We start from the raw sequence: 230,686 nt of genomic DNA, 5'->3' as shown, positions 1-230,686 counted from the left end.
TGATCCAAGCGGTAAGCCTTATCCGATCTCTCCAGCAGGTGGTGGTATCTGGTACGGCGACCGTATGTTCAAGGATTTGAATGGAGATGGTATTATCGACACAAGAGATCAAACCTTTTTGGGTTCCCCGATCCCTAAATTCCAATATGGTTTCAATAATACATTTAACTACAAAAATTTTGACCTGAATGTTTTCTTCAGTGGTAGTTATGGCGCCAAAGTATTCAATCAAATGGCTGTACAGCAAACCAATCCGCAAAATCAGGCTACCTTTTTTACATCGGTGTTAGATTATGCAAACTTAGCTATGGTAGATCCTAATGGCTCTCCATCCGATGTTAACAACGTATATGTTACCAACCCTAATACAACTATTGCTGGGTTGAGAAACGACAATACCAACGGTAATAACCGCCCTAATAGTTTGATGATCGAGGATGGCTCATTCCTGAGGTGTAAAAATATCACTTTAGGCTACCGTTTGCCAGAAAATCTTTTATCAAAAATATCTATACGTTCTGTTAGGGTGTATGCCAATGTATCCAATGCATTTATAATTACAAAATATAAAGGCATGGATCCTGAAATTGGTTCATGGGATCCACTTCAGGCAGGTTGGGACGACGGTTATTATCCGCAGCCAAGGGTATTTACTATTGGTGCGAACATAACCTTGAGATAATAAAACGATCATTGATTAAAAATATACGTTTATGAAATTAATTAACAAAATTTTCATCATCCTGCTCTGTGCAACAGCAATTGCCGGATGTAAAAAGAGTTTTTTGGATCGTCCGTCCAACTCGCAGATAAGTTCTAACAATTTTTATAAAACTACCGCCGATTTGCGATTGGCTACGGCAAGCCTTTATGGCGGTTCGCACTGGTGGTCATGGAGCAATGAGTGCTGGATACCGCTTGGCGACGTACTAAGTGGTACCGCTAGCTTTCCGTATAATGGCGATTTGGTACAGCTGTTTACACGCACCATTACCGCCCAAAATGGTCTTGTGACAAAGGGTTGGGTTGGGTTGTACAATACTGTAGCGCAATGTAATACGCTTATCACAGCCATACAACAGCAGGCTGATCCGTCTATTTCGGAAGCAGACAAAAATGCTGCCATAGCTGAGGCAAGGTTTATTCGTGCCATGGCTTATTATAATTTGGCAATATATTGGGGCGCAGTGCCAATTATCGAAGACAACAGTAAACTGATAAAAGATCCGCTGCTTAACCGCAACATTGTTTCGGATGTATATAAATTCGTTGCTAAAGACCTAACTTATGCAGCGCAACATCTTCCCAAAACAGATCAAAAAGGCCGGGTAACTACCTGGTCGGCGCAGGGAATGCTGGGCAAGGCATATTTGACGATGGCGGGTGTAGGCAAAAGTGGCGGTGTACGCGACCAGTCCTTGCTTGACAGTGCCAAAAAGTATGCGGGCAATGTGTGTAAAAATAGTGGGTTGGCATTGTTTCCTAGCTATTATGATGTTTTCAAGGTACAAAACAACGATAATCCAGAATCATTGTTCTCGCTTCAATGGGCCGGAGGTGTCGGCTATGGAACTGGCAACGCCCTACAGCAATATTATGCGCCAGATAGAATCATTACTCCTCAACAACAAGGTGGATGGATGGCCTTGGCGCCAACCTACGATTTATACCGCATGTATTCTGCTAAAGATACAGTAAGGCGTAAAGCCACTATCATGCTCAACGGAGATTTTTATCCCGAATTGAATGCTGCTGCTGGTGGTTTTAAAGCAAAAAACGCGGGCATGAAAAAACACATGGTTGGCACCGAAAAAGATAACAACTTGCCAACAATGGATTCTTGGTCATCCCCTGAACATAATGCCGTACTTAGATTGGCCGATGTGTATCTGGTATATGCCGAAGCCATTTTGGGTAACAATAGTACTACGAGCGATGCTGATGCACTAAAGTATTTCAATGCTGTGCGGACAAGGGCCGGCGTAGATATTGTGACTGCGGTAACTCCGGCTTTACTGCGCACCGAAAGAAGGGTTGAACTTGCTTTTGAAGGACAATACTGGACAGACCTGGTGAGGTATTCTTATTATGATCCGACTAATGCTGTGAAGTTTCTTAATGATCAGGATGCCACTCACGGTCGGATTTCGTTTACTTATGATCCTGTAACGAAGATAGCAACAAGGGATACCATTGCTCCACCACTTACGCTTCCGGCAACTATCTCTTCATTTACATTGCCAATTCCGTCATCCGAGCTAACCACCGCTCCTAAATTGGCAGAACCACCGGTACCATATTATTAATTAAAAAAATTAAAAGATATTGTAATGAAAATAAAATCATATCTAACCTTCTACTCTTTGCTGCTTTTCTTAATGATAGCGGCTGTATTACCTGCGTGTAAAAAAGATAGAGAAAGTAGTGCTGCTCCAGTTATTTTGAGTATTAAGAATTATGCAGCCTCACCTAATGATACCGTTTTGAATAGTGCTGCGCCAAACGGGCAATATGTGGTAATAACCGGAGATAATTTGCAGAATGCTACACAAATAAGTTTCAATGGTGTTCCTGCTTCTTTTAACAGCGCTTTATTTGCGCCTAACAGCGCCGTGGTGCGAATACCCGACATGCAGTTTTCAAAAATTGATACTGCTAAACTCTATATTGTAGAATACGCTACAAAAGCAGGTTCCACAACGTTTTCTTTTAAATTAGGTCCGGCTGCACCTACCTTTGCGGGGATTTCCAATTTATATGCCAATCCAGGCGATTCTGTTTATGTTTATGGATCGGGACTATTTTTCATTCAACGCTTTTCGTATAGGGGCACCCCAATCCAATCCTTTAAATTAGATACTGCCGGGAATTCTATTGGATTTTTGATGCCGGCCACAACGACCGACGATCAGATATCAATCATCACCAAAAGCGGTACGTTGAATCATAAAATAATTGCGACCCCGGTTATAGCAGGTATTACCAATGAAAATGCAAACCCAGGTGATTCGGTTTATGTTTACGGTAGCTATCTTAAAGATATTCAAACGCTTACGTTTGCAGGTGCCCCGGTTACTTCATTCGTATCATCCAAGAATGGGAGTTCTGTTGGATTCATTTTGCCAACGCTAACGCAAAGCGGACCGGTTTCAGTTACTACACCGTTTGGCACGGCTACTACTGCGTACCATGTAAATGATGTAGTAACAGGCTCTATCTCTAATTGGGATAGCAATTTTAATTGGCAATACTGGGGTGCTGGTAAACAAACTAATGGCAATCCTAATTTCTCTGGCAATTCAAGCACCTATTTTGTATTGGATGTTGATGGATTGTCTAGTAACGATGGATGGCCCTGGAGTACTAACATACCGATGAATGCAATACAATGGGTACCACAAACCAATATTGCAGATGCGGTTGGCAATTGGGCATTTAAATTTGAAGTAAATATTCCAAAAGCCTGGAAGGGCACTACAGTTGATATTGTAAGTGGAGTAAATGGCTACATGGCCCGATGGGAGCCATGGCGAATAAACGCCACGACCACGGTACCATACAGTACAAAAGGGTGGGTAACAGTAACTATTCCTTTAACATCGTTCCGTGCATCACATCCTGAGCTTGGCGAGGGTATGGGTGCTCCACTAACTAAAATTGCCGATTTAACAGGTGATTCCGGAAATACCTCATGCATCATGTATATACATAACTACACGCTTTCGGCAGCCAGCTTTTATGGCGCAGTTGATAATTTAAGAGTGGTAAAAATTAAATAAACTAAAGCCCTACGGCAATATGCTGCCGTAGGGCTTTTACTAATTAAAATTTGCCAGTACGAATAAATCTGCGGCTGCTAATGCCGGGAAGATGGCCATACTCAATAGTTACCACCAGGCATTTATTAGTGTAATACCATAGCATAAGCTTATTTCTTCCCTGAGATTGGTTGGCGCTCGTCAGTCTCACAGAACGGCTCACCTTTTCGTCGCTTAGCTTAAAGAATAATTAACCAATTGAAAAACCCCCTTAAAGGCTATCCGTTTTTTAAGGAAAATAAAAAAACATGTTTAGAAAAAAAGTGCTGTTAAGTACGGTTTTTGTTATCTCGCTTTTGGGATGTCAAAAAGATGTAGAAGCTCAGACGAATGCAGGTAAACCGAAAATGGTTAAAGAAAACCTTGCAGAAAAATTCGCAAATGTTTCGCCAAAACTTAGCTCCAATAATGCCAATCCTTTATTAGATTTTATGTTTACAGCCGACCCAACAGCTGTAGAATACAATGGAAGAATTTATGTCTATGCCACTCATGATCATCAACAGTATGAGCATGTAGGAAAAGATGGGAAAAATTCATACGAGCGTATCCGTACGCTGGTCATGATGTCTTCTGATGATATGGTTAACTGGACCTATCATGGTCTCATCAATACTGCCGAGCTGGCACCATGGAGTCAGAATTCCTGGGCGCCTTCCATTACATCCAGAAAGGAAGCAGATGGTAAGACGCACTTTTATCTGTATTACTCCAATGGCGGTGGTGGCTCAGCCATGCTTACTTCCACCTCTCCGGTTGGCCCATGGAAAGACCCATTGGGAAAGAACATAATCGACCGTTCTGTTTCCGGTGTAGATGTTGGTGCCCCATTCGATCCCGGAGTTCTTATTGATGACCAGGGCACAGGCTGGCTTACTTTTGGAGGCGGAACGCCTAAAACGAAATACATGCCAGATAATGCCAGAATCGTCAAATTGGGAAAAGATATGATCAGTTTGGCCAGCGATGTTGCTAAGATACCCGCTCCTTATTTTAATGAGGCCAGCGACCTTAACTTTATCAACGGAACCTGGGTTTATAGCTATTGTACGGACTGGGGTGAACGCACTGAATGGCCTTATAGCAATATTGATAAGCCAACCAAATGCAACATATCTTATATGACCAGTAAAACACCCTTAATTCCGGATAGCTGGAAGTATCGCGATAATTACTTTAAGAATACTGGCGATGTTAACGTGGGCCCTTTGACAAACAATCACAGTCACTTGTTCAAGTTTAAAGGGAAGTATTATCTTGCTTACCATGCCATGTATTTACAGGATTATTTTGGCACCAAGGGTGGTTTTCGTAATGTGGGTATTGAACCAATACAGGTGGATGAAAAGAATGTGAATATCCCCATGGTCAATGCAACTTTTAAAGGTCCTTCACAACTTAACCCATTAAATCCATTCGTTCTTCAGCAGGCAGAAACCACTGCAGGCACTTCGGGGCAAGTCCAGTTCGAAGCTTTTGGTAATCCGGGCAATATGGTTGCCAAAGGAAAAGCAGATCAACAATGTATCATGGTGCGGGGAGCCGATTTTAGTAAACAGATCCCTGCCAGATTCGAAGCCAGGGTAAAAGGAAAAGGTACAATTGATGTTTATGTAAATAATCTTAAAGGTACTCCTCTTGTTTCCCTTACTTGTGATGAGAAGGAATGGACCACGCGCTCGAAGAAAATAAACCTGAAAATAGACAAAGTGGTAGAAAATGTCTATTTCGTGTTTAATGGAGCGGGTTTTTTGTTTGATGAATGGAAATTCATTCGTTAATTCTGGTTACAGGTTTATTAATGCTAATTACAATTAATATCGGTTAAGAATGAAAAAGCCAAATGAGAATATGAAAAAAGCGGTTTACAGGTTATGCACATTAGTGCTAATCTTCACGCTTATAGTACCGTGTTTATATGCACAAAAAGCCACCAATCCCATCATTTATGCAGATGTACCTGATATTTCAATCATACGTGTAGGCAATAGTTATTACATGAGCAGTACAACGATGCACATGAACCCTGGTGTGCCCATTATGAAATCGACAGATCTTGTCAATTGGAAAATGATCAATTATGCCTATGATACTTTGGCAGATGTGCCGGCGCTAAATTTGACAGAAGGAAAAAATGCCTATAGTAAAGGCACCTGGGCAAGTAGTTTACGCTATCACAAGGGGATGTATTATGTAAGTACTTTTGCACAAACCACAGGTGAAACCTATATTTTTAAAACAAAAGATATAGAAAAAGGAAACTGGCAACGAGTTTCTTTTAAGCCAGCATATCATGACCATTCCTTGTTTTTTGATGATGACGGTAAGGTATACTTAATTTATGATGCAGAAAAACTAAAAATTGTCGAATTAAATGAGGATTTAACAGGAGTTAAACCAGGCGTGCCGGAGAGAGTGCTCATCGAAAACGCCAGTGCACCAACAGGAAAAGAAGTGGGTCTTGGAGCTGAAGGATCTCAATTATTTAAAGTAAAAGGCAAATATTATTTATTTAATATTTGCGCACCACGCGGTGGAATGCGAACTGTACTTATACATAGGGCAGATCATATCAACGGTCCCTGGGAAGGGAAAGTTGGCTTACAGGATAGGGGAATTGCTCAAGGCGGATTGATCAACACGCCCGATGGACGTTGGTTCTCTTATCTTTTCCGTGATTATGCTGCTGTTGGCCGCGTTCCTTATCTCGTTCCTGTCAAATGGGAAGATGGATGGCCTGTATTAGGAGAAAATGGTAAAGTGTCCGATACACTCGATCTGCCGGCCAGTAAAGGTTTAATTCCAGGCATTGTGGCTTCTGATGAGTTTACCCGTAAAAAAGGCGAACCTGCTTTGCCGCTGGCTTGGCAATGGAATCATAATCCGGATAATGCGCTGTGGTCTGTAACTGAAAGAAAAGGATTCCTGCGCCTAAAAACAGGAAGAATCGATACTGATTTTTTTCAGGTTAGAAACACACTTACACAACGCACTATTGGTCCAACCAGCTCAGCTTCTGTTGCCCTGGATGTTTCCAAAATGAAAGACGGTGATTTTGCCGGATTCTCAGCTTTCCAAAAAGAGTATGGATCAGTGGGGGTTAAAATTGATGCGGGGCAAAAGTCGATAGTAATGATCACTACTGATCATGATAAACCTGTTGAAGTAAAACGAATTCTATTGGATCAAGACCAAATTTACTTTAGAATCGATTGCGATTTTACCGGCAAGAACGATGAAGCTAATAGCCTTTACACGCTTAATGGGAAAGATGAAGCGTGTTTCTTTTACAGCCTTGATGGAAAAGTTTGGAAACCAATAGGACCACCTTTGAAGATGAAATACGACATTCCGCATTTTATGGGCTATCGTTTTGCGCTGTTTAATTATGCAACTAAAAACATTGGAGGTTATGCAGACTTTGATTACTTCCATATCAATGACAAGTGACTATAGTACAGCTGATATATATAATTAATGGATCTTTTCGGAAATATAAAAATTAGAGGACAACATTACATCTTAGTACTGTTGATACTTACAATGCTTACTGCATTTTGCAAAAAGGAGGATGTTCAGTCTCCGCTCAGTGTTTCTTTACCTGAAGTAACTGCTTTATATCCATCGTATAATACATCGCCAAAAGCACCAGACCAAACGGGTATGGGCAGCACGGCCGTACAACTGGCTGCCAAAATGAATTTGGGCATAAACATCGGTAATACAATGGAATCGCCAGGTGGTGAAAGTGGCTGGGGTAATCCCCAAATTACCGAATCGTACGTGAAATTTGTAAAACAGACAGGTTTTAATGCAATACGCATTCCCTGCGCCTGGGACTGGAAACATTTGAGTGATCAATCAAAAGCTACAATCGATCCCGCATGGCTTAACCGTGTTAAAGAAGTGGTTAAATATTGTGTAGATAACGATATGTATGTGCTGCTGAATATCCACTGGGATAACGGTTGGTTAGATCATAATATCAATAATATTAAAAAAGATGCTGTTAATGCAAAGCAAAGAGCATTATGGGAGCAGATTGCAACCACCATGAGAGATTTTGATGAGCATCTCCTGTTTGCCAGTGCAAATGAACCACCTGCAGAAAATGCAGAACAGATGGCAATATTGAACGGTTATCACCAGACATTTATTAACGCTGTAAGGTCTACAGGTGGCAGGAACAGTTACCGGGTGCTGGTTGTTCAGGGGCCTGGCACTGATTTCGATAAAACCAATAACCTGATGAATAGCCTTCCTACAGATCAGGTACCTAACCGCATGATGGTTGAAGTGCATAACTATACGCCCTCCCAATTTACAATATTGATGGATGGTGATGCCAGCTGGGGTAAAATGGTCTACTACTGGGGAAAGGGGCATCATTCGCTTACCGATCCGGGCCGAAATGCGACCTGGGGCGAAGAAAGCGAAATATTGAGAATATACGGATTGATGAAAGCCAAGTTTGTCGACAAAGGAATTCCGGTAATACTGGGTGAATATGCAGCCTTTAGGAGAACAAATCCTAAGTATCTGCCTGCAGACATGGCAAAACACAATGAGTCGATAGATTACTGGACAACTTACTCAACCCAGCAGGCCATTAAATTTGGCCTTAAGCCCTTTTTCTGGGAACAAGGTGCTGTTTTAGACCGCAGAAATAATAAAGTGCTTGACCAGCGTATCATAGATGCGCTGATTACAGGTGCTAAATAAAGAATGGCAATCGGAGATTTAAGTAGTATAGATGAAGAAAATAAGGATACAAATTAATTCAAACCAATATTTTATAAACTTTCAAAACAAATTAACATGAGAAAAATCACATTATTATTTTTTGCGCTGCTAACAGGGATGTTAGCCAATGCACAGCAAACCCCGCAAACGCTGTATACCGAGAATTTTGAATCAAAGGTTGCCATCCTTGGTGATGGTCAAATGCATACATTTAAACCATCTGCAAAGGCAGGAACATGGAGTGGGGGAATAGATCTAAAAACTGCTGACGATGCCAATATAAATTTGCGTCAGGGGTGGGGTGAGCAATATAATCTGAAAATAGAATCTAAAGGTGCTGCTGTTACGATCCCTAATATCAATGTGGCTGGTTTTACAAATTTAAACCTGTCTTATGAATTTGTTGTTGAAGATGCAGGAGATGCTGTAAAACCAAAAATTGAAGCAAGTGTTGATGGCGGTGCTTCTTGGGTAACGCTACCTACAATTGCTAGTGGCGGAGGGTGGTCTAAAGAAGCAAAATTGGTTGCCTTGCCTTCAGGGAATTATAAAACAATAAGCCTTAGAGTAAGTCCTAATACCTCGAGTTCTAATGCGATAATGTTTGATAATTTTATAATTACTGGAAATAAGCTGTAAGCCTGACGACTGAATCGAACCAATCATGTGACAATTCAATAAAATCATGGTCTTCAAGCCAATTGTCAATAGGATCTTCATTGAAATCAAGATTTTACAAGCTACTCAAAATCAAAGATGATTAAAAAATAAACAATTGAATTTTTTGTATGGAGCCAGCGTGAAAATGCTGCTGGCTCCATTTCATATAAGGCGCCTCCGAACCAAAGATGCCAAGGAAATAACAGGATTCTCGATAGCGGGTAATGATCAACAGTTTTACTGGGCGAAAGTCACAATAGGGAAAATATGTGGTTTATGCTGATCAGGTGCAGGATCCGCAAGCTGTACGTTATGCCTGGGCTGATAATCCGGAATGTAACCTGATAAATGCCGAAGGCTTGCCTACCATCCCTTTCAGAACAGATAATTGGAGAGAAATTACACAGAAACTATCAACCTATAATAACAGGTTAACAATACTTTTTACAGCATAAAATAATATGAATAAATTTATAATCACAATTTTTTTGATCCAGTTTAGCATTTGTGCAACAGCGCAATATCAGGTAGCTCAGCATCCGAAGGCTCTGGGCTTCTATACGAATCCAATTTTCGCGGGGGATTATCCCGATCCTAGTATACTACGTGATGGGGAAAATTATTACATGGTCCATTCATCCTTCGAATATTATCCTGGTTTATTGATCTGGCATTCAAAAGATCTGATCAACTGGAAACCCGTAACCCATGCTTTACACAAAAAAGTAGGTTCGGTATATGCACCCGATCTGGTGAAGTATAAAAATAAGTTCTATATTTATTTCCCTGCAAATGGTACCAATTATGTGGTAACAGCAGATTCGATCGCAGGTAAATGGAGTGACCCGGTTGACCTGAAAATCGGCAACATCGACCCGGGTCATATTACAGATGAGCAGGGCAAAAGATATTTATTCTTCAGCGACGGAGGATTTGTACCTTTATCTGATGATGGCCTTTCCACCACAGGAAACCAAAAGAGTTCATACAAAGGTTGGCCCATCCCCAGAAATTGGTCTATTGAGTGTTTTTGCCTGGAAGGCCCTAAATTGATAAAAAGGGGGGAATACTATTATATTACTGTGGCCGAAGGTGGAACAGCAGGCCCGATAACCGGCCACATGGTCGTATCCGCACGGTCAAAATCACTGTCCGGCCCATGGGAAAATTCACCTTATAACCCGATTGTAAGAACAACCGAAAAATCCGAAAAATGGAGGTCGAAAGGGCATGCTACCATTATTGATGATGTAAAAGGAAACTGGTGGATGGTGTTCCACGCTTACGAAAAAGACTATTACAATAAAGGCCGCCAAACGATGCTTCTGCCTATAGGATGGACAAAAGACGGCTGGTACAAGGTACCCACAGGTATAAACGACAGTAAACCAATCAAAAAGCCAGATTTGGCCTCCTCTAAAACCAATTTTAACCTGAACGACAATTTTGCGGGTCATAAATTAAAATCTCAATGGCAATTCTTTGAAGAACTGGATACCAACAGGTTTAAATTGGCCAATAACAGCTTGTCTGTTAAAGCAAAAGGAAATGCTATAGGTAATAGTTATCCCTTATTATGCATACCCGAAGACCATTCCTACACCGTTGATGTTGAGGTGTTAATTGAAGGAAAAGCAACTGCAGGCCTGGCTCTTTTTTACAACAGCACAGCGTCTTCCGGGATACTCGCCAACAATGAAGACATCGTTGCCGATCTGCGTGGCTGGCGAGCCCCGGCTGAAAAAAATGTAGTGAACAACCATGTGTTCCTGCGTCTCAAAAATGTAGAAAACACGGTAGATCTATATTACAGTAAAGATGGTGTGAAATGGAACAAAATTGAAAATTCCTTTGAGGTATCGGGCATGCACCACAATGTACTTAGCGGATTTTTGAGCTTAAGGATAGGCCTTTGTTCAATAGGAGAAGGAAAGGTAACATTTAAAAATTTTAAATATACCCCGGTAAAATAGATATGATGTCACACTGAGGGGTAATTTATTTTATAAAATCAATATAAATGACAGAGGGTTTTAGTGCTATGTGCCAGCGAAAAATCGTCATTGCGAGGAGGCCTTTTCAGCCGACAAAGCAATCTTACAACTATCGCTAGTAGCGAGCGCTTTAAGATTGCTTCGTGCCTCGCAATGACGACCATTCTATTGGAGTCTGTCAATGGTAGCGGAGTCGATTGCTTTTAATATATCGAAAAACAAGTCTTCGACTACGCTCTCCACAGGAGTCCTTTGGGCAGACGACATATTAATGATTTATAATAAAATTTAAACAGGCGCTAAAAATCAGAATAAATAATATGAACCTAATTAAAATGAGATATACGCTTACCTTGGTTTTGGCACTTGTTTTTAGTGTTATAAATGCACAAACAACCCCAAAGAAATATCATAAATGGGCATCAACACCGCCTCTTGGTTGGAACAGCTGGGATTGTTTTGGAACAACCGTTACCGAACAGCAAATAAAAGAACAGGCAGATGCGATGGCAAAATACCTTTTACCGAGCGGATACAACTACCTCACAGTGGATATTCAATGGTATGAGCCTGAATCAAAAGGACATGCTTACGACCCGAAGGCGCCACTTACCATGTATAAATATGGCCGCTTAACGCCAGGTTTGAAAAAATTTCCTTCCGCTGCAGATGGAAAAGGTTTCAAACATCTTGCAGATTATGTGCATGCCAAAGGACTGAAATTCGGCATTCATATTATGCGCGGAATTCCTCGTCAGGCTGTTGAAAAAAATACAACGGTACTCGGTACAAACGTAAAGGCGCAGGATATTGCCATTAAAAGTTCTATCTGTGCGTGGAATCCTGATATGTACGGCGTTAATGCCAATAGCCCTGAAGGACAGGCTTATTATAATTCCATCGTGCAGATGTATGCCGACTGGGGAGTGGATTTTATCAAGTGCGACGATATTTCGCGTCCTTATGATGATGTGCAAAAGGCAGAAATTGAGGCGCTTCGCAAAGCAATAGATAAAACCGGGCGGCCTATTCTGTTAAGTTTATCTCCGGGAGCAACGCCGGTTAAAATGGGCGAACATGTTATGAATCATGCCAATATGTGGCGTATCACCGACGATTTTTGGGATAAATGGGGATTGTTGCAAGCTATGTTTGAGCGAATGGACGTGTGGACACCTTTTCGTGGACCCGGCCATTTCCCTGATGCCGATATGTTGCCCATTGGAATTGTTGAATTCAAACGACCGACCCATTTCACTAAAAACGAACAATATACGCTTATGAGCCTTTGGGCTATCGGTCGTTCGCCACTTATTTTTGGTGGAAATATGACCAAGCTTGACGATTTTACCAAGGAAATGCTCACCAATCCCGAAATGCTCAAAGTAAATCAAAATAGCATAAATAACCGCCAGGTGTCGCGCGAAAAGAATCTGATCGTGTGGACGGCCGATGTGCCTAATAGCAAAGATAAGTATGTGGCTCTTTTCAATGCGCAAAGCAAGGGAGAGAATATTGATTTTAACAATGCCGATTATATAAGTCCAATAATTGCAGGTAAAGAAAGTTCGCAAAAGATAGAAGTATCGGTAAAAGATGGTAAAAAACTTGTTCTCTTTGTGAAGGATGGAGGCAACGGGTTTGATTCGGATCATATCGTTTGGGTAGACCCTGTCCTTCACGGGCCCAAAGGCGATTTAAAACTGACTAACCTCAAATGGCTGAGCGCAACCTCGGGCTGGGGAGAGGCGAATGTAAATCGTACCTGCGATAATAACCCAATTATTATAAATAATGAAACACGAGAGGGAATTGGTGCCCATGCAGAATCTGTGATCGTTTATCAATTGCCAGAAGGTTATGATTCTTTTACAGCAACCGGCTACGTTACAAAGGAAATAGGCTCAGTGAATTTTGGCGTTTTGGTTGATAAAGGAAGGTTAGATTTTCCCGACGAGGCCAATGTAAAAGTAAACTTTGATGCTATTAATATAAAAGGCAAAGTAAAAGTGCGCGATTTGTGGAGTCGCAAAGATCTCGGAACTTTTGATGGGAGCTTTGAACGTGAACTGCCACAACATGGGGCCGGACTGTATCGGATAACGCCTTTGCGTTAAGATACTAGCGCTAAGTTATTATGAATTGTCATTTTATACTCCCGCTGATTACGCGGAATACACTGATTTATATGTTCAGCGATGATCACCGAAATCAGCGGGAAAATAGAACCGCCATTTACGATTAACACAACACTAGTTTCCTGCAAAGCATTAGGCCGTTTTAAAGCCTTTTTTAATTTACGCAATAACATATTGATGAATGCTATAATATTTAATAATCCAAATTAATATAACACAACAAAATGAAGGACTTAAGCTCGTGTAAAAAGCAATATCTCATAAAACAGATAGTATTGGTATTCATACTATTGGTATTCATACTATTTATCAGCTTTTTTTCAGGGTATGCACAAAATGGCATCGAAAGAAAACAGTTATTTGATCATGACTGGAAATTTTTTTTAGGTGATACGCCAGAAGCTAAAGCAAATGATTTCAATGATTCGGGTTGGCGTAAACTTGATTTACCGCACGATTGGAGTATCGAAGGAAAAATTCATCCTAAAAATCCTACTGGTCCAAATGGGGCATATCTTCCGTCAGGAATTGGCTGGTATCGTAAAACCTTTCAGGTACCTGATGGCTGGAAGGCAAAAAAAACAGCTGTTTATTTTGAAGGTATTTATATGAATTCGGAAGTTTTTATCAATGGAAAATCGATCGGTGTCTATCCTTATGGCTATTCCTCATTCAGTTACGACCTTACCCCTTATCTGAATTTTGGAAAAGAGAATGTTATTGCCGTGCGTGTCGACAATTCACAACAGTCGAACACCCGCTGGTATAGTGGTTCGGGAATCTATCGCCATGTCTGGATGATTACTACCGAACATGTACATGTGGCACAATGGGGTGTTGACATTTCAACTCCCGAAGTCTCTTCAAAAAAAGCAGCTGTACTGGTGAAAACCAAGGTTAAAAATGAAACAGCCTCTGCCCAAAGCGTTGTTGTAAAAACGCTTCTTTGGAATAAAAACTCAAAAAGTTCCGGAAATGCCCAGGTGAAGGTTGAGCTTCCTGCCAACAGCGAGAAGGAAATCACACAAACCATCCAAGTTTCAAACCCGATGCTGTGGACACCGGAAACACCTTATTTATATCAGGCTCAGGTTCAGGTTCTAAAAGGTAAAAACGTGCTGGAGGATACAAAAACCAATTTTGGTATTCGTTCGATAAAATTTACTGCCGAAAATGGGTTTCAGCTTAACGGGAAAACAGTAAAAATAAACGGTGGCTGCGTACATCACGATAATGGCTGCCTAGGTGCAGCTGCTTTTGACCGTGCCGAAGAGCGTAAAGTTGAACTGCTCAAGGCCGGCGGGTTCAATGCCGTGAGGACTTCTCACAATCCGCCTTCCGAGGCATTTTTGGACGCCTGCGACAGATTGGGCCTTCTCGTAATGGATGAATCTTTCGATTGCTGGAAAATTGGAAAAACCACCTACGATTATGCAAAATATTTCAAGGAGTGGTGGCAACGCGATTTGGAAGCAATGGTATTGCGTGACCGAAACCACCCTTCGGTTTTCATGTGGAGCATCGGTAATGAAATACCTGAGAGAGCAGATCCTGAGGCTGTGAAAACAGCCCAAATGCTATCCGATGCATTAAAAAAAATAGATAATACCCGTCCTGTTACATCCGCAATTGTAGCTAACGGAAAGTGGGAAGTGTTCGATCCGCTGATGGCGGTACACGATGTTGCCGGATATAATTACAACCTGAGTACTGCTCCCGAGGATCATAAAAGAGTGCCTTCGCGTATCATCGTTCAAACCGAATCTTATCCTAAAGATGCTTTTAATAATTGGAAATCGGTACAGGAAAACAATTATGTAATCGGTGATTTTGTTTGGACAGCGATGGATTATTTGGGCGAATCAGGAATTGGCCGTTATTATTATTCGGGAGAAGTTCCCGGCCAGCACTGGGAAAATGACTTCTTCCCTTATCATGGTGCTTATTGTGGTGACATAGATTTGATTGGATGGAGAAAACCTATTTCGCATTACCGAAGTATGTTGTACAACGACGACGAAAAACTCTACATGGCAGTTCGTGAACCTGAACCGAATCCTTTGGAAATTAAAGAGACTATGTGGTCAGTATGGCCAACATGGGAGAGCTGGACCTGGCCTGGTTTTGAAGATAAAACGGTTCAGGTTGAAGTGTATTCCAAATACCCTAAAGTGAGGCTTTACCTTAATAACAAACTGATAGGTGAACAGGCAACTACTATGGGGCAACAATTTAAAGCTACTTTTTCGGTGCCATATGCTGCGGGTTTGCTTAAAGCCGTAGGGGTAGAAGATAATAAAGAAAAGGGATCAGCCATCCTGAAAACTGCTGGCGAGGCTGCAAAAATAAATCTAAGGGCAGACCGGAAAGAGATCTTGGCCAACGGTCAGGATTTATCGTACATCACGATTGAAGTAACCGATAAAGAGGGAACCATTCAACCTAATGCGACCAACCGTTTGCATTTCAAAATCGAAGGTCCGGGCGTAATTGCAGGAGTGGATAATGCTGATCTGAAAGATTTTGAACAATACGAGGGCAATACACGTAAAGCTTGGAAAGGTAAAGCTTTAGTTGTGATAAAGAGCAAACATGAAGCAGGTGATATCAAACTAACGGTTAGCTCGCCTGATTTACCAGCAGAAACTTTAACCATCAAAACAGCCCTTAAGGATTTAAACCACAAGAACTAAGTTCCCATGTTAAAGAAAACTATACCACTGATAATATCAACGCTGCTTATTTCGGTACTGAGTGTAAAACCGCAGGAAGTCAATCGGTTTTTCCCAGAAAAAGACCTGATCACCACAGGAATATATTATTACCCCGAACATTGGAAAGAAAGCCAATGGGAGCGTGATATCAAAAAGATTTCGGATATGGGTTACGAGTTTGTCCACCTTGCAGAATTTGCCTGGTTTAAAATGGAACCTGAAGAAGGAAAGTTTGATTTTACCTGGCTCGATAAGGTGGTGGGTTTATGTGCAAAATATAAGCTTAAGGTGGTCATGTGTACGCCATCTGCCACTACACCCGCGTGGATGCGGGCCAATTATCCAGAAACCTTTATCATGGACGGGCATTATATCCGGGCCGAACATGGCACAAGGGGACTGGCTTCAATCGTTAATTCCAAGTATCGGTTGTTTGTCGAAAAAATTGTAACCGAGATGGGCAGGCGCTATGGGCAGCATAAAAACGTTACCGGATGGCAGCTGGATAATGAGCCCGATGCCAAACCCGATTATAGCTTGTCTTCGCAGGAGGCTTTCAGGCAATGGCTAAAAAGCAGGTACAAAACCATCGATGCTTTAAATAATGCCTGGGGTACAGCTTTCTGGAGCCAATGGTATAACAATTTCGATCAGGTTATGATCCACAACACCAATCTGGTTGGCTGGTGGGGCAACAATCCACATGCCCTGCTCGATTTTAAGCGCTACTGTGCCGATGCGCAGGCCGAATTTCTTGATTTTCAGGCCGGCACATTGCGTGGACTCATATCGAAGCAGCAATATATTACCACTAATTATACCGCGGTTTCTCCAGGTTCTGATCCTGGGCGGACAAAGAAACTCGATTTTGCAGCCTACACTGCTTATCCCAATGGTGGCAGCGATAATATTGGCGAACTGGGATTTAGAATGGGAGATAGCCGGGTCATCCTTTTTGCATCTGAATATTTTAAGCGTGTAGGAGGCGTATCGGGTGTGATGGAAATTCAGCCCGGTCCTGTAAACTGGGGAAGTTACAACCCGCTTCTTTTACCCGGAACAGTACGCATGTGGCTGTACCATACCTTTGCTGCAGGTGGGAAACTTGCCTGTTCTTACCGGTTCAGGCAGATTTTATACAGTGCCGAACAATACCATTCCGGTGTGATACAAACAGATGGGGTAACCCCTTCGCCCGGAGGTGAAGAGTACATCCAGTTCATGAAAGAAATAAAAGAACTAAGAAAGCTGTACCGGCCAGGAGCTAAGGTGCCTGAAAAACTGATAGAACGCTCAACAGCCATTCTCTGGAACCTGGAAAATTACTGGACCATCGACAGGCAAAAACAGACCAACCAGTGGGACACATGGAACTATCCCGTAAAGTTCCTGGAAATGGCAAAATCTTTGGGAGCCCCTGTTGATGTAGTGCCAGAAACTGCTGATCTGTCGAAGTATAAAATGGTAATTGTTCCTGCTTACGAAATGGCCGACGCTGCCCTGGTAAAAAAATGGAATGATTATGTAACCCATGGCGGGCATTTGATTATGACCTGCCGTACAGCAACCAAAAACCGCATGGGGCATTTCTGGGAGGGTAAACTGGCAGCGCCAATTTCGGGCCTTATCGGCGCGCAGATCACGGCAACCGATATGCTTTCAGCTTATGCGAAAGGAGACATCCAGATGGGCTCAGAACACTACAAATGGAATAAATGGGGCGATTTATTGCAGCCCGATCAAAATACCGAAGTTCTTGCAAAGTATGATAACCAGTTTTATAAAGGGAAGGCAGCTGTTGTAAAACACAAAATCGGTAAAGGATCGGTAACCTACATAGGTGTAGCCACAGACGATTCGAAGCTGGAAAAGGATCTGTTACGCGACACTTATACCAGAGCAGGGGCCACTACCGAAAATTATCCGCCAGGTGTTTATGTTTATTGGAGGGATGGGTTTTATATGGCCGTAAATTATTCTTCTGCTGATTATATCATAAGTATTCCTGCAAATTCGAAGATTATTGTTGGAGAAAAAACATTAAAACCCGCTGGTGTATCGGTCTGGAGCGAATAAATGTTGTATTCTGCATATCACTGCACTGGTTAAAGTCCATTATTGATTATTTTGATTGACTTGTTTATCCACTTAATTAATAGTGCTATAACTGGCTTTAAAATGTCTTTAAAATTTTACAATTCTTAAAAGATATCAGGATTTAAATGTAGTTTAGCTAATACTTAAATCCTTATCAATTATAACCATTTAAAGCTACTTTAATCATTGAGGGGTTCTCAGGAATGATTTCTTTATTATAATAAAATATATGTTTCGGTTTTTAGCTTTAATCAGCGCACTCATACTGTGTAATTCTCTTTTTGCGCAGGAAAATGTGTATCAATTTTCCCACCTTGATATTGCTAACGGCTTATCAGACAATCAGGTAAATGCGATATATAAAGACCGTAAAGGATTTATGTGGTTTGGTACCATGGCCGGCCTTAACCGTTATGACGGGCATGAATTCAAGGTATTTAAGCATAGCTCAAAAGATAGTACCAGCATACCAGAGGGTTATATCGTAGATATATTTGAGGGACCGGAGAAACAGTTGTGGATTACCTCTAACAGCGGTTTCAGTATTTACAATCCCTCAACTGAAAAGTTTGAGCGCTTTCAGGACAAACACTTTAAAAAATATAAAATTCCCAGCGGCTATCTTAAGAAGATAAAAGGCAGCAGTAGCGGTATGGTTTATTTCCACGTCGAAAACCGGGGTATTTTTTGCTATGATTCGAAAAGTGGTAAAACCATTGCATTCACCCATAAGAACGGTGAACCAAATTCTTTATACGCAAATGAGATAAGCGATTTTATAGATGATGAAAAAGGTAATTTATGGGTGAGCTATACCAGCGGCGTTCTTGATAAGTTTAACTTAAAGAACCACAAGGTAACAAATAGGTACTTTGCTGTAAACAAGCGGTTTGGTAAGCAGGTAAATTCCTTTAATCTTAATCATGACTCGCAGGGAAATATTTTTATTTACAGTAGGAGTAATCCATTCGGTTTATATTATCTTAATGTGGTAAGTGATCAGTTTAGTTATTTTGGGAAAAAGCAAGATCATTCCGGACTAAGTTCGAACAATGTAAGCCAGGTAATCGAGGGTGATGATGGAAATATCTGGATAGGGACCGATCATGGCGGAATTAATATTTTAGATAAACATACTTACCGGTTAACCTATATTTTAAACAAAGAAGATGACCCGAGAGGGTTAAGTGATAACAGCATAGCTGCTTTGTACAAAGACAAAAATGGTATAGTCTGGATCGGAACCTATAAGAAGGGGATCTGTTACTACCATAAAAGCATATATAAGTTTCCCCGAAATCAGTATTTAACTGGCAAAAACCCAATGAATAAGGATGTTAATTCGTTTGCGGAGGATAATAAGGGGAATTTGTGGATCGGAACAAACGGAGATGGCTTATTGTATTTAAACAGAAGTACCGGCGAGATCAAAACATACCGTAATAATCCAGCAAACAGTAATTCTTTGAGCAGCGATATTGTGGTAAGCCTTAAGCTCGACCGTTCGGGCATTTTATGGATCGGGACTTATTTAGGCGGACTTGATTCTTTTGACGGACAGAAATTCACGAATTTTAGGCATACTGCAGACCCATCCAGTATTTCAGATAACCGTATTTATGATATATTGGAAGATTCTGCCAACAGGTTATGGGTGGGCACCTTAAACGGAGGGCTGGATTTGCTTGACCGGAGCACCGGAAAATTTAAACACTTTAATCCATCAGTTAAAAACACGATAAATGCTTATGTGGTTTCTAGTTTGTACGAAGATAAAAAGAAAAATATCTGGATCGGTACCACAGCAGGGCTGAGTATCCTCAATGCTAAAACCGCTAAGTTTAGCTATTTAAAAAACAATAGCCGGGATACGAACTCCCTGGTACAGGATGTTGTAAACTCGATTATTGAAGATAGCAGACGATGGATTTGGATAGGCACAAGGGAAGGGATAAGCATATATAATCCCTCAACCGGAAAGTTCAATAATTTAAGCGAAGATGTTGGGTTGCCAGAAAACACCGTATTTGAGCTTATTGAGGATGAAGATCACAATATCTGGTACAGTTCCCGCAAAGGGCTTTACAAGATTTCTGTAATTGCTCAAGGGAAAACCTATAAATTCAGCTACAGTAAATACAACAAATCAGACGGGCTGCAGAGTACGCAGTTTAATGTCAATGCTGCTTACAAAACAAAAGCAGGCGAACTGATTTTTGGAGGGCCGAACGGCTTCAATATTTTCAGGGCCGGGCAGATCAAAAATACGGGGTTTCCTTCGGTATTGGTAATGACAGATTTAGAAATGTTTTACCATAAAGTAAAAGTTGGCGAAAGTATTAACGGACATATTATTCTGCCCGAGACAATAGCAGAGCTTAAGAATTTAACACTTACCTATAAGGAGAATATTTTTTCGGTTCAATTTGCGCTGCTCAATTATTTCAATCCCCATAAAGTAATTTACAAGTACAATCTGGAAGGATTCGATAAACGCTGGCTTACGGTTCCGTCGGAAATACGTAAAGCTACTTTTACAAATCTTGATCCAGGGAAATATATACTTAATGTAAAAGCCTTTAATGAAAACGATTCGTCGCTCCTTGCAGAATCGCAACTGAAAATTACCATTCTACCTCCGTTCTGGCGTACAACATGGGCATATATCCTGTACATACTGGCAATCGGCTTTCTATTGTTGTTTATACGCAGCAGGGGCATCAAAAAGTTAAGGGGGGAGTTTGCTTTGGTACAGGAAAGAATCCAGGCCCGGCAATTACGCGAGCAAGACCGCAAAGAGGCAGAAAGGTTACGGGAACTAGACCTGCTAAAAATTAAATTTTTAACCAACCTGAGTCACGAGTTCAGGACACCTATTTCCCTGATCCTGGCTCCCGTAGATAAACTTTTGATCGAATCTAAAGAGAGGGAAAGACACGGTCAGCTGGCCATGATAAAAAGAAATGCAAGGCGGTTATTAAACCTGGTGAACCAACTGCTCGATTTTCGTAAAATGGAAGAGCAGGAACTACGGTTAAATAATAGCGATGGCGAAATTGTTTCCTTTATTAAAGATGCAACAGATTCTTTTTACGATCTGGCAGAACGGAAGCAGATCAGACTTACTTTTAAAAGCACCGTAGAAAACTTATATGTATCATATGATCAGGATAAGATAGAGCGGATCTTGTTCAATTTACTTTCGAACGCATTTAAATTTACACCTACAGGCGGAACGGTAGGTGTTGAGCTACAAATACTGGATGGTAAACCAGCAGATGGCAGGGTTTCATTGGAGTTAAAAGTGATGGACTCAGGGATCGGTATTCCAAAAGATAAACAGGAAAAAATATTCGAACGGTTTTTTCAAAATGAAACTTCTTCTTCCATTCTTAACCAGGGTTCAGGGATAGGTCTTTCCATCACCAAAGAATTTATCAAAATGCATGGGGGCGAAATAGTAGTTGAAAGTGAGCCTGGTTTGGGGAGTTGTTTTACATTATACCTAAATCTTGTACCCGTTGCCATTTCAGGGCAGGAGCAAAAACATCTTGAGGAAGCGGATGTGCCAGATGCCGCACCAGATAAAAAAGAAGCCGACAAGCACCTCCGGGTAAAAAATGCTCCCCTTATTCTGCTGGTTGAGGATAACGAAGATTTTAGGTTTTACCTTAAAGATAACCTGAGGGTTTTTTATAAAATCGAAGAGGCATCAAATGGTAAGGAAGGCTGGCAAAAGGCACTTGCACTGCATCCAGATCTGATTGTTTCCGACATCAGTATGCCTGAAATGAATGGCAATGAGCTTTGCGGGAAATTAAAATCAGACGAAAGGACAAAGCATATACCGATTATTCTTTTAACGGCTTTAACGGGTGAAGAAGAACAGCTAAAAGGGTTAGAAATAGGAGCGAACGATTACATGACCAAACCCTTTAATTTTGAGATTTTACATTCCAAAATCAAGAACCTGCTCACGCTGCATCAAACCTTTAAAAAAACTTATTCCAGACAGGTGAGCATGGCATCGCCAGAAATGGAAATAGAATCCGATGATGTGAAATTCCTGAACACCGCATTGCTTTACATTGAAGACAATCTCCATAAGCCTCAATTATCAGTAGAAGATCTGAGCAAACATATGGTAATCAGTAGGGTATCGTTATACAGAAAGTGTTTACGGGTTACCGGTAAAACCCCTGTTGATTTTATCAGGTCTGTTAAACTCGAGAAAGCGGCGGTTTTATTGGAGAAAAGTAGTAAAACCATTTCTGAAATCTGTTATATGGTCGGTTTTAGTACCCCTAACTATTTTGCAAAGGCATTCAGGGAAAAATATCAGGTACTTCCTTCAGAATATAGAGCACAAAAAAGGGATTCAGATTAAAAAACTCCTTGTGCCTTTCGGACAAGATAAATTGATTGATGCTATTGAAATTAAATAAAAACACAGCTGTGTTTCGGTTCAATGTTATTATGTTAATCCATTATGCACAAGCAAAAATAATTTAACCACAGATATAAAGGATGTACACAGATATGAAAATCTGTGTTTATCAGTGTGCATCTGTGGCTAAAAGCGCTTAACTTAACAACATTGGTGTTGCGGCTTGAGTAATATTATAATTCATTCTGCAAAAGCAAAAATAATTTAACCCCAGATATAAAGGATGTACACAGATATGAAAGTCTGTGTTTATCTGCGTGCATCTGTGGCTAAAAGCGCTTAAATTAACAACATTGGTGTTGCGGCTTGAGTAATATTATAATTCATTCTGCACAAGCAAAAATAATTTAACCACAGATATGAAAATCTGTGTTTATCTGTGTGCATCAGTGGTTAAAATCCCTTAATCTAACGCCATTAGTTTTGCGACTTGAGTAATATTAATTCTTGATACACTAAATGACTTAATAATAATCGTTGTTTTAACGTTTATTATTTATATTTGTGAAAGACCAAATATAAAACGCATGAAAAGAATAATATCAGTATTGCTTTTACTTTGTTCAATGTTCACAATTGATCAAACTTACGCACAGCAGAATTTTAAGAATTGGGCGAAGACTCCTCCAATGGGTTGGAATAGCTGGGACTGTTACGGCTCTTCAGTTACAGAAGCCGAAGTAAAAGCCAATGCCGATTACATGGCTTCCAGATTGAAATCTTTCGGATGGGAATATATCGTTGTAGATATCCGCTGGTTTGTTGAAAATGATAAAGCAGGGGGATATAACCAAACGGATCCAAAATATGTAATTGACAAATTTGGCCGTTATCTGCCTGCCTTGAACCGGTTCCCCTCAGCAGCAGACGGACAGGGCTTTAAAAATCTGGCAAAATATATACATGCTAAAGGATTAAAATTTGGGATTCATATTATGCGCGGCATCCCTACGCTCGCTGTTAAAGAAAAGATGCCGATTAAGGGTGCAAAATATACTGCCGATCAGATCTATAGTACTGCTTTGCAATGTAAATGGCTTACAGATAATTATACGATAGATGCTGCAAAACCCGGTGCCCAGGAATATTATGATTCAATAATGGAACTTTACGCCAGTTGGGGTGTCGATTTTATTAAAGTAGATGATCTCTCCCGTCCGTATCATCAGGGAGAAATAGAGCTCATCAGAAAAGCAATTGATAAAACCGGTCGCCCGATTGTGCTGAGCACTTCACCAGGCGAAACGCCGATAGAAAAAGCAGAACACGTTCAGCAACATGCAAATATGTGGAGAATGGTGGATGATGTATGGGATACCTGGCCACATATTACGCACTTGATTAATGTTGCCCAGCCGTGGGCGCCGTATATTAAACCCGGAACCTGGCCTGATTGCGATATGATTCCTTTGGGTAGAATTTCCATTCGGGGGGAAAGGGGCGGCGACCGTGCGAGCAGATTGACCAAGGATGAGCAGCAAGTGCTGATGACCTTCTTCACCATATTCCGCTCACCCCTGATGTTTGGTGGTGATATGCCGAGCCTGGATCCCTTTACCACTTCGCTGCTTACCAATAAAGCTGTGCTTAAAATGCATAGGGAGAGTACGGATGTGAAATTTCTCTTTAACGATCGCAAGAAAGTTGCGGTAACATCAACGAATGCAAAAACCGGGCAACATTATCTCGCCCTGTTCAATCTTTCTGATGAACCAGACCCAAGGGAAATTTCTGTAAAACCCTCGGATTTAGGGATAACTAAAATAGCTAAAGTTACCGATAGCTGGACAGGAAAAGTTGTTCAGAATGATGGAAAACAAATAACCGTAAATCTTAAACCACATAGCTGTGTTTTGTATGAAATTAAGTAAGCTATCTATAGTGCTGGTGTTTCTGCTGTTTAGCAAAATTTCATTTGCAACAGCACCAACGCAGCATGCTGCAGCTGATTCTGTTTACCTGTTTTCGTACGGGAATGATGGATTACGGTTTGCATGGAGCGATGACCGAAATAATTGGACACCTGTTGGAACAGGACAGGTTTACCTTCGCTCAGACTTTGGCCGCTGGGGATCAGATAAAAAAATGTTTGCTCCATATGTGATTCAGGGTCGTGGGGGAGTTTGGCAATGTGTATGGAGCTTAAATGACCGGGTAAGGCAGTTTGCCCATGCTCAGACAAGAAATCTGATTGACTGGGGGCCACAAGGTTATCCGTTTTTGGAAAAAGGTAAGAATATCCTTCGTCCTGTAATTAGTTACCATAAAGATCTCGACATTTATCAGATTGTATACACAGATAGCGAGGGCGCCTATTTTCAGACAGAAACAAAAGACTTCAAAACCTATAGTCCGGCAAAGGAGGTATCCCTCTCTGCCTATAAAAGCAATACCATCACCACTACCATTCAAAACAATACGGTAAGTGGGCAGTTGCACCGTGTTAAATGGACGGTGGTTGAAGCGTTGAATAAAACTGCGGAGCTCAGGAATTTCAAGGCGCGCCAAGATGCGGAGACAACCAAAGAAGATCCGGTGCGTTTTGCAAACTTAACAACGCCGGAATTGCATATTTCAGCGGAGCCTGAAAAGGCTAAAGCGATCAGTAAGCTGTTAACAGGGATATTTTTCGAAGATATCAACTATTCAGCAGATGGTGGACTGTATGGCGAACTGATTCAAAATCGTGACTTCGAATATCAGCCATCAGATAAAGAAAACCATGATACAAAATGGAACAGCAACCATTCCTGGACATTCAAAGGTAAGGAAGGGGATTTTGCAATTCGAACTGAGCAGCCACTACATCCAAATAACCCACACTACGCGGCACTAAATTTAACGGTCGATGGTAGTTCATTATCGAATGCTGGTTATGACGGAATTGCAATAAAAAAGGGGGAAAATTACCTCTTCTCCAGTTTTGTCCGGGTTCCAGTAGGAAAGAAGTCGTTTGAAGTAAGGCTCGTTAGTGAAAAATATGGCTTGCTTTCGAAAGGATTGATCACTTGCAGTTCAAAATCCTGGAAGGAAATAAAGATGACGCTTAAATCATCGGCTTCAGCCTCTGATGTGAGCTTGCAATTGTGGCCGTTACAAAATGGCCGTATCGATCTCGACATGATTTCACTATTCCCCCAAAACACCTTCAAAAATCGACGAAATGGACTTCGAGCAGACCTCGCAGATACAATTGCAGCGATAAAACCACGTTTTGTGCGTTTCCCCGGTGGATGTGTGGCCCATGGAGATGGGATCCATAACATTTACAGATGGAAAAATACAATCGGGGCCTTACAGGCCCGGGTTCCAGACCGCAATTTATGGGGCTATCATCAGAGTATGGGGCTGGGGTACTTTGAGTACCTTCAGTTTTGTGAAGATATAGGCGCAACGCCAGTACCTGTTATTGCAGCAGGAGTACCTTGCCAAAACTCGGGAGCCAATGGAGGCGGGCAGCAGGGCGGAATCCCAATGGCAGATATGCCTGCATATATTCAGGATATTATCGATTTGGTTGAATACTGTAACGGAGCCACCAGTACAAAATGGGGGAAGGAACGTGCAGCAGCAGGACATCCGAAACCATTTAATTTAAAATATATCGGTATTGGCAATGAAGACCAGATAACAGATGTCTTTCGTGAGCATTTCGCCATGATCTATAAAGCACTTAAAAAAGCACACCCTGAAATAACCATTATTGGAACTTCAGGGCCATTTTTTGAAGGCACAGATTATGAGGAAGGTTGGGCCCTTGCCAATGAAATGAAGGTAGACATGATAGATGAACATTATTATCGTCCACCAGGCTGGTTTATAAACAATCAGGATTTTTATGACAAATATGACCGCAGTAAATCAAAGGTTTATCTGGGCGAGTATGCAGCAAGCCTCCCAGGGGGAAATAGGACAAACCTGGAAACCGCTTTATCCGAAGCGCTGTATCTCACCTCCCTGGAGCGCAATGGAGATGTGGTATCAATGGCTTCTTATGCGCCATTGTTAGCAAAGGAAAAACATACGCAGTGGAATCCTGATCTGATCTACTTTAACAATACAGAAGTTAAGCCTACCATTGGATATTATGTGCAACAGCTTTATGGTCAAAACGTAGGAGATGAATTCATTCCTGCACGGGTTGAATTTTCAGTGAAGAGAGAAGATGTAATTAAGCGGGTGGCATACTCAATTACCCGTGACCAAAAATCAGGAAAATTATTCATCAAAATTGTAAATATGCTTCCAGTCGCAGTCAAGACTAATATTGATCTGTCTAGGTTAAGTTCAGTAAACAAACAAGTAATTAAAAAAGAACTATCAGGTCTTCCGGGTGATTACAAAATCCAGCCTGTAAAAACAACTATGGATTTTTCGAATCTTAAATCTTTCGAACTAAAACCTTATTCCTTTACCGTATTTGAACTGTAAAATCCAATAAAAGCACTCGCATCCGATAGTTATCGGATGACGAGTGGTTATAGCGAGCGCATTAAACCCCTATCCGCCTATCGGCACCTTTCCCCTGAAAGGGAAAGGGCTAAAAAACAAATAACCGCACCCTTCAGTGTGCGCCATGCTATCGGCCTAGCAAATTTTATTAGTAAGAATCAGGTCCAAAGATCTCTCCACTGCGGTCGAGATGACGACCCAACCTGCCCCCTCATGGTTTCAGCGCAATCAATCTACGGATGCCTGTCTCTGCCCTCTACAATATGCGCCATGCAATCTGCACCCTGCTATCCGGCATAGCAGATTTTCGCAGGAAAAAGCATGGAAATCTGTCCAGTTTCCCTCATTATCCCACAGCCCAAGGCAGGATCAAGCGGATGTGCTGGGATAAGCCAAGGTAAGAGCCTCGATACTGCCACAATTAAGATTTCCGTAGGTTTTTACAAGAATTGCGTAGCAATCTTTTATACCTATGAAAAACAATATTATCACATAAAAAACGGTGCAAGCCTTTCAGTTATGCCTTTGTGTTGGTTGTTTTTAACGGCAGGCATGCTTTCGCTGCGCTCAGGTTTGGTTACCTTTTTATCAAGAAACCTGCGAAGCAAGCTTGAAGGCCAATAAAACATATACACAACTGAAAAAAGGTAAGAGCCCCTCGGCGGCGGTGAGCCGAGGCAAGGCCGAGCCTAAGGCAAAGATGGCGACCGCTCTAAATTAGCTTCGCTGAGCACTCCAAGTTCCCGCCTGCGCGAGAAAGACGACGGATTATAGCGCGCCTTAAATCGGATACAAATGTTTCCAATTCAAATGCTATTATTTAGCAAAAAAGGGTTTTTAGCTGCCGATATAAAGCTTTTGCAACATTTTTAGCGGAAATTGAAAGATCTGATCTATTCTAAAACGTATCCCTGACTTAACTTCGATGTTAATAACCAATTATCCAGAAGAAGCTTATTCAGGCCTCTTATTTAATATGAGAAATGCAAAGAAAGGGAGTCAGGTGGTATCCACACAAAAGGCTAAAATTTTCCGGTAATGGTACAGGTGCATCGTGTTATAGTGTATACTATTGATAAGTTATGAACCAGTCAGTAGCCCAATTTAAAAATAATGCAAACCAACACACTTAATTAACCAAATATTATACAGATAAGCATGAATTTATATTCTTATTTTTTCATTGCCTGTGCATCGGCCTTTTGTTTCACGGGCGGCTCGGCTATTGCACAGGAGACCAAAGTTGAGCCAATAATCATTAAGGTTGAACGCAATATCCTGCTCAGGAGCTTTATCGATCTTGATAGTGCTAAACGGGTTACGCATGCCATCAGCATAGGTAGTCCGCTGCAAGTGCATTATACCTACGACGCCGACAATGGCCAATTGGTACTATTGTGGAAAGGAGGATTTCTGGATGCGACACCAATGTGGCATGATCGGGGCGATGGTTCTTCGCGGCCACTTGGAAGAGCAATCCAGGTTGGCAATGCCATACCCCAGATTCAGCAGTTAGCAACACTACAAAGTGAGTTTAAAAAAGACACAGTAGGCTCGGGCTTCAAACCAAAGGGCTATACACTAGATGCATCCGGTCTGCCAGTGTTTAAATACCGCACCTACGGATTGAGTGTTAAGGATATGACCAGGGTGATTGATGGAGGCCAGGGCATTCGGCGTGAAATTGATTCAGAAGGAAGTACCAATGACTTATACCTGTGTCTCGCCAAAGCAAACGTCATCGAACAGAAAGATGGCAAATATATTATCGCAGACCAAGCTTATTCCATTACGGTTGCAGATGAAGCCGCATTGAAGCCTATTATCAGAACCATACAGGGAAGCCAGGAACTCCTGGTTCCATTTCAGGGTAAGATCATTTACTCCATTCTTTTTAACCAATAGCCAGATGAATATTTATTCCAATTATTATAAAAACGGTATTTCGTGCCTGTTAACAATGACATTTATATTGATGTCAATAAGCTGCTTTGCTCAGGCGGAATCTCCAAAGGAAGAAGATTATTTTAAGATCATGAAAGTGCCCGCTCCCGAAGGAACAATCCTCGAAGTAGGCGGACTCTGTACATTGCCTAACGGCGATCTGGGTGTAACTACCAGGAGGGGTGATGTTTTCATTGTGAAAAATCCGTCTTCACTGAAACCAACATTTCAAAAATTTGCTTCAGGCCTTCATGAAGTACTGGGACTTGCCTATAAAGACGGATCATTTTATTGTGTTCAGCGAGGGGAGCTGACCAAAATGACAGATACAGACAACGATGGAGTGGCCGATGATTTTGAAACCATATACGCTTGGCCATTGTCTGGAAATTACCATGAGTATAGTTTTGGCCCAAAGCTAGCTGCCGATGGATCTTTTTTTGTAACGCTGAATCTTGGATTTCCGCCCACCTGGTGGAATCCGACAAGTATGGTTCCGTGGAGGGGCTGGGCACTCCATATTTTTGAAGACGGAAGAGTAGAGCCTTGGGCTGCAGGTATGCGCTCGCCTTGCGGAATTAGTATGATTGATGATCAGCTTTTTTATACTGATAATCAAGGCGATTGGGTTGGCTCCGGAAGTATCATGCAAGTGAAAAAAGGCGCATTTATGGGGCATCCGGCCAGCTTGGTGTGGGCTAATCTGCCACAGTCTTCAATAAAACTGACCACAGAACAGTTCTTTGCCAAGAATGAGACAAAGATGATTTACGACCGAAAGGGAAACAGTGTAAAGCCAGAGAACGATGTGAATGCAAAGGTGGTAACCGAGATGGATATGAAGAAGAACTTTCCTGAACTGCAAATACCCGCGGTGTGGCTGCCTCACGGAATTCTGGGTATTTCAAATTCTGAGATAGTAAAAATTCCTCAAGGCTCCTTTGGCCCTTTTGCTGGCCAGCTTCTGGTAGGTGATCAGGGACAGAGCATGGTTAGCCGTGTGTTTATGGAAAAAATAAATGGAGAATATCAGGGGGCAGCATGGCCTTTCAGAAGTGGGTTTCAATCGGGTATAGTGCGTCTGGCCTGGGGGAAAGATGGATCATTGTTCGCCGGCGAGACTAACAGGGGATGGGGTTCGGCCGGTGAGGCCACAGAAGGGATCCAGCGACTAGTTTGGAACAACAAAATTCCTTTTGAAATGCGCAGTATCAAAGCCATGCCTGATGGGTTTGAAATAGCGTTCACCAAACCTGTTGATAAAAAATACGCATTAGATCTTGCTTCCTATTCTGTGGTAAGCTTTATTTATAAATACCATAGTGTGTATGGAAGTCCGCCGGTAAATAGCCAAAAATGTAATGTAAAGGGCGTTCGCGTTTCAGCTGATGGCCTCACTGCCCGAATTATTGTAGCCGGCCTCCGCAAAGGATATATTCACAACATTACTTTGGATGGTATTCGATCACAAGAGAACTACTATAGTCTGGTACATCCAACAGCATATTATACTTTAAATAATATTCCGGAAGGGAAAGCGCTTAGCCTTGCAGAAGTAAGTACCAAAAATTCGTCCTCAGCTAAAACGCTGCCTTTGGCACAAAGCAAAAAGTCTTCATCAGTAGTGAAAACATCAGTAGTGAAAATTCCAACTTATGAGCAGGTGAAAGGGCTGCTAACTAAAAATACTTGCCTGGCCTGCCACAACCCGGATAAACGACAAGTTGGCCCTTCTTTTAAAGAGATTTCCACCAAAAAGTATACGGTCGAGGAGCTAACAAGCCTGATTTATACGCCTAAACCAGAGCATTGGCCGGGTTACTCCACGCCGATGCCGCCAATGACCAATGTTCCAAAAGATGAGGTTACAAAAATTGCGACCTGGATCAAATCATTAAATAAATAATACATCAATAGCTAAAGAAAATCAATCAATAATATGAAACGATCAATATTAATTGTTGGGATACTCGTAATAAATGCACTGCTCGCTCAGGCACAGCAACCTGCTAAGCCAGAAGATACGGACGTATGGACCCCGGTACCCGCAAAGGTAAGTCCGGCTAAGGTGCCTGGAGGAGCGCCTTCAGATGCTATATTTCTTTTTAAAGGAAAAGACCTGGATCAGTGGGTAAACGCCAGCGATGCTGCTTCAGCAAAAAAATGGAAGTTAGCTGATGGGATCATGACAGTAGATAAATCTGTGGGTGATCTCCAGACAAAAGAAAAGTTTATGGATTTTCAGCTTCACATTGAATACAGGATTCCAGAAAATATAAGCGGGAGTGGCCAGGGCCGGGGTAACAGCGGTATTTTTCTGGCTGCTCTTCCCTGGGGTGCGGGTGGATACGAATTGCAGGTGCTGGACAATTACGACAATAAAACCTATGTAAACGGGCAGGCTGGTAGTCTCTACAAACAATCGCCACCGATGGTAAATGCCTGTTTAAAACCAGGAGAGTGGCAAACCTATGATGTAGCCTGGACAGCTCCCCGGTTTAACGATGACGGTTCTATAAAGTCACCGGCTGTAGCGACAGTTTTTCACAATGGCATTCTCGTGCAGAATGCGACCATACTCAAAGGAGACACCCCTTATATTGGCCAGCCAACCTACAGAAAACATGGTGCCTCACCAATTAAATTACAGAGTCATGGAGATAAAAGTGAACCGATCAGCTACCGCAATATCTGGTTGAGGAAATTGTAGCAAGCGCTCCTCTGTTGATCGATTCTTTAATAGCAACCAATTATATACCTATATGAAAACAGTAAATTATCTTTTCGGCATCGTAGTCATCCCTATGTTTACGAGGTGCCACAAGCAAAAACTCGGAAGTCTGGCCAGGAAACAGTCTTTTGTAAAAGCAGTGAATGCTGGTTACCCAGGCGTATGTCGACCTGGCTAAAAAAAGCGGTTTCAACGCCATTCGAATTTCTTGTAGTAAAAAAAGCCTTCGACAATTTGAGGGTTGTGAAAAAATAAATTTTAATCTAACCAAAATGAAAAATATTATAAATATAAAAAATAGAAGTCAGGGGATACTTTTAGGTTTCCTGATCGTTATCGCTTCATTCTCCTCATCCTGTAAGAAGTCGGAAGCTGCAGCAGCGCTGGAAGCTTCTCCATTGGATATTAAAAAGATTACACAAGTAGGTTTATATCCAACATATAATTTATCGCCAAAGGCACCCGATGCAACCGGTATGAGCAGTACGGCTGTACAATTGGCGGCAAAAATGCATTTGGGAATAAATTTTGGCAATACCATGGAATCACCAAAAGAAGGTGAGTGGCAGAATAGTAAACTGACCGAATCGTATGTGAAATTTGTAAAGCAAATGGGGTTCAATACGGTACGGATTCCCTGTAACTGGAATTGGACACATTTAAGTGATCCTGGTAAAGTAGAAATTGATAAGGTGTGGCTTAATCGTGTGAAAGAAGTAGTTGGATGGTGTGTTGCTAATGATATGTATGTGATGCTGAATACACATGGAGATAATGGCTGGCTCGAAAATAATGTCAGTGCGGAAAAACAAGAGGAAATTAATGCGAGACTAAAAGCACTTTGGGAGCAGATTGCTACAACCATGCGTGATTTTGATGAACACCTTATTTTTGCCGGTACGAATGAACCTGCGGTTCAAAATGCTGAGCAGATGGCCATTCTCAATAGTTATCACGAAACATTCATCAAGGCGGTTCGTTCTACGGGCGGCAGGAACAGTTTCCGTGTGCTGGTTGTGCAGGGGCCCAGCACAGACCCTACTAAAACTTTTACTTTGATGAATACGATGCCAAAAGACGAAATTGCTAATAAGTTGATGGTCGAGGTACATGACTATACACCTGCTACATTTACGATACTAACGGATGGAGATGTAAGTTGGGGCAAAATGGCTTACTACTGGGGAAAAGGGAATCATTCTACTATAGAGCCAGAACGCAATGCTACCTATGGAGAAGAGAATGTGATCGATACTGAATTCAAAAATATTAAACAGAAGTTTGTTGATAAAGGAATCCCTGTGATGCTGGGTGAATATGCAGCCTGGAGAAGGAATGCGATTAACAACCCGAATTATCTTCCTAAGGATCTGGCTATGCACAACAAGTCTGTAAATGACTGGACATATTATCTGACCAAACAGGCTAAAGCGAATGGTATTCTGCCATTCTATTGGGAGATAGGTTTTATGTTAGACAGAGCTAATAATGTGGTAAAGGATCAGTCTATGTTAGATGCCATTATTGCAGGATCTAAGTAAATAGTAAGAGATAGTATAACTAAACAGAAATGCTTTTTCTAGAGGTTCATGCTTAGCATTGAATTTAAAAAGAGGTTGTATCATAAAGGGGATTTTAGCCCAGACGCTGTCATGTTGAGCTGTCGAAACACCTTAAAGCGTATTTAAACAGGTCCTTCGACAAGCTCTCCATAGGAGTCTTATGGACAGGATGACAAAATCTATATTTATGATATAACCTCTTATTATATATGGTTATCTAACTGAAACCATGAATTTAAACTTAAAATTAATTGCAATTATAATACAACACGCATACACACACAGATTTAGGTTAACAATGAATTTCAAAAAGATAGTTTTACAGGTAACAGCTCTTTTTGCTGCAGCGAGCGTACAGGCTCAAAACCCGATTATACAAACCATTTATACAGCCGATCCGGCGCCGATGGTATACAAAGATACCGTTTACCTGTACACCGGGCACGATGAAGATAAATCGACTGTGTTTGTGATGAAAAACTGGCACTGTTTCACATCTACCGATATGGTGAACTGGACAGACCGCGGGTCGCCCCTGTCGGTTAAAACCTTCATCTGGGCGAAGCAAGATGCCTGGGCTGGGCAATGCATTGCCAGGAATGGAAAGTTTTACTGGTATGTACCTATGACCCATGAAACGATGGGGATGTCAATCGGGGTGGCTGTTTCTGATAGTCCTACAGGTCCGTTTAAAGATGCGCTTGGCAAACCATTGATTCACAGCGGTTACGGAGATATCGACCCTACAGTATTTATTGATGGCGATGGCCAAGCATATCTCTACTGGGGGAACCCTTATCTTAAATACGTAAAGTTGAATCCGGATATGATTTCTTACGCTGGCGAGGTAGTTACGGTGCCGTTGAATAAAGAAGGTTTTAATGTACGATATAAGGATGTTGATAAAAGACCTTCAGCATACGAAGAAGCTCCGTGGTTTTACAAACATAAAAACCTGTATTATATGCATTATGCCGCAGGAGGTGTACCTGAACATTTGGCATATTCAACCAGTACAAGTCCTACCGGACCATGGGTTTACCGGGATACCACTATGCAGGTAATTGGCAAAGGAGGCGCCTTTACAAATCATCCAGGTGTGATCGATTATAAAGGCAAATCGTATTTGTTCTATCATAACGGTGCATTGCCAGGTGGTGGAGGTTTTACCCGTTCCGTTTGTGTGGATGAGTTTCAGTATAATAAAGATGGGAGCATTCCTCGGATAATTCCAACAGCCGAAGGTGTAAAACCTGTTGAACATTTAAATCCATTTATCCGGCAGGAAGCGGAAACTATAGCCTGGGAGCAGGGAATTGAAACCGAACACAGCAGCAATGCGGGAGTTTATGTAACCGAAATCAACAATGGCGATTTTATCAAAGTCCGAAGTGTTGATTTTAAGAACGGAGCAGGAATATTTCAGGCAAATGTTTCATCAGCATCTGGCGGTTTTATTGAAATACATATGGATAGCCTTGAAGGAGAACTATTGGGCTCCTGTGAGGTTAAAAACACAGGGGGCTTGCAAAGTTGGAACACCGTTTCAACCAAAGTAAAGAAGACAAAAGGTGTTCACGATATGTACTTTGTTTTTAAAGGCAGTCAAGGCGATCTGTTCAATTTTAACTGGTGGAGATTCGATAAATAAGATCTTCCTTAAAGGATAATTAATCAATTGAAATAAACCTTAACTAGTGCTGTGTTAATAGTAAAATGGCGGTTCTATTTTCCCGCTGATTTCGGTGATAATCGCTGAACACATAAATCAGCGTATTCCGCGTAATCAGCGGGAGTATAAAATGACAATTCATACTTAACACTAGTATTCGTTAGATAAAATAAAAACATGTTTAGAAAAAAAGTATTGTTAAGTACAGCTGTTGTTGTGGCTTTTCTGGGAGGTATAGAATTCGCAGAGGCTCAGACGAATGCTGGTAAACCGAAAGTAGTTAATGGAAGTTTGGCAGAAAAATTCGCAAATGTATCGCCGAAACTTAGCTCCAATAATGCCAATCCTTTATTAGATTTTATGTTTACGGCCGATCCAACAGCCGTAGAATACAATGGAAGAATTTATGTGTATGGCACAAATGATCATCAACAGTATGAGCATGTAGGAAAAGATGGGAAAAATTCATACGAACATATACGGACACTGGTTATGATGTCTTCCGATGATATGGTTAACTGGACCTATCACGGCCTCATCAATACCGCCGGGCTGGCACCATGGAGCCAGAATTCCTGGGCGCCTTCCATTACATCCAGAAAGGAAGCAGATGGTAAAACGCATTTCTACCTGTATTACTCCAATAGCGGTATTGGTACAGCCATGCTTACCTCTACCTCTCCGGTTGGCCCATGGAAAGACCCATTGGGAAAGAATATAATCGACCGTTCTGTTCCCGGTGTCGATGTAGATGCCCCATTCGATCCCGGAGTTGTGATTGACGACCAGGGCACAGGCTGGCTTACTTTTGGAGGCGGATCGCCTAAAACGAAATATATGCCGGATAATGCCAGAATCGTAAAATTGGGAAAAGATATGACCAGTTTGGCCAGCGATGTTGCTAAGATACCCGCTCCTTATTTTTTTGAGGCCAGCGACCTTAACTTTATCAACGGAACCTGGGTTTATACCTATAATACAAATTGGGAAGAACGCACTGAATGGCCTTATAGCAATATCGATAAACCAACCAAATGCAATATGTCTTATATGACCAGCAAAACCCCCTTAATTCCGGACAGTTGGAAGTATCGCGATAATTATTTTAAGAATACCGGCGAGGTTAATGTTGGCCCCTGGACAAACAATCACAGTCACTTGTTCAAGTTTAAAGGGAAGTATTATCTTGCTTACCATGCCATGTATTTACAGGATTATTTTGGCACCAAGGGTGGTTTTCGTAATGTGGGTATTGAACCAATACAGGTGGATGAAAAGAATGTGAGTTTTCAAATGGGCAAAGCAACTTTTAAAGGCACCGCACAACTTAATCCATTAAATCCATTCGTTCTTCAGCAGGCAGAAACCACAGCAGGCACTTCAGGGCAAGTCCAGTTCGAAGCTTTTGGTAATCCGGGCAATATGGTTGCCAAAGGAAAAGCAGATCAACAATGTATCATGGTTCGGGGAGCCGATTTCAGCAAACAGGTCCCTGCCAAATTTGAAGCCAGAGTAAAAGGAAAAGGCAGAATTGATGTTTATGTAAATAATCTTAAGGGTAGTCCTCTTGTTTCCCTTACGTGTGATGAAAAGGAATGGACCACGCGCTCGAAGAAAATAGACCTGAAAATAGATAAAGGGGTAGAGAATGTCTATTTCGTGTTTAATGGGGAGGATTTTTTGTTTGATGAATGGAAATTCATTCGTTAATTCCGGTTGCAGGTTTATTTAAGGCAGAAAGCAATTTTACGAACAGAAAAGACAAGGCAGATATTTTTTATAACACTAGCTGCTTAATGCATAAATTGTATATAGAATACGAATAATTTTATGAACCAAATATTAGGGAAAACGATAGCTGGCAGAACCTTAGGTTATCTGTTTAAGAATAGTTTGCGTAGGAATAATCCCCATGGCTACAGCTATTTAAGTGGTAAAAGTTTAACCATCCTGATTTTGCTTTTGGTAAACTGCACGCTGGGAAATGCTCAAAGCAGGGTTAAACTCATCGCTTTCCAGGCAAAGGATGTGAAATTAAATGCGTCCTGGATCCTTGAAAGGGAGGCTTTAAATACCACTTTTATCGGTTCTTTGGATGCCGATCGATTGCTTCATAATTTTAGGGTAAATGCCGGACTTCCATCTACGGCAAAGGCATTGGAGGGTTGGGAAAGTCCTAACATCGGCTTATTAACAAATCTATCCATAATTGATTCTGCATCTTTCCAATTGAAGGATGGTAAGCATGTTTATACACTACGTCCTTTTTATGGCATAAACAATATACCCTATGGTGTTTACGCATCGATCAGGGAATATTGACCATTTAATTGTTAGTGATTTAGGCACCTTTATGCATGCTGCTTACTTACAATTTTCGTGTTTACTAAAAAATATCAAAATATAAGCGTAGCTTGGTTATGTCAATATTAAACAGCCGTTTTATAACCAGATTTTATTTCAAATTAATTATTTGAAGGTGATAATGCTTCTGTATTGAGTAGAATATATGTTTCGGATTTTAATTTTAATAAGCACATTCCTACTGTGTAATTCTCTCTTTGCTCAAGAAGGTTTATACCAATTTTCTCACCTGGATATTGCTAACGGTTTATCGGATAATCAGGTAAAAGCCATATACAAAGATCATAAAGGATTTATGTGGTTTGGAACCCAGGCCGGCCTCAACCGCTATGATGGGCATGAATTTAAGGTATTTAAACATAATATAAAGGATAGTACCAGTATTCCCGATGATTATGTGCTCAAAATATTTGAAGGGCCGGAGAAACAGTTATGGATTAAATCTGGCAGTGGTTTCAGTATTTATAATCCTTTGACGGAGAAATTCGAGCCATTTCAGGATAAGCACCTTAAAAAATATAAAATTCCGGGCGGATACCTTAAAGATATACAAACCAATAATAAGGGAAAGTACTATTTCCAACTTGAAAATAAAGGCATTTTTTGTTATGATGCGAAAAGTAATGTAACCACCAGGTATATTCATAAAAATGGAATAGCAAATTCCTTGTACGCTAACGAAATAAGCTATTTTTTGGATGACCAAAAAGGTAATTTGTGGGTTATTTATACCAATGGTGTTCTTGATAAGTTCAACCTGAAAGAACAGCGGGTAACAAATAGATATTTTGCAATAAACAAACGTTTTGGAGATCAGCTAAGCGATTTCCACCTCAGCCACGATTCTGGAGGCAATATTTTTATTTATAATGTAAATAATCCTTTCGGATTATATTATCTTAATGAAAAAAGTAACACCTTCCGTTATTTTGGAAAGAAGCCGGATCATTCAGGCCTCAGTTCGAATAATGTTACTTCCATTATAGAGGGCGATGATGGAAATATCTGGATCGGAACCGATCATGGTGGAATTAATATCTTAAATAAGCTAACCAACAAAATAAGTTATATTCTAAGTAAAGAAGATGACCCCAGGGGATTAACGCAGAACAGCATTGTTGACTTATACAAAGACAATAACGGAATAATCTGGATTGGTACCTTTAAAAAAGGGATCTGTTACTATCATAAAAGCATCTTTAAGTTTCCGCGAAATCAGTATTTAACAGGGAAAAACGCGATATATAAAGACGTTAATTCATTTGCGGAAGACAGTAAGGGAAATTTGTGGATTGGAACAAACGGCACTGGTTTGCTGTATTTAAACAGAAGCACAGGTGAAATTATAACCTATCGTAATAATCCTGCCAACAGCAATTCTTTAAGTAGCGATATTGTTGTGAGCCTTTACATCGATCATTCGGGCCTTTTGTGGATTGGAACCTATTTAGGCGGACTTAATTCTTTTGATGGGACAAAATTTACCCATTATAAGCATACTACAGATCCTTCCAGCCTTTCAGATAATCGGATTTATGCCCTGTTAGAAGATTCATCCAACAGGCTTTGGGTTGGTACCTTAAGTAATGGATTGGACCTGTTTGACCGGAATGCCAAAACCTTCAGGCACTTTAATTCGACAGTTAAGAACACATTAAATTCTAATATCATTAATTGTTTATATGAAGATAAACTTAAAAGGATCTGGATCGGTACTACCCTTGGAGTTAGTATACTGGATACTAAAACCTTTAAATTTACCCATTTAATTAATAACAGTAAGGATCCGAACAGCCTGGTATCTGGTAATGTACATTCCATTATCGAAGATGGCAGAGGATGGATGTGGATAGGTACCCGCGAGGGTATAAGTATATATAATCCTGTAACAAAAACCTTTAATAACTTAAGCGAGGAAGTCGGGCTGCCCGAAAGTGCTGTTTTGGATTTGCTTGAAGATGAAAATCATCATATTTGGTATAGTTCGCAAAAAGGCCTTTACAAGATTTCCGTAATTGCTAAAGGGGGAAATTATAGATTTATATACAGCAAATACAATGAGGCCGACGGATTGCAAGGCCCCACATTTAATATGAATGCTGCATACAAAACAAAAGCCGGTGAACTGATTTTTGGAGGGGCAAATGGTTTCAATATTTTTAAAGCGGGACAGATAACTAAGGAGCAGTATCCTTCAATGCTGGTAATAACGGGCTTAGAAATGTTTAACCATAACATACAGGTTGGAGAAAGCATTAACGGCCACGTTATTTTGCCAAGAACAATAACAGCGCTTGAAAATTTAACCTTTACCTATAAAGAAAACATCTTTTCACTCGAATTTGCATTGCTCAATTATATTAATCACAGCAAAATAACTTACAAATATAATTTAGAAGGATTCGATAAACATTGGCTTACAGTTACTGCAGAAATGCGTAAGGCCACTTTTACAAATCTTGATCCCGGAAATTACACCTTTCATGTGAAAGCATTTAATGGAAACGATCCTATACCCCTGGCAGAGTCGCACTTGAAAATTACCATTTTGCCTCCTTTCTGGCGCACCACATGGGCATATATATTTTATGTTTTAGTAATTGGTTTTTCATTGCTATTTATTCGGAACAGAGGGATCAAAAAGTTAAGACAGGAATTTGCCTTAGAACAGGAAAGGATTCAGGCCAGGCAGTTACAGGAGCAGGAAAGAATTCAAGCGCTGCAGTTAAGGCAGCAGGATCGTAAAGAAGCGGAAAGATTGCGTGAGTTGGATTTATTGAAAATTAAATTTTTAACGAATCTGAGCCATGAATTCAGAACACCCATTTCATTGATTCTCGCTCCTGTAGATAAACTTTTAACGGAGACCAAAGAGACTGGACGTTACGGTCAGCTGGCTATGATTAAAAGGAATGGAAAGCGCTTATTAAACCTGGTAAACCAGTTGCTCGATTTCCGTAAAATGGAGGAGCAGGAATTGCAATTACATAAGAGCGATGGTGAAATTGTATCCTTCATTAAAGATGCAACAGACTCATTTTATGATCTGGCAGAACGCAAGCAGATCAAGTTTGCTTTTAAAAGTGCTGTCGAAAATCTATATGTATCGTTTGATCACGATAAGATTGAGCGGATATTGTTCAATTTACTTTCAAACGCATTTAAATTTACACCATCGACAGGAACCATTGGTGTTGAATTACAAAAGCTGCCGCATCAGGGAGAAGATGGCTGGGTTTCATTGGAGATAAAAGTGCTAGATTCAGGAATCGGGATCCCAAAAGATAGGCAGGAAATCGTCTTTGAACGCTTTTTTCAAAATGAAACATCCTCATCCATCCTCAACCAGGGATCAGGAATTGGCTTGTCTATTACCAAAGAGTTTGTTAAAATGCACGGAGGTGAAATATTGGTGGAAAGTGAATCAGGTTTAGGAACTTGTTTTACCGTACGCTTAAAACTCGCTTCAAGTTCAATTTCAGTGCAGGAGCAAAAGGATCTTGAAAATGCTGAATTGCCTTATGCAGAATCAAATGAAGCCATTGAAAACGTACCGATTACAAAAAGTAATGAACATGTTTATGATCGCTTCATAACTACTGGAGAACAATTATGTTCCAATGAAAAAGAGGATGAAAATGAGTCTTTTGAGGTCGGTATTCCCGTAACAAATGTGCCCCTTGTTTTGTTAATTGAAGATAATGAGGATTTTAGGTTTTATCTTAAAGATAACTTAAAATCTTTTTATAAGATAGTGGAGGCCTCGAATGGTAAGGAAGGCTGGCAAAAAGCCCTTGCATTGCATCCTCATCTTATTGTTTCAGATATAAATATGCCTGAAATGAATGGCACTGAATTATGTAAAAAACTGAAGGGGGATGACAGGACCAAACATATCCCAATTATCTTATTAACAGCTTTAACTGCTGAAGAAGAGCAGCTTAAAGGCTTAGAGACAGGAGCGAATGATTATATGACCAAGCCCTTTAATTTTGAAATTTTACATTCAAAAATAAAGAATCTGCTCACGCTTCATCAAACATTTAAGAAAACTTATTCCAGGCAGATCAGTATTCAGGCACCTGAAATAGACATCGAATCCACCGATGTTAAATTCCTTAATGAAGTATTGCCTTATATTGATGCAAATCTTGATAAGCCTGAGTTGTCTGTTGAGGACTTAAGTAAACATATGAGGATGAGCAGGGTATCTTTGTATAGAAAGTGTTTGCAGGTAATGGGCAAAACCCCTGTTGATTTTATCCGGTCTGTTAAGCTGGAGAGAGCAGCGGTATTATTAGAAAAAAGCGATAAAACAGTTTCAGAGATATGTTACATGGTGGGTTTTAGTGCCCCTAATTATTTTGCTAAGTCGTTTAAAGCAAAATATAATGTAGCACCCTCCGAATATATGGCAGAAAAAAGGAAGGCCAATAAAGATAAAGACCTTTAAAAACTGAACAAATCTTTTTTATCATCAGAGTTGATGCGAACAAGTTATATTAACGAATCTAATATTTTTGTCACACTGAGGAGGTAATTTGTTTTATAAAATCAATATTAATGGCATAAGGGATTTTTATCCTATTGTAAGCTGCGAGGAATCGTCATTGCGAGAAGGCTTTTTCAGCCGACGAAGCAATCTTACAACGATCGCTATTAGCGTGCGCATTAAGATTGCTTCGTTCCTCGCAATGACGATCATTCCATGGATTCTGTCAATGGTAGCCTGTCGAAGGACCTGTAAATATTCTTTAAGGTGTTTCGACAGGCTCTCCGTAGGAGTCCTTTTAACAACATGACATCATCTAAGGTGAAATCGCCTTTATGATACACCCTCTTCCATTCAATAGAAGCTACAGCTGCTGCGCTACATCCCGTCTGATCGCATTGCAAAAACTAATTTTACGTGTCTAAAGGCATTTGTTTCACTCCATTCATTGTCGTAGTTTAAACCGTAAGGCCAAAAATGCCCGCCTCCGGTATGGATTACCCCACTAGTGCCATCAAAAATTTTGACAAGTGCAACTGTGTTTGTGCCCAGGAAATCGCCCGTACTGGTATTTGATGTCCATCCACTGCTTAGGCCTACGCCATAGGTGTGGGCAATTTCGTGCATTGCCGTACGCACATTCTGGTAGCTGGTATTTGCACCAAAACGTATGTTTCCGTTTGTACTGCCATCGGCTGTGGGCACACCTGTGTTATATTGTACGGTAAGTGTGCGGGCGGGCCAATTGGCGCCAGCGTTATATCTTGCACAGGCATCATTCATCGCGCTGGTAATGCGGGCGAGTACATCAGCCGGTACGCCCGTACTGTTAAGCACCCAATTCAGTTGACCGCCTGCATTGACCGTTAACAAAGACCACTGCTGGTTTTCTCCGCCATTGTAAGTCCATTGTGCAACATTGGCACCATCAACGATCGACTGGTTGGCAACTTCAAGGTCCTTACCACTGTTTCGGTTAATGATGCGATAATACCCGTTGCCCAAAGCGGTAAATTGCCATTGCTGGTTTGTAGCACCCGAATAAGTAGATATATTCACATTATCCCCATCAGCTGTTCCCGCCTGGTCTACCTGAAGTCCTTTGGCGCTATGCACACCAATAATCGAATAGTAATCACCAGGAAGTAGGGTTAGGGTCCATTTTTGATTTGTTCCGCCCGTACCGCCATATTGGGAAACATTCGAGCCGTCAGCAGTCTTAAAACCACCAACATCGAGTACTTTTCCACTTTTTCGGTTCACAATATAAAAGGTGCCATTGGTTAGAGACAGTGGGGTTTCATTTGGCGGTATTGCACTCAGTTTTGCCTTCACCGAAAGCTGATCCTTGCTATCCGGATCCGGAAGATCGTTTTTTCTGCAACTGCCAAAAAATAAAACAAATCCGAGCATTAAAATGCCGGCTGAGGGTAAAGTAAAAGATTTTGTTTTCATAAAATTAGGTAAGAATGAATGAACAGGCATATGAACATGTTCGTTTGGTTATTTTAAAGAGGACATATGCTACTCGTTTTAGGTGAGCCCCTCTTTTTATGATCAATAAAACTATTTAATCACCTTGTTTTAAAAAGGTTCATCCTTTTAAAACGATCTGCTTTGTAAGGCTTTTGGTTTATCCCCTAATCACGTGCCCATTCCTTACTGCTGCTGCCTAACAGCGGTAACGATTAAAATAATTGTAAAGATACTTCTGGTAGTTTGCCAGATTTTTTATACTTGGTTGAAACAAATTAACTATAAAAAATGGGCTTGTAGTGAGGGGTAATCTGATATAAATTAGGGGGTAAACTCCTCGTTTCCCTGCTTTATTACAAGATGTTAAGCTAAATAGGAAAAAGTAATCTTTTATAAGCGTCTTTTTTACGTTTATTTTGCTGGATTTTAGAGAAATCTGCCTGTTCGCGATCTCTTCAATTATGCGCTATAAATCCATAAAAACACATCATACAAAAGAATTGTATTAGAAGGAAAAAGCAGCGGAAAATTATGGCAATTTCGTGGCACGTTAGCCTATAAAACTACTTGGTGGCGATCGTTTTTGCGTGAAAGATTTACTGGCTGTCTACCCGGAGAGCCAGCAAAAGGGCCGTATTTAATTACCCCCGCATTACCTGTTCTGTACCCTTTGTTGCTACCAGGTTAACCCCAAGTTAACCCCAGGGTTACCCCGGCGTTACCTTTTTTCTACCTAAAAGGTAACGCCAGCGCCTGCTTTCGCAGAATGGCACCACCGCCTACGGTTATGCTGCCCTTAAGCAGGCCGCCACCCAATGTAATTAAGTAAGCGTTTTTAACCACAGATGCACAGATAAACACAGATTTTTGTATCTGTGTGCATCCTTTCTACCTGTGGTTAAATTATTTTTCGTGCCGAATGGTTTAACTTAATGATATCTGGCCGCCATAAGTGACCGGAACCCTTGCACATCCGCCCACAACTGTAACGGCCCATTTTAGCTCAATAATGGTCTTAATTAGCTCAATTTAGCTCATTTAAGCTCAAAATGAGGCGCCAATGCGGCTCAGCTGCTAGGTTTGGGCATAGCGTAAACAAAAAAACAAAATTATGGCAACGCATTCAAAAAATATAACTGTGTCAGTCAGGTTCCTTTAGCTACAGCTATATCATTAGCTGGTTATCGCAGCGGATATATCAGCCCTTATGGGTTTGGGAACATTATTTTTCTTATTTTAGATGGATCCGAATACTTAAAATTATTTTCCCTATGACTAAAAAGCTGTTATTTATTTTAGTGTTAAGTTTAGTGTTTGGTTTGAAATCTAAAGCACAGCACAAATCAATAAATCCATCTGATGTAATTCCGTTTCAGGTAACTGTCGAAAAATCTACTTATAAAGGTAAAAATGCCCTAGCCCTGCAAATAAAAGGTGAGGCCAACGGAGACAATACACTTGCAATTTTAAAGGATATTAAATTCCATAACGGGGTAATTGAAGCTACAATTTCTGGGCAACCACTTGCAAACGCTGGAGAAACAGCCCGTGGCTTTGTCGGTATTGCGTTCAGGGCGGCTTTAGACGCCTCAAAAATGGAGGTTTTTTATTTACGTCCTACCAATGGTCGGGCAAATGATCAATTGCGCAGAAATCACGCTAGCCAGTATATTTCTATTCCGGGATATCCCTGGGAAAAATTAAGAAAGGAAACACCAGGACAGTATGAAGCGTATGTAGATATATTGCCTGCAGAATGGATCAAAATAAAAATCGTGGTAAAGGATGAAACTGCCAGGTTGTATGTTAACGGTGCTGCTCAGCCTACTTTGATTGTAAATGACTTAAAGCAGGGTAAAGATATTCGGGGAAGTATTGGGTTATGGATAGGCCCCGGCACATTAGGCCACTTTACTGATGTTAAAGTAACTAAAGAAGATTGATAAATATGATATAAATGCCACCATGTGAAGAAGCTAGTGCAGTTTATTTTCTACTCCCCAGTAATCCCTGATGCCAATGTATCAAATACTTGAGAACTGTATTTTATATTCCAACGGGTTTTTGTTCATAATTTCCTTAAACTGCTTGTTAAAATTAGACAAGGTATTAAGTCCGCTTTCATAGGAGATTAAAGATACGGGCATATTGGTTTCTATCAGTAGTTTACAAGCGTATGTAATAGCGGGTGCCTTTCCCCGATGCAAGGCAATCGGCAAATATTACCTGTGTAGGTATTCTTGCCCACGAAAGTGCGATGGAAGGCGGTCAGAAAATAAAACGCCCAGACTTCACAATCGCTTAAGCAGATTTATTGTTGCCTTGTAGATGGAAATTAGGATTTTATCAATCGAAGTGAAGTTCAAGGTATTTATTAACAGCTATCCCCGAGGTAACGCGGGGATAGTTGTTGCAGTGATATTAATCCTGTTTAGCTTTCATTAATTTGATTACGCTTTAATATGCACAGGTATACCGCCAAGCCAGGTTTCCAGTACGGAGATGTTCCGCATTTTCATGTATTGCTCAGATGGGGTGGTTAATGATAGGGGATCCTGTTCAAGGATGACGAAATCGGCAAAGTAGCCCTCGTCCAATGATCCGGCCCACTGGTCGGCATAACATTGCCATGCGGCATCATAGGTGACTGCAACCAGGGCCTGTTCTGGTGTAATGCACTCACTAGGATTTAATACTTCACCGTTTGCCGTATTCTCTTCCATTATCCTGGTGATGGATTGTTCCATCATTCTCAATGGACCCAATGGGCTTACTTCGTTGTCGCTGTGTAGGGTGATCCTCATTCCGGCGGCAAGCGCGGAACCGCAAAGGTCGAGCATCTGGGCTTTTGCGCTGCCAAATATGACCTGGCTGAAAGCATAGCCCCAATAGCCAACGTGGCCAATAAGGAAACTTGGTGAAACGCCCATTTTGAACATTGTTGATATCTGGTCTGCTGTTAGAAGTGAGCAGTGTTCTATGCGGTTGCGCAGCTCGGTAACCTTGGGCTGGGTGAGGGCAGTTTGGTAGGCTTCTATTGCAAAGGTTACTGCCTGGTCGCCATTGGCATGAATCATCAGGGGCCAGCCTTTCGCTACTACACCACTGATCAGTGATTGATAGTTTTGCGGAATGGTACCTTTAGGGGTATTTGGTTGCAGGAAATTGAATATCCCTGTATTATGAGCTGGCTTGCAAAGATAAGGTGCACTCTGATAGCCGGTGAGGCCCTGGTTTGAACCGTCCGAAACAACTTTTACGTGGCCATTATACACAGGCGAGTAACTGGTTGTGTCTGGGTATGTGCCAAGGTTGTCTACATCTCCTGTGGTAGCGCACAGTAATGCCCCGCCGATCCGCACCCGTTCGTGATTACTGGCCAGGTATTGGAGCAAAATCTTTTCAAAATTTGTGTTCAGTCCTGCATCGTACATGAAGGTCGCTCCCCTTTGGTTTGCCAGTTTAAAGAGTTCGGTGAGGTAGCTATCGATGTTGTTGGCCATGGCAACAACCTGTTGTTTGATCACGGTGAGCGCCGGGGTCATCATCAAACTTTCCTGCAGCTGGCCTTTGGTTTCTGCGATGTAGATATCAACGTGTTTGTACTTGGCTTGCACTGCGGTACTGTTTTTATAGACTAGACGTAACGCGCTTGTGTTTAAATAGAGGGTGTGCATAGAGGCGCTAAGCAGCATCATCGGGATGTCTTCCCTGATACCGTCAAGTACTTTGTTGTTTATGGTGATGAGTTCCTCTTCACCTTTTTTGTTGAGTACAAATGGCATCAACGAGGGGTCCAGCCCCTTGCCAAGAATGACATATTCAAAATTGTCTGGGAGGTTATTGTTGATGATTGTTCCAACAGAGTCCAGATCGTATGTTGCGAGCAAATCCTGACCGTTGAAAGGGCTTACATCTGCCCATTCGGTCATCATCGCGGTTGGCACGATGTGTACGTGCGGCTCGATCAGTCCGGGAAGCAGGGTTTGTGTGCCGGTAAGTTCTTTGGTCTTGTAACCGGGATAGTTTTGCTCCATATATGCTGTTACAGCATCTTGAGTGCCGCTTACCACAACGTTTCCGTCGGCTATTCCGATGGCTTCAACGGTAGCCGTCGATCCGCCGGTCATCGGACGGATGGTGCCGCCGGTGATTAGTAGGGTTTGGGGCTGTTGTTTGGCTTTAGGTCCGGGGCCTGGTTTCATTTTTGCGAGGTTTTCCGGGCTGAAAAGCTCTTCTTTGAGAATTTCTAAAACAGGATTGTTACAGGCGCATTGTGTGCAGCCATGATGGTGTACGTGTTGGTTTTCCATTGGTTGATTAAGGGTGTTAATGATAAATTTTGTTGTATGTTCCAAAATACAGCATTTTATTTGTGTGTTGTCTTTGTTGGTTGGTGTAGTTCATGTTGGGGACTGATTGGTGAGCTGATGTGTATAAGGTTTGTTCGGGTATTGGAGCTTGAAATGAATGTTTTCGTAGCATTAAGGTGTTTTTTTTTGTATTCATAGGCGTTCACGTTTGTGGTGTTATTTATGATCTTTTCATTCATTTTCCGAAAGCATGTCAAAGAAAAAAATACAAAAACTACTTATAACATTCAGGTAAGTTTGTTGGCTTTAAAAATGCTGGTGAATACTAATTTATTTAGTGGGGATATTGATATTTGGTCTTTGAAATTTATAAACATCTCTTTATGATTGAGCATACATAAAAAAGGAGTGATTCTCCATACTGTATCGTACGGCAAAGCGCACCTTGTATACTAAGTTTTGGAATTGGTCGCTATAGTAACCCGAATTGGTTTATTATTCTATTTTAATTGGTCGCTATGTATAACGGTAGTGTACGTGTCTGATATTACTAAATCATTAAACTTTTGGTCTGCACTTTTAAATGTGATCTTACTTATTACTTTTGCAGCGGTCAGGAGAAAATGATCGCGGTAGAGGGCTTTCCGGTAGCACGTCGAAGGTTCGATCCCTTCCTCTACAACATTTAGCGGTAAATGATAAGCCGTCTATCCGCTTTTTAATTTGGACTAAACTTCATTCTTTGTTCATGTTTGGTTTCTATGTTTGTAACATTACATACTGTTAATATTATTTGGTTAGTAAATAAGCCATGGCGGATGTTGTGGCTTATTCTGTTTTATTCCCATCAGGTCCGTTAAACTGCAGTAATGTTCAATAACTTAATATTGCCTTAATATACAACGCCGGTATAGGTTTTATTTTTGCTGCACAGAGATTCCCTTTCCCAGGCATGTTCAACAAGATAAAAGATTTACCGGATGCAGTACTGTTAGAAAAGCATAAAAACGGAAGTCCTGCTGCCTTCGATTTTCTTTTTAAAAGGTATTATGCAGCACTTTACCGTTATGCCTTAAGAAACATTAAAGATACTTTTGTTGCAGAAGAACTGGTGATGGATGTGATGCTCGGCCTGTGGAAGAAACAGGGAGACATTTCAATAGAAACCGATCTGGGCCCATATCTTTACCGCTCGGTCAAAAATGCGCTGTACAATCATTACCGCAAAAAAATAATGGCCACTGTTGAGCTTGATGAACAGCTTGAGACCGAGGTTGTGAAATCACGGCCCGCTGATGATGCACTGGTATATGCACAGCTTGAAGAGATTTACCGCGAAAAACTTAGCCAGCTAAGCCCAGCCCGCAGAAAAGTATTCCAGATGAGCAGGGAGGAAAATAAAACCTATGCCGAAATTGCTAGTGATATGAACCTTTCTGTAAATACGGTCGAAAATTATATGGTTGCAGCGCTTAGCTTTTTCAGGCAGCACATAAAAGAACATGCAGATTTTACACTTTTTTTGCTTCTGGCGACGCATATTCTTTTGTTTTTGCCTGCCTAAATAAAAAATATATTTTTTTACATTTTGATAGGTGGTACCCTTTAAAACTTGTGTTATGATTATTGAAGAACAACCTCAATGGATTATAAAACAGAAAAAAAAGCCCTTATCAGAAAATATATTAACGGCGGATGTACGGCGGAAGAAACTGCCGAAATAAAATCACTGCTGTCTACAGGTGACCTTTCTGTTCTTTTTTCCGAGGTGATGGACGAGATTGCGGCATCAACTGATGATGGGTACATTGAACCAGATGTTTCGCAGGCACTTGCTAAGTTCCACGGAATGCAATCGGCGCGAAATATCGGTGGCAATGAACCAATTGTTTTAGGCTTACCATCAAAAAATATAAAGCTCCGCAGGTATCTATCGTATGCCGCGGCTATTCTGTTGATTATCGGTTCTATTTCACTATTGATTCCAAGACTGGATAAAAAAACTCAGCAGTATGCAATAATTGATCAGCATTTCGAAAATCCAAAGGGCAAGCGCTCCAAAATTCTTTTGCCAGACAGTTCAGTGGTGTACCTGGGCCCGGGCAGTACTCTTTCTTTTCCTTCAAAATTCACCACCAATGTGCGGGCGATATCGTTAAGGGGAGAAGCTTTTTTTGAAGTGACTAAAAATCCAAAAAGACCATTTATCATCCACACCGGAAATATAGTAACCAGGGTATTGGGTACCTCTTTTAAAATCGATGCTTTTTTAAATCAACCGGTTCGTGTTTTAGTCAGTACCGGAAAGGTAAGGGTAGACCGTGAAGTAAACAAGGTATTACATTCCATTGCCGTATTGTTGCCAGGCCAAAGTGTGGTGTGGAACGAGAAAACTGGGCAGCGCGAACTGGGTAGTACAGCCGTTAGCGACATTCTCGGATGGAAAAACGGAAAGCTGGTGTTCAGGAAAACGAAGCTGGCTGATATTGCTGCCATTTTGGAAAGAACTTATAATGTTACGATCGCAATAGGTAATTCTGCAGTAGCAGAAAGGCAGATCAGGGTGAATTTAACCACCGATATTCCATTAAGCAAGCTGATTAAAATCCTCAGTGTTGCAGGTAATTTTAAATATAAAATCAATCAAAATCATGTTAGCATTTTTTAGGAGAGAAAGGATGAGGATGTAACAAACAGACTAAAATAAAAAACGTCCCCCTTTGAGGGAGGACGCGTAAATCATCAAAGGACTGGCTGTTTTCGAAGACCCGTCAGCCCACGATAAAGTATTCATAATATCCGCCTAAAGGCGAAAAATCATAATGATCAAAAATATGCAAAAAGTATTACATCTGCATGTTTCTTTTCAATATGCAAGGCAATGTTATAACGCCTTGTACTATGTTAAAAAGAAACTGAGGCAGATGGCTGATAACAATCTGCCCGCAGATAAAATTTATTTCTTTATGAAATGCTCTTTTCTAGTGATCCTTGCAAATCTTACCGGCTTAGGGCTTCTCTTCGCTAATAATGTGTCAGGTCAGGATCTCAATCGGAAAATCAAACTTAGGCTTGAAGCTGCAACTATAGAAAATAGCTTGGCTGTTGTAGAAAAACAGGGCAATATCCAGATTAATGTGGCGGTAAACCTGTTGAACAACATAAGCAAAAAGGTTAACCTCAATAATGGAAATATCAGTGTTGCCGATGCGCTGAACAATATTTTAGCCAATACCAACCTTAAATACAGCGTGGTAGAAGGTTATGTAGTGATTACCAGAAAACCGGTACCGATTTTAATCACAGGAACGGTTTTCGATGAGAAGAGCAAAGAAACACTCATTGGAGTAAGTATAAAGGTTAAGGGCGGAACTACTGCAACCTCGAGCGACGTGAACGGAAATTTCAGGATTACCGTTCCTGAAGGTGGCGCTACCCTAATAATTTCTTACATGGGCTACATTAGCCGCGAAATTAAAGTGGATGCAAGTACGAAGGTATTGAATATTGCTTTAAAAGCCTCAGCTACACAGCTGAGCGAGGTGATGGTTCAGGCGAGAAGAAAGGCAAATACCGAAGTTGCCATATTGGAGGAACGCAAAAAATCGTCGATTATCCAGGATGCCATATCTTCGCAACAGATTGAGCGTACCGGCAGTATTACCACCACGCAGGCTTTGCAGCGTGTTTCGGGGGTTACTGTAACCGATGATAAATATGTAGCCATCCGCGGTTTAGGCGATAGAAGTGTAATCGGACAGTTAAACGGGGTGCGTTTAGCCTCATCTGATCCTGATAGGAGCACGATCCCCCTGGACCTGGTTCCCGCATCACTGCTCGATAACATTACCATTTATAAAACAGTAACACCCGATAAACCTGCCGATGCAGCTGCGGGCATTGTAGAACTGAAAACCAAGTCTGTTCCGGAAAAGGAAACTTTCGAAATCATAGCCCAATCGGGTGTAAACTCGAATGTGGGAATTGGTGGTCAATACAATAGCTTCTGGAACAGCGATATGGGTGCCTTTGGCAATAAAATCAGTGATAAAAACTTAAGCAGCGACTTTAAAAACCTGGCCAGTCAATATCCGAACGGCCTGGGATCCATCCAAAGTATGATTGCCAATAGCAATTACAGCCCAACGGCCTATCAGGAAGTAAACCGCATCAACAACATTATGCAGTCTTTCGATCCGGTGATGACTACACAATACAAAAAAGCACCCTTAAACCAGCTGTATTCGGCTACTTACGGCAACAGCTTTAATATTTTTAAAAAACATAAACTCGGTTTAATCGTGGGCGGGAATTACTATCGCCGCATTACTGATATCAGCGGAGGCGATTTAACCCAGTATAGTATATACCAGGGCGTGGTTACCGGTAACCCTGATGTGTACAGTCCACGTAATATTCCAAACTACATTACGCCAAACAGTTTATTTATGGGTAAATACCAAACTTATAAAGAAAACACGGGTGTAGAGACTTTAAATTATGGAACTTTGGTGGGCGTTACCTATCAGTTTAACCGCCGTAACGAAATCAGCATGCAATACCTGGGCAGCTGGGGCGGCGAAACTAAAGCTAGTAATTTAGCTGGCCGTTACGAATATACTGGCTTACCTGGAGAGGTAAAAACAACCACCTACTCGCTAAAACAAACTTTTCGTAACCTGAACACTTTTAACCTGCAGGGCGAGCATAAATTTTTCGATAAAGAATTATCCCCACGTTTGAGTTATAATGTGGCCAGTTCGAGGTCGAAACAGAACGATCCTGATTTCCGCTTTGCCAGTCTGGCCGATTATATGCCCAGGGGTGGAGGCTATTACACGGTTGGAACAGGAAGTGGTGCACCTGCAACGGTTTACAGCAAACACCTTTACGCCTTAACCTCTGGATATGTTAACGGTTTCGGGCCTTATGGTATTATACAAGCCGAACCTAATGGAAGGAGATGGCGGAACCTTGATGAGAAAAATTACAATTATAAAGCAGATTTAAGTCTTCCTTTTAAACTGTTCGGACAAAAACAGGAGTTTAAAACCGGCGTAAATTATTTATTCAGGGACCGTGATTTTAATGAAAACCAGCTTTTCCTGCCGGGATCTAACTTTACCAGCAATAGGGCCCTACCGTTATACGGTGCCGAGGGTAACCTGAACCGATTGGTGAGCAGCGAATTTATTGGTGTTAAATTGTCTACAGGTGGCCAGGGGGAAGGCATGATGCCCATTGGTGGATTCTTATATAACAGCCAAAAATCGCCCAATAATTATACAGGTTATTTTGAAACCAATGCTTTTTACGGGATGTTGGATTTAAAGCTGACTGAAAAGCTGCGTATTGCAGGCGGTGTGCGTTTCGAAATGACCAATATTGGTTCATCTGTTGATACTTCAGGCGTGTTTTTAGATCCATCGCTTACCGCAGGAGGTGCAAACGGGAGCAAAATCCCCTTAAATCCGATTAATCCAAATTCGGTATACAAAACGGGTTATAAACCATTTTACTCGGTTAACGCAACTTATACCCTAAACGATAACATGAATTTCCGCGGTGCTTATAATACTGCATTAGCTCGCCCGGAATTGAGGGAAATAACCAATGTTTTCGAATTTGATGCCTTTCAGATGGGTTTAGTGGTCGGTAATCCGAACCTTAAAAACCAATTTACCCAAAATCTTGATTTCAGGTGGGAATGGTTTCCGGCAAAAGGAGAGGTGCTTGCGGTTTCGGCATTTGGTAAACGGATAGAAAACCAGTTGGTAAAGGTTTTTAGCTTGCAAACTGCTGGTTTGGCAGCAACCTATCCCGAGTTTCCAACCATCCAGTTCCAGAACGATCCTAACGTTGGCCGGGTATGGGGGCTTGAACTCGAGGTTGTAAAAAGCCTGGGAAATATGTGGGATCCTTTAAAAAACTTTTATTTCGGTTCTAACTTATTGCTTGCACAGAGCGACATTAAAAAAACACCTGAGCGTTACGAAGCCATCCGCTCGCTCGATCGTTATACACCAAAAAACAGTCCGCTTTTTGAGCAGGCGCCTTACTCCATCAATGCATGGTTAAACTATGAAAACCCAAAATCGGGATCTGATTTTACCTTAACCTTTAATGTGGTAGGCGAACGTTTAGTGCAGATCAACCTGACGGGAGAACCCGATTTATACACCCGTCCGGTACCGGTTTTAGATTTTGTATTCAGTCAGCGTCTGACTAAAAGTGTCAGGTTTAAAGGTTATGCCAAAAATATCCTTAATCCCGATATCAGAACCGTTTATGCCAATCCACAAACGGGAGGTAAATGGTATGGCAACGAATACATTAACCGAAGTTATACCCGTGGCGCCGAAATTATGTTAGGCTTTACCTATAATCTATTTAAATAATGAATAAGATAAGTTATAAATACTTTAGCATGCTGTTTTTCAGCATTATGCTGCTGTTTCAGGCCTGTAAAAAAGATAAGGCCGATTTTGAAGCAGATAACAGAGTTTTAACCCAGAATAGGATCAGTTCAACGGCCCGTATTATCAATGTGGCAGGTTTTAATCAGGTGATTGCCAATGGTGACAGCCTGACCAATTTTATCGTAAGGGAACCCAACAAACCCAATAGCCAGCAATATCCGGGCACCTCATATTTTCCCTCAAACGGGCAGTTAGGGAAAACCTGGTTTGTTCCACAAGACCTGTTTAATGCACAGGGAACGGCTGCACTCGATTTTATGGCGAGAAGTTATACCCCTGTAACTACAGGCAATGTAAAACTTGAGGTAAAAAACGACTATAACAATCCAACCGATTATTTTCTGCTGCCTACTTTTGCAATGGATGGTCAGCCGGAAGTGGTTACCGTTAAAAGAGGAATTACCGCACCATCCAAACCCGATCATTTTAAGATCAGGATTGTAAATCTTTCGGGATCCATTCAAAATCCTGCAGTTAACAGCAGTGGCAGCCAGGAAGATTTGAGTGGAAACGTATCACTGGCCTATGCAGATGGAAAATTGGTTGATGCGAGGACCAATCATATCGGTTCAGTGGCCAGAAGTTCTGAATATATAGAGCTGCCTTACGGAACCTATCAGTTTAAAGTGCTAATGGATGATGGAAGACAGATGCCGGCACTAGGTGCAGGAATAGATGCGATCACCCTGATCGATCCACCGACCTCAACCATTCCCCTTGATCTGATGAATTCGACCAAATTAACTTATGCACCCATCCAGACCTACCAGCCCGGGGGCATTTATACCATTTTAATCGCTCCGCAAAAATTTGATTATATAATCAACGAACTTGATGAAACTTCATCAACTTATCAGAATTCATTTCAGGTGATTAATGATAATACGCCGTCGGCCAACATTAGTTATTTCAGGCTACAGGGTGTAAATGGTTTGGCCGGGCAAAATGTAAGTTTTAAGGTAGATGGGAAAACAATAGCCAGCAATTTAGCTTTTGGTACGGCTGGCACATATACAAATTTAATCCAGGGCAGCCACACCGTTGAAGCTTTAGATGCGTCGGGTAAAACCATTGCCATTGCCAGCCAGACGCTCCGTCCGGCACAAAACTATACTGCGTGGTTATATCCCGATCAATCAGGTGCCCCTAAGGTGCTCATTGTCGCTAACGATTTAAGTGGTACAAGCTATCTCGGGGCTGAAGACGATGCCACTTACAGCCGTAATCAATATTATTATTTCTTCTTTAAAAGATTTTTAAATCTTTCAGTGAGCAATCCTTATATCACTTTTACACAGAGCAACGGGCAATCTTCTGCCGGGGGAAATGATAATGCAAATGCAGGTGTCAATCTTCAGCCTGGTATGCCCTTGTTCGAGCGCCCCTATATCAGTAATACCTACAATCAGAAAGCCTTCGAAATTATGGCCTACCGTTCCAAACCCAATGTAGTGCCGGGTATATGGGCCAGCGATATTGAAGTGTTAAAAAGCGAGGCCTTTGTTGCAGATAAAACCCTTTATCAGAAAGCAGGGAGGGAATTGCCTGTACAAGAGCCTGGAATTTACACCGTGGCACTTATTGGCCAATCGGGCACGGGCAGTACGCCGGCAAATCAAGCAAGAATGATCATTATCAAACACAACAAATAATGAAAAAAGAGAGATTAAATAACAGAATGATTAAAACCGGACTGGCACAGTTGGCATGGCTTTTTGCTGCTTGCTTTGTGCTGCTTAACACGGGTTGCGTTAAAGTAGAATACTCGAAGATCGACGATCCGGCATATTTAAGGGTATTCAACAACCTTAATTACATACAAACGCTTGGCAGTAAGGATAATAAAGTGCCGTTTTTTTGTATGCTCATCAATCCGGTGCTGGATGGTAATGGCATGCCAACAAGCGCCGAAATTGTGGGCGACTTTTTAGATCAGCGCGATGCCTATGCACCTCCATATCCATCACATATTGGTACGGGTACCTCGGTTAATAATCCCGAATATCCGGGCAAAGAAAATGTATTGGTAGGCCCGATTTTAAACGGTTTCGATTTAAGCAGCTGGGCGCAGGTTCCATCGGGCAAAATGCGGATCATGTTTGTTTACCGCCCTAAAAATACAGTACCCTTTTTTCAATTGGAGAACCAGTTAAAAAAAGATATCCTGATCGATACTGTACTTAGTCTCACCAGTAAAGAGGTGTATACCCTGCATATATTGCAAAAAGATTTTGTGACCAAAAGGACCGGCCTTTTACTCCGTCAAGAGATTTTTCAAAAGCTGCCTCTATCTGATTCGCTTACCTATGTTAATTTTTACAACATGAGTGCCAAAGGCTATTGGGAGGCCGATAAATCGCTAAAGGCCGAAGATTTTTTGATGGCCAGTTTTCAGGGTGGAATGAAAGATGAAATGAATGTTTTCCTCTCACTTTATGAAGATCAAAGCATTTTAAGCGCCCGTGCAGCCACTGTACCTGGTTTTAAAGGTAAATATATTGCCAATGTTAAATTAAATACCGCTACTGATGTAGTAAACCCTTATGTGAGTTTCCCAATCTGGTCAGGTAAAACCGCCAATGGCATCACCACAAACATGTGGCAAAGGTTCGATTTTTTTGTACCAGGAATGGATATTACGAATAACCCTTTTTACGAAGCCTCAATTGATAACGGTGGCAACTGGGTTTCTGTTAACTGCTTGCAGAATGGCAAAGTAAGGATGACAAGCAACGATAATGCGGCCATACTGCCCAATTTGCTGGTTAATATCCATTCAGGTGTAAACAACCCCAAAACCTTCGCCACTGTAAACACCATCGAGGTAGTTAATGGCAGGGTTTATTTAACCACCATTCAACGAAAATATGCACCGCCCATTTATTAAAAATATGATTTCAATGAAAAAACGATCTAATTTCAGTTATAGCAAACTGGTTATACAAATGGGGAAAATACTTTTTGCATCGGCAATGGTTTTTCAGCTGCTTTTTGTTACTGGTTGCAAACACGATGACCTATCGGTAGCCTTACCCAACGAAAACATTCGTCCGGCAGGCGATTTTGTAAAGAACAATTACGAAATGCGTCTTTTTTATGCGGCAATCAAAAAAACAGGCTACATAGAACAGTTAAACGGAGCGGGGCCTTTTACCGTATTTGCGCCAACCGATGAAGCGTTTAACCGCCTGGGTGTTTATAGCGCCACCGATTTTGACAAAATGAATGTAGATAGCTTAAAAAAAATAATCGGCTATCATATCCTTCCCCGTAAACTCTTGGTGAACGATATTCCAAGCAACGGGATAGATGTGCGCTATGCCACTTTAACAGGTCCGGAGCTATATGTTTCCCGTGCAGCTTTTAATCCTAACGGAGGTGTGGAAAACGAACTTTATATCGATGGTGTTGAGGCCATCAGAAAAGATGTGGTTGTATCCAATGGTGTTCTGCATTTAATGGATAATGTAATGAAACCAAACTTTAACAGAACCGTACAGCAATGGCTTGCAACACATGCCGATTACAGTGTGTTTGTGAAGGGCTTGAAGAAGTTTAACTTATGGGATCAGTTGGCCACTGGTACCACATTTACCATTTTTGCACCCAATAACCAGGCACTTGAAGAGGTAGGCATTACCGAGGCTTTCTTAAATAGTTTGGAGACTGATAAATACATTGGCGACAGGCTTTTTGGGGCTTACATTTTATACGACAGGCACTTTTTTATCTCCGATTCCCAGGTGTTTTCACTGATCAATTTCAACGGTGCTTATAATTATTTCCTCAAAAACGATAGCCATTACATGAATTTTGGAGGAGGAAAGTTATATCCGGAATTTAAGTTAGGCTATAACCTTACGCTGCGTAGTGGTAATACGGTTTCTGACGTGATCTTAAACGCGGTAACCAGCAATTTAACAGCAAAAAACGATAACCTGTGCAGCAACGGCATTGTCCATCACTTAGTTAGTGGGTTGGTAACGCCCAACCAAGCTACCAAGAAATAATATATCATCATGAATATGAGAAATTTAAAAAACTTTTGGGTATTCGTTTTATGGGCCTGTATCCTTTTTTTAGGTGCCTGTTCAAAAACGGAATTTATGCCCGATCCTGAAGGGGCCCAAGTCCCGTTTCAAAGCGATGCCACGCAAACGGTAGAGCAGTTATTGACCGCCTCGCCTGCTAAATTATTTTACAGTGCATGGCAAAAAAGCAATATCAAAAATATCCTTAAACAGCAAGGCAGCAAAGTCGTACTTACGGTTTTCGCACCGAACGATGCCGCCATGCAAGCGGTAGGTTTAAGCGCTAACGAGATTAATCAAATGCCTGTAGAAGAACTGGACAGTTTGATGATGTTTTATACCACCATCGGCACGGTAACCAAAGATGAACTGAAACTACGGAGTGATAATTTTATGGTCAAAAGCCTGTTGCTCCATCCCGGTTTATATGTTAAGTATTACGACAATGCTGAAAGTAATAATCAATATGATTTATATTATTACAGGCATTATGTGGGTTTAAAAGGCGATGATTTACTGATGAACGGTAAAAACGTGGGTAAAGTGAATTACCTGCCTGCGACGAACGGCGGACTTTATATTATGGAAAAAGCCTTAGAAAGACCTACGAAAACCATATTGGAAGCTTTAAAAGCCGATGGACGGTTTACGATGTTTATTGAATCGCAACGGCTGGCAGATGAGCTTTTTCTGGATAAAATTGGTGCTGATATTGAGGTAGTTTTTGGGTTTAGACCCGAACCGGAAGACATTATGAGGGACTATGCCAATAACCGCCTTTATTATAACAAGGATTGGGGAATAGAAACGCCTCTATATGCAGGTTATATTGGGCCAAATATCACTGTCTCCACTTTGTTTGCGCCAACAGATGAAGCTTTTCATCAGGCCGGATTTCAAACCGTTGCCGATATCCTGAAATTTAATGAACGGAGTATGGATGGTGTTTTTTTTGATGAAAATACTTATTCGGCAAGAGGCGCTTTTCCGATGGATACCGTTTACAATTTTCACCGCAACTGGGGCAGGATGTTCCAACCGGTTACTTCGGGGGGCGATAAAGCCGCAGTTAATTCTACTGTGTTTTATAGCAACGTGTTAAAGCCAATGCTAAATAATTATCCGGTTAATGTTGGTGGAAATCCTCCGATAGAATATACCTATCTGATGCCGCTCGAGTTTTCACTCAGCAATAACAACATTCAGATTAAGGTAAAAGGCGCTGAATACCCTGCAGCAACAGTGGTCGATGCGGATATCAATACCCTTAACGGACCAATACACGTGGTAGACCACCTACTTTTCCCCAAAGGATTTAAACTTAAATAGAACATGGGACAGCAATTTAACCTATACCATAAGAATACCTTATTTTCCTTATTGCTGATGGCCATTTTGGGTACATCGTGTAGTAAAGATGAAAATAAACTGAGCGATTACGACAACAATAAAATTAACCTCGTTATTGCCGACAACTTTAATCTTTCGTCCTTTAGTGCAGCGCTAAAACGCAGTGGTCTTGATAAAACTTTGCAGGAGGGGGCAGGGCCTTATACAGCGCTGGTGCCATCAGATGCCGCATTTTCATTGGCGGGTTATGCAGGTCCGGTAAGTGTGCTCACCGCAAACCCCACCCTCATTTCGCGCATTGCCCAATACCATACTTTGGATGGAAAGTACGAACTGAATAAATTGCCTTACCTGTTTAACCAGGAGTTGCGCTCGCGTGGGGGTAAATTATATGCCACACACTGGATCAAGGGAACTGATACGGTATTGACCTTAAACGGTTCGCGGATCATTGCGCAGAATATCCCGGCTTCAAATGGCTTAATTCAGGTGGTAAACCGGGTTTTGAGCCCTTATCTGTATGATCTACTGGGCGATGCTGTTGCGGCAGAATCAAACATTACTCTTTTTACACAGGCTTTGAAAACTTCTGGTTTGCTGCTCACCATTAATGAAACGGGCCCATATACCATTTTCGCGCCCAATAACCAGGCCATGCAGGCAATGGGTTATACCAGTGTAGCACAGATCAATAACACTGATATAGAAGTATTGAAACGTCTGGTGAATTACCATATCGTAAAAGACAGGCGGTTTATTTACGATTACATCCTCAGTACAGGTTCATCCAATACCAGCCGTCAGGCCATGCTCGATGGCAATTCGATTACCATGACTTTAACACCAGATCCCAATGCTCCGGGGAGTTTTAATGGCATAACCCTAAGTGGAATCGGAAATACAACGGCAGTAAAATTGGTTAAACAGGATATCCTGGCCGGCAATGGTGTATTACATATTATAGATGGTGCTTTACGGATTACCCAATAGGAAACGTAAGGCAATTAAATTTAAACTGATGAAAAAAAGTATATATCCAATACCCGGCTTTTTGCAGGAGATGTTTTCCCTGCAGCAGGTTGGGCTTAAAATAATCATGCTCTGTGTTTTCTTTTTCATATCTTTTTATGGTATGGCGCAGGAAACAAGTGGTTCCTTAACTGGTCAGGTTAAAGATGCCAGGGGGATTTCGATACCCGGCGCAACAATTGTGGCCATTCATACCCCTTCGGGAACCCGTTATGCCATTTCTGCCGATGCGGATGGGCGTTACTTTTTAAACAATTTACGTATTGGGTCGCCCTATACCGTAACGGTTTCTACCACTGGGATGAAAACCGAGGTGCTTGGCGATGTTGCGGTACGTTTAGGCGGGAGCCAGCAGCTCAATTTTGTGCTGCAGGAAAACGCGCAGGAACTGAGTACCGTTATGGTATCAGGCAGGGCAAAACCCAAACAAAAGGCCGATAGCTATGGCACCGGTAAAAATATCAGCGCCGAACAGGTAAAAAACATGCCTACCATTAACAGGAGTTTAACCGATATTACCCGGCTAAGCCCGCAGGGAAGCCGCGACAACAGCTTCGGTGGAACCAATTTCCGTTACAACAACGTAACCATTGATGGCGCGGTAAACAACGATGCCATTGGTTTTAGCCCTTCGCTTGGCGGACAAACGGGTACTTCTGGCATGAACGGGAGCAGTACCCGTACCAATCCCGTTTCTTTAGATGCTATTGAAGATATGCAGGTTTACCTGGCACCATTTGATGTTAAAATCGGAAATTTTACAGGAGGATCTATCAATGCCGTAACCCGAAGTGGTACCAATAAAGTTCAGGGTTCGGTTTATGGTTTTGGCCGGAATGCAGCCATTACCGGTGAAGACCGTGTTGGCACTCTGGGTAAAATGAACAGCGACTTCGAGGATTATCAGGCAGGTTTCCGTATCGGTTTTCCGATTATAAAAAACAAACTCTTCTTTTTTAGTAATGAGGAGATTACCCATCGCCAGGATCCTACCCAGTTGTATGTTGGTACAGCAGAAACAAGCCATATCTTAAGCGTGGCTGATGCAGACTTAATCAGCAATGCAGTTAAAACCCGTTATGGCAATGTTTTCGATGCAGGTACTGCAGGTGTGTACACCAATTCGAACAAATCGCAAAAATTCTTCAACCGTTTAGATTGGAACATCAATGGTAAACACCAGCTGGCCGTCAGGAACAATACCATTTTTAGTAAGGCTACACATATGGACCGCGATCAACAGGATTTCCGTTTCAGCAGTATGGCTTTTGAACAGGAAAATAACCAGAGCAGTACCGTTGCCGAGTTAAAAAGCCGTTTCAATAACGAACTTTCTGGGAACTTACTGGTTGGTTTTACACATGTAAGCGATAGCCGCGATCCACTGAGTGATCCTACTTTGCCGCAGGTGCAGATTATGGGCCGTACGCCTGGTACCACCATTTATCTGGGTACCGACCGCGAAGCGAGCATCTTCAACATGAAACAAAAAACCTGGGAATTTACGGCCAACTTAAACTGGACCAAAGGACGCCATAAAATCTTAGTGGGTACACATAACGAGTTGTACAACATCCAGTATGGTTTTGTAAATGCCTGGAACGGCCGGGTAGATTACCAGAGCATCGAAGATTTTATCGGCAATAATCCTTCCCGCGTGAGGGGCAGTTACAATTACACCAATAACAGCCGCGATTACCTCTTGGCCAATCCGGCGGCCGATTTTAATGTAAACATGTATAGTTTATATGTGCAGGATGAAATCAGAATCAGCGATAAATTAAGCATTACACCAGGCCTGCGGGCCGATGTGGTGAATTTGCCCACCATGCCAGGTCTTAGTGATAAGGTTAAAGATATTATAGCCGATCCAAATTTCGGCAATACCTATACTTACACACCGCTTAACCGGATCGAAAATAAATTTCTAAACAAAGTACAGTTATCGCCACGTTTGGGTTTCAGGTATGATGCCCTGGGTAACCAAAAACTGATTGTAAGGGGAGGGGCAGGCTTATTTACAGGCCGTATTCCTTTTGCCTGGTTAGCCTATGCGTATTACAATACGGGTAATAACTTTGGCGCTTTCGATCAGCGGGGCGATCAGCAGCCCTTTGCACCGGGTAGCGATGCCATTAAACCGAGCCCGAATGGAATAGGGAACTTCATTGAGCAGAACGGCGCAGTAATCAATAATCCCAATAGTGGCCGCACGCAGATCGATCTGGTTGATAATGGTTTTGTAATGCCACAGGTATTGCGTGGAAGTTTGGGTATCGATTACCAAACAGAAAGCGACTGGCGATTTACGGTTGAAGGGATGTATACCAAAAGTTTAAAAGACATATTGTTTCAGCAACTGAATACAAAAGATAACCCATTGTATTACGGTTATGATAAACAGAAACAACAGCCGGTTTACAGCGGAACGGTCGATCCCCGTTTTTCTAATATCTATTTATTGAGCAATACCAGTGAGGGATACCGCTATAGCCTTACCGGAACAGTAACTAAAACGTTTAGAAAAGCCTTAAATATTACGGCTTCTTATACCTATGGCGAATCGAAAGATTTAAGCAATGGCGTACGTAACTCGATGGAGAGTAACTGGCAGTTAAATCAGGCTTTGGTCCCCAATAATCCGGCATTGAGCTACAGTAATTTCGATACCCGCCACCGCATTGTGTCCAGTATCGGCTATAACCATGAGTGGGAAAAAGCAGGAAGAACTGTTGTAAGTTTATTCTTTAGTGCCCAATCGGGCAGTCCGTTTAGTTATGGGATTGTAAACAGCAGTATCCAGGGTTTATCACAACAGGTAAGTTTGGCTTATATCCCGTTGCGCGAAGAAGCCATCCACTATTTTAAAAATGTTTCAACGCAAACAGCAGCCCAACAGGCAGCAGCCTTTAATCAGTTTATTGATGGTAACACATATCTAAGCAGTCGCAGGGGAAATTTTACCGAGCGTAACAGAGGGCGTACCCCGTGGAATGTACAGGCCGATCTGCATCTCTCGCACGAACTGTTTGTAAATAGTAATAAATCGCAGTCGCTGAGCCTGAATGTAGACATCATCAACTTCACCAATCTCATCAATAAAGCCTGGGGCGTACAGTATTTTTCGCCCAATACCTTTAACTCCACAAGCAGCGTAGGTTTAACGCCAACCCTGTTCCCGCCACAGCAAAATGCTGGCAACTATCCGGTATTTACTTTTAACAACCCCGGTCAGCCTTATAGCATCGATTATTTTAGTTCCAGGGTACAGATGCAACTGGGATTAAGGTATAGTTTTTAACATCAAAGATAAATCTTATGATAATACAACATAAAAAGAGTTTAAGTATCGGACTGATGCTTTTCCTGCTGCTCATTATTGGGGCATGTAAAAAGGATAAAACAGAACCTCAGGCAGTAGCGTTTAAAATAGAAAGTTATTACCCCAACAGTGGTAATGCAGGTACACTGGTAACCATTACCGGGACAGGTTTTGGTACTGATATTAAACAATATTCTGCCACTATTGGGGGCAAATCAGTAGAGGTAATTAGCGCAACGGCCGAAGCTTTGGTAATCCGTATGCCCGAAGGCGGAACTACAGGTACATTGGCCTTAAAGTACGACACCCAAAATTTTGAGATCGGTGCGTACACCTACCAGGATTTAACCATCACAACAGTATTGCCTGCAAACGGTCCGGCTGGTGCACAGATCAGGATAACAGGTGCAGGTTTTAGCAGTACAACCATGCCCGCCACTGTTTTTATCAATGGTAAGGCTGCACTGGTGGTAAGCGTATCGGATAACCTGATTGTTGCCGAAGTACCAGCAGAGGCGGGTTTTGGTGCCATTATGGTAAAAGTGAACGGAAAAGAAGCAACAGGTCAAAACTTTACCTATCAGGCTATTGATCATATTAAGCCTTTAACTGGTGGTAAAAACACAAGAGTAACCATTGCCGGTACGGGGTTTGAAGCGCTTGCCGCAGGGAATATTATCGATTTTAATGGTACAGCTGCAACAGTGTTGGAAGCTAGCCAAGAAAAACTTGTCGTAATTGCGCCAGATGGAGTAAAAACAGGTCCGCTATCGGTAAGTATAAACGGGCAGAAAATTACCGGACCAACTTTCACCGTAGTTGCGCCACCGTCTATTGGTATAGTTACGCCGTTAAGCGGACCAAAAGGTACAGAAATGACCATTTCAGGTACATTGTTCAGTGACCTGGCGGATGAGAATAAGGTATTTATCAATGGTGTTTCCGTTCCGGTAATATCGGCATCTGCAAACCAGCTTAAACTGGTACTTCCGGGTGGAACCGGTAGTGGAAGCGTAAGGGTTGTGGTGAACGATCAGGCAACCGATGGGCCGCGGTTTAAAGATCAGACCCTGGGTATTCTATCGGTTAGTCCGGATAATGGTTTGGCTGGAACAACTGTTACCATCAAGGGCTCTGGTTTTAGTGCCACTGCTGCAGATAACAAAGTTTATTTTAATGGCGTACCGGCTCTGGTAAAAACTGCAAGTGAAAACACATTGGTACTGGATGCTCCGGCAGGTTTGAGCACAGGTGATTTAAAAGTGGTGGTTGCTGGTCAGGAAGCCCTTGCGCCACAAGAGTTTAGAAGAGCGGGCATGGTTACTTTAGCTGGGGGGCCGAATAGCAATACCTTTGGAAGTTTTATGGCTGGTATAGCGGTAGACAATAGCGGTAATGTTTTTGTAACAGACCGATCGAACAATGTGGTGAAAAAAATTGCCCCGAACGGTACCGTAAGTGTGTTGCAGGCTAATGGTACCGATATTGTTTTCGACACACCATATGGCATCGTGATCGATAAACAGAACAATATCTACGTATCGGATATTGGCCGTAACCAGATCAGGAAAATAACACCATCGGGTCAAAATACCGTTTATGCTTCCGGCTTTTCGCCTGGTTTAATGACATTTGATACTGCAGGAAACCTTTATGTAAATATTAACGGCGCTTTTGCGGGCATGAACAGGGTTAATACCGTTGGTGGCTTTACAAAAATTACAGGACCGCTCTGGCCTATGGCGCACCCTGTGGTAGATGCCTCGGGCAATCTGTATTATGTAGATTCTGGTGCTGCAAGCAATAATGCCATCTCGTTTATAGCTTCTGGCGGATCAAACCTGATCAACTGGATAGGCTTTAGTGATCCGGGTTATGTAGATGGAATTGGAACCGAGGCCAGGTTTAATAGCATTGCAGGTGGTTTAATCCCTTATGGAACAGGGAAATTAATTGCTGGCGACCGCAACAACTATGCGCTCAGGGAAATTGATATTGCTGCAAAAAGTGCTTCAACCCTGGCTAAGTTTACCTCAGGTTTTGCCGATGGAACATTAGCGGCTGCTAAACTGGGATCTATGGACGATATGGCTATAGATCACGATGGAAATGTCTACATCCTGGATGCTGCGAATAAAGCAGTCCGGAAAGTATTTTTGAAATAAATTGATCTGATTATTAACCCGTGGAGCGGATATGGCTCCCCGGGTTTTAACAAAAATTAATGCAGGGAATTAATAGGCGCCAGCATGAGCATTTAAAAAATTTGCTGATTAAGCTGGAAGAAAATATCGAAGCTAAAGAGGATTATCTGTTGGAGGAAGAAGGTCTACAGTCAAGGAATGAACTTGAATCCATTAAGTCTAAACGGTTGCAGATGCAGGCGCTGTATATGGAATATCTTAAAAAACTAGCCGAAATAGAGATGCATATTGCGCTTTACAGGAGGTTTTATAATGATGTCAGTATCAATTTTGTAAGTAGCAGGATTAGAAAACTGAATAAGGCTGAAAAGTTATAGTTTTGTGTCTCAGTTGGGTAGTTATATTATCGACCAGCTGTTAATCTCTCTTAAAATAAACACTGGTTCACAGACGACATCTTTAATAGTTTTTGTCAGGTATATTTCAGACAGGTTACTGCCTTTTCCAGATCGTTATGATAAAATAAATAAATCTGGCCGGCAGCATTTTCCTACAATGATTTCAATATGGTTACTATGCTGGGTGGGATCTGAAGGTTGTTTTACCTACCTTTCCTTTAGGGTTATCAGCCGGGAGATAGGGGATGGGAAACTGGTACAGCAGTTGATGGTAAAAGACTGGCTTTTTGCTTCCTTAGTATTACAGCGCTCCCGGTTCTGTTATTCATATGTTAACCCTGAGAAACATTATACCGGTTTTTGGTTTATATTCCACATAAAAAGTGCTGTAAATCTTACCTACAGCACTTTTTATATGGGTTTGTATCGGTGTTATTTCTTGTTTCTCAGGTCTGTAAATTCTGCTGCCCTGTCTTTTGATTTTTTCTTTAGCTTAAAAGCATCGAAAACTTCACCAGATGCCTTGTAGGCGGTATAAGTAAGCACATTATGGTCTACTGAGATAATCTGGAAAAGCTGCGTGTCTTCTGCAAATATGTCCATCCATTTCGGGTTTACGTCCACTTTGTACATTTTTGGCCCCGCAACAGATACCACGTACATCGGCCCACCTGCTTTGCCTGATATACCTGTTGGAAGGTTTTGCCCCCGGCTATAAGTGTGGTCGTGGCCCTGCATCAGTAAGTCAACATGGTATTTGTCGAACAGCGGCTTAAAAATCTCCCTGAATTCTTTGTTATCTCTTCCTTTTGCCGTTGAATAGATCGGATGGTGATAGGTAACCATTGTCCATTCTTTGGGATTGCTCTTTAATACTTCTTCTAACCATTTAGCCTGTATTTTGAGCGAGCTGGAATCCAGTACGATCATCTGGGAATTGAGTGAGATAATACGGACATTCGAATAGTCGGTATAATAGACGGATTCTTTCAAGCCTTCAGGCCCATTTTGCGGTAAAGTATACTGCGCTGCCCAATGTGGATCAAGTGTAAGCGTTTTTTGCTCATCCCTAAAATATTCGTGGTTGCCCGATGAAGGGATACTTGGGATCATTCCATTGATGAAACCACCTCCGAAATGCCATTCCCCCCATTCGCTGTCGTTATTGGAACGGTTAATCAGATCACCGGCATGTACGATAAACCTTGCCTCTCCCTGGCTCGCAAAAGCCCGTCTGATTACCCTAGACCATTTGGACCGGATATCGTTCTGTGCATCGCCTAAGTAGATAAAAGAAAAAGCTTTGGTCTGTGCCGGTCCGGTTCTGAACTGAAACCATTCGCTCCAGTTTTTGCCATCGCCAACACGGTAGGTATAGATTTTATCGGGAAGGAGAGCGGTAAAAGTTACGCTATGGTAATTCGCCGTTTCATATTCCTTTCCCTTTAGCGATGAAGTAATAGCTTCATATGCTTTTGCCTCTGGCTTGTCGAGTTTGGGAGAGCTATCTTCTATCAATAGCTGAGCTATACTTTTTTTAACGGTACTGTCTGTACGCCAGCTTACCGATTGTGTTGTAGCAGGATCTGCAGACCAGTTGAGTATAATCCTATCAGGCATTGGTCCGGCCTTGAAATCCTGTGCTTTGCTGATCTGCGAAAAAGAGCAGATTAATGTCAGGCTATATAAAATTACTTTTGTTATAAAACGCATAATAAATTAATGAAAAGGTGTGTATTTGAAACCGATATTGGCCCAGGTTGAATAATATTTGTGGTCATTTGGACGTCCATCGCCATAATCCAGGATGATCTGCGCATTGTTTATATTGCTGATGCCCATAAAGATTGAAAAGCTTTTGCTTATTTTTTGTGATGCAGAAAAATCGAGCTGTGCCCTGCCTTTTTCCATCAGATCGTTTTCCTGTGTTTCGGCCAGTTCGCTGATAAAAGTGGCATAAAAATTCAATGATATTCGTCCGGAGAACCCATATTTTTCATAAGAAAGGGAAGCATTTCCCACCTTTGGCCGCATAGAAGGCAGCCGTACCGTTCTAACGCTGGTAATACCAGGTATTTTAAATTTTGATTGTATCTGCGTAAAGTTTCCGTATATACCAAATCCATTTAAAAAGCCGGGTAAAAAGGTAAGCTGCTGCTGCCAGGCTATTTCATAACCATATACGTGCGCATTTGCACCGTTTACGGTTTGGGTAACCTGATATTTGTCAAATTGACCGCCAGCTTGTGTATAGATGCTTTCATAAATATAATTATTGATGTTCTTGTAAAAAACGCCTCCTGAGATAAGCCCCAACGATTTAAGGTAGTGCTCGAAAAGAAAATCAACGTTGGTAGATGTTGCCTGATCAAGATCAGGGTTTCCGATTTTCATGCGTTTTCTGCGGGTTTCGATTTCTTGCCAAGGTACCAGGTCGTAGTAGCCAGGTCGCGATAGGGAACGCGTTACGGCGGCTCTGAAATTGGTCTGCTGATCTAATGCATATTTAAGGTTCAGGCTAGGGAAAAAACCTGAAAAATTTGATTTAACGGCGACTTTATTGGTGCTCACATAAGCTCCTTTGTCATTAAATGAAACGATATTACCGTTGTATTCAAATCCTGTACGTTCATACCTTAGGCCGGTAATAATGTCGAGTTTGTCCAATGTAAGCTTGCCCATTACATAGCCTGCGCCAAGGGTTTCTTTTCCATTGTAAGAATCCGGATCGGTATTCTGGCGGATGTAGGTTTCATTGTCAACAAATAGCGCCCTGTTGTTCTGGTAATATTGTTCCATTAAATAACCATCTGAGATGGCTCCTGATAAGTTGTAGTTGCCATCGAAATACTTTTCTCTTGAAAAATTTCCCAGGAAATTGGAAAGCGAAAGGGTACCGGTTTTTAAGGTGTATTGATAATAGCTCCGGGTATGGTCGTCTTCCTTGTATTTGTATCGGCCACCGAACTTCAGCACAAATTTATTTTTTTCACTCAGTTCGAATGTCCTTTGGATATTGAGTGAACCCTGACCATCTTTATCATGAGCGATCTGGTGGCGGTTGGTGTAATAATTGGTGGTATATTTCGAGGGATCGTTTGGATCAACGCTGCCGAAATCGAACTGAGGTGCCCTTGGGTTGGAAATATCCAGTCCGGCCGAAAGTCCGTTGTAGGAAAAATAACCGTCAAAGTAAAGTGGCTGATCATATAACCCACTCGAAAAGGTCAGGTCTGCATCTGCTTTCCAGTTGTTGAAATCTGTTTTGTAACCCAAAGAGAAACTCGTCAGGTTACGGTTGTAGTTTCTTGGTGTTCCGCTTGAGCCGATGCTTACATCCGTTACATGCGCTTGGTCTGTATAATCTCCTATGCTATAGCTTTTTGTACCCCTGGTCTGCAGCTCATAATATTTGTTGAACGATCCCCTTAGGTAAATCTGGCTTTTTTGGGTAGGGAAGTAGTCAATCTCAACCTGTAAGCCCAGGTTTTCTCTTCTGATATCAGTACCTTCCAGCTCTAGGTTGGATAACATGGTTTTCGCTACGCCGTTAATTTCGTAGGTGTCATAATCTTTCTGCACACGGTCCTCACCACGGAAGCTCTTACTATAATTGATGCCAAAAAGATAGGCCCATTTATCTGCCCTTTTCCCGAAGGTAACCGAACCATCAATGTTCTGTTTGTCCAAGAGGAAGTTATGACCAAAAGATCCCTTTAGGTTCAGCTGCTTTTCGCCTTTTTTAGGGGTTTTGGAGATGATATTGACCGAGCCTGAGGTTCCATCGGCGTCCATATCGGGCGTTAAGGTTTTGTTTACCTCTATAGCCTCGACTGTTGATGATAGGATGCCGTTAAGGTCAACGTCTCTTGAGCTTGTGGAGGTAGACGGTAATCTGTTCCCGTTCAGCGTTATCGATCCCATCGATTGATCGAGTCCCCTGATGATAATATTGCGTGGAAGGCCATAACTGTAGTCCATAGCAATTCCCGGTACACGCTGCATGGCCTCACCTACGGTCGCATCAGGAAAACGTTCTATCTGTTCTTCAGACAATACGTATTTTATATTGTCTGCATTGCGCATATTGCTCAAGGCAACAGCTTCACCACGGCGGATACCACTGATGGTAATACCTTTCATGTCGTTGCTCTCTGCAGAAAGAAACAGATCTATTTTTGATGTTTTTCCTTCTTCAACAGCAATGGTATAAGCCATTGCGCTATAACCAATATAGTTTACAGCTAAAGTAACCTCACCGGGCTTTATGTTATCTATAATAAAGTAGCCGTTCACATCTGTTATTACTTTCTGCCCCGAGCTTTTTAAGGTAACAGTGGCATAAGGCAACGTTTTTTTGTTTTCTTTATCCCGGACATAACCTACAATGGAGCCTGGTTTAACAATGGCTTTTTTCTGCATTTTGTGCTTTAGGATAACCGTCATGCCGTCTTCAACCATCATTAGGTTATAGTGTTCCAGAACAGGAAAAAGGATTGTCCGTGCGGTTTTTTCGCTCTGTTTTACCGAGATCTTCTCGCCACTGAGTTCATTGTTGGTATAAACAAAGCTTACTCCGGTTTTTTGTTCTATCTGTTTGAGTAGATCTGCAAAAGCGATGTTATTTGCGGCTAAGCTGATCTTTCTGTCCAAGCCCACCTGTCCGCTTACTGAGGCGGCCTGTATAAGTTGGAGGAAAAAAATAGATAGTATAACGTATATTAAGCTTGTTCGCATAATTAATTTCATAAGGCGGTCAGCCCCACTAAATTTTTTCATAAATTTGGGTGTGTTTAAATTTTCAGATTTATTCATTATTTTCTCAAAGCGCAGGTTAGTAGCCAGCGCGTATGAGCATAAGAGCCGTTTCCCTCGTCCGGAAGCGGTTTTTTTATTCCTTACATATTGTGCCTCCTTCTACATAAATAGTTCCATTGATCTGGTTTGATGTTATGTTCATAGCGGTATGCAGTGTCTTTAAAATCGTAGGTAGCGGTTTGTTCTCAAATCTGGCCGTTAGCTTACAGGAGCCTTTAAAGAGGCGATTGGTAGAGAATTTGACATTGAACCGCCTTGATAGTTCTTCAAATACTTCTTTAATTGGGCTTTGTTCAAAAACAATAAGTCCTTTTTGCCAGCCATTGATGTCGTTGATAGCTGTTTTTGATCTGGTAAATGCCTTATTGGTTTTGTGATAGATCAACCTGTCTGATGCCAATAGGAATATGGGATCGGGCGGCCTTAGTGCATTTTTAGTATTCACACCTACTTTTCCCGAGCTGACAGCTATAGCAACATCCGACTCATTTGGATAGGCCCTTACATTAAAGCCTGTTCCATAAACGGTGGTTTTGATGCTATCGCTTTCTACAACAAACGGATGCTCCTTATCATGTTTGACCTCAAAATAAGCCTCACCTGAAAGTTTGATGTTTCGCAAAGGCTGGTTCTTAAAATGATCGGGATAGGACAGGGTGCTACCTGCATTTAGCCAGACATTAGAGCCGTCCGGCAGATTGATGGCAATAACCTTGCCTGCATCTGCGGAGATTGTTTTCCAGGTAATCTGTTCCCGTCGATCAGCTTTGCTGAATGGAAGAAAGTTTAAGCCAATAATTACTGTTGCCATAACCACGCTTGCAGCGATCCCATAGGCCCATAATTTTTTGATTATTGTTTTTGGGCTTTGTGTTGGTATGACTGGCGCTATCTGCTCGCGGAGCTGTTGCGGAACCGTTTGCGCAATTTCCGGTTCCAAATGCCCGCTTAATAACCATAGTGCTTTTACCTCTTCGAATTTCTGTGCATTAGTTAGGTCTTCTGCCAGCCAGCTATCCAATGATTTTTTTGATTCTACCGTTTCATTGGCATTTAATCTCTTGACCATGTCTGCCCATATCTGATCTTCCATATCTGTTTGTCTTCATGGGTAAAGACAATAATCAGCAGCGAAATTACGGGCTCCATTTGTTAAACTTCAGTTAACTTTTCGTAAATTAAATGTTTACATTCGGTATGAATGTAGCTCATGCTTTTGGATAAATGGTCTTCTACGGTCCTGGTTGATATTTCAAGCAACTCTGCTATTTCCGCATAGCTGAAGCCTTCTATCCGGTGCATCCTGAATACCAGTTGCCTTCTTGGCGGAAGGGTAGATATGACCTTTTGGAGGAAATCCATTTTGTCTGAATATACCTGGGGTACGGAAAATGTGGCTGAGTCTGATAGGCTGATAAGCTCTTCGGTTTCGAAATAACTGATGGGTGATCTTTTCTGAACGGTGAGAAGATTTAAACAGGCATTTTTAACGGAGCGGAAAAGGTAACTTTTAATGTTGTTGATGCTACGTGGATTAGCCCAGATCTGAAGAAATAAATCGTTCACAATGCTCTGCGAGGAATTTTCATCCTGAAGATAATATATCGCATATCTGCACAATATTGTATTCCATCTTTTGTACAGTAATTCAAAGGCTGAAATACTAAGCATTGCCGGCAGGGCTTCCCCAGGATCTGTAGTGGAATTCAAAAGAAATTTTATTTGCAAAATTTGCAAAAATGTATTAACCGCACATTAATTGAATATTATGTTTAAAAACTCGCTTTCTAAACCGACTGGTATTCGATATATGCGGGCAGGGATTGAGAAATGATCAAAGCGTTTTTAATATAATTTAGGTACTCTCCGGGAGAGGCCCACAGACTAAAATCTCACACACCCTCATGTAGTTGGTTTTTTGCAGGAGCTTTCAGCCGCAATAGGAGGAATTTTAAGAGTTCTTTTTGGTAGGCTTTTTCAGCTTTGATCTGGCAAGACGTTGTTCTAAAAGAAGAAGCCTGTTTTCCCACTTGAACAAAGTTTCGTTTTGATACAAGGCAAGGCCATTGGTATCAAGAAGTCCAAGCGAGCTGGCCAGCTCACGGGTGAGATCTGCCTTTTCTTTATTCCGCTTTAACCAACCATGCTGATCGGACTTAATTCTCTTCCGATATGCAGTGATAGCCCTTTTTATAATTTTGATTTCCTTGTTAGGCTCCTTTATCTTTCGGTACAAAACCATCAGCCGATGCTGGGCATCTAAATGCAATGGCTCCGATTTTACCACATTTTCGTATAATTTGATTGTGTCAACATAATTTTTATCTCTTTTAAATGCAGCTGCAACGTCATACTGAGCCCTAATATTAGTTGTTCTGCTTTTCGACATAAAAGAAAATAATTAAGCAAAACAGTTTAAATCAATAAGCCACAAATGGTCAATCTGGTTTAAAGGTTGCATCATTTCATAAGATAGACGGATAACTTACAAATTGCATGAAAGGCCGGTTTAAGATACTGCTTAAGGAAAAAACGCTACTTCTATCTCATATTTTTATTTTCCTGCCACCTTAGGTACAGTTCCGGTAGGGATAGCTTTGCCGGGGTAGAAGTTTTTTTTACGATCAGATCAGGATAGGCAGCGATTATTTTTTCTGGCAGTTGATATGATCCAAAGACAACCAATCCAGGTCAATAGTGCCGTAGATATACCAAGCTCTGGATCAGCTAATGTAAAAGAAGAAAATATCGCAATAATAGAGATGGCAGTAGCTAAAATAAATGGTAATATCTTTTTCATAATAGGGGATATATTGTAATAATAAGTCAGTTGATCTTAGACAAAAATTAATCCAATGATGTCAGAAACATTAGTAGTGACACAATTATTTCTTTAAGCTGACACTTTGACTAAAAAAGTCAGTTTTATTTAGTTTTCAAGAATGATCTTGAGAGCAGGTATGGACTGTGCAATGGATTTATACTTTTATTTTAAGATTTGTATTCTGATTGTATATTTCACAATAGCGCCCCCTTCATTTCATCTTGATCTGGAGCTTATCTAATATAATGCAGCGCTAATTGTTCCATCCTTTTCAACAGCACACATTGAAACGGCACTATTTTGCTGCAGGGCTTTTTAACAATTTGTCAATTGATCCCGTTTCAGCAAATAAAAGAAAGCTATTAAATGTTTTTGGCCTTTACCTCTTGCAGCGCATTTTTGATTACGGTTTTGATCTTTGGAAGAAGGCCGCTGTCGCTGCGTTTTTCTGAAAGTAGGGTGCTGATAAGACGAGTGATTTCCTGGATCGAAAATGGTTTTTCCAATATTGCATCGCAACCATAATCAGACAGTGAAAATAGTATTTTAGTATAGGCAGAAATAATGACGATTGGGATGTACTCAAAGCCATCGATAGCGCGGATGGCACTACAAAGCTCTCCTCCGTTCCATTCAGGCAGCATATAGTCCAAAATAATCAGATCCGGACGGTAATGCTCAATTTGTTTAACTGCTTTCTCCGGATCGTGGCAGCCCTGGCATTGATAACCGTACAACTTAAGCATTTCTTGCAGCGTTTCCAGTAACACCAGGTCATCCTCTACAATAAATATTTTTTTTGTTTCCATAGTATTCTCCTTGTTAACATTATATGTTTTTGAAAATCCTTCAATCATTGTATGGATATGTGCTGATACCCTCCAAAAAGTTCGTCATTTTTTTGCCTATTGCAATGGCTTAATTTCCAGGTCGTCGAGTTGCGCGATCCGGAAAATTTCTTTCGAAATAATCGCTACGTTTTCCTTAAGTTGCTCCAGGTTGCAGGATATTGTTCCTAATGGTACCGGAAGACCAGCAATTTCCTGGATAAGTTCCATCTGGATCATACAGGCACCTAAAGATTCCTTTTTTCCTTTAAGCATGTTAAAGGTTTCAAGTGCAGCGTCCCGGTCTGTACCAAGCGTAAATTTTCCATAGGTAATTTTAGTGTCCTTTAAATGAAGCACCACTATTATTGCTAATGTAGATTCCATTCTGTTTAGGTTTTATTTCGATGATCAGTATACTTCTGGATTAAAAAAAATGCCGCTTGGTGCGGCATTTTCAAATTTATCAGCGAATCTCGATCTGTCTTGAAACTGCCTTTGCTTCCTCTTTTTTTGGAAGTGTGAGTTTAAGTACCCCGTCGATATAATTTGCCTGGATACGGTCCACATCGGCACTTTCAGGAAGTGTGAATGCCCTGGTGAAAGCCGAGTAGTTGAATTCACGTCTGTTGTAGGTTTTTTCCGATGTATTGTTTTCGCTGTACTGCCCGGTAGAAATAGTAAGCATATCACGCTCAACTGAAACTTTGAAATCTTCTTTTTTCAGGCCGGGAGCGGCAAGCTCAATATGATATTCTTCACCAGACTCTAAAATGTTTACAGCAGGAAGGCTGTTGATTCGGCGGTCTGAAAAAAATGTGTCGCCCAGTACGGATTCGAAAATGTCATTAAAGCCTGGCAATAATGTGCTGTTTTTCTTTTCTGGATTGAATTTAACCAATGTCATAGTGTGTTCTCCTTTTAAAAAAAAATGGACTATTAATCAATTAATTTTCTCTAAAACCTTTTAAACGGTTTTGAAATATCAACTTCAAGTGCTGTGCCAATGGTGATTTTAAGAATATTCTAATACTTTTTAGAAACCCTGGCTGAAAAATTTTCATAAATTCTGAACTTTTTTCAGCTATGAACTGTAAAATTTTCAGTTTACTGGTCGGGTGCTAAGTAGCTGTTAATTTTATATTCCAGAACTTTAGCGCAGCAACGATTAAACCTTTTTGATAATTTGATTGTTAATAAAGAGAAAATTTACGGAACAGACTATCAATATTTTGACATCGGTACGCTGCGGTTGAAGGTCTCGAAGATAATGAAGTTCATCGGGGGCAGCAATGTCATTAAGTTAAGGGATAAATCGCAAATGCGTGTCACCCTAAGCGTAGTCGAAGGGCATTTATTGGCGATTTTCAATCTTAGGAACTCTTCGGTTACGCGCTCCATAGGAGTCTTTGGACAGACTGATGAACCTCGGTGCCTAACTTAATGAAATTGGCCATATCGGTGGAGCGATAAAGAAGACGATGTATCTGGGGATCCGGCTGGAAACGCGGCTGGAAATCCAGAAGATTAAAAAGGCGTTTATTTGCCTTTTCGACCTTATTTTTTCAAATGAAGATTTTCTGTTTGTTCATCAGTTATTTTGTGGGTTTATGTTTGAAGGATTTCAATCCCATATTGACTAGACACATTCCCGGAGGCTGATAATTTCCCGGGGTTTCGCTGATGGGTAAATACTGAAAACGTGAAATGAATGCACTTAAAGAACGATTGATATGCTAACAGTTTACCAGCTTCCTGGCCGTCCTTATCCGCTTGGATCTACCTGGGATGGCAAAGGAACTAACTTTGCGCTTTTTGCTGCGCATGCACAAAAAGTAGAACTCTGCTTGTACGATGAACAAGGTACAGAAGTTGGGCGGGTTGAAATTGCCGAACGTGATCACCATGTTTTTCACTGCTATATTCCCGACATTGGCCCTGGGCAGTTATATGGCTATCGGGTGCATGGCGCTTATGAACCCGTTAACGGCCATAGGTTTAACCCCAATAAATTACTGATTGATCCTTATGCAAAAGCAATATCTGGTGATGTGATATGGCATTCTGCAGTTTTTGGCTATGATCTGGAAGGAGAAAAAGACGATCTTAGTTTCTCGGAAACCGATAGCGCGCCCTACATGCCCAAGTCGGTAGTTGTTGATATGACCTATGATTGGGGTGATGATAAACCCTTGCAGATTCCCTATAACCAAAGTGTTATTTACGAACTTCATGTAAAGGGTTTTTCTAAGTTAAACCCTCTAATTCCCAAGTCTCAACGTGGTACTTATGCAGGGTTGGCACATCCGGCAAGCATCCAATACCTCAAATCGCTTGGCATTACTGCTGTTGAGCTGATGCCGGTACACCAATTTGTTTCAGACGGCCATCTTATTGAGCGGGGACTGAATAATTATTGGGGGTATAATACCATAGGTTTTTTCGCGCCCGAATCCAGGTATTCTTCTTCCGGTACCAGTGGAAATCAGGTCAGCGAGTTTAGGGATATGGTAAAAGCCCTGCATGCTGCCGGAATAGAGGTGATCTTAGATGTAGTTTACAATCATACCGCCGAGGGAAACGAGAAAGGCCCAACGCTCTCTTTTAAGGGGATAGATAATTTTACCTATTACAGGCTGGAGGAAAACAACAAACGATATTATACAGATTATACCGGAACAGGGAATACCTTAAACTCAAGGATGCCCACCGTACTCAGGTTTATCATGGATAGCCTGAGGTTTTGGATACAGGAAATGCATGTAGATGGATTTAGATTCGATCTGGCTTCAACTTTGGCAAGGGGGCTGCACGATGTTGACCGGTTGGGTGCATTTTTTGATATCATCCACCAGGACCCGATTATTTCTAAGGTAAAGCTGATTGCTGAACCCTGGGATTTGGGAGAAGGCGGCTACCAGGTAGGCAAATTTCCTCCTGGCTGGGCAGAATGGAATGGCAAATACCGCGATCTGATGCGCCGTTTCTGGAAAGGTGACCGGGGAACACTCGGGCAGTTTGCAAAAAGGTTTTTAGGCAGCCCTGATATTTACATGCAGGATTATAGGAGGCCAACAGCGAGCGTCAATTTCATTACTGCACATGATGGGTTTACCCTTCAGGATCTGGTAAGCTATAATGAGCGGCATAATATGGCAAATGGTGATAATAATACCGATGGCGAGGCCGAGAACCATTCGTGGAACTGCGGTGTGGAAGGACAAACGGATGATAACAACATAAACGCGCTCCGTGCAAGGCAAAAACGTAATTTTTTGGCCACGCTGCTGCTTTCGCAAGGTATTCCGATGATCACCTCGGGAGATGAATTAGGAAAAACTCAAAAAGGTAACAACAATGCCTATTGCCAGGACAATGAAATTTCATGGATCGATTGGGAGAATAAAGATGAGGGGCTTTTAAAGTTCACCCAAAACCTGATTAAACTCCGCCTAAAACATCCAAGTCTGCGTAGAAAGGAATGGATAGTGGGCGATAGGATAGATTCAGACGGTCTTTTGGATATTGCCTGGTTTTCACCGAGCGGTAAAATTATGGAAACAGCCGATTGGCAAGCGGATAGCTCTGGGAGTATCGGGATTTTTCTTCATGGGGAGGGGATACAAGGCAAAGCAGAAAATGGAGATGATATCCTTGATGTGCATTTTTTTCTCATCTTCAATGCCCATCATGAAGGTGTAACCTTTAAGCTGCCTGAAGAGAAATATGCGCCAAAATGGTCTGTTGAGATTTCTACTGATGAAGGTATAAATCCGAAAGCGCAATTTGAGGCAGAAAGCAGTATTGAGGTGGGAGGAAGAACATTGATGGTACTTAGGGCAGGATAAGCTGCCTTAAGGTCATAAAAGGCCCTTGAGACCATTCTTAGTCGCCAAAAACTATCGCTAAATGCGGTGTTTTAAACAGGGTAATTGTTGGCTTGTGAGGGTAATTTCCACAGATGGAAAAGGTGTGAATAAATAAAAAAGCCTTTCGTTTCTGAAAGGCTAAATTGATTAATCTAAATCGTCCCGTTGATTTAATTTAATGGCGTAAATTTAACTTGACGAGCGCCTGATCTAAAATGGTTTTATACTGGAAATGAGAAAGATAAATACCTGTTTTTTATCTGTTAGTTTGGTATTTTCACTCCAGTTCTATGATATTTGAGCTTAAGGTAACCGCATCAAGAAAGGATTTTTGGCGCATCATACCCTGGAATTGATATAGGCTTTAATTTTGGAAACTATGATGAACAGATAAAGGTTTAAACCTATGGCCGGGAATACGACTATTCGTCAAAAAACAAAAATAGGTTTGTTTTTTTTGCTTTTCCGGTAGGCCAGGCCTTGTAACTATGTCATATTAAAAAAACTTTAAAGACGTGATGGTTGTTTTTGGATTATGAAAGACCTTGCTAAAAGATTTTTATCAAATCCGATATTATTGCCCAAAGATATCACACCCAGTAATAATTCCCTTCAGGTTATTTGCCTGTTAAATCCAGGCGTTTTCCGTTTTAAAGGGAAGACATGGCTATTGGTGAGGGTAGCAGAAAATAAGGCGCAGAAAGAGGGCTTTGTGTTTTTTCCCGTTATGAACGAACTGGGCAAGCTGGAAATTATCGAAGTTGCCATTAACGATCCTGATTTGATTTCTACAGATCCCAGGGTTATGAATTACCGGGGACTGGATTATCTTACCACTGTCTCCCATCTCAGATTGCTCAGTAGTGATGATGGTATCCATTTTTCAGAAAGCGACGCGTTTCCCGGACTTTTTGGAATGGGTGAGCTGGAGCGTTTTGGGATAGAAGACTGCAGGGTTACTGAAATTGAAGGGGTGTATTATCTAACCTATACCGCTGTATCTGCTTCTGGCGTGGGAGTGGGGCTTCGCACCACCAGGGATTGGGAAAACTTTTCCCTGCCAACAATGATGCTGCCTCCACACAATAAGGACTGTGCACTGTTCGAGAGAAAAATTGACGGAAAATTTTTTGCCCTTCACCGTCCAAGTTCGAAAGAAATTGGAGGTAACTTTATCTGGCTATGCGATTCGGTTGATGCTAACCGGTGGGGAAACCATAAATGCATTATTAAGACCAGGGAAGGCATGTGGGACAGTGCCCGGGTAGGCGCCGGGGCTTCACCCATATGGACTGAAAAAGGATGGCTGGCGATCTATCACGGGGCAGATGAGACCCACCGTTACTGCCTGGGTGCCTTTCTGCTCGATCACCTTAACCCTTCAATTGTTTTGGGAAGATCGATTGATCCGATTATGGTTCCAAGCGAGCCGTATGAGCTAAGCGGGTTTTTCGGAGAGGTAGTATTTACCAACGGACATGTAGTTGAAGGAGATAAGCTCACTATTTATTATGGAGCGGCAGACGAATTTGTCTGCGGCGCTGAATTTTCTATCGCAGAGATTTTGGCAGTAACCGTTTCAGTTCAATGATTGTTGGAACATAATTAATCTCCATCAACTTTACCATGCAGGCGTGTGCAAGATTTATCAAGGGGTCTTTAAAAATCAGCATATAATTTACGGCAAAATTTATAATGGTGTTAAAGCCAGTTTATGCATACTGGTTTACCCGGGCAACGAAATGGTCGATATTAAAGGGTTTTGCTATAAATTCTGCGCCACAGCCCGAACCCATAATTTCATTCTTGGTCGTGTTGGCAGACATCATGATGATATTAATGACTGAGGTACGCTCATCCATGCGCAATTGCCTGCAGATATCGAGTCCGTTACCGTCGGGCAACATGATATCGAGTATCACTATATCAGGCAATCTCTTTAAGATCATCTGGTTGAACGCTGCAACGGTAGGGCAGCCATTTACTTCATAGCCTTCTTCGGACAGGATATAACTGACCACTTCACTGATATCCGCGTCGTCCTCCAGGACATAAACTAATTTTTTGCTCATTTGTGTTTGTCTTTGTTAGATTAGATGTTAATGTGTGTGTTGCATACAGGGACCGCAAATTTAAATGCAGCACCCTTACCGGGTTCGCTTTCCACCCATATCCGCCCTCCATGGCGTTCAATAATCTCCTTGGTAATGTAAAGACCCAACCCAAGTCCGGATATATTCCGGTCCTTTTCTCTTACCCTGTAAAACTGGCTGAATATATGGGCCTGTTCGGCGGCAGGAATCCCTGCGCCATAATCTATTACGGAAATAATTATTTCATGGTCGTGGTTTACAGCCGTTATATTAATATCCCTAGAGTGTGGCGCATACTTTACTGCATTGCCAATCAGGTTTGTGATTACCTGTTCCATCCGCATTTTATCCCCCTGTAATAAAAGGTCTCCCTGGCGGAAATAAATATAATTGTGTCCGGGAACGGTCTGCTCAAATGTTTCGCAGATATCACCAATCAGTGCACCAAGGTCCAACTGTTCAAAATTAAACTGTAATTTGCCAGCCTGGACTTTAGAAATGTCAAACAGGTCGTTGATCAGGATATTGAGTTTGTCTACCTGCTTGATCGCCTTGTCTAAAAAAACTTTGTTCAGCCCGTCTGAAGCTGTTTTTTTAAGCACCTGAAGAAAGCCGCTCATAGAGGTAAGTGGTGTTTTGAGTTCGTGGGAAGCCAAAGCTATAAATTCATCTTTTTTAAGACTAAGGGTTTTAACCTCTTCAAAAAGTTTAGAATTATCGAGTGCTATGGCTGCCTGAGAAGCAACCCCAACCACTAGGTCTTCATGATCCTGCAGAAATACGCCAGGCTCTGGATGACCAAAGAAAAGCCCGCCGATTACTGTTCCTGTGGAGGAAATAACTGGAACGGCCAGATAACTAACCACAGGCAGATGTCCATCGGGCATTCCAAAATGGGGAGCCATTTTGCCATAACGTGCATCTTCTCTGATGTTGTCTACACGCACTACCCCCTCACCGCTAAAGGTGGTGTGGAATACTGCTGTATTACGGGGCATTCCAAATTTTTCAAATGCCTCACGGGGAGCGCCCGAGAGTGTATAGAGCATGTAGGATTCACCCTCGGCATTGGTTTTATTGTAAAAGAAAGCGCCAAATGCTGCTCCGGTAAGTTCTGTTGTCGCATCAGTCACTTTCTGTAAAATGACATTAACATCCAGTTGTTCACTGATGCTCTTACCTATCGAATTCAGGATCATGAGCTTTTGTGAGTTGCTTTTTAAGGCGTTTTCTGCTTCTCTCTGGGCAGTGATATCCCTGGCTACTTTTGAAGCGCCAATGATTACCCCATCACTGTTCTTGATCGGGGAAACTGTTAAGGAAACCTGGATTTCCCTGTTTTCTTTGCTTATCCTGATGGTTTGAAAGTGATCTATTTTTACACCTCTTTTGATACTGCCTATGATGCGTTCTTCCTCGTCAAGACGGTCTGGCGGGATCAATAGAGAGATGTGGCGGCCAACGGCTTCGTTTTCGCTATAACCGAAAATATTTTCAGCCCCTTTATTCCAGGTAGTGATTATGCCGGCGAGCGTTTTGCTTACTATGGCATCATCGGAACTCTCCACTATGGCAGCCAATGCGGCCTGCTTCTCATCGGCGAGTTTTTGGGCTGTAATGTTACGCGCAATCTTGCTTACCCCAATGATGCGGCCCTTCTTGTTCCTTATGGGCGATACCGTGAGCGATATGGGTATTTCAGCCCCGTCTTTGGCTAAACGTACTGTCTTGTAATGTTCGATTCTTTGGCCAGCCCTTACCTTATTGATAATGTAATCTTCTTCATGTATCCGGTCTTGAGGGATGAGGATGGTAATGTGCTTCCCGATTACCTCAGATGCAGCATAACCAAAAATTTCCTGCGCTCCCTTGTTCCAGCTGGTAATAAAACCATCTGGCGTTTTAGAAACAATTGCATCTTCGGATCCTTCAATAATGGCTGCCAGTGTAGCTTGCTGTTCTTCAGCGGTATGCTCACCTGAAATGTCACGGATCATTTGAGAAATGCCTATCAATTTTTGCTCCGCATCAGTAATCGGAGAGATGGTAATGGAAACATGCAGGTCTTTTCCGGTTACCGATCGGCGTACGGTACGGAAACCCTGAACCTTCGCACCGCTCCGCACAGTATCCACTAAATGCTCATACTCTTCAAAAACGGCTTTTTCCATTATTCCGGAAACTGTTTTTCCGATCTGCTCCCTGGTAAAACCAAACAGTCGCGCTGCCGCCGGGTTTATAGCTGTAATTTTAAAATCAATGTCATGGCAGATTACTGCGTCTTCCAAGCTTTCAAAAATCGACTTAAAGGTAAACAGTTGATTTAGGGAAGTTAAGTCCATACTGGGCGGCAATTATTTAATTAAGAAGGTACATTCACATTATACCCGATCTATGTCAACAACCCTGAGCGATAATAGTTTTAAGAATATAAAAATGCATCTCTTTATGGAATGTATATTTTAGCTTATTCGTTAAATCCATCGACTTTGAGCTGGTATTATGCAAAAATAAAAATTTCTTTAATTTGAACTAAATGTGATTTTTGAATAATTATAAGAGTCAGTATTAAAAATTGCCTTTGCCTTCAGGGGATAGTGTTCGTTTGTACATTGAGATTAGATTTTTTTAACCGTAGATTTTTAATATGGTTCTCTAAGCCATGGGCAATAAGTCCGCTAACATCGCATATTTGGAAAGGAAATTGCAACAAATTAAGAATGTCGCATGATCTGGTTATACAGGAGACATTATTCAGCACAATGTGTAAGTATTTCAAAAATGTAAACAAAAATAGTTGAAAAGTATATGAAAACTCTACTATCCTGATAGCTGTGTCAAGGCGCTGATCTGTTTCTAACCCGGGAAGGCTTTAAACATAAAAGCCCCCACTAGATCGGATGAAAATCCAAGTTAGCCGTTCATGTAATAGTGTAATATCCAGTAGATCTGAAAAACAATAAATGCAGATACAGTAATTATTTGCACCCATTTATTGTCTGTTCTTGCCGCAACCAGACAGGCGGTAATATGGATGATTTCCCTGACGGGATATACCTTTAACATCTCCATGTGGTAACCTGGCCCTTTAAGATAAGTATCGAAAGCATCAAATAAAAATAGTATGGCCAGGATATAGAAAAACCATTTCTTCCGGGATAAGAAATAGGATCTGAAATCCTTATAATCTTTCATGTCCTCCGGAAAAAGCAAAGCGGCCAGGGTATAATAAGTGATTACATATATCACTAAAAAGAGGTAAATTAAAAAATCCCAATGTTTTATCTCAGTTAAATGAACTTCAAACCACCAGAAATATACCGTACTCAAAAACATATAAAAAGCCCACAGGAGGTGAACAGTGTATACTTTGAAGCGGTCAGGGTGCTCAATAATTTTCACTACGCCCTTCAGCGAGTGAGTTATACTCAACCCTAAGATAATGCCTAGAACAGTTTTGATGTGGGTAAAGGTTTCCATGGGGAAAGATTATGAGGTTTATACTTTACCAGAGGTAAGCGGTAAGGCCGATACCAAATATCAGGTTATCAAATTTAACTTTTTCTGATCCATAATCTTTAAAATCATAACTGCCATCTATATTGATCTGATCTATAATATCAAGTTTAAAGTCGTTATCTGAATTAAAATAGTTAACATAGGCTTTAATGCCCACATTTCTTTTAATCTGCTTCTGGATTCCAGCACCGGCCGACCAGCTGAACGAACTTTCAGGTTTGTACCGGTAATAAGGCAATTCTTTTGATCCAAAAACCTCCTGAAAATCTTCCTTTAAATTCAGGATAATTTCTCCTTTGGCTCCAACAGCACTACCAGCACCAAATTTTCCTGTTACAAACCAGTTCCGGGCAAGTGGGATGCTAAAATAAGGTCCGGCATGGATGTAACGGATTCCCATAGGCTGGGTATAATGTCCATCGCTAACCGTAGGTATATCTACATCATTAAATTTTAGGTTATCATCGTTTATAGGAAAACTTGTAAATGCAAACTCTCCACCAATCCCGAAATTGCGGCTAAAAAACCACGCACCCTCTAAACCGAAGTTAAACCCTCCTCTGGCAAAAAGATCTTCAGATTTTGCTGTCAGGTCTTTACTGATGGCCCGGGCATAGCCTAATTTCAATTCCATAAAACTGGGTTTAAGATGTACAGGTACAGGATTGTTGGTTAATTTTATATGTTCTCCCTTATCTTTAAAAATCTTATCTGCCACAATATAACCAAGTTCGGTAGAAAGAATACCAATTCCTGCACCCGCAAGAACATCAGAAATCCAGTGACGGTTGTTCAGCTCTCTGCCCACGGCTGTTGCAGTAGCAGCAGTGTATGCACCTACACTATAGAGCGGGGAGCGGAATTGGCCATATTCTTTATGCAAAAATGTTGCGTTCATGAAAGAATTGGCCGTATGCCCTGAAGGATAGGAATTGTTTGAACTTCCATCTGGGCGTTCAACTTTTGCGGTGTATTTTACCGTATTTACAACAGAGGCCATAATCACTGCGGAAAAAGCATAGGAGACCAGGGCCCTTCCCATTTTATTTTTTCCCTTCACGCCGGCAGCATTTAATCCAAGTACCGCAACTACAGGGGCGTATTGTAAATAGTCGTCATAATGATATCGAAAAGTAGGTAGGTAGCGGTTACGGAAACTGCGTACATCTTTTCTTATTCCCCAGGTGGCCGCACTTCCTGCAAGCAAAAGCGCTGGTACTGCAGCAATCCTCGCTGGCTTAGAATTCCAAAAGTTATTTTTGATGATAACCGAGTCCAATACCTCGATCTTTTGTGCGTGTACGTTTTGGAAAATAAAAAGGATATTGAGGAACATAACCCAAAAAATAGTTCCCGCCTGTGTGAGGTGAAAGTTTCTTGATTGCATTTTAATTTATCTGATTATTAAAGATAAATTTTTTAATTATGCTTTTTGATTTTTAGTCAGTTTTTTTAATAGATCTCCGAGACGTCCAGTCAGTTCGAATCAGTTAAAGTTGGTTTTTCTTGCAGCCATTTCAAGCCTTCCTCTGCCTGTGTGAAAAATAGAATTTCAGAATGCTTTTCCTCATTTTCTACACTCTTCTGCGCCGATAGCTGGCTGAAAGCACTCTCAGACAATATCCAGGCGAAAAATTTTAAGCCTGCAAGTTCCATTAACGGCAACCAGATGTTGGCTGCCCAGTCAGATGCTTCAGACCACGTTCCAGGTACCAGGCGATTGTCATTGAACACCTTGCTCCGATGGTTTTCTTTTAAATATTCTATCATAAGGGAACCTCCGTGTTTTACGGTATTCATGTTCTGGTACCCTGTCCATACTACATACATGATATCGCTACCTACGGGACAGTTTATGCTGATATGTGTATCCCTGTAATAGCTTTTGGTGCGTATATCCGGATCTATAGAATCGCTGCTGATCAAAGGTAATTTGAAGGAAAACACAGCGCCATTGCCAAACGAACTTTCTATCCAGAAGCTTCCCCCATGACGTTTTATAATATCAGCGGAAATATAAAGGCCAAGACCAAGCCCATCAAAACGCGTGGAAGAATTGTCTGCCCTGTAGTAGCGTTCGAATAACTGCTTAAGGTGTTTAGACTTTATTCCGATGCCATAATCTTTAACTGATACGATGATGTTTTCATCGATTACCCGGGCACTGATTTCAACCGTTTTGGCATCAGGCGAATATTTCACCGCATTGGAGATAAAATTATGAACAACCTGCTCCAATCTGTACTGGTCTCCTGTAAAGCTAATATTGTTTTCGGCCTCTAATAATAACTGATGAGAGGGGTAGATTTGATGCATTTCGGTAACAACATCAGTAAGCATAGCTGAGAAATTAAACGTTTTTGAGTCAAAGATCATTTTTCCCGCATTGATCTTACTTACATCCAGCAGATCGGCAATCAGTTTTTCCAGGCGGCTGAGCTGCCCGGCTGACCGCTCCAGATAGGTTTTTATTTTTCCTTCCCCAACCATTCGCAAGAGCAGCTGGTGAAAACCCTTACTGGTAGTCAGCGGAGTTTTTAATTCGTGGCTTGCTATAGAGATAAATTCATCTTTTCTCGCTTCACTGGTTTTCTGTATTTGGATATTTGTATTGGTCCCCACCCAGATATCTGATTTACCTTCCTGCCTGACTAGTCTGGCGATTGCTAGATGCCAGTAATAATTACCATCAGAAAAAAGAAGACGGAACTCGGTTGTGTATTCGTTGCCGCTTTCAAGTGCTGCCTTCCATAAGTTGATGCTTGCTGCCAAATCATCTTTGTGTACAAAGGCAGTCCAGCCATAAGCTAAAATCGTTTCTCTGGATCGACCAAAATCCCGGCAAACGGTATCATTTACATAATTGATTTCTCCGGACGTGTCCGCTGTCCAGATCTGTTGTGGAATCGCATTGAGCAATAATGTTGATGAAGGTTGGTCCAGACTAGTATCTGAATCTTGGTTTTTTGTATTAGGGCTTTGGTTTGAGCCCTCTTGATTTGCATTGCTGTTTTGCGGATTCATGTTCAAATTGTAATGTTACCGTTTGCTGACGGATGATTATATCCCAATCCCGATATAATTTTGGTCTAAGGTACCAAAAACCAAACCAGCCAGGCAACAAAAAGTTTGGTCAGACTGTAATTATTGGATGTTTGCCTGTTTAATGGATTAGTTTTAACCAATTTACAACAAGTTGGTGTGCCAGATTTAGGCTTGACGACTTACCTCGCGGTAAGTTTTTCTTGAGCAGCTTCGACTTAGCAATAGACATATTTCAGCAAAACTTTCTGACGAAGACAATTAAGACAGGGCGTGGCGCAGATATAAGACCATAGTTAACCCACAATAACATTTACAGTAGCTGTCTTTTCCTGGTTGTAAAAGAATTATTCCAGCTAGTTTACAATTGTTTTTAGGCCCTTTCATAGCGTACCAGATTTCAATGCAGATTTTGGTTGCAAAGGAGGAAAAATTGTAAAATTACCGGCAGGTTAAAAAAAATAAGCTTAATACACAGTGTTTGGCATATAAGTGCAATCGTTCTAGTGATCGATTGTGGAGAGATGGTGATACAGCATAAACTGGACAAATACAGAATGGGTTATACTCATTTCCGTAATGCTTAGAAAAAATAACCTGCAATTGCCCTTCTTTTTTGAAATTAAAGCAGCTGCAAAGCGGAGTGAAGATGATTATTTATAGCCGAAACCTTTTAAAGTTGGTGGTGCTGTGTCTAATTTAAAAATACTGCCAGAATAATTTTAAATTATCCTGGCAGTATGCTAACCTGGTTAGCTTATTTGCAGCTTAATTGGCATCCCACCATAAGCGGTCGGTAATTTTTGCCTTTTGTTGTGGCTGTGGATTAGCGGTGATTTCTGAATTTGGATATAAGACTCTCCTTGGGATATCGGATAGGGCATTTTTAACTTTGGTTAGGGCCGGATAACCGGTACGGCGCCAATCGGTAAAATTCTCTGGGTTGAGGAAATTTGATATGAACTTTTCTTCAATGATCAGACGTAGTGCATTTGAAGAATTTAAGGTACCCCTCGAAGAAAGATAGCTGTCAATATCGGAAGTAGCTACTCCTAGTTTTTCCATGTGCTGCTTGATGCCGTCCTGGTAAAATGGCTGAGCAGAGGATGCTCCCGAAACAATAAAAGTTGCTTCAGCCTTTAAAAATAATGCCTCGGTATAATTTACCAGGTAATTATTGGCATTGGCACCCGCGTAAAAATCGGCAGGGATTGAGTAAGCCTCAAGACTTCCAATTTCGTCTAAACCAATCTGCCGGCCCGTATATAAACCGGTTTGTTTGGCGGGTTTAACCATTTTACTTAATCTTGGATCGTTTCTGGTAGTAAAAGCATCAACAAAGGTATTGGCAAGCACAAATGTAGTACCTGGTAAAAAATTTTGCTGCCATGGATTTTCTGCCCCTGCTGCCCCACCGAAAGCAATTTTAGCATCATCATTATTACTTTGCATACCATTAGTTAGTGCAGTCAAAGCCAACTGTGCCTGCGCAGCAGCCGTATTTCCTGGTGCCTTGGTCAGGTGCATGTAGTAGCGTGCCTTTAAGGTATAGGCGAGTTTTTTCCATTTTGCCATATCACCCGAGTACATCAGATCGTCACTGCCAGGAGCTAAACCTGCATTGCGACCGATATCTGCAATCCCATCATCTAACAAACGCTGCAGCTGGGTATATATCTGTTGCTGGGTATCGTAAACAGGATTGGCTACATCAATTCCCTTGAAAGCCTGGCTGTAGGGGATATCTCCCCATGCATCGGTTGCGTAGCCCAAAGTATACGCAGTAAGTATTTTAGAAATCGCAGTATAATTAAAATTGCCGTTTGCAGTTGCTTTAACATTTAAGAGGTTTAGGTTGTTCAGTGTGCGCACGTATACGTTGCTCCAGTCACCGTCCATATCAATATTGTACATCTGATAAGTGCCAAAATTTGGTGCTACCTGGTTCAGTGCCATTACCTGTAGGTATTGTTGTAGCACTACACTTAAATTCCCATCACCGGATGCATTGATGTTCTGGGAAATCAGCATCTGTACTGGTGGCAGCATAAGCGATTCTTTAACATCTATCGGTCTGTTGGGGTCATAGTTAACATCTATGTATTTTTTGCACCCGGCAAAAGCCATCATAAATGCAAAACTTAAAATGAAATATATCTTTTTCATGTTGATTCTTTTTTATGTATTGGGCCTATAATGTTAATCTTAAACTGAAATCTACCGAGCGGGATGTTGGGGTTGAGAAAGAATAGATCCCCTGAGATCCGTTTGAAGAACCAAAAGAGCTTACTTCCGGATCGCCACCTGTAAAGTGTGGTGCATATATCCATAAATTTCTGCCCGTAACCTGTAAGCCAATAGTTTTGAAAGGCGTTTTTTGCAGCCATGTTGGGTTTAGGTTATAACCTATGCTAACATTTCTCAGTTTTACATAAGTACCATCCTGGATAACCGATTCCAGTACGCCATTGGCCCGCTGATAATAGGCCTGTCCTGAAACCGATACTGTATTTGGCAAACCTGTAGTCGCATTTACACCTTCAACAACACGTGGACCACGGTCTTCGGTAACTTTTGGTGTGCCATAGAAATAGCCGTAACCATCCACATTGTTCTGGATATCGCCTCCCTTTTTCATATCAAAAGAGAAACTCAAAGTAAACTGCTTATACTTGAAATTATTAACAATACCGCCCATCCAATCAGGGTTAATATCACCGATTATACCTTGTTCATCTGCAGCAAATGGCAACCCATCATTGCCAATTAACAGTTTTCCCTCACTGTTTCTGGCATAACGCGTACCAGCGATTACCCCATATGGCTGGTTTGGAAAAATGGTGGTAAATCCGTTGTTGAGGCGTTCCAGATTACCGCCTATCGAAAGGACCTTATTTCTGATCCTGCTGTAATTCAAGGTTAGATCCCAGCTAAAATTCTCCGTTTTAATGGGTTTTGCATTTAAAAGCAGCTCGATACCCCTGTTGCGCATTACGGCTGTATTTACACTCGTATAGTTAAACCCTGTTGACGGTGCCAGTGCTACAGTGGGAATGATCCCGTTTTTTGTCTTTTTATCGAAATAGGTAACCTCCAGGCTTAAACGGTTTTTAAAGAAACCTGTTTCTAAACCGATCTCAAATTCGTTGATCCGCTCATTTTTTAAGTTCGGATTGCTTAAAGTTTGACTGATCAAAAAGCCCGACTGCCCTTGATAGGGAAAGGCAATGTTTCTTACCGTCTGTGATTCGTACGGCGTAAGCAGGTTATATGGCCCAATGCTGGCATTCCCCACTGTACTGTAGGATAATCTTAATTTCCCAAAGCTCATGATATCCGAAAGTTCTTTCGAAAAGAAATTGGAAAAGATAAAACTTGTAGCAGCAGAACCATAAGGATAAAAACTGTTGTTTTTGGCCAGTACAGAAGTACCGTCGTACCTTCCGGTAAGGGAGAGGATTAAGAACTTTTTATAATCGATATTCGACTGTAAATAGAACCCTATTTTTCTGGTCAGATAACTTGTTTCCTTAAAATTTATATTTGATGTAGATCCGATATTATCAAATCCCGGAACGGTTATACCCAGGCCGTTGGCATAGGCATTTTCGTTATAGGTTGATAATATGTTGTTGCCCAATAGCGCATCAATGGTAAAATCCCCAAAACTTTTGTTGGCACCGATCATCAGGTCATTGTTATATTGTCTGAAATTGGTGTTGTTGTTTACGATCCGGCCATTAGGGTTCGAAACCGAGAGTAACGATTCATGATATTTGCCCTGTTCAACATAAACATCAGCTCCAAAACGTTCAGTAATGGTTAGCCAGCTCAATACTTTGTAATCTGCATTAAAAGTTGGTAAAAACCGGTTTACTACCGAGGTATTGCTGATGTTATCCAATACCCAATATGGGTTGTTCCTGGAAAAACGGAACAGCCTCTGCGTGCCGTCGGGGTTGAGGGAAGGCTGTAGATTATAAGAAACCGGAGCCGTAAAAATAGTCCATACAGGGCTTTCAAGGGAATATCCTTCAGGAAGCCTGTTGTTCTTGGTATTGGCATAGTTGAGTGAGAAAGTAATATTGAGGTCCTTTAAGATCTCGGTGCTGAATTTTCCAAAAACGGTATTCCGGTCAAAAGAAGTGCCGGGTACAGTGCCATCCTGCGCAAAATTGGTATAGGAGAGGAAATATGAGCTATATGCGCCACCACCATTTACGGCTACTGTGTTGGTATATGTTTTTCCGGTTTTAAAGAATAAATCAGACTGATCATATACCTGTGCTGGCTGTCCGTTTATTTTTAAGGTATCCATTCTTGCCCCCCAGGATGTACTTGTTTTTTGGTTCACACCATCAAAATATACACCATTAGATCCTAATGAATATTTATCCTGAATTTCGGGCAAAAGTGGTTTCTCCATAGAAAATGATGATGAAAAACTCAACGAAGGCTTTTTATTCAGGCTACCCGCTTTGGTTGTAATGATAATTACCCCTTTCGCACCATCAGATCCATATAGTGCGGTTGCAGCTCCTCCTTTGAGTACATTGATGCTTTCAATGATATTAGGATCCAGATCTGCAATCCTGTTGGTGCCCGGGCCAGAATTCAGGTTTCCGGTTTCATCATTGTTTACTGGGATACCATCGATAACCATTAAGGCTTCATTGTTTCCGTAAAGGGAATTGGCTCCCCTGATCACAATCCTGGATGAACTGCCTGGAGTGCCCGAAGAACTTGTGATCTGAACACCCGAAACCTTACCGGCCAGTGCATTTACCAAATTAGGCTCTTTGGTCTGGGTCAATTGCTCACCTTTTACCTCTTGAGAACTATAGGTCAGGTTACGTTTTTCCCGCTTTACACCTAGTGCAGTCACTACAATTTCGTTTAGGCTCTGCTGGTCGTCCTTAAGTACAACCACAAGATTATTTTGCCCTTTATAAGCGAGCTCTATGGTCTGGAAACCGATGCCGCTAAATACAAGCACAGATGGGTTTGCGCCTTTAATAGAGAAATTCCCTTGCGAATCTGTAGACGCTCCGAGAGATGTACCCTTTATTTTTACGGAAATGCCGGGCAAAGCTGCCCCCGCTGCATCTGTAATTTTTCCGCTTATGGGCACCGTTTGCGCATGGATCTGTATAAAACAGAGCATGGCTATGGCTAGAAAAGCAATTTTGAGTTTGATCATGATTTTGTTTAGTTATTAGTCAGATCAAATTTAACTGTCTTTCAATGCATGTAGATCGATGATTTTATCATGTATTAACCATAAATTAACAGGAATGTTACATCTTGAACAAGACTGCCGCTGTTTATTGATAAATAATCGGATCTGTTAGCGCTTTTTCTACATAAAGAGAAATTGTATAAAGAGAATAGCTTCCATTGATTTATGGAAGCTATTCTTCAGTAATTAGCGCCTATTTTAATGTAACATCCAGGTAAACAGAATGACGCCCGTATGTTTCGTAAAATGGTTTAAAAACCACATCATCAATAGAAAACTGTAAAGATTGTGGATCACCCTTGATTGATTTGCCAATATCTTTGGCCTCCAAGGTTACTTTACGCCAATCTTTTCTGGCTTCTGGTTCCTGCGCTGCCAGCAATATTGGTCCGTAAAACAAACTGGAAATGTTCTGCTGATCCATAACCGGATCAAGGTGGAATTGGAATGGCATCTTTAAATCTACAATATCGCCATTTTTCCAGCTACGGCTTATCTTTAGGTAACTACCTGGCTCAGCATTAAACCTTTGTTCTTTCCCGTTGATTTTTACAAAGAATCCTTTGGTAGCCCAGCCCGGTACACGCACATGGAGATCAAATTTTCCGCTGCCTTTAATTGTCAAACGGGTATGGTCTTCTTTTGGAAAATTTGTTGATTGTTCTACCTTAATCTGGCGTTCTGTCCATGTTAGTGTTGAGGGAATGTACAGGTTCACATAAAGCGCCTGGTTATCTTTACTTTTAAAATAGATTGAATTTTGTAGTTTGGTGCTGCTCTCTATTGCAGTGCCGTTACAGCAGGTAAAGCCCGTCATATCCGCATTGCCAAATTGTTTAACAGATCCTGGCCTGAGTGGTACATGATAGGTATTGGCAGGACTGTTCTCGGCAACAGATGCCAGGATATGATTGTACAGGCCACGCTCATAATAATCCATCAGCTCTGCCCGCTGATCGAAGAGAAACAGGTCTCCGGTCAGTTTTAGCATATTGTAGGTAGCGCAGGTTTCATTCTGCCCTCCTTCAGAGAAGCCGTTTTCGTACAAGGTAGCTGGTTGGGCAATAAAACACTCCGCATTGGCAGGATTACGTGCACCTGCAACACCTCCGATACTGTACATGTAATCGTCTACCATTTTGTGCCAGAAGTTATCTGCTATATTATAATATTCAGGTTTATTGGATACCCGGTACATTTCGATACTCCCTACAATTTGGGGTATGTGCTGATTGGCATGCAATCCACGAAAAATATCTACGTTTTTGGCCAGTCCATGCGAATGTGCTGTATCACCAAAGAAAACCTTTATATTATCAAACAATTGTGCTGTTTTGAGGTATTTCGGATCATTTGTAATCTTATATAAGCGGGCCATTACATCATTCATGCCACCGTACTCGCCGGCGATGTAAGTATTCCACATTCTGATAAGCGTTTCCTGAGGCAGCTGGTTTAAGCGGGTATACACCCAGTCACTCATGTCGGTAGCTATTTTAAGTGATTTTTTATTACCACTTACCTCATATACGTCTATTAAGCCAGCCAAAATTTTATGCAAGGTATAATATGGCGCCCAAACCTGGTTCTTCTGTCCTCCGTACTTAGCTCCGTTTTCTAACATGATAAACTGATCGGGAGGGTATGCGCTGATGAATCCTTTTCCCCAATTCCAATAATCGGTACGGATGCCCGATGCACTAAGATCTGAATCATAATCTGATTTGCCCGGGCCATGGGGTACAGCGCTTGGATCAGATACCGAGGTGGAAGCTGAATTTTTAGGGTTCCCTGATAATTGCGATAGTTCATAGAGTGTATTGATCATATACTCCATTTTTTTTGAGAAATTGGCCTGTAGTGCCTTGTCATATCCAGTGCTGGCATAGGCCTGGGCAATTGCCGAAAGGTAGTGGCCTGTGGCATGCCCCCTTAATTTGGTATCTTCACTGTCCCATACCCCCAAAGGTTTTGCTCCTGCTGGTTGTTTCTGGCCAAAAGCCTGGCGGAACATGTAAAGGAAGGAGTTAGGGTCGGTTTTAGCTAATGTTTTGATAAATTTATCGCGGTTTTCGATAAATTTGGTTGTATGGCCATGAACGTCCGCTTGTAGAGAAACCTTATTTAAAGCAAACGACTCTAGCTTTAAGGCTGGTGTAGCTGATTTTTTAAATGCTTTTACGGTTACAAATGCCTTAGGTTGAAAAGCCGTTCCTGCAACACGCCCTGTAATCGTATAACTTCCGGGTTTCAAAACACCACTATTATCAGTCGGAGAAGGCCACAGCACACGTACTTTCGGGCCTTTCATCTTATTTTGGTAGGTACCTGTTACATAACTGGGTAATCGTGGTAAACTTCCTACTTCTGTTTCCACCTGAATATCTGATACATGAGCTAAGTAAGTATTATAAAGCTGTGGTGTGCCTGAAGCAAACTTTGGAAGATCATCTTCACGCTTACCTACATTTACTGTGCTTTCCTGTGTACCTCTTTGTGCATTGCGATAAATTCCGGCAATCTGTCCCGCACTTAAAGGAACCCGATAAATACGGAAATCATGAATCATGGCATTCAGATAGGGGTCTCCCGGTACCAGCGATTTTCCGATATACAACAGGTTTTTTGCAACTGATTGCTGATCGAATACCGTTGCTAAATCCAGGGGGGGATTCTTAACTTCGGCTACAGGCTTGCTGTTCACATAGGTTACCATAGATTTTGATGGAATATCTACCACAATAGTAATATAGACCCATTTATTCAGTTCTAAAGCTGGCGAAACCGCTCCGTTTTTATTGTTTTCCTTTGCGGTAATCAATGTCTGGAAACCTTCCTGAGCATTTGTTCCAACTGGCGCCGCAAAAAAATGCTTGGTTCCGTCCTTCCCGAAATCAAAAAAACGCTGGCCGGGCTGCTTCGAACGGAGGTATATCCATCCTGATATGCTGAGCGATTCTATATCTGTTAACGCTTCTCCTGGAATAGTAACAAACGAATTGTTATCGCCAGAGAGCGACAAAACCTTTCCAAATCGGCTGTCGTTAATAAATTTGACCCCGTCGCCCTGAAATTTTGCATGAAAATTATTGCGTGACCAGTCTTTGGCATCTCCATTAAAGATATAACGCGCACTCATTCCCGTTTCACCGATTCCGTCTAATATCTGGTCTCCATTTTGTGCATGGGCAGTGGTGATCCCCATACCTAAAAGAGTAGCGAACAGGATGGTACGCAAGAATACTTTGTATATTTTCATGTTTAAATCATTTTATCAATAAGCCCTTTTTAGATCTGTTTATATCAGGATATTTTATTCCCGGATCTTTCGCTAAGCGTAAATGAATTTAAAGAATAATGAATAAAAACAATCCTTAAAATTCATCGATAAAACTATGAAGAAGCCCTGTATTTTTATGCTTCTTTTTTATCTGATAGCTACTAGATTTTAACAAGTACTAAGGCTCGGTTTACTTTTTAGTTTTCCAACCCGCTAAATCAAAAACACATATTAGGTGCTTGGTTAAAATACTAATGTTATGCATCAATATACAACGGAAATCTAGGTTACGCTTCGTTTATATTTACATCCTGATCCATCAAGTCTGGTTTTTATAGCCAGGATATCAACATTAATTATGAAAAACATTTATCTGAACCTCTTCATTCTTTTTCTCCTATGCTGCGCTTTCCAATCTGTAATGGCGCAATCCCTGCATTTAGCCAGGGGGCAGGGCAATCCTGTTATACCAGGTTATTTTGCAGATCCAACGGTGAAAAAATTTGGAGATACGTATTATATTTATGCAACAACCGATGGCAATGGGGGCGGATTTGGGCCATCACAGGTATGGACTTCAAAAGATTTTGTGAACTGGACCATGCAGGATATGAACTGGCCAACAACCCATCATTACTGGGCGCCGGATGCAACACAGGGCCCTGATGGAAAGTATTATCTATATTACTGCCAGCCCGTTGAAATATTCGGTGCGTCTTCTGCAACACCGGTTGGCCCGTGGACATCGCTTTTAGCACCCGGAAAACCAATAGTTTCAAATTTCATGGTACCCAAGGTGATTACACTTGATGGGCAGACTTTTAAAGATGACGACGGAAAGTATTATATGTATTGGGGTACCTGGGGCATTTATCCGGGCCATGGTTGCGGTGTTGGCTTACTGAATGCCGACATGAAATCGTTTTCAAAACTTGCTCAGATCCCGAATACCGATGCAAAAGACTTTTTCGAGGCTCCATTTGTATTTAAAAGAAAGGGTGTTTATTATCTTACCTATTCATCCGGGTATTGCGAAGATGGAACCTACAGGGTACAATATGCCACTGCAAGCAATCCGATGGGACCTTTTAAGTATGCCCAGGATAATCCGATCCTCGCCACAAATGGCGATGGAACGGTGCACGGGCCAGGGCATCAGTCTGTTCTGCAGCAGGGAGATGATTTCTACCTGGTTTATCACCGGCATAATAACCCACACAACGATGGTGGCTATCACAGGCAGGTAGCGGCAGATAAAATGATCTTCGATGAGAAAGGAAACATACTGAAGCTGGTACCTACACACTCCGGAATTGGCTATTTGGCAAAAAATGCAAATCCCCATCCCAATCTGGCACTGGGTAAAGCCGCTGTGGCTTCTTCAGCTTATGATCTGGATTTTAAACCAGAATTTGCACTCGATGATAATAACGGAACTTTATGGAAAGCCAAAAACAATATCGGTCCTTCGTGGCTCCAGGTAGATTTAGGCAGGGCTTATAATGTTAAAAGTGTGCACACTCAATTTGAATATGCTACCTGGTACTATCAATACAAAATCGAATATTCGCTCGATGGCAAAACATGGCGGCTGTACATTGATCGGAGTAAAAACACGCAACATGGAAGTCCGATGATCGATTTCGGAAACGTTAAGGCCAGGTATCTGCGTACAACAATTTTACGGACAGAATATCCAGGCTTAAATAAGGCGATATGGAACATTAAAGTTTTCGACAATGCCGAATATAATCCGGTGATGAACACCAGTATCAAAAAGTGGGAATCTTTGCAACGTTTTGAGCCGAAGGGACTGTTGGTGGACCTAAACTTTGATAACCTTCGTATAGGATCAATAGCAGCCCATGTTCAAAATAATGGAAAATTAGCTGGTGTGTTTTCTGCTAACGGAATAAATAAGCCGGTTACTTCAATGATAGGTGGAAAGAAAGTTTTGGTTTTCTCTGGCACAGAGCGCCTATCATCATCCGTTCGTGCGCCTTCATCTATGCTGGGGAACAGCAGTTATAGCGTGAGTATGTGGGTGCTGAACCCAGAGATCGGTAAAGAAGAAACAATCGTTTCGTGGACAGGTAGGGGTGGTGTTAATTTAAGTAATGCTGCGGTTGGTTACGGGAATAGTAAAGGTGCAGGCGCTGCCACTCATTTGGGCTGGGCCGATTTAGGATATAGGAATTTACCGAAAGCAAATGAATGGCATATGATTACCATGGTTTTTGACGGAACAATGGAACGCATATATGTTGATGGGAAATTGGATAGAGCAGAAAGAAGGATGCTTTTCGTGAATAATCTTACCAGGTTTCTTGTTGGCGGAAATGATGATGGAACTTCAGGGTTTTCTGGTGCGCTGGCCGCTTTGAAAATTTATGATGTTCCATTAACCGATACAGAGATTAACAAAGCTTATGCAAAAGGATTAGACAATAGTACAGCGGTATATGCAGATGCGAAAAATCTTGAATATGGGAATTTAGCAAACTGGACCAACAATGGGGCCGCTTTGGGAGAGTTAACGTGCAAGGGAAATGTAGAAGTTGCCGATGTTAATGGAAAAATAGCTGCTGTATTGGCAAATGGTAGTAAAATCATCATGGGAGATAGCATTGCAAAAGAGGTCGATTTTTCAAAACCATTCAGTGCTGTTTTTTCGCTTTTGCCTGCTGTTGGTTCAAAAACAGATTTGTTTTTTGGTAAAGGAAATAAAGCGGTAAGGATAGTGGGTAATGGAAAATGGCAACAGTTAATCTGTTCTTTTGCTCAGGGCAAGTTCCAGGTATTTATCAACGGTAAACCGACCAGTTATACACTGGTCCGTAATAATCAAAAAGATCAGCGTATTTTGATTGAATCTTCTGGCGGAGGACCAGGTGCCACAACAGCAATATCATCAATTTCAATATACAGTTATGGCCTTGATCATAGTGGTTGCTTAAAAGAATTCAATTTTTGGCAACAAACCTTGGGCACAGGCAACTTAAAAGCGTCATTTACCTCAAAACCATCAGCAGTTACGCCAAATATGGTCTATATGGTTGCAGATAAACCCGAACTGCCAGGCAGTGATCTCGAATATCTTTTTGAAAACGATAAAGATAAAGGGGATTCAAAATGGTTAAGGTCATCAGATTATATAGATTTTTCGGTACTTCCACAAAGCAGTTATAGTTATACCGTAAAAATCAGGGATAATTTTGGAAATGTTACCCAAACATCTCTTCCCTTTGCTGTTAGAACAGATTCTTCACAATTTGTGATCAGAAAACAGCGTGGATCAGCCCTGTCGGTTCCGGCAGCAAATGATGGTTTAAAAGGAACTTCCTGGGATGGCTTATTGGGAAATGCAGATACCGTTACACAACAATCTGGTATCCTAAAGTTGGTTTCGCACAACACATTTTGGGATGGATCGGAAGCAACGGGGCCTTTTGCCTACAATAACGTGGAGGGTGATTTTATTGCCGAGGTAACGCTTTCGGATATGCTGGGGCTCAGGGAGAAGAAAGCTTATGGTGCAAATGAGGCAGGTATAATGGTTAAAGCTTCTACAAATGGAAGAATGCTTTTACAAAACGGCATTATGCCAGGCTGGGGCGTTGGAAATATTGTTACCAACCTTGGGAATGGTGGCAGAAGGCAAACGAACAATCTCTCGGGATGGGCTTTTTACAGGCATCTGCAGATACAGCGGGCAGGAAATACATTTTTTATGCGTGGTAGCAGTGATGGAAAGGCTTGGGTAGATCTTCCTGGCAGTCCGGTAAAAAGAGATGATTTGGAGAGTATTGGCTTACAGGTTGGTGTTTATCATGCTACCTATGGCGATGCTTCTGGTGATGCATCCTTTAGCGGTTTTAAGATTATCCAGAAGAAATAAGGGAACATCGAAACGTTGGTATAATGCTTTGCTATACCAACGTTAAATGCTTATTATTTTGTTGATGCTTTTACATAAGGGATATTCTTGCCATAATAAGCGTCTGCCGGGATGTGATGGCCGGGATATACCTGTGCAAGAATATCGTATAAGGTAGGATCATAAACTTTTAAATCATCGGGGCTTTGCACCCTGATATCCCCATCATAAAACCCATAGTTAGACCAGAACCACCATTGGCTTCCTTCCGCCCAGTATTCTTCAACCGTATTAACGGCGTACTGTCCTTTGTAAAGCCCTTTTTGTTTGGCCGCTTCATAAGCCACCCGAATCTGCCCGTAAAGCGTAGGGTCGGCTACACCTAGGGCCGCCATTACATTGTGGCTCCATTCATGTACCAGGATATTTTCTCCGTAATACCTGGTTCCGGGATAGCCCAGGATATTTTCTTCTGCACAGGAGGTTTGTATACCACCCATTCCGCGCGCACGTTGGTTCCAGTAACCCTTATCGGTCATACTGGCAATTCCTCCGGGTTTGTTGTAATTTTCCCGCTCAGCAGGGGTTAGCCGTTTATCAGAAAGGGCAGGTTTTTTCCAGTTGCTGTATTCCGGAAGATCGGTCTGCATTTCAGACCAGGCCATGATGCTTAAACGTGATTTCATACGGATCATTGCCATACGCACATCTGGTCGTTTCAGTAACATGTAATTGATCACGTCACGGCCAACCAATAGGGCAATATCGGTAACCTTTGCCGATGAAACAACAGGAATGCCAAAGGCGTCGGTATATTTTTGGTAGAACTTTGGATAATGAAGCGAATCGGGCGGACTGCTGATTGTAAGTTGCTCAAAGCTGGAGATTATTGCTTTCTCGATTGGCTTGTTCTGTGCCTTAATGTTGTTTCCGACTGCAAATATGGCAAGGGCTAAAGCTGCTTTAACAAGGTAATTAGTTGGTTTTGACATTTGATTATATACAATGTTTCGGGTTTGGTGCACGTTATTTCTTTTGTACCACAGCTTTAATTTCTGCCAGCGTGGTGCCTGTAAGCTTAATTTGATAAGGCCATTGTTCGTCGTTTTCATCTTTTCCATCGGTAATGTGTTCCCAGTGTGTAGTTGGTGCCCCACTTACCACAAGCCATAAATATTGTGTGTTTTTTGGTAAGGTAAACGTGGCTGAGCCTTCGCTGTTATTGTAGATTTTTCCATAAACACGTTCACCATTATATTTTACCGCAAGGAAACTGTACCGCCAACCGGCGTAAGCCAGGTTTACTTTTCTAAACCCATTTGCTCCTGCCAAACCTTTAAATTTTAGTTTAATTGCTGTTCCTTCTTGGGGTGTATTTAATCTTATGCCGTTATATCCGTAGTTTTGTGGACAGTTGCCCGGCAATATCCGGTACCAGGCATCTGGTAATGAATCTAAAACGGTTACATGTTGGTTAGCATATGTTTTTGTGGCTTTTTTAGCCTGGTCTAAATCCCAGGTAATAAATTTAGCTGCAGCCTGATGCATTTCATCGTTAAACTTTTTCTGGCTGGTTCCCGTGATCCGTTTGTAGGCCATAACCGCATCTTCGCCTTTTAAAGCTTGTTGCCACAGCTTGCCAATAAATTTAATTCCATGTTTGTTGGCCCAATACTCCAATACATATGGCGAGTGATATTGATTGGTTTCGTGTAGAAAGGCATAATGCGTTTTTTTTAGGTAGGCCTCCAAATGATAATTTTCAAAAGTCATCCATTCCGGATAAACATGCCAGAGCATAAATTGGGAGGTCATTTCGAAAATAGACTGCCCACGGCTTCCATTAGCTGCCGAAGTAAAAGCCCAGGCTCCATCGGCATTAACCAGGTATTGAAACGAGTGGCCAATTTCATGCGCCAATGCACCAAAAGGAGCTTTGCTGATGCGGGCCAGGGGAGTCCAGGCAATTCCTATTTTGTTTTCTTCGCCACCACCAAATGCTGTGCCTTCCTTTCCCTTGAATACGAAAATCAAAAGTTTGTATCGATCGGTTACAGAGTTCCCTTTATTTACAAAAGCCAGCGTATCCACATAAAAATTGTAAAACCGGTCACATTCTTTTAAAACCTGATCCATATCCAAACGGGCAGCAGGATCAGCATTTTTAGAGAGATCCGGCCCGAACTCTTTCGACCAGAAAATGGCGATGTTGTTTGATTCAACCATTCTTTTGTAGCTGAATTCGTGTTCATCATTGTTGAAATCATTTCCTTCAGGAACCATCCAGATTTTAGGTGGAAGGTATCTTTTTTTGATACCGAACTTTGTACCTGATGAATTTAGACCCATTTCCTGGCTCCATAAACTGTTGCAGAAAGTTACACTTAAAAATAGCAATAAGATGAGTACTGAGCCCTGTTTTACGAAGGGAAATGCTTTTTGTTTAGTTAATATTTCAGTCTCTGATAGGGTATAACGCATATTGAATAGGATATTGACGGTTTAAAAAAAGAAAAACCCAGAATCGTTTTGCCGATCTGGGTTTTATCTTTAACTAAGCTAACTAAGGTTTTTTAGTAATAGCAGGTATTTGGACGGTTACGGTATAACTGCCTGCTGATAATGCCTTAAAACCAAAAAATACCGGATTTGCATTTCTGTTTTCTACCGTAAACCTTGCCGGGATCCGGTAATAATTTCCTGTTCCGTTATTTCCATCCTTAATAGGAAAACCGTTTGGCAGATCTATAAACTCCCATTCGAGTGCAGTTGTTGTTCTTACCACAGAGAAATATGGGTTCATTTGCGAAAAATTACCTCTGTCTCCTCTGGTTACGATTTGTCCGGCAGAAGGATCAAAGGCAGTACCATTCTTATCTAGAAAGACAAATCTGATTTTATTGGGGCCTTTGCTGTCGTAGGTGATCGTTACCGGTAAAGGGGATTGAGCACTAAAACCCGTTTCAGTATCCGGATCGGAAGTTGTAAAGAAGGGGCCGGCATCAAGGCTATAATGTGCTTTAGGTAATAATTGTATCTTGCAGGCATTTAAGATATCGCGTGTACCTTTAATGTTCGTTACCTGAACATCAATAACATAATTTCCGGTAGCCACATTTGCTGTGGCTTGCGATAAGGATATTCTTCCGCCTATTTCACTAATTTCTAAGGGAAGGGCAGGTTTAAGTACAATTTTCTTGTTCACAAGCGCCACTGTCGAATCTGCACTGGTAATTTGGCCAAGAAACTGCTTGATGGTAAATTCTTTAAGCATATCTGGTGCTGGTTGTCCGGTATCCATATTTCTAACAGCAAGTAATTTTACTTTCACCGGACCCGTGGTGCCATCTAATTCTATTGCTTTAGAGTTAACTACGTTTCCCTGGGTAGCAATAAGCGGATTTGGTGTATAGTACATGTAATCGCTGATAAAGCCTTTACTTACCTTTTTGCAACCCAATAAAATGCCCACTAAAGCAAGAACAGATAGTGATGAAATGATAAATATTTTTTTCATGATTGTTTCTGTTGCGATTCCTTAGAACCTGATGAATGTATGGGTATTACTTAAAACATGAAGCATTCCGCCTGATGAGGGTTCTATGCCTGTAGTTTGGCACTGTGCCTTTAAATCAATATTAGGATCATTAGGCTGGGCAGTGCTGTTTGGTGGGTCTAAACCTCCTCTAACCTTAATGTAGTAGAGGTAATAAATTGGGCTGGACGACCATGATTCGCCAGGTTTTGGCTGCAAGATTCTTTGAAATGCAGTTTGGGTACTGGCAGCATTGGCTACAAGGGTAGGTTGTAGCGGTGCGGTGGTAAGCTCTATGCGAGATTTAGATAAGTAAATGCGTAGTGAATCGGCTTTCAGATCATTATACATGTTGGTTAAGGTATAAGTATTATTCTCATTGATGAGTCTAACCGAATCTCTTTTAAGCCTGATGTAGTTATTGATCGAATAGTTGGTTGGTGCAAAGAAAGTTGCAGCACCGTTTACTTCATCTTTCATGTTATAATGATCGATAACCATTATGAGCGTATCGAACAAATGATATTTGTGTTGTTTTAAATATTCATAAGTGGTTAAGGGGCTTTTTGCCTCACTTAAACCCCCATCTGTTAAATAACTACTCTTTTTGCAACTTGTAAAATATGCCAGCCCCAGGCTGCATATCATAAAATACAACAGTTTCTTTTTCATGTTTTTATAACTTAGAGCTCCAGAAAGGAGTTTGAGTCAACTTTTTGTTAATGTTCATTAATGCAGGATCAAGCGGCCAGTAATATTTACCCGCATCAAAATCAGCTTTGGTCATTTTTTCCGCGCCGAATTTCATAACCCCTGTTTTTTTACCCAGCCTTACCAAATCGTAGAAGCGATGCCCTTCCAGGAAAAGCTCTCTTCCACGTTCGTCTATAATACCTTCGAATAAGTTGGCATCAGTTCCAACCCAGTCACCTAAACCAGCAATAGTGCGTACTTCATTAAGTACCGTGCGCGATTGATCGAACTGGCCTAAAGCCGCAAGTGCTTCTGCTTTCAGGAGTTTAATGTCGGCCAGCCTAAAAATGATGATGTTGTTATGGGCCACAGCAGTAATTACGTTTTGTCCGTTAATATAGGTGATGTTGGCATACTTAATACAGAGTGGGTCTGTAGAATTGGTTAGTGCAAAAGCAGTCTTAAATCGTTTATCATCAGCATTGCTATAAAGCGTATTCAGGGTATTAATATTGAGTGGAAAAATTGAATTATCTGTACGCGTTGTTAAGTAAGGGCTTTTAAGGGTGTAATTGGCAATTCCCCCGGCACTACCCTCATTTTCATCACTCTGTGCAATTTCAAAAATGCCTTCTGTAGATTTTCCTTTGTATATGCTGAGGTAATTATCCCTGTTTACATATTGATAAAAATTTTGGTCAATTATTTTATCGGTGGTGGCATTACAGTTCTGGTAATCGCCCTGCCAGGCATACAAATGCGCTAGAAGCGCATAAGCTGCTCCTTTATTGGCCCTTACGGCCCTGTTTCCGGCGTTGGAATAATCCCAGCTTAAAAGGTTGATTGCATTATTTAAATCGCTTAAGCATTGTGTTATCACATCAGCAGCCTTGCTACGCGGCAGGTCTACTGCCTCTGTTATTGCGCCTGTTTGGGTAATCAGTGGAATATCGCCCCAAATTCTGGTCATGTAGAAATAGTTAAACGCCCTTAAAAAGTAAGCTTCTCCCAGTAAATTATTTTTGGCATTTGGCGATGAGAATTTGTCATCGGCGATGGTGGGAATGAATTTAATGCAGCGGTTAGTCTGGTCTATGGCACTGTAAAAAGTATCATATCTTCTCATCTGCATCATCCTGTCCCAGGTTTCGGCCGATGCAACAGAAATTGCCCACTCCATTCGGGAAATATTGTCAAATCTGTAGGCGTTTGCTGATGCAAATTCATCTGTAGGTAAATCGCCATAAGCGTAGAAAGCTAATCCATCTGCTTTATTAAGCGTTTTCCTAACCAACGCGTAACCTGCTGCTACAGCTTTGTCAGCGTCATTTTCATTTTTCCAGAAAGTTAGGTCGGTAGATACGCTAATGGGTTTCTCATCTAAAAATTTTTTACATGAGCTTGCCATGCCCATCCCGATTACACAGCATATATATATAGTAAGTCTTTTCATTTTAGTAGGATTAAAAGGTTAAATCAATGCCGAAAGTGTATTTTTTAGGGATTGGATAGTCATTTCCTCCAGAGTATCCATCTGCACCTACAGCTTCCGGATCAGGTACGGTAGAGTTCGACCATACTTTAACGTTATCCATTACGCCATAGAACCGGATCAACCTCAGCCCAATTTTTTTGGTGAATTTTTCTGGTAAGGTGTAGCCCAATCTGATATTTTTGATACGCAAAAAGCTGGCATCTTCTATGTACATACTTTGACCAATGTGCCACTTATCTACGTTATTGGTTATCAATCCCGGGTACTTTGCAATATCACCTGGTTTAGACCAAAAATCAGCTACATTGAAATTTGAGGCAGGTCCGGAGCGTGGCCCCCACAAAAAATAAGGGTTATTTGTTCCGGCATCCTGAAGTTTATCTGAAAGATAGCCGTTACGAAGACTGCGGCCAGAAATAAAAGTAACCAAAACATCAAGCGAGAATCCTTTGTAAGAGAAGGAGTTGTTCATACCTCCGGTAATGTCCGGATTCGGGTTTCCGTAAGAAATGTAGTCGTTATAGTCGATATTATAATCTCCATTCTGATCTACCCTTGCAGGATCACCGGCACTGAACTGGCTTCCGCCAAACTGGGTAATTCTTCTTCCGGTTTTCGGATCAACAGGAACGTCTGAATCTCTTGAATAAATTCCATTCACTTCCCATACTTTGTAGGTAAATAATGGATCGCCAACGCTTAAGGTTTGTTGTAACCAGGGTGGCCCAAAGGTGAAATTTCTGCCACCATTTGGAAGCTTGGTAATGTAGTTGTCGTTGTAGGCAATGTTAAAATTGGTTATCCATTGAAATTTTGAAGTAGGGGCAAAATTCCGTGTGGTTAAGGTAAATTCAATACCGGTATTGCGTAAATCAACATAGTTATTAGAGGTTAGTGAATAGCCGGTTGTTAATGGAACCGGAATATCGAATACTTTACTTTTGGAGTCGCGGATATAATAATCGGCTGTTAAGGTTATTCTGTCTTTTAAAAATCCTAAATCTACGCCGGCATTAAACTGAGGACTTCTTTCCCAGCTGATGGAAGTTGCCGATGCAGCACCATAATAATCTGGATACAATACCTGTGTTCCATTGTAAGTAGTTTGAGCGCCGCCCTGGCCATTTCCCAGCACAGAAGTTGGATAATTGGCATTGGCAATTAATGATTGATATTGTGCATAATAAGCACCAGGATCATTCCCTGTAATACCGTAACTGGCTCTTAACTTTAAATAGGAAACGATATTTTTTACCGGGCTGAAGAAATTTTCTTCAGATGCATTCCAGCCTGCAGAAACTGATGGGAAGGAACCCCAACGGCTTTCTGCACTGTATCTTGATGATGCATCAGCACGGTATACTGCCTGAAGCAGGTATTTTCCTTTATAGTCATATACAAAACTTCCCATCCAGGATAAGCGCGAACGTTGCTGTATGGTGTTGCTGGCGAAAAGATTGGGCCCAGAAGCAATGCCGGCAACTGTTTTAACGGCATCGGCATTGCCAATACTGCTGCTGTAAGTATTATTGGCAATATTTTTTTCCATTCCCTGAAGTAAAATGACATTAAAGTTATGGCCACTTTTTAATGATTTGGCATAGTTCAGGGTGTTTTCGAGTTCCCAACGATTGGTTTGGTTAATCCAGCCATAGGCTTCATTTTGACCGCTTCCGCTTAATAAACTCGGTTTGAAATAACTTCTGGTGTTGTTGAAAATGTTGTATGAGATGGTGCTCTTAATATTTAAGCCCGGAATAATTGTGTATTGGGCCATGGTATTTCCGTTCAAACTGGTGGTTTTATCATCATCACGGAGTTCTTCATACCTGCCGGTATATAATTCCTCTTCAGCCGTTCCTATTTTCCAAAAAGAAGAAGGGAAGCCCCAGGTGGTAAAAGGATATTTGTTTTGGTCGCCCTGGCCATGTTTAGCCTTGGTTAAGCCTACAAACAGGTTCGTTTGAACCAACAATTTACTCGTAGGCGATACCTGGAAAAATAAGCTTGGCGTTACACGGTTAATGTCATAACCTTTCATTACACCTTCTTCAAAATAGCGGTTGAAGGAAAATCTGTAAGAATATTTTTCGGTAGCACCTGCGATACTTGCATCAATATTGCTAATGTTACCTGTTTGAAGAAATAAACCCTGCCAATCGGTATTGTTGTTAAAAGCAGTATTTAAACTGTCTGTTAACATCATATTCAAATCCCTCAGGCTATTGTAAAGGCCATTGCCACCATAAAGTAGATCCATTTTCAATCTTCTCTCTGCCGTACCGGTTTGGATAGGTTTTAATGCCGGTTTATTGGCAATACCGAAATAACTGGCTACTCTAATTTGAGGCGGTGCACCTACCTGCGCACGCTTGGTTTTAACAATGATAACACCATTTGCGGCACGGGCACCATAAACCGCCGAAGCCGATGCATCTTTTAATACATCTACAGATTCAATATCATTTGGATTGATGGCTTGTAATGGACTGCTTCCATAAGCAGAGCCGATGTCGTTTACATCATAAATTACGCCATCAATAACATATAATGGAGAGCTGCTCTGACCTAAGTTTACATTGCTCGCTCCACGAATGTTAACAATGTTATTTCCGCCAGGTTCACCAGAAGTACTCAGGACCGTTAAGCCTGCCACTCTACCTTGCAGCATGGCATCAAAAGTGGAGTAGGGCGTGTTTTCAAAATCTTTTCCTTTAACAGACGAGATCGCTCCGGCAGTGTTTTTTCTTTGAATGTTTTGATAACCTATGGCCACAACCTCGTCCAATGAGTTATCATCTTCAGCCAATTTAATATCAATACTTGTTTTCCCCGCTACAGAAACTTCTTTGGTTTTAAAGCCAACAATACTGATCGTTAAGCTTGTCGATCCTTCTTTTAAAGAGAGCGAAAAATTGCCCTTGTTATCTGTCGAAGTACCATTGGTAGTACCCTTTTGTTTAATAGATGCCCCGGGTATGGGCTCGTTTTTTCCATCAGTTACCGTACCGGTAATTTTGGTTTGTGCAAAGGTAAGAAAAGGCATCACCAGAAATATAAGGATGCCTAATAACTTACCCCACCTCAAAGTAAAGTTTAATTTCATTAGCTTATTGATTAGTTTATTAGTTTTTTGGTTGTCTTAAGCGTTGCTATAACGTTTATAAATTTACTATAGTAGGTGCTTGATTATAATGAGTATATTACCTGATTTAAATCGTTTTTTAACCTGTATGGCTAACTGATCTTAAGGTTAAAGCTTTAAGGGTCAAATGGCTTGGGTTATCTTTGGTCTTTTAGAAAACCTTTGTTGTTAATAAATGATTTTGAGGCTGGATTCCATAAAAAAACTCCCTATCTCAAATATTGAAATAGGGAGTTCTAATTTGGAACTTTTATTACAAGTTATTTTACTGCCCACTCGTGTACGCCAGTTGCATGCTCTGCAGGTAACTGAATTTCCATTCTTAGGGCAGTTGTGTTTACGGACTTAAATTTTACGGTATTAAATTTATCTTTACTAATCTCGTAAGGAGCGGTTGTTTCAACGGGCAGCCATTGCTCTCCTTTTTTATATAATAGTTTATAAGAAACCGGAATTCTGCAACCACCCCAAGGACTATCATCATACCAATAAACCTTAGATTCACTTACGGTTTGTTCAGACGCAAAATCGTATTGTATAAACTCATTGGTATTTTTGGCTGGCCACCAATGCAAATAAGGAAAGTTGGTGTCTTTAGAATCTGCTGGTTCGTACTGATCTTTTATAGCAGAAAACATTCTCTTGTTTTTAAGCGAAGCAGATACCTTACTCGTACTGGCAATGGTTGGAGCTGGTTTTGGTCTGGCGGCCGATTGTTCATAAGGGATCCAGACCGTCATTTCACTTGGCCCCCGGTTTGCCCAGGCGTAGTATGGGATGGCCTTAACATCCTGGGCGGTAACCAAAAGGCTATCACTGTTTATTTGCCGTTTTGTGCTTTGGCCCTTAATATTGATTACGCCAACGCCATTAAGTAGGTTTTGCTCGTAATGAGAAGAGGCAATGGCATTTTTATCAATCATAATATTCTGCACCAGGCTGTCTTTGTTGTCAGGCCCTTCAAGGCAGTAAACAACAGGTCCGCGTTCAAGTACAAAACGTGATGCATCATCTTTCACATTTTTGTTAGCGATCACCTTGTCGGTTTCCATCGGTAGACTTAAGGAAATTTTATCGCCTTTTTTCCATTTTCTGGTTAAAACAGCGTAGCCTTTTTCGGTAGTAAACGAAGTGGCCACCCCATTGATCGAAATCGTTACCGGAGCTGTTTTTTTATCAAGGAACGAATAAAGATTTCCTGGCGATGCCTCCTGAGCTGCCCAACCTGGAATCCGGATCCTCAACGTAAAGTTCGCTGTTTTTTCCGGGTTGATGCCAATGCCTACATCTCCTTTCCAGGGATAGTCTGTAGTCTGTGTGATTTCTACATTTGTAGCGGTAAGCGCAATTTTACTTGTGTTGCCCATAAACAGGTTGATGTACAGGTCGTTTTTATCCTGGGCGTATACATAACCGGGCAGAGAAGGTAAAAAACGCGCCATGTTACTGATGCAACAGGCGCAGCTGATCCATGCGCTGCGCTGATGTTGAAACATGGATGCCAGAGGGTTTGGATAAAAGAAACGGTCGCCACTTAACGAAACGCCTGATAATAAGCCATTATATAAAGTTCTTTCCAGTACATCAACATACTTTGAATCGCCATGCAGCAGGAACATTCTTTCATTCCAATAAACGTTTCCAATGGCAGCACAGGTTTCTGCATAGGCAGACATATTTGGTAGTTGGTAAGCTTCACCAAAAGCCTCACCGGCACCTGTTGCACCTATGCCTCCTGTGATGTAGAGTTTTTTGTTTACCACATCCCCCCAAATGTCGTCGATGGCCGAAAGGTACTTCGTATCGCCGGTAAGTGCAGCAATATCTGCCATTCCAGTGTACATATAAGCTGCTCTCACGGCATGACCTACGGCATCGTGCTGATCGATAACTTTTTTATGGGCCTGATTGTATGCATCGCCCTTCGGTCCCCTTACATCCAGGAAAAACTTTGCGAGGTCGAGATATTTTTGGTTACCAGTAACCCGGTACATTTTGGATAGGCCAATCTCCACAATCTGGTGGCCAGGATATTCTTCTATTTTCCCCGGACCAAAAGTTTTTACCAAAAGGTCTGCATTTTTGATCGCAATATTTAACAATGTTTTTTTGCCGGTAGCCTGGTAATGGGCCACTGCCGCTTCATAAAGATGGCCAGCATTGTAAAGTTCGTGGCTTAATATTTCTTCCTTCTCCCAGCGTTTAGCGCCGATCCATTCGTGCGGCTTTTTTGCATTTACCGTTCTGAAGGTAAATAAATAACCATCTGGTTCCTGTGCACCGCCAATTATCGTAATAAGCGTATCTATATAGGTTTCAAGTTTTGGATTTGCTTTATTCTGAATGGAATAAGATGCCCCTTCTATTGCTTTGTATACATCGGTATCATCAAACGGAAATTCGCTCATCTTATCCCCACTCAATTTTTTTCCTGCGCGTAGGAAATTGTCCATTCTTCCGTTTGCTTTACATTGGGCAATTACATAGGGAATAGTTACTGCTGCATTAATTTCCATTTTGGGCTGCCAAAAGTTATCGTGTACATGCACTTTTGTAAATGCCACAGGCTGAATTGGATAGTCTTTCTGTTGCGCAGATGTATGGAGTGACAATGAGATCAGTAAGGTGCAAAATATCAGTAGATGGTTTCTTTTGTTCTTCATGCCTATTTGCTTGTTTATTTAAGGGTTTGTGTTTATTTTGATAAAGCAGACTTTGCCAATAGTATATTCGCTGATGAATGCAGTTGTTCGGTTACATCTTATTTTGAACAATACGAAGCTAGCGCATTTCAGAATACAAGCATTAGTGTTTTTTTGCAGGTCGTAGTAACATTTTAACATAATGTGGATAAGCGAAAGAATCTCCTTCTGCTTTAGCTTGTCATTAAAAACCGAAAAATGGCAACAAAAAGCAAAAACAGGAACAAAATTGCAGCAAGGAAACCTTGTGGCCGATTAGTTGAAGATGTTCAAGAGGAAATTGTATGCAAAGTTAAGTCCGGTATGCTCACTAAGCGAGCTGCTGGCCGTAAATATGGTTTGCCGCTAAGCACTATAGGAAATTGGCAAGAGAATATCATTTAGCTATCATGATACATTCGAAGCTAGCCAATGTACTTTTAGCGAAATCCCCTTGCTTGGATGGGCAATACTTTAATTTTAAGTATGTTTTTGATTAAATTCCCAGAATATCTAACCCGATTCGCCTGCACTGATATTAAATGTATTAAAATGAGTTTCAAAAACGCAATTTTAATCAGATTCATTCAAGCACTCTAATTCTTGAGATGGTTCTTTTATTTAACCTCGTTAAGGTTTCTGACAATTACTCCGGGCATCTTTTCGAAAATGTCCTGCATATATTTACGATGGTTTGCCCCGGCAATTACAACAACCCTATTAACCCCTTTCTTTTTTGAACGGTTCAGTACATTGTTGCACATACCCTCATTTCTCATCAGCCACCAATGTATCTTGGAAAGCATTTCTTCTTTAGGAAAGTTCTTCATATCATACAGCTCCGGCAGATAGAAATCCCCGGATGCGGAAATTGCAGACGCTTCAGCTGTGTTCAGCCATTCGGTTACCCGGGTAGAAGATTTCTCGATTTTGTCATATTGCGCGAAACCTGTATTTATTTTAGCCAGTTTTTCTTTCAGCTCCCGCTGAAAGGTGGCGGAAGTATCCTTTCTGAATACATTGAATTTTTCATCGCTCGCAGACCAGGATGCATTCCAATTCAGATCATAGTCCTGGCAATCCATGGGCAGTAATTCCATGATGCCGATTTTTCGCATCATCGGGAATGCGATTAATGCGTATTCAGAGGTTTTCAATCTTCTCATGCTTCGCCCCGTGGTATCCAATTCCGGACTCAGCAATTGATTTACATAAGCTTGCAGTTTATTGTCCGGAGCTTGTTTAAGCCGGTCGAAAACCTGCCAATATTGATAGTGCCCATTGGAAACATCCTGGTTAAGGTAGTAAGCATGGGCCAGGTCTGTTTTTAACCTATAGTTTTCAGGGTCTTGTAGGCAGCGTTTTTTTAAACTGTCAATTTTTTTAGGTAGCTGATCTGCTGCGATAGCTCTGTTTTTTCTGAGCATCTGTAATCTTTTCAGGTTGTCTTTCTTACACCAATAGTCCATAATATGCTGCTCATCTTCCTTACTAAGAAATTCCCCGAAAAATGCTGTGGGTTTAAATTGTTGAATTTTGCGATAAATGTCTGAAAAATCCTGCCTTTGGTAATTGCTGTAGTTATGAGAAACACCGATTAAAAGGATTTCCAGTTTTTGAGCAGATACCTTAAAAGAAACGATAATAAGTAAGATAAAAATGTATTTCATAGTTATAGTTTCATGATGTGGTTAAAATTAATATGTTTTTCGCATTGATTTCCAATTGGAAAAATAATATTATAATTTGATTTATCAACATTGCACTGAAGATTGCCGTTTCCAAAGGTTTTGGCCAGAATTTAGTTAGCGAAAGATTTAATCCTGTTGAATTTTACCAAAAATTAAATATAAAAATGGAAAGAAGACAATATTCAAAATTTAAAGCGTAGAATGCGGTCAGAATTTAAACAGGATTTTCCCTAAACCTCAGGTATGACCTGTGAAAATATTTTGCCTGATTTTCAAGTGCTTAACCTGAAGCGCTTGACAATGTGCCTGATCTGCCTATTTTTGCTTTATGACCGTAACCGTACTGGCTATTTTAGAGACAGATTTTAAGCCCGAAAAAGCATTGGCCAAAGTAATGAATGACCGTTTGGTCCGGACTGCCAGGGAGTTGCAGGAAGTCCATTTCAGGCCGTTGTCTCACAGGGGATTTTCCGGTGATGACGTGGTAGTTTATATCAGTTATAACCCCAAATATAAAATCCGCTACCGTATCGTAAATGACGTGCCTGCGGATATAGAATATTTCGTGGCAGAATGCTGCGGCAAGCTGGGCTTTATCTTATGGAGAGCCAATGCGATAGGGGTAAGCAGTGACTTCGGGCATCTGGATTTCCAATAATTCTTTTTACTTTCCTCATGAAATTTTTAGTTTTAGGTCTGGAACACGGTTTCCTTAAATAAAATAAATAATACGGGTTCCTCTGACTCTTAAACATGTGCTTTTTCGTAAAAATATTTCAAATATATTTGTGATATGTTCAATAGTGGCATCTTTTTGCCTATCATCATTATTTTAGGCATAGCCTACAGCATCCTGGCAAAAAAACTGACGGTTTTGGCCGCTTTTACGGGCGGCATACTCGCATGCCTTATTTTTAGTGCTGCAGGTTATTCGGGGCTAGCGATGATGACCATGTTTTTTATCCTCGGTTCTGCTGCCACCTCGGTGGGCCGGCACAAAAAGCAGGCTTTTGCCACCAGGGAGGAAGAAAAAAAAGGCCGTAATGCAATGCAGGTACTGGCCAATGCCGGGGCTGCAGCTATTGCAGGCATAGTGATCTTATTTTATCCCTGGCTGACTTATTTGATGCTTCCGGCAATGGCGGCAGCCTTTGCCTCGGCTACAGCTGATACCCTGTCTTCAGAGCTGGGGATGGTTTATGGAAGACGGTTTTTTAATGTTATTTCCTTTAAGCCCGACCGCTGCGGAATGGACGGAGTGATCAGCCTGGAAGGAACGCTGATCGGTATTGCCGGTAGCTGTATTATTGCTGCCATTTATGCGTTCGGATGGGGATGGAACATCAGCTTTTTCTTTATTGTTCTTGCAGGTACGCTGGGTAACCTTGCCGATTCCATACTTGGAGCTGTGCTGGAGCGGAAGGGGATGATCGGGAATGATGTGGTCAATTTTTTGAATACATTGACAGCAGCGATTGTAGTTGTGTTATTGGAGATTTTTCTTTAGGTCGGGATAAGCCTTTAGGAAGGATATCCTTTGGAATGACGCTCATGGCCGGGCACATGGATTTAGGGTGCTTAAAACCAAGTCGACATTAAGATTGTTTAATTTCAGATCATAATGGAGAGAAAAATAAGATGGGAAGGCTTGGAATACAAGTCGCTCGAAAATTGTACCTTAACAGAAACAGATAATGGTGTCGCAATCACATCGATTATTACAGGCCAGGTTAACAACCAGGCGATTAAAATCTCCTATAAAATTCTCACGGATACATTGTGGGCAACCTATTTCGTTGAAATAAATGTCATATCGGGCAGAAATGAAAAAACACTTCTTCTAGAGAAAAAAGGTGCTTATTGGCTGGTGAACAACACAATCGATCATCGATTTGATGGTTGTGTAGATATTGATATTTCATTAACACCTTTTACCAATACATTGCCAATAAGAAGGTTGGTTTTTAATGGGCAATTGAGCAATAGGATTGAGGTGATATACATAGATATTATTGCTGATATGATAATACCCGTAAGGCAGTATTATACCAAAATATCAGATTCGGTATACCTGTACGAAGACGAAAAATCGACATTTAAGGCCGAGCTAAAAACCGATTCCTATGGATTGGTAATTGAATACCCGAAACTATTCCGAGAAAAATAGTACCCATCTACTTCTGGTCGTTTAAATTCATTTCGGCGCTCCTTGATTTTAATGTATTTAAGGACAATCAATGGTAAGGTTGGGGATTTGAGGGAAAATAGCCACTCGTTTTCTTATCAAACCGACGAACAACTAATCTTACTTTTATCCATTTCTTTGGCAACCCTAATGCGCAACTTACCCGCTAACAGATTAAAGATTACATTAGCAAAATCACCTACAAACGTAAGGTAAAAGAGGCACATTAAAGCCTATAAAAAACCTGGCGGCGACCGTTTTTACGTGAAAGATTTACTCGCTGCCTACCTTTAGCGCCAGCAAAAGGGCCGTATTTAATTACCCCTGCTTTACCTATTATTTACCCTTTGTTGCTACCAGGTTAACCCCAAGGTTACCCCAGGATTACCCCGGCGTTACCTTTTTTCTACCTAAAAGGTAAGGCCAGTGCCTGCTTTCGCAGAATGGCGCCACCGCCAACGGTTATGCTGCCCTTAACCAGGCCGCCACCCAATGTAATTAAGTAAGCGTTTTTAACCACAGATGCGCACAGATAAACACAGATTTTTATATCTGTGTACATCCTTTCTATCTGTGGTTAAATTATTTTTCGTGCCTAATGGTTTAACTTAATGATATTGGGCCGCCACAAGCGCTCAGGCCCATGCAATGCCGTCCCTTAAACTGTAATGGTCCATTTTAGCTCAATAACGGTGCTAATTAGCTCAATTTGGCTCATTTAAGCTCAAATGAGGCGCCAATGCAGCTAAACCGCTAGGTTTGAGCATAGATTTAAAATATACCGGTATAAACAGAAATCCTTTTTGAACAAACATTTTTTCAATAAAAACAAAAATTATGGCAACATATTCAAAAAGCGCAAATGGCACATTTTCGGGCAAAATAGGCAGTATAATTGGCCGCAACTGGCGTTGCATAGATTACCTAAAGAGCCTGCCCAAAGAGCGCAGTAAATCTATATCAAGGTTGGTATCTCTGATAAGTTGCAGGAACCCATTCTGTCAATATCAAAATCCAAAATCCAGATCTGCTGAGCGTGTATTCTGGATTAGTATTTTGAGCTTGATAAATTATAAATTAACCAATGCTTTCTTTCTTGATTTTACAAAACTCAATAAGTAAGCCAGTAACAGAAGTGGTACTGCCATCCAGATGATTTCGTGGACACCAAACTTTGCGATTACAATACCGCCTAAGAATGCGCCCAGTGAAATGCCGATATTATAGCAAGATGTTAACAGACTGTTTACAAATTCCAATGCATTATGGGGAACAGATTGGGTGGTTCGAATGTTGGGTACTAAAAATCCACCGGTGTGGATCATGCCCCAAAAGGAAATAATAATTACCATAGGGATAAAAATTGTTCCAAAATAATAAGCCAATATTTGAACAGCTATTAAAAGAATAAAAAAGAACCGGCTGGTTAATATTACATTTTTACCTAGTGCAATACCCATTAGCCAGTTACCAAGAATCCCCATTCCACCAAATAGGAGCAGCATAATGCTAATTTGAGCGCCGTTCATATTCGAAATATTTTCAAGGTACGCGGCAAGGTAGCTATAACTCGAGAACATGGCCGCAAGTGTAAGTATTGTGGAAACCAGGTTTAGCCAAAGCCTGGAATCATTTAAAACATGTAACTGGCTTTCAGCAGATTTTTCGCTGTTGCCCGGCATAGATGGCACAACAAATAGCAGGCCTAAAAATGCAATTAAACTGATAATACTGGTTAAGAAAAAAGATGCCTGCCAGTTATGAAAGTAATCAGCAGCATAGGTTGTTAAGGGCACACCCAAAACCGTAGCGATGCTAAGGCCAGTCATGACGACCGATACTGCTTTGGCCCCGCCTTGTTTGAACGCTATTGCCAGCGAAATATTCCAGAACAGCGGGTGGAAGAAGGCAGGCAAAATCCTTGCGATCATTAAAATGGTAAAGTTAGGGGAAAAAGCTGAAAGCAGGTTTGAAAGTATAAAAATACCCAAAACTAGGCATAATAAGAACTTGCGATTGATTTTAGAAGTTAGGGCGGTTATAAATGGAGATGATATGGCAACTGTTATAGCAAAGGCACTTAATAACCACCCGGCTGTATCCACAGAAACGCCAAACTCCCTGCTGATTGTTGGCAAGATGCCGATAACGCCAAATTCGGTAGTGATAATGCCAAAGGCACCTAATGCCAGTATATATATAGACTTATTCATATATTTAAATATTTCGATGTTTATTGGTAATTTGTTTCTAATTTCATGTGTAAGTGTTCCTTAATCCTTTAACGAATTTAGGCAGGCGATGTACTCATTGAGCACTGTCTCGTTCAGCAGGTATTTGAAATTACGTCCTTCTTTTTGAGGAACTAACAGGTCTGCATCAACCAGTTGCTTTAAATGGTGGGATACGGAAGGTTGTGTCAGGTCTAAAAGATCATTTACTTCTGCACAATAGAGGCAATCTTTCTTTTTTTTAAATTCCTGTAAAATAGCTATCCTGTTGGTGTCACTTAGTGCCCGGGATATCTTTTCTATCTTTTTGTTATCCATTTTTCTTGCTTTGCTCCAAATTAATAAGGGGTAAAGCCCTGGCAAAGGTAAATTTTAATATTGATATATAGAAATGTATCTATGTTTATGAATTGTTTTATGATTAAGATTTTTAGTCATCCGGGAGATTCCGGTAAGAAGTGGCAAAATCCACGGTCTGGTTTGCTTATATCCCTTTAGCAACATCAAAAAACACAAAAGACATTCAGTTTTAAAATGACTGTCAGCCGTATCAACGAAATAAATAATATAAATCCTATAGGAATACTAGATTATTATTTTTAGGTTTGCATCATTATATAATACTTATCCAGAAAGACTGAGGGAAGGGCCCTATGACGTCTGAGCAACCTATACACTTGTAAAAGGTGCTAATTCCTTTCTGCCCAAGGGTGGAGAAGATAAGTTGGTTATGCATCCGCATGCTAATTGATTTTGAGGCCGCTCAAAGTTTTTCTGGTAAAAGAACTCCTAAAAAAATCAGAAAATGAAGAAAACTTTTACACTTTTTACGGCTATTCAATTGCTCTGGCTTCCTTTATTGGCGCAGAATGGGCCGAGTGGATTTAAACCCAAAATATTCCGATACAGCATAATATTGAGCAGCAATTCGATGCTGGGCTTAATAAAGAAAATATAGGGGCTACCATAAAAGAACTTTCTGCTAACCCCCACCATTTGGGGGCTAAAGGCAGTAAAACAGTAGCAGAATCTGTACTGAAAAAATTTATAAGTTATGGCTGGGATGCAAAAATAGAGACTTATTACGTTTTATTTCCAACGCCTAAAACCCGTTCAGTAGAACTTTTAAGAAGCAACAAATACAGTGCCTTGCTTGAAGAAAAGGCTGTCAAGGAAGATTTAGCAACTGCACAGCAAGGACAATTGCCTCCTTACAATGCCTGGAGTGCCGATGGTGATGTTAGTGCAGGTCTTGTTTTTGTAAATTATGGTCTACCGGCTGATTATGAAAAGCTGGAGCGTTTAGGTATCAGCGTAAAAGGCAAGATTGTTATTGCAAAATATGGCAGATCGTGGCGGGGTATTAAACCTAAAATAGCCTACGAGCATGGTGCGGTGGGCTGTATCATTTATTCGGATCCAAAAGATGACGGCTTTGTAAAAGGAGATGTATATCCGCAAGGTGCTTACAAGCCAGAATTTGCTGTTCAACGGGGATCGGTAATGGATATGGTAATTTATCCCGGTGATCCATTAACGCCCGGAATTGGTTCTACCAAGAATGCAAAAAGGTTGGACCGGGCAGATGCCAAAACGATTCTTAAAATTCCGGTTCAGCCCATCAGCTATCACGATGCCTTGCCATTGCTAGCCGCACTTAAAGGTGAGGTGGTACCTACCGATTGGAGCGGTGGCTTGCCCGTTACCTATCACATTGGCGATGGGAATACCGTGGTCCGTTTAAACCTGGCTTTTAACTGGGATATTGTGCCGGCATACAATGTTGTAGCAAAACTTGAGGGAAGTAAATTTAAAAATCAGTGGATTATACGTGGTAATCACCACGATGCCTGGGTAAATGGTGCTGCAGATCCGATAAGTGGATTGGCCTCCCTTTTGGAAGAAGCAAAATCTATCGGAAAATTGGCAAAGGCAGGTATAAAACCTAAACGAACACTTGTTTATATTGCCTGGGATGGAGAAGAACAATCGCTTTTAGGTTCAACAGAATGGGTAGAAGACCATGCAGACGAGTTAAACACTAAAGCGGTTGCCTATATCAATTCGGATGGCAATGGCCGTGGCTTTTTGGAAGCAGGCGGTTCACATGCTTTAGAAAATTTTGTTTCAGAAATTTCGAAAGAAGTAAAAGACCCTCAGGTTGGTTCTAATATTTTCGAGCGGTGGAAAGCCAATAAAGCCATTTCTACAGCCGCGCTTGCCGAACGTAAGAAAATACAAGATAGCCAAACACTCGATCTGGGGGCGCTCGGCACAGGATCAGATTATTCAGCGTTTTTGCAGCACCTCGGCATCCCTACTTTAAGCCTAGGTTTTGGCGGTGAGGATGAAGGAGGGGAGTACCATACCAATTTCGATACTTACGACAACTTTGTGAAGTTTAAAGATCCGGGTTTCGACTACGGATTGGCCTTATCCCAAACAGCTGGCCGGGCAGTATTACGTTTGGCCAATGCAGATGTACTTCCATTTAATTTTTCTAATCTTCAGGCTAAAATAGCGACTTATGTTACCGAAGTAAATGCTTTGGCCAAACAGCTTAGGGAAGGTGCTCAAAGCCAGAATAAGCTCATTTCAATTGGTGCTTATCAGCTGGCTAACGATCCTAAAGAAAACTTGAAAAATCCTCCTGTACAGGTTGAATTACCCGAGTTTGATTTTAAAGCACTGAACTTTGCAGTAGATGGTTTAAAAGCTGCTTCATCAAAACTTAATCAGACCGTAACTGCTGCACTCGCTTCGGATACTAAAACTGACCAACTGAATACCTTACTTTTTCAGGCTGAAAAACAATTGCTTATACAAGCAGGTTTACCTGGGCGGCCATGGTACAAACATAGCATCTATGCCCCTGGTCTGTACACCGGTTATGGTGTTAAAACCCTTCCTGGTTTGAGAGAAGCCATTGAACAATACCATGCAAAAGAAGTACAGGAACAAATTCTCGTGTTAACAACTTCAATCTTAAAACTCACTCAATTTCTCAACCAAACCAATCATCCTTAATTATAATCCCTAAACATGAAACTATTTTTTACCCATTTAATAGTCTGCTTTGTTTTGCTTAGCAGTTTGCAGGCTTTTGCTCAAAATACCATTCGCGGTAAGATTACCGACAGTAAAGATAAGCAGGCGCTTATAGGCGCCACCATAAAGTTAAAAGGCACCAAAATCGGCACCAGTACCAATGGTAAAGGAGAATTTAATTTAAACTTATTTCAAAAAGCAGATAGTATCATCATCCATTTTCAGGGCTATTTAGAACAGGTTGTAGCCATCAATAACCGATCAGAAATTAATGTGGAATTGAAAGAAGATGTACATCTTTTAGCTGATGTGGTGGTTACAGGCGTTGCAGAAGGTACCAGTCGTAAAAAACTCACTTTTGCTTTAACAAAAGTGAATAACGATCAGATTAATACCGTTCCGGCAACAGATGCCTCTCAAACTTTAAGAGGAAAGGTTGCAGGGATCCAGATCAGCCAATCTTCTGGTAATTCGGGGGCAACAGTTTATCTGCGTGGCGCTAAATCGGTATCGGGCAATATTGCGCCGCTTTTGGTGGTGGATGGATTTGTAACTGCATTAAACCTGTCTGACTTAAATCCGCAAGATATAGAATCGATTGAAGTGGTTAAAGGCGCAGCGGCTTCGGCCCTTTATGGTACCAGGGGTGAAGGCGGAATTATCCAGGTGCTCACCAAAAAAGGAAAAGGTACCGGGAAGGTGAATATTATTGTCGATAATGAATTTGGGTTAAGCAATGTACAAAATACGCCGGCAACTTCCGAGTTTCATCATTTTAAGGTTAATTCCGATGGTTCATTCGTGCTTAACGGCAACGCCAGGACCATCGATGTACAAGCAAACGGTTATTCCCTCAACCTTCACCCATACCCAAATGTATACGATAATGTGGCTAACATGTTAAACAACAATCCATATTTTACAAACTTTGTTTCGGCATCAACTGCAGGCGATAAATATACTTTGTACGCATCTTTTCAAAATCAATATAAAGGCGGAGTTGCAGAACCTGTGGGTGCTGATAAAAGACAAACGGCCTTGTTTAATTTTGGTTATAAACCGGATAAAAACTTAGAGATTAACCTAAGCCTGCAATACTTTAACAACAAAACGCCTTCTTCTTCGATATCATCAAGTGGTAGCGGCTCCTTGTTATATGCTACTTCACTTTACGAACCTTTTATCAATCTTCAGGAACGCGATGCTTCAGGCAAATATGCCTTTAAACCTTATGGTTTTGATATACAGAACTTCAATGTAAACAATCCTTTTTATCAGCTGAGTTACCGTGAATATGAAAATAACAGCGATAATTTACTTGCTGGTATAAAAGTAAAATACCAGTTTACCGACAAGTTGAATGCGGAGGTATATACTTCTATACAAAACGAAAATTATAACGAAACGGATTACTACCCGATTGGCTTTCAGACGATCTCTGCCGACATTACCCGTAACAATGGTTATTATGGCGAACAGACATCAAAAACCACTTCCAAAAATGGCCAGGCCCAGCTAAACTATAACAATAAATTTAATGATTTCGACTTCGGCGCAACGTTAAAGGCCGTATACGAAGAGAACAGGATTACTTCATTATCTGGCTCTGGCTATAACCTGAGTGCACCTGTTAAAAGTTTAGCTGCTGCCTCAGCTGATAGCAGAAGTATTGGCTCTACCTGGGAACAAACAGTTAACTACGGCTATTTTTTAAACCTAAAAGCGGCCTGGAAAGAAAAGATTTTTGTTGATGTACTGGGCCGCTTGGATAACAGTTCGAGATTTGGTGCTGATGTTGGAACAGCGTTTTTTCCAAGGGTATCTACCGCATATCGGTTAACAGAAGATGTGAAGTTGGGTATCATTAACGAATTAAAATTGAGGGTAGCCTATGGTAAGGCCGGAAGTTTGCCTCCATTTGGTGCTAAGGACAGTCAGGTTTCCTTATCCAGTTCCGGCGGTGTAAGTTATAATCAACGTGAAAATACAGATCTGAAAAGAGCCATTACCTCCGAACTCGAATTTGGTATTGATGCGCAGTTGTTTAAACGTATTAATGTACAGGCCAATTATGCGTTTTCGAAAAGTATAAACGATTTTATCCTGGTGCCAGCTTTTCCACCAACTACAGGTTCGGCAAGGATTTATGGGAATTTGGGTGCAGTAAAATCGAACTCGCTCGAGCTCGAAATTAACGGCAATGTGATTACCAAAAATGCCTTTACCTGGAATACCGGAATTACCTTTAGTAGAATCAGAAGTAAAATTACCTCGTTGGGTGATGTACCGGAGTTTACCGATGGCGATTTTAGAAAAGCACCTGGAGTAAGCCCTTTTGCCTTTTATGGTTATAGTGTGCTCACTGGTCTCGATCAATTGGAAACCAATGCACAGGGATTGGTTACCAATGCAGCAGGTGGAATTTATAAGCTGAGCGATTTCGCTGTTAACCAATTGGGCTTTGTGGTTCTGAAAAGCCAGCAAGGTACTGCAGCTGAAACACCATTGTTGTACCAAAATGCAGCTACTGGTAATTCGACAATTATTGGAGATGCACAGCCCGATTTTATTGTCGGTTTTTCTAATACCTTCAATATTGGTCCTTTATCGCTATATGCGGTGTTGGATTGGAAAAAAGGTGGCCAGAAATATAATGAAACCCAGCAATATCTTACTTACCAATACCGTTCTCCGTTTTCTGATCAGGCGGCACAGGCAGGTTTGCCGCTCGCCTTTACTACAGCGGTTTTTAATGCCCAGCAAACCACCGATTACTGGTTGCAAAACAGCAGCTATGTGTCGCTAAGAGAAGTTTCGTTAAGCTACAAACTGCCGCTAAAAGCTATTGGGATAAACCGGGTATTAAGTAATGCCAGACTTGCATTAGTTGGCCGTAACCTATACACCTGGACATCTTTTAACGGGGTAACGCCAGAGGGCAATCAGGATTTTTACGATTACCCAACCTACCGCATTTACAGCGCAAAACTTACGCTAAACTTTTAACGAACAGAAAATGAAAAATATATTCTACATATCACTTATTGCCTTAAGCCTTAGCGCCTGCAAAAAAACAGATTTCGATAATCCAACAACACTGACCAATCAGGAAGCCATCGATCAGATTAAAGATCTCGGACTTAAGCTCACAACAAGTAGCGTTCAAACTGTTTTTAGCACTTCAACAAGTGCATCTGGTACGCATTTTAGTCTTTTGGCTGATCAGACTACCAATACCAACGGAAATTCTTCCTGGTGGGATTTTGCGAACGAACCGCGTCTGAGACTCAATAACAATACATCTTACCGTGGTGCAGTTACCTGGAATACTTTTTACAATAACTTTTATCAGGCCAATTTAGATGCCACGCTGGCATTGGATATTATTGAAAAGCAGGGTAAAAAGATTTACGATACACAGGGGGCCGATAGAACGCAGGATTGCCTTATTGCAGCATATTATGCCAAAGGAGTAGCCCAAGGCTATCTCGGTGTTATTTTCGACCGTGGCATTATTGTAGATGATGTGAACTTGAGTACGAAAGATTTTCCGGATTCTTACAAGGCTTTAATTGCCAATGGAATTAAGCTGATTGATAAATCTATAACGCTGGCTGAAACGAATACACAGTTTAAATTCGACTTCCTCAGCGGAAAAACATTGAGTAAAGCCGACTTTATTAAACTGGCCAATTCGATGGCTGCAAGGATTTTATCTTCTGAAGCCCGTGATAAGACCGAGGCAGAAAAAATTGGCGATGCACAATGGAATAAAGTATTGACCTACGCTGAAAAAGGATTTACCACCGATTTTGTGATCACCACGGTAACAGGAGGCTATTACAATCAGTTATTGACCAATTTGTTACAGCGCAATTCAGATGGTTCTGGTTGGTTGCCACCAGATCTTAAAATTGCCTATTTGGCCGACAAAACGGGAAATACCCCTAAATTTTATCCTTTAACCGGAATATTGCCCAATATTAGCAGCAATGATAAACGTTTCGATAGTTATTTTGGATACACCACAAGTTTTGGAATATTTATCGAATCGCGTGGACGTGGGCTTTTTACCAATTGGTACCGAAAAAGATGGTATAATACAGCAAATACGCTAAACTCACCAGGTGCAGTTAATCCTTATTTCCTGGCTGAAGAGATCAGGTTATTAAAGGCTGAATCAAAATTTTGGCTGAAGGATTACGCTGGTGCAGCTGTAATACTAAATGATCCGGCCGCTGCAAGAAAAGCCATAGGAACGCTTCCTGATGTTGCTGCAACCCAGGCTGATTTGCGAAAACAATTGCATTATGAATATGCCATTGAAATAGATGGCGCTGGTGGTGCATTTTTGCCATTTACGTTTATGCGCAGGAACAATTTGCTCGTAGGCGGTACGCCAACTGAATATCCTTTGCCTCAACTCCAGCTCGATCTGGTAAAACAACCCGTTTATACTTTCGGAGGAAATGCCTACTTCGGCGAAAAAGGAAAATATGGCGAATCAGCCACCGCGTTTGATGAAGGCTGGAAAGCCGCTGAAAAATAACTAAATAATATAATCACCCTTTAGAAACTAAATATTATGAAAATTAAACTATTAACCTTATCCGCAGTATTATTTACACTTAGTGGATTTGCGCAACAACCAAAATTCGAAAACACAAATGCCGATAGCAGAGGCTATCTGGTAAAAATAGGGGATAAAGCCCCTGATGATTTTGAACTTGTTCTCCACGACGGAAAGAAAACCACGTTAAAAGAATTGAAAGGAAAAATCGTCATCCTACAGTTCACCGCTGCATGGTGTAAGGTATGCAGAGAAGAAATGCCCTATTTAGAAAAGGATATCTGGCAGGCCTATAAAAATAAAGATGTGGTATTGATCGGTGTTGATCGGGATGAACCATTAGATGTGGTACAGAAATTTCACAAAGACATGAATATCACTTATCCATTAGCTTTAGACCCTGGTGCTAAAATTTTCCAGAAATTTGCCGATAAAAAAGCCGGTGTAACACGTAACGTAGTGATCGACAGGGATGGTTACATTAGGTTTTTGACCAGATTATACGATAAAGAAGAATTTAGTCTTCTGGTTAAAAACGTTAAAGAATTAACTGAGAGGACGAGTAAGTAAGAATTTTGCTCGTTTTGTGAGCGGCTGTTTCTCCAAAAAGAACACAGCCGCTTATCTTGTGATTTATGTAATTATGTAAAAATATATTAATGTAAAATAACGGAATCTTTCCTAATGAAATTTAAGCTATCCTGTAGCAAAAATAGATTGGCAGTACCGCATTTATGTCGATTTAGTTGACCGCCGGATCGATGAGCTCGGTTGTAATAGATAAAAATTTGAGCAGGTTTTTACGATCAAAAAGAAGGGTGATAAAACGGTTTCCTTTTTTGAACGTAAATCTCCGGCCTCCCGGAAACTGGCTGTCCTCACCAAGCTTTTCCTTCTTAATTTTGTATCTGCTGAATTTTATCGCACTTTGCTCGGGGGTTGTTCTGTTCATAACCAGATTAAAAGGCAGGCCTTCCACCTCAGTAAGATTTTCTTCTGGAATGATAAAAAACATTTCGTTAATGTTTTTATCTTCTCCAAGGCTACAGTATAGTTCCAGCCCCGATTTTGTTGTCCAATTTGCATAGGGCTGCTCGTTGGCATCTTCGGAAAAAATAGTTTTTACTCCCAATGCTGCTGAAATCCTATCCGATGTTTGAGGAAAGACAAATTCAGAATTTTTGTTTAGCAAATTCTTTAGACCGGCATTTTTCTGTGCAAAAGCGCATAGTGCCAGAAGTTGAAATAACAATGTTAATCTGAATGCGGTTGTTTTCATAGATATTATTGTTAACGGATTTGAATTGATAAAATCATATTTGTTTATAGGAAAAGGATGCTTATTAAATCAGGAAGTTCGGTAGATCAAAGGTTCTATAACAAATGCTGCTGGTGTGCAGCTGTTATCAGTTCGGCAACATTTCTGGCTTCAAACTTCTGCATCAGGTTCCTTCGGTGTGTATCCACGGTAAGAGGGCTCACAAACAACTCCTGGGCAATAGCCTGGCTGGTTTTTCCCTCTGCCAGAAATGATAGGATCTGCTTTTCCCTTCTGGTAAGCTGTGCTATCCCGCGTAGCTGGTTTTTTGTTGGCCGGCTGATAATTTCCATTACCTCTTTGCTGTAACAGATGTTTCCCTTTACGGCTTCGGCGATACACTGCCGGAGTTCATCAAGCGAACTGTTTTTAAGGAGATAACCATTGGCACCGTTCTGGATGGTCTGCATGATAATGCTCCGTTCCGTATGATTACTAAGGATGAGTATAATGGTATCCGGGGATTCTTTTTTGATGAGCTGGCACAGATCCATACCACTGATGTCCGGCAGGGTGACATCCAGTAGAACAAGGTCAATAGGGTTTCCACCGAAATAGGAGAGAAACTGTTCTCCGTTCGAAAAGCCGGCGATAATTTCCATATTGTCCTCGTTCCTAAGCAGGGTCTTAAGCCCTTCAATTACGATGGGATGGTCATCAACAATGACCGTCAGCAGCTTATTCATCGATAGTAGTTTTAAGTTCTATGTCTATACTTGTTCCCTCGCCAGGAGAGGAGTGGATCTCAAATTTTCCCTGGAGAAATGCTATACGGTTGCGAAGGTTATCCAGTCCCATTCCTTTTTTATCTTCAAGTGATTCCACTTCAAAGCCTGTACCGTTATCTTCAAAGGTAATGAAAATGGTGTTTTCGTTCTGACTGCACTGTAAAATGAGGCTGTCGGCATGGGAATGCTTGACTGCATTTGATATCAGCTCCTGTACGATGCGGTAAATATTGAGCTGCACATTCATCGCAATGTTTTTTTGGATACCGAACATCTCTGAAGTAATCTGTAAGCCATCACGCATATAGAATTCGCACAGGTCTTTTAAAGCCACTTCAAGGCCAAATTTCAGTAAGGTGTCAGGCACCATATTGCGGGCAATGCGGCGCAGTTCAGTAACCGAAGTGTCCAACTGACCGATAATGCGGTGCAGGTCTTTATTTTCGGAAATGCCCGGCTGGGTATCTGTCCAGCCTGAAAGGCCAATCTTAACTCCTGAAAGCATACCGCCAAGGCCATCGTGAAGGTCCCTTGCAACCCGTTCCCTTTCGAGCTCTTCGCCTTCAAGCATAGCTCTGGTGATGCTAAGCTGCTGCTTCCTTTCCATCTCGTTCAGCTGCTGCCGGTAATTAATCTCCTGTTGCCGAGCAAGCTTCCTCCTGCCACGCGCGGTGAGAAGGACGAAAACAAGCAAAAGAAGAAGAACAAGACATCCCAGGCCCAGAATAAGCCTGTATAAACGGTTATTGCGGGCACTCAGCTGGGCCTGCCTGTTCTCAGATTGCAGCGCCTGTATTTTTTGCTCGTTTTTTGCGCTTCTGTACCTGGTCTCCAGTTCATTGATCTTTATCTTTGTCTGGTCATTGTTTATACTGTCATTGGTCTGCCGGTATTTGTTCAGCCAGTGGTATGCCTCTTTATAATCACTTAACTTTTCACTCATTTTCGCCAGTTCCAAATAAATCTCTGCCCTGTCATTAATTTTGGCGGTCAAAGTTCCTTCTTCAACAATATCCAGCAATATCTGTCGGGCTTTGGCATAGTTTTTCTGCTGCTGATAGATATCATATCTGCGGAAAAGAAGCTGTTGGTAAATCTGCTTCTGGTTATATCTTTTAGCCAGGGGCATACCCTTGTCAATACTGCTGAGTGCTTTATCGTAGGACGTTTTGGTAGCGTAATAAAGGGCCTCGTTATAATAGTATAGCGGGTAATTGAGTGATGACGGGTATGGTTTCAGGAGCTTTTGTGCCTTTTCCAGAAGTACCCGGGCTTTGTCGGCTTTGTTGTCATAACAGTAGATGCTTACCCCTGTAAGATAGGAAAACAACAGATCAGTAGAACCAGGATCTTTGGTTTCCAGTAGGGCGATAGCTTTTTCATTATAGGAAGCCGCTTTTGAAAACTGGTAGTTGTTCATCAGGATAGTGGCCAGCTGGGTATAATAGTAAGCGATGCGTGCCGGATTGCCCGTTTTTTCTGCAATAGGAATAGCTTTTTCCAGGGTTATTTTCGTAATAAAACCGTAGCCCATTTTATCCACGTTCATCAGGGCATAATTATACCAGGCTGCAGCCCGCTTTGCGTAGGCCTTTTTGGTATTGAAGGGCGAAAGTGCTTCTTCAGCTTTTTTAAAAGCATCGGATGCCTTCGATTTGTTCCAGTTGAAATAATACTGCCCCTTATAGAAGAGCGCCAGCGCATTTAAATACCTGTCATTTTTTGCAGCAAGCGTTCCGGCTTCCAGGTAAGCTTTGCTCTTTAAGGTATCCTTGAATTTCCAATATTCTACCAATTGAAAATTGGTGTTGGCTCTTGAGCTGTCGGGGATTTTTTTCTGCAGTGTCTGGTGAAGGCTGTCGAGATAATGTTTTTCGTTTAGAGGTACCTGCTGTTGGGCGGCGCATTTGAGTGATACCAATAGCCCTATGAGGAATAAAAGAGATTTCGTCATTGTTAAATAGATATTTTTCGCCTACCGGCAGATCAGACAGACCTGACCGGAGCAATTCCACAGGTAAATATCCGACATATTTCCCAACCCATCATAATATCGTTCATCTGTTATGAAAAATACCTGAAAACCAGTAGAAAAAAATCGGTAAAAGTCGGTATTTCTTTTGGCAGATACATCCAATAGCTTTGCTACGATAATCAGCATCATATTTACGAAACATTATTCTTTAACCCATAAATCACTATCATGAAGCTAAAAAAATATGCCCTCGCATTTTTCTGTGCAGCATCGTCAACAGCTGTAGTTTCGGCACAGTACAAAGAACCGGAAAAAAAAGACAAGGTGGAGATCTTCCGTCCGGAAGTGGCATTCGACTCTCTTCAGGCAAAAAAAATGTTGGCAAAAGGAAGCGCCGTCATTAAAGGAGTAGCGTTTACCAAACAGAAACATCCTCTTGGATATACTGTTCCGCTTTCACCCCGTATCCTGGCCAATAATATGACCGTGATTCTTTTACCGGTAACACCATATTTTGAAGAATGGTACAGGTTAAGAAAAGACAAAGAAAATATCAGAAAGAGACGTTTTGTCTACCTTTCTGACAAGGCCTATCGGTATAGGCTGGAAGCGATCACTAATAGCGATGGTGAGTTCACCTTTCCCGACATGCTACCTGGCAAGTATTTTCTGCAGGGGATGCTGGATTATACCCTCAGGGGCAAATACAATGCCTACACAGGTACCGGTTACAACGACTATGGTGGGCGGACCGATTATTATCAACAAAAAGAATATTCCAAAAATATCCAGGACCGGATCGAGACATTTGTGGAGGTAAAGGAGAACGGCGAGGTCGTTAAGGTGAAACTGCACTAATTTTACAAAAGCATCCTACATCATGATAACACATAGAAAAATTACTGGTGTACTGCTCATTCTGATGTTGCTTCCGGGAATTGAGATCCATGCCCAGCTCGGGGGCATACTTCAGAAAGCAAAAGAAAAAGCTACAACAGCGATTGAAAAAAAGATTGACAAAAATAGCGTATCGAAAGGAGCGGAAGCCGCAGGTAACTCAGGCAATAGCAGTATCTCAGTTGGTGATTCACTAATTTTCGCCGAAGATTTCTCGGCATTTCAAGCTAGAGCCACTGCAACAAGTTTCAAAACCAATGGGGTGGCTACGGTAACTACTGTTTCAGGTCAAAAAGGTAAGTGGATGGAGATAAAGGATAAGGCGATTTATAAATTTGCCCGCCAGCTCAGCTACCCTAAGCGCTTTACCGTGTCGTTTGATATCATTGCAAAAGCTGACCAGATAAAGGACATTGCACCGCTGTCCCTGGGTTTTGCAAGCGATAACAGTGCCCGTGAGTACTCAAGCAATATCGGGACTTATGTGCAATTGCACTATTATGATACCAACCAGGTCAATATAGGCAGCAGTAAGCCGGAAAAATTTGTGAATGCAACCTTTGATCTTAAACCTTGGCTCAACCGCCCCCTGCATGTTGTCCTCTCGGTTGATGGAGAACAGGTGGCTGTGTATCTCAATCAGGTCAGGCTTGCAGATACGGTTTTGTTCATGCCTGCAGCAGCAAAAAACTTTTATATAGCTGCCCCCTGGGAATATGCTAACGGTGCTGGGGTACTGGTCGGTAACTTCAAGGTTAGCGGATTTAGGAAATAGGACTAAAGTGTATCTGTGGTCCAGCAATTCGTCAATCGAGTCGTCTTATTGACCGGGAGGGTATATCTGTGTAACCTTATATTACTTCCTTGCGTCTTAACAATAAATATTTATTATGCCAAAATTTAAATACCTCCTTATCCGGATGGCTTTTGCCTTTTTTATCATCTCCTCCACGCTTTCCTTACAGGCACAGCGCCTCGGAATGGGGATTGACAGTTTGATTGTAAGGGATTTTAAGGATCCAAACGGGCCTGGAGGTGTATTTATGGTTTCCAGAAAAGGAAAACCGGTCTATCAAAAAGCCATTGGTAAGGCGAACCTTGAACTGGGTGATAATCTTAGTCCTGAAAATGTCTTTCAGCTGGGATCGATGACCAAACAGTTTACAGCGGTAGCTGTTCTCATGTTGGAACAAGAAGGCAAACTTAAAGTGGAGGAGCCCATCCTAAAGTATGTCCCGGATTATCCCAATGGAGAGAAAATAACCATACACCATCTTCTAACGCACACTTCGGGAATAAAGGATTTTACGAAAATGAAAGCCTTATCCGATATTGCCCAAAAGGAAATGACGCCTAAAATGATGGTAGATTTTTTTAAAAACGAACCTGTCGATTTTGCTCCAGGAGAAAAGTTTGAATACAATAATTCAGGATATGTGCTTTTAGGTTACCTGATAGAAATTGTTTCAGGAGAGCGGTATGAAGATTTCATCAAAAAAAACATTTTTGACAGAGTGGGAATGAGCCGTTCAATGTTTGCGAGTGACAGGAAAGTTATCGATAAAAGGGCGTACGGGTATCACAAAAAAGAATCAGGATATGTCAACAAAACCATAATCAGTTTTAGTGTACCCTTTTCGTCGGGTTCATTAATGTCTACAACTGGTGATATGTTAAAATGGCAAAATGCACTGAACAGCAATCTTCTCCTCGATGCAAAGGAAACGAATAAGGCATTTAGCAGATACAAACTAAACAACGGAGCGGAATATACTTATGGTTACGGCTGGCATATCCGCGATATAGACGGCACGCCAACCCGTGAACATGGTGGCAGCATCTTTGGATTTAAAACAATGGCTGTCTATATCCCCAGCGAAGACATATATGTAATAGGCTTGAGCAATTGCGACCGCAATTCCCCGACAAAATTAGTGGGAGATATTGCTGCATTTGTTTTAAAGGGGATTAAAGATAAATATTGGTAACCAGCAACCAAAGCAATGTAAGTTAGAACTAATTTTAATATAGCGATATGAATAAGTACATGCAACTACTTTTACTTTGCATTTTTACGGCAGCCTTCTCTGCAAACCTTTATGCACAAAGCAATGCTATGGCAACAGACATTGACAGCCTGATCGGAAAAAAGATGTCTGAAAGCGGGATTGTTGGACTTGGTGCAGCCATTATTATCGATAAAAAAGTGGTGTGGAAAAAAGGGTACGGGTTTTCCGATAGACAGGCCGGTGAAGCTTTCACAACATCAACGCTGATGAACATCGCATCGGTCTCGAAAACAGTTACCGGTGCCTGTATCATGAAAGCAGTAGAGCAGGGGAAACTTTCCCTGGACGAGGATATTAACAACTATCTTCCATTCAAAATATACAATCCTTATTTTCCCGACGAAAAAATAACCCTCCGAAATCTTTCTACCCATACTTCCGGGCTTACCGACAGGTATCCTTTTTATACCGATAGCCTTTATTTTAATGGCAAAGATTCGCCGCAGGCATTGGGCGATTTTTTGCGAAACTATTTTGTTGCTGGCGGAATGTATTATTCTAAAGAAAACTTTCTTGATCATAAACCAGGAACATTCCGTGAATACTCTAATATTGGGGCCGGACTTGCGGGTTATATCATTGAACTAAGAACCGGTCTAAAATTGAATGAATACAGTAAGAAGTATCTGTTCGGTCCGTTGAAGATGGAAGATACCGGATGGTTTATGTCGGAAATAAATCTAAAAAAGCATACAAAGCTTTACGAGAAACAGGGTAATGAAGTCCGTGAGATCCCTTTGTATGGATGTACTACTTATCCCGACGGAGGTGTACGTACATCTGTCGATAATCTAAGCAATTTCTTTATCTGCCTGTTAAATGACGGGAAGTTTAAAAATAGGCAGGTGTTAGAAGCTAAAACCGTAAAGGAAATGCTTAGGTTCCAGTTTAATGATGCTAACAAACCTGAGAATGTCAAACCCCAATCGCTGAATTCGGGTATATTCTGGGCGACTAAGATGGGCGGTACCCGGATTGGACACAATGGGTCAGACCCTGGTGTAAGGGTTTTTATGCTTTCCGATCTAAATAAGGAAATTGCGGTTATTCTCTTTGTCAATACTTCGTTGAGTGAAAAGGAAGAAGATAAATTCTTTGAAATCTACGAAGATCTTTACAAGTATGGCATTAAGCTTAGGAAATAAAATATATGAAATCTGTATGAATGATTATAACCGAAATTAGTATGCAATTGAGGTGAAAATAGTTGGATCTTATCTAGCGCTAACGACTAGAATAACCTGCAGATCTGGTGCAATGATGCAACATTCTTCCTAAAAAGATGTCCTTTAATATATTGAAACATTATTTTACTTTTAATGACTTTTTTTAATTGGAATAGATATTAACAAATAAATTAAATGATGTATGAAAAGTATATTTTTAAGTGTTGTCTTTTCTTGTAGTTTGTTTGCCCGCCCGGATCGACCTGCTTCTTTCCTTGGAAAATGGCATAGTATTTCAAAGGTTTCAGCTATTGAAGAAGTTGTTTTCTATCCTGATAATATCGTCAGATTATCTGATGACAGGTATGCTTTCGATCAGCGCTACTTTTTATCTCCAGATTCCAGCAAGCCTGAGGGTTCCTTTAAGGGAGTTTTCCAATTGATAAATGTTGGTAAGCTGGTCAAAGAGAGTAAAGTAGATCTTAGGTTGTTGGAGAAAGATGTTATGGAGCTTAGTATAAATGAAAAGAAAATGATCCTCAAGAAGGATTAGCTCATCAAGTAGATTTAAAGAAATTATCAATTGTCTCATATTTTAGGGCAATAAGAGCCATAAGGAACATTGTTTGTTTAATATTTTGACTTTTTACTACTAATCTTGTATTGCAAGATTATTTCAGTAATAAATCTCAATAAGGGATCATTAAAATCATGAAGATCGACAAAGGAATATATGTGCTCAATGATGAAGAAGTAGAGGATGGATATGGTAAGTCATTAAAGTATCAAAACAAATTATACACTGCATAAGGGTAAGATGCGCCAAATATTGTCAAGAGAGCTTCCAGTTGGGAATACCATAGCGGAAGGGATATTTACCTGGATCGATGGATCACAAAGTTCGGTGAGCAGGTTGATCCCGGAATTTTGAATAGATTATTTAAATCCTGTTTTTTCTGTTATCGTACCGTTTCTGGCCGACTATAATTGCTCTTCAACCCAAATGCTCATAGAGCTTAAACAATATGGAAGGGAGCCCCAACCTTGCTTTTAACGCATAAACAGAGACCAATTGATTAACTTTGCTTAATGATAATCGTTAGAAGTTATGCGCAGTAAAACTTTTCCTGAAAATCTGAGTCAAAACAAAAGGCTTTCTATACGTATTGTTTCCCCGGAATTCGGCCATATATCGGCCGAGTCGGCAGCTCAATACGGCTCTACTCAACGGCTGCCTTATTATTTCTTTCTTTTTGTGCTGCATGGAAGCAGCCAGGAGGTTATCGACGGGGAAACCATCAAGATAGGCAAGCATGAGCTTTTCTTTGCAATGCCCTACCAGCTCCGACAATTGACTACAGCCGGCCATAGCGCTAACTACTATAAACTGGGGTTTGATGATGAGTGCCTTTCGCGATTGCCGAAAAAGTTTCCCTTTTTGCTCAACCCCCTGAACCAGCAAAAAATAAGCTTTCTGCCCGATGCGGCACATAGGCTCTGGAATAACTTCAAGATTTTAAATGAACTGCTGGGTACTGCCGATACTGATCCCGAACTGATCCTGGCCTATCTGAACAGCCTGCTTACAGAAATAAACGCCGCTTATTTTATATTGGATAAAAAGCACATAGCAGGGAGCCTCGATAAATTTTTAGGATTCAAGCTATTTGTAGAAGATAATTTTACTGATCAACCTGCCATAACAGAGATTGCAGAAAAACTGGCCTTAAGCACAGATTGTCTGTATCGGATCGTGAAGCAGCATTCTGGCGTTTCACCTAAAGAATATATCATAGAGCGTTTGATCGTCGAGGCAAGGCGTAGGATATATAATAACCAGCATACGTCGGTAAAGGAACTGGCATACGAGCTTGGCTTTAATGACCCGGGTTATTTTTCGCGTTTGTTTAAGAAAGTAACCGGCAAAACGATAGCCAGCTTTTACCAGGATTTGTCCTTGTAAAAGCGGTTTTTGTCCGAAGCATACGATTATATTAGCCCCATCTTTGTCTAAAGTAAATAAATTATGGATAGACAATTTGATAAAATATTGGTAACCGGTGCAACCGGCTTAGTAGGTTCAAGGCTTTTGCCCCGCCTTGTTGAAGCAGGATTTGATTGTTTCGCACTGGTACGTAGCAAAGAAGTTGCGGCGGGAGTAACGGCTATAGATGGGGACTTATTTGATCCCGCAACGCTGGAAAAAGCGGTGAAAGATGCAAAGGCGATCATTCACCTGGCAGCCGTGTTCCGGTCACCGGATACGGACCTGATCTGGAAAAGTAACCTGGAGGGTACGCATAATCTCATTGATGCCGTAAAGCGCAATGCCCCGGATGCCCGTTTCATTTTTGCAAGCACCAGTCATGTTTATGGCGCGAGCAATCCACACCCCGGTCGGGAGGACGATACGCTTAACCCGCAGCATGCCTATCCGGCCAGTAAAGTTGCTGCGGAAAAGGAGTTGCGTGAAAGCGGATTGAACTGGTCTGTTTTACGCTTCCCATTTGTTTATGGGGATGGTGATGGCCACCTGGAAGAATTGCCTGGACATGTAGTTGCTGCTAAATTTCATCCGGCGATGCGGATGAGTACTATTCACCATCGCGATATATACAGGGCTATCTTAATGGCTTTGCAAGGGAGCATGGACGGCCGCGTGGTCAATATCGCAGATGAGGCGCCAACCACACTTTACGAATTACTTCAGCTTGTCGGCGAAACTATGACTTCATCCGCAGAGCCACTGATTAATCCCTGGTACCTTCATGCTGATGCCTCTCTGGCACGCAGTTTGGGCTTTCAGGCGTCGGTACGAACTGTCTATCAGGCGGTGCAGGAAAACCTGCTCTGATGACTTACTCGATTTGACCGGCACTCCTCATTTTTTTACCAAATGGTAATTTATTGCTTTGCGCCATACACTATCTTTACATCATGGAAGCGATGATAAATCTTATCCTGCAATTTGGTGACCTGAACAAACAGCAGATCGAATTTTTGCTTAGCAAGGTTGAAATGCTGGAAATCAAAAAACACGGATACCTGTCGGAAGCCGGAAAGATCCCCCGTTATGTGGCCTTTGTGGTGGAAGGTGTGTTCCGCTTTTGTTATTACAACAACAAGAGTGAAGAAATCACCAACTATTTTGTGGACGAAGGCAATTTTGTAGTCGATAACGAAAAGTTCGAATCGCAGATCGCGGCCTCGGAATATGTACAGGCTGTTACCGACTGCAAGGTGCTTGTTTTTAGCAAAAAGAGCTGGGATGAGATATCCAATACCATTGTGGGATGGGAAATGATGAAGGCAAAGATGGTGAAAAAATGCCTTACGCTGGCCATGGAGCGGCGCAGTCCGTTGATATCAGAAGACGCCACCACGCGTTACCTGTCCTTTATTAAAGCTTTCCCCAACCTCATCAACCGCATCCCGCTTTCCCACGTGGCCTCCTATCTGGGCGTTACCCAGCAATCGTTAAGCCGTATACGCCGTAGTATCCATTAACGGCATTTTTTACCATTTGGTAAATGTTTTTGTGTTGTTGTTTTCAATATTTGCATAGTCATTAAATAATAATAAAGATGAGCAAAAAAATTGTACTGATCACCGGAACAAATAGTGGTTTTGGCTGGCTTACCGCCCACAGCGTAGCTGCTTTAGGACACAAGGTATACGCGACGATGCGCGACACCGACGGCCGTAATGCCGATAAAGCGGCTGCACTTGCGGCCGTAGAGAATGTAACCGTTTTAGATGTTACCTTAACTGACGACCAGAGCGTGAAGCAGGCCGTTGATACCATTTTGGCCAAAGAAGGGACTATTGATGTGTTGGTGAACAACGCCGGTTACAGCATGAGCGGTGTAGCCGAAAGCTTTACTACTGCCGATGTGCACACTACCTTTGATATCAATGTTTATGCCCCTTGGCGACTGATCAAACAGGTCCTGCCCGCTATGCGTAAGCAGGCCGACGGACTGATCGTTAACGTGACCAGCGGTTTTGGGCGCGTGTCGTTCCCGTTCGCTACCATGTATGCAGCCTCGAAATTTGCACTGGAGGGAATAAGTGAAGGCCTGCATTATGAGGTCAAACGTTTAGGCATTGATGTGGCTATTGTGGAGCCGGGCGCTTTTCCTACCGAAATGCAGCAAAAGAACAACCCCGCATCTGACCAGGGTGTATTTGAGGGATACGGAACTATTGCTGATATTCCTAATAAAATGGTAGCCGCACTGGGCGGAGAGATGCAAGCCAAGAACCCTAACCCGCAGGACGTTGCTGGCGCTATTGTAAAACTGATTGGTACCCCGAAAGGCACCCGGCCATTACGTACGGTCGTCGACCCCATAACAGGCCCGTATATTGAAGCCGCCAATCAGGCTGTAGCCGAACAGTTTGCGAAAGGATTGACGGCATTCGGGATGGGCGAGTTATTGTAAGCGGAATTGAATTAATAGGAACGGCAGTGGCGTAAAGCTACTGCCGTTTTTGTTTGTGGCTATTGCATACTGAAGTAAGTTAGTTTAAGGTTTTCTAAAAGAAAGAGTTGCGTTTAATTAATTGTATTTCAATTAGTTATATAAATCGGTTCGTCAGAATTTCTTTGTTTGACTCACCCCGTATATGCGCTATTTAGTCAAAAAAGCCATTGAATGACAAAAAAAAGCCTGCAAATCAACGATTTGCAGGCTTTTTTGTTTTTTGGTGAATTTTGTTACTGATTCCAGTGGAGCCGAAGGGAGTCGAACCCTTGTCCAGTTGTGAGATAAATTATACCTTCTACATGCTTATTTTTCAATTGATTTTCGGGAAATAAACGGGCTGAAAACCGACCTTATTTAAATCCTTAGATACTTTATCTCACTTTAAGTCGTATCTCCTTAAAGCCAGCTTTGTTGTTTCGATGCCCCAGATTCTAACCCAACAATGCAGCAGTTAGAGGGACAAAAGCTAGTTAGTTCTAAACTAAGCAGCTAAGGCGTAAGTATTTTCGCCAACTAAAATGTGAACGTTCACTTTAAGTGCTCTCCGTACAACGCACTGCATGCTAACATAACCTTCGCCACCCTGTCAAATCCAAGAACGGCCCCGGTTCAGTTTACAGTTTTAAATAATCAATTTGTAAACCGGATACAAATATACAAATAAAATGCCAAATAATAGCTTTAAACTGTTATTTGGCATTTAAAACCGTGAACTGAAAACTGTGAATTGAAAACTGAAAACTATACCGTTCTTCCCGGATATTGTTGCAATGCTACTTCCAAACAGTCCATAGCTGCGTTTAAATCATCAGTATTTAATACATATGCCATACGCACTTCGTTTTTACCAGAACCTGGGGTAGAGTAAAAGCCCGTTGCAGGTGCCATCATTACCGTTTGGTTATTATGGGTAAATTCCTCTAAAATCCACTGACAGAATTTATCAGCATCATCAATCGGGAATTTTGCTACCACATAAAATGCTCCGCCGGGATTAGGGCAGAAAACACCTTCTATATTATTTAACCGATTAACCAAAGTATCGCGGCGCAAAGTATATTCGGTATTTACTTTTTCGAAATAACTATCTGGTGTATCAACAGCTGCCGCTCCGGCAATCTGCTCTACCATGCCCGGGCTTAATCTTGCTTGCGCAAATTTTAATCCTGATGCAATAACTTCTTTGTTTTTGGTAATTAAACAGCCTAAACGTGCTCCACAAGCGCTGTAACGTTTAGAAACCGTATCCATAATCACCACATTTTCATCCAAACCAGCTAAATGCATTGGAGAAATAAATTCTCTTCCATCATAACAGAATTCGCGATAAGCTTCGTCAGAGAATAAAAATAGATCGTATTTAACACAAAGTGTTTTTAACGCCTCTAATTCTGCCCTTGAATATAAATAACCAGTTGGATTATTGGGGTTACAAATGATGATTGCCTTCGTTTTTTCTGTAATCAGTTTTTCGAATTCGGCAATCGGAGGCAAAGCAAAACCATTTTCGATGTAAGAAAGGATGGGTTTTACCACTACGTTGCTCATGCAGGCAAAGCCATTGTAATTGGCATAAAAAGGTTCTGGAATGATAATTTCATCGCCCTCGTTTACGCAGGTTTGCATGGCGATGGTAATGGCCTCAGAACCACCAACTGTTACCAATATATTTTCGGGTGTAATATTGTAACCCAGTTTATTGTAGTATTCGGTAAGTTTTAAGCGGTATGCAAGTGTACCTTCTGATGGAGTATAGGCCCAAACATTAAAATCAATGTTTTTGATGGCGTTTAACATTCCTTCAGGTGTTTCGATATCTGGTTGACCAATATTTAAATGGAAAACTTTTTTACCATCTTTTTTAGCTTGATCTGCAAATGGAGTTAACTTTCTGATTGGCGATGCAGGCATCTGCACACCTTTTTGTGAAATTTTTGGCATGGCACAAAAATAAAAAAGTCCCGATGAAAATCGGGACTTTTTAAATATTATCGTTTAAATAATTATTTCGAAGCTGCGGCAACCGTTTCACCTTTAATGTAAAGCACTTTAATTGGTGTTTTAGCATTTGAAGTAATGGTTACAGCTTTCGAGAAAGTAGATGGACCGGCAGCAGCGTTAAACGTTACCGAAATCACACCTGTTTCACCTTTTTTCAATGGCGTAGAAGTGTATTTAGGTACTGTACATCCACAACTTGCTTCAGCTTTGGTAATAATTAATGGTTGTTCGCCAACGTTGGTGTATTTGAAATCGTAAGTTACTGGTTTGTTTAAAACGATTTTACCGAAATCGTGCGTTTCAGCTTCAAATTTAAATTCAGCAGGTTTAGCCTGTGCATTTGCAGCAATACCAAAACCTAAAACAAAAGCGAATAATACTAAGATCTTTTTCATGTTATGTGGTTGTAATTTTATTTTTTAATTTCTAAAACAAATTTAATGTTTTCAATGTAAAACAAAAACTATTCCAAATATATTTTACAAATCAATATATAATTTTACCATGGAGGATAAAGGCAAACTTTTAATTTTGTATATATTTGCCGCAACCAATCTTTGATTACTATGCCGAATGAAAAATTGATGACCAACACTATTGATGCTTCCGAACTCAGTTTTAACGATTTTAAATCTATCGTTATAAATGATTATAAAATAGCCTTTGAAAGTAGGCAGGCCAGTGTTTTAGGCCGTAGAGAAGTATTAACAGGGAAGGCTAAATTTGGTATTTTTGGCGATGGGAAAGAGGTACCCCAGGTGGCTATGGCGAAAGCTTTTAAAAACGGCGATTGGCGCTCGGGCTATTACCGCGATCAAACTTTTGCTTTTGCAACTGGGATTTCTACCATTAAAGAATTTTTCGCACAACTTTATGCCAATCCAACCGACGGAGCTGATCCGTTTTCCGGTGGAAGGCAAATGAACTGCCATTTTGCGACAAAATCAATTAATGAAGATGGAAGCTGGAACGATTTAACGCAGATTAAAAACTGTTCGTCAGATATTTCTCCTACCGGTGGCCAAATGGCCCGTTTGGTGGGCTTAGCTTATGCTTCTAAATTATTTAGGCAAAATAAGGAACTCGATTACTTAAAACACTTTTCGGTTAACGGAAATGAAGTTGCTTTTGGTACCATTGGTAATGCATCAACTTCTGAAGGTGTGTTTTTTGAAGCCATTAATGCCGCAGGTGTTTTGCAGATACCCATGGCCATCTCGATTTGGGATGATGCTTATGGCATTTCAGTTCCGGCAAAATATCAAACTACAAAAGAAGATATTTCTGAAGTTTTAAAAGGTTTTCAGCGTGAGCCTGATCAACCAGGATATGAAATTTATAAAGTAAAGGGCTGGGATTATCCGGCTTTGTGCGAGGTGTATGAAAAAGCAATAAATGTTTGTCGAGAAGAACATGTACCTGTTTTAATTCACGTTACCGAACTTACTCAACCCCAGGGGCACTCTACCTCTGGCTCGCACGAAAGGTATAAATCAAAAGATCGTTTAGCTTGGGAAACCGAACACGATTGTATACTGAAAATGCGTGCCTGGATGCTCGATTCTGCAGTAGCAACCGAAGAGGAAATTGCAGAGATTGAAAAAGACGCAAAAGTTTTTGTTCGTAATGCACAAAAGGAAGCTTGGAATGAGTTTTTGGATAGCATTAAACCAGAACAAAAACAAGTGATTGATTTAATTGGCGGTGTAGCTAAACATCAACCGGAGCTGGCTAGAATTGCTGCAAATCTGGCTTCAACTGCCGATGCACAGCGCAGAGAGGTTTTTACTGCAGCACGTAAGGCAATCCGTTTATCGGCTAGTTTTAATTCTCCGGAACGGGATGAACTATTAACCTGGTATAAACAGCAGGCCAAGTTTAATCACGACCGTTATAACTCTAAACTGCATACTGATGGCAAAGAAAGTCCGGATATGATTGCAGTGGTTAACGCAGCATATGATGAACAATCGAAAATGGTCGACGGTAGGGAAGTGCTTAATGCCTGCTTTAACGAAAATTTTGCCCGCGATCCACGTTTAGTGGCTTTTGGAGAGGATTTAGGAAATATTGGCGATGTAAATCAAGGCTTTGCAGGTTTACAGGCCAAATATGGTGAGTTGAGGATTACCGATACTGGAATTAGAGAAATGACCATTATTGGACAAGGTATCGGTTTGGCCATGAGGGGTTTAAAGCCGATTGCCGAAATACAATATCTTGATTATTTAATTTTTGCACTAAATGTACTCAGCGACGATTTAGCATCACTATCATACCGAACCAAAGGGATTCAAAAAGCACCTGTTATTGTGCGTACCCGTGGCCATCGATTAGAAGGAATCTGGCATTCAGGCTCACCAATCAGTATGATTTTAGGCGCTTTAAGGGGTATGCATTTATGTGTGCCAAGAAATATGACTCAGGCTGCCGGCATGTACAATACCCTTTTTAGGGCTGATGAGCCTGCCGTAGTAATTGAGTGTTTAAATGGTTACCGACTTAAAGAAAAACTACCAACTAATGTTGGCGATTTTACGGTTCCGTTAGGTAAAGCAGAAGTTTTAGAAGAAGGAACGGATATAACCGTAGTATCTTATGGATCTTCATTAAGAATTGTTCAGGAAGCCGCAGAAGAATTGAGCTTATTGGGCATTTCTGTAGAAATTATAGATCCACAAACATTATTACCTTTCGATACCACTCAGGTTTGTGTAAACTCCCTAGCCAAAACCAATAAATTACTGGTGGTAGATGAAGATGTTCCTGGAGGTGCATCTGCATATATTCTGCAAAAGGTACTCGAAGAACAAAAAGGTTATTTCCATTTAGATGGTCAGCCGAAAACATTATCGGCTAAAGCACATCGTCCGCCATTTGGATCTGATGGTGATTATTTCAGTAAACCGTCGGTTGATGATGTAATTGAAACCATTTACCAGATGATGCACGATGCAAATCCAACTAAATACCCCGCATTTTTTTAATAAAGCAATCGCCGTGACATAAGATTTAACTGTCTGAGTAATTTAAAGGGTTTACAAATCAGTTTCTTATTTTGTTTATGCTTAAATGATTTAGATAAAAAGGTAAAAAACTGGTTACCTATTGATCAGTTTTTTAATTACTTTTATAAACCAAACCTATTTTGTTATTTCAGTATGTTTTATCTCATTCCGGATATGAAACGCTGTCGTTTTCAAGATTTTTTATGCTCATTATCCAGTAGAAACAAATCGTTGGTTTGATCTGAAAATGAAGCGCTATCTTGTAAATGCTCAGTTCGTTAGTAAAGCGTGTTTTTCTAAAAAAGGCATGCTGTTTCTCTTTTTCTCATTTTTATGCATGGCTAGTTTTAGCCAGGTGAATGCGCCGCAGAAAAAACTGGATAGCCTTTTAAGTTTAAATCAAAAGAATTTAAAAACAGACTCCACCAAAATTAAAATATTGACGGAGGTTTACCGCCAATACATGAGGATGAAAAATGTAGATAAAGCGGAAGAATACGTGGATAAAACCATCCAGCTTTCACATGAGAAAAGCCTACAAAAATTCTCTGCAATGGCTTATTACCGTAGAGGTTTAATGTATCACGGCAGGTCTAATTATCAAAAGGCAGAAGAGAATTATCAAAATGCAGCTGCCGAATTTTCTTCAGTAGGTAATTTAGATATGGTTGCCGGAACTTACCTCAATTTAGGTGCTTTATATGGCAGCATTCCTGATTATGTAAAGTCATTAGAAGTTAACCAAAAGGCCATAGCTATTTACGAAAAAATGGGTAACGAAACTGATATGGCAAGTTGTTATACCAATATTTCTACTATTTACCAAAGTTTGGGTAACCAGAGTCAGGCCTTGGTTTATATGAACATGGCGCTAAAAGTATTTGCTAAAGGAGGCGAAAATACAAGAGGCGTAGCCGTTGTTTATGGCTTGATTGGTACAAATTATTTCGAGGCTTCAGATCGTGAATTAAAAGAGATGGACGTATTGCCTAACCAGAAAATTAAACTGGCCTTAGCGTATTATAACAAATCGTTGCGGGTATCAGAAGCCATTGGAGACATAGGTTTAATCGCCACAGTTAAACGAGATCTTGCAGATTTATACAGTTCAATAGGACAAAAGGATGCGGCGATAAAATCCTATCAAAAATCAGTTGAGTTAAATAAGTCGGGAGAAAATAAAGAAGCCTATGCCTCAAGTTTATATGCCTTGGGAAACTTTTACCAAAAAGAAAACGATTTTGAAAACGCCATCCTCTTACTCAATAATAGTTTAAAAATTGCCGAGGAAAACAGATTACTGGATATAGAAAAACAATCTAGTTTAGGGTTGAGTACGGTATTTGAAAAACAAAAAGACTATAACAAATCATTAGCCTACTACAGGCAGTATATTGCCGTTAGAGATAAGATTTTCGATCAGGAAAAGGAAAAGGAAATTACCCGAAGGCAGATGCAGCTCGATTTTGGTATTAAAGAACGCGATTATTTATTGAAGCAAAAACTTACAGAAGGTGAGTTAAAAAGACAACAACAAGAACTTGAGCTAAAAAGACAACAATTAGTATTAAGTGATAAAGAAAAAGCATTGGATCTCCTAACTTTTCAAAAGGCAAAAGCTGATCTCGATATTCAGCGTTTGGCTCAGGATAGCAAATTTGCTAATGCTAAATTTGAGGCAAAGTTAGCTGCCGGGATAAAGGATAAGCAGATTAGTAAACAGGTGCAACAGATTAAATTTGACGAACGTGTAAAATTATTCCTCACCATAGCCACCACACTAATTCTGATTATTGCCGTTGTGATATTTTTTAATCAGCGGAAAACAACGAGGCTGAATAAAATTATCAATAACCAAAAACGGGAATTAGAGCAGCTGAGTAAAGTTAAAGACCGTATTTTTAGTGTCGTAAGTCACGATATGCGTACTCCTGTAAATTCATTAATTTCCTTTATGCAACTCTTAGAAGGGACGAATATTGAGCAAGAGAAATTAAACAGATATGCTGCCGTACTGAAAAATAACCTCACCTATACCTCTACAATGATGGAGAATCTCCTTAATTGGGCGGCTAGTCAGATGCAGGGTTTTAACCCGTATTTAGAATCGTTGGATATTCATGAGCTGATTAATGAAGTTATTCTTTCTTTGCAGGATAACGCCAACGTAAAAAGCTTAGTTATTAAGAATTTAGTGCCAGCCAAAACATTTTGCAAAGCAGATTCGAATATGTTTATGCTGGTTATCCGAAATATCATCAGTAATGCCATTAAATTTACGCCAAGTGGCGGTACAATTACAACTAGTGCCGCTCCTAACGGAGATGTACTGGAGATTAAAATTTCGGATACAGGGATCGGTTTAACACCTGTACAGGTAGAGCATTTTAATAAGCCAGGCTATTTAGGCGCGGGGGTAAGCACATTAGGCACCAATAAAGAAAAAGGCACAGGTTTAGGTTTGTTGCTTTGCAGGACCTTTATTAGCTTGATGGATGGTAAAATTAGCGCCGATATTAATCCTACAGGCGGAAGTTATTTTAAAATAATCCTGAAAAAATAACTTATTTTAAAAATCTCGACAGAATTTTCTTATCAATAGATTTTTCCAATAATTCCTGCCTGTTAGAAGCACTTATCGGAACCAGAAAGTTATGATCTAAATGAACCTCATGATTGGTTAAGGTAACAATGTGGGTTATATTAATGATGTACTGTTTATGTACCCTTGAGAAAATTTTTGAAGGCAGTTGTTTTTCCAGATTTTTTAAGCTTACTAAAATAACATGTTTATCGGTACTGGTAAACAGCTTTGAAAAATCGCCCATACTTTCAATATAAATTACATCATTATATTTCAGCTTGGTTATGCCTTTGGTCTCTCTAAAAAAGAAATAATCGTCGTCTTTTTTATCGTCGGTGTTTAAGTTTTCGACAGGAAGTTTATTTACCTGTTTCCTTAATTCAATATACTCGATCGCTTTGTTGGTGGCTTTTAATATGCGTTCGAATGTTGCAGGCTTAACAATAAAATCCAATGCATCCAGATTAAAGCTTTCTGCGGCGTACTCACTAAACGAAGTGATAAAGATAAATAGCGGTTGTTTTTTCAGGCTTTTTAATAAATCCATACCGGAAAGCTCTGGCATATCAATATCGGAATAAACAATATCTACAGAAGTAGTTGACAAAATTTGCGAAGCTTCTATACCATTACTGCAGACAGCGATAATATTTAATGATGGGATTTTTTTTAGATGCATTTCTATAGCATCTCTTTCAATTTCATTATCATCAACAATTAAACAGCTGTACGTCATTTAGGGATAGATTATATAATTTAGTTAGAGAACACGTATTTTTACTTAATGTTTGTAATTTACGTTAAAATGTGGATTATAATACAATCAGGTATCATTTTGTGGATAAACGTAACATTAACTTTTATTTCTGGTGTTTCTTTTCACCAGTGTATAATTTCTCGCCAGCTTTTACAGCCAATTGCAGGTCGTTTTCTTCTGGCGGTACAGGGCAACGGTATCCGTCACTATAAGCACAGTAGGGATTGTAGGCTTTGTTAAAATCGATTTCGATGTGATTATCTGCAATTTCTTTTACATTCAGATCAATGTACCTGCCACCGCCATAGGTTTCCTTATTGTTGGTTTCATCAGTAAAGGGCAGAAAGAGGTGATCTTTATAAACCGGGTTAGTTGATAAAGAAACACTTTTGTATAAAGTCATTTGGATTTTTTTGCCATTAAGAACAAAGTTTACATGTGCATATTTATAATAATCGCTGCTCGAGCCATTAAAAGTAGGCATTTTGAAAACTTTCTCATTCTTCAGTATTTCTACATCGGCCGAGATTTTATAAGTACTGTCTGCATCATAAAAATGAAGGTTTTGCAGATCATTTTTCTTGAGTGGTGAGCGTTCATCTTTAATAAAATCCTCTTTATAGATTTCACGATGTTTTGCGATCTGTTCAGCATAACTTTGTGCAAAGCTATTCATGCTGATCAATAGAAATAAGAAGGTGATGATTCTCATTAACAAAAATTATATAATACTTGCTTTGTTTCTTAGAAACTGATCGGCTAAAACCAATGCAGCCATGGCCTCAACAATTACTACTGCTCGGGGTACCACACAAGGATCATGACGGCCCTTGCCTTTAATCTCCGAAGCTTCACCAGCAGCATTGATGGTTTGTTGGTTGTGCATAATGGTTGCAACAGGCTTAAAAGCTACTTTGAAGGTAATATCCATCCCGTTAGAAATGCCACCCAAAATACCGCCGGCATAATTGGTGGTGGTTTTAAAAACTTTCGAATCGGCTGCTTTAGGCTGGGGAATATCGTTGTGTTGCGATCCTCTTAATTCACTTCCGGCAAAGCCAGAACCATATTCGAAACCATGAACAGCATTAATGCTGAGCATAGCTTTACCTAAATCGGCATGTAATTTATCAAAAACAGGTTCACCTAAACCAGCAGGGCAGCCTTTTACTACACAACCTATTTTCCCCCCAACGGTATCGCCATCTTTACGAACCGTATCGATAAATTCAATCATTTCGTGTGCAGTTGCAGGATCGGCGCAACGCACAATATTTTCTTCTCTAATTTGCAATAAAGCTGATAAATCATTGCTTTCCAAATTAGGGGCCTCTATTGTACCTACCGAAGTTACGTGCGCGAAAATTTCAATGCCCTGTTGCTTTAAAAATAGCTTTGCGATGGCACCTGCCGCTACACGGGCAGCAGTTTCGCGGGCAGAAGAGCGACCTCCGCCACGGTGATCGCGGATGCCGTATTTTGCATCATAAACATAATCGGCATGGCTGGGACGGTAAACATCAACATTATGGCCGTAATCTTTTGATCGTTGATCCTCGTTCGGAATTAAAAGTGCAATGGGTGTACCTGTACTTTTTCCTTCAAATACACCAGATAAAATCTGAACCGTATCACTTTCTTTTCTTTGTGTGGTAATTTTGGATTGACCCGGTTTACGTTTGTCAAGTTCGGATTGGATAAAATCCATATCGATATCCAATTGCGCCGGACAGCCATCAATAATTACCCCAATGGCTACGCCATGAGATTCGCCAAAGGTTGTGATGCGAAATAGTTGTCCGAATGAGTTGCCTGCCATATTATTTAGAGGTTAGATTTGAGATATTAGATTTGAGAAGTTTCCCCCCTCAAATTGCACTCAAATCTGGTTAGAATATTATTGTTTTATTTCTTGAGTCTCACATCTAGTGTCTCAAATCTCATATCTCACTTCTCAAATCTCTTTTACTTCAAATCCCGCTTTTTTCAAATCTTCCCAATAATGAGGATAAGATTTTTCTACTACCTGCATTTCTTCAATTTCAACTTCGTTAATCAACAGCGCAAGTGGTGCAAAAGCCATCGCCATACGGTGGTCCTCGTAAGTTGCAAAGGTAACTTTATCCGGAAAATGAAGGTTATCTGTGTTTAAAGTATAAACCAGATTGTTTTCAGTAAAAGTAACACCAATTTTAGCCAATTCGTTCTGAAGCGCTGCAATACGGTCTGTTTCTTTGATTTTTAAAGTCTCTAAGCCTGTAAAAGACATGTTTTTACCTAATGCAGCTGCAATAACTACAATGGTTTGTGCTAAATCCGGACAGGTTTTTAAATCTAAAACGTCTTTGGTATCTAAAGAAAGGCCTAAGTTGCTAATGGCGATTCCTTTATCTGTTTTGCTGGTAGCAATGCCAAAAATCTTCATGATATTTTTGATCTGGCTATCACCCTGTAAACTTTTCTCTTTTAATGCAGGTAAACTAATTTCTGCTTCATCAGCTAAAGCTGCAATGCTATACCAATATGATGCTGCACTCCAGTCGGGCTCAACAATCAAAGTGCCAGGTTTAAATACCTGTGGTTTGATGGAAATTGAATTTCCGTTCCAGGAATGTGCAATGCCAACTTCAGCCAACATATCTAAAGTCATATATACATATGGTTTAGAGGTAAGCTCGCCTTCAATTTCTAAAGTTAAACCCTGAGGTAGGATAGGGGCAATCATCAGTAATGCCGAAATATATTGACTACTGATATCACCTTTTATTTTAACTTCAGCAGTTTTTTGATTTAAAGGGCCAACAATATTCAATGGAGGAAAACCTTCCGCTTCTGCATAAGAAATATCAGCGCCGATGGTTTTTAAAGCCTCTGCCAAGATACCAATGGGGCGCTGTTTCATCCGTTCTGTTCCGGTAAGTAAGAAATTGCCGTTTTTAGCCGAAAGATAAGCCGATAAGAAACGCATAGCGGTCCCTGCAGGCCCAACGTCAACTGTTTTTGATTCCTGGATTTCTACTTCTAATTCTTCTTCAAGATTATTAAGGATGCCATTTAAGGTTACCGTATCGGCAGCATTGGAAAGGTTTTCAACTTTAACCAGTTTTTTACTTAAAGCGCTAATAATTAAAGCCCTGTTGCATTCGCTTTTCGAGCCTGTTAATTGGATTTCCGTATTAATATTCTTGGTTCCTTTAAAAGAAACTAAGGCGTTTTTCGACATTTTATTCTGTTTTTATTCTTAAATGTAAGTGTCAGATGGAAACACCTGACACCACATTATATTTGTTTTTATATCATATTGAGTTAGTAGAAAACTATCGTAAGTCCTTCGACAGGCTCAGGATGACACCACTGTTAAACTTAGCTTTAAGCTTTAGTCTCTTCAGCGTTAAGTTTGATTAAGCGTTTCGGTTTTACCCTCCACCTTAAACCTTTAAACCCTCTACCTCAATTACGCTTTAACCTCAGTATGTTGCTCAGCAGCAATACCTTGTTCAGCTTTGCCTGCGTTCATAATTTCAGTTTGCTTACGGATTGATTCACCGTGCATCAATTCTAAGAATTTCTCAGTAAAGTTTAAGTCTAATTTTAAAGCTTTTGCAAAAGCATGACCTTTTTTAATGATGGCATCCCAACGGTTAACTTGTAAAATAGTTACCTGGTTATCGCGTTTAAACTCACCAATTTTCTCTACAATAGCCATACGCTCCCCTAATTTCTGTAATAAGATATCATCAATTTTATCGATTGATTTACGTAGGTCAGCTAACTTATCAGCAAAAGCTTCATTTGGTGCTTCTGGTTCACGAACAGTTAAACGGTCAACCAATTCAGCTAAAGCAGCTGGTGTAACTTGTTGTTTAGCATCTGTCCAGGCAACTGAAGGATCTACGTGAGATTCGATCATTAAACCTTGCATATCTAAATCTAATGCTTTTTGAGAAATGTAAGGGATTAGCTCACGATTACCGCAAATATGACTTGGATCGTTTATGATCGGTAATTCAGGGCAAAGTGTTTTTAACTGGATAGCAAGTTCCCACATTGGTTCGTTACGGAAAGAACTTTTCTCGAAAGATGAGAAACCGCGGTGAATAGCACCGATTTTAGTAATGCCTGCGCCATTGATACGCTCAATTGCGCCGATCCATAACTGTAAATCTGGGTTAACAGGGTTTTTGATCAATACCGGAACATCATGGCCTTTTAAAGCATCAGCAATTTCCTGAACAGTGAAAGGGTTTACAGTAGAACGTGCACCAATCCAAAGGATATCTACACCAGCTGCTAAAGCCTCTTCAACGTGTTTTGCATTTGCAACCTCTACAGCCGTTGGTAAACCAGTTTCTGCTTTAGCACGTTTTAACCACTCTAAACCGATACTTCCGATACCTTCAAATTCTCCCGGACGGGTACGTGGTTTCCAGATACCAGCTCTTAATACCGATACTTTACCGGTAGCAGCCAATAAATGTGCTGTAGTTAATAATTGTTCTTCAGTTTCTGCGCTACAAGGACCAGAAATGATTAATGGTTCGTTGTTTACGTTTAACCAGGTGTTTAATGGTTGGATGTTTAAATTAAGTTTCATGATGATGGGGGTGTTTAAATTCCGTAGTCCTTTGTCGGAAATCCGGAGTTATATTTTAATTATTTTATATTATGAGTTGATTGTTCTCTTATTTGTCTTCGGACTCCCGACTTTTTATACTTTATCGTTCTTCTGGTACTCTCCCAGGATATTAAAGTTCGATGTATATTTTAATGCCTTTCTAATGGCCTTATCATATTTTTCGGTACTTGGCCATTCTAAGTCGACGTAAAAGTAATACTCGTTTCTTTTACCTAAAACCGGCATAGATTGTATTTTTGTTAAGCTTACATCCTGTTCGGCGAAAATATTTAACACAGTTGCCAATGAGCCTGCTTTATGTCCAACCTGAAAACAGATTGATGCTTTATTTATTTTCTTTCCTTCGTCTGTTTTATCTTTTTTAAGGATCAGAAAACGGGTATAGTTTTTCTTGTTCGATTCTACACGGCGTTCTAAAATATTTAAGCCGTAAAGTTCAGCAGCTAAACTGTTTGCAATGGCCATAGTATCTGTTAATTGCTCTTCCTGGATCCGTTTTGCACAAGCAGCAGTATCGTTACTCTCCACAATTTTAATGTGTGGATAATCGTAAAAGAAATCAATACACTGGCGAATGGCGATAGGGTGAGAAGTAACTACTTTAATGTCTTCAAACTTTACGCCTGGTAGCGCCATTAAGTGCAACTGGATAGGTAAGTAAACCTCGCCTACAACCGAAAAACCAAAATCTCTGATCAGTGTGTAGTTTGGTAATAAACTGCCTGCAATAGAGTTTTCGATAGCCATTACTACGAAATCGGCATCGTTTTTCTCTAGCTTGTCGCAGGTTTCTTTAAAAGAATTACACTCAACAGTTTCAATGTCTTTACCAAAGAATTTGTAGGCGGCCTCCTCGTGGAAAGATGCTTTAATACCCTGAATTGCTACTCGTTTTGTCGTTTCCATTTTTGCGTTAAAACAAAAAAGTCCCGGCTGTTTGCCGGGACTTTTTTATACATTTTAATATTGTTATATATCTTTTTGCATATTAGCCCCGGCTCTCACTAAAATAGTAAAAGTAACCAAAGTAATATGTGTTAAAATTTTTCATCTTTTTTTCTTGAGCCAAATGTAGCAACAAAATTTAATTTGTCAATAGGAAATTGAAAATATTTTTAATAAAATTTAATTTTGTTTAAAATGGACTAATATCTTGATAGGTCTTTTTGTTTCTGAAAATGGCTTAAAAACGGATTTTTATATGGTTAGGGTTAGAAGTATTGATTAGAGATGATCAGTCGCGCGAGATCGTCATTCCCAACTTGATTGGGAATCTTAATGCAAAAGTATTAAGATTCCCGCCTGCGCGGGAATGACGACTGTACTAATTGAGTACTATCAATAGAAGCGTAACGCAGTACATGCAGACGATGAAACACCTGTTCGCCACGGTCATCGATCTTCGCTGCGCTCAGAATGACAGCATTTTTTCGAATAAAACATCATCTGTGTTTATCTGTGCACATCTGTGGCTAAAAAACAATAGAAAGGGTATATCAAAAAAGGTCTGTGGAGACACAGACCTTTACATTATTTTATCCTGTAGAACTTAACTCTCCCCGGTCGTTAAGCCCTTTTACTTTGTCTTGTTGAAAGGCTTCGTATCTTTTCTTTTCCTCCTCGCGCAATTCCTGTTGCATAATTTTAGCAATTTTAGTGCTTCCATCATGGCTCCACCCCGGCGGGTTAAAAATGTATTTCACTTTATCTATAAAGGTTGGGGCTTTTTTAACATCAGCACTCAATGCAATAAACTCATGGAAAATAATGTTAACCGCACCAGTATCTTCAGGCTGGGTAGTTAAGCCGTATTTAACTACATCTTCTGGCAACTCCTCCTGGAAAGTGCCAAACCATCTATCCCAAAGAATTAAAACCATACCCATATTTTTGTCCAGGTAACGTACATTGCTGGCATGGTGCACGCGATGGTGTGATGGCGTTACGAAAATATACCCGTACCATTTTGGAAGCTTGATGTCGTATTGGGTGTGCACCAGGTTGCCGTAAATTTGGGTTACCAGGTAAGCGAAAAGGATATCAACAGCGGTGAAACCCATAAATGCTAATGGCAGATAAAAGAAAACACGGTACAATGGTTCGAAAACGGTTGAACGGAAACCTGTGGTTAGGTTAAAATGTTCAGACGAGTGATGTGTAACATGCATCGCCCAGAAAAAGCGAACATAATGACCAACTGTATGCAAAAACCAATACAGGAAATCTTGCGCTAAAATCAAAACAAACCAATAAAGCCAAATATTAGAAATTTGGAACAAACGGAATTGATAACAGTATTGCAGTAGAAAAAAAGTACCTGTTTTTGTTGCTAAATTAATTACAATAGCAGCCGTCATCAGGTAGATATTGGTCCAAGTATCGCGTTTGGTATATAATTTTCTGTCGTGCGCATAGCTGAAATACATTTCAACCAGGGTTAAAACGATTACGAAACCAAATAGGCCTACTACAGAAATATCACTTCCGGTAAAATTCATTTTACAAACTGTTATAATAATCTAAACTGCTCAAAATATCGGCGGTACTTACACGGCAGTTAAACGTGCATTTACCTGTTGTTTCTAAAAGTGAAAAGAGAATGTTTCCATCTTCATTTTTTTTATCACTTTGCATCAGTTCTAAAAGCGTATCGAAACTTTCTTTTTTAATATTATATTTAGGATATAAAGACAAAATATATTCACTAATATCCTTCAGTTCCCCCTGGGTTAACGTACTGTTTTTGATCGATAATGCAGCTTCACAAACAAAACCTATGGCAATGGCTTCACCATGTGTTAACGGATTTTCGTCATTTGCCAAAGAATAACCCTCTACCGCATGGCCAATGGTGTGCCCGAAGTTTAAAATCTTACGCAGGTTTTTTTCATGCGGATCGATTGTTACCACTTCATTTTTAATTTCTACTGATCGGTAAATATCTTGTGCAGAAGGGGTTAAGTGGTTGCTTTCTTTTAATTTTTCGTAATATGGCTTATCATAAATCAGGCCATGTTTAATCATTTCGGCAAAGCCTGATAAAAGCTCGCGCTGTGGTAATGTTTTTAAAAATGCAGTTTCGATAAAAACCATTTGTGGTAAGGTAAAGGTACCTACCATGTTTTTTACATTGTCGATATCGATCCCTGTTTTGCCACCTACCGAAGCATCAACCTGTGATAAAAGGGTAGTAGGTACATTGATAAAATCGATTCCTCTTTTATAGGTAGAGGCAATAAATCCGCCCATATCGGTAATTACACCGCCACCTAAATTGATCATTAAACTTTTGCGGTCTGCTTCAAAATCCAAAAGCGTCTTCCAGATTCCGATACAAAAATCGATGTTTTTGTTTTCTTCACCTGCCGAAGTTTCGATCAGGTCAAATTCAGCATAGTCATCTAAAAGTGATTGAAATAGGGGCAAGCAGATTTCGCTGGTATGTTCATCTGCAAGTACAAAAACTTTGCTGTATTTGTTACTTTCCAAAAGTGTTTTTAGCGCTGCTAAATTACTTTCGAAATATAGGGTGTGACCTGCACTGGTTAGTGGTTCCATTAAATAACTTCTATTTTGTTTTCGCCAAAAGTAATAATATCGCCAACCCTAACCTTATAACGTTTGCGGAATTCGACCTCGCCGTTAGTTTTTACTAAGCCATCCTCAACAACGGTTTGGGCATCACCGCCACTCCCCACTAATCCGCTTGCTTTTAACAGTTGGATTAATGGAATAAATTCGCCCTCTAATTTGAATTGTATCATTTTGTGCAAAAATACGATTATTTAGAGCTTTTTAGTTTTAACAACCAATGCTTTTTATAATTTTGCACCAATCTGACTTATTAATAGATAAAAATGGATTTATCCCCCAACAAACAACCAAATTTCGACAATACGGAAATTGCTTTCCGTCAAAAATCTAACAACGAACTAAAAAAAGCATATTGGCTTTTTAAAATGATTGGCAGTAATTTCCTTACCAAAGTTGGCCCTGCCATTACCAATTTCTTTTTAAATATTGGTTTACCAATCCAGGGAGCAATAAAAGCAACTATATTTCAACAATTTTGTGGGGGCGAAACCATTGCCGAATGTGATAAAGCCATTGAACAATTGGATAAGGGCGGAGTGGGTACCATTTTAGATTATTCGGTTGAAGGCGAAGAAGAGGAGCAGGTTTTTGATGAAACCTGTGCAGAGATTATCCGTACGATTGTCCGCGCTGATGGTGATGCCAAAATTCCGATCACAGTTTTCAAAATAACAGGCATTGGACGTTTTGCCTTATTGCAGAAACTGGATGCTAAAGAAATCTTAAATGAGGCAGAAAAGGCAGAATACGAAAAAGTAAAACTGCGTTGCGAAATGATCTGTAAAACGGCTTTCGATAAAGGTGTGCCGATTATGATCGATGCAGAAGAAACCTGGATCCAGAATACCATTGATGAACTGGCTTTGGATATGATGCGTAAATTTAACCGAGAGCATATTATTGTTTACAATACCTACCAAATGTACCGCCATGATAAACTGGCCGATATGAAAGCCGACCATTTAATTGCAAAAGCTGATGGTTTTATTCTGGGTGTGAAAATGGTTCGTGGTGCCTATATGGAAAAAGAACGTAAACGTGCTGCAGAAATGGGTTATCCCTCACCAATTCAACCAGATAAAGCAGCATCTGACCATGATTATAACGAATCTTTACGGTATTGTGTAGATCATATTGAAGAAATTGCCATCGTTGCGGGAACGCACAACGAAGATAGCAGCCGTTTATTGACTTACCTTTTAGAGGAAAAGAATATTAAGCACAATCACCCTCATGTATATTTTGCCCAGTTGTTAGGGATGAGTGATAACTTGAGCTTTAACCTTGCCGATTCGAATTATAATGTAGCAAAATATGTTCCTTACGGGCCGATAAAAGCGGTAATGCCTTATCTGTTCAGAAGAGCACAAGAAAATACATCAGTTGCCGGGCAAACAGGCCGTGAGTTAGGTTTGATTGAAAGAGAATTAAAAAGAAGAAAACTGTAGTTCAGTTTTTGGTTAATCTTAGAATCGTCATTTCGAGCGGAGTGCAACGCAGTTGAGAACCACGAAGTGCTCAGCGAAGCTAAATCTGTCTAGATAGATCTCTCTCCCGAAAGCTCGGGACTGCGCTTCAGTCGAGATGACGATTTTTCTTTTGGTCACGATGACAATTCTTTTTGGCTGCCCTTCGAATTAGCTACCATTGGCGTTATTTTGCAAATCATATTAATCAACATTTTAACGGCTTTCGAATTTCCATCCAGCTGGGCCATAGCACCGTATCTCCGTTCTACTTAGATCCGGCCTAACAAATTTTTCGGGCTGCACTGGTCTGGCCGCACAACTGCCTTCAAAGAAAAATTTTAAGCCGGCATTTTTTGTTTCTTTTTGATGCCAAAAAGAAAGAGCCCTTCGGCGGCGGCGAGCCGAGGCAAGCCCCTGGTGTATGGAAAAGAAAACAATTGTACGTTACTCACATTAATTTTTATAAGATAAATTACCCCTCAGGGTGACAGCCAAAAAGGATGCCGCTTCACCCTATAGCTATCGGATCGAGTTTAGGCCTAGTGGTTGTTTTTAATCACGCAGAATTATTTCTTCACTACAAAAGATTGTTTCCCGGTTAAGAGGTCGTAGAACAATATAAAATCGCTTACTAAACTATAACCCGGATACTGAAAAGTAGCGGGTTTGTTTTTTTCGAAGAAAAAGTGACCAACCCATGCAAAGCCATATCCCAGCACGGGTATGGCCAGAAAGAAATGCCAGTTGTGAAACAAAAATCCTGTGAAAAAAAGCAAGACAAACCAATCCCGTACCAATAAAATGTAAAATACGCGATGTCGTATTGGTATGTTCTGACAAATAAAAAGGGTAGAACTCTTTTAGCGACTTAAACTTTTTTTCTGACATATACTAATTTACAAAATTCCGTTTGCTTTTAAAAAAGATTCCAGTTGAGCAGGTTTTTCGGTCATTAATAAGGTATTTAAACCTACTTTTTTAGCACCTTCGATGTGTTGTGGACTATCATCAATAAATAAAGTTTCGGTGGGATCTAAATTATTGTCTTTTAATACCTGTTCGAAAATATTGGTGTTTGGTTTGCGCAGTTTCATGTGCTGAGAAAAATAGGCTTTCTCAAAATAAGCATCGTAATTATTGATTTCGAAAGTGGTTTTGAGGTAGTTGATAATCCAGTCGTAATGAATTTCGTTGTTGTTGCTCAGTAAAAATGTACGGTATTTTTCTTTTACCCGAAGCAGTAAATCGTGGTTTTCCTGAATGGTACCGATCAATAAGCTGTTCCAGGCATCGTCAATCTGTTTATCGGTTAAGTCTGGTTTGCCCGCTGCCTTTCTAATTCCTGCCCTGAATTCGGCAGGAGAAATTGCTCCGGTTTCAAAGTCATCAAATAATTGATTGTGTGCTTTATGGGCAAAGAAGTTTTCGATGTCAGTAATGCCCAATTTTTGAAATGATGCTTGCGCAATTCTGAAATCGATATCAAATATTACGTTTCCGTAATCGAAAATAATGTTTTTAATGTTTTGCATGGAAATCCTTTAGCATTTGCTGCAAAGATATTATTGCTGATTTAATGCAGGGTATTAAACGGCATTTTTTTACAATAAAAAACCCGAAACCTATTGTAAGTAAGTTTCGGGTACATTATCTTGCTATGCGGCCATTCGTAACCCGATAGGAGCTATCGGGTTGATTGGAAACCACGCAGTGCTCATCGAAGACAATCTTAACGCATTTTTGTGGTAATTTTCAATTTGCATTAAGATTCCCGCCTGCGCGGGAATGACGACAACACCGACTATTTAGGTTCTACCGTAATTGATTGAATAATCGGTCTGTTCTTTTTGTCGCCGGTTTTTAGTTCTTTGAACACAAAATAAATAGAATGAAATTTTCCATCTGAAAGCATGTTGATCGGGATGCTTTTCCTAAAGGTAGATTTGCCTATCATAATGCCTTTGTTATCATCTAATCTGATCTCGATTTCGCCATCTGATCCAGGATCAAGATTTAAAAATGAAAAACCAAATCCTGAAATACCAGTTAAATCAACATTTTTAATGGCAATCCAACCATTTGCTTTGGTCAGAATAAGTTTTTCACCACCATAGATATCTTTTCGCTCAAAGCCGCCAAAATCTTTGATATCATCCGCATCAATTACATTACTTTTCAGGTTGATCACTTTTGTTGTGGTTAACGGTTTTTTAAATGCCGTACCTCCTGCATCTGTATAAGTTGCCTTTAAAGTTAAAACCGATTTCTTCTTATCAGCAGCAGCTGGTGGAATGATTTTGCCTGCAGTTGGAAGTGATGCTTTAACCGCTTCTTTATTGCCTAAAGTCATAATCCACTCCGTAATTTTTTTAACCTCAGCTTCTTTCATCGCAGTGTGTGCAGGCATGGGTACTTCTCCCCAAACACCCTGACTGCCGCCTATTACCTTCGAAGCCAGATAATCAACCGCTTTACTATCGTTTTTATATTTTGCTGCGATTTTATTAAATGCAGGACCAATGGAAACAGCAGCCTCTTTGTGGCAAGTGCTACAATCAGATTTTAACATTAGCGTTTTACCCACAAGGGTTTGTGCTGCTTGTTGGTGGCCCAATTCTGCTCCAGCTAAATCTGTTCCTTCTGTATATGTATTTGAAATGTATATGCGATTATTATTCACTTTAGCACCTTTATCGCTTACTAAAACTTTATAATCAACTGGTTTATTCGGAAAATAAAAGCTCTTGTTCCCAGCTAAGTCAATAGCTACAGTTGGATGTTCGTTCCCAGCATAAACTGGTACAACCTGGCTTTTTGCAGAAGCTTTACTTTTATCAATTACAGTAACACTTACCGGATATTCGCCCGCTTTAGTAAAGGTATATTGTAAACTTGGCGTGGTAGTAGTTTTGGTAATTCCTTTTCCCAGGTTCCAAACGTAAGTTAAAGCATCTCCATCCGGATCTTTAGCCGTAACAGTTGCAGTTAATTTGTAAGGAAGTAATCCACTTGTTTTAGCAATATTTAAACTTTCAACTGATGGCGGTCGGTTACCTTTTAAATAGTCAATCCTCGTAATCGCTGCATCAGGGTTTTTAGTAAACCAGCCTTTGCCATACTCCAGGATGTACAATTTCCCATCCGGCCCCAATTCCATATCAATAGGTGCAGCTAAAGAAACATTAGACATAAAGGGTTCCATGCTTATATAATCACCCTGTGCATTCATGGTTACGGCTTTAACCCATCCACGTACCCATTCGTAAATAATCAATTTTCCGTTATAGTAAGCGGGGTAGGGTGAGTTTGCAGTTGCATAATAAACTGGTCCGGCCATTGCAGTACGCCCGCCTGAGCCTACCTGTGGAAATTCTGCCGATTCGCCATAGGCATACCAGATATAAGCAGGTTGCGCAGGTGGAAGTTGCTCTAAACCTGTATTGTTTGGCGAATTGTTAATTGGCTTTTCAGGATCAAAAGCATTGCCATTAGCTCCGTTGGTATAATCGTAAGCTTTATACGGGTAGTTATTGCCTATAAATAAGGGCCAGCCAAAGTTACCAGCCTTTCTTGCCTGGTTTACTTCATCATATCCCCTTGGCCCCCTTAAAGCGTCATCATTGGAAGCATCAGGACCAACTTCTCCCCAATATAAAAAATTCGTTTTTTGATCTACTGAAATCCGATAAGGATTTCTATCACCCATTACATAAATTTCAGGTTTAGATTTTGGATCATTTTTCGGAAAAAGGTTACCATCCGGGATGCTGTAAGTGCCATCTTCATTTACTTTGATCCTTAAGATTTTACCTCTCAAATCGTTGGTGTTTCCAGCCGATCTTCTGGCATCGTATTGCTCAAAACCTTTTCTGTTATCAAGCGGCGCATAACCTTTATTTACATATTTCTGTTTTGGGGCATCAAAAGGAGTAGAGTTATCGCCAGTAGATACATAAAGTAAATTGTCTGAACCAAAAGCGATTGATCCTCCGGTATGGCAGCAGATTTCGCGTTGAGAATAGAATTCTAAAATGATCTTTTCTGATTCTTTTACAATCTGATCGTTTACCAGCTTAAACCTTGATAATCGGTTTACAGATTTATCAAAAGGGCTATAAAAAAGATAAACATAATTGTTTATGGCAAATTTTGGGTCGGCAGCCATGCCCAATAACCCTTCTTCTGCATTAACATTAGGGGTGTTGGTTTTAAAATAAACATCAAGTTTGCCAGCCTCTTTAATTTTCTTTGTCTGGTTTTTATAAATCAATACTTCGCCTCTGCGCTGTGCTACCAAAATATCCAGATTAGGAAGAATGGTCATTTCTGTAGGCTCGGTAAACTCTCCTTGTGCAAGGGTCACTTTTACAAAACGATCTTGATCTGGTGTGTCTATTTTATATTTTGGGAAAAAATCGAAAGCCCTGCTTTCGTAAATGTTTTTGTTCAGTGTTGTTGCCGATATTAATACAAATGCAATGGCAGATAACAGTAACGTAAAAGTTGTTTTCATTTATTTGATTAAAGTATTTTGAATAAATATAGGATATAGTTTTATAGCCTGAGGTATTGTATCAAAATTTATGCGAATAATGTCAATATAAAATAACTTATTTATAGAACGATTAAATTTAGATCCAAAATGAAATTACAAAACGTTTTCGGTCAAAATTCCTACATCAACAAATTTATTAAGGTCATCTATTTTTTCTTCAAGAATCTCTACTGTTTAATAGGTATTATGCTGGTAATGTTAGTTTTATATAGTATACACTCTAAAAATAATACGATGACTGGAGTAATAACAGCTTACAATAAAGAAAGAGGTTTCGGTTTAATCTCTCAGTATTTGGTTTTAGAAAGTATTTATTTTGATATAGTAGATTGCAAAGCGAAAGGTTTGTATGTTGGAAGTACAGTCGAATTTGATACCGCTATTACGAAAAGAGGAGTAGTTGCTAAAAACATAATGGGTATAGCTAAACTTAAGATGAGGCCTAAAACTTTAATATAAAAATTTCGATTTTAAAATTCTGCTTAATCTCTTCTAAGAGTGTCCCGTTTAGGCTATTTAAAATCAGTTATGATAAAATAATTGATTTAATACGCATGGCAACGGGAACCATAGTCGCATTTCATAAGGATAAGCCTATCTGTTTTTTAAAAGATGATGAGCTTAAAAAGCGGGTTCTGGTTCTTAGGCGCGAAGGACTTAAAATTGGCGATCGGGTCAATTATCAGCTTATCTCATCATCAACCGGACTCATCGGAATCAGTGTAAAAAAACTATAAAAATTAAAAATCATACAACTTTAAGTTGTTTTTTTGAATTATTTTGTGTCAGCCTATTGTCATTCTGATTTTAATCTGTAACTTACAGAATGGGCGATAAAGTAAATTTGATTCTTGGAATAGTTTTCCTTTTAGGTGGTTTTAGTGTTTTCTTTGTGATTTTTAGCGGAAAAAAGGGTTAGTTCAATTTTCAAATACTTTTTTCAAGAGAAATTTTTCTCTTCGAATGGTTTATTTTGATGATGCAGCAAAATTCGGTATCGGGTAAAAAAAGAATTCATTTTCTAGTATCATAACAACCTTGTAGTATTAGGGCTGTTTGTAATGTGCAATAAATGTAAGCTGAGCGCTTATTAATAGGAGCAGTTTTAATAAAATTTCTTCCATTAAAGGCCTTATATTATGCCAATCGTAATATCGATGCTGGTAAAGAGTACTCGTTTTCGTCGGCTTTTTGAGCTAATTGCGCTTTGTAAATACTTAGTGTAAGGCAATAAAATAGAGAAGTTGCTGATTCAGTCTGCGACTTTTTTTGTTTGTATACACTTTGTTTGTCCAAATATCAAAATCATCATTAATTGTTGCTTGATCTATAGATTTAGTATAGAAATCTATTTAATTGCTAAAACTTTTTGAGTTTTTGTATGTTTGTTGTATTAAATCTGAATTAAATGCAAGGAACAGTAAAATTTTACAATGAAGCTAAAGGTTTTGGTTTCGTTATAACAGAAAATGGAGATGAAGTTTTTGTTCATGTAACAGGCTTGGTCGACAAAATAAGCCAGAATGATCGGGTAGAGTTCGAAATTGCGCAAGGAAAAAAAGGCCCCAATGCGGTTAATGTAAAACTGATTTAATGGCGCAATGAGATTAGGTACTGTAAAGTTTTATAACCCCAAAGAAGGTGTTGGCAGTATTACACCATCAAATGGTGGGCGCGAAGTGAGTGTTTTTGCCCGCGGTGTAATCGATCCGATAAAACCCAATAATATTGTTCAGTTTGATATTGAATTTACGCAAAGTGGCATTGAGGCCATTAAGGTAATGGTGCTATCTGCATAGGTAAGGTCATTTTCAGAGGTTCTTTTTATATCATATTACCGGTCTATTTATTATTTGGCACAGTTTTTTGAGTTAGCTATATATTAGTTAACGCAAAAGAGTCAAAATGGTGGCAAAAGAAATGGGAACAATAGATTATTATAATGAAACCGAAGGCTTTGGGAGAATCAGGAACGATATTGGACAAGAAGTTCTGTTTTATCAAAGCGGCCCAATCAATGGATTTAATCTAAAAAAGGGTTTAAAGGTTTCTTTCGAATTGCATCAAACATTATCAATTGCAATAAATGTGTTAATTATTGAGCCAAAGGATTAATGATCGTTAAATGCTTTGATTCTTATAGCCTGTATACAGATAGAATTTAATCATTATAATAGATTATTTTAGCAACTTGTAACCAAATCTGATAACTTTGGAGTTACCGTTGTTTATCCTGAAGTTATGATACAGCTAGAGCCAATTACCGGTTTTTTTAAAAGAGAACGTGCGTTGCAGGCAATATACCCTATGCGTATGTTGATTGTACGTGAGGGGAATGGCTATTTGTGCATGAATTCTGGCGATTACCCCTTGTTAAAAGGCAGGATATTTTTTATTCCGGAAGAAGGACTGGTTAGGCTCGAAGGAGAAATTACCTCAGGTTACTGGCTCAGTTTTAGCAGTTTGTTATATGCCGAATTTTTACTTCAGCACTTAGATCCCCAGGCTAAGAATCTCTTCTTGAATTTGTCTTTCAGGGACCTCGATTCGCACAAATCAATTAAAACTTATAGTCTGCTCGATCAGCTAAAAAGAGAAATCAATATTAAGAGAGATATGCCCTTTTTAGCACAGTACTTATCATTATTTCTGGGTTTTACGGCTGGTTTAGACGGCTATCTTGCTGCTTTGACCTTAGATGATTTACAGCAGGTATTACGGTTTAGGGCCATTTTGGAGCAATTTTATAAGCAAGAAAGGTCCATTCAGTTTTATGCAGAAGGCATGGGGATGAGCGCTGGCAAATTGAATAAATTTTTAGACCGTGTACTTGGAAAAAGCTTAACAGTACTCATAAAAGATCGGATTATGCGCGAAGCGGAAGAATTGTTGCTTCATAGCGATTATACGGTTGATGAAATAGCCGAATTATTAGGCTTTGAACAAACCACTAACTTTAGCACGAGTTTTAGGCGGCATAAAGGCATATCGGTACTTCAATTTAGCCGCCTAACTTAAATTGAATGAAAAATTGGTGCGTCTGCCAAAGAAATGTTCGTCAGTTCGATTCATCTCTTCTAGAGAACAGGTTTTCCAGACCTCACTACATTAATTGCTTTCACGCCTAACGCGTAAAGTTTTGCTTACTGCATCTATTTTATCAGCCGCACCAATTTTGCATTGGCTAAATTATAAAATCTTAGCTTAAAGAAAAAAAATATTCCTAATAATGTTACGAAGTTGTATTTTAGTATTTACAAACACGCGTCTACGATAATCTCAGGCAAGTAAAACAAAAAGTCTAGTAAGTTTGTAGATCATTTGCAAAAAATTATATTTGCCAAAATATAATCATTGTGAAACAAGCGTTTATGAAATCTTTTCCCATACTAAATGTTTTAAAATTTATAGCTTTTGCTACGTTTATGGCCAGTTTTGCATCTGTACAAGCACAAAGCAAAAAGAAACCCAATATTATTTTTATCCTGGCTGATGATCTTGGCTACGGTAATGTACACAGTTTTAATCCGAATTCTAAAATCCCGACACCAAACCTGGATAAACTCACTGAAGAAGGAATTAAGTTTACCCGTTTCTATTCAGGAAATACCGTTTGCGCGCCTTCCAGATGCGCTTTAATGACTGGTTATACCATGGGACATGCCTGGATTAGAGGCAATGCAAAAGCAAAAGATGGTCTGGCCGCTTTACGTGCGCAGGATACCACCTTGGCCGAACGTTTAAAAGGAAATGGATATAAAACAGGCATGTTTGGTAAATGGGGTTTAGGCGATGAGGACAGTAAAGGTGCTCCGCATTTAAAAGGTTTCGATAGTTTTTATGGATACCTGGATCAATCGCATGCACACGATTATTACACCAGTCGTTTGTACGAAATTGTTGGTGGTAAAACAGTAGAAGTGCCTGTTGATACCACAAAATATACTGAAGACCTGATCATAAATAAAGCAGCTGATTTCATCAACCTCAATAAAGATCAGCCTTTCTTTGTGTATCTGCCTTTAACTCTTCCGCATGCCGAGCTGAAAGTACCGGCAGAACTGTTGAAGAAGTTCCAGAATGCAGACGGTTCGAGTAAATTCCCGCCTGAAATACCTTTTGAGAAAAAAGGAAGCTATGATAGTCAGGCGCAGCCACATGCCGCTTTTGCGGCCATGGTAAATAAACTTGATACTGATGTGGGTACTATTGTAGCATTGATCAAAAAATTAGGTTTAGATAACGATACCTATATTTTCTTTACCAGTGATAACGGTCCGCACAAAGAAGGCGGTGCTGATCCGGTGTTTTTTAACAGCAGTGGCGAGTTTAGAGGCGTAAAGCGAGATTTATATGAAGGTGGAATCCGTGTACCGTTAATTGTAAGGGCGCCTGGAAAAATTGCTGCGGGTCAGGTTAATCCAACGCCATGGGCATTTTGGGATATATTGCCAACCCTTGGAGAGCTAACAGGAACAGCATCACCAAAAAATATTGATGGATTGTCTTTTTCTCCTTTGTTAAGCGGTAAAAAAGCAGCTAAAGAACATGAATATTTCTATTGGCAGTTTAACGAAAACGGCCTAAAAGAAGCTGTAACCAAAGGCGACTGGAAGTTGATCCGTTTTAAAGATAAAGGAACTGCCGAAAAGCTGGAACTGTATAACTTAAACAGTGATATCGGTGAAAAGAATGATATTGCGGCAAAAAATCCTGAAACCGTTAAAGCGCTTTATGCTTTAATGAAGCAAGCCAAAACACCCTCAGAAAATCCACGTTTTGATTGGTCGGAAGTAGAAAAATAGATGAAGATGATTAAGCCAATTCTAATTTTGAGCTGCACTTGCTTTTTGCCTGTAAAAATGGTAGGGTGAAGCGCAATACTCAGGTGAAAGTGAAATATAAGCCTGCAGTTTGTTGTTCATCTAATCTTCCATCACGTTTTGGTATAAAAGCGAATGGTAATGTTCGCTCCATCAGATAGCTATCGGATCGGGTTAGGAACAAGGGTTTGTGCATCCTGCAATCACAAAAATGAAATACTGTTTTGGCCCATTAGCCCCGGTTGAAGCGTTACCCTGCAGCAACGAGGTACGAGGCAGCGAAGCGTAAAAGCGGAAAACGGGAAGGAACTGGGTGTTTTGCACAGATCCTGCGCTCCAAATCCAAATCAGCATTCTTCTCCTCGGCCTATGACCTATGCAGACAGTGCTGCTATGTTGCAGATTTATCTTTAATCCTCAAATAGATAACCGCTATAAGCCAATCCTTTAGCCACACTTTTAAAGTTATCGCCAGAGTTTAATGGAATGTGGGGGAATTTGGTTTTAAACAGATTTTGCACGGCCGAAACCATCGATGTTCCTCCGGTTAAAAACAAACAGTCAATGTCTTCTGGCTTGATTTTATATGTTTCCATAAATTGATCCAGGTAAGTATCGATTTTATTGATGTCTTTTTCGATAATCGAATTGTACTGTTCGAGCGAAATATTTTCATCAATTTCGATTTCCATATTACTATAGGCAAATGTAGAAACAGGTTGGTCGGAAAGTTCAATTTTCGTTTTTTCAATCGATCTGAACAAGGAATAACCGAGGTTATTTTCGATCAACGTGATCAGGTTTTTAAATTTCGGATCGTTCCCGGAGTAATAATAATATTCCTCAATCTCTTTCTGGATTTTTAAACCGTTAAAAAAGTTCATTTTATCCCAGGTGCAGATATTGGCAAAAAGTGATTTTGGCACGTTTAAAACCTTACCGGGTGTAGCCTCATACATCGTGTTTTTTCCGAAATATGGTGTGCCTTTATCCCACATAAAAGCAGAATCGAGACTATCGCCACCAATGTAGATACCTCCTGAGGCAATCATATCTTTTTTACGGTCTTTGCTGCCAACCTTATCCGGATCAAGGATCAGGTAGGTGAAATCTGTTGTCCCCCCACCTAAATCGGCTACTAAAACGCGTTCTTTTTTCTCGATTGTTTTTTCGTAGGCAAAGGCCGCCCCAATAGGTTCGAATTGAAAACGAACATCAGTAAAACCCGCGCTTTCAGCGGCTTTTTTTAACCTGGTCTGCGCCAGGGTATCTTTCATCGTATTATCATCATCAAAGAAAACAGGACGGCCGATAATGGCTTTTTGACAGTCGTAGCCTGTAATCAGGTCGGCTTTTTCTTTCAGGTCTTTAAGAATAAGCGTAACCAGATCAGAAGCTGTATATCGTTTATTGTGAATACGCGTTTCGGTAAAAGTAGTTCTCGAAAGGATCTGTTTAATGGATTTGATAAAGCGGCCTTTCATACCGTCGCTCAGGTAAGCATCTATTGCTTTTTCGCCAACAATATGACTTTCACCATCAACAATACTTTTTACTTCTGTAAAATAGATTAACGAGGGGATAGAAATCGTATCTACAATTTCTTTCTTTTCTTCATCATAAATAGAAAGTGCCGAATTGGTTGTTCCAAAATCGATTCCGTATAAAAACTTACTCATGGCTTGGTATGCTGTGTTTGGCGACTAAAATGGGGTTGCGAAAGTATTAAAAAAAAACGAGGCCTGAAAGCTTTTTTAAGCTTAAAATATCCCTTGTATATAAAAGCTTATTCACTATATTTAAAAAACATTCACGCTTTAAATTAATCACAGTTGAAAACTACTATACTCTTTTTACTGGGTTTGATTTTCCAGCTTTTTTGCATCAATACGGTTTCTTTAGCTCAAAAAAATATACCCGATACGGTAAAGACCGGAATTTATGTGACGAGCATCCACGATATAGATTTTAAAGACAAAGAATATACCATTAATTTCTGGCTATGGCTAAAGTATAAAAACAAGGAATTTAATTTTGCCGATAACCTGGAGATACCGCAGGCCAAAACGATTAGCAAATCATTTTCGACCATAGATAGCAGTGGTAATGAAATATACATGCTAATGAAGTTGCAGTGTGTAATGAAAGATTCGTGGTCGATCAATAATTTTCCGTTCGACCATCAATTGCTGAGGCTTTCCGTAGAAAATTCACAATTTGATTCAGCAGCCCTGGTATTTGTTCCTGATACTTTAGGTAAGCAGTTTGATCCCCGGTTTACCCTACGTGGATGGAATATCGATAGTTTAAAAACTTCTGCAGCCAATAAAATTTATGAAACGGCTTTTGGCGATCCAAGTATAAAAGTGCCAAGAACAGAATATAGTAGTTATAAGGTGAGGATAGGGATCAGCAGAGATGCTTTTGGGCTGTTCTGGAAAATGTTTTTAGGTATGTATGTTGCTTTTTTTATTGCTTACATGTGCTTTTATATCCATGCCGATAGCATCGACTCGCGCTTTGGGTTAAGTGTAGGCTCTCTTTTTGCTGTAATCGGCAATAAATACATTATTGACGGTTCGCTCCCCGAATCGACTACTTTTACCCTGGTAGATACTTTGCACGGAATTACTCTGGTGTTTATTTTGATCATTATCATATTAACAGCCTTTTCTTTAAAAATGATCAAAAGAGGAGAAGAGAAAAAAGCCGAAAGGTTTGATCGGTTTTTCTCCATCTCGCTTTTAACCGTTTACCTTCTTTTAAATATTTTCTTTATTGTAAAGGCAATAAATGCCTAGGTCATTTAAAATAACTCACTTGTACCCAAATGGGCGTTTACAATGCGGGTAATTTGTTGGCCAAGTTCTTTTGCATTGCCAATTCCTACACTTTTAAGTGCTGCCAGTTGATCGGTAGTTCTGGGCATTTTTTCGGCAATGGAAAGCAGCGCTAAATCTGAAAGTACAGCGTAATCTTGAGTGCCCCGTTGCAGCGCGATTGTTTTGCGCCATTCGATCAGGTTTTTATACACCTGTGGATTGGAAATCTCTTTTGGCTTGATGCTCGATTTAACTGGTTTTTTCTCTTGCTGTTTATTGCCTGCCGCATGTAAAGTATTAATATAATCTTTGATAGAAAATGGATTCCACGAAATTTTAAATAGAGCCAGTTTTATCTGGAGTGCATCTTTACAGTCGTTTAATACGGTAAGGAGTTTGTCAGAGTGGGTATCATTATAAAAGTTGATGGCCACAATTCTTGCCATTAAGGTAATAAGCTGTTCCAGTTTTGGAACGAAATAATCAGATGCCTTCTGTAAACGTTCCATAAAAGCACTTTCATTTGCCGGATTTTCATCGGTGCTTATTTTAGAAAATTCTTTTGCAATAAAATTCCTGGCCACTTTAAAGATTTCGTGCTGAAGGATCTGGCTACCTTGTTCATAAATTGATAAAAAGGCATTTTTCTCGTCTTTGTCGATCAGTTTGGAACGCCCGAGTTTTTCCCAGTCTTTGGCAACCAGCGAAAAGTCCAGTAACTCATGGATCAATCCCCAGGCATATCGCTGCGTATAACGTGCCAGTAGCTCTGGCGTAGGTTTATCCTGGTGACTGGCTTTTGTGAAACTGATTACCTTGGCATCGGTAATGATATTTTCGGCAACCACAGGTGATTTTAAGATAAGCCCTTCTAAACTTCTGCAGCGACTGAGTGCTACATAAGCCTGTCCGTGGGTAAATGCGGTGCTTACATCAACTATTGCCTGATCGAAGGTTAATCCCTGGCTTTTATGTACAGTGATGGCCCAGGCTAATTTAAAGGGGTATTGTGAGAATGATCCCGTACTGGTTTCATCGATTTTATTTTCTTCGTCGCTCAGGCTATATTTAACATTTTGCCAGATTTCTTTTTCTACTTCGATTTCCCTGCCACCGTTGGTAAAGGTTACTTTTATTGAATCTTGACTGATAGCCGTTATTTTTGCCGCTTTTCCATTGTAAAACTGCTTTTTGCCCGAAGAATCGTTTTTAATAAAGATAACCTGCGCCCCGAGTTTTAACTGGAGTTTTTCATCGGTAGGGTAGGCATCTTTAGGAAAATCGCCGCTTACCTCTGCATTAAATTCAAAAATTTCTCCCGGTAATTTTTCTAAACAGCCCTGGTTGATTTCGTTAACCAGCTGGTTGTGTGTGGTTAAAGTAATGTAATCATCTTTCCATTCCTGATTTAAAGATGGATCGTAACGCTCGTTTAGTTTCGCTAGCAAGCCCGTATCAAGACTGTTTTCGCGCATGCCGTTTAAAATATCCAGAAATATGGGGTCTGATTGGCGATAAACTTTATCTAAGGTAAACGTAAGCATTGGCGTAGACCTGAAAATCAGGCTATCGAAAAAGTAGGGGCTGGAATAGTAACTGCCCAGGATATGCCAGGCATCGTGAAAAATAGGAGAGAGCTGGTAAAGATCGCCGATCATTAACACCTGAACGCCACCAAAAGGACGGTTAGAGCCTTTAACGCGCTTTAAAGTACGGTCGATAAAATCAATTAGATCAACCCTTACCATACTAATTTCATCAATAATTAATAAATCAAGACAGCGCAATAACCTTGTTTTTTCGTCTGAATATTTAAAATTCGTTTCAGCATTTTCATCAACAATAGGAACCAAAGGACCAAAGGGAATCTGAAAAAAGGAGTGAAGTGTTACGCCACCAGCGTTTATTGCCGCAACAGCGGTAGGTGCAACAACGGCAAAATTCTTTTTGGTGGTATCTCTAATCTTACGTAGGAGCGTAGTTTTGCCCGTTCCAGCTTTCCCAGTTAAAAAAACAGGCTGGTTGGTGGTGGCTAAAAAATCTAAAAGAAGTTGGTTGTCCGGATCGGGCGTATTCATATCAATTGCAAAATTAACCTATTCGAAATTGATTTGAGGATAGATTAACCGGCGTTTTATCCACAATTTTTAATCAGAAACGAGGATGAATAAAATGAAAATTAAAATTAAGCTGTTGAAAATGAGTTTATATTATTTCTTTTAATAAAAAAATGCCGAAAACATTTTCCTAATTTCAATTCAAATTTGTAACATTGCACTCGCAAAAAAGGAATATCTTTTTTCCGGGCCTATAGCTCAGCTGGTTAGAGTAGAAGACTCATAATCTTTTGGTCCCTGGTTCGAGCCCAGGTGGGCCCACAAACCCTCTTTACAGTCCGTAAAGAGGGTTTTGTATTTTTGGCGGAAAATTTATTGGCTTTAATAGTAGTGTAAAGGCTGTTTTTTGATTCGAGCCCATTGAGGTTTTTGGTCAGATAGACTAGTAAATTCCGACTAAGTGTTAAAGATTGGAATACGATCATAAACAATGTTATATAAATTTTACGATCTGAACGTAGTAGTCATTTGAGAAATACAAAAGTGTACATCAAAAAACGACCGTTATTTGATAAAGAGAATTTTATAGCCGGACAAAGGTGCTATACCTTTATCCGATAACTTTTGAACTAAAAAACAGTCAAATATCATAAGCATTAATTGGTTATTAAATTGAATTTCGTCAGTAACATGCGCTACCTCATCGATTTCATATTCTGTACCTAAACTTGTCTTATGGTACAAGAGATAATCACAAAGCTTTTAAGTAATCTTGATAATTACCAATTTTTCTACTTGTTAGTAAGGTGAAGACCGCGTCCATTATTCACCATTGATCTAACTCGACTTAGCTTAAGATTTAAGACAAACGCTTTAAACCTTTTTATTAGTTATTCCATAAATAAATTGTTGTACATTTGAATGACTGACTAAACAGTCACTAAATTATAAATATGGGAACAAAAGAAATCGCAGAAAAATATTTCAATGCAATGGTGGCCGGAAAGTTCGATGAAATGACCAAATTAAAAACGCCTGATTGTGTTTATTGGTTGAGTGGAGATGGATCGTGGCCATTTGGAGGTTACCAATCGTTAGAAAACCAAGCAAAATTATGGGGCACCGTAGCAGAACGGTTTCCGGGGGGAATGAAGATGACGCTTAAATCTCTCACAGCAGACGAAGAGCGGGCAGCACTTTATGTTCATATCGTGGGAACTAGAAAGGATGGTCGTATTTACGAAAACAATGTGATACTACTTTTAACCTTCAACGACGGCTTAATTACCGGGCTTTATGAGTATTTGGATACCATTATGGTTAATGAATTATTCTGTGGCCCGATGGATGATGAAAAGTAATAGTTAACAACATTAGGAATGCAATCTGAATCTATGGATAAAAGGGAGAAGCTACTTCAAACAGCATTAGAATTATTTGTAAAACAAGGATTTAATGATACACCAACAAGTAAAATAGCAAAAGAGGCAGGTATAGCAACAGGGACTTTGTTTTATTTTTTTCCGACTAAAGATGAGTTGATTATTTCACTTTACTTGAAAGTAAAAGGGCAGGCGACAGAAAGTATAAATGTTGCACTGACAGAAGTTAAATCAACAAAGGAAGTCATCAAAACTTACTATGAACAATCGCTGAAATGGTCGCTTCGTAATCCCAACGAATTTTCATTTCTTGCTCAGTTCTCCAATTCGCCCTATCTGAAAAAAATTGGTGCTGATGAAATTTCGGCTCAGATAGCTCCCGTACTACCACACTTTCGTCTGGCTATCGAGGAACAACAGATCGTTGATATTGATGTAAATTTATTGTATGCATTGATTAGTAATCAAGTATTTGGTGTAAATCAATTCCTTTCGGCAAATAAATTCACCAAAAAAGAACAGCACAACATCATTCAGGATACATTCTTTATGTTTTGGAAAATGATTGAACGCTGATGAGCAACGTAATGAAAATGAGAAAATGAAAATAATAATTACAGGAGCCACCGGGATGATAGGGGAAGGCATTTTGCTAGCTTCTCTTTATCATCCCAATATTACTGAGGTATTGATGGTGAACAGAAGAGCTTCTCCATTAAAGCATCCGAAACTTTCTGAATTGATCGTAAAAGATTTTACAGATTTAGCCGGATATAGCGCTAAATTGACTGGCTACGATGGCTGTTTTTATTGCGCAGGAATAAGTTCCTTTGGAATGAAGGAGCAGAAGTACAACTTCATCACTTTTTATACCACAATAATGTTTGCAAAGGAGCTTGCCCGTTTCAATTCAAATATGGTTTTCTTTTACTTATCTGGAGTGTATGCAGATAGTTCGGAAAATGGAAAAATAATGTGGGCAAGGATAAAAGGCAAAACAGAGAACGCATTAAAAGAGCTACATTTTAAAGCCGCTTACAGTTTCCGACCAGGTTTTATTATTCCGTTGAAAGCACAAAAAAATGTAAGATTGATTTATAAAGGACTTAACCTTATCTACCCTTTTGTTTTTCCAAATAAAACCTTGACCTATGATGAAATCGGAACTGCATTAATGCGGACACTGACACTTGGATACAACAAAAACATTTTAGAAATAAAAGATTTAAAATTAATTGCAAGACAATCCAAACTGTACAAATAAAATTTAATAACAGCTGAAACTGGCATTATCAATATTCCCTCATTTTGTAATAAAATCAGTACTTCAGAGATAATTGTATTTATTTGGCCTTATAATTCCTGCTGCATTGTTATTTTAATTATGGATTATCATAAACTCATTCCATTAATCAAATCTCATTTTTCGTTTTTGATGATGAGTATTTGATATTTTGAACGCTTCTAAATTATACACCCTTAAATTTCCTTTTGATAACTATTTGCTAGATTACTCATAGTAAGGTTTATACGATTTTTTTTGCTAAATCGGCGATTAAGCACAAATCAGATAGGAAATGGTTCGAGAAGCGCCCAGTCAGGTCCACAAACCCTCTTTACAGTCCGTAAAGAGGGTTTTGTATTTTTGGCGAAAAATTTATTGGCTTTAATAGTAGTGTAAAGGCTGTTTTTTGATTCGAGCCCATTGAGGTTTTTGGTCAGATAGACTAGTAAATTCCGACTAAGTGTTAAAGATTGGAATATGATCATAAACAATGTTATATAAACTTTACGATCTGAACGTAGTAGTCATTTGAGAAATACAAAAGTGTACATCAAAAAACGACGGTTATTTGATAAATAGTGTCAATCTAGCTAACTCTCCATTAACTGACTCAAAGAATTCTAGATAACTTGTAATTGTGATTAATAAGATAACCGTGGTTCATGCGCTTATAGAATTTAGAGTAAGATTCGTAAAGCAAAACTATGAGGTCAAAACTTGTGATAGGGAATTTTGTGCTAGGTTTTGCTGCTCCATTTTTTAGGTTTGGTACCCATGTGCTCTTCAAATAACCTTCCAAAATGGCTAAGATTAGTGAACCCAAGACGATAACCGGTCTCGGAAACCGAAAGCCGCTCTTCTTTTAATAGTCTTGCTGCTTCCTGCATTCGAAGATGTTGAAAATAGGGATATAGTCCTTTACCAAATACCTGTGTAAAAAGCTTTCTCAATTTTAATTCATTCATTCCTAATAATTGGGACAGCTCTTTTACGGGCAACGCTTTGTCTAAAGATGCTGCAATTGCGTTTCTCACCTGATAAATGGCCTCAATTTCCTTGGTAGTCATATGTTGATATGAGACCGATTCTCTTAGTGAAAGGTTTCTAAACAAAAAATAAAGCAACTCTAATGACTTCAGCCGATAATAAAAGTCCGGCAAAGAAACCTCAGCTGAAGAATTCACAACTTCGTCGACTAGTGCCGCAATTTCTGGAGACATAAACTCGTCGATCCAGAATGTTTTTTCCAAATTAAAAAGGTAGCTGAATTTTGTTTGTTCCGTTCCAAGGAACTGTTTTAAATAAGTTGTCTCTATGAGAATTGTAATTTGCTCGATATGAGTTTGTTTCGAAAACTTAACCTCGCTATCCAGGTGTAAGGGAACTATACGGACATGGGCGCGTTCTTGATCCAAGCTGGTAGCTGGTCCAATCATTCCACGATCCTCTTTTCTGCCGTTAAAGACGTTCTGAAAAGAAATGAGCAACCCGCTTTTTATTGCAGTAATGGGTTTTCGCCGGTAAGAAAAATCTTTTTCAGATAACAATGAACGGATCATAACCATCATCTCCGGTAGTAAGTCGATTACTTTGATGTTATGAAATTTAAGTAAAGCCAGCTCCTCTTGTTTCTCTGTTATGGGTATTCCCATTTTTGCGGCCAATTGAACCATCGTTCGTTTATTAATTTCCTGAGTCATAGCTTTTGGACTATTATTAATAGTTAATGGGTTATTTTATACACAAAATTGCATATAATTTTACAGCATTAGAAAAGACATCATCAATATGAAAAAGCGAATTATTATTTCAGGTGGCGGTATTGCCGGCATAACCGCTGCAAAACTTTTAGTGGATCAAGGTCATGATATAACAGTTATAGACAAAGCAAGTCAATTTAATAATGCAGGATTTTTAGTCTCCCTTAAAAGCTTTGGCGTAAAAATAATGGATGAGATGGGCCTTACTGGTAATCTTGTTAAAGAGTCTACACCTTCTGAATTTATGCATTGGCTTGATTCGAGTGGCAATATGATTCGAAATATAAGTTACGAAAAGGTAAATCAGAACACCAATCAGTCTATCCTGATTACGCGGGGCGGTCTTCATCAAGTGATATACAATAATGTCAAGAGCGCTATAGACATTATATTCGGCACGACAATTACCGAACTGCAACAAAAGGGACACAAAGTTAGCGTCACACTTTCGAACGGACAGGTTATAGAAGCTGATCTTGTGGTAGTATCTGAAGGACTGCGATCTTCTACGAGAACAAAATATTTTGGCGAAAGTCAATTGGAAGATTTCAATCTGCTGTATATGGGTGGCAGACTAAAAGAAAAACATCCATATACTGTAGGAACGGTCAAAACATATCTTGATATCAACAAAATGCTCTCTATTTATCCGGTTAATAATGAAGAGGTAGCAATTCAATGCTATATCTATAATACCGATGAATTAGCTAACATACATTCCAATGCGAAACATCTTTTAAAGGAAACGTTTAAAAATTACAATTCGGAAGTACAGCATTTAATTAACGGTTTCTTAAAAGAAGGTCTTATGTTCGTTGATAAAATGGGGATGGTCCATGGCCCAAGCCTAGTTAAGGGACATGTGGTTTTATTGGGAGACGCAGGCTATTGTCCCACCGCTTTGTCAGGCATGGGAGCCTCACTGTCTATATATGGAGCAAAAGCGTTGTCACATTTTCTTGCCCGGTCGCCAAATGATCTTGCGGTTTCACTTGAAAACTATAATGCACTAATGCAACCGATTATAAAAAAGTTCCAAGACAATGCAAGAAATAATGCGCACTCTTTTATACCAAGAAATGAAGCTGACTTGATTCGGTTCACCAGATTATTTAGTGCCGCCTCAGATACCGAGGTAAGTAAGATGATGACTGAGCAGCTTATCCTAACGGAAGATCAAATGAAATTTACCCTTACATAGACATGAAATTTAGGAATATTATATCTATTGTATTAGGGGTCGGTGCCATCGGGCTGCTCAGTTCAATTTTTGCCGTTTTACAGGGGAAACTTTACCCTCAAGCTAATCATATGTTCAGTCACCCGTTGCTAAGTAATCCAGAGGTGATACAAGTTTTCGTAAAATTAGCATGCATCTATATAAGTTGCATAATAGGTGGAGTGCTGACAACAAGCATAAGTGGCAATCTTAAAGAAAGTCTCATTGTCGGGCTACTTATAATGATTATTATTGGGTGGCTTTGGTATAATGCAATATATTCTACATGGTTTTGGCTATTGTTGATTGCTGGTATTATTCCATTTGTAATAATGGGATATAAGATCAGACGCTCATTTAATTCTAATAAATAGCACTATTCGGAGGCATCTTTATAATTGAAGCAGCCGATAAGAAACGCAAGTAGGATTAGCTAACCTTCTTAAGAGCTCTATTTCTTAAGAAGGTGGTTAAAGATAACTTCTCTTGCTATTAGTATTCATTATCATTATTCCCTCATTTTGTAATAAAATCAGTAATTCAGAGATAATTGTATTTATTTGGTCTTATAATTCCTGCTGCATTGTTATTTTAATTATGGATTATCATAAACTCATTCCATTAATCAAATCTCATTTTTCGTTTTTGATGATGAGTATTTGATATTTTGAACGCTTCTAAATTATACACCCTTAAATTTTCTTTTGATAACTATTTGCTAGATTACTCATAGCAAGGATTATACGATTTTTTTTGCTAAATCGGCGATTAAGCACAAATCAGATAGGAAATGGTTCGAGAAGCGCCCAGTTGGGTCCACTGCTTTAAACCCCTTTAAGTATTGACTTGAAGGGGTTTTTGGTTGCTCAAAAAACTATGCTATAGGTGGTTTAATTTTTTTTTTAATAGTAGCAAACTGCTACTGTTTCAGGTCTAACCAATTCTAGTTGCAAACGTAAGGTAAAAGAGGGCACCTTAAGGCCTATAAAAAACCTGGTGGAGATCGTTTTTACCTGAAAGATTTACTGGCTGCCTACATACAAACCCAACGAAAGGGCCGTATTTAATTACCCCTGCTATACCTGTTATTTACCCTTTGTTGCTACCAAGTTAACCCCAGGATACCCCAGGGTTACCCCGGCGTTACCTTTTCTCTACCTAAAAGGTAAAGCCAGTGCTTGCTTTCGCAGAATGGCACCACCGCTTACGGTTATGCTGCCCTTATGCAGGCCGCCGCCCAATGTAATTAAGTAAGCGTTTTTAACCACAGATGCACACAGATAAACACAGATTTTTATGTCTGTGTGCCTTCTTTCTAACTGGGGTTAAATTATTTTTCGTGCCGAATGGTTTAACTTAATGATGTTGGGTCGCCACAAAGCGCCCGGGCCCTTGCACTGCTGCCCCATAATTATTAAAGGTCCATTTTAGCTCAATAGTGGTCTTAATTAGCTCAATTTAGCCCATTTTAGCTCAAAATGACATGCCAATGCAGCTAAACTGCTAGGTTTGAGCATGGATTTAAAATATACCGGTATAAACAGAAATCCTTTTTTGAACAAATACTTTTTCAATAAAACAAAAATTATGGCAACGTATTCAAAAGGCCAATGACGATGCTTTTAAATGGAGGGTAATACCGGTGGGATATGAAAATTTCATCAATGTGAGGGTAAAAAAGGTAAAAAAAGGAGGTTGTCTCATATTTGTGATTCCACTCGAACTTGTCAAGTTGAGCTTGTCGAAACGCTTCACGATGCATTTAAACACGTCCTTCACTTCGACTACGCTTAGTACAAGCTCACCCGGGATGACAACTATATTTATGATACAGCCTCCTTTGAAAGAATTACATTACCTTTTTAACGATTTTGAAGAAAATCTAAAATTTTGGGTCGAAGTTAAAATAAATCGGATTTGATAAAGCAACCATATTTTCGCTTAAAGCCATAGATTTTGGCACTTGTGGATAAGGTGTATTTGCGCCCTCAACAGTTACCCGATAATAGCTTCTTCCTTTTGTTTCTGGTGTATCTTCAAATTGAACCATTGGTATTTCGCCTTTTGCATGGTAAGTATTCAATTTCTTTCCATTTTTAATGATGGTAATGGTGTAATCTACATCAGGCAAAGTATTACCAATTAATTGAACCAAAAATTTTACAGGTTTACCTTTCGAAATGGCATTGTCGCCCATCATCATCTCAAATTTGCCATCTTCATTTGCATCAGCATAAAATTCTACTCTTGGCGCAAAAGGATTTGAACTCACAGAAACCTTTCCATGAGTTAGTGCATCAACAATTGCCGTTAAATTTTTCTCTTTTGCAAAAACCCAGGTGGTTGGCGTACCAACATAATTATATTCAGCTTGATAGGTGTTTGCACTTGGTTTTTCAACTCCTGTAGGTATTCCGTGATGTGCATCACTTCCACCTCTTCCCGTCATCATCCTTCCTGATGAAAGCATATCATCCCAAATCATAATTGCATTTGCATTTTTTGGCCAAACTGATGAATTCCAAACTTCAATCGATTGAACCAGATCATAAGAAAAACCAAAATTGTCTTTTCCGCTTGGATGGTTTGCCGATAAGTGAATATTAAGAGATTTCTTCACTTTACCAATATTAACATCCCGTTCGTCGCGAACATCAAATAAGCGTTTATGATGATACGGTTTATCAGAAAATACATTTCCATGCCCTCTGGTTGTCGTCCATTCTGAACCATATAACAGTAGAAGCGAGTCTGATTTAAATTCTGGATCTGCCCAGGTATGGTGTTCAACATCACCATCTACATGATTATCATGATCCGTAATACACAGATAATCCATTTTAACAGATTTAGAAAAATTAATGATTTTTGCTATCGGATTATTCGATGATTCTGTACTATGCCGTGAATGCACATGTAAGTCGCCTTTTAGCCAAACACCATTTTTATTTATGATTGCCGGAGGATTAATAGTTTCCTGTGCCTGGAGATAGCCTGCATTGAGCATTAAAATGAGGCAAAATGAAAAACGAAAATATTTTAATTGAATAGTCATAACCTGATTTAAAATAGAATTAAAAAGCACCTGCAATGCAGGTGCCTGATTGTTTATTTGCCCTGTAATTAAGATTAAGCTTTTACTAAAAACGCTTCAGGCATTTCTGCTGCCTTGAGCATAAAGTTATGCAGCTCGTAGTTTTTAACGAAAGGTTTCAAATTTTCCGAACCCGGGCCAAACATAGTTAGTTCCACGTAGTCACCGGTATGGTTCATTCCGGCCCATTGCACATCGGTATATTTGCCCAAAATTTTACCATACTCGTAAAATGGCAGATTCGATTCGTTGTAAAGCTGACCAGGAACAATATCCTTGAAATGCACTAATAAGGATTTTACATCTTCAGATTTCATTTCGAAACCTTGGTTTTCTTTTATCAGATCAATTATTTTCTGTTCGCTGAACGATTGATTTAACTGCGCTAAAAGCCAGGTATTACTGCGTTTAAAATTCTGAAGGCTATCGAACTTTTTGTTGGCCTCATCAGCATAGAACAAACCAGGGTTCGAATTACCATGATCTGTGGTGATGATTACTAAGGTTTCACCATCTTTTTCGGCAAATTCTATTGCTTTTCCAACAGCTTCATCAAAAGCAAGCTGATCGAAAATTAAACCGCTCAAATCATTAGAATGTGCAGCCCAATCCACTTTACCGCCTTCTACCTGCAAAGCAAAACCATCTTTATGATCTTTCATCAGTTCGATTGCTTTCATGGTCATCTCAGCCAGCGTTGGCGTCGATTTTATGAGTTCCTGGTCGTGCAGACGGTCGACCTCGTAAGGCATTCCATCTTCTGCAAACAAGCCCAAAACAGGTTTTGATTTATCCAATGCCAACATTTCGGCCCTGTTCTCTGCAACGTTATAACCCTGCGTTAAATATTTCGGAATCAGGTTTCCACCTGCTCTTTTCTCCCCGAAATATTTATGCCCTCCACCCATCATCACATCGAATTTCAGGCCTAAATACATTTCTGCAATAAGATCCTGTCCGCCACGGTTATCAATATTTACACAAAATCCTGCGGGGGTTGCATGCGTAATCGGTACAGTGGTTACACAACCTACCTTTTTACCTTTTTCTTTAAACTTTTGAAGGATCGGTTGGGGTTTTTCGCCATTCATGCCTACGTTTAAGGAGCCATTTCTAACCCGCATACCTCCACCCCATGATGAACTTGCCGCGGCAGAATCGGTAACCAAAGAACTCGCCGAAGCAGTATCCATTAGTGCTCTTACGGCCTTATTATCTCTATAAAGCCCCAGCCACTTACTGCTTTTGCCAAATATGCGATTGGAATAGATATCTGCCATATTCAACGTTCCGATACTCATCCCATCACTCACCATCATAATGATGTTTTTCGCTTTTTTACGTCCAACTACTGGCGAAGCTATTACATCTTTCATACCCACAAAAGGCAAACCTAAACCGGTTAACAAGCCTCCTTTTAATAACGACCTTCTATTCATATCTGCTCTTAATTTTTAAACAAGGGATTAGCTCTGTAGTATTTGCCACCAGCAAAGCTGACAGCGTAACCGGAATTAAAATGTGTACTTTTTAAATAATAATCTGTTGTGATAACCTGTGCGCCAGAATTACAAGCTGCATTGAAATCACCCTTATCGTTTTTACGGGCCTGTTGCGTATCGTTATCGGCCCGTGTTCTAATGATGTAACCTTTTTTTACCATTTCAGAAATCTGTTTGTCTTTCGGGTTATTCCTAATCATAAAAGCAGCCTCAGATGTGCCGGGATCTGAATTCGTGAACATTACACGACCTTTCAGTGATGGATGATTTAGAATATAAGTTTCCCTTTTTTTGCCGGTAGCATCCAGTACAAAAATAAATTTGCCTTTCGCCTGGCTCAATTTTGGCCAATTCTGATGAAGTACAGCGTCTTCAAGCGAACTGTATTGACCTCTTACTCCATCAGGAAGAATGATATGTTCTTTACCTAAATGCGCTATTATCACATTATCCAATTCATCAAAAACCTTTGGCGTAAATAATTCTGGTGATGTAAATCCAGGTCTTTTTACCGAATCATCTTTAGCCTCAAGTGTAATGAAAACCGGTGTATGATCTGCATGAGCTTCTGACCATGTACGCAACACTTTTAAAGCCCCTACAAATGTTGGTACAGAACTTCTAAAATCGAGTTCGGGGATGTGTAAAACCTTAAAGCCAGGTTTTTTCATTTCTCCGGAAGCATCAAAAGCTGGTTGATCTTTCGCCCAATCTAAACCTTTTGGATGCGCGTAACGGCCACCAGCAGAATCAGCATATACATCAATCTCCAGGTTTCTTAATCCCATATCTAATTGATCTGGCATAGAAATGTGCTCATAGTCTATCTTACTGGCAGATACTGAATCCGTTTTCTTAAACATCTTAAATAATGCCGGATCGATGGCTTGCTTATAACTGTTGTGTGAACCAATTACCTGGATCTGATTTATCGGTAAATCTTCCTTTTTGGCAATTAAGGCAATTGCGGGTAGAACCAGCAATAAACTAAAACAGGTAATCAGTCTCATATTTTTTAATTTTAGTATCCAGGATTCTGTTTTAAATTCGCATTCAGCTTCAGCTCATTTGCCGGGATCGGATAGATTCTTCTGGTAATATCTTTATTCATGAAAAGTACATCGTTTGGTAGCGGATATTCAGTTTCAAATTGTCCGAAACGGATTAAATCGTTTCTTCTCCAGGCCTCCCAGCTAAATTCACGTGCGCGTTCATCAAGTAAAGTACTCAAATTAACCGTTGTTGCGCCTTCAGCACCGGCACGGCTTCTTATTTTATTAACTAAAACTAAAGGGGTTTGTAACTCACCGTTAACAGTAGTTGCTGTTGCACCTCTTAATATTGCTTCGGCTTTCATTAACATTACATCGGCAAGACGTAAAATCGGCATATCGTTTCCGTTTAACCTGGTGGCCTGAATGGCATTTGGATCTGGCCAGTATTTTACTGAACGGACACCTTTTGCCTGATCAGCAACGGTATTACCTAAATCCATTGGTTTACCTGGTTTTAAAATAAGGTCAGGGGTAATCTCAATTTGAGTTGTTGTTCCTGCAACGTAAATGGGTTTAGTTAAATCTGGTTTACGGTTTGCATCAGGTGCATATTGTTTACCAACCAGCCAGAAAGTTGTACGAATATCATTATTTAAGTTGAAACGGTTGAAGTATTCAGGAGTGGTACTCATCGAAATACTGAAACCAACATTTATTCCGTAAGATGCTGCTAAAGCAGGGTAGAAACCAAACCTTGTCATCTGATTACCGGGAATTTGCTGATCATAAGGAATTGCAAAAATGGTTTCGTTAATCTGCGGACCGTTGTTTACATCGAAAATGTCGCTATATTTTGCATCCAGGCTATAATTGCTGTTTTTCAAAATGTTATCGGCCATGGTAACAGCATCAGTATATCTCGCTTTTCCGGTATACACTTCAGCATTTAAATACATTTTTTCCAATAAGGCATAAACCATTGCCTGTGTTGGCCTTCCATAAACGGCCACACGGTTAGTGTTATCCTTTACCGGTAATTGAGTGATTACCGCTAAAAGTTCTTTTTCTATGAATTCGAATACTTTTTCACGGGTTTGATTTCCAGGAGGCGTACTCACCGGAAAGGTATCTATAATGGGTACGTTTCCATACAAATCCATCATAAAGTAATAATACAAGGCCCTCATTGCTTTTATTTCAGCTATGCTTTTAGCTTTTGAAGCATCAGATGCAACTGATTCGGTTGTAAGATTAATTAAGCGGTTGCAATTGTTAATGCCGCCGAAACCCCACTGCCAGATATCCCTAACATTTGGATGATCAATGGTCCAGGTATGGTAATGCAGCTGGCGGTACTGGCCGCCATCATCAAAATTTCCATCACGTGCAGGCAGGATAGCTGCATCGGTAGAAAGTTCCTGCATTCTCCAATAAGGCACGCCGTACTGTGATGATAAGTTAGAATACATGGTACCAAAAAGTGCCGTATAATCTGCAGTGGTATAGGGAAAATTGTCCTTAACGTATTGCGATTCTACATCGACATCTAGCTTGCTGCATGATTCGAAAACCATCAAACAGGCAAGAATATTAAACAGGATGATAAACTTTTTCATTTTCTTATTTTTTTAGAATGATGCACTTACACCAAAACTATAGGTTCTTGTTTTTGGATAATAATTGTTATTGTCTATGCCCGGCGTTACACCACCCATATTAATCTCAGGATCAATACCGCTGTAATTTGTAATCACGAAAAGATTATTAGCAGTAGCATAAAGCCTGATCGCTTTAATTGATTGTGTTTTTGGTTTAATGGTGTAACCGATTGTAGCATTGTCTAAGCGCAGGTAAGAACCACTTTCCACAAAACGATCAGAGATTAAGTATGCATTCGTATCATTGAAAGATTCGCCTAAAGTAAATCTGGGAATATTTTGAAGCTTGGCATCAGCCGGATTGTTTAATGATGCCATTGTTGCATTCAAAATTTTATTGCCCAATACCCCACGAACAAGGAAATTCAAATCCCAATTTTTATAGTTGAAGGTATTTGCCCAGCCGTAAATTAATTTTGGTTGCGCATCGCCTGCTATTTTAGCATCAGTGGTTAAGGGTTGTGTTGCGATGGTTTGTCCGGCGGCATTAATATACGTACTTACACCAGCCGCATTTTTACCGGCATAGTTCCATAAATTGAAGGTGCCCAAGGCATAACCTGGCTGAATTAACTGACTGAAATTTCCTGACTGACCTTTACCACCCAACTGAGCCGTTTGAATGAATGAGATCTTATAGAAATCATCAGATAAGGTTTCTACAACGTTTTTATTGTGTGCAATGTTTGGAGAGGTTGTCCATTTGAAATTATCTGTTTTAACCGCAATTGCGTTTAAAGAGAACTCTATACCTGTATTTTTGATTTTACCAACGTTTGCCGTAATGGTTGGCAGGAAAAACTGCGTAGTTGAAACCTGATAATCTCCATAAATTAAATCAGAAGTTTTCTTCACATAAAAATCAACTGAACCTGTAATTCTATCTTTAAATAAGCCGAAATCTAAACCAATGTTGGTGGTTGCTGTACTTTCCCATTTCAAATCTGGATTCGGATTTCTTACCGGCCCAATTGCATTGCTGATATTGCCATTATTTAAGAACTTACTATTTCCGTCAGGCGTACCGTAAATCAGTAGTGCAGAAAAGGCATTAAATCCTAAACTGTTACCCGATACACCATAACCTGCACGAAGTTTCAAATCGCTGATTACCGGAACGGTGCGCATAAAATCCTCACCAATAATTCTCCATCCCGCAGACACCGCAGGGAATAAACCCCAACGGTTATTTCTTCCGAAAGCGGATGAACCATCATCTCTTAACGAGGCCTGAAATAAATATTTTTCGTTGTAATTGTATTGAACCCTTCCATAGTATGAAATTAATCTCAAAGTAGATATAGGGGCGTTATTGAATGCAATTTGCGAAAGCAACGTCGGGTTTGAAAGGAAAAGGTTGTTGTAACTTAAATTATCATTTGAAAAATTCTGTGTGGTAACGCCAAAACCATCATTGGTTCTGTCTTCCTGCCATGAATAACCTGCAAGTAATTTCAAACTGTGTTTCCCGAAAGTCTTATCGTAGTTAAAATAACCCTCCAACACCTGGCTTTTATTTAAAACATCAAATTTTTGCGCCTGTCCGTTAACACCCCTTGCTAATCCCGATTGGCTGTTCAGGTAAGTACTGTAATTATTCTGATCCCTTTGCGAAGAAACACTGGCTGTGAACCTCAGGCCGTCAAGAATATTCAATTGCGCCATTCCATTAATCAGCGTTTTATTATTCAGGTTGTTGATGACATTATTATCTACAATTGATAAAGGGTTTCTCGTTCCGCTTCCGGTACGGTTGTAATTTTCCTTGTAAGTACCATCTGTGTTAAAAGGACTGACCGTTGGTAAATAGAACAGCATATTTGGCAATGCCTGAGATTGATAAATATCTGAGTTTTTTGAATTGCTGTTGGTAACCGTTAAGCCAAGTTTTAACCTGTCGTTAAAAAATTTCTGATTGATATATGCCCTTACAATAGTCCGTTTTAAAGAAGTATTTTTTAATATCCCTTTGTTGTCCAGGTAGTTTACGCTTGCTCCGTAATCTGATGCCTGACCAGAACCACCGAATGAAACATTATGATTCTGTGAAAAGCCTGTTTTTTCCAATAATGATTGCCAGTTGGTATCAGAACCATCATCATCAATCGGGTTTAAAGTCTGTTTATTATCTGCAAGGTATTGCCTTAACTCTGGCGCAGATAGCATATCATATTTCTTGGAAACCTTTTCTACAGCTGCATAACCATTGTATGAAAGGCGTGCCTGTCCATTTTTAGATCTTTTTGTTGTCACCATAATTACTCCATTTGCCGCCCGGGAACCATAAATTGCCGTTGAGGATGCATCCTTTAAGATATCTATACTTTCAATATCGGCAGGCGCAAGTAACTCAATTGCTGCTCCTGGAACGCCATCGATAACATAAAAGGGCTCCTGCGCAGCACCTTCTCTAAATGAAGAAGGCCCACGAAGGGTAATTGATGGCTTACCATTTGGATCGCCACTTTTGGTTACATTTAAACCGGCAACCTTACCTTGTAAAAGTTGTGCTGGGTTAACCATAACGCCCTGATTAAATTCTTCTGATTTTACAGAAGTTACGGCACCTGTTAAATCTTTTTTATTAGCGGTACCATAACCAATAACCACAACATCTTTTAAAGTTTGATTATCCGAAACAAGGGTTATATTTATTTTAGCTTGGTTATTAACTGGAATTTCTTTGGTTAAACTTCCAAGTAGGGAGAATGTGAGTATATCAGATGGTTTTGCCTGAATGGTGTAAACGCCATTTGTATCGGTTGATGTTCCAAGATTGCTGCCTTTTATTTTAACTGTTACGCCTGGTAATGGCTGATTGGTTTCATCAACAACTTTACCTGTTATTGTTTTACTGCTCTGAGCATGGGCGTTTAATGAAAAGAAAAGCAGTATTGCAACAAGACATTGCCATCTGCCAATCAAAGACAAGTAGGTCTTTTTGTAGTTTTGTTTCATGAATGATTGGTTATGATTGTTTTGGATTATTCACAGAACAAACGATTGTTCTTGCCCTGTGAATTTCCCACAAAGATGCCTTAACCCGATTAGGGATTTTGTCAGTTAGAATTAAGAAATTATTAAGAATTGTAAGGTTAACTGAAAATAATGTTAAGGATTTTCAATTGATAGGTTCAGAATCAAAGATTAAATTTAACACGATGACGTAAAGATGTAGTGGGCTATATGTTATTTATTGAAAAATGGCTTTTTTTTCTGAAATTATACTGTTCGTTGTGTTTTTTAAGGCTATTTTTTTTTAAAAGCATAAAAAATATCTAATTCCAGCCTTTTTAGGTTCAAAAAAAAGAGGAAGACTTTTCAGCTCCCTCTTTTTTATCTGATCTGTATTTGGTTTATTTATAAAGGTAATTCATTGCAATTACATCATTTGCATTAAATGTACGGTCGCCCCCGTTAGAGCAGGCCAGCATAAATGATTCTGCATCTGCTTTAGATGGCGTGCCTGGGATTTGTATCGCGCCAACTCCTGCTGTTCCTTCATTAGAACGTTTTCCTCCACAGCTATAGGCTCTGTTCATATAATCTGTATGGCGGAATCCTATACAATGTCCGACTTCATGTTGCAAAACAGAAGCCACGTATAATAAATTGGGATTTGTTCCATAGGCATTAACATTCGTATTCATTTTAATCTGATTAAATGGTTCGCCGCTTGAAGTAGGGAAACCAGCTGAACCTAAAGTGATATAGCCGCCACTTGGACCTTCGTTAAACCCAAAAACATCGATGTTACCTGTAACGCCTGTATTTGCCCTTTGGAAAGTAACACGCAGACCCAGTGAATTGTACCTTGAAATCATTAGGTCAACAGCATCACTATATACTTGTGGTAAATTTGTAACAGAAACTGTAATCACACGTGGTAATGCTTTAACAAGATTGGTTGTGCGGTACTGCTCGGTTTCAGCAACATTTAAATTGGGACTTAAAGACTTTTCAGTTAAGTTGGCATCTGTTAGCAGGATGTCGCCTTCAACCAGGTAACCGTTATCAACCTTACGTGCATTTTCGACGCTAAATCCTAAGCTTTTTATTTGTTGTAAAGTACTTGCTGATATTTCGGCTTTGTTATCAGTTTGTTCAGAAGTGTTGTTTTTTTTACAAGAGGATACGCAGAGAAATAAAGTGCATACCATGGCTAGTGATAAAATTTTTTTGTTTTTCATGTTTAAGTTAGTTTAGGTTAATAGTGTTGATCAGACAGATCTAATATATAAACAAATTTTATGTAATCAAATAGTTACAATGTTTTAAGGGAAATATTAATGGCCTTGTTTTCAAAGAGTTTGTCTGGTAAATATAACAGCTGGTAGATTATTTAATAAGAAGTGCTTCCGCTTGTGATGCCTTATCTGGCCGTAAAGCCCCTTCAATATTGTCGCATATTGCCACTGGCAAACTCGAATTTACATACCATCTTTGTATGGTCAGGAATTAAGACTGACGAGATGATGGAGCAGCTACCATTCCAAAAACGGGCGAAACCGAAAAGCCTTAAGAGTAGGGAATTAAAAAATGATTTTATGTCGAACAACACCGTTTCATTGCACAGAGTTTTAAAAGCATCGCCAGAAAAAGTATATCGTGCATTTACCGAACCTTTGGCAATTGCTTCATGGTTACCTCCATATGGCTTTCTTTGTACTGTTCACGAAATGACAGTAGCATTAGGAGGTTCCTTTAAAATGTCGTTTCAAAATTTTACCACCTCCAATGGTCATTCATTCGGCGGAAAATACCTTGAATTAACACCAAACGAGTTTTTAAAGTATACCGATCAGTTTGATGATCCAAACCTGCCTGGTGAAATGATTACTTCAGTTTGGTTGAAAAAGACCTTAGTGGGCACCGAAATCAAAATTACCCAGGAGGGAATTCCTTCAGCTATACCTGTAGAGATGTGTTACCTGGGTTGGCAGGAATCGCTTGAAAAGTTAGCTAAACTGGTCGAACCAGAAATACCAGATGCTTAATTAAAGGAATATATTTTTTGTAATACATAAACCCAGTAACCTTACAGCTTAAAACCGCTCTAAAGTAATTTTGGAGGGGTTTTTTCGTACGCTTATCTGATATTAAGCGATTTTGCCAAATGATTAAGTCTATTTGTAGAAGCGCAGTAATAAGTATGGCAGATTGATTAAAAAAAGCGGCCTGTATTATCGCAGCCCCCTTGTAGATCTTGTTTCCATTTTAATACATTAAACTTATGCGCATCTGGGGCGGCGAAATCAATTAGCAAGATATCCAGGGTAGAACAATAAAAACATAATCAACAATGAGGATCCATTAGCCTAACAACGGTTTTTCCAGAGCTTACAATAACCTGTTTGTTTTGAGCTGCATAGTAGTTTAAGGGATATTCTTCCTAAAATCAATTCATATTTTTTAATGGCGTAGGGGTAAATCCAAATGTTGTTGTCATACTTTCAAAAACAAAATAAATATTCAATTATTTAAAAAACAAAAAGTATGAAAATGAACAAGTTTTATTTATTAGTTGCTGTTATGGTTATTACAGCGGGAGTGGCAAAAGCACAAGATGCTGATCTGGTATTTGGTGTAAAAGCTGGTGTAAACTATGGAACATTGCCAACAAGTTTAAAGGCCATAACGGATAAAAAAGGAAAGGTTGGTTATAATTTTGGAGTATTCGCCCGTGTTGGTAAATCGTTATATTTTCAACCAGAATTGAACTATGTTAGCTTTAAGAGTTCGTATGTTTATGCAGCTAAAACTTATACACCAAAATTTAACCAACTTAATTTACCACTTATGGTTGGATATAAGCTTATCAATACTGAGTCTTTAAATTTAAGGGTTTCTGCGGGCCCTGATGTTAATTATACCCTTAACGAAGCAAAAGGACCAGTTGGCTTCGATTATAAAAAGCTTAATTTTGGTGGAGTGATCAATGCTGGCGTAGATATTGGTAACATCAGTATCGATGCCAGATACAGCAGGGGCCTTACAAAAATTAATAAGGGACTAGGTGAAAAAAGCGGTTTATTTAATCTATCAGTAGGGTTTAAATTGTTTTAGCACACCCTAAATTCCTTTATTCTTCTAAAGAATAAGTTTAAATATCTCAAGAACGTAAATCCATTTTTCGCTAAAGAAAAATGGATTTTTTTGTTAACTCCTTAAATAACATTCCTTTAGTTAAGGCAAACTAAAATAGTTTCATTACTTTTGTTGCCAAACGAACTATTTAAGTCTTGTGTCATGTAATATCATTTGCATATAAATGTTGAATGACCTTTCCCACCCGGGGAGGGAGTAATTACTATTTATTTTTTACTTTACTTATTACAATATGGCTATTTCAAAAAAATATGGTCGTACTTATCACTACCCGTTTTCGCCGGGAACAACTAGCGATGACAGGATACAGCACGATTATTGGGAATATTTACAGAAAATTCCTACACTTATACACACCGAAAAACTCGACGGCGAAAATAATTGCCTGTCTAAACACGGCGTGTTTGCCCGCTCGCATGCGGCTCCAACAACATCACCATGGACAGAAAGTCTTAGGCGTTTTTGGCAACTTGCAAAACATGATTTAGGAGATTTGGAAATCTTCGTAGAAAACTTATATGCTATCCATTCTATTGAATACCGTAAACTCGAACATCATTTTTATGTATTCGGTATCCGTGAAGGTGACCATTGGCTCAGTTGGGAAGAAACAGCGTTTTATGCAAATATGTTAGATCTGCCAACTGTTCCTGTAATTAAAATAGAACAAAAACCAGAAAGCCAACCGCAATTCGAAAAAGAAATACTTGAGTTGGTAAAGGGGCCAGGGAAATTTGATACCTATGATGTTTACGATAAAACCCAGGTAACTATGGAGGGAATCGTTAGCAGGAATGCAGATGGATATACCGTTGATGACTTTGCCCAAAATGTGTTTAAATACGTACGCAAGGGGCATGTTAAAACCGACGGGCATTGGACCAGAAGCTGGAAACGTGCATCACTGCTAAATGAAGGAGGTAAGCATGTGGACGTTAAGTGAAAATAAACAATGGGCGGATCTTGAAATTCGCTTTGACTGGGTAAAACGCATGGCAGATGTTCAACAGGATTCACGCTATCATGCAGAAGGCAATGTGGCCATACATACGCAAATGGTTTTAATCGCTTTACAAAATGAACCTGCTTTTAAAGATTTATCTGAACAGGATCAGGAAATTTTATGGGCAGCTGCTTTATTGCACGATGTTGAAAAATACAGTACAACTGTTTTTGAAACAGATGGAAGTATTACTTCAAAAGGACATGCGCGTAAGGGAGCTCAATTTGCAAGACAATTCCTATACCGGGATGAACCAACGCCTTTTGCCATTCGTGAACAAATTGTAGGACTGGTAAGGCATCATGGTTTGCCAATTTGGTTATTCGAAAAAACTGATCCCGTGAAAGTTTTAGTTAAAGCAAGTATGGAAGTTAATCTGCAATGGTTATGCTTATTGGCAAAAGCAGATATGCTTGGACGTATTTGTGATGATCAGGAAGAGATGTTATATCGTATAGCTTGCTTCGAAGAATTTTGCAAGGAAAATGAATGCTGGGGAAACTCCTATCGGTTTAAATCAAATGCTGCGCAAATGTATTTTATGCAACATGAAGATGCTTATTTAGATTATATCCCATTTGATGAACCAGTAACGGAAGTTATTTTGATGAGTGGTTTGCCTGGTGCCGGAAAAGACACCTATATTAAAACACATTACTCAGATTGGCCGATAATCTCTTTAGACAGTATCCGTAAGGAAAAGGGAATATCTCCAACAGACAAAGCAGGTAATGGGAGGGTAATACAGGAAGCAAAAGAGCAAGCCAGGGTTTATTTGCGAAAACAGCAATCATTTGTTTGGAATGCTACCAATACAACGAGCCAGATGCGCATGCAGTTGATTGATCTGTTTGGTATTTACAAGGCAAAAGTTAGTATTATCTATATTGAAGTGCCTTATCAACATTTGCACGTTCAGAATAAAAATAGAACGGCTATTGTACCTGCGGGCATACTTAATAAATTGGCGAACAAACTTGAAGTACCCGCACAGTGGGAGGCACATCAGGTCGTTTATCAAATTCGATAAAAAGGTTTTTTAAGTTCGTAATTAAGCGAGCAAAATGGAAATAATTAAAAATACCCAATTAATTATACTGCCCTTCAGTACGTTCTGAAGGGCTTTTTTGTGCCCTTAATGGTTGTGTTTCCTTCTTGATTGATTATAGATAAAAACATTTTTTGAAATGAACTAAATTCTTTAAAAACTAAAAATGTGTAACTTGAATCCGTAATATATATATCAAATGAAATATAACCGACGCGATTTTATAGGCGGTAGCATGGCACTCACATCTGCTTTATTTTTAAAACCAATGGAAACATATAGTTTACCTTCTTCCGGATCTGAAAAATGGACAAATGGTTTCGCCCTAAAAATCATGGCGCCCTATTGGGGCTTTAATGGCTCGGTAACCGATTTTTGCAAAAAGGCAAAAGATTCAGGCTATGATGGAATAGAGATCCTATGGTCGCCAGAAATTACTGAAGAGTTATTTGGAGCATTAAAAAAATACCAATTAGAAGTTGGTTTTCTTTGCGGCGGAGATGAAGCGCTTCCGGTACCCCACTTTGCAACCTTTAAAAAGGTACTTAAAGAAGCTATTGAACATCGATATCAAAAACCGTTGTATATAAATGTTCACTCCGGAAAGGATTTTTTTCAATATCAGGACAATAAAAAATTCATTGATTTTACTGTTCAGTATGCCAAAGAAACAGGTGTTCCAATTTATCATGAAACACATCGGTCGCGTATGCTTTATTCAGCTCCGGCATCATTACAATATTTAGAGAAAAACCCTGATTTAAGACTAACGCTCGATATTTCTCATTGGTGCAATGTGAGCGAAAGTTTACTCGAAGATCAACCGGAAACTGTTGCACTTGCCATTTCACGTACCGATCATGTTCACTCCAGGGTTGGCCATGCAGAAGGACCACAAGTAAGCGATCCAAGAGCTCCTGAATGGAAACAAGCAGTTGAAGCTCATTTTGCCTGGTGGGACAAAGTTGTTGCCATAAAAAAACAACAAGGTAAAGTCCTGACCATATTAACTGAATTTGGCCCGCCCAGTTATATGCCAACCATTCCGTTTACCAACCTTCCAGTGGCCGATCAATGGGAAATAAATGTATATATGATGCAGACCTGGAGAAAAAGATATTTATAGTTTTGTAAAAAAGAAGACTGCTTTATAGCGAGCTTGTTGGTATTTTTAAGCAAAACAGGTAATACAGTAGGCAGAAAACTGCTTAGTGATAAAGATTTAGTAGCCGTATGGCCCAAACTGCATAAGGCAGGGCCATTCGCTACATTCCTTAGGCTTAAAAAACATTACGTTTATGGCCGTGCTGCCTAAAAATGATTACTGTTAAATATTTTATTTTCTTTTTTAATCAATTATTGAAAGGTTTTGGACTGAAATCTAAGGGTAGAGGCCTATCGAATTCTATTTTTAGCCTATATTAGATTCGAATAATAAAATGTTATTGAAAACATGCTTAATAAAGCAATGAAAATGAGATTTAAACTAGGTTTGGTATATGATTACTTTAAATAATTACAACGTGGAACAATCGTATGCTATCGGAATTGATGTTGGTGGCTCTGCACTCAAATGCGGAGTAGTAAACCAAAATGGCGAAATTTTATATTCCATTATTGTATCGCTAAAAAATGCGAAAACACAAGGAGCAATTATTGCGCTCATTGTAGAAGCAATCAATACCTGTGCTAAAAAAATTAAAAACCCTATTCTTGGCGTGGGCATTGGTTTTCCGGGGATTATTTACAACAACAAGATTATTGCCGGTGCAGATAATTTACCCGGCTTTAAACAATTGGCTTTAGGCGAAATTCTGCAAGAAGTAACACGTTATAATATTGTAATGGATAACGATGCGAATTTAATGGGACTAGGTGAGATGACTTACGGTGCGGCCAAAGATTGTAGCGATGTGGTTTTCCTTACCGTAGGTACGGGAATAGGTGGGGCTGTGATGATTGATAATAAGCTTTATGGAGGATTTAGAAATAGAGGTACAGAATTAGGGCATATTGTTGTACAACACCGTGGGGTTGCCTGTGCCTGCGGAGGTCGTGGTTGTTTAGAAGCTTATGCGTCAGTATCTGCCCTGCTTAACCATTATCAGTCTATCCACCCTAATTCACCAGAAGAGATTGATGGTAAATATATGGTAGAAAAATACCTGGCTAGAGAAGAATATGCCGTTGAAGCTATGGAATTGCATTTCGATTACCTGGCTACAGGCATTATTAGTTTTATAAATGTATTTAGTCCGCAAAAAATTGTAATTGGTGGAGGTATAAGCGAATCTGGCGCCTTCTATGTCCGAGAAATAGAAAGAAGAATAAAAACATTAGCGGTACCTATTGCACCTGGTAATGAATTGGTAGTTGCGGCCAAGCTGGGCAACAAGGCTGGTTTGTTAGGCTGTGCTGCAAATGTTTTTCAAAAGTTTAAGGCCTTTGATTATGCAACGAAATAATTTTTCAGAAAAATAGTACCAATTTGAATCCTTTTCAGCGGATCATTAGGAAACGAAAAGTATTGAATTTGAACAGAAAGGATATTCTAAAAATTAGGATATTCTTTTTCATAAAAATGTATTATGGGGCTATCTCAAAAAAAGGGAGGCGAAAAGCCCCCCTTAACATCATGAGCTTATGTTTTTAAACAGTTTATATGGTTTGTATCTTTAAAACCACGCTGGTTCTGTAAGCATTGGCTTCTGGATTAAAGCCTACTTTCATTAAAAAGTCGCCAGAGTAAACTTTAGTACTGTCAATTGGCGATTTAGTACCAGGATACAGATTAATTTCTTCTATTTTATACTTTTTGGCGGGATCTAACCCTTTTAATTTAATCGGTAATATCACACCATTGGTGAAAAGGGTAGCCACATGATAGTTAAAAACAATAGCCTGATCTTTTGCTTCGTTTACGTAGGCAATTGAAGCTATTTTATTTTCGTAAGGATCCTGCAAACGGTATTGCTGGCCATGCCAGATAATATCTTTAAAGCTATTATAGGTTTTAACGGCATTCTGACTAAAAAGCAAATCATTTTTACTGAGCTCATTTACACGTACATCATAACCAAGTTTTCCCATCATGGCTACATCTGTTTTAAATTTAATGGGTTGTTTACCCATATCGGTAATGTGGTTATCTACAGCAATAGAAGGAAAATAATATGAATATTCCCACTGAATAAAGATGCGGTCGTATGGATTGGTATTATCGCTAGGCCAAAATTCGGTGAAATATTGAAGTGCGGCATAATCTACTCTCGAACCGCCTCCAGCACATAACATCATTGGTGTTTTGGGATATTTTTTTCTAATCCTATCCAATACGCTATTTAGTCCCTTGATATATTCAAGATAAAAATGATCCTGGTTTTTTAAAGTAGGAGAGTTGGCGTTGTATATTAAGGAGTTACAATCCCATTTAATGAAGGCAACTTCTGGCACTTCCTTAAAAATATCATCTACGGTTTTGTAAATAAAATCCTGAACCTTAGGGTTGGTTAAATCCAATACCAACTGGTTACGCATGTAATATTCTTTTCTTTCAGGCTGTCTGATAATCCAATCGGGATGATTTTCATAAAGTTCACTTTTAGGATTAACCATTTCGGGTTCTATCCAGATGCCAAATTTTACACCGTTTGCTGTTGCCTCTTTACCTAATGAACTGATTCCATTTTTTAGCTTTTGCTTGTTATACTGCCAATCTCCCAGGCCAGAAGTAGATCCATTGCGTGGGTATTTATTTCCAAACCAACCATCGTCCAATAAAAAAACATCAACCCCTAATTTTTTGGTATCCTTTGTTAATTCGTTTAGTTTTTCATCATTAAAATCGAAATAAGTGGTTTCCCAGTTGTTTAAGATGGTAGATCTTTCGCCCTTTCCATCTAATATTTGATAGTTTCTGGCCCAATCGTGCAAATTTCTACTGGCTAAACCTTTTCCTGCTGATGAATAAGTATAAATAAAACGGGGGGTAATGAAGTTTTCGCCAGCCTTTAAAGTATAATTCGACGAAAAATTATTAATCCCGGCAGTTACGCGGAGATAATATTCATCAAAAGTTTCAAAATCCAACTTAAAGTTTCCTGTCCATGCTAACGATCCCGCAATTACTTCGCCCATATCTTCTGTTGCAGGCTGATCTATCGAAATCATAAACGAAGAAGAATGAAGCAGGTTTGTTCTGGTTCCTAATTTAGAATCGATGGTTTTTATGCCATGCAGCAGCTGCTGTTCTTCTGATCGCATTTCGCGTGTGGCACCACTATACTGATTTTTAAGGAAGAATTTTTTTCCACTTAGGGTAAGATTTGCTGAAGCATATTTGTTTAGTACTACTGTGCCTTTTTCTTTATGTTCAATTTCGGCCCATTGCTCAATTACGTTTTCATTGAAATAAGCCAGGTATTTTAAGGTAACCTGAAAATTGTATTTTAAATCTTTGAGGATTACGCTGGTTAATTTTCTATTCTGATCCAGCTGTTCGGTTTTTACATCCGAAAATGTTAAAACGGTAGATTTGTTTCCATCAGCATGGGTTACGGTTAATGCTGGTTCTAATAAATTAAGTGAGCCAGAAGCAATATAAGCTTCACGTTTATTTAAAAGGTCATCAGAGCCGGGTTTGTATTTATCTAATGTTTGTATGCTTGGGTACTCGCCCGCATTGTCTAGTTTTTTGCCAAGGTAAGCCGATAATAAGGTGTTATCACGATCTGTTTCTAAAATCAGTACATTGTTTTTTGTTGCAATTTCTATCGTTTTCTGCGCAAAGCTGTTTAAACCTATTGTCATTGAGAGTAAAAAAAAAAGTGTGTTTTTTCTTTTCATTATTTATTTGGGTAAAAAGTTTAGGTGGTATTATCAACCATAAGCTAATAATTGCAAATTAGATTTTTCTGGGGCTAATGAATGTGCCATTTATACCAGATTATTATCTTTTTTTAACAAGAATTAATGTAATTGCATGAGATTATAGTGTTATATCCCCGCATTTCTAAATCTAAATGTAAAATAAACAGGGCATTATTATTGTTAAGTGGAGATCAGCGTTGTTTTTAAAAAATTAGCGTAATTTTATAATCATAAAAAATATTACAGTTTTCATCTTTAAACATTTTCAAGAAATGCATTTCCTTCGTTATATTAAATTATCGCAACCCCTAATACGCTCATGAACTATAAAAAATTGCAGGAAGATGTAGAAAAGCACGTTGGCGATTACTTCCATACCCATAACGATCCCCGCCTGGTTTATCATAATCTGGAACATACGCAAGAAGTGGTAAACGCTGCACAGCAAATTGCCAATCATTACCAGCTAAATGAACAGGATTTTTTCGCTGTAACCGTTGCGGCCTATTTTCACGATACGGGATATTTCGAAGATGCATTAAACCACGAAGCAAAGGGAGCAGAACTGGCTGATGATTTTTTAGCTAAACATCAGGTCAATCAGGAAATCCGTGACCATGTTAAAAGTGCGATATTGGCCACTAAAATTCCTCAGAACCCTAAAAATGAAATTGATAAAATCATTTGCGATGCAGATCTGTTCCATTTAGGTTTGCCCGATTTCCGCGCAAAAGGGAAATTGATGCATAAGGAAAATGAATTGATTTATAAAAAAGATATCAGTAAGCTTGATTGGCGTAAAAAAGATATCCAGTTTATGGAATCGCATCATTACCATACCGATTATGCCAATCTGTTGCTGAGCGACCAGAAACAAAAGAATATCAGCAAACTGAAAAGTAAATTAACATCGCAGGAAGAAATTAGTACCGAATTGGCAGAACCTGTAAATTTTGCCCCTGTCATTGTAAAAGAGAAAGATAAAAAGAAAAAAGATAAAGACGATCGGCCAGATAAAGGGATTGAAACGATGTTTAGGATTACTTCTGCCAACAACCAACGCTTGAGCGACATGGCCGATAACAAGGCTCATATCCTGATCACCGTAAATTCAATTATGCTTTCCTTAATTGTAAGTTTATTGTTAAGGCGATTGGAAGACCATGGCAACCTGATTATCCCCACATTTATTTTGTTAATAGTGAGTTTAACCTGTGTGGTGGTTTCCATTTTATCAACCCGTCCGGCTATCCCTAAGGGAGAATTCACTCAGGAAGATATGGATAATAAAAAGGTAAATTTATTGTTTTTCGGTAACTTTTATAAAATGAGCTTACCCAGTTATACCGATGGTATGATTAAAGTGATGAATGATAAAGATTTTTTATATGGTACCTTAATCACCGATGTATACTCGCAAGGCGTGGTTTTGGGCAGAAAGTATAAACTGATCCGCCTGGCTTACAATATTTTTATGTTTGGCTTAATTGCCGCAGTATTTGCATTTGTAATTGCTTACGCAGCTTACGGTAAACTTTAATGGAACAGATAGTAGAAACCTCTTTTTTTAATAGAGATTTAAGCTGGTTAAAGTTTAACGAGCGTATTTTAATGGAAGCTGAGCGGAGTACCGTTCCACTTTTAGAACGCATTAAGTTTTTGTCGATATTCTCTTCTAATCTCGACGAGTTTTATCGTGTAAGGATGCCAGTGTTACTCGCTTTAGAGAAATTGAGCAATAAGGAAGATAACGATATCCGGATTGACGATAATTTGCTAAATACGGCCAATGAGCTTATTTCGGAACAGCAGCAGCGTTACGGTAAGGTACTTAAATCAGACCTTATTCCCTTGCTTAAAGAGAATAAGATAAACTTAATTTATGGACAGCCATTCCCCGCAGAAATTCAGAAAAACATAACCCGATATTTTTTAAGTCAGGTAATGGCCTTTTTGCAGCCTGTTTACATTAATGCTGATACCAATTTCTTTCCTTCAAATAATGAACTGTACTTTCTGATTACACTAAAAAAGAAAGAAGATGCAGAAGTTGTTATTTTAAATATTCCTTCCAACCAGTTACCCCGTTTTTATAAGGTAGAAGTGGGTGACGAGACCTTTATTGTTTTTCTGGATGATATCGTTCGTTTTCATTTAGATCGTATTTTTCCAGAAGGAGAAATTACAGGATGTTATAGTTTTAAAGTTACCAGGGATGCTGAAATTGACCTTAAAGACGAATATTCGGGCAGTTTATCCGAACAATTGGAGAAGCAGTTGCTCAAACGCGATTCGGGTTTAGCTACACGCTTTCTTCACCAGCCAGGCATACCAGCCAACGTTTTCGAATTGCTCAAAAAGCTTTTCAACCTTAAAAAGGCAAATAGGATGGAGGGCGGACAGTACCATAACCTGAAAGATTTCATGGGTTTTCCTGTTAATTCGCCAAAATTATCCAACCAAAACTGGCCAAAAATCTGTAATACCGATTTGATTGATGGATCTTTAACCCAGGCCATTTATAAAAACGATATTATAGTGCATACGCCTTACCAGAGTTATGATAGTGTATTGCGCTTTTTTAACGAAGCGGCTATTGATGCTGAGGTCCGCGAAATCTATGTTACGCTATATCGTGTAGCCAGCGATTCGAAAATTGTTAATGCCCTGATCAGTGCTGCTAAAAATGGTAAAAAAGTTACCGTTTTGGTAGAGCTTAAAGCCCGTTTTGATGAGGCCAATAACATTAAATGGGCCAAGAAAATGAAGGAGGTTGGCGTTGATATTATTTACAGTGTAACCGCTTTAAAAGTTCATGCCAAAGTAGCCCTGGTAAAACGCCAGACAGGTGACCGCATGCGTTATTCTGGTTTGTTTTCTACCGGAAACTTTAACGAAAGTACAGCAGCTTTTTATACCGATCATATTTTAATGACGGCCAATAAAGAAATGCTGCGCGAAGTAGAGCTGCTTTTTATCTTTCTGGCCAAAAGGGTTAAACCTACTTCTGCCGATCTGATAAAATTTAACCATTTATTGGTAGCACAGTTTAATTTACAGCAAGTTTTTCTTGATTTGATAGATCGAGAAATTGAACATGCCAAACAAGGTAAACCATCGGGTATTACCATTAAAATGAATAACCTCGAAGAAAAAGTATTAATCAATAAACTGTACGAGGCTTCGCAGGCAGGGGTAAAGATCGAACTGATTGTACGGAGCATTTGTCGCTTAATTCCAGGTATACCTGGAATGAGCGAAAATATTAAGGTTACCCGTATTGTAGATCGTTATTTAGAGCACGGACGTGTTTTTATTTTTCATAATCTAGGTAAAAACGATGTATACCTCGGCTCTGCCGATTGGATGAACCGGAATATTTATCGAAGAATTGAAGTTTGCTTTCCGATTTATAATGAGCAGATTAAGCAGGAAATGATAGATATTATCGAAATCCAAAAACAAGATAACGTGCAGGCGGTTTGTATAGATGAAAACATGAACAATATTCCTGTTAAAAGTAGTGGGACTCCTGTAGAGTCTCAATACGATATTTATCAATTATTAAAAAATAAATAGTGCCGTGGTCTATGTCCCCACCATAAGATCGTCATTTCGACTGGAGTGCAACGGAATGGAGAAATCTATAGAAAATGATCTTGATAGATCTCTCCTCCAAATGAGTTCCTTTGGAACGCTACGGTCGAGATGACGGCTATGCTGTGTAGATAACAATTAATAATAAACAAGCATTAAATTTTATTCCTATGAAATACAATAAAACTTTTCTCGCCTCTAGCTTGCTAATTTCAGTTGCCTTTTTGGGCATTTCGTGCGTAAATGGTAACCGCGATGATAAAAAGAACGATTCAACAGAAACTGTTTCCACCAGCGGAACAGAAAAATCAAATCTTCCTTATGATTTAGCAAACCCTGTAAAATACAATATGCCACAAAATCTTTTCGAAATTTCTGGAATTGTATTTCATAATGGTGATCCTAAAGAAGTATTTGCAATTCAGGATGAAGATGGAGATTTGTTTCATCTGGGTTTAACCGATAAAGAATCGAAATTTACCAAATTTGGTGGCAAAGGCGATTATGAAGATCTGGCTATCTTAAATAACACTGTAATTGTGTTAAAAAGTAATGGCGAACTGCATAGCTTTCCCATTAGCGAGATCAATAAACCTGAAGTTGCGGATGTTGTTAAAACCAAAGACCTGGTTCCCAAAGCAGAATACGAAGGCTTAGCAGCTGACGAAAAAACAGGCCTGGTGTATGTTTTAACTAAAGAAATTAAGAAAAATAAAAGCGATCAGACGGATATTTATGCCTTTAAATATGCTGATGGTAAATTTACCGAAAGTGGAACTTTTGCCTTGTCTTATAAAGAAATAGCTGACTTATCAGGCGAAGCCAAAATTAAGTTCCGTCCTTCTGCTTTGGCTAAAAATCAGTCAACTAACGAGTGGTATGTGCTTTCATCAATGAATAAACTATTGGTCGTTACCGATCCAAACTTTAAAATTAAAGCAACATACCCGCTAAAAGGAGATTTCTTCAATCAACCTGAAGGTATTGCATTTGATCGTGATCAGAACCTTTATATTTCTAATGAAGGTGGTACTTTATCGGCAGGAAACATTTTAATGTTTAAACTGAAAAAATAGGTTTTAGTAGTGGTGTCCTAATGCGATCGTCCTTCAATAAATTAATCGTCATCTCGACTGAAGTGTAGCGAAATGGAGAGATCTATAATAAATTTCTCAACTATGTCGCACTCCGTTCGAAATGACGACTTATTATGATAAAAACTTAATGTCCTTAACTTCTTAATGGTGAGAAGCCGAACTCGTAAGTATTAGTTTATCATTAAGGAGTTAAGGATGTAACGCTTAACGATAAGAGATTCTTAACTGGATAACACCCAAGAAATAAAATAAATTTTAAAATAACTATCTTTATACAAACGCTGAGTCTATGATTAAAAGATTTACCCTTTTTACCATCTTATTTTTAATCAACTTCATTGCCTTTGCACAGGATGATGTGAAATATCGTGTAATTCTTTTTGGCGATGCCGGCGAAATGAATCCTGCACAAATGCAGGATTTAAAAAACGCTGCAAAGCAGATCCTTCCCAAAAAAACAACTGTTTTATATCTGGGCGATAATATTTACCCCACCGGAATGGGCCTGCCAGGTAGTGTAGAAGAGGAAGAAACCAGGAAGATCCTACGTTCACAATTCGAGCCTATGCGTAAAATGGGTGCTGCGGTTTATTTTGTTCCCGGCAACCACGATTGGGATAAATCTGGCCCCAAAGGTTTAGCCAAAATCAAGGCACAAGATGACTTTCTTAAAGCTCAGAACGATCCATTGTTGAGATTAATACCAAAAAACGGATGTCCTGACCCTGTAGCAATTAAATTAACTGATAAATTAACCATTATTGCCTACGATAGCGAATGGTGGGTCTTTCCATATAATAAATCAAATCCTAACGGCGAATGCGAATGCCGTACCAAAGATGAGGTTTTAGTGAAAATGGAACAGTTGCTTGAAGAGAACAAAGACAAGGTTATTCTACTGGCTTCGCACCACCCATTTCAGAGTTATGGCCCACATGGTGGTTATTTCAATTTGAGGAACCACATTTTTCCGCTTACATCGCTGAATAAAAATCTATATGTCCCATTGCCTGTTTTAGGCTCTATTTACCCGATGTTGCGTTCTACTTTATTAAGTCCTGAAGATTTAAATCATCCTGCGTATAAGGATATGATTAAATCAATAACTGGCGTATTTGGCGATTATCCAAATGTAACCTACGTAGCAGGGCATGAGCATGGCCTTCAGTTAATCAAGGGAAAACAACTGCAGGTGATCAGTGGTTCGGGTTCAAAAGTATCGCCAAATAAAGAGGGTAAAACTTCTCTGTTTCACGAAATGCAGCAGGGCTACGTGGTTGCCGATCAGTTGAAAAACAACGATATGCGCTACGAATATTACATTTATTCAGATACGAGCGTTAAAAGAGTTTACAGTTACATTAAAAAGTTCGAAAGCATCCCTCAAAAAGTAAGAAATAGAGATAAACCAATTACCGCGGATAGCATTTTTGTACGTATTAAGCCCGAATATGATAGCGTTGGGCGTTTTCATCGCACTATTTTTGGCGAAAATTACCGTAAAGAATATGCTGCAAGAACAAAAGTTCCTGTGTTACGGGTTTCTCAAATGATGGGTGGTTTAAAAGCGACCCAGCGTGGAGGAGGCAATCAATCGCGTTCTTTAAGATTGGAAGATAAAAACGGTAATGAATATGTATTGCGTAGCGTGGAGAAATACCCTGAAGTACTTTTGCCTGCCGCATTACGTGAAACTTTTGCTAAAGATATTATAAAGGATAACATGTCGGCGCAGCATCCCTTTTCGGCACTGGTAGTTCCCGAACTTGCTAAGGCTGGCGGTATCGCGCATAGCAACCCGATTATTGGCTGGGTTTCTCCTGATGACAGCTTAGGCGAATTTGAATCGGCATTTGCCAATACTTTGTGTTTGTTCGAAGAAAGAGAACCCACGGGAGAATCAGACAGTTCTCCGAAAATGGATAAAAAACTAACAGACGATAACGATAATAGATTAGACGGACCTGCCTGGGTAAAAGCCAGGGCGTTTGATGTGTTATTGGGTGATTGGGACAGACATGAAGACCAGTGGCGCTGGAAAGAAACCAAAACTAAAGATGGTTCGCTTTATTCGCCGGTACCAAGAGATCGCGATCAGGTATTTTTCAGATCTGACGGCCTTTTACAGCGATATACACAATCTTCATCGTTATTACCCATGATGCAGGGTTATGAACGTGGTATAAAAGATATCAATTGGTTTTTATGGGAAGGAAGAGAAATCAGCAGCCGTTGGACCGCCAATATTGATGAAGAGGAGTTTGATAAAATTGTAAAAGATTTCTGCGCAAACTATAACGATGCCGTTTTTGAGAAAGCACTAAAAAAACTCCCTGAACCAAGTTACTCATTACATCACGATGCCTTTTTGGCACAGATGCGTAACCGGATAGCCACTTTGCCAAAGTTAATGAATCAGTACTATCATTTCTTTAACCGCATTGTAGATATCGAAGTAAGCAATAAAAATGAACTGATTCAGATTACCGATGCTGATGATAATGGCTTACGTGTTAAAATCAATAAAATTTCTAAAGAAGGCAATATAAAGGATGAACTTTTCGATCGGAAATTCGATCCAAAAGTAACCAAAGAGATCAGGGTGTACATGCATAATGGTAACGACAGCTTGATTCTGAACAATAAAAACTCGAATATTAAATTGCGTATTATCGGTGGCAAGGGCACTAAAGTTTACGATTTTGCGAACAGCAACGGATCTGTAAAGTTATACGGTAGAACCGATAAGGCAACTTACAATGGAGAGGATGCCAATAAAATCAGGAAAATTATATCTAATGATACCTCGAACTTCAGTTACATACCAAAAGATATGTACCGCCGTAATTCGTGGCTGCTAAATGCAGGTTACAATCAAGATGATGGCCTTTTATTAGGCTTGATCTACAAACAAACCAATCCTGGTTTCAGAAAACAGCCTTATGGCAATTCGCAGACCATTTCCTTTCTGCATTCGTTTTCGACCAAAGCTTTTAGGTTTAATTATAAAGGCGAGTGGTTGAAAGCTTTAGGTAAGGGCGATTTTGTTTTAAAAGCCGATGCTTTCGCACCAAATAACACACAGAATTTCTTTGGCTTGGGCAACGAAACACCTTTTAATGATGAAGACAACATAAGGTACTACCGCGCACGTTTTAACCTTTATCAGGTTGATGCTTCAATCAGGTGGCGCCGTCCGAAATCTACCTTTAGCGTTGGTCCGTCATATCAATATTATAAATATAATCAGGAAGATAACGATGGCCGTTTTATCGAAAATCCATCACGCTTACATTCATCTGATTCGATAACGGTACGTAACGAAAAGATGTTTGCTGGTGCATTTGTAAATTTCACCAACAATACCCGCGATAATGATTTGTTACCAACCTTGGGCAGTTATGTTGATTTTAAACTTTTGGGTTACAAAGGCGTTAACAGATATTCAAATTCTTACGGACAGTTTACGGCCAGTATAGCTTTGTATAAAAACCTTGATGGCAGGAAAAACTTCATTTTGGCAGATCGTTTTGGTGGAGGGGTAACCATTGGTAAACCAGCTTTTTATCAGGCCTTATATCTGGGCGGGCAAGGAAATCTTTTGGGTTACCGCCAGTTTAGGTTTGCCGGCGAACATACTTTTTATAACAACTTAGAGCTTAGGGCCAAACTTGGCGATCTGGTTAGTTACGTTTTACCCGGACAAATTGGCTTACTGGGTTTTTATGATGTAGGCAGGGTGTGGAAACGTGACGAAACTTCTACATTATGGCACCACGGTGTAGGAGGGGGCGTTTACTTCGCTCCGGCATCACTTACGGTTGTGCGTTTTGTAATGGGACACTCGTCTGATGGCTGGTATCCATACGTATCACTTAATTTTAGGTATTAAATTTGTGTAACATATTAATAGATGTAATATCCAAGTATTACGTTCAGCAGACGAACATTGCTTTAATGAGTATGTATCTTTGCAATGAATTAGTAATTAAATAGATAACTATAAAATTTACACTATAGCAAAACTTATACAATGAATACCAATGTAATACAACTACATAAAAACGAATGTATACATTGCCAGGTAGAATCATCTCTGTCTTTCCGTCCACTTGTGGAGTATTTAAAAGGCAGATTGAAAACAGAAAAATCGGTAAAATCTGAATTTTACAGGTTTTTACTTCAAAAAATTGAAAAAGACGATGTGCTGCTTGGCAACATCAGTGCCGAAGATTTATCACAATATAAAGATACCTTAGAATTAATTTTTACTATTCTAACCCCTTTAATGGATAATGAAGATGATCTGTTTTGGGCTTTAAGTACCCCAATTCCAGATCAGATTTTCTTTAGCACCAATGCATTCTATAAATTTTTTAAGGATCATGATCCTAAAAATAAGGTAACGAAAGACAATGAGCCTATTGAGAAAAAACAACTTAAGTTTATCTACAATGTAATTTTAGGCCGTTTTTATAATTTTACCTCAGTACTGAAAAATGAGATCATTTATGCTCATATTAACCAGGAAACAAAACTGACACAATACTACAATATCCAAACCGATACGAAGTTTGTAGATATTATGCATAAGGGCGATTTACCTGAACTTAATTTTGAAGAACTGGGCAAGCATTTTCAAGACGAAACTGAGCTGGAATACCTGGTAAAGCACCTGCCTTTACAAAATTTTCACTTTGAAGGATTTAGCATCATCTCAATAACAGATGTAACTTTGCAACATGCTATAGATGGTATCCGCGATGCGCTTGTTAATCACAATTATCAAACAGAAGCTTATACGCATGTAATCCACGCTTTAAAAACGCTTAGCGGAAACGGGAAACTCGAATTTGGCTTAATGCCTTTTTTAACCGTTAACAATAAACTCGTTTTCGATAACCAGGAGTTTTCACAAAGTATGCTGATTAATTCGGCCAAATCATCCAATCTGGAAGAAGAAGTTTTCTATTCGTTGGTTGATAAGTATAAAGAAAACCCAAGAGCAATTTTTGTAAGCTCAATTAACGACGATCAGATCGATAAAGATCCTTTTTTGAGGGTTTTAAAAGCTGCTGGTGTTTGCTCTTATTCAGTGCTGCCTGTATACTACAATACGCAGTTGGCTGGTGTTTTAGAAGTTTATTCGAGCGAGGAAGTATTGGTTGATGATAAACTTTTATCGAGGTTACGTCCGGCAATGCCTTTAATCGGTCAGCTTTTCCAATACAGTATCGAAGAATTTGATGCTAAAATGGATGAAGTGTTGATGGATAAGTTTACTGCCTTGCAACCATCGGTACAGTGGAAGTTTAACGAAGCTGTTTGGCATTTTCTTCAGCAGAATAACAGTTACCATAAATTAAAGGAAATCGAAACGATCACCTTTAAACATATGTATCCACTGTTTGGCGCAATTGATATCCGTAATTCTACCATAGAGCGGAATAAAGCTTTAAAAGATGATATGGAAGTACAGTTAAACAGTTTAATTGATACTTTAAAGGCTATCCGCAAACATGTTTCTTTAGAACTTACCGATAAACTATTGTTCAACTGTAAAGACTGGATTAAACGTATCGGCGATTTTGCTTCATCAAACGAAGAGAACAAACTGAACGAGTTTTTAGAAATAGAGGTTTATCCTTTCTTATCAATTATAAAAGGAAACTACCCGATAACAGCTGAGTTTGTAGATCGTTATTTCGAAGTTATTGTTCCAGAAACCGGTGCTGCTTTTGCAAATCGCAGGCAGTTGGAAATTTCGATGCAACTGATCAATACCGAAGTGAGTCAGTACCTGGAGAAATCGCAGGCTAATTTACAGGCTTCATACCCTTGTTATTTTGCCAAATTCAGAACCGATGGCGTGGAGTATGATATTTACATCGGACAGGAAATTGCACCAGATCGCCCATTTGATTTGTTGTACCTTAAAAATATCCGTTTATGGCAGTTAACCTCAATGGTCGATATTGCGCGTTTATCAAAAGGATTAATTGGTGAAATGCCGCGTGCATTAGAAACCACACAGCTGATCTTTATCCACTCTAATGCAATTGACATTAGCTTCAGAAACGACGAGCGTCGTTTTGATGTAGAAGGTGCTTATAATATCCGTTACGAAGTAGTTAAAAAACGTATTGATAAAGTATTGGTTAAAGGTACAACCGAACGTTTAACGCAGCCCCATAAAATTGCAATGGTTTATTTCAATCCTGAAGAAGCCAAAGAATATATGGAGTATATTAAATATATGCAGGTTCAAGGATATTTAAACGACGATTTAGAGCAATTGGAACTAGATGAACTGCAAGGTGTTTCCGGTTTGAAAGCTTTAAGGGTGGGTGTAAAATATCTGGAAAGTAAAGTAGCAGGCAAAACAGATGCTGCTAAAAAACTTAAACCTAAAGAAATCAAATCCATCGAGAAGGAAATCGCGAAGGTACTACAGCATTAATAATTGATAAGAGATCATCATTAGAGCGGACCCGATAGCTATCGGGTGTAAGGTAGTTGAGCTATCTATTAGATAGCTCTCTCCATGCCACTGCGTTCCATCCGAAAGCGATCGGATCGAGATGACAGATTGCTGCTGAAGGTTTAGCATATCATTAATTTTGTGCATTCCATCGTCCATCTTACATTTTCCATACAAAAAAAAGGCTTTCTGATTCGAATCAGAAAGCCTTTTTTCATTTGTGTGTTTTTATTATTTGATTGCAGCTATTTCTTTTTCAATTGCAAAAGTGTCTACAGAGCTGATGTTTGTTTTTAAAGCAGCAAATCTATCGATGGTTAATTTTTGTGATTTCCCCATAACCAAAGTGTGCTGATCAGTTGAACCACTTAATTTTAAATCTGCATTATCGGCAATTACAGTATATAAACCTTCTGAGCTGGTATTGATTTCGGCATGTGCATTTCCTTTTAAAAAGATCTGAAGATATTTAGTTCTTAGTTTTCCTTCAGTTTTAACAATTGCATTTTCTGATGCTTCAATTCTGTAAAAATCGTTTACATAAACAGTTAGTTTTGCTTTGTCGGTACTGATAGAAGTGATTTTTAAATTATCACCATCCTGCATTACTTTAGCTGTTCCTGTATTATCATCAGTATAAGAAATACCTGGGTTACTCCGCTGGATAATGGTTACTTCTACATTTCCTTTTACAGAAATTCTTTTAAAAGCCGATATTTTTAAAATTGCATCTGGCTCTTTTTCTGTTGCAGAAACGCTTGTAGTAAATACAGCTGATGATAAAACGATTGCTGTTAATGAAGTGGCGATTAGGGTTTTGATTGAGGTTTTCATAATATTTTTATTTAATAATTAAATGTTAATTAATTGTTATTTAAATGTTTAAGTCTTTTTGTTGTAGTTTTGATGATAAGACGCCGTGAAATGAAAAACGTTGCAGGCAATGTTGCGTTTTTATACAATCGATAGGTAATACTCGACGAACAGGCATTAATTCAAGACGAAAACTTGAAACTTTTACCAAGCATTTGTAAAATATTTTAAGATCTTTTATTGATCTGGTCTTTTTCTTTATCTTTAATGAGAATTTTAGTCTGCTTATTTATGAAGAAAAAGGTTGTGCTTGTTCAGGATAATAAAGATATCCTTGATATAATGGACCATGTATTGGAAGAGGAGGGATTTGATGTTACGGCATCATTAACAACCGAGCCTATAGATAAAATAGATGAAATTGAGCCCGATGTGGTGATTGTGGATGATCACATTAAGGGAAAAAAGAGAGGATCACAGGTGATTAAAGAACTTAAATCTGACCCTGAAACAGAAGATGTATCAGCTGTGTTAACTTCCACATCAAATAACTTACCTCAACAGGCAGAAGAATGCAAAGCCGATGATTATATCGAAAAACCGTTTGATATCGATCATATGGTTGAAGTAGTGAAAAAAAACAGCTAGATTTTTATCGAGGTTCATTATTATTGTTTTAGCCAATAGATTTCTCACTAGGCTATCAATGGCAGATTCTATTAGGACAGTCGTCATTCGCGCCAAGGCCTTTCGTGTGGACACAATTCTATTCATCTTGCGTCATTCCCGTGAAAACCTATCGTGTGGACACATCTAAATTAACTAGTATTTGTTTTAGAACATATTCTTTGGCGATCGTCATGCTGAATTTATTTCAGCATCTTTCCTGCAAATAACAAACTTTGATCTTAAAAACTATAGTGTGGATATAAATGTTGATTTTTTTCCGCTCTATGCCGCGGTGGCATGGTACTTTGGAGCGCCAAAGTACCCAAAGCGCTCTGTCAATCCAGCAATGGGCCTTTTACACAATCCTATACGCATCAAAAAAACAGCGGCACTTCGTTTTGTGTTCAATACTTCTTTAAAACTTTAAATTAGCCTATATGAACACAAAACCACTGCGTTTTAGGTTTGACAATGCTATTTGTTCTATTCAGCACCTGTTTTTTTGATTTCTCCGGCCCTTGGGATTGACGGCGTTCTTCGGTTAAAACAATGTCTTATTTGAGGAAGCTAGCAAAACGCCTAAAAAATTAAACGCAAAAAAGATGTGCCCACAAGATAGGCGCAGGCGGGAACCACGCAATGCTCAGCGAAGCTTAAAGCTTATTGTATTAAGGTTCCGAATCAGGTTGTGAATGACGATTTATCGAAATGAATTTCTCTAGGCAGTTACATTAGGCTTAAATGTATCTGTTTTTACCGTTGCTTTTAATTCATGTAATATCGTATACAGCCCAAAATTAGTCCTGTTAACATAAATAAAATGTTTTACGCCACGCGCTTGCTTAAATTCTGGCATTTTAGAAATTTTTTCGCCATAGATATATAGTTGCTCAAAAAAATCAGGTTTACTAAAATCGAAAGATTTGCTTGTATAGGGTTTGGCAAACAGACTGATCATTTCCCTATACGATTTATAGTAAAACTCAATCTGCTCAGGAGAATCGTCGGCATGGATCATATCCAGTTTTCTAAATGCATCTATCGTTTTATTTTTATCATGAATTACATCAGTAGAAATTAAAGCGAAAAACGGGTAATAGAAATCATCAGGCATTTCTTTTATACATCCAAAATCAATTACGCCAAGGTTTTCATCCGGCGTAATCATAAAATTCCCTGGATGTGGGTCCGCATGCACAGCCCTGAGCTCATGCTGTTGGAAATTATAGAAATCCCAAAGTGCCTGTCCGATTTTATTACGTAATTCCTGAGAAGGATTCGTTTGTAAAAATTCTTTTAAATGCAAACCATCAATCCAGTCCATAGTAATGATCCGCTTTCCTGATAATTCTGGATAGTATTTCGGAAATACAACATGATCGAGGTTTTTACAGGCTTCAGAAAATTCGATAGAACGTTTAACTTCCAGTTCGTAATCTGTTTCTTCAAGCAAACGTTCTTCCACTTCTTTAATATAGATATTCAATTCCCTTTCCGACATACCCAATAAACGGAAAGCGAAAGGTTTTACCAGTTTCAGATCAGAAGAAATGCTGTCTCCAACACCAGGGTATTGAATTTTAATGGCGAGTTTTTTACCATTCAGCGTTGCTTGATGCACCTGGCCAATAGAAGCAGCATTGCTGGAGCTTAGGTTAAAACTATCGAAAATGTTTTCAGGCGTTTTACCGAAATTCTTGGTGAAAGTCCGAACAATTAATGGACCCGAAAGGGGCGGGGCATTGTATTGAGATTGGGTAAATTTATCGAAATAAGATTTTGGCAGGATGTTCTTATCCATACTCAACATCTGTGCGATTTTTAAGGCGCTTCCCTTTAATTCGCTCAGCGATTTATAGATGTCGGTTGCATTGTCCTCGTTAAGCTGTTCCCGGTCCATTTCAGGGTTAAATAGCTTTTTCGAGTAATGTTTAATGTAGTTGCCACCGATCTGAATACCTGTTTTAACAAATTTTGCCGAACGCTCTACCTTTGTGGTTGGAATACTTTTTTGTGTCTTCATCTGGTATTTAAAACCTCATCTTATCTGCAAACTTCCCATTCCTGGATAAAAACTTCCCGTATTCTAATAAATTATCGATTGGCGAATGCTGAAAAAGATCGAAAGTTACATTAATGCCTTTTTCGATGGCCTCATCACTTTTTTCAAAACCTTCACTATCATCGTTGATCCAAAAATTAACAATAAAAGCAAACTGGATCCATAAGGCATCTTTGTACCTTTTGCTTAGAAAGCGGCGCTCGGCAAGCTCACCACTATCTAAACCTTCTTCAATAATTTCTTGTGCAAAGTTTTCGAAAATAGGTTTTACGCCAGCCAGCACATCAGGAGTAGAAAATTTACCACGGTGATTCTTTAAGCTGTAAATCACAAAACTGCGTTCATTTTTGAGGTTTTCGAGGTAACTGTAAAAGAAAGAAAGCATTTTTTCTCTGGCTGTATACTGGGGCCAAACTTCCTGCTCTTTAATTTTGTTAATGGTTTCGAAAGTAAGTTCGAACCAGATTGTTTTTTCAATGCTTTCAAAAGAAGAGAAAAACTGATAAAAATCGGCCTCTGTAATTTTAAGCTTCTTCACAAAAACATAAACCGATTTTGGTTTTTCATTGTTTGTTAAAACATAATCTAAATATGCTTTTCTAATTTGCTGAGCAGTTGCCATATACCTGTTTTTTACAAGTATAACGTTTTATTTATGGGCTTGTTTTTACCGTTGGTTTTTTGTTGATCATTAAATTGTAATAATAGCTTTCAAAATATTTGAAAGTTGGTTTTTCAGCTAATAAATTTAGTTATATGAAGATTTAATGTGGATAATTTTTTTACTATAAAACTAAAGTAATTAGTATTTTTGTTTCTGAATATTCCTTTTAACTAAATAAAGCAACATGATCCAGGTGAACGATTTTTTATATGGCAAAATGGAACTGCCAATGGTATTTTCTGATCTGTTAAATACTGATGCTTTAAAAAGGTTAGGCGGAGTTCATCAAAGTGGCGCTATATTTTTGGTTAATCCAGATATCTGCCATTCGCGGTTAGAGCATGCCATAGGGGTTACCATGTTGATCAGGATGCTCGGTGGTTCGGAACTGGAGCAAATTGCGGGCTTGCTACACGATATCTCGCATACCGCTTTTTCTCATGTGGGCGATTATGTTTTCGGCAATACAGACGAAGATTATCATGAAAAGGTTTTCGCCGAAGTTTTATGCAGATCGGAAGTGCCTGATGTGCTGTTAGATTACGGATACAATGTTAACCAGATTCTGTATGGTACATTTGATATTTTAGAGCAGCCATTGCCTGCGCTCTGTGCCGATCGTTTAGACTATACTTTGCGTGACAGTATTCATGGTGGGGTAATTTCCCGTCAGCGAGCCCGCGAATTTTTGACTTCCATTGTGTTGAAGGATGGGAAAATAGCGGTGAACGCAGAAACTGAGGTAGCTTGGATTAATGAAGCTTTTGAAAAACTGAATAATGAAGTGTTTAAACTACCGCTTCATCTTTATGCTAATGGTAAAATGGCCGAATTAATTAAGAAATTTCTGAATAAAGGGCTGTTAGTTGAAAGTGATCTGTTTAAAACAGATACCATGTTGCTAAACAAAATCAGAACTTCTTATGAAGGATATGAAGCCATTAAGTCGATCAAACAGTTAAAAGGTTTTGCCGAATTTATGCGCCATGGGGCGGTGCCAAAGATAAAAACAAGAACTTTGAATGCTTTATTGGTTTAGTGTTTAGGGGTTGATGTTTATCGTCGATTATACTCTTCGTTTTTTCCTCCTGAATCAATAACCAATGGTTATCAATCAATGAACTAATTTATGATCGAAATACAAAAAGATAGGATTGTTACTTATTTTATCATGCTGAAGAACAGTTTGTTGTATGAAAATCAATATAAATAACATAGAAATTCAAAGAGATAGTTCCCCAAGATTTCGTCATTTCGAGCGGCCCCGATAGCTATCTGGGGCAACGCAGTTGAGAACCACGATTGCTCAGCGAAGCTAAATCTGCCAAGATAGACCTCTCTCCCGAAAGTTCGGGATTGCGCTCATAGCTATCGGATCGAGATGAAGATGCTTTTTATTGAAAGTCTGTCAATGGTAACTTGTTTCAAGGGCTTTCCTGCTATAACGAGAATAAAACCAATGGCTAATTGAACCAATCAACCAAACCGTTTCAGAAGAATTAACGTATATTGTGAAAAATATAAAGATATGTCTGCAATAGAAATTATTTTAATAGGGGTTGTTATCCTGCTTATTTTTGGTGGAAAAAAATTGCCGGAATTAATGAGGGGAGTAGGGAGAAGTGTGAAAGAATTTAAGGATGCCAAAGATGAGCCTCCGGTTAAATAATTGCAACAAACAAAACTTTCTGTTAATGGCGCTGTTTTAACTAAAATAAACGCCATTATGGGAAATAAAAAAGAAGATCTGTCTAAATCGAAATCCGATTTTACAGCAGAAAATGCAAAACACCCTGAAAAGGGATTAAATGATTGGAACGACCGCTTAGATGAAAACCTGGAGCCTGAAGCGCATAACGATAGTATTGCAGATGAGAAAGCTAAAAACTTCTCCGCAAAATACGGTAGCGGTGATCAGTCCGATCAGGGTAATAACTGAATATTTATCATATAGCCACTTTTAATAGGTGGCTTTTTTGTTTTGCACGATATTTATTCATCGCTTTCAATTCGATTTTTCTTTAGGCATTAACATCTATATGTGGAACTTTTTTACACTACTCCTTAAGTTTATTACACGAAAGGCAGTTTTTCTGCTTAAAAATTGTTAAAATTCCAGTAATTGTTTTTTCTTGTGATTTGATTAATGGTATATTGCATATCTAATCAAACAAACATGTATAACGTTTTCAAACTAAACTAATAGGTAATGAGCAGGCATTGGATATTGGTTTTGCTTATTTTGCTTTTTGCAACATCTTTGTCTTTTGCTCAAAACACATCAAATAAGGGAAAAGATTTTTTTGTTCCTTATGCAGGGCACATTGACGGTAATAACTCCAGGTTAACGCTGTTTTTATCTGCAGATCAAGCTACCGGATATCAAGTTTATATTGGGGGTATTTTGGTGTCTCCGGTTGGTGCTACTATTCCGGCCAATACCTGTTTGCCATTTGTAATCAACCCAAATGCCTATGCGGTATTAATGGGGAGCTCCAATTTAATAGAGCCAAATAAAGCCATTAACGTAGTAACAACTAAAGCGATATCATTGTATAGTATTATTTCTAACAATGCCCGTACGGGTGGTACTTTAGTGTTGCCAACAAACACACTTGGACAGGAATACTATGCCTTTAGTTATGAAAACCGTGGAAATCAACAAGGTTTTTCCCAATTTACTATTGTAGGAACAGTTGATAATACTGATGTGGAAATAACACCTAAACAAAACGAAAGATATGGAGGGAGAACCGCCAACACAACTTTTACCATTAAGTTAAATAGAGGCGATGTTTATCAATATCAATCAGTTGGTGATTTAACAGGAAGTCACATTAAAGCCTTAAACTGTAATCCTGTAGCCGTATTTACAGGTAATACCTGGGCAGCATTTTGTAATGAAGGTAATAGCCGCAATCCGAGTGGTGGAGATAACCTGTATCAGCAGGTTTTTCCAGTTTCGGCATGGGGAAAAAATTTCGTAACAGCACCTTTTTATAATACCCTTCATGGTAATACTGATATTATGAGGATAATTGTAGCAGACGATAATACGGTTTTAACAGTTAACGGGAGCGCTATAGATGCCAATGGAACTCCTCTTTCTAATCCATATAATAAAGGAGCGGTAGTTACCTTTTTTTCTACTTCAGCAAATGTAATTTCTGGCTCGAAACCAATTGCCGTTGCACAATATCAAACTTCGCAAACTTGTAATCAAAGCAATGGAACCAATACCAATCAAGCACAGTTTCCAGGCGATCCTGAAATAACGGTGCTTAACCCCGTAGAGCAAACATTAAATAATATTACGGTTTTTTCTGATTTGAGATCGGTAGGAGTTCCTACCCAGATTACGAAATACTACCTGAATATAATTATTAAAACAGCAGATATAGCTTCGTTTAGGCTGGATGGTAACCCAGTAAATAATTTTACAACTATTGATAATGTATTTAGCTATGCTGTAATTGATGTAACCAATACACAGCCTCAACACCGGTTATCTGCAGCAGGTGGTTTTTCAGCAATCTCGTATGGTTATGGACCGGTAGAATCTTATGCATACTTAGCTGGAGCAAATATTCAGAACTTTACTTTTCAACCCGCCAGTACGGTTACGGGACAGCCTATTAGCAGTGGTTGTTTAGGAGAACCCATCAGTTTAACTATAAATTTACCTTATCAGGCCATTAAATTAGATTGGGAGATTCAGGGGGCGGCGAGTTTTACAGATGATAATCCGGTGGTATTGAATACGTTTACCAGACCAAATGATAATAATACCTATTACACTTATAAGTACCCTAACGACCTGAATTATCCAAATCCGGGTGACTATCAGTTTAAAGTAACAGCAACTAAACCAAATGCTGATAATTGTGGTAATACAGAAGAATTGATTATCGATTTTTCAGTTGATAACGAGCCTACTGCTGCATTCGAATTACCAGCTACAGGTTGCCAATCTAGCGGTGTTCAATTTACCGATAAAAGTGTCTCAAATTCAAATTCGAGGAGTATTACAGAATGGTTATGGGATTTTGGTGATGGAAAAACATCTACTGAGCAGAACCCTATTCATATTTATGATCGTCCGGGAAATTATAATGTAGTTTTAACCGCTACAACAGATTCGAAATGTTCGGAAACATCTTCGGCATTTCCAATTGTGATCAACCCTCAGCCCATATCCGATTTTGATGTGAAAGGCTTATGTGTAGGCAGACCGATTATTTTGACCGAAAAATCAAACATAGAAAACCCCGGAACTATTGTGAAGTGGAGCTGGGATTTTGGGGATGGAAGCACTCCATCTACTGAACAGCAACCCATTCACCAATACAGTGCCGCAGGTTCTTATATCATTACATTAACTACTGAGAGTGATAAAGGATGTGTGAGTTTAGTGAAATCTAAAACAGTAATTGTAATTGATCCGCAATCTGCTGATTTCGAACTTTCTGATTTTTGTTTGAATGATGGCGTGGCCAGATTTAGAAATATTTCCAAAAATGCAGACGGAAGTACAACAGGTTTAACTTTTGTATGGAAATATACCGATCAAAACAATAATGTAATAGCCACTACAACGGGTGTCGATGGTGCTTTTACGCCTGCTGCCACTGGTAATTATATTGTGCTCTTGACGGTGAAAAATCAGGATGGCTGTGAGTCGTTCGCGTCAAAACCATTTACAGTTAATGGTGATGTTAACGCGGCTGATTTTGAGATTATAAACGACCATAGCTGTGTGAGTGAGGATATCATGATTAAAAATACATCTACTGTATTTACAGGCAAGATCACTAAGATTGAGATTTATCGAGATTTTGGTAGAGAAACTTCTATTTATAAAACAATCCCTTATCCTGATAATAATGAAATTTTTATACTTAAATACGATACTTTTGGAGGCACTACCGACCGAACCTTTACCATCAGGCTTGTGGCTTATTCAGGAGAAAATTGTTCTAAATTTTTAGATCAAACACTTACCTTAAAATCAGTTCCACAATTGGCTTTTGATGATATGGCTCCGGTTTGCGAGGCAGATGGCACCGTTTTAATTACACAGGCCAAACAGAAAGTTGGCGAAGAAATGAATGGACCGCCGGGTGTATATAGTGGCGAGGGCATAAAAGCAGATGGTACCTTTAATCCGAAAATTGCAGGGCTTGGGTCACACATTATCACTTATACATTTACAGGCGATAATGGTTGTCCTAACTCAATAACTAATACAATCGAGGTATATAAATCGCCTGTTGCTGATGCGGGTGCATTGGTTTATATCCTGGCAGGTGGACAGATCGAGATTCCCGCAACTGCTGAAGGTACTAATTTGAAATATAATTGGTCGCCTGCAACAGGTTTGAATAAAACGGATGTATTAAATCCGATTGCCTCGCCAGATAAGGATACAGCGTATACGCTTACAGCAACCACACAGCCTGACGGATGTGCCACAACATCGACGGTATTGGTAAAAGTTTTGCAAGTATTAAATCCACCTAATATCTTTACGCCAAATGGCGATAATGTAAACGATACCTGGATCATTAAATATTTAGAATCTTATCCAAATGCTACCGTCGAAATTTTTAACAGAAATGGAAATAGGGTGTTTTTTAGCACTGGATATAAAATTCCTTTTGATGGAAATTACCAAAATGAACCGCTTCCGGTAGGGGTTTATTATTATATCATAAACCCGCGTAACGGACGAAAAACAATAACAGGACCGCTCACTATAATCAGATAAATTGAAGAAGCTCATCATCATCTTTGCACTTTTTACAACATTTAAGGTTTTTGCACAACAAAAGCCACAGTATACCCAATACATTTTTAATCAGTATCTGTTAAATCCGGCGCTCTCAGGAATTGAAAATTACGTCGATTTTAAAGCCGGTTACCGTAAACAATGGTCGGGGATTACCGATGCGCCTCAAACTTCATTTGTATCGGCACATTGGGCACTGGGCGACAATCAATTGTGGAGTAATGCGCTAACCTCTTTCCCCGAGCAAACAGGTAATCCGATGGATCGTAATTATATGCAAAACTACATGTCGTCGCCATCGCATCATGGAATGGGGGTAACGGCCGTTTTAGATAAAACCGGTCCGATAAAAAGATTGGATGCCAATGTTACTTATGCTTACCATCTTCAATTGAGTAACGATTTTAATTTATCAGCGGGTGTTGCTGCAGGGATTTCGAGTATTTCATTAGATGTAAACTCACTTACTTTCGATACGCCGATAGATCCGATTATGAACAGGGCGCTGACTAACCAGGTGAAACCCGATTTGAATATTGGTTTATGGTTATATGGTGCCAGGATGTTTGCAGGTTTATCTGTACAGCAGATTTTACCACAAAAATTAAGCTTTACAGGCGATAATAGTTATAATTTGGGCAAAGAAGCGCCGCATTATTTTGCTACGGCAGGATATAAATTTTTCTTTGATGATGAAATTGCTGCAGTACCATCGGTAATGGTAAAGTATGTATCGCCTGCACCGGTTTCTGTTGATGTAAACCTGAAACTGGCTTTTAAAGACAAAATCTGGTTAGGGGGGAGTTATCGTAAAGATGATTCGTTTGCGGCAATGGCGGGTTTCAATGTCGGGAAAATGGTAAATTTAACTTATTCGTACGATTTTACCACTTCGCAATTAAATCAGGTAAGTAACGGCAGCCATGAAATTGTATTGGGCCTGTTGCTTAATAATATCTATAAGGTGCCATCGTATATTAAAATGTGGTAATCTGCTGGTGTTCAGATTTCTATAGGTCTTTAGTTTATAGGTCGGAGCGCAAAACCTGTATAAAATAGGAATTTTCTTCCCGTTTTCCGCTTTTACGCTTCACTTCGTCGTGCCTCCTCGCTGCAGGGTAGCGCTGCAACCGGGGCTAAATGGCTAAGGCAGTTTTTCATTTTTGAGGTTGCAGGGTGCACCAACTTTGTGTTTAAACCCGATTGCAATGCAAAGCCCGTAAGCGAGGAACGAGTACGGACTTGGAATGGAAAGCGGGACTGAAGTTGCCAAGCACGCAGAACTGCTCATTTCCAATCGCAATAAACAGAGAGCTTATTTAGGGTTGTTATGCCTTCAGCCTGCAATTGCTAACTGTAAACTAATAACCGCCAACTGATCTAAAGTTCCTTTCTTAATCTTGCTACCGGAATATTCATTTGTTCACGATATTTCGCAACGGTTCTTCTGGCAATGTTATAACCTCTTTCTTTTAGAATTTCGGTTAATTTTTCATCTGCCAAAGGTTTGCGTTTATCTTCGTTGCCAATACAGTCTTCCAATATTTTTTTAACCTCTTTATTCGAAACTTCTTCACCATTTTCGGTTTGTATTGCTTCTGAGAAGAACGATTTTAATAAGAAAGTACCAAATTCAGTCTGCACATATTTAGAGTTTGCCACCCTTGATACGGTTGAAATATCCATATCGATTTTATCGGCAATATCTTTTAAGATCATTGGGCGCATTTTACGCTCATCGGCCGTTAAAAAATATTCATATTGGTAGTGCATAATGGCATTCATCGTTTTTAACAAAGTTTGTTGTCTTTGTTTAATTGCATCGATAAACCATCGTGCAGAATCTAATTTCTGTTTAACAAACTGCACGGCCTCTTTCAGCTTTTTATCTTTTGATGAAGCTTTGTCGTAATGCTCAAACATTTCCTGGTAAGACCTGCTTACCTTTAGTTCTGGAGCATTTTTCGAATTTAGCGTCAAAATCAATACACCATCATTATTACTGATATGGAAATCGGGAATAATCTGCATTTGTTTGGTGGTAACCTGATTGGCATCACCTGGTTTTGGGTTTAAACGCAAAATTTCGTTTACAACCTCTTTAAGTTCTTCACTATCTAAACCTAAACTTTTTTCTAATTTATCGTAATGTTTGCGCGTAAACTCATCCAGATAGTTTTCTACAACATTCATTGCTTTAACTATAATCGGATTGTTTGGGTCTTTCCTTTTTAACTGGATCAACAAACACTCTTTCAGATCTCTTGCACCAATGCCTGGAGGGTCGAAACTTTGAATCAGTTTTAACATTTCCAATACATCCTCCTCCTCAACCATAACATTTTGAGAAAAGGCAAGGTCATCAATCATGGAGCCCAGCGGACGGCGTAAATAACCATCATCATCTAAACTACCGATAATCTGTTTGCCTATAATAAAATCCTGATCGGATAGGGGAATAAGGTCTAATTGTTCCTGTAAACTTTCAAAAAAAGTACTTTCAATGGCAATTGGTGTTTCTTTTTTCTCCTCATCGTCATCACCGTTATTATAGTTGGTACTATAATCATTGGTAGAATCGTCCTGTAAATAATCATCTACATTAAATTCATCCATGCTGGTATCTTCTGATGATTGTTCGTAATCTTCAGGCCCGTCATTCAAATCATCGTATTCACTTTTTGGCTCATCCTGAGTCATTAAACTTGGATCTTCAAGTGCTGGGTTTTCTTCAAGTTCTTCTTTTACACGGGTATCTAAAGCAACGGTTGGCACCTGCAACAGTTTGATAAACTGTATTTGTTGCGGTGATAACTTTTGTAATAATTTTTGTTGTAAGTGTTGCTTAAGCATAGTAAATATAAAAGGATGGGGCAAAAATAAACAATAGATTTCAGATATTCTGCTGAATTGACTTAAATGCTATCGATATGTTTGGTTTTAAAATTATTCCATAAACATTTGTATTGAGTTTAATGTTTGCTACTTTAGTAATAAAAAACTAAAACCTAATGAAATATGGGCATTATAAAAGAATTTAAAGAATTTGCAGTTAAGGGAAATGTACTTGATCTGGCTGTCGGTGTAATCATTGGTGCTGCATTTGGCAAAATTGTTAGCTCTTTGGTTGAAGATATAATCACTCCAGCGGTTTTGGGTCCGGCATTAAAAGCAGCAGGACTAGAAGACTTAAGCAAACTTACCATTGCAGGTACTGCGATAAAATATGGTAATTTCCTTTCTCAGGTTATCACCTTTATTATTGTTGCATTTGTTCTTTTCCTTATTATTAAAGGTGCAAATAACTTGAAGAAAAAAGAAGCTGTTGCTCCCGCTGCTGCTCCTGTACCTACAAAAGAAGAAGTGCTTTTAACCGAAATCAGAGATTTGTTAAAAGCAAAAGCATAATGTACAATAGCCGTCCCAGATGTAAAAAAGGACGGCTTTTTTGTTTTAATAACTTCTTTTTATGCTTGGATCGGTTATGATGATATAATCCCCAAGGTTTTTAAATTTTTCCCAATCTGGGTTCGTAAAGCTTTTATCAGAAAATGACGAAATATTCAGGATTTTTAATTTTGGATTTAATTGTTTGAGTTTTGCAAGTGTCCCCAGTTTTTCATCGCTATGGAAACGCCCATTAAGCTGAAAAACCTTAAAGCCCCTGTTTGTCTTAAGAAACTTATTTATTGACCATGACATGGTCGCATCCCATAAATTTTGCGTCTGGTAAATTTTCATTGAGCCCATGCTGTGGCCACCTAAAGTTTCTGTGAATTTTTCATAATACCTACCTTGAGCTGTATCAATAGGTAAGGATGGTAAAAAATTGAATGATGTTTTTGGAAAATTTTCTAAAACTTTTAGCCCTCCCATGGTAACAGCATTGCTGTAGCGCGTAGCGGCATTTGCAGCAATAACTTTTAGCTTATTTTGTTTGGCGTACTCTATTAAAGGTTTATAATCTTTGTAATTACCCCAGGCTCTGCCTTCTTTAACAAAGTTTTTTTCTGAGATTAATCCTGCTAAATATTCGTCTACCTCAGGTTGTACATCGGTATGGAACATTTCTAAAGACAGTGCGGTTTTTAATGGATACTTTAAATGAAGTTTTTTAAAAAGCTCTGCTTCAAGATAATGACCTATAGAATCATTATGATCTTCGCCAAAGAATAAAACATCAGCCTGGTCCATATCAGTAATAATGTCATCCATTGATATGGATTTCTGTTTTTTTACATCGTAAATCTTATAATGGTTACTTATTTCCTGTGCATATATGCTGGTAGAAATAGCAAAAACAAACATTAATAGGGAAAATTTCATGCCATCAAAATAACAAAATAATTTTCACCGATAAAATAAGCACACTTACCGCCTTTTACCGAGTTCTTGCACCTTGTGTATATTATGATGTGGTGCTTATCAATACTTTTGGGTTATTAAATATGAACACACATGGATAATCTTAATAAAAACGATAACAACCACATTAAAAACTCAGGAAGGGTTTGGAGTGGTTTCATCATAGTCATCATCGGATTTGCATTTCTATTGAATAATATGGGATTAAATATTCCGAGATGGATATTCAGCTGGTCGAATTTTTTAATTGCACTTGGTGTATTTATCGGCGTTCGTCGTAACTTTAAAGGGATAGCCTGGCTAATTTTGATTTTGATCGGCGCTTACAATACCTTAAGTAATATACCGGGGTTAGATCTTGATTTATCTAAATACGCTTTAGGTATTGGTTTGGTTATAGTCGGCGGGTTTTTAATCTTCAGGCCAAAGGATGCTTTTGTGTTTAAGAAAAAACTTAAAGATAAGAACAAAGCCAATTTCAGTTTTGACGAAACTACCGATAAAAAGACAGTAAATAATAATGATGTTATTGAAGTAATGGCCGTTTTTGGGGGAAGTAACCAAACGGTCTACTCTAAAAACTTTCAGGGCGGCGATATCACGGCTGTATTTGGAGGAGCAGATATTGTAATGACTCAGGCTGATTTCCCTGAAACGGTATCGCTTGATGTAACGGCAGTTTTTGGAGGAATTAAATTAATTGTACCACAAAACTGGGCAATAAAATCGAACGTAACGGCATTATTTGGTAGCGTTGAAGATAAAAGATCACATCTAATGCCGGTAGCAGAGATGAAAAAAACATTGATTTTAGATGGGACGGCTTTATTTGGAGGGATCGAAATTAAAAGTTTCTAAACATTTATTATAAACATCGCCTATGAAATGGTTTGCAGTAAATTGTATCTATCAGGTAATTTGTGGTGAGGGAAGACACACGCCCCAGTTTAATGAACAAACGCGTTTAATCCAGGCAGATGGGATTGCGCAGGCTTTAGACAAAGCTAAATTGAATGCTGTACACTTTAACCCTTCTTTTAATAATTGTAACGGCGATAAAGTAGTATGGAAGTTTTTAGGTGTAGGTGGGATATCGGCAGTGGAAGAACTTGCTGATGGTGTAGAAGTAAGTTCCAGGATTGTTGAGCCAAAATCGGTTGCGCAATACCTGGAAAAGCTAGCGCACCGCAATAAATCATTAACTAATCAAAACCATTTTGACAACTAGACCTTTATCCGTTCCGCAAATACAGAAAATATCGCTTACCATTGCAATAGTATGGACGGTGTTGTGTGGTGCAGGATTACATTATGTAGTTAATTTTTCCTGGTGGATATCAATAACCGATAGCTTAACCAATAATTTTTTATTGGCTTTGGCCTGCATTGGTATCAGTAACATGCTTGGGTATTACCAGCCAAAAAATGAGCGGATACTGTACGTACTTATTATCACGCTTGCGCTTACTTTTGTGATTATTTTTGCATCAAAATATGTAGTGCTTTATATTTTTTCAGATTATAAAGAGTATAAGGATTTTTACAATTTCTCTTTTGCCTTCAGAGGTTTAATTTCTTTTATGTGTTTGGCCTGGTGTGCTTTAGCAAACATTTTATGGTATAGATTAGAAGAACAATCAGAAACACACGAAAGACTATCGGCAGCTAAAAGTTTAGCCAAAGAGGCCGAGTTAAATAAGTTAAGGCACCAATTACAGCCACATTTTCTTTTCAATAGCTTAAACTCGGTATTTGCACTTACCATGGTTAATCCGAAAGAGGCAGGCGTAATGATTATGAAATTAGCTTCTTTTCTTCGTGGAACCCTAAAACGTGATGACGAATTGTGGGTTTCGGTCGAAGAAGAAATGGAGTATATCCAATTGTATCTTGATATTGAGAAGGTGAGGTTTAGCCACAGGTTAAATATCGAGGTTAATGTGGCTGAAGATACTTTAAACCTTTGTTTGCCAGGCACTTTATTGCAGCCTATTGTAGAGAATGCTATTAAATTCGGACTTTATAATACCTCGGCAGGCATTACCATCAAGATAGATGTTACCGTTGAGTATAATATTTTACAGCTCCGGGTACAAAATCCTTTTGATCCGGAAATGAAGGCTGCCGGAGGAACAGGATTTGGTTTAAGTGCCATTAAGCGCAGATTATATCTTTTATTTGCAAATACCCATCTGTTGCAAACCGATATTGAGGCAAATAATTTATATATTACCACCCTAAAAATTCCACAAAAAAATGATCAGAACAATACTAATTGATGATGAACCTTTAGCAAGAGATATTGTAAAATATTACCTTTCGGATCATGCAGAAATAGAGATTGTAGCAGAATGTGGTGATGGGTTCGAAGGTTTAAAAGCCATTACCCTGCATAAGCCTGATTTAATTTTTCTGGATATCCAAATGCCTAAAATAAGCGGTTTCGAAATGCTCGAACTGGTTGAAGATAAACCTGCAGTAATTTTTACTACAGCTTTTGATGAATATGCCATTAAAGCTTTTGAGGTTAATGCAGTAGATTATTTGCTTAAACCCATCGATAAATCGCGCTTTGATGCAGCCATTAAAAAACTGCCGAACAAATTAAACCAAACCGAAAATACGGAGGCTGTTTTGGATGCTGCAGCTTTAAGTCCGGCACAAAACAATAGGGTAGTGGTTAAAAAAGATGGTGTAATTAAAATTATTCCTGTTGCCGATATCAACTATTTAGAGGCTGATGATGATTATGTGAAATTAAGTACCGTTGATGGTGCTTTCTATAAGAACAAAACCATGGCTTATTTCGAACAAACGCTCGATGTGAGCCAGTTTATCCGTATCCATAGGTCTTACATCATTAACCTGGCCCAGGTAACCAAAATAGAGCTAAAAGAGAAAGATAGTTATGTGGTGCTGTTAAAATCTGATATCTGGCTGCCGGTAAGTAAAACAGGTTACGTAAAATTGAAGGCCGCGTTGGGTTTGTAAAAAGTAATGTTTTATAATTGGCGTCACCCTGTCCCGAAACTTCGGGATCAGGGGCTTCATTGCAAGAAAGATGTTCGTTCACTAAGTAGTCATTAGCTTTTTTGGAAAGCAATTGAGTGCTAAAATTATTGTTAGCCTGCTCCGTTACAATCTTTTTGCCCTTCGACTACGCTACTATTGACAGACCTCCCTAGAAAGGTCGTCATTGCGAGGCACGAAGACAACCGAACGAAGCGAGTTCATGAATGCCTTTAAAAAACAACTGCAAAAATGAATAATCTTAATGCGCACGCTAGTAGCGATCGTTGTAAGATTGCTTCGTCGGCTGAAAAAGCCTTCTCGCAATGACGACACTTGGAGGGGATTTAATCTCTTAAATTCTCCTGTCATTTATATTGATTTTTATACAATAAATTAACCCTCAGGATGACAATGTTTTTTGTTCATCTTAACTTAATAACATTGCAACGGATAGATTATGGGTGGAAAAAAAATATTTATATTTCGTTCTGTAGGACGTTTGGTGAAACAATAAAACATACAGGCACATATTTTAAATACCCATAGGGCATCTTTTTCAAAAGAATTATTACATTTGCATCAAATAGAAAAAATAATAATTAATCACTCTTGCATTTGTAGAGAAATCGCTTTATATTTGCACCTCTTAATTTTACAATAGATAATATACAGTCATGAAAAGAACATACCAACCTTCGCAAAGAAAGAGAAGAAACAAACACGGCTTCCGCGAAAGAATGGCAACAGCTAACGGCAGACGAGTATTAGCATCACGTCGTGCTAAAGGAAGAAAAAGATTAACGGTTTCTGACGAACGCAAGCATAAAGCATAATTTTTGATTGCTTTTCCGTTAATTCGGGATCGGCAGATCAAAATCTGCAGTTATCAATCAAAAATATATGTACACATTCAGGAAAGAAGAACGGTTATGCAGCAGGAAATATTTAGACCTGTTGTTTAAAAACGGTTCTTCTTTTTTATTATACCCCTTCCGGATTTCTTATCTTTTTGTCGATCAACCAGCTGATGTGCAAGCACAAGTGGTAATCAATGTTCCTAAAAAAAGATATAAACGGGCAGTAGATCGCAACCTGCTCAAGCGCCGCATACGCGAAGCTTATCGCCTTAATAAACAAGATAAATTATACATGCCTTTACCTACCGATAGGGGATTGCTTTTGATTTCTATTCAGTTCGTAGGTAAAGAAAAATATGATTTTGCCTTTATAGAGAAAAAACTGATTGCTACTTTTAAACGCTTTCAAAATTTAATCCAGCCTAATGAAATTCATCAATAAAATTTTCGGATGGTTTTTTTTAGGTTTAATCAAGGTGTATCAATATGCCATTTCGCCAATGCTGGGTGCAAATTGCAGGTTTACGCCAACTTGCTCGCAGTATGGGATAGAAGCCATTAAAAAGTATGGACCCTTTAAAGGTGGTTGGATGGCGCTGAAACGTATTGGCCGTTGTCATCCATGGGGCAAACATGGTCACGATCCTGTTCCGTAGGAGAGTTTATTAGTTCAGTTGTTCATAGCTACATTCGTCATTGCGATGCAGAGGTTGAGCGAGCCGAAGCAATCTTCTAGATTGTTAAGTTGGTTAATTGAAACCAAAAATTCGAGTAAAGATACTTCGACAACGCTCAGGATGACACGCCACGAGGGATAATTGCGCCAGTAATTGCTTAAATCGGTTATTGACTCCAAACTCCAAACTGGTTAAACGGTTAATTGCTTAAATCGGTTAATTGACTCCAAACGCCAAACGCTCAACTCCAAACTTATCTTCTCTTTCATTTTACTTATCTTTGTGCAATGGCTAAAATACTTCAAATAGAAACGGCAACATCAATTTGTTCTGTAGCGCTATCTATCAACGGCGAAACGATTTCATTTAGAGAAGAAAAAGGACAAAACCTGCATGCTGCTAATTTAACCCTGTTTATTGATGAGGTGCTTAAAACGGCAGGCGTAAGTTACCGGGAATTGGATGCTGTTGCGGTAAGTAAAGGCCCAGGGTCTTACACAGGGCTTCGAATTGGTGTTTCTACGGCAAAAGGACTCTGTTATGCACTAGATAAGCCATTAATCGCCATTGAAACGCTGGAGATGATGGCTGCAGGTTTCTTAATGGAAAATCCTGATTATTCTGGTTTAATCTGTCCAATGATCGATGCCCGCCGAATGGAAGTGTATACCTCAATTTTCGATCGTTCTCTAAATGTAATCACGGCAACTGAAGCAAAAATTATTGATGAAACAAGTTTCACTGATTATCTTGCACAGCAAACTGTTACTTTTTTAGGCGATGGGGCAGCCAAGTGTGCTGAAGTTTTAACACACCAAAATGCAAAATTTGATGAGGCCAATTTCAATGCTGCAACATACATGTCGCGGTTGGTTAACAAAGCTTTCAGCAACAGTAAATTTGAAGATGTAGCCTATTTCGAACCTTTTTACCTGAAAGATTTTGTCGTTACGCAATCCAAAAAACAACAAGCACAGGGTTAAGCTGTTTATTTTCTTTTAAAGATCGAAAACAAATTTTTAAAGAAACTCCCGCCTTCATTATCATTTATGCCAGGTATTACATCGGCAAACTGCGGATGGTTAACCACGTTGCCGAATTTAATGCCCACACCCATATAAAAAGAAGCGCCATTTGGGCCACTGCCTACAGTAGCATCATTTTTAATTAGTCCATAAGTTTGGAAGCTGGTAGCCACTAAATTATCGGTACCCATAAACAACTCGAAATTTGGAGTCTGGTATTTCCCTTGTAAACCAACCATAAAAACACCATTTAAGTTATACAATGGGGTAACACTACCAGAAAAATCGTTAGCAATAAAAGTATTTACAAAAGCAATATCTCCACCTTTGTAAAACAGGTTTTTCGAAACGGCTAATCCTGGTTTGTAAAATCCAAAGCGTTTAGATAGATAAACATCCAGTTTGGCATTTGTAGGTGCCAAAAACTTTTTACTCTGCTCCGAAAGCAGAAAAATGTCCTTTATTTCCTGGTTGGTATTAGATTGATCCTCTAGATTTTCAATCACCTTAGATTGATCTATTGTGGTGCGCTGTGTGTTGCTCCGCCACCAAATAAAACCTAAATCTTTAATGTTAGCCATTAAAAACAGTCCTTTTTTAGTGGTGTAATTCGTTCCAAAACTTAATGATAAACCAGGATTTTTAAAGTTGGGAAAGAAGTTTTTCTTGTTTACCTCGTCAAAATCCGAGAAATTGCTCGAGTAGGTACCATTCAGTCCGATCAATAATGCAGAAGCACCTGGATCTATGTATAAATAAGAATCAGCTATATCGAGTTTGTTGTATAATATCCCGCTCAATAAACTGGCTTTTAGCCCAAAAGCAAGTCTTTTGTTCCAGTTTTCCCTGTAGGTAAAGCTAAACTGATGGTAACTTTGCTCATACCCTTTAGAATCGAATATTCCGGTATATTGCTGTCCTTTGTTAAATCTTTCAAAAGAATCGAAAATAGCAAGGCTTTCATTCGTGTAATCGATATGCGCATCAGACCTGATCTGCCAAGAGAACCCCATTTCTTTTTGATACTTATAAGATTTGAAAAGCCTGAATGCAGCTACATAAATATTGCTGTTTTCGAAAAAATGGTTTACTTCTCCAATACCAACCGGTAAACTTCTTGTATCAAAAACACCTTCCTGTGTTAATTTTCTTATCGCAAACTTAGAGCTTCCTTTGTTAATGGCATTTGTTCCAAAATAGGGCAGGAAGAAATTAGAAGAGAATTTTCGTGATGAATCTAAGGTGAAAGATTTTTGAGATGGGTTTTCGAAGGCATCAAACATTGTTTTGGTGCCAAAAAGTGCATATTGTTGCGCATTTGCAACCCCGAAGCTGGCTAATACCAGTAACGCAAGTAAAAGTTTCTTCATGTAAAATAGTTTTCTGGGCTTGTTTCCTTATTAACGGTTACTTAACGAATCTGGTATTTCTGGCTTTAAATATTTGTTTAAAAGCAAGTTAGTGATAAACTTGTTTTTGTCTGCACTCATCTGGTAATAAAAAGTATCGAAACTTTTTAAACCGCTATCGGCCCTCAAATGTTTATAAAACGGAAGCTGAATATTGTTTCTGAAAATATCTGCCGAATTTTTGGTGTTGATGTAATAACTCACATTCGAAGTAGTTGAAATCTGGTTTACTGCATCTAAATATTGCGGGGTCTGTATTAAGAGCCTGTTATGCTTATAATCATTTAAAAATGATTGAACTGTACTCGCATTATTGGCCACAACCAAATTATTATCTACAACGGTATAATATGGCCTGCCAAATTTTTTAAATGGTTCGCCAAAGTAACTATAAAGGATATCAGATGATTTAAAGAGTTTAATGTCTTCATTGTAATCTGCACTTACATCAAGCAACAACTGTTTTACTTTTTCACCATTTGATAATGAAATTGCACCTAGTTTTTCACTAGTGCTTAACTGAAAAAGAATAAATTGATTTTTCGTATAAGCGGTGAATATCGAATTTAAATCTGTTCTGTATTCGTCTTTTACCTTTTTTATTACCGCATTGGTATTGGGAAGTATTTTTGTTTGTTCCTGCCAGCTATTCAACTTTTTGAGCCATTTGTCGTACTCATCATAAGCGTAAAGTGCATAGTTTGCTGTATTATCAGGCAGTATATTTTGGATAGATGTATTTTGTGCAGCGGTATTTTCGAATAGCTTAAGGTAGTTATACTGATCTTTTAACTCTGTATTGCCGCTGAAAAGGATTTTTTCTCTGCTAAAATTATAATTAAGTACGGCAAAACTGTTCTGTTTATTGAAAATTGAAATTTCTCCATTAATGTTACCTGCAATAATATTTTTGAGCAGTAAGGGCGCCTGGTTAAAATTGATATAAACATGGGTGAGCACATTTTTAATTTGACGGTTATTCTCCTTAATGTATTCGGTAAAGGGATTTTCTGTTAAACGTACATTCGCATCATTGATCAGTTTGAGCGATGTTGAAGCTGTTAATACCTGGTCATGAACGCCTAAATAAACCGATAAGCTGTCATTAAGCTTCACTGTGTACAGGTCTTTAGCATTTTCGCTAATTGCTTTTTTTAATTTTAACTGTTCGTAGAATTTTTTGATGTCATTGTCGCGTTGTATCTGTACGGTGATTAAGAAGTTCAGGGTTTTGTTCGAGTCGGGCAATACACTAATATAAACTTGCTGATCTTTCAGGTATTTATTTAGCAGGTTATCGTCGATGATACTTGTTTTTAGTTGTTTTAACAGGTTCATTTTATCCTTTCCTAAAGCCTGTTGGATAAGCTGTTGCCCTTCAATGATGTCGTAAAAACCCTTGTCGTTCTGGAAAGAAAATACCAATGCGGCATTATTGGTTGCCGATTGCAGTGCCAGGTCTTTCGCATCATTATCAATTCCCAATTTCGAAAAATAGACGTAGGCCATAAAGGCTACACCCAAAAATAATGCACTTATTAGAATTACGATTTTTTTCATCTGCTGTGCAACAAATTTAATTTATTACATTGATTAGTGAGAAGTTCTTTGTCAATTTATTAATTTAGCGATTGCTACTAGCAAATAACTATGAATAAACGAATAATCCTTACTGCTTCTTTTTTTGGTGCTGTTGCTGTTTTGCTGGGTGCATTTGGCGCTCATGGCCTAAAGGCCCTAATTGATGGACCATCATTAGAAATTTGGCAAAAAGGTGTTGATTATCAGTTCTATCATACATTTGCACTATTGTACCTTTCTACCTTTGCACGTTATAGAAACAAGCTCATTAATATCGCTTATTTCTGCTTCACATTTGGAATCATCCTTTTTTCAGGGTCGTTATATTTATTGGCTACCCGAAGCATATCACACTTAGGATTTACTGAATTTATTGGTCCAATAACGCCAATTGGTGGACTTTTATTTGTATTGGGATGGATAATGCTCTTTTTTGCGGCATTTAAAGATAAATAATGAATACTTTCGAAAACGATATTTTTGCAGAAAGAGAAACACTTTTTGTTGAAGTTATTTTGCCATTATCTTTGGCGAAAAACTATACTTATCGGGTACCTTTCGATTTAAACGATCAGGTTGCCGTTGGAAAACGTGTGGTTGTTCAATTTGGAAAGCATAAAATTTATACCGCTTTAATCAGTGGCATCAGCACTGTACCACCAACCGTTTATGAAGCAAAATATAT

General features: G+C 39.7%; 163 protein-coding genes, 1 tRNA gene, 1 other RNA gene, 1 pseudogene and 1 riboswitch (2 of these 167 cut by a window edge). Of the genes and pseudogenes, 100 read left to right on the top strand and 66 right to left on the bottom strand.

All coding sequences use genetic code 11. The features are described 5' to 3' along the window. From ACTJKN_RS04255 to ACTJKN_RS04140, 24 genes are all read left to right on the top strand, one after another. Positions 1-682, top strand: partial view of a SusC/RagA family TonB-linked outer membrane protein gene (locus ACTJKN_RS04255; protein WP_440822947.1) — the end only. Its footprint begins 2,531 nt before the window's first position; only the last 682 of its 3,213 coding nucleotides appear in the window; its start codon lies off the left edge, out of view; it ends in the stop codon at positions 680-682. Positions 683-713: 31 nt separating this feature from the next. Beyond that, a complete protein-coding gene (locus ACTJKN_RS04250) occupies positions 714-2,306 on the top strand; it encodes a RagB/SusD family nutrient uptake outer membrane protein (RefSeq protein ID WP_440822945.1) in 1,593 nt (530 codons plus the stop codon). Positions 2,307-2,330: 24 nt separating this feature from the next. Continuing rightward, a complete protein-coding gene (locus ACTJKN_RS04245) occupies positions 2,331-3,779 on the top strand; it encodes a glycan-binding surface protein (RefSeq protein WP_440822943.1) in 1,449 nt (482 codons plus the stop codon). A 287-nt stretch (positions 3,780-4,066) separates the two neighbouring features. Continuing rightward, positions 4,067-5,599, top strand: coding sequence for a glycoside hydrolase family 43 protein (locus ACTJKN_RS04240; RefSeq protein ID WP_440822941.1), 1,533 nt, complete (start codon positions 4,067-4,069; stop codon positions 5,597-5,599). A gap of 49 nt (positions 5,600-5,648) precedes the next feature. After that, the gene (locus ACTJKN_RS04235; RefSeq protein ID WP_440822939.1) at positions 5,649-7,268 is read left to right on the top strand and encodes a glycoside hydrolase family 43 protein; all 1,620 of its coding nucleotides are present in this window, start codon (positions 5,649-5,651) and stop codon (positions 7,266-7,268) included. 93 nt (positions 7,269-7,361) lie between these two features. Further along, on the top strand, positions 7,362-8,540 hold the full coding sequence (locus tag ACTJKN_RS04230) for a glycoside hydrolase family 5 protein (protein WP_440822937.1): 1,179 nt from the start codon (positions 7,362-7,364) through the stop codon (positions 8,538-8,540). 96 nt (positions 8,541-8,636) lie between these two features. Beyond that, the gene (locus ACTJKN_RS04225; RefSeq protein WP_440822935.1) at positions 8,637-9,200 is read left to right on the top strand and encodes a hypothetical protein; all 564 of its coding nucleotides are present in this window, start codon (positions 8,637-8,639) and stop codon (positions 9,198-9,200) included. A gap of 308 nt (positions 9,201-9,508) precedes the next feature. Beyond that, positions 9,509-9,676: a hypothetical protein gene (locus ACTJKN_RS04220; protein WP_440822933.1), complete on the top strand. Its 168-nt coding sequence runs from the start codon at positions 9,509-9,511 to the stop codon at positions 9,674-9,676. A gap of 6 nt (positions 9,677-9,682) precedes the next feature. After that, entirely contained in the window at positions 9,683-11,194 is a 1,512-nt protein-coding gene (locus ACTJKN_RS04215) for a family 43 glycosylhydrolase (protein ID WP_440822931.1), read from the top strand. Positions 11,195-11,535: 341 nt separating this feature from the next. After that, positions 11,536-13,332 (top strand): NPCBM/NEW2 domain-containing protein, encoded by a 1,797-nt coding sequence (locus ACTJKN_RS04210; RefSeq protein WP_440822929.1) that lies wholly within the window; start codon positions 11,536-11,538, stop codon positions 13,330-13,332. Positions 13,333-13,577: 245 nt separating this feature from the next. Next, on the top strand, positions 13,578-16,046 hold the full coding sequence (locus tag ACTJKN_RS04205) for a sugar-binding domain-containing protein (protein WP_440822927.1): 2,469 nt from the start codon (positions 13,578-13,580) through the stop codon (positions 16,044-16,046). Positions 16,047-16,052: 6 nt separating this feature from the next. Beyond that, positions 16,053-18,143, top strand: a complete 2,091-nt coding sequence (locus tag ACTJKN_RS04200) for a beta-galactosidase (RefSeq protein WP_440822925.1) — start codon at positions 16,053-16,055, stop codon at positions 18,141-18,143. Positions 18,144-18,393: 250 nt separating this feature from the next. After that, positions 18,394-22,551: a two-component regulator propeller domain-containing protein gene (locus tag ACTJKN_RS04195; protein ID WP_440822923.1), complete on the top strand. Its 4,158-nt coding sequence runs from the start codon at positions 18,394-18,396 to the stop codon at positions 22,549-22,551. 587 nt (positions 22,552-23,138) lie between these two features. Next, positions 23,139-24,482 (top strand): glycoside hydrolase family 27 protein, encoded by a 1,344-nt coding sequence (locus ACTJKN_RS04190; protein WP_440822921.1) that lies wholly within the window; start codon positions 23,139-23,141, stop codon positions 24,480-24,482. Next, on the top strand, positions 24,469-27,042 hold the full coding sequence (locus ACTJKN_RS04185) for an alpha-L-arabinofuranosidase C-terminal domain-containing protein (protein ID WP_440822920.1): 2,574 nt from the start codon (positions 24,469-24,471) through the stop codon (positions 27,040-27,042). Before ACTJKN_RS04190 ends, ACTJKN_RS04185 begins: the two co-directional genes overlap by 14 nt. Positions 27,043-27,384: 342 nt before the next feature. Continuing rightward, on the top strand, positions 27,385-27,687 hold the full coding sequence (locus tag ACTJKN_RS04180; RefSeq protein ID WP_440822918.1) for a hypothetical protein: 303 nt from the start codon (positions 27,385-27,387) through the stop codon (positions 27,685-27,687). Positions 27,688-28,221: 534 nt separating this feature from the next. Further along, the gene (locus ACTJKN_RS04175) at positions 28,222-28,968 is read left to right on the top strand and encodes a hypothetical protein (protein WP_440822916.1); all 747 of its coding nucleotides are present in this window, start codon (positions 28,222-28,224) and stop codon (positions 28,966-28,968) included. 4 nt (positions 28,969-28,972) lie between these two features. Further along, the gene (locus ACTJKN_RS04170; RefSeq protein ID WP_440822915.1) at positions 28,973-30,913 is read left to right on the top strand and encodes a c-type cytochrome; all 1,941 of its coding nucleotides are present in this window, start codon (positions 28,973-28,975) and stop codon (positions 30,911-30,913) included. 33 nt (positions 30,914-30,946) lie between these two features. Next, positions 30,947-31,717, top strand: coding sequence for a 3-keto-disaccharide hydrolase (locus tag ACTJKN_RS04165; protein WP_440822914.1), 771 nt, complete (start codon positions 30,947-30,949; stop codon positions 31,715-31,717). A gap of 293 nt (positions 31,718-32,010) precedes the next feature. Next, positions 32,011-33,279, top strand: coding sequence for a glycoside hydrolase family 5 protein (locus ACTJKN_RS04160; protein ID WP_440822913.1), 1,269 nt, complete (start codon positions 32,011-32,013; stop codon positions 33,277-33,279). A gap of 319 nt (positions 33,280-33,598) precedes the next feature. Beyond that, entirely contained in the window at positions 33,599-34,951 is a 1,353-nt protein-coding gene (locus ACTJKN_RS04155; RefSeq protein WP_440822911.1) for a glycoside hydrolase family 43 protein, read from the top strand. 198 nt (positions 34,952-35,149) lie between these two features. Next, the gene (locus ACTJKN_RS04150) at positions 35,150-36,682 is read left to right on the top strand and encodes a glycoside hydrolase family 43 protein (protein ID WP_440822909.1); all 1,533 of its coding nucleotides are present in this window, start codon (positions 35,150-35,152) and stop codon (positions 36,680-36,682) included. Positions 36,683-36,802: 120 nt separating this feature from the next. Continuing rightward, on the top strand, positions 36,803-37,294 hold the full coding sequence (locus ACTJKN_RS04145; RefSeq protein WP_440822907.1) for a beta-L-arabinofuranosidase domain-containing protein: 492 nt from the start codon (positions 36,803-36,805) through the stop codon (positions 37,292-37,294). A gap of 187 nt (positions 37,295-37,481) precedes the next feature. Next, on the top strand, positions 37,482-41,789 hold the full coding sequence (locus ACTJKN_RS04140; RefSeq protein WP_440822905.1) for a two-component regulator propeller domain-containing protein: 4,308 nt from the start codon (positions 37,482-37,484) through the stop codon (positions 41,787-41,789). A gap of 417 nt (positions 41,790-42,206) precedes the next feature. Here ACTJKN_RS04140 and ACTJKN_RS04135 read toward each other — a convergent pair whose 3' ends face one another. Next, positions 42,207-43,283, bottom strand: coding sequence for an RICIN domain-containing protein (locus ACTJKN_RS04135; RefSeq protein ID WP_440822903.1), 1,077 nt, complete (start codon positions 43,281-43,283; stop codon positions 42,207-42,209). A gap of 1,292 nt (positions 43,284-44,575) precedes the next feature. On the opposite strand from ACTJKN_RS04135, the gene ACTJKN_RS04130 reads away from it, so the two are divergent. Further along, positions 44,576-45,247, top strand: coding sequence for a hypothetical protein (locus tag ACTJKN_RS04130; protein ID WP_440822902.1), 672 nt, complete (start codon positions 44,576-44,578; stop codon positions 45,245-45,247). 81 nt (positions 45,248-45,328) lie between these two features. On the opposite strand, the gene ACTJKN_RS04125 is transcribed toward ACTJKN_RS04130, so the two are convergent. Together ACTJKN_RS04125 and ACTJKN_RS04120 are read right to left on the bottom strand one after the other, a co-directional pair. Next, the gene (locus tag ACTJKN_RS04125; protein WP_440823000.1) at positions 45,329-45,511 is read right to left on the bottom strand and encodes a helix-turn-helix domain-containing protein; all 183 of its coding nucleotides are present in this window, start codon (positions 45,509-45,511) and stop codon (positions 45,329-45,331) included. 243 nt (positions 45,512-45,754) lie between these two features. Beyond that, positions 45,755-47,662, bottom strand: coding sequence for an amidohydrolase (locus ACTJKN_RS04120; protein ID WP_440822900.1), 1,908 nt, complete (start codon positions 47,660-47,662; stop codon positions 45,755-45,757). Positions 47,663-48,569: 907 nt separating this feature from the next. On the opposite strand from ACTJKN_RS04120, the gene ACTJKN_RS04115 reads away from it, so the two are divergent. The 11 genes from ACTJKN_RS04115 to ACTJKN_RS04065 all read left to right on the top strand — a co-directional run bounded on the left by ACTJKN_RS04115 (position 48,570) and on the right by ACTJKN_RS04065 (position 66,349). Beyond that, a complete protein-coding gene (locus ACTJKN_RS04115) occupies positions 48,570-49,181 on the top strand; it encodes an RNA polymerase sigma-70 factor (RefSeq protein WP_440822899.1) in 612 nt (203 codons plus the stop codon). 78 nt (positions 49,182-49,259) lie between these two features. Further along, positions 49,260-50,285, top strand: a complete 1,026-nt coding sequence (locus ACTJKN_RS04110) for a FecR family protein (protein ID WP_440822897.1) — start codon at positions 49,260-49,262, stop codon at positions 50,283-50,285. Positions 50,286-50,451: 166 nt separating this feature from the next. Continuing rightward, entirely contained in the window at positions 50,452-54,015 is a 3,564-nt protein-coding gene (locus ACTJKN_RS04105; RefSeq protein WP_440822895.1) for a TonB-dependent receptor domain-containing protein, read from the top strand. After that, positions 54,015-55,748: a DUF4397 domain-containing protein gene (locus ACTJKN_RS04100; protein ID WP_440822893.1), complete on the top strand. Its 1,734-nt coding sequence runs from the start codon at positions 54,015-54,017 to the stop codon at positions 55,746-55,748. Before ACTJKN_RS04105 ends, ACTJKN_RS04100 begins: the two co-directional genes overlap by 1 nt. Further along, positions 55,748-56,983, top strand: coding sequence for a hypothetical protein (locus ACTJKN_RS04095; protein WP_440822891.1), 1,236 nt, complete (start codon positions 55,748-55,750; stop codon positions 56,981-56,983). The genes ACTJKN_RS04100 and ACTJKN_RS04095 overlap by 1 nt, the downstream gene beginning before the upstream one ends. 13 nt (positions 56,984-56,996) lie before the next feature. Beyond that, the gene (locus ACTJKN_RS04090; RefSeq protein ID WP_440822889.1) at positions 56,997-58,106 is read left to right on the top strand and encodes a fasciclin domain-containing protein; all 1,110 of its coding nucleotides are present in this window, start codon (positions 56,997-56,999) and stop codon (positions 58,104-58,106) included. 15 nt (positions 58,107-58,121) lie between these two features. Beyond that, on the top strand, positions 58,122-59,456 hold the full coding sequence (locus ACTJKN_RS04085) for a fasciclin domain-containing protein (RefSeq protein WP_440822887.1): 1,335 nt from the start codon (positions 58,122-58,124) through the stop codon (positions 59,454-59,456). Between the two features lie 3 nt (positions 59,457-59,459). Next, complete coding sequence (locus tag ACTJKN_RS04080) at positions 59,460-60,467, top strand: fasciclin domain-containing protein (RefSeq protein ID WP_440822885.1); 1,008 nt, start codon at positions 59,460-59,462, stop codon at positions 60,465-60,467. Positions 60,468-60,495: 28 nt separating this feature from the next. Continuing rightward, positions 60,496-63,807: a TonB-dependent receptor gene (locus ACTJKN_RS04075; protein ID WP_440822883.1), complete on the top strand. Its 3,312-nt coding sequence runs from the start codon at positions 60,496-60,498 to the stop codon at positions 63,805-63,807. 17 nt (positions 63,808-63,824) lie between these two features. Further along, on the top strand, positions 63,825-65,993 hold the full coding sequence (locus ACTJKN_RS04070; protein WP_440822881.1) for an IPT/TIG domain-containing protein: 2,169 nt from the start codon (positions 63,825-63,827) through the stop codon (positions 65,991-65,993). Positions 65,994-66,052: 59 nt separating this feature from the next. Continuing rightward, the gene (locus tag ACTJKN_RS04065; protein ID WP_440822879.1) at positions 66,053-66,349 is read left to right on the top strand and encodes a hypothetical protein; all 297 of its coding nucleotides are present in this window, start codon (positions 66,053-66,055) and stop codon (positions 66,347-66,349) included. A 453-nt stretch (positions 66,350-66,802) separates the two neighbouring features. On the opposite strand, the gene ACTJKN_RS04060 is transcribed toward ACTJKN_RS04065, so the two are convergent. The 8 genes from ACTJKN_RS04060 to ACTJKN_RS04025 all read right to left on the bottom strand — a co-directional run bounded on the left by ACTJKN_RS04060 (position 66,803) and on the right by ACTJKN_RS04025 (position 75,746). Then, entirely contained in the window at positions 66,803-68,083 is a 1,281-nt protein-coding gene (locus ACTJKN_RS04060; RefSeq protein ID WP_440822878.1) for a fibronectin type III domain-containing protein, read from the bottom strand. 6 nt (positions 68,084-68,089) lie between these two features. Then, the gene (locus ACTJKN_RS04055; RefSeq protein WP_440822876.1) at positions 68,090-71,149 is read right to left on the bottom strand and encodes a TonB-dependent receptor; all 3,060 of its coding nucleotides are present in this window, start codon (positions 71,147-71,149) and stop codon (positions 68,090-68,092) included. A gap of 112 nt (positions 71,150-71,261) precedes the next feature. After that, on the bottom strand, positions 71,262-72,281 hold the full coding sequence (locus ACTJKN_RS04050) for a FecR family protein (protein WP_440822874.1): 1,020 nt from the start codon (positions 72,279-72,281) through the stop codon (positions 71,262-71,264). Between the two features lie 59 nt (positions 72,282-72,340). Continuing rightward, complete coding sequence (locus ACTJKN_RS04045) at positions 72,341-72,898, bottom strand: sigma-70 family RNA polymerase sigma factor (protein ID WP_440822872.1); 558 nt, start codon at positions 72,896-72,898, stop codon at positions 72,341-72,343. A 241-nt stretch (positions 72,899-73,139) separates the two neighbouring features. After that, complete coding sequence (locus tag ACTJKN_RS04040; protein ID WP_440822870.1) at positions 73,140-73,577, bottom strand: hypothetical protein; 438 nt, start codon at positions 73,575-73,577, stop codon at positions 73,140-73,142. Between the two features lie 797 nt (positions 73,578-74,374). Further along, entirely contained in the window at positions 74,375-74,821 is a 447-nt protein-coding gene (locus ACTJKN_RS04035; protein WP_440822869.1) for a response regulator, read from the bottom strand. 96 nt (positions 74,822-74,917) lie between these two features. Then, complete coding sequence (locus ACTJKN_RS04030) at positions 74,918-75,226, bottom strand: hypothetical protein (RefSeq protein WP_440822867.1); 309 nt, start codon at positions 75,224-75,226, stop codon at positions 74,918-74,920. Positions 75,227-75,305: 79 nt separating this feature from the next. Next, the gene (locus ACTJKN_RS04025) at positions 75,306-75,746 is read right to left on the bottom strand and encodes an Hsp20/alpha crystallin family protein (protein WP_440822866.1); all 441 of its coding nucleotides are present in this window, start codon (positions 75,744-75,746) and stop codon (positions 75,306-75,308) included. Positions 75,747-76,572: 826 nt separating this feature from the next. Here ACTJKN_RS04025 and glgX point away from each other — a divergent pair. Next, complete coding sequence (gene glgX, locus ACTJKN_RS04020; RefSeq protein WP_440822864.1) at positions 76,573-78,687, top strand: glycogen debranching protein GlgX; 2,115 nt, start codon at positions 76,573-76,575, stop codon at positions 78,685-78,687. Positions 78,688-79,285: 598 nt separating this feature from the next. Then, positions 79,286-80,299, top strand: coding sequence for a glycoside hydrolase family 130 protein (locus tag ACTJKN_RS04015; RefSeq protein ID WP_440822863.1), 1,014 nt, complete (start codon positions 79,286-79,288; stop codon positions 80,297-80,299). A 121-nt stretch (positions 80,300-80,420) separates the two neighbouring features. Here ACTJKN_RS04015 and ACTJKN_RS04010 read toward each other — a convergent pair whose 3' ends face one another. The 8 genes from ACTJKN_RS04010 to ACTJKN_RS03975 form a co-directional block, all read right to left on the bottom strand. Further along, complete coding sequence (locus ACTJKN_RS04010) at positions 80,421-80,780, bottom strand: response regulator transcription factor (protein ID WP_440822862.1); 360 nt, start codon at positions 80,778-80,780, stop codon at positions 80,421-80,423. 20 nt (positions 80,781-80,800) lie between these two features. Beyond that, positions 80,801-83,143, bottom strand: coding sequence for a PAS domain S-box protein (locus ACTJKN_RS04005; protein WP_440822860.1), 2,343 nt, complete (start codon positions 83,141-83,143; stop codon positions 80,801-80,803). 571 nt (positions 83,144-83,714) lie between these two features. Continuing rightward, positions 83,715-84,281 (bottom strand): hypothetical protein, encoded by a 567-nt coding sequence (locus ACTJKN_RS04000; protein ID WP_440822859.1) that lies wholly within the window; start codon positions 84,279-84,281, stop codon positions 83,715-83,717. A gap of 25 nt (positions 84,282-84,306) precedes the next feature. Beyond that, positions 84,307-85,707 carry a phosphatase PAP2 family protein gene (locus ACTJKN_RS03995; RefSeq protein ID WP_440822858.1) on the bottom strand — a complete coding sequence of 467 codons (1,401 nt, stop codon included), beginning with the start codon at positions 85,705-85,707 and terminating at the stop codon, positions 84,307-84,309. Positions 85,708-85,796: 89 nt separating this feature from the next. Continuing rightward, the gene (locus ACTJKN_RS03990) at positions 85,797-87,344 is read right to left on the bottom strand and encodes an ATP-binding protein (RefSeq protein ID WP_440822857.1); all 1,548 of its coding nucleotides are present in this window, start codon (positions 87,342-87,344) and stop codon (positions 85,797-85,799) included. A 786-nt stretch (positions 87,345-88,130) separates the two neighbouring features. Continuing rightward, the gene (locus ACTJKN_RS03985; RefSeq protein WP_440822855.1) at positions 88,131-89,528 is read right to left on the bottom strand and encodes a SusD/RagB family nutrient-binding outer membrane lipoprotein; all 1,398 of its coding nucleotides are present in this window, start codon (positions 89,526-89,528) and stop codon (positions 88,131-88,133) included. Positions 89,529-89,553: 25 nt separating this feature from the next. Further along, entirely contained in the window at positions 89,554-92,562 is a 3,009-nt protein-coding gene (locus ACTJKN_RS03980; RefSeq protein WP_440822854.1) for a SusC/RagA family TonB-linked outer membrane protein, read from the bottom strand. 232 nt (positions 92,563-92,794) lie between these two features. Continuing rightward, entirely contained in the window at positions 92,795-95,860 is a 3,066-nt protein-coding gene (locus tag ACTJKN_RS03975; RefSeq protein ID WP_440822852.1) for a beta-L-arabinofuranosidase domain-containing protein, read from the bottom strand. Between the two features lie 379 nt (positions 95,861-96,239). Here ACTJKN_RS03975 and ACTJKN_RS03970 point away from each other — a divergent pair, with 379 nt between their 5' ends. Then, complete coding sequence (locus ACTJKN_RS03970; protein WP_440822850.1) at positions 96,240-99,779, top strand: family 43 glycosylhydrolase; 3,540 nt, start codon at positions 96,240-96,242, stop codon at positions 99,777-99,779. A gap of 53 nt (positions 99,780-99,832) precedes the next feature. Here ACTJKN_RS03970 and ACTJKN_RS03965 read toward each other — a convergent pair whose 3' ends face one another. The 7 genes from ACTJKN_RS03965 to ACTJKN_RS03935 all read right to left on the bottom strand — a co-directional run bounded on the left by ACTJKN_RS03965 (position 99,833) and on the right by ACTJKN_RS03935 (position 111,289). Then, positions 99,833-100,750: a glycoside hydrolase gene (locus ACTJKN_RS03965; RefSeq protein WP_440822848.1), complete on the bottom strand. Its 918-nt coding sequence runs from the start codon at positions 100,748-100,750 to the stop codon at positions 99,833-99,835. 34 nt (positions 100,751-100,784) lie between these two features. Beyond that, the gene (locus ACTJKN_RS03960) at positions 100,785-102,239 is read right to left on the bottom strand and encodes a DUF6055 domain-containing protein (protein ID WP_440822846.1); all 1,455 of its coding nucleotides are present in this window, start codon (positions 102,237-102,239) and stop codon (positions 100,785-100,787) included. 82 nt (positions 102,240-102,321) lie between these two features. Further along, positions 102,322-103,275 (bottom strand): hypothetical protein, encoded by a 954-nt coding sequence (locus tag ACTJKN_RS03955; RefSeq protein ID WP_440822844.1) that lies wholly within the window; start codon positions 103,273-103,275, stop codon positions 102,322-102,324. A gap of 21 nt (positions 103,276-103,296) precedes the next feature. After that, on the bottom strand, positions 103,297-103,965 hold the full coding sequence (locus ACTJKN_RS03950; protein WP_440822842.1) for a hypothetical protein: 669 nt from the start codon (positions 103,963-103,965) through the stop codon (positions 103,297-103,299). A 4-nt stretch (positions 103,966-103,969) separates the two neighbouring features. Further along, complete coding sequence (locus ACTJKN_RS03945; protein ID WP_440822841.1) at positions 103,970-105,439, bottom strand: RagB/SusD family nutrient uptake outer membrane protein; 1,470 nt, start codon at positions 105,437-105,439, stop codon at positions 103,970-103,972. Between the two features lie 10 nt (positions 105,440-105,449). Beyond that, positions 105,450-108,587 carry a SusC/RagA family TonB-linked outer membrane protein gene (locus tag ACTJKN_RS03940; RefSeq protein WP_440822839.1) on the bottom strand — a complete coding sequence of 1,046 codons (3,138 nt, stop codon included), beginning with the start codon at positions 108,585-108,587 and terminating at the stop codon, positions 105,450-105,452. A 299-nt stretch (positions 108,588-108,886) separates the two neighbouring features. Further along, positions 108,887-111,289: a glycoside hydrolase family 127 protein gene (locus tag ACTJKN_RS03935; RefSeq protein WP_440822837.1), complete on the bottom strand. Its 2,403-nt coding sequence runs from the start codon at positions 111,287-111,289 to the stop codon at positions 108,887-108,889. A gap of 237 nt (positions 111,290-111,526) precedes the next feature. Here ACTJKN_RS03935 and ACTJKN_RS03930 point away from each other — a divergent pair, with 237 nt between their 5' ends. Beyond that, positions 111,527-111,712 carry a hypothetical protein gene (locus ACTJKN_RS03930; RefSeq protein ID WP_440822836.1) on the top strand — a complete coding sequence of 62 codons (186 nt, stop codon included), beginning with the start codon at positions 111,527-111,529 and terminating at the stop codon, positions 111,710-111,712. 212 nt (positions 111,713-111,924) lie between these two features. Here the strand turns inward: ACTJKN_RS03930 and ACTJKN_RS03925 are convergent, their stop codons facing one another. Then, complete coding sequence (locus ACTJKN_RS03925; RefSeq protein ID WP_440822834.1) at positions 111,925-112,977, bottom strand: DUF5694 domain-containing protein; 1,053 nt, start codon at positions 112,975-112,977, stop codon at positions 111,925-111,927. 349 nt (positions 112,978-113,326) lie between these two features. Between ACTJKN_RS03925 and ACTJKN_RS03920 the strand changes: the two genes are divergently transcribed. From ACTJKN_RS03920 to ACTJKN_RS03910, 3 genes are all read left to right on the top strand, one after another. Next, positions 113,327-113,656, top strand: coding sequence for a hypothetical protein (locus ACTJKN_RS03920; RefSeq protein WP_440822832.1), 330 nt, complete (start codon positions 113,327-113,329; stop codon positions 113,654-113,656). Positions 113,657-113,791: 135 nt separating this feature from the next. Next, complete coding sequence (locus tag ACTJKN_RS03915; protein WP_440822830.1) at positions 113,792-114,505, top strand: DUF92 domain-containing protein; 714 nt, start codon at positions 113,792-113,794, stop codon at positions 114,503-114,505. A gap of 114 nt (positions 114,506-114,619) precedes the next feature. Next, positions 114,620-115,165 carry a putative glycolipid-binding domain-containing protein gene (locus tag ACTJKN_RS03910; protein ID WP_440822829.1) on the top strand — a complete coding sequence of 182 codons (546 nt, stop codon included), beginning with the start codon at positions 114,620-114,622 and terminating at the stop codon, positions 115,163-115,165. 424 nt (positions 115,166-115,589) lie between these two features. Here ACTJKN_RS03910 and ACTJKN_RS03905 read toward each other — a convergent pair whose 3' ends face one another. The 3 genes from ACTJKN_RS03905 to ACTJKN_RS03895 form a co-directional block, all read right to left on the bottom strand. Next, the gene (locus tag ACTJKN_RS03905; protein WP_440822827.1) at positions 115,590-115,745 is read right to left on the bottom strand and encodes a hypothetical protein; all 156 of its coding nucleotides are present in this window, start codon (positions 115,743-115,745) and stop codon (positions 115,590-115,592) included. Between the two features lie 508 nt (positions 115,746-116,253). After that, a complete protein-coding gene (locus tag ACTJKN_RS03900) occupies positions 116,254-117,396 on the bottom strand; it encodes an MFS transporter (RefSeq protein WP_440822825.1) in 1,143 nt (380 codons plus the stop codon). 60 nt (positions 117,397-117,456) lie between these two features. Next, positions 117,457-117,732, bottom strand: coding sequence for an ArsR/SmtB family transcription factor (locus ACTJKN_RS03895; RefSeq protein ID WP_215127848.1), 276 nt, complete (start codon positions 117,730-117,732; stop codon positions 117,457-117,459). A 303-nt stretch (positions 117,733-118,035) separates the two neighbouring features. Continuing rightward, positions 118,036-118,140: riboswitch (SAM riboswitch) on the top strand. 79 nt (positions 118,141-118,219) lie between these two features. On the opposite strand from ACTJKN_RS03895, the gene ACTJKN_RS03890 reads away from it, so the two are divergent. The 5 genes from ACTJKN_RS03890 to ACTJKN_RS03870 are packed head-to-tail and all read left to right on the top strand — an operon-like array spanning position 118,220 to position 125,602. Continuing rightward, the gene (locus ACTJKN_RS03890; protein ID WP_440822823.1) at positions 118,220-118,372 is read left to right on the top strand and encodes a hypothetical protein; all 153 of its coding nucleotides are present in this window, start codon (positions 118,220-118,222) and stop codon (positions 118,370-118,372) included. Between the two features lie 38 nt (positions 118,373-118,410). Beyond that, positions 118,411-120,441, top strand: a complete 2,031-nt coding sequence (locus ACTJKN_RS03885; protein WP_440822821.1) for a transferrin receptor-like dimerization domain-containing protein — start codon at positions 118,411-118,413, stop codon at positions 120,439-120,441. A 15-nt stretch (positions 120,442-120,456) separates the two neighbouring features. Continuing rightward, positions 120,457-123,468 (top strand): SusC/RagA family TonB-linked outer membrane protein, encoded by a 3,012-nt coding sequence (locus tag ACTJKN_RS03880; RefSeq protein ID WP_440822819.1) that lies wholly within the window; start codon positions 120,457-120,459, stop codon positions 123,466-123,468. A 10-nt stretch (positions 123,469-123,478) separates the two neighbouring features. Next, complete coding sequence (locus ACTJKN_RS03875; RefSeq protein WP_440822817.1) at positions 123,479-125,011, top strand: hypothetical protein; 1,533 nt, start codon at positions 123,479-123,481, stop codon at positions 125,009-125,011. A gap of 36 nt (positions 125,012-125,047) precedes the next feature. Next, positions 125,048-125,602 carry a peroxiredoxin family protein gene (locus tag ACTJKN_RS03870; protein WP_440822816.1) on the top strand — a complete coding sequence of 185 codons (555 nt, stop codon included), beginning with the start codon at positions 125,048-125,050 and terminating at the stop codon, positions 125,600-125,602. 172 nt (positions 125,603-125,774) lie between these two features. On the opposite strand, the gene ACTJKN_RS03865 is transcribed toward ACTJKN_RS03870, so the two are convergent. From ACTJKN_RS03865 to ACTJKN_RS03855, 3 genes are all read right to left on the bottom strand, one after another. After that, positions 125,775-126,311 carry a hypothetical protein gene (locus ACTJKN_RS03865; RefSeq protein WP_440822814.1) on the bottom strand — a complete coding sequence of 179 codons (537 nt, stop codon included), beginning with the start codon at positions 126,309-126,311 and terminating at the stop codon, positions 125,775-125,777. Between the two features lie 95 nt (positions 126,312-126,406). Then, positions 126,407-127,036 (bottom strand): response regulator transcription factor, encoded by a 630-nt coding sequence (locus ACTJKN_RS03860; protein ID WP_440822812.1) that lies wholly within the window; start codon positions 127,034-127,036, stop codon positions 126,407-126,409. Continuing rightward, positions 127,029-129,032, bottom strand: a complete 2,004-nt coding sequence (locus tag ACTJKN_RS03855) for a tetratricopeptide repeat-containing sensor histidine kinase (RefSeq protein WP_440822810.1) — start codon at positions 129,030-129,032, stop codon at positions 127,029-127,031. Before ACTJKN_RS03855 ends, ACTJKN_RS03860 begins: the two co-directional genes overlap by 8 nt. A 249-nt stretch (positions 129,033-129,281) precedes the next feature. Between ACTJKN_RS03855 and ACTJKN_RS03850 the strand changes: the two genes are divergently transcribed. The 9 genes from ACTJKN_RS03850 (at position 129,282) to ACTJKN_RS03810 (ending at position 137,630) form a co-directional block, all read left to right on the top strand. Beyond that, positions 129,282-129,911, top strand: a complete 630-nt coding sequence (locus ACTJKN_RS03850; protein ID WP_440822809.1) for a carboxypeptidase-like regulatory domain-containing protein — start codon at positions 129,282-129,284, stop codon at positions 129,909-129,911. A 22-nt stretch (positions 129,912-129,933) separates the two neighbouring features. Next, on the top strand, positions 129,934-130,725 hold the full coding sequence (locus ACTJKN_RS03845; RefSeq protein ID WP_440822807.1) for a hypothetical protein: 792 nt from the start codon (positions 129,934-129,936) through the stop codon (positions 130,723-130,725). Positions 130,726-130,840: 115 nt separating this feature from the next. Further along, positions 130,841-131,938 (top strand): serine hydrolase domain-containing protein, encoded by a 1,098-nt coding sequence (locus tag ACTJKN_RS03840; RefSeq protein WP_440822806.1) that lies wholly within the window; start codon positions 130,841-130,843, stop codon positions 131,936-131,938. A gap of 47 nt (positions 131,939-131,985) precedes the next feature. Beyond that, positions 131,986-133,164, top strand: a complete 1,179-nt coding sequence (locus tag ACTJKN_RS03835; protein WP_440822804.1) for a serine hydrolase domain-containing protein — start codon at positions 131,986-131,988, stop codon at positions 133,162-133,164. 223 nt (positions 133,165-133,387) lie between these two features. Then, complete coding sequence (locus tag ACTJKN_RS03830) at positions 133,388-133,738, top strand: hypothetical protein (protein WP_440822802.1); 351 nt, start codon at positions 133,388-133,390, stop codon at positions 133,736-133,738. A 555-nt stretch (positions 133,739-134,293) separates the two neighbouring features. Beyond that, entirely contained in the window at positions 134,294-135,148 is an 855-nt protein-coding gene (locus tag ACTJKN_RS03825; protein WP_440822800.1) for a helix-turn-helix domain-containing protein, read from the top strand. A gap of 63 nt (positions 135,149-135,211) precedes the next feature. Then, positions 135,212-136,039 carry an NAD-dependent epimerase/dehydratase family protein gene (locus ACTJKN_RS03820; RefSeq protein WP_440822798.1) on the top strand — a complete coding sequence of 276 codons (828 nt, stop codon included), beginning with the start codon at positions 135,212-135,214 and terminating at the stop codon, positions 136,037-136,039. A gap of 83 nt (positions 136,040-136,122) precedes the next feature. Next, the gene (locus ACTJKN_RS03815) at positions 136,123-136,692 is read left to right on the top strand and encodes a Crp/Fnr family transcriptional regulator (protein WP_440822796.1); all 570 of its coding nucleotides are present in this window, start codon (positions 136,123-136,125) and stop codon (positions 136,690-136,692) included. Positions 136,693-136,769: 77 nt separating this feature from the next. Beyond that, the gene (locus ACTJKN_RS03810; protein ID WP_440822794.1) at positions 136,770-137,630 is read left to right on the top strand and encodes an SDR family oxidoreductase; all 861 of its coding nucleotides are present in this window, start codon (positions 136,770-136,772) and stop codon (positions 137,628-137,630) included. A gap of 285 nt (positions 137,631-137,915) precedes the next feature. Here the strand turns inward: ACTJKN_RS03810 and ssrA are convergent. From ssrA to ACTJKN_RS03795, 3 genes are all read right to left on the bottom strand, one after another. Further along, positions 137,916-138,281, bottom strand: a transfer-messenger RNA (tmRNA) gene (gene ssrA / locus ACTJKN_RS03805). Positions 138,282-138,416: 135 nt separating this feature from the next. After that, positions 138,417-139,616, bottom strand: a complete 1,200-nt coding sequence (locus ACTJKN_RS03800; RefSeq protein WP_440822792.1) for a pyridoxal phosphate-dependent aminotransferase — start codon at positions 139,614-139,616, stop codon at positions 138,417-138,419. A gap of 62 nt (positions 139,617-139,678) precedes the next feature. Next, on the bottom strand, positions 139,679-140,071 hold the full coding sequence (locus tag ACTJKN_RS03795) for a DUF1573 domain-containing protein (RefSeq protein ID WP_440822790.1): 393 nt from the start codon (positions 140,069-140,071) through the stop codon (positions 139,679-139,681). A gap of 171 nt (positions 140,072-140,242) precedes the next feature. On the opposite strand from ACTJKN_RS03795, the gene ACTJKN_RS03790 reads away from it, so the two are divergent. Beyond that, complete coding sequence (locus tag ACTJKN_RS03790; RefSeq protein ID WP_440822789.1) at positions 140,243-142,663, top strand: alpha-ketoacid dehydrogenase subunit alpha/beta; 2,421 nt, start codon at positions 140,243-140,245, stop codon at positions 142,661-142,663. Positions 142,664-142,931: 268 nt separating this feature from the next. Next, a complete protein-coding gene (locus tag ACTJKN_RS03785; RefSeq protein ID WP_440822788.1) occupies positions 142,932-145,247 on the top strand; it encodes a tetratricopeptide repeat-containing sensor histidine kinase in 2,316 nt (771 codons plus the stop codon). Position 145,248: 1 nt separating this feature from the next. Here the strand turns inward: ACTJKN_RS03785 and ACTJKN_RS03780 are convergent, their stop codons facing one another. From ACTJKN_RS03780 to ACTJKN_RS03740, 9 genes are all read right to left on the bottom strand, one after another. Then, positions 145,249-146,004, bottom strand: coding sequence for a LytR/AlgR family response regulator transcription factor (locus ACTJKN_RS03780; RefSeq protein WP_440822786.1), 756 nt, complete (start codon positions 146,002-146,004; stop codon positions 145,249-145,251). Between the two features lie 124 nt (positions 146,005-146,128). After that, a complete protein-coding gene (locus ACTJKN_RS03775; RefSeq protein WP_440822784.1) occupies positions 146,129-146,737 on the bottom strand; it encodes a DUF1684 domain-containing protein in 609 nt (202 codons plus the stop codon). Between the two features lie 9 nt (positions 146,738-146,746). After that, a complete protein-coding gene (gene aroC / locus ACTJKN_RS03770) occupies positions 146,747-147,844 on the bottom strand; it encodes a chorismate synthase (RefSeq protein ID WP_440822782.1) in 1,098 nt (365 codons plus the stop codon). 135 nt (positions 147,845-147,979) lie between these two features. Next, positions 147,980-149,248 (bottom strand): 3-phosphoshikimate 1-carboxyvinyltransferase, encoded by a 1,269-nt coding sequence (gene aroA / locus ACTJKN_RS03765; RefSeq protein ID WP_440822780.1) that lies wholly within the window; start codon positions 149,246-149,248, stop codon positions 147,980-147,982. A 231-nt stretch (positions 149,249-149,479) separates the two neighbouring features. Beyond that, positions 149,480-150,619 (bottom strand): chorismate mutase, encoded by a 1,140-nt coding sequence (locus ACTJKN_RS03760; protein WP_057934078.1) that lies wholly within the window; start codon positions 150,617-150,619, stop codon positions 149,480-149,482. A gap of 114 nt (positions 150,620-150,733) precedes the next feature. Beyond that, a complete protein-coding gene (locus tag ACTJKN_RS03755; RefSeq protein WP_108201601.1) occupies positions 150,734-151,567 on the bottom strand; it encodes a prephenate dehydratase in 834 nt (277 codons plus the stop codon). Between the two features lie 629 nt (positions 151,568-152,196). Next, positions 152,197-153,159 carry a sterol desaturase family protein gene (locus tag ACTJKN_RS03750; protein WP_440822777.1) on the bottom strand — a complete coding sequence of 321 codons (963 nt, stop codon included), beginning with the start codon at positions 153,157-153,159 and terminating at the stop codon, positions 152,197-152,199. Between the two features lies 1 nt (position 153,160). Beyond that, positions 153,161-154,219 (bottom strand): 3-dehydroquinate synthase, encoded by a 1,059-nt coding sequence (gene aroB / locus ACTJKN_RS03745; protein WP_440822775.1) that lies wholly within the window; start codon positions 154,217-154,219, stop codon positions 153,161-153,163. Next, positions 154,219-154,425: an RNA-binding S4 domain-containing protein gene (locus ACTJKN_RS03740; RefSeq protein WP_029275915.1), complete on the bottom strand. Its 207-nt coding sequence runs from the start codon at positions 154,423-154,425 to the stop codon at positions 154,219-154,221. Before ACTJKN_RS03740 ends, aroB begins: the two co-directional genes overlap by 1 nt. 93 nt (positions 154,426-154,518) lie before the next feature. On the opposite strand from ACTJKN_RS03740, the gene ACTJKN_RS03735 reads away from it, so the two are divergent. Continuing rightward, the gene (locus ACTJKN_RS03735) at positions 154,519-155,703 is read left to right on the top strand and encodes a proline dehydrogenase family protein (protein WP_440822774.1); all 1,185 of its coding nucleotides are present in this window, start codon (positions 154,519-154,521) and stop codon (positions 155,701-155,703) included. A 587-nt stretch (positions 155,704-156,290) separates the two neighbouring features. Here the strand turns inward: ACTJKN_RS03735 and ACTJKN_RS03730 are convergent. The 4 genes and pseudogenes from ACTJKN_RS03730 to ACTJKN_RS03715 all read right to left on the bottom strand — a co-directional run bounded on the left by ACTJKN_RS03730 (position 156,291) and on the right by ACTJKN_RS03715 (position 160,237). Continuing rightward, the gene (locus tag ACTJKN_RS03730) at positions 156,291-156,479 is read right to left on the bottom strand and encodes an Mpo1-like protein (RefSeq protein WP_440822772.1); all 189 of its coding nucleotides are present in this window, start codon (positions 156,477-156,479) and stop codon (positions 156,291-156,293) included. Between the two features lie 70 nt (positions 156,480-156,549). Then, positions 156,550-156,612 (bottom strand): annotated as a pseudogene (locus tag ACTJKN_RS03725) (DUF962 domain-containing protein); the annotation flags it as partial. 8 nt (positions 156,613-156,620) lie between these two features. After that, a complete protein-coding gene (locus tag ACTJKN_RS03720; RefSeq protein ID WP_440822770.1) occupies positions 156,621-157,256 on the bottom strand; it encodes an HAD family hydrolase in 636 nt (211 codons plus the stop codon). A gap of 269 nt (positions 157,257-157,525) precedes the next feature. Then, complete coding sequence (locus tag ACTJKN_RS03715; RefSeq protein WP_440822768.1) at positions 157,526-160,237, bottom strand: PQQ-dependent sugar dehydrogenase; 2,712 nt, start codon at positions 160,235-160,237, stop codon at positions 157,526-157,528. Positions 160,238-160,366: 129 nt separating this feature from the next. Here ACTJKN_RS03715 and ACTJKN_RS03710 point away from each other — a divergent pair, with 129 nt between their 5' ends. The 6 genes from ACTJKN_RS03710 (at position 160,367) to ACTJKN_RS03685 (ending at position 165,084) form a co-directional block, all read left to right on the top strand. Then, complete coding sequence (locus ACTJKN_RS03710) at positions 160,367-160,738, top strand: cold shock domain-containing protein (protein WP_440822766.1); 372 nt, start codon at positions 160,367-160,369, stop codon at positions 160,736-160,738. 949 nt (positions 160,739-161,687) lie between these two features. Continuing rightward, complete coding sequence (locus tag ACTJKN_RS03705; protein ID WP_440822764.1) at positions 161,688-161,873, top strand: cold-shock protein; 186 nt, start codon at positions 161,688-161,690, stop codon at positions 161,871-161,873. Positions 161,874-161,880: 7 nt separating this feature from the next. Then, positions 161,881-162,078 carry a cold-shock protein gene (locus tag ACTJKN_RS03700; RefSeq protein ID WP_131032641.1) on the top strand — a complete coding sequence of 66 codons (198 nt, stop codon included), beginning with the start codon at positions 161,881-161,883 and terminating at the stop codon, positions 162,076-162,078. 106 nt (positions 162,079-162,184) lie between these two features. Next, complete coding sequence (locus ACTJKN_RS03695) at positions 162,185-162,394, top strand: hypothetical protein (RefSeq protein ID WP_440822762.1); 210 nt, start codon at positions 162,185-162,187, stop codon at positions 162,392-162,394. Positions 162,395-162,520: 126 nt separating this feature from the next. Next, positions 162,521-163,297 (top strand): helix-turn-helix domain-containing protein, encoded by a 777-nt coding sequence (locus ACTJKN_RS03690; protein WP_440822760.1) that lies wholly within the window; start codon positions 162,521-162,523, stop codon positions 163,295-163,297. Positions 163,298-163,650: 353 nt separating this feature from the next. Further along, positions 163,651-165,084: an arylsulfatase gene (locus tag ACTJKN_RS03685; RefSeq protein ID WP_440822758.1), complete on the top strand. Its 1,434-nt coding sequence runs from the start codon at positions 163,651-163,653 to the stop codon at positions 165,082-165,084. 428 nt (positions 165,085-165,512) lie between these two features. Here ACTJKN_RS03685 and ACTJKN_RS03680 read toward each other — a convergent pair whose 3' ends face one another. After that, positions 165,513-166,781, bottom strand: a complete 1,269-nt coding sequence (locus tag ACTJKN_RS03680; protein WP_440822756.1) for an Hsp70 family protein — start codon at positions 166,779-166,781, stop codon at positions 165,513-165,515. 153 nt (positions 166,782-166,934) lie between these two features. On the opposite strand from ACTJKN_RS03680, the gene ACTJKN_RS03675 reads away from it, so the two are divergent. Beyond that, positions 166,935-167,903 carry a hypothetical protein gene (locus ACTJKN_RS03675; RefSeq protein WP_440822754.1) on the top strand — a complete coding sequence of 323 codons (969 nt, stop codon included), beginning with the start codon at positions 166,935-166,937 and terminating at the stop codon, positions 167,901-167,903. A gap of 5 nt (positions 167,904-167,908) precedes the next feature. Here ACTJKN_RS03675 and ACTJKN_RS03670 read toward each other — a convergent pair whose 3' ends face one another. Continuing rightward, positions 167,909-170,002: an HRDC domain-containing protein gene (locus tag ACTJKN_RS03670; protein WP_440822752.1), complete on the bottom strand. Its 2,094-nt coding sequence runs from the start codon at positions 170,000-170,002 to the stop codon at positions 167,909-167,911. A gap of 226 nt (positions 170,003-170,228) precedes the next feature. On the opposite strand from ACTJKN_RS03670, the gene ACTJKN_RS03665 reads away from it, so the two are divergent. The 4 genes from ACTJKN_RS03665 to ACTJKN_RS03650 all read left to right on the top strand — a co-directional run bounded on the left by ACTJKN_RS03665 (position 170,229) and on the right by ACTJKN_RS03650 (position 172,627). Further along, a tRNA-Ile gene (locus ACTJKN_RS03665) sits at positions 170,229-170,302 on the top strand. A 632-nt stretch (positions 170,303-170,934) separates the two neighbouring features. Next, on the top strand, positions 170,935-171,342 hold the full coding sequence (locus tag ACTJKN_RS03660) for a nuclear transport factor 2 family protein (protein WP_172396091.1): 408 nt from the start codon (positions 170,935-170,937) through the stop codon (positions 171,340-171,342). A gap of 18 nt (positions 171,343-171,360) precedes the next feature. After that, a complete protein-coding gene (locus tag ACTJKN_RS03655; protein WP_172396092.1) occupies positions 171,361-171,939 on the top strand; it encodes a TetR/AcrR family transcriptional regulator in 579 nt (192 codons plus the stop codon). Between the two features lie 25 nt (positions 171,940-171,964). Further along, positions 171,965-172,627 carry an NAD-dependent epimerase/dehydratase family protein gene (locus ACTJKN_RS03650; RefSeq protein WP_172396093.1) on the top strand — a complete coding sequence of 221 codons (663 nt, stop codon included), beginning with the start codon at positions 171,965-171,967 and terminating at the stop codon, positions 172,625-172,627. A gap of 758 nt (positions 172,628-173,385) precedes the next feature. Here ACTJKN_RS03650 and ACTJKN_RS03645 read toward each other — a convergent pair. Then, positions 173,386-174,348, bottom strand: coding sequence for a helix-turn-helix domain-containing protein (locus ACTJKN_RS03645; RefSeq protein WP_440822748.1), 963 nt, complete (start codon positions 174,346-174,348; stop codon positions 173,386-173,388). Between the two features lie 88 nt (positions 174,349-174,436). Between ACTJKN_RS03645 and ACTJKN_RS03640 the strand changes: the two genes are divergently transcribed. Further along, positions 174,437-175,609: an FAD-dependent monooxygenase gene (locus ACTJKN_RS03640; protein ID WP_440822746.1), complete on the top strand. Its 1,173-nt coding sequence runs from the start codon at positions 174,437-174,439 to the stop codon at positions 175,607-175,609. Between the two features lie 1,900 nt (positions 175,610-177,509). Here the strand turns inward: ACTJKN_RS03640 and ACTJKN_RS03635 are convergent. From ACTJKN_RS03635 to ACTJKN_RS03610, 6 genes are all read right to left on the bottom strand, one after another. Beyond that, positions 177,510-178,682 (bottom strand): CehA/McbA family metallohydrolase, encoded by a 1,173-nt coding sequence (locus ACTJKN_RS03635; RefSeq protein ID WP_440822744.1) that lies wholly within the window; start codon positions 178,680-178,682, stop codon positions 177,510-177,512. A gap of 74 nt (positions 178,683-178,756) precedes the next feature. Beyond that, positions 178,757-180,160, bottom strand: a complete 1,404-nt coding sequence (locus ACTJKN_RS03630; RefSeq protein WP_440822742.1) for an alkaline phosphatase — start codon at positions 180,158-180,160, stop codon at positions 178,757-178,759. Positions 180,161-180,168: 8 nt separating this feature from the next. Further along, positions 180,169-181,233 carry a phosphatidylinositol-specific phospholipase C1-like protein gene (locus ACTJKN_RS03625; protein ID WP_440822740.1) on the bottom strand — a complete coding sequence of 355 codons (1,065 nt, stop codon included), beginning with the start codon at positions 181,231-181,233 and terminating at the stop codon, positions 180,169-180,171. A gap of 11 nt (positions 181,234-181,244) precedes the next feature. After that, positions 181,245-182,834, bottom strand: a complete 1,590-nt coding sequence (locus ACTJKN_RS03620; protein ID WP_440822738.1) for a RagB/SusD family nutrient uptake outer membrane protein — start codon at positions 182,832-182,834, stop codon at positions 181,245-181,247. Between the two features lie 12 nt (positions 182,835-182,846). Further along, the gene (locus ACTJKN_RS03615; protein ID WP_440822736.1) at positions 182,847-185,834 is read right to left on the bottom strand and encodes a SusC/RagA family TonB-linked outer membrane protein; all 2,988 of its coding nucleotides are present in this window, start codon (positions 185,832-185,834) and stop codon (positions 182,847-182,849) included. Between the two features lie 398 nt (positions 185,835-186,232). Next, on the bottom strand, positions 186,233-187,066 hold the full coding sequence (locus tag ACTJKN_RS03610) for a M57 family metalloprotease (protein ID WP_440822734.1): 834 nt from the start codon (positions 187,064-187,066) through the stop codon (positions 186,233-186,235). Between the two features lie 357 nt (positions 187,067-187,423). Here ACTJKN_RS03610 and ACTJKN_RS03605 point away from each other — a divergent pair, with 357 nt between their 5' ends. From ACTJKN_RS03605 to ACTJKN_RS03580, 6 genes are all read left to right on the top strand, one after another. Beyond that, complete coding sequence (locus ACTJKN_RS03605) at positions 187,424-187,873, top strand: SRPBCC family protein (RefSeq protein ID WP_440822732.1); 450 nt, start codon at positions 187,424-187,426, stop codon at positions 187,871-187,873. 505 nt (positions 187,874-188,378) lie between these two features. Continuing rightward, on the top strand, positions 188,379-188,942 hold the full coding sequence (locus tag ACTJKN_RS03600) for a porin family protein (RefSeq protein WP_440822730.1): 564 nt from the start codon (positions 188,379-188,381) through the stop codon (positions 188,940-188,942). A gap of 274 nt (positions 188,943-189,216) precedes the next feature. After that, positions 189,217-189,927: an RNA ligase family protein gene (locus ACTJKN_RS03595; protein WP_440822728.1), complete on the top strand. Its 711-nt coding sequence runs from the start codon at positions 189,217-189,219 to the stop codon at positions 189,925-189,927. 49 nt (positions 189,928-189,976) lie between these two features. After that, positions 189,977-191,017 (top strand): AAA family ATPase, encoded by a 1,041-nt coding sequence (locus ACTJKN_RS03590; RefSeq protein ID WP_440822726.1) that lies wholly within the window; start codon positions 189,977-189,979, stop codon positions 191,015-191,017. A 217-nt stretch (positions 191,018-191,234) separates the two neighbouring features. Then, a complete protein-coding gene (locus ACTJKN_RS03585) occupies positions 191,235-192,161 on the top strand; it encodes a sugar phosphate isomerase/epimerase family protein (RefSeq protein WP_440822724.1) in 927 nt (308 codons plus the stop codon). 373 nt (positions 192,162-192,534) lie between these two features. Beyond that, complete coding sequence (locus ACTJKN_RS03580) at positions 192,535-193,500, top strand: ROK family protein (protein ID WP_440822722.1); 966 nt, start codon at positions 192,535-192,537, stop codon at positions 193,498-193,500. Between the two features lie 193 nt (positions 193,501-193,693). On the opposite strand, the gene ACTJKN_RS03575 is transcribed toward ACTJKN_RS03580, so the two are convergent. After that, positions 193,694-195,880 (bottom strand): alpha-galactosidase, encoded by a 2,187-nt coding sequence (locus tag ACTJKN_RS03575; protein ID WP_440822720.1) that lies wholly within the window; start codon positions 195,878-195,880, stop codon positions 193,694-193,696. Positions 195,881-196,223: 343 nt separating this feature from the next. Here ACTJKN_RS03575 and ACTJKN_RS03570 point away from each other — a divergent pair, with 343 nt between their 5' ends. The 5 genes from ACTJKN_RS03570 to ACTJKN_RS03550 all read left to right on the top strand — a co-directional run bounded on the left by ACTJKN_RS03570 (position 196,224) and on the right by ACTJKN_RS03550 (position 207,058). After that, a complete protein-coding gene (locus ACTJKN_RS03570; RefSeq protein ID WP_440822718.1) occupies positions 196,224-197,444 on the top strand; it encodes a Pycsar system effector family protein in 1,221 nt (406 codons plus the stop codon). Beyond that, positions 197,444-199,483, top strand: coding sequence for a polyphosphate kinase 1 (gene ppk1 / locus ACTJKN_RS03565; protein ID WP_440822716.1), 2,040 nt, complete (start codon positions 197,444-197,446; stop codon positions 199,481-199,483). The genes ACTJKN_RS03570 and ppk1 overlap by 1 nt, the downstream gene beginning before the upstream one ends. Positions 199,484-199,671: 188 nt before the next feature. After that, positions 199,672-200,577 carry an SdiA-regulated domain-containing protein gene (locus tag ACTJKN_RS03560; RefSeq protein WP_440822714.1) on the top strand — a complete coding sequence of 302 codons (906 nt, stop codon included), beginning with the start codon at positions 199,672-199,674 and terminating at the stop codon, positions 200,575-200,577. A 310-nt stretch (positions 200,578-200,887) separates the two neighbouring features. Beyond that, positions 200,888-204,490: a BamA/TamA family outer membrane protein gene (locus tag ACTJKN_RS03555; RefSeq protein ID WP_440822712.1), complete on the top strand. Its 3,603-nt coding sequence runs from the start codon at positions 200,888-200,890 to the stop codon at positions 204,488-204,490. A 141-nt stretch (positions 204,491-204,631) separates the two neighbouring features. Next, positions 204,632-207,058, top strand: coding sequence for a GAF domain-containing protein (locus tag ACTJKN_RS03550; RefSeq protein WP_440822710.1), 2,427 nt, complete (start codon positions 204,632-204,634; stop codon positions 207,056-207,058). A 252-nt stretch (positions 207,059-207,310) separates the two neighbouring features. Here ACTJKN_RS03550 and ACTJKN_RS03545 read toward each other — a convergent pair whose 3' ends face one another. Beyond that, on the bottom strand, positions 207,311-207,913 hold the full coding sequence (locus tag ACTJKN_RS03545) for a GIN domain-containing protein (RefSeq protein WP_440822708.1): 603 nt from the start codon (positions 207,911-207,913) through the stop codon (positions 207,311-207,313). A 270-nt stretch (positions 207,914-208,183) separates the two neighbouring features. Here ACTJKN_RS03545 and ACTJKN_RS03540 point away from each other — a divergent pair, with 270 nt between their 5' ends. Further along, complete coding sequence (locus ACTJKN_RS03540; protein ID WP_440822706.1) at positions 208,184-208,540, top strand: response regulator; 357 nt, start codon at positions 208,184-208,186, stop codon at positions 208,538-208,540. 739 nt (positions 208,541-209,279) lie between these two features. Here the strand turns inward: ACTJKN_RS03540 and ACTJKN_RS03535 are convergent. Then, positions 209,280-210,584, bottom strand: a complete 1,305-nt coding sequence (locus ACTJKN_RS03535) for an ABC1 kinase family protein (RefSeq protein WP_440822704.1) — start codon at positions 210,582-210,584, stop codon at positions 209,280-209,282. Between the two features lie 7 nt (positions 210,585-210,591). After that, positions 210,592-211,245 (bottom strand): TetR family transcriptional regulator C-terminal domain-containing protein, encoded by a 654-nt coding sequence (locus tag ACTJKN_RS03530; RefSeq protein ID WP_440822702.1) that lies wholly within the window; start codon positions 211,243-211,245, stop codon positions 210,592-210,594. Between the two features lie 226 nt (positions 211,246-211,471). Here ACTJKN_RS03530 and ACTJKN_RS03525 point away from each other — a divergent pair, with 226 nt between their 5' ends. From ACTJKN_RS03525 to ACTJKN_RS03505, 5 genes are all read left to right on the top strand, one after another. Further along, complete coding sequence (locus ACTJKN_RS03525) at positions 211,472-212,326, top strand: HD domain-containing protein (RefSeq protein ID WP_440822701.1); 855 nt, start codon at positions 211,472-211,474, stop codon at positions 212,324-212,326. A gap of 489 nt (positions 212,327-212,815) precedes the next feature. Continuing rightward, the gene (locus ACTJKN_RS03520; protein ID WP_440822699.1) at positions 212,816-212,956 is read left to right on the top strand and encodes a Sec-independent protein translocase subunit TatA/TatB; all 141 of its coding nucleotides are present in this window, start codon (positions 212,816-212,818) and stop codon (positions 212,954-212,956) included. Further along, positions 212,957-213,226, top strand: coding sequence for a hypothetical protein (locus ACTJKN_RS03515; protein ID WP_440822697.1), 270 nt, complete (start codon positions 212,957-212,959; stop codon positions 213,224-213,226). A 270-nt stretch (positions 213,227-213,496) separates the two neighbouring features. Further along, on the top strand, positions 213,497-217,054 hold the full coding sequence (locus ACTJKN_RS03510) for a PKD domain-containing protein (protein ID WP_440822695.1): 3,558 nt from the start codon (positions 213,497-213,499) through the stop codon (positions 217,052-217,054). 1 nt (position 217,055) lies between these two features. Further along, a complete protein-coding gene (locus ACTJKN_RS03505) occupies positions 217,056-218,066 on the top strand; it encodes a PorP/SprF family type IX secretion system membrane protein (RefSeq protein ID WP_440822693.1) in 1,011 nt (336 codons plus the stop codon). A 389-nt stretch (positions 218,067-218,455) separates the two neighbouring features. Here the strand turns inward: ACTJKN_RS03505 and rpoN are convergent, their stop codons facing one another. Further along, positions 218,456-219,928, bottom strand: coding sequence for an RNA polymerase factor sigma-54 (gene rpoN / locus ACTJKN_RS03500; RefSeq protein ID WP_029280404.1), 1,473 nt, complete (start codon positions 219,926-219,928; stop codon positions 218,456-218,458). A 165-nt stretch (positions 219,929-220,093) separates the two neighbouring features. Between rpoN and mscL the strand changes: the two genes are divergently transcribed. Further along, entirely contained in the window at positions 220,094-220,483 is a 390-nt protein-coding gene (mscL, locus tag ACTJKN_RS03495; RefSeq protein WP_440822690.1) for a large-conductance mechanosensitive channel protein MscL, read from the top strand. 45 nt (positions 220,484-220,528) lie between these two features. Here mscL and ACTJKN_RS03490 read toward each other — a convergent pair whose 3' ends face one another. Next, entirely contained in the window at positions 220,529-221,401 is an 873-nt protein-coding gene (locus ACTJKN_RS03490; protein ID WP_440822688.1) for a ChaN family lipoprotein, read from the bottom strand. 132 nt (positions 221,402-221,533) lie between these two features. On the opposite strand from ACTJKN_RS03490, the gene ACTJKN_RS03485 reads away from it, so the two are divergent. From ACTJKN_RS03485 to tsaB, 8 genes are all read left to right on the top strand, one after another. Then, complete coding sequence (locus tag ACTJKN_RS03485; protein ID WP_440822686.1) at positions 221,534-222,298, top strand: LiaF transmembrane domain-containing protein; 765 nt, start codon at positions 221,534-221,536, stop codon at positions 222,296-222,298. 22 nt (positions 222,299-222,320) lie between these two features. After that, positions 222,321-222,668 (top strand): DUF4288 domain-containing protein, encoded by a 348-nt coding sequence (locus ACTJKN_RS03480; RefSeq protein WP_440822684.1) that lies wholly within the window; start codon positions 222,321-222,323, stop codon positions 222,666-222,668. Beyond that, entirely contained in the window at positions 222,658-223,719 is a 1,062-nt protein-coding gene (locus tag ACTJKN_RS03475; RefSeq protein WP_440822682.1) for a sensor histidine kinase, read from the top strand. The genes ACTJKN_RS03480 and ACTJKN_RS03475 overlap by 11 nt, the downstream gene beginning before the upstream one ends. Beyond that, positions 223,697-224,431, top strand: a complete 735-nt coding sequence (locus ACTJKN_RS03470; protein ID WP_029280416.1) for a LytR/AlgR family response regulator transcription factor — start codon at positions 223,697-223,699, stop codon at positions 224,429-224,431. Before ACTJKN_RS03475 ends, ACTJKN_RS03470 begins: the two co-directional genes overlap by 23 nt. A 695-nt stretch (positions 224,432-225,126) precedes the next feature. Beyond that, a complete protein-coding gene (rpmH, locus tag ACTJKN_RS03465; protein ID WP_010601723.1) occupies positions 225,127-225,285 on the top strand; it encodes a 50S ribosomal protein L34 in 159 nt (52 codons plus the stop codon). 67 nt (positions 225,286-225,352) lie between these two features. Continuing rightward, positions 225,353-225,751, top strand: a complete 399-nt coding sequence (locus ACTJKN_RS03460) for a ribonuclease P protein component (protein ID WP_440822679.1) — start codon at positions 225,353-225,355, stop codon at positions 225,749-225,751. Next, positions 225,735-225,965, top strand: a complete 231-nt coding sequence (gene yidD / locus ACTJKN_RS03455; protein ID WP_440822677.1) for a membrane protein insertion efficiency factor YidD — start codon at positions 225,735-225,737, stop codon at positions 225,963-225,965. The genes ACTJKN_RS03460 and yidD overlap by 17 nt, the downstream gene beginning before the upstream one ends. Positions 225,966-226,273: 308 nt before the next feature. Next, complete coding sequence (gene tsaB, locus ACTJKN_RS03450; protein ID WP_440822675.1) at positions 226,274-226,969, top strand: tRNA (adenosine(37)-N6)-threonylcarbamoyltransferase complex dimerization subunit type 1 TsaB; 696 nt, start codon at positions 226,274-226,276, stop codon at positions 226,967-226,969. A 5-nt stretch (positions 226,970-226,974) separates the two neighbouring features. On the opposite strand, the gene ACTJKN_RS03445 is transcribed toward tsaB, so the two are convergent. Both ACTJKN_RS03445 and ACTJKN_RS03440 read right to left on the bottom strand, forming a co-directional pair. Then, positions 226,975-228,381 (bottom strand): DUF5723 family protein, encoded by a 1,407-nt coding sequence (locus ACTJKN_RS03445; RefSeq protein ID WP_440822673.1) that lies wholly within the window; start codon positions 228,379-228,381, stop codon positions 226,975-226,977. A gap of 30 nt (positions 228,382-228,411) precedes the next feature. Beyond that, positions 228,412-229,980 carry a hypothetical protein gene (locus ACTJKN_RS03440; RefSeq protein WP_440822671.1) on the bottom strand — a complete coding sequence of 523 codons (1,569 nt, stop codon included), beginning with the start codon at positions 229,978-229,980 and terminating at the stop codon, positions 228,412-228,414. A 90-nt stretch (positions 229,981-230,070) separates the two neighbouring features. On the opposite strand from ACTJKN_RS03440, the gene ACTJKN_RS03435 reads away from it, so the two are divergent. Together ACTJKN_RS03435 and priA are read left to right on the top strand one after the other, a co-directional pair. Beyond that, positions 230,071-230,457 carry a DUF423 domain-containing protein gene (locus ACTJKN_RS03435; RefSeq protein WP_029279875.1) on the top strand — a complete coding sequence of 129 codons (387 nt, stop codon included), beginning with the start codon at positions 230,071-230,073 and terminating at the stop codon, positions 230,455-230,457. Next, a protein-coding gene (gene priA / locus ACTJKN_RS03430) for a replication restart helicase PriA (RefSeq protein WP_440822670.1) crosses the window boundary here: on the top strand, positions 230,457-230,686 show its 5' end (the start). Its footprint extends 2,251 nt past the window's final position; only the first 230 of its 2,481 coding nucleotides appear in the window; the start codon lies at positions 230,457-230,459; the stop codon falls past the right edge of the window. Before ACTJKN_RS03435 ends, priA begins: the two co-directional genes overlap by 1 nt.

Source organism: Pedobacter sp. 22163 (assembly GCF_052045595.1).
Lineage (GTDB): Bacteria > Bacteroidota > Bacteroidia > Sphingobacteriales > Sphingobacteriaceae > Pedobacter.
This window is presented reverse-complemented; position numbering and strand designations above follow the sequence as displayed.

Excerpts from the sequence above, each read along its gene's own strand:
- ACTJKN_RS03510 (WP_440822695.1), top strand. The coding sequence starts at position 213,497 with ATGAGCAGGCATTGGATATTGGTTTTGCTTATTTTGCTTTTTGCAACA.
- ACTJKN_RS03945 (WP_440822841.1), bottom strand. The coding sequence starts at position 105,439 with ATGAAAAGACTTACTATATATATATGCTGTGTAATCGGGATGGGCATG.
- ACTJKN_RS03575 (WP_440822720.1), bottom strand. The coding sequence starts at position 195,880 with ATGAAAAGAAAAAACACACTTTTTTTTTTACTCTCAATGACAATAGGT.
- ACTJKN_RS03715 (WP_440822768.1), bottom strand. The coding sequence starts at position 160,237 with ATGAAAACAACTTTTACGTTACTGTTATCTGCCATTGCATTTGTATTA.
- ACTJKN_RS04180 (WP_440822918.1), top strand. The coding sequence starts at position 27,385 with ATGGAAATCTGTCCAGTTTCCCTCATTATCCCACAGCCCAAGGCAGGA.
- ACTJKN_RS04035 (WP_440822869.1), bottom strand. The coding sequence starts at position 74,821 with ATGGAAACAAAAAAAATATTTATTGTAGAGGATGACCTGGTGTTACTG.
- ACTJKN_RS03640 (WP_440822746.1), top strand. The coding sequence starts at position 174,437 with ATGAAAAAGCGAATTATTATTTCAGGTGGCGGTATTGCCGGCATAACC.
- ACTJKN_RS03795 (WP_440822790.1), bottom strand. The coding sequence starts at position 140,071 with ATGAAAAAGATCTTAGTATTATTCGCTTTTGTTTTAGGTTTTGGTATT.
- ACTJKN_RS03850 (WP_440822809.1), top strand. The coding sequence starts at position 129,282 with ATGAAGCTAAAAAAATATGCCCTCGCATTTTTCTGTGCAGCATCGTCA.
- ACTJKN_RS03910 (WP_440822829.1), top strand. The coding sequence starts at position 114,620 with ATGGAGAGAAAAATAAGATGGGAAGGCTTGGAATACAAGTCGCTCGAA.
- ACTJKN_RS04250 (WP_440822945.1), top strand. The coding sequence starts at position 714 with ATGAAATTAATTAACAAAATTTTCATCATCCTGCTCTGTGCAACAGCA.
- ACTJKN_RS04110 (WP_440822897.1), top strand. The coding sequence starts at position 49,260 with ATGGATTATAAAACAGAAAAAAAAGCCCTTATCAGAAAATATATTAAC.
- ACTJKN_RS03990 (WP_440822857.1), bottom strand. The coding sequence starts at position 87,344 with ATGAATCCGCAAAACAGCAATGCAAATCAAGAGGGCTCAAACCAAAGC.
- ACTJKN_RS03920 (WP_440822832.1), top strand. The coding sequence starts at position 113,327 with ATGACCGTAACCGTACTGGCTATTTTAGAGACAGATTTTAAGCCCGAA.
- ACTJKN_RS04090 (WP_440822889.1), top strand. The coding sequence starts at position 56,997 with ATGAAAAAACGATCTAATTTCAGTTATAGCAAACTGGTTATACAAATG.
- ACTJKN_RS03610 (WP_440822734.1), bottom strand. The coding sequence starts at position 187,066 with ATGAAAAACAAAAAAATTTTATCACTAGCCATGGTATGCACTTTATTT.
- ACTJKN_RS03550 (WP_440822710.1), top strand. The coding sequence starts at position 204,632 with ATGAATACCAATGTAATACAACTACATAAAAACGAATGTATACATTGC.
- ACTJKN_RS04160 (WP_440822913.1), top strand. The coding sequence starts at position 32,011 with ATGAAAAATATTATAAATATAAAAAATAGAAGTCAGGGGATACTTTTA.
- ACTJKN_RS03525 (WP_440822701.1), top strand. The coding sequence starts at position 211,472 with ATGATCCAGGTGAACGATTTTTTATATGGCAAAATGGAACTGCCAATG.
- ACTJKN_RS04140 (WP_440822905.1), top strand. The coding sequence starts at position 37,482 with ATGTTTCGGATTTTAATTTTAATAAGCACATTCCTACTGTGTAATTCT.
- ACTJKN_RS04025 (WP_440822866.1), bottom strand. The coding sequence starts at position 75,746 with ATGACATTGGTTAAATTCAATCCAGAAAAGAAAAACAGCACATTATTG.
- ACTJKN_RS03995 (WP_440822858.1), bottom strand. The coding sequence starts at position 85,707 with ATGCAATCAAGAAACTTTCACCTCACACAGGCGGGAACTATTTTTTGG.
- ACTJKN_RS03645 (WP_440822748.1), bottom strand. The coding sequence starts at position 174,348 with ATGACTCAGGAAATTAATAAACGAACGATGGTTCAATTGGCCGCAAAA.
- ACTJKN_RS03950 (WP_440822842.1), bottom strand. The coding sequence starts at position 103,965 with ATGAAAAAGAAACTGTTGTATTTTATGATATGCAGCCTGGGGCTGGCA.
- ACTJKN_RS03695 (WP_440822762.1), top strand. The coding sequence starts at position 162,185 with ATGGTGGCAAAAGAAATGGGAACAATAGATTATTATAATGAAACCGAA.
- ACTJKN_RS03600 (WP_440822730.1), top strand. The coding sequence starts at position 188,379 with ATGAACAAGTTTTATTTATTAGTTGCTGTTATGGTTATTACAGCGGGA.
- ACTJKN_RS03635 (WP_440822744.1), bottom strand. The coding sequence starts at position 178,682 with ATGACTATTCAATTAAAATATTTTCGTTTTTCATTTTGCCTCATTTTA.
- ACTJKN_RS03660 (WP_172396091.1), top strand. The coding sequence starts at position 170,935 with ATGGGAACAAAAGAAATCGCAGAAAAATATTTCAATGCAATGGTGGCC.
- ACTJKN_RS03700 (WP_131032641.1), top strand. The coding sequence starts at position 161,881 with ATGAGATTAGGTACTGTAAAGTTTTATAACCCCAAAGAAGGTGTTGGC.
- ACTJKN_RS04155 (WP_440822911.1), top strand. The coding sequence starts at position 33,599 with ATGAATTTCAAAAAGATAGTTTTACAGGTAACAGCTCTTTTTGCTGCA.
- ACTJKN_RS04165 (WP_440822914.1), top strand. The coding sequence starts at position 30,947 with ATGAAACGATCAATATTAATTGTTGGGATACTCGTAATAAATGCACTG.
- ACTJKN_RS04095 (WP_440822891.1), top strand. The coding sequence starts at position 55,748 with ATGAAAAAAGAGAGATTAAATAACAGAATGATTAAAACCGGACTGGCA.
- ACTJKN_RS03865 (WP_440822814.1), bottom strand. The coding sequence starts at position 126,311 with ATGAAAACAACCGCATTCAGATTAACATTGTTATTTCAACTTCTGGCA.
- aroA (WP_440822780.1), bottom strand. The coding sequence starts at position 149,248 with ATGTCGAAAAACGCCTTAGTTTCTTTTAAAGGAACCAAGAATATTAAT.
- ACTJKN_RS03595 (WP_440822728.1), top strand. The coding sequence starts at position 189,217 with ATGGCTATTTCAAAAAAATATGGTCGTACTTATCACTACCCGTTTTCG.
- ACTJKN_RS04170 (WP_440822915.1), top strand. The coding sequence starts at position 28,973 with ATGAATATTTATTCCAATTATTATAAAAACGGTATTTCGTGCCTGTTA.
- ACTJKN_RS03755 (WP_108201601.1), bottom strand. The coding sequence starts at position 151,567 with ATGGAAACGACAAAACGAGTAGCAATTCAGGGTATTAAAGCATCTTTC.
- ACTJKN_RS04135 (WP_440822903.1), bottom strand. The coding sequence starts at position 43,283 with ATGAAAACAAAATCTTTTACTTTACCCTCAGCCGGCATTTTAATGCTC.
- ACTJKN_RS04100 (WP_440822893.1), top strand. The coding sequence starts at position 54,015 with ATGAATAAGATAAGTTATAAATACTTTAGCATGCTGTTTTTCAGCATT.
- ACTJKN_RS03670 (WP_440822752.1), bottom strand. The coding sequence starts at position 170,002 with ATGAATACGCCCGATCCGGACAACCAACTTCTTTTAGATTTTTTAGCC.
- ACTJKN_RS03835 (WP_440822804.1), top strand. The coding sequence starts at position 131,986 with ATGAATAAGTACATGCAACTACTTTTACTTTGCATTTTTACGGCAGCC.
- ACTJKN_RS03780 (WP_440822786.1), bottom strand. The coding sequence starts at position 146,004 with ATGACGTACAGCTGTTTAATTGTTGATGATAATGAAATTGAAAGAGAT.
- ACTJKN_RS03915 (WP_440822830.1), top strand. The coding sequence starts at position 113,792 with ATGTTCAATAGTGGCATCTTTTTGCCTATCATCATTATTTTAGGCATA.
- ACTJKN_RS04195 (WP_440822923.1), top strand. The coding sequence starts at position 18,394 with ATGTTTCGGTTTTTAGCTTTAATCAGCGCACTCATACTGTGTAATTCT.
- ACTJKN_RS04145 (WP_440822907.1), top strand. The coding sequence starts at position 36,803 with ATGAACCAAATATTAGGGAAAACGATAGCTGGCAGAACCTTAGGTTAT.
- ACTJKN_RS04210 (WP_440822929.1), top strand. The coding sequence starts at position 11,536 with ATGAACCTAATTAAAATGAGATATACGCTTACCTTGGTTTTGGCACTT.
- ACTJKN_RS03960 (WP_440822846.1), bottom strand. The coding sequence starts at position 102,239 with ATGCGTTATACCCTATCAGAGACTGAAATATTAACTAAACAAAAAGCA.
- ACTJKN_RS04185 (WP_440822920.1), top strand. The coding sequence starts at position 24,469 with ATGAAATTAAGTAAGCTATCTATAGTGCTGGTGTTTCTGCTGTTTAGC.
- ACTJKN_RS03685 (WP_440822758.1), top strand. The coding sequence starts at position 163,651 with ATGAAATCTTTTCCCATACTAAATGTTTTAAAATTTATAGCTTTTGCT.
- ACTJKN_RS04070 (WP_440822881.1), top strand. The coding sequence starts at position 63,825 with ATGATAATACAACATAAAAAGAGTTTAAGTATCGGACTGATGCTTTTC.
- ACTJKN_RS03620 (WP_440822738.1), bottom strand. The coding sequence starts at position 182,834 with ATGAAAAAGTTTATCATCCTGTTTAATATTCTTGCCTGTTTGATGGTT.
- ACTJKN_RS04115 (WP_440822899.1), top strand. The coding sequence starts at position 48,570 with ATGTTCAACAAGATAAAAGATTTACCGGATGCAGTACTGTTAGAAAAG.
- rpmH (WP_010601723.1), top strand. The coding sequence starts at position 225,127 with ATGAAAAGAACATACCAACCTTCGCAAAGAAAGAGAAGAAACAAACAC.
- ACTJKN_RS03895 (WP_215127848.1), bottom strand. The coding sequence starts at position 117,732 with ATGGATAACAAAAAGATAGAAAAGATATCCCGGGCACTAAGTGACACC.
- yidD (WP_440822677.1), top strand. The coding sequence starts at position 225,735 with ATGAAATTCATCAATAAAATTTTCGGATGGTTTTTTTTAGGTTTAATC.
- ACTJKN_RS03830 (WP_440822802.1), top strand. The coding sequence starts at position 133,388 with ATGAAAAGTATATTTTTAAGTGTTGTCTTTTCTTGTAGTTTGTTTGCC.
- ACTJKN_RS04065 (WP_440822879.1), top strand. The coding sequence starts at position 66,053 with ATGCAGGGAATTAATAGGCGCCAGCATGAGCATTTAAAAAATTTGCTG.
- tsaB (WP_440822675.1), top strand. The coding sequence starts at position 226,274 with ATGGCTAAAATACTTCAAATAGAAACGGCAACATCAATTTGTTCTGTA.
- ACTJKN_RS03900 (WP_440822825.1), bottom strand. The coding sequence starts at position 117,396 with ATGAATAAGTCTATATATATACTGGCATTAGGTGCCTTTGGCATTATC.
- ACTJKN_RS04055 (WP_440822876.1), bottom strand. The coding sequence starts at position 71,149 with ATGAAAAAATTTAGTGGGGCTGACCGCCTTATGAAATTAATTATGCGA.
- ACTJKN_RS03810 (WP_440822794.1), top strand. The coding sequence starts at position 136,770 with ATGAGCAAAAAAATTGTACTGATCACCGGAACAAATAGTGGTTTTGGC.
- ACTJKN_RS04190 (WP_440822921.1), top strand. The coding sequence starts at position 23,139 with ATGAAAAGAATAATATCAGTATTGCTTTTACTTTGTTCAATGTTCACA.
- ACTJKN_RS03785 (WP_440822788.1), top strand. The coding sequence starts at position 142,932 with ATGAAGCGCTATCTTGTAAATGCTCAGTTCGTTAGTAAAGCGTGTTTT.
- ACTJKN_RS03815 (WP_440822796.1), top strand. The coding sequence starts at position 136,123 with ATGGAAGCGATGATAAATCTTATCCTGCAATTTGGTGACCTGAACAAA.
- ACTJKN_RS03750 (WP_440822777.1), bottom strand. The coding sequence starts at position 153,159 with ATGAATTTTACCGGAAGTGATATTTCTGTAGTAGGCCTATTTGGTTTC.
- ACTJKN_RS04150 (WP_440822909.1), top strand. The coding sequence starts at position 35,150 with ATGTTTAGAAAAAAAGTATTGTTAAGTACAGCTGTTGTTGTGGCTTTT.
- ACTJKN_RS03790 (WP_440822789.1), top strand. The coding sequence starts at position 140,243 with ATGCCGAATGAAAAATTGATGACCAACACTATTGATGCTTCCGAACTC.
- ACTJKN_RS03985 (WP_440822855.1), bottom strand. The coding sequence starts at position 89,528 with ATGAAAAAGATATATTTCATTTTAAGTTTTGCATTTATGATGGCTTTT.
- ACTJKN_RS03535 (WP_440822704.1), bottom strand. The coding sequence starts at position 210,584 with ATGAAGACACAAAAAAGTATTCCAACCACAAAGGTAGAGCGTTCGGCA.
- ACTJKN_RS03490 (WP_440822688.1), bottom strand. The coding sequence starts at position 221,401 with ATGAAATTTTCCCTATTAATGTTTGTTTTTGCTATTTCTACCAGCATA.
- ACTJKN_RS03605 (WP_440822732.1), top strand. The coding sequence starts at position 187,424 with ATGTCGAACAACACCGTTTCATTGCACAGAGTTTTAAAAGCATCGCCA.
- ACTJKN_RS04200 (WP_440822925.1), top strand. The coding sequence starts at position 16,053 with ATGTTAAAGAAAACTATACCACTGATAATATCAACGCTGCTTATTTCG.
- ACTJKN_RS04205 (WP_440822927.1), top strand. The coding sequence starts at position 13,578 with ATGAAGGACTTAAGCTCGTGTAAAAAGCAATATCTCATAAAACAGATA.
- ACTJKN_RS03965 (WP_440822848.1), bottom strand. The coding sequence starts at position 100,750 with ATGTCAAAACCAACTAATTACCTTGTTAAAGCAGCTTTAGCCCTTGCC.
- ACTJKN_RS03625 (WP_440822740.1), bottom strand. The coding sequence starts at position 181,233 with ATGAGACTGATTACCTGTTTTAGTTTATTGCTGGTTCTACCCGCAATT.
- ACTJKN_RS03570 (WP_440822718.1), top strand. The coding sequence starts at position 196,224 with ATGAACTATAAAAAATTGCAGGAAGATGTAGAAAAGCACGTTGGCGAT.
- ACTJKN_RS03890 (WP_440822823.1), top strand. The coding sequence starts at position 118,220 with ATGAAGAAAACTTTTACACTTTTTACGGCTATTCAATTGCTCTGGCTT.
- ACTJKN_RS03530 (WP_440822702.1), bottom strand. The coding sequence starts at position 211,245 with ATGGCAACTGCTCAGCAAATTAGAAAAGCATATTTAGATTATGTTTTA.
- ACTJKN_RS03710 (WP_440822766.1), top strand. The coding sequence starts at position 160,367 with ATGAAATTACAAAACGTTTTCGGTCAAAATTCCTACATCAACAAATTT.
- ACTJKN_RS04060 (WP_440822878.1), bottom strand. The coding sequence starts at position 68,083 with ATGCGTTTTATAACAAAAGTAATTTTATATAGCCTGACATTAATCTGC.
- ACTJKN_RS03590 (WP_440822726.1), top strand. The coding sequence starts at position 189,977 with ATGGCAGATGTTCAACAGGATTCACGCTATCATGCAGAAGGCAATGTG.
- ACTJKN_RS04005 (WP_440822860.1), bottom strand. The coding sequence starts at position 83,143 with ATGGACTTAACTTCCCTAAATCAACTGTTTACCTTTAAGTCGATTTTT.
- ACTJKN_RS03705 (WP_440822764.1), top strand. The coding sequence starts at position 161,688 with ATGCAAGGAACAGTAAAATTTTACAATGAAGCTAAAGGTTTTGGTTTC.
- ACTJKN_RS03975 (WP_440822852.1), bottom strand. The coding sequence starts at position 95,860 with ATGAAAATATACAAAGTATTCTTGCGTACCATCCTGTTCGCTACTCTT.
- ACTJKN_RS03485 (WP_440822686.1), top strand. The coding sequence starts at position 221,534 with ATGGATAATCTTAATAAAAACGATAACAACCACATTAAAAACTCAGGA.
- ACTJKN_RS03980 (WP_440822854.1), bottom strand. The coding sequence starts at position 92,562 with ATGATCAAACTCAAAATTGCTTTTCTAGCCATAGCCATGCTCTGTTTT.
- ACTJKN_RS04080 (WP_440822885.1), top strand. The coding sequence starts at position 59,460 with ATGGGACAGCAATTTAACCTATACCATAAGAATACCTTATTTTCCTTA.
- ACTJKN_RS03860 (WP_440822812.1), bottom strand. The coding sequence starts at position 127,036 with ATGAATAAGCTGCTGACGGTCATTGTTGATGACCATCCCATCGTAATT.
- ACTJKN_RS04240 (WP_440822941.1), top strand. The coding sequence starts at position 4,067 with ATGTTTAGAAAAAAAGTGCTGTTAAGTACGGTTTTTGTTATCTCGCTT.
- ACTJKN_RS03680 (WP_440822756.1), bottom strand. The coding sequence starts at position 166,781 with ATGAGTAAGTTTTTATACGGAATCGATTTTGGAACAACCAATTCGGCA.
- ACTJKN_RS04235 (WP_440822939.1), top strand. The coding sequence starts at position 5,649 with ATGAAAAAGCCAAATGAGAATATGAAAAAAGCGGTTTACAGGTTATGC.
- ACTJKN_RS03615 (WP_440822736.1), bottom strand. The coding sequence starts at position 185,834 with ATGAAACAAAACTACAAAAAGACCTACTTGTCTTTGATTGGCAGATGG.
- ACTJKN_RS03440 (WP_440822671.1), bottom strand. The coding sequence starts at position 229,980 with ATGAAAAAAATCGTAATTCTAATAAGTGCATTATTTTTGGGTGTAGCC.
- ACTJKN_RS03445 (WP_440822673.1), bottom strand. The coding sequence starts at position 228,381 with ATGAAGAAACTTTTACTTGCGTTACTGGTATTAGCCAGCTTCGGGGTT.
- ACTJKN_RS03820 (WP_440822798.1), top strand. The coding sequence starts at position 135,212 with ATGGATAGACAATTTGATAAAATATTGGTAACCGGTGCAACCGGCTTA.
- ACTJKN_RS03580 (WP_440822722.1), top strand. The coding sequence starts at position 192,535 with ATGATTACTTTAAATAATTACAACGTGGAACAATCGTATGCTATCGGA.
- ACTJKN_RS03650 (WP_172396093.1), top strand. The coding sequence starts at position 171,965 with ATGAAAATAATAATTACAGGAGCCACCGGGATGATAGGGGAAGGCATT.
- ACTJKN_RS03435 (WP_029279875.1), top strand. The coding sequence starts at position 230,071 with ATGAATAAACGAATAATCCTTACTGCTTCTTTTTTTGGTGCTGTTGCT.
- ACTJKN_RS04040 (WP_440822870.1), bottom strand. The coding sequence starts at position 73,577 with ATGTCGAAAAGCAGAACAACTAATATTAGGGCTCAGTATGACGTTGCA.
- aroC (WP_440822782.1), bottom strand. The coding sequence starts at position 147,844 with ATGGCAGGCAACTCATTCGGACAACTATTTCGCATCACAACCTTTGGC.
- ACTJKN_RS04000 (WP_440822859.1), bottom strand. The coding sequence starts at position 84,281 with ATGGAAACCTTTACCCACATCAAAACTGTTCTAGGCATTATCTTAGGG.
- ACTJKN_RS03840 (WP_440822806.1), top strand. The coding sequence starts at position 130,841 with ATGCCAAAATTTAAATACCTCCTTATCCGGATGGCTTTTGCCTTTTTT.
- ACTJKN_RS04010 (WP_440822862.1), bottom strand. The coding sequence starts at position 80,780 with ATGAGCAAAAAATTAGTTTATGTCCTGGAGGACGACGCGGATATCAGT.
- ACTJKN_RS03905 (WP_440822827.1), bottom strand. The coding sequence starts at position 115,745 with ATGTACACAGATATAAAAATCTGTGTTTATCTGTGCGCATCTGTGGTT.
- ACTJKN_RS04085 (WP_440822887.1), top strand. The coding sequence starts at position 58,122 with ATGAGAAATTTAAAAAACTTTTGGGTATTCGTTTTATGGGCCTGTATC.
- ppk1 (WP_440822716.1), top strand. The coding sequence starts at position 197,444 with ATGGAACAGATAGTAGAAACCTCTTTTTTTAATAGAGATTTAAGCTGG.
- ACTJKN_RS03480 (WP_440822684.1), top strand. The coding sequence starts at position 222,321 with ATGAAATGGTTTGCAGTAAATTGTATCTATCAGGTAATTTGTGGTGAG.
- ACTJKN_RS03740 (WP_029275915.1), bottom strand. The coding sequence starts at position 154,425 with ATGATACAATTCAAATTAGAGGGCGAATTTATTCCATTAATCCAACTG.
- ACTJKN_RS03930 (WP_440822836.1), top strand. The coding sequence starts at position 111,527 with ATGGCAACAAAAAGCAAAAACAGGAACAAAATTGCAGCAAGGAAACCT.
- ACTJKN_RS03720 (WP_440822770.1), bottom strand. The coding sequence starts at position 157,256 with ATGCAAAACATTAAAAACATTATTTTCGATTACGGAAACGTAATATTT.
- ACTJKN_RS04230 (WP_440822937.1), top strand. The coding sequence starts at position 7,362 with ATGCTTACTGCATTTTGCAAAAAGGAGGATGTTCAGTCTCCGCTCAGT.
- glgX (WP_440822864.1), top strand. The coding sequence starts at position 76,573 with ATGCTAACAGTTTACCAGCTTCCTGGCCGTCCTTATCCGCTTGGATCT.
- ACTJKN_RS03855 (WP_440822810.1), bottom strand. The coding sequence starts at position 129,032 with ATGACGAAATCTCTTTTATTCCTCATAGGGCTATTGGTATCACTCAAA.
- ACTJKN_RS03520 (WP_440822699.1), top strand. The coding sequence starts at position 212,816 with ATGTCTGCAATAGAAATTATTTTAATAGGGGTTGTTATCCTGCTTATT.
- ACTJKN_RS03460 (WP_440822679.1), top strand. The coding sequence starts at position 225,353 with ATGTACACATTCAGGAAAGAAGAACGGTTATGCAGCAGGAAATATTTA.
- ACTJKN_RS03760 (WP_057934078.1), bottom strand. The coding sequence starts at position 150,619 with ATGAAACTTAATTTAAACATCCAACCATTAAACACCTGGTTAAACGTA.
- ACTJKN_RS03940 (WP_440822839.1), bottom strand. The coding sequence starts at position 108,587 with ATGAAATTAAACTTTACTTTGAGGTGGGGTAAGTTATTAGGCATCCTT.
- ACTJKN_RS03880 (WP_440822819.1), top strand. The coding sequence starts at position 120,457 with ATGAAACTATTTTTTACCCATTTAATAGTCTGCTTTGTTTTGCTTAGC.
- mscL (WP_440822690.1), top strand. The coding sequence starts at position 220,094 with ATGGGCATTATAAAAGAATTTAAAGAATTTGCAGTTAAGGGAAATGTA.
- ACTJKN_RS03825 (WP_440822800.1), top strand. The coding sequence starts at position 134,294 with ATGCGCAGTAAAACTTTTCCTGAAAATCTGAGTCAAAACAAAAGGCTT.
- aroB (WP_440822775.1), bottom strand. The coding sequence starts at position 154,219 with ATGGAACCACTAACCAGTGCAGGTCACACCCTATATTTCGAAAGTAAT.
- ACTJKN_RS03545 (WP_440822708.1), bottom strand. The coding sequence starts at position 207,913 with ATGAAAACCTCAATCAAAACCCTAATCGCCACTTCATTAACAGCAATC.
- ACTJKN_RS03800 (WP_440822792.1), bottom strand. The coding sequence starts at position 139,616 with ATGCCAAAAATTTCACAAAAAGGTGTGCAGATGCCTGCATCGCCAATC.
- ACTJKN_RS04175 (WP_440822916.1), top strand. The coding sequence starts at position 28,222 with ATGAATTTATATTCTTATTTTTTCATTGCCTGTGCATCGGCCTTTTGT.
- ACTJKN_RS04075 (WP_440822883.1), top strand. The coding sequence starts at position 60,496 with ATGAAAAAAAGTATATATCCAATACCCGGCTTTTTGCAGGAGATGTTT.
- ACTJKN_RS04050 (WP_440822874.1), bottom strand. The coding sequence starts at position 72,281 with ATGGAAGATCAGATATGGGCAGACATGGTCAAGAGATTAAATGCCAAT.
- ACTJKN_RS04215 (WP_440822931.1), top strand. The coding sequence starts at position 9,683 with ATGAATAAATTTATAATCACAATTTTTTTGATCCAGTTTAGCATTTGT.
- ACTJKN_RS03540 (WP_440822706.1), top strand. The coding sequence starts at position 208,184 with ATGAAGAAAAAGGTTGTGCTTGTTCAGGATAATAAAGATATCCTTGAT.
- rpoN (WP_029280404.1), bottom strand. The coding sequence starts at position 219,928 with ATGCTTAAGCAACACTTACAACAAAAATTATTACAAAAGTTATCACCG.
- ACTJKN_RS03875 (WP_440822817.1), top strand. The coding sequence starts at position 123,479 with ATGAAAAATATATTCTACATATCACTTATTGCCTTAAGCCTTAGCGCC.
- ACTJKN_RS03775 (WP_440822784.1), bottom strand. The coding sequence starts at position 146,737 with ATGAGAATCATCACCTTCTTATTTCTATTGATCAGCATGAATAGCTTT.
- ACTJKN_RS03735 (WP_440822774.1), top strand. The coding sequence starts at position 154,519 with ATGGATTTATCCCCCAACAAACAACCAAATTTCGACAATACGGAAATT.
- ACTJKN_RS03560 (WP_440822714.1), top strand. The coding sequence starts at position 199,672 with ATGAAATACAATAAAACTTTTCTCGCCTCTAGCTTGCTAATTTCAGTT.
- ACTJKN_RS03955 (WP_440822844.1), bottom strand. The coding sequence starts at position 103,275 with ATGAAAAAAATATTTATCATTTCATCACTATCTGTTCTTGCTTTAGTG.
- ACTJKN_RS03555 (WP_440822712.1), top strand. The coding sequence starts at position 200,888 with ATGATTAAAAGATTTACCCTTTTTACCATCTTATTTTTAATCAACTTC.
- ACTJKN_RS04245 (WP_440822943.1), top strand. The coding sequence starts at position 2,331 with ATGAAAATAAAATCATATCTAACCTTCTACTCTTTGCTGCTTTTCTTA.
- ACTJKN_RS03585 (WP_440822724.1), top strand. The coding sequence starts at position 191,235 with ATGAAATATAACCGACGCGATTTTATAGGCGGTAGCATGGCACTCACA.
- ACTJKN_RS04105 (WP_440822895.1), top strand. The coding sequence starts at position 50,452 with ATGCAAAAAGTATTACATCTGCATGTTTCTTTTCAATATGCAAGGCAA.
- ACTJKN_RS03690 (WP_440822760.1), top strand. The coding sequence starts at position 162,521 with ATGATACAGCTAGAGCCAATTACCGGTTTTTTTAAAAGAGAACGTGCG.
- ACTJKN_RS04030 (WP_440822867.1), bottom strand. The coding sequence starts at position 75,226 with ATGGAATCTACATTAGCAATAATAGTGGTGCTTCATTTAAAGGACACT.
- ACTJKN_RS03655 (WP_172396092.1), top strand. The coding sequence starts at position 171,361 with ATGCAATCTGAATCTATGGATAAAAGGGAGAAGCTACTTCAAACAGCA.
- ACTJKN_RS04130 (WP_440822902.1), top strand. The coding sequence starts at position 44,576 with ATGACTAAAAAGCTGTTATTTATTTTAGTGTTAAGTTTAGTGTTTGGT.
- ACTJKN_RS03935 (WP_440822837.1), bottom strand. The coding sequence starts at position 111,289 with ATGAAGAACAAAAGAAACCATCTACTGATATTTTGCACCTTACTGATC.
- ACTJKN_RS03925 (WP_440822834.1), bottom strand. The coding sequence starts at position 112,977 with ATGAAATACATTTTTATCTTACTTATTATCGTTTCTTTTAAGGTATCT.
- ACTJKN_RS03845 (WP_440822807.1), top strand. The coding sequence starts at position 129,934 with ATGATAACACATAGAAAAATTACTGGTGTACTGCTCATTCTGATGTTG.
- ACTJKN_RS03970 (WP_440822850.1), top strand. The coding sequence starts at position 96,240 with ATGAAAAACATTTATCTGAACCTCTTCATTCTTTTTCTCCTATGCTGC.
- ACTJKN_RS03870 (WP_440822816.1), top strand. The coding sequence starts at position 125,048 with ATGAAAATTAAACTATTAACCTTATCCGCAGTATTATTTACACTTAGT.
- ACTJKN_RS04225 (WP_440822935.1), top strand. The coding sequence starts at position 8,637 with ATGAGAAAAATCACATTATTATTTTTTGCGCTGCTAACAGGGATGTTA.
- ACTJKN_RS03630 (WP_440822742.1), bottom strand. The coding sequence starts at position 180,160 with ATGAATAGAAGGTCGTTATTAAAAGGAGGCTTGTTAACCGGTTTAGGT.
- ACTJKN_RS03470 (WP_029280416.1), top strand. The coding sequence starts at position 223,697 with ATGATCAGAACAATACTAATTGATGATGAACCTTTAGCAAGAGATATT.